The sequence below is a fragment of the Bacillus sp. FSL K6-0972 genome (genome assembly GCF_037976035.1).
In the GTDB taxonomy this organism is placed as follows: Bacteria; Bacillota; Bacilli; order Bacillales; family Bacillaceae; genus Bacillus; species Bacillus haynesii.
In genome coordinates, this window is record NZ_CP150260.1 from 1,052,717 (window position 1) to 1,283,402 (window position 230,686).

General features: G+C 46.6%; 224 protein-coding genes, 1 tRNA gene and 1 riboswitch (2 of these 226 cut by a window edge). Of the genes, 134 read left to right on the forward strand and 91 right to left on the reverse strand.

Annotated features, from left to right (window positions below; genetic code table 11):
• The 7 genes from glpD to MKX80_RS05335 all read left to right on the forward strand — a co-directional run.
• Positions 1-1,555, forward strand: partial view of a glycerol-3-phosphate dehydrogenase gene (glpD, locus tag MKX80_RS05305; RefSeq protein ID WP_268293966.1) — the 3' portion only. 113 nt of this gene lie to the left of the window's left edge; 1,555 of the gene's 1,668 nt are visible here — the last part of the coding sequence; the start codon falls outside the window, past its left edge; the stop codon is at positions 1,553-1,555.
• Between the two features lie 184 nt (positions 1,556-1,739).
• The gene (locus tag MKX80_RS05310) at positions 1,740-3,488 is read left to right on the forward strand and encodes a phospho-sugar mutase (protein WP_339228092.1); all 1,749 of its coding nucleotides are present in this window, start codon (positions 1,740-1,742) and stop codon (positions 3,486-3,488) included.
• A gap of 129 nt (positions 3,489-3,617) precedes the next feature.
• The gene (locus MKX80_RS05315) at positions 3,618-4,076 is read left to right on the forward strand and encodes a DUF6773 family protein (protein WP_234112785.1); all 459 of its coding nucleotides are present in this window, start codon (positions 3,618-3,620) and stop codon (positions 4,074-4,076) included.
• A 21-nt stretch (positions 4,077-4,097) separates the two neighbouring features.
• Positions 4,098-4,295: a helix-turn-helix transcriptional regulator gene (locus MKX80_RS05320; protein ID WP_154996521.1), complete on the forward strand. Its 198-nt coding sequence runs from the start codon at positions 4,098-4,100 to the stop codon at positions 4,293-4,295.
• Positions 4,296-4,414: 119 nt separating this feature from the next.
• Entirely contained in the window at positions 4,415-5,563 is a 1,149-nt protein-coding gene (locus tag MKX80_RS05325) for a GAF domain-containing sensor histidine kinase (RefSeq protein ID WP_154996523.1), read from the forward strand.
• Positions 5,551-6,201 (forward strand): response regulator transcription factor, encoded by a 651-nt coding sequence (locus MKX80_RS05330; RefSeq protein ID WP_154996525.1) that lies wholly within the window; start codon positions 5,551-5,553, stop codon positions 6,199-6,201. The genes MKX80_RS05325 and MKX80_RS05330 overlap by 13 nt, the downstream gene beginning before the upstream one ends.
• A gap of 4 nt (positions 6,202-6,205) precedes the next feature.
• Positions 6,206-6,724 carry an NADPH-dependent FMN reductase gene (locus MKX80_RS05335; RefSeq protein WP_216929360.1) on the forward strand — a complete coding sequence of 173 codons (519 nt, stop codon included), beginning with the start codon at positions 6,206-6,208 and terminating at the stop codon, positions 6,722-6,724.
• Positions 6,725-6,753: 29 nt separating this feature from the next.
• On the opposite strand, the gene MKX80_RS05340 is transcribed toward MKX80_RS05335, so the two are convergent.
• Positions 6,754-7,002 (reverse strand): YhdB family protein, encoded by a 249-nt coding sequence (locus MKX80_RS05340; protein ID WP_003180102.1) that lies wholly within the window; start codon positions 7,000-7,002, stop codon positions 6,754-6,756.
• A 202-nt stretch (positions 7,003-7,204) separates the two neighbouring features.
• Between MKX80_RS05340 and MKX80_RS05345 the strand changes: the two genes are divergently transcribed.
• Entirely contained in the window at positions 7,205-7,525 is a 321-nt protein-coding gene (locus MKX80_RS05345) for a YqzG/YhdC family protein (RefSeq protein ID WP_234112786.1), read from the forward strand.
• A 31-nt stretch (positions 7,526-7,556) separates the two neighbouring features.
• Here the strand turns inward: MKX80_RS05345 and nsrR are convergent, their stop codons facing one another.
• A complete protein-coding gene (gene nsrR / locus MKX80_RS05350) occupies positions 7,557-7,988 on the reverse strand; it encodes a nitric oxide-sensing transcriptional repressor NsrR (protein ID WP_154996531.1) in 432 nt (143 codons plus the stop codon).
• A gap of 258 nt (positions 7,989-8,246) precedes the next feature.
• On the opposite strand from nsrR, the gene hmpA reads away from it, so the two are divergent.
• The 3 genes from hmpA (at position 8,247) to MKX80_RS05365 (ending at position 12,222) form a co-directional block, all read left to right on the forward strand.
• Positions 8,247-9,461 carry an NO-inducible flavohemoprotein gene (gene hmpA, locus MKX80_RS05355; protein ID WP_234112787.1) on the forward strand — a complete coding sequence of 405 codons (1,215 nt, stop codon included), beginning with the start codon at positions 8,247-8,249 and terminating at the stop codon, positions 9,459-9,461.
• 96 nt (positions 9,462-9,557) lie between these two features.
• Complete coding sequence (locus MKX80_RS05360) at positions 9,558-10,967, forward strand: SpoVR family protein (protein WP_234112788.1); 1,410 nt, start codon at positions 9,558-9,560, stop codon at positions 10,965-10,967.
• A gap of 415 nt (positions 10,968-11,382) precedes the next feature.
• A complete protein-coding gene (locus MKX80_RS05365) occupies positions 11,383-12,222 on the forward strand; it encodes a C40 family peptidase (RefSeq protein WP_154996537.1) in 840 nt (279 codons plus the stop codon).
• Between the two features lie 47 nt (positions 12,223-12,269).
• Here the strand turns inward: MKX80_RS05365 and MKX80_RS05370 are convergent, their stop codons facing one another.
• Complete coding sequence (locus MKX80_RS05370) at positions 12,270-13,148, reverse strand: LysR family transcriptional regulator (protein WP_154996539.1); 879 nt, start codon at positions 13,146-13,148, stop codon at positions 12,270-12,272.
• 110 nt (positions 13,149-13,258) lie between these two features.
• On the opposite strand from MKX80_RS05370, the gene MKX80_RS05375 reads away from it, so the two are divergent.
• From MKX80_RS05375 to MKX80_RS05395, 5 genes are all read left to right on the forward strand, one after another.
• Positions 13,259-14,350: a citrate synthase/methylcitrate synthase gene (locus MKX80_RS05375; protein WP_268326992.1), complete on the forward strand. Its 1,092-nt coding sequence runs from the start codon at positions 13,259-13,261 to the stop codon at positions 14,348-14,350.
• A gap of 121 nt (positions 14,351-14,471) precedes the next feature.
• Positions 14,472-15,536, forward strand: coding sequence for a PQQ-dependent sugar dehydrogenase (locus MKX80_RS05380; protein ID WP_234112789.1), 1,065 nt, complete (start codon positions 14,472-14,474; stop codon positions 15,534-15,536).
• An 82-nt stretch (positions 15,537-15,618) separates the two neighbouring features.
• Entirely contained in the window at positions 15,619-16,488 is an 870-nt protein-coding gene (locus tag MKX80_RS05385; RefSeq protein ID WP_154996546.1) for an SDR family oxidoreductase, read from the forward strand.
• Positions 16,489-16,631: 143 nt separating this feature from the next.
• Positions 16,632-17,990, forward strand: a complete 1,359-nt coding sequence (locus tag MKX80_RS05390; RefSeq protein ID WP_154996548.1) for a sodium-dependent transporter — start codon at positions 16,632-16,634, stop codon at positions 17,988-17,990.
• Positions 17,991-18,011: 21 nt separating this feature from the next.
• Complete coding sequence (locus MKX80_RS05395; RefSeq protein ID WP_182070953.1) at positions 18,012-19,640, forward strand: pyridoxal-dependent decarboxylase; 1,629 nt, start codon at positions 18,012-18,014, stop codon at positions 19,638-19,640.
• Positions 19,641-19,677: 37 nt separating this feature from the next.
• On the opposite strand, the gene MKX80_RS05400 is transcribed toward MKX80_RS05395, so the two are convergent.
• The gene (locus MKX80_RS05400; RefSeq protein ID WP_234112790.1) at positions 19,678-20,565 is read right to left on the reverse strand and encodes an AraC family transcriptional regulator; all 888 of its coding nucleotides are present in this window, start codon (positions 20,563-20,565) and stop codon (positions 19,678-19,680) included.
• Positions 20,566-20,642: 77 nt separating this feature from the next.
• The gene (locus MKX80_RS05405) at positions 20,643-22,052 is read right to left on the reverse strand and encodes a PLP-dependent aminotransferase family protein (RefSeq protein ID WP_234112791.1); all 1,410 of its coding nucleotides are present in this window, start codon (positions 22,050-22,052) and stop codon (positions 20,643-20,645) included.
• A gap of 112 nt (positions 22,053-22,164) precedes the next feature.
• Between MKX80_RS05405 and MKX80_RS05410 the strand changes: the two genes are divergently transcribed.
• Positions 22,165-22,599 carry a GNAT family N-acetyltransferase gene (locus tag MKX80_RS05410; RefSeq protein WP_234112792.1) on the forward strand — a complete coding sequence of 145 codons (435 nt, stop codon included), beginning with the start codon at positions 22,165-22,167 and terminating at the stop codon, positions 22,597-22,599.
• 30 nt (positions 22,600-22,629) lie between these two features.
• On the opposite strand, the gene MKX80_RS05415 is transcribed toward MKX80_RS05410, so the two are convergent.
• From MKX80_RS05415 to MKX80_RS05430, 4 genes are all read right to left on the reverse strand, one after another.
• A complete protein-coding gene (locus MKX80_RS05415) occupies positions 22,630-22,920 on the reverse strand; it encodes a hypothetical protein (protein WP_003180123.1) in 291 nt (96 codons plus the stop codon).
• On the reverse strand, positions 22,908-23,978 hold the full coding sequence (locus MKX80_RS05420) for an anti-sigma factor (protein ID WP_154996558.1): 1,071 nt from the start codon (positions 23,976-23,978) through the stop codon (positions 22,908-22,910). The genes MKX80_RS05415 and MKX80_RS05420 overlap by 13 nt, the downstream gene beginning before the upstream one ends.
• Entirely contained in the window at positions 23,971-24,462 is a 492-nt protein-coding gene (sigM, locus tag MKX80_RS05425; protein WP_011197692.1) for an RNA polymerase sigma factor SigM, read from the reverse strand. Before sigM ends, MKX80_RS05420 begins: the two co-directional genes overlap by 8 nt.
• A 281-nt stretch (positions 24,463-24,743) precedes the next feature.
• Positions 24,744-25,286: a cupin domain-containing protein gene (locus tag MKX80_RS05430; protein ID WP_182070949.1), complete on the reverse strand. Its 543-nt coding sequence runs from the start codon at positions 25,284-25,286 to the stop codon at positions 24,744-24,746.
• Positions 25,287-25,436: 150 nt separating this feature from the next.
• Between MKX80_RS05430 and MKX80_RS05435 the strand changes: the two genes are divergently transcribed.
• From MKX80_RS05435 to MKX80_RS05445, 3 genes are all read left to right on the forward strand, one after another.
• On the forward strand, positions 25,437-26,432 hold the full coding sequence (locus MKX80_RS05435; protein ID WP_268342888.1) for an aldo/keto reductase: 996 nt from the start codon (positions 25,437-25,439) through the stop codon (positions 26,430-26,432).
• A gap of 125 nt (positions 26,433-26,557) precedes the next feature.
• Entirely contained in the window at positions 26,558-27,157 is a 600-nt protein-coding gene (locus MKX80_RS05440) for a lysophospholipid acyltransferase family protein (RefSeq protein ID WP_154996564.1), read from the forward strand.
• Positions 27,158-27,313: 156 nt separating this feature from the next.
• A complete protein-coding gene (locus MKX80_RS05445; RefSeq protein ID WP_182070946.1) occupies positions 27,314-27,661 on the forward strand; it encodes a DUF805 domain-containing protein in 348 nt (115 codons plus the stop codon).
• 30 nt (positions 27,662-27,691) lie between these two features.
• On the opposite strand, the gene MKX80_RS05450 is transcribed toward MKX80_RS05445, so the two are convergent.
• The 4 genes from MKX80_RS05450 to MKX80_RS05465 form a co-directional block, all read right to left on the reverse strand.
• A complete protein-coding gene (locus tag MKX80_RS05450) occupies positions 27,692-28,969 on the reverse strand; it encodes an acyl-CoA thioester hydrolase/BAAT C-terminal domain-containing protein (RefSeq protein WP_268342887.1) in 1,278 nt (425 codons plus the stop codon).
• The gene (locus MKX80_RS05455) at positions 28,966-29,562 is read right to left on the reverse strand and encodes a TetR/AcrR family transcriptional regulator (protein WP_268342886.1); all 597 of its coding nucleotides are present in this window, start codon (positions 29,560-29,562) and stop codon (positions 28,966-28,968) included. The genes MKX80_RS05450 and MKX80_RS05455 overlap by 4 nt, the downstream gene beginning before the upstream one ends.
• A gap of 130 nt (positions 29,563-29,692) precedes the next feature.
• Positions 29,693-31,012: a hemolysin family protein gene (locus MKX80_RS05460; RefSeq protein WP_216929333.1), complete on the reverse strand. Its 1,320-nt coding sequence runs from the start codon at positions 31,010-31,012 to the stop codon at positions 29,693-29,695.
• 60 nt (positions 31,013-31,072) lie between these two features.
• Complete coding sequence (locus tag MKX80_RS05465) at positions 31,073-31,498, reverse strand: MerR family transcriptional regulator (protein WP_154995036.1); 426 nt, start codon at positions 31,496-31,498, stop codon at positions 31,073-31,075.
• Positions 31,499-31,812: 314 nt separating this feature from the next.
• On the opposite strand from MKX80_RS05465, the gene MKX80_RS05470 reads away from it, so the two are divergent.
• The 4 genes from MKX80_RS05470 to MKX80_RS05485 all read left to right on the forward strand — a co-directional run bounded on the left by MKX80_RS05470 (position 31,813) and on the right by MKX80_RS05485 (position 34,826).
• Positions 31,813-33,186, forward strand: coding sequence for a hemolysin family protein (locus MKX80_RS05470; protein WP_234112797.1), 1,374 nt, complete (start codon positions 31,813-31,815; stop codon positions 33,184-33,186).
• A 97-nt stretch (positions 33,187-33,283) separates the two neighbouring features.
• Positions 33,284-33,685, forward strand: coding sequence for a hypothetical protein (locus MKX80_RS05475; protein ID WP_020450746.1), 402 nt, complete (start codon positions 33,284-33,286; stop codon positions 33,683-33,685).
• Between the two features lie 213 nt (positions 33,686-33,898).
• Positions 33,899-34,186 (forward strand): hypothetical protein, encoded by a 288-nt coding sequence (locus MKX80_RS05480; RefSeq protein WP_154999714.1) that lies wholly within the window; start codon positions 33,899-33,901, stop codon positions 34,184-34,186.
• Positions 34,149-34,826, forward strand: coding sequence for an N-acetylmuramoyl-L-alanine amidase (locus MKX80_RS05485; RefSeq protein ID WP_234112798.1), 678 nt, complete (start codon positions 34,149-34,151; stop codon positions 34,824-34,826). Before MKX80_RS05480 ends, MKX80_RS05485 begins: the two co-directional genes overlap by 38 nt.
• A 235-nt stretch (positions 34,827-35,061) precedes the next feature.
• Here MKX80_RS05485 and crcB read toward each other — a convergent pair whose 3' ends face one another.
• The 3 genes from crcB to MKX80_RS05500 are packed head-to-tail and all read right to left on the reverse strand — an operon-like array spanning position 35,062 to position 36,536.
• Positions 35,062-35,418, reverse strand: coding sequence for a fluoride efflux transporter CrcB (gene crcB, locus MKX80_RS05490; protein ID WP_268328691.1), 357 nt, complete (start codon positions 35,416-35,418; stop codon positions 35,062-35,064).
• Positions 35,415-35,816: a CrcB family protein gene (locus MKX80_RS05495; protein WP_154999710.1), complete on the reverse strand. Its 402-nt coding sequence runs from the start codon at positions 35,814-35,816 to the stop codon at positions 35,415-35,417. Before MKX80_RS05495 ends, crcB begins: the two co-directional genes overlap by 4 nt.
• A gap of 15 nt (positions 35,817-35,831) precedes the next feature.
• Positions 35,832-36,536 carry a glycerophosphodiester phosphodiesterase family protein gene (locus MKX80_RS05500; protein ID WP_234112800.1) on the reverse strand — a complete coding sequence of 235 codons (705 nt, stop codon included), beginning with the start codon at positions 36,534-36,536 and terminating at the stop codon, positions 35,832-35,834.
• 192 nt (positions 36,537-36,728) lie between these two features.
• On the opposite strand from MKX80_RS05500, the gene MKX80_RS05505 reads away from it, so the two are divergent.
• The 3 genes from MKX80_RS05505 to MKX80_RS05515 all read left to right on the forward strand — a co-directional run bounded on the left by MKX80_RS05505 (position 36,729) and on the right by MKX80_RS05515 (position 38,875).
• Positions 36,729-36,836, forward strand: a complete 108-nt coding sequence (locus MKX80_RS05505) for a YhdX family protein (RefSeq protein ID WP_003180159.1) — start codon at positions 36,729-36,731, stop codon at positions 36,834-36,836.
• Positions 36,837-37,019: 183 nt separating this feature from the next.
• Positions 37,020-38,096: a mechanosensitive ion channel domain-containing protein gene (locus MKX80_RS05510; RefSeq protein ID WP_268328690.1), complete on the forward strand. Its 1,077-nt coding sequence runs from the start codon at positions 37,020-37,022 to the stop codon at positions 38,094-38,096.
• A 29-nt stretch (positions 38,097-38,125) separates the two neighbouring features.
• Entirely contained in the window at positions 38,126-38,875 is a 750-nt protein-coding gene (locus tag MKX80_RS05515; protein WP_268342885.1) for an NAD-dependent protein deacylase, read from the forward strand.
• Positions 38,876-38,919: 44 nt separating this feature from the next.
• Here MKX80_RS05515 and MKX80_RS05520 read toward each other — a convergent pair whose 3' ends face one another.
• Both MKX80_RS05520 and MKX80_RS05525 read right to left on the reverse strand, forming a co-directional pair.
• Entirely contained in the window at positions 38,920-39,414 is a 495-nt protein-coding gene (locus tag MKX80_RS05520) for a GNAT family N-acetyltransferase (RefSeq protein WP_154999706.1), read from the reverse strand.
• A 133-nt stretch (positions 39,415-39,547) separates the two neighbouring features.
• Entirely contained in the window at positions 39,548-40,459 is a 912-nt protein-coding gene (locus tag MKX80_RS05525; RefSeq protein WP_216929321.1) for a polysaccharide deacetylase family protein, read from the reverse strand.
• 298 nt (positions 40,460-40,757) lie between these two features.
• On the opposite strand from MKX80_RS05525, the gene dat reads away from it, so the two are divergent.
• Complete coding sequence (gene dat / locus MKX80_RS05530) at positions 40,758-41,609, forward strand: D-amino-acid transaminase (RefSeq protein WP_216929319.1); 852 nt, start codon at positions 40,758-40,760, stop codon at positions 41,607-41,609.
• Between the two features lie 40 nt (positions 41,610-41,649).
• Here dat and nhaC read toward each other — a convergent pair whose 3' ends face one another.
• Complete coding sequence (gene nhaC / locus MKX80_RS05535) at positions 41,650-43,008, reverse strand: Na+/H+ antiporter NhaC (protein WP_216929317.1); 1,359 nt, start codon at positions 43,006-43,008, stop codon at positions 41,650-41,652.
• Between the two features lie 236 nt (positions 43,009-43,244).
• Between nhaC and MKX80_RS05540 the strand changes: the two genes are divergently transcribed.
• Positions 43,245-44,225 (forward strand): aldose 1-epimerase, encoded by a 981-nt coding sequence (locus MKX80_RS05540; RefSeq protein WP_154999700.1) that lies wholly within the window; start codon positions 43,245-43,247, stop codon positions 44,223-44,225.
• A 15-nt stretch (positions 44,226-44,240) separates the two neighbouring features.
• On the opposite strand, the gene MKX80_RS05545 is transcribed toward MKX80_RS05540, so the two are convergent.
• From MKX80_RS05545 to MKX80_RS05565, 5 genes are all read right to left on the reverse strand, one after another.
• A complete protein-coding gene (locus MKX80_RS05545; RefSeq protein WP_154999699.1) occupies positions 44,241-44,717 on the reverse strand; it encodes a DUF4944 domain-containing protein in 477 nt (158 codons plus the stop codon).
• A gap of 77 nt (positions 44,718-44,794) precedes the next feature.
• Positions 44,795-46,729: a TOMM precursor leader peptide-binding protein gene (locus MKX80_RS05550; protein ID WP_268328689.1), complete on the reverse strand. Its 1,935-nt coding sequence runs from the start codon at positions 46,727-46,729 to the stop codon at positions 44,795-44,797.
• Complete coding sequence (locus MKX80_RS05555) at positions 46,729-48,582, reverse strand: putative thiazole-containing bacteriocin maturation protein (protein WP_268342884.1); 1,854 nt, start codon at positions 48,580-48,582, stop codon at positions 46,729-46,731. Before MKX80_RS05555 ends, MKX80_RS05550 begins: the two co-directional genes overlap by 1 nt.
• A 113-nt stretch (positions 48,583-48,695) precedes the next feature.
• On the reverse strand, positions 48,696-48,878 hold the full coding sequence (locus MKX80_RS05560; protein ID WP_254115434.1) for a hypothetical protein: 183 nt from the start codon (positions 48,876-48,878) through the stop codon (positions 48,696-48,698).
• A gap of 862 nt (positions 48,879-49,740) precedes the next feature.
• Entirely contained in the window at positions 49,741-50,241 is a 501-nt protein-coding gene (locus MKX80_RS05565) for a universal stress protein (protein WP_154999694.1), read from the reverse strand.
• Between the two features lie 521 nt (positions 50,242-50,762).
• Between MKX80_RS05565 and MKX80_RS05570 the strand changes: the two genes are divergently transcribed.
• A complete protein-coding gene (locus tag MKX80_RS05570) occupies positions 50,763-52,517 on the forward strand; it encodes an ABC transporter transmembrane domain-containing protein (RefSeq protein WP_154999692.1) in 1,755 nt (584 codons plus the stop codon).
• Positions 52,514-54,532: an ABC transporter ATP-binding protein gene (locus MKX80_RS05575; RefSeq protein WP_268342883.1), complete on the forward strand. Its 2,019-nt coding sequence runs from the start codon at positions 52,514-52,516 to the stop codon at positions 54,530-54,532. Before MKX80_RS05570 ends, MKX80_RS05575 begins: the two co-directional genes overlap by 4 nt.
• Positions 54,533-54,551: 19 nt before the next feature.
• On the opposite strand, the gene MKX80_RS05580 is transcribed toward MKX80_RS05575, so the two are convergent.
• From MKX80_RS05580 to MKX80_RS05595, 4 genes are all read right to left on the reverse strand, one after another.
• Positions 54,552-55,178 (reverse strand): NAD(P)H-binding protein, encoded by a 627-nt coding sequence (locus MKX80_RS05580; RefSeq protein WP_234112807.1) that lies wholly within the window; start codon positions 55,176-55,178, stop codon positions 54,552-54,554.
• 20 nt (positions 55,179-55,198) lie between these two features.
• Positions 55,199-55,342, reverse strand: coding sequence for a hypothetical protein (locus MKX80_RS05585; protein WP_182070936.1), 144 nt, complete (start codon positions 55,340-55,342; stop codon positions 55,199-55,201).
• Between the two features lie 199 nt (positions 55,343-55,541).
• Entirely contained in the window at positions 55,542-55,745 is a 204-nt protein-coding gene (locus MKX80_RS05590) for an alpha/beta-type small acid-soluble spore protein (protein ID WP_003180196.1), read from the reverse strand.
• Between the two features lie 31 nt (positions 55,746-55,776).
• Positions 55,777-55,852, reverse strand: a tRNA-OTHER gene (locus MKX80_RS05595).
• 129 nt (positions 55,853-55,981) lie between these two features.
• On the opposite strand from MKX80_RS05595, the gene MKX80_RS05600 reads away from it, so the two are divergent.
• The gene (locus MKX80_RS05600) at positions 55,982-56,206 is read left to right on the forward strand and encodes a hypothetical protein (RefSeq protein WP_076793266.1); all 225 of its coding nucleotides are present in this window, start codon (positions 55,982-55,984) and stop codon (positions 56,204-56,206) included.
• Between the two features lie 40 nt (positions 56,207-56,246).
• Here MKX80_RS05600 and ugpC read toward each other — a convergent pair whose 3' ends face one another.
• The 5 genes from ugpC to MKX80_RS05625 all read right to left on the reverse strand — a co-directional run bounded on the left by ugpC (position 56,247) and on the right by MKX80_RS05625 (position 61,171).
• Complete coding sequence (gene ugpC / locus MKX80_RS05605; RefSeq protein WP_154999689.1) at positions 56,247-57,353, reverse strand: sn-glycerol-3-phosphate ABC transporter ATP-binding protein UgpC; 1,107 nt, start codon at positions 57,351-57,353, stop codon at positions 56,247-56,249.
• A 115-nt stretch (positions 57,354-57,468) separates the two neighbouring features.
• Entirely contained in the window at positions 57,469-58,350 is an 882-nt protein-coding gene (locus tag MKX80_RS05610; protein WP_268315940.1) for a helix-turn-helix domain-containing protein, read from the reverse strand.
• Between the two features lie 18 nt (positions 58,351-58,368).
• Entirely contained in the window at positions 58,369-58,587 is a 219-nt protein-coding gene (locus MKX80_RS05615; RefSeq protein WP_182070933.1) for a YheE family protein, read from the reverse strand.
• 143 nt (positions 58,588-58,730) lie between these two features.
• Positions 58,731-60,089, reverse strand: coding sequence for a YheC/YheD family protein (locus tag MKX80_RS05620; protein ID WP_339228115.1), 1,359 nt, complete (start codon positions 60,087-60,089; stop codon positions 58,731-58,733).
• On the reverse strand, positions 60,086-61,171 hold the full coding sequence (locus tag MKX80_RS05625; protein WP_154999630.1) for a YheC/YheD family protein: 1,086 nt from the start codon (positions 61,169-61,171) through the stop codon (positions 60,086-60,088). The genes MKX80_RS05620 and MKX80_RS05625 overlap by 4 nt, the downstream gene beginning before the upstream one ends.
• Positions 61,172-61,501: 330 nt before the next feature.
• On the opposite strand from MKX80_RS05625, the gene MKX80_RS05630 reads away from it, so the two are divergent.
• The 8 genes from MKX80_RS05630 (at position 61,502) to MKX80_RS05665 (ending at position 68,647) form a co-directional block, all read left to right on the forward strand.
• On the forward strand, positions 61,502-62,632 hold the full coding sequence (locus MKX80_RS05630; protein WP_182070931.1) for a DUF445 family protein: 1,131 nt from the start codon (positions 61,502-61,504) through the stop codon (positions 62,630-62,632).
• A 122-nt stretch (positions 62,633-62,754) separates the two neighbouring features.
• Positions 62,755-63,108, forward strand: coding sequence for a YlbF family regulator (locus tag MKX80_RS05635; RefSeq protein ID WP_154999628.1), 354 nt, complete (start codon positions 62,755-62,757; stop codon positions 63,106-63,108).
• Between the two features lie 447 nt (positions 63,109-63,555).
• Positions 63,556-64,419 (forward strand): Cof-type HAD-IIB family hydrolase, encoded by an 864-nt coding sequence (locus tag MKX80_RS05640; RefSeq protein ID WP_043927105.1) that lies wholly within the window; start codon positions 63,556-63,558, stop codon positions 64,417-64,419.
• Between the two features lie 143 nt (positions 64,420-64,562).
• Positions 64,563-66,080, forward strand: coding sequence for a coproporphyrinogen III oxidase (locus MKX80_RS05645; protein ID WP_154999627.1), 1,518 nt, complete (start codon positions 64,563-64,565; stop codon positions 66,078-66,080).
• Between the two features lie 135 nt (positions 66,081-66,215).
• Positions 66,216-66,992 carry an enoyl-CoA hydratase gene (locus MKX80_RS05650; RefSeq protein WP_234112811.1) on the forward strand — a complete coding sequence of 259 codons (777 nt, stop codon included), beginning with the start codon at positions 66,216-66,218 and terminating at the stop codon, positions 66,990-66,992.
• Positions 66,993-67,118: 126 nt separating this feature from the next.
• Positions 67,119-68,237 (forward strand): Rap family tetratricopeptide repeat protein, encoded by a 1,119-nt coding sequence (locus tag MKX80_RS05655; protein ID WP_154999625.1) that lies wholly within the window; start codon positions 67,119-67,121, stop codon positions 68,235-68,237.
• Positions 68,227-68,364 (forward strand): hypothetical protein, encoded by a 138-nt coding sequence (locus MKX80_RS05660; RefSeq protein ID WP_182070929.1) that lies wholly within the window; start codon positions 68,227-68,229, stop codon positions 68,362-68,364. The genes MKX80_RS05655 and MKX80_RS05660 overlap by 11 nt, the downstream gene beginning before the upstream one ends.
• A 4-nt stretch (positions 68,365-68,368) precedes the next feature.
• On the forward strand, positions 68,369-68,647 hold the full coding sequence (locus MKX80_RS05665) for a hypothetical protein (protein WP_154999624.1): 279 nt from the start codon (positions 68,369-68,371) through the stop codon (positions 68,645-68,647).
• Positions 68,648-68,723: 76 nt separating this feature from the next.
• Here MKX80_RS05665 and MKX80_RS05670 read toward each other — a convergent pair whose 3' ends face one another.
• Positions 68,724-68,909, reverse strand: a complete 186-nt coding sequence (locus MKX80_RS05670; RefSeq protein ID WP_003180228.1) for a YhzD family protein — start codon at positions 68,907-68,909, stop codon at positions 68,724-68,726.
• A gap of 117 nt (positions 68,910-69,026) precedes the next feature.
• On the opposite strand from MKX80_RS05670, the gene MKX80_RS05675 reads away from it, so the two are divergent.
• The 6 genes from MKX80_RS05675 to MKX80_RS05700 all read left to right on the forward strand — a co-directional run bounded on the left by MKX80_RS05675 (position 69,027) and on the right by MKX80_RS05700 (position 76,806).
• Positions 69,027-69,923, forward strand: a complete 897-nt coding sequence (locus tag MKX80_RS05675) for an ABC transporter ATP-binding protein (RefSeq protein WP_154999623.1) — start codon at positions 69,027-69,029, stop codon at positions 69,921-69,923.
• Positions 69,916-71,184: an ABC transporter permease gene (locus MKX80_RS05680; protein WP_154999622.1), complete on the forward strand. Its 1,269-nt coding sequence runs from the start codon at positions 69,916-69,918 to the stop codon at positions 71,182-71,184. The genes MKX80_RS05675 and MKX80_RS05680 overlap by 8 nt, the downstream gene beginning before the upstream one ends.
• Positions 71,185-71,303: 119 nt before the next feature.
• Positions 71,304-72,530, forward strand: a complete 1,227-nt coding sequence (locus MKX80_RS05685) for an exonuclease SbcCD subunit D (protein ID WP_268342983.1) — start codon at positions 71,304-71,306, stop codon at positions 72,528-72,530.
• Between the two features lie 13 nt (positions 72,531-72,543).
• Positions 72,544-75,510, forward strand: coding sequence for an AAA family ATPase (locus tag MKX80_RS05690; RefSeq protein WP_268342984.1), 2,967 nt, complete (start codon positions 72,544-72,546; stop codon positions 75,508-75,510).
• Between the two features lie 49 nt (positions 75,511-75,559).
• Positions 75,560-76,504 (forward strand): 3'-5' exoribonuclease YhaM, encoded by a 945-nt coding sequence (gene yhaM / locus MKX80_RS05695; RefSeq protein WP_043927095.1) that lies wholly within the window; start codon positions 75,560-75,562, stop codon positions 76,502-76,504.
• Positions 76,505-76,572: 68 nt separating this feature from the next.
• Positions 76,573-76,806: a sporulation YhaL family protein gene (locus MKX80_RS05700; RefSeq protein WP_154998591.1), complete on the forward strand. Its 234-nt coding sequence runs from the start codon at positions 76,573-76,575 to the stop codon at positions 76,804-76,806.
• Positions 76,807-76,850: 44 nt separating this feature from the next.
• On the opposite strand, the gene MKX80_RS05705 is transcribed toward MKX80_RS05700, so the two are convergent.
• Positions 76,851-77,711 carry a peptidylprolyl isomerase gene (locus MKX80_RS05705; RefSeq protein WP_154998589.1) on the reverse strand — a complete coding sequence of 287 codons (861 nt, stop codon included), beginning with the start codon at positions 77,709-77,711 and terminating at the stop codon, positions 76,851-76,853.
• Between the two features lie 163 nt (positions 77,712-77,874).
• Here MKX80_RS05705 and MKX80_RS05710 point away from each other — a divergent pair, with 163 nt between their 5' ends.
• A complete protein-coding gene (locus tag MKX80_RS05710; protein WP_003180245.1) occupies positions 77,875-77,961 on the forward strand; it encodes a YjcZ family sporulation protein in 87 nt (28 codons plus the stop codon).
• Positions 77,962-78,087: 126 nt separating this feature from the next.
• On the forward strand, positions 78,088-78,186 hold the full coding sequence (locus MKX80_RS05715) for a YjcZ family sporulation protein (protein WP_003180247.1): 99 nt from the start codon (positions 78,088-78,090) through the stop codon (positions 78,184-78,186).
• 53 nt (positions 78,187-78,239) lie between these two features.
• Here the strand turns inward: MKX80_RS05715 and MKX80_RS05720 are convergent, their stop codons facing one another.
• Together MKX80_RS05720 and MKX80_RS05725 are read right to left on the reverse strand one after the other, a co-directional pair.
• On the reverse strand, positions 78,240-78,455 hold the full coding sequence (locus MKX80_RS05720) for a hypothetical protein (RefSeq protein ID WP_003180249.1): 216 nt from the start codon (positions 78,453-78,455) through the stop codon (positions 78,240-78,242).
• Positions 78,456-78,533: 78 nt separating this feature from the next.
• On the reverse strand, positions 78,534-79,049 hold the full coding sequence (locus MKX80_RS05725; protein WP_154998587.1) for a DUF3267 domain-containing protein: 516 nt from the start codon (positions 79,047-79,049) through the stop codon (positions 78,534-78,536).
• A gap of 213 nt (positions 79,050-79,262) precedes the next feature.
• Here MKX80_RS05725 and MKX80_RS05730 point away from each other — a divergent pair, with 213 nt between their 5' ends.
• Positions 79,263-79,610 (forward strand): YhaI family protein, encoded by a 348-nt coding sequence (locus MKX80_RS05730; protein ID WP_154998585.1) that lies wholly within the window; start codon positions 79,263-79,265, stop codon positions 79,608-79,610.
• Here MKX80_RS05730 and MKX80_RS05735 read toward each other — a convergent pair.
• Together MKX80_RS05735 and MKX80_RS05740 are read right to left on the reverse strand one after the other, a co-directional pair.
• Positions 79,607-80,227 (reverse strand): HTH-type transcriptional regulator Hpr, encoded by a 621-nt coding sequence (locus MKX80_RS05735; RefSeq protein WP_043927088.1) that lies wholly within the window; start codon positions 80,225-80,227, stop codon positions 79,607-79,609. The genes MKX80_RS05730 and MKX80_RS05735 overlap by 4 nt on opposite strands.
• A gap of 193 nt (positions 80,228-80,420) precedes the next feature.
• Positions 80,421-80,777: a YtxH domain-containing protein gene (locus MKX80_RS05740; RefSeq protein WP_154998583.1), complete on the reverse strand. Its 357-nt coding sequence runs from the start codon at positions 80,775-80,777 to the stop codon at positions 80,421-80,423.
• Positions 80,778-80,938: 161 nt separating this feature from the next.
• Here MKX80_RS05740 and MKX80_RS05745 point away from each other — a divergent pair, with 161 nt between their 5' ends.
• Complete coding sequence (locus MKX80_RS05745) at positions 80,939-81,130, forward strand: hypothetical protein (protein WP_003180258.1); 192 nt, start codon at positions 80,939-80,941, stop codon at positions 81,128-81,130.
• A gap of 91 nt (positions 81,131-81,221) precedes the next feature.
• On the opposite strand, the gene MKX80_RS05750 is transcribed toward MKX80_RS05745, so the two are convergent.
• The 3 genes from MKX80_RS05750 to MKX80_RS05760 all read right to left on the reverse strand — a co-directional run bounded on the left by MKX80_RS05750 (position 81,222) and on the right by MKX80_RS05760 (position 83,584).
• Positions 81,222-81,749 carry a tryptophan transporter gene (locus MKX80_RS05750; protein WP_154998581.1) on the reverse strand — a complete coding sequence of 176 codons (528 nt, stop codon included), beginning with the start codon at positions 81,747-81,749 and terminating at the stop codon, positions 81,222-81,224.
• Positions 81,750-81,891: 142 nt separating this feature from the next.
• A complete protein-coding gene (gene serC / locus MKX80_RS05755) occupies positions 81,892-82,965 on the reverse strand; it encodes a 3-phosphoserine/phosphohydroxythreonine transaminase (protein WP_003180262.1) in 1,074 nt (357 codons plus the stop codon).
• 199 nt (positions 82,966-83,164) lie between these two features.
• Positions 83,165-83,584 carry an HIT family protein gene (locus tag MKX80_RS05760; RefSeq protein ID WP_268293948.1) on the reverse strand — a complete coding sequence of 140 codons (420 nt, stop codon included), beginning with the start codon at positions 83,582-83,584 and terminating at the stop codon, positions 83,165-83,167.
• Positions 83,585-84,111: 527 nt separating this feature from the next.
• On the opposite strand from MKX80_RS05760, the gene MKX80_RS05765 reads away from it, so the two are divergent.
• From MKX80_RS05765 to MKX80_RS05775, 3 genes are read left to right on the forward strand one after another with little or no spacing between them, the layout of a single operon-like run.
• On the forward strand, positions 84,112-84,852 hold the full coding sequence (locus tag MKX80_RS05765; protein WP_154998579.1) for an ABC transporter ATP-binding protein: 741 nt from the start codon (positions 84,112-84,114) through the stop codon (positions 84,850-84,852).
• A complete protein-coding gene (locus MKX80_RS05770) occupies positions 84,845-86,068 on the forward strand; it encodes an ABC transporter permease (protein WP_154998577.1) in 1,224 nt (407 codons plus the stop codon). Before MKX80_RS05765 ends, MKX80_RS05770 begins: the two co-directional genes overlap by 8 nt.
• Positions 86,069-86,120: 52 nt before the next feature.
• Positions 86,121-86,831 (forward strand): EcsC family protein, encoded by a 711-nt coding sequence (locus tag MKX80_RS05775; RefSeq protein ID WP_154998575.1) that lies wholly within the window; start codon positions 86,121-86,123, stop codon positions 86,829-86,831.
• 30 nt (positions 86,832-86,861) lie between these two features.
• Here the strand turns inward: MKX80_RS05775 and MKX80_RS05780 are convergent, their stop codons facing one another.
• The 3 genes from MKX80_RS05780 to MKX80_RS05790 form a co-directional block, all read right to left on the reverse strand.
• Positions 86,862-88,022 carry a M20 family metallopeptidase gene (locus MKX80_RS05780; RefSeq protein WP_234113166.1) on the reverse strand — a complete coding sequence of 387 codons (1,161 nt, stop codon included), beginning with the start codon at positions 88,020-88,022 and terminating at the stop codon, positions 86,862-86,864.
• A 140-nt stretch (positions 88,023-88,162) separates the two neighbouring features.
• Complete coding sequence (locus MKX80_RS05785) at positions 88,163-89,539, reverse strand: hypothetical protein (RefSeq protein ID WP_268325647.1); 1,377 nt, start codon at positions 89,537-89,539, stop codon at positions 88,163-88,165.
• Positions 89,540-89,647: 108 nt separating this feature from the next.
• Positions 89,648-90,151, reverse strand: a complete 504-nt coding sequence (locus tag MKX80_RS05790; RefSeq protein ID WP_154998570.1) for an antibiotic biosynthesis monooxygenase — start codon at positions 90,149-90,151, stop codon at positions 89,648-89,650.
• Between the two features lie 132 nt (positions 90,152-90,283).
• Here MKX80_RS05790 and MKX80_RS05795 point away from each other — a divergent pair, with 132 nt between their 5' ends.
• The 6 genes from MKX80_RS05795 to MKX80_RS05820 all read left to right on the forward strand — a co-directional run bounded on the left by MKX80_RS05795 (position 90,284) and on the right by MKX80_RS05820 (position 99,055).
• Positions 90,284-92,422 (forward strand): transglycosylase domain-containing protein, encoded by a 2,139-nt coding sequence (locus MKX80_RS05795; protein ID WP_268323948.1) that lies wholly within the window; start codon positions 90,284-90,286, stop codon positions 92,420-92,422.
• Positions 92,423-92,547: 125 nt separating this feature from the next.
• A complete protein-coding gene (hemE, locus tag MKX80_RS05800; protein ID WP_182071053.1) occupies positions 92,548-93,609 on the forward strand; it encodes a uroporphyrinogen decarboxylase in 1,062 nt (353 codons plus the stop codon).
• Between the two features lie 73 nt (positions 93,610-93,682).
• Positions 93,683-94,621 carry a ferrochelatase gene (gene hemH, locus MKX80_RS05805; protein ID WP_154998564.1) on the forward strand — a complete coding sequence of 313 codons (939 nt, stop codon included), beginning with the start codon at positions 93,683-93,685 and terminating at the stop codon, positions 94,619-94,621.
• Positions 94,622-94,636: 15 nt separating this feature from the next.
• Positions 94,637-96,049, forward strand: a complete 1,413-nt coding sequence (gene hemY, locus MKX80_RS05810) for a protoporphyrinogen oxidase (RefSeq protein ID WP_268342819.1) — start codon at positions 94,637-94,639, stop codon at positions 96,047-96,049.
• Between the two features lie 197 nt (positions 96,050-96,246).
• On the forward strand, positions 96,247-96,819 hold the full coding sequence (locus MKX80_RS05815) for a TetR/AcrR family transcriptional regulator (protein ID WP_154998561.1): 573 nt from the start codon (positions 96,247-96,249) through the stop codon (positions 96,817-96,819).
• Between the two features lie 73 nt (positions 96,820-96,892).
• On the forward strand, positions 96,893-99,055 hold the full coding sequence (locus tag MKX80_RS05820) for a YhgE/Pip domain-containing protein (RefSeq protein ID WP_154998558.1): 2,163 nt from the start codon (positions 96,893-96,895) through the stop codon (positions 99,053-99,055).
• 56 nt (positions 99,056-99,111) lie between these two features.
• Here MKX80_RS05820 and MKX80_RS05825 read toward each other — a convergent pair whose 3' ends face one another.
• The gene (locus tag MKX80_RS05825) at positions 99,112-100,107 is read right to left on the reverse strand and encodes a ketoacyl-ACP synthase III (RefSeq protein WP_154998556.1); all 996 of its coding nucleotides are present in this window, start codon (positions 100,105-100,107) and stop codon (positions 99,112-99,114) included.
• A gap of 106 nt (positions 100,108-100,213) precedes the next feature.
• Here MKX80_RS05825 and MKX80_RS05830 point away from each other — a divergent pair, with 106 nt between their 5' ends.
• Entirely contained in the window at positions 100,214-101,251 is a 1,038-nt protein-coding gene (locus MKX80_RS05830) for a M42 family metallopeptidase (RefSeq protein ID WP_339228127.1), read from the forward strand.
• Positions 101,252-101,329: 78 nt separating this feature from the next.
• Here MKX80_RS05830 and MKX80_RS05835 read toward each other — a convergent pair whose 3' ends face one another.
• The 3 genes from MKX80_RS05835 to yhfH form a co-directional block, all read right to left on the reverse strand.
• Positions 101,330-101,527 carry a hypothetical protein gene (locus tag MKX80_RS05835; protein ID WP_003180298.1) on the reverse strand — a complete coding sequence of 66 codons (198 nt, stop codon included), beginning with the start codon at positions 101,525-101,527 and terminating at the stop codon, positions 101,330-101,332.
• A gap of 156 nt (positions 101,528-101,683) precedes the next feature.
• Positions 101,684-102,970: a cation:dicarboxylase symporter family transporter gene (locus MKX80_RS05840; RefSeq protein WP_154998550.1), complete on the reverse strand. Its 1,287-nt coding sequence runs from the start codon at positions 102,968-102,970 to the stop codon at positions 101,684-101,686.
• Between the two features lie 306 nt (positions 102,971-103,276).
• Entirely contained in the window at positions 103,277-103,411 is a 135-nt protein-coding gene (gene yhfH, locus MKX80_RS05845; RefSeq protein ID WP_076793296.1) for a protein YhfH, read from the reverse strand.
• Positions 103,412-103,568: 157 nt separating this feature from the next.
• On the opposite strand from yhfH, the gene MKX80_RS05850 reads away from it, so the two are divergent.
• The 7 genes from MKX80_RS05850 to MKX80_RS05880 all read left to right on the forward strand — a co-directional run bounded on the left by MKX80_RS05850 (position 103,569) and on the right by MKX80_RS05880 (position 110,475).
• A complete protein-coding gene (locus MKX80_RS05850; RefSeq protein WP_216929287.1) occupies positions 103,569-104,303 on the forward strand; it encodes an MBL fold metallo-hydrolase in 735 nt (244 codons plus the stop codon).
• Between the two features lie 18 nt (positions 104,304-104,321).
• Entirely contained in the window at positions 104,322-105,311 is a 990-nt protein-coding gene (gene lplJ, locus MKX80_RS05855) for a lipoate--protein ligase LplJ (RefSeq protein ID WP_216929285.1), read from the forward strand.
• Positions 105,312-105,472: 161 nt separating this feature from the next.
• Positions 105,473-107,014, forward strand: a complete 1,542-nt coding sequence (locus MKX80_RS05860) for a fatty acid--CoA ligase family protein (RefSeq protein WP_216929283.1) — start codon at positions 105,473-105,475, stop codon at positions 107,012-107,014.
• A 548-nt stretch (positions 107,015-107,562) separates the two neighbouring features.
• Positions 107,563-108,114: an XRE family transcriptional regulator gene (locus MKX80_RS05865; protein WP_182070924.1), complete on the forward strand. Its 552-nt coding sequence runs from the start codon at positions 107,563-107,565 to the stop codon at positions 108,112-108,114.
• A 12-nt stretch (positions 108,115-108,126) separates the two neighbouring features.
• Positions 108,127-108,843: an AzlC family ABC transporter permease gene (locus tag MKX80_RS05870; protein ID WP_011197726.1), complete on the forward strand. Its 717-nt coding sequence runs from the start codon at positions 108,127-108,129 to the stop codon at positions 108,841-108,843.
• Positions 108,836-109,147 carry an AzlD domain-containing protein gene (locus MKX80_RS05875; protein WP_043927058.1) on the forward strand — a complete coding sequence of 104 codons (312 nt, stop codon included), beginning with the start codon at positions 108,836-108,838 and terminating at the stop codon, positions 109,145-109,147. The genes MKX80_RS05870 and MKX80_RS05875 overlap by 8 nt, the downstream gene beginning before the upstream one ends.
• A gap of 71 nt (positions 109,148-109,218) precedes the next feature.
• Positions 109,219-110,475 carry a M48 family metallopeptidase gene (locus tag MKX80_RS05880; protein ID WP_268342818.1) on the forward strand — a complete coding sequence of 419 codons (1,257 nt, stop codon included), beginning with the start codon at positions 109,219-109,221 and terminating at the stop codon, positions 110,473-110,475.
• A gap of 57 nt (positions 110,476-110,532) precedes the next feature.
• Here the strand turns inward: MKX80_RS05880 and MKX80_RS05885 are convergent, their stop codons facing one another.
• Positions 110,533-111,669, reverse strand: coding sequence for a S8 family peptidase (locus tag MKX80_RS05885; RefSeq protein ID WP_182071052.1), 1,137 nt, complete (start codon positions 111,667-111,669; stop codon positions 110,533-110,535).
• 384 nt (positions 111,670-112,053) lie between these two features.
• Between MKX80_RS05885 and MKX80_RS05890 the strand changes: the two genes are divergently transcribed.
• From MKX80_RS05890 to MKX80_RS05905, 4 genes are all read left to right on the forward strand, one after another.
• Positions 112,054-112,983: an EamA family transporter gene (locus MKX80_RS05890; protein WP_268323944.1), complete on the forward strand. Its 930-nt coding sequence runs from the start codon at positions 112,054-112,056 to the stop codon at positions 112,981-112,983.
• 109 nt (positions 112,984-113,092) lie between these two features.
• Positions 113,093-114,070, forward strand: a complete 978-nt coding sequence (locus tag MKX80_RS05895) for an ABC transporter substrate-binding protein (RefSeq protein WP_268323943.1) — start codon at positions 113,093-113,095, stop codon at positions 114,068-114,070.
• A 73-nt stretch (positions 114,071-114,143) separates the two neighbouring features.
• Positions 114,144-115,142: an iron ABC transporter permease gene (locus MKX80_RS05900; protein ID WP_339228133.1), complete on the forward strand. Its 999-nt coding sequence runs from the start codon at positions 114,144-114,146 to the stop codon at positions 115,140-115,142.
• Positions 115,142-116,164, forward strand: coding sequence for an iron ABC transporter permease (locus MKX80_RS05905; RefSeq protein WP_268342817.1), 1,023 nt, complete (start codon positions 115,142-115,144; stop codon positions 116,162-116,164). The genes MKX80_RS05900 and MKX80_RS05905 overlap by 1 nt, the downstream gene beginning before the upstream one ends.
• A gap of 33 nt (positions 116,165-116,197) precedes the next feature.
• Here the strand turns inward: MKX80_RS05905 and MKX80_RS05910 are convergent, their stop codons facing one another.
• The 3 genes from MKX80_RS05910 to MKX80_RS05920 all read right to left on the reverse strand — a co-directional run bounded on the left by MKX80_RS05910 (position 116,198) and on the right by MKX80_RS05920 (position 119,997).
• On the reverse strand, positions 116,198-116,770 hold the full coding sequence (locus MKX80_RS05910) for a histidine phosphatase family protein (protein ID WP_268342816.1): 573 nt from the start codon (positions 116,768-116,770) through the stop codon (positions 116,198-116,200).
• Between the two features lie 301 nt (positions 116,771-117,071).
• On the reverse strand, positions 117,072-118,361 hold the full coding sequence (locus MKX80_RS05915) for a globin-coupled sensor protein (RefSeq protein ID WP_268342815.1): 1,290 nt from the start codon (positions 118,359-118,361) through the stop codon (positions 117,072-117,074).
• A 106-nt stretch (positions 118,362-118,467) separates the two neighbouring features.
• Positions 118,468-119,997, reverse strand: coding sequence for an FAD-dependent oxidoreductase (locus tag MKX80_RS05920; protein WP_154999605.1), 1,530 nt, complete (start codon positions 119,995-119,997; stop codon positions 118,468-118,470).
• 140 nt (positions 119,998-120,137) lie between these two features.
• Here MKX80_RS05920 and MKX80_RS05925 point away from each other — a divergent pair, with 140 nt between their 5' ends.
• The gene (locus MKX80_RS05925) at positions 120,138-120,995 is read left to right on the forward strand and encodes an SDR family oxidoreductase (protein WP_043927304.1); all 858 of its coding nucleotides are present in this window, start codon (positions 120,138-120,140) and stop codon (positions 120,993-120,995) included.
• 67 nt (positions 120,996-121,062) lie between these two features.
• On the opposite strand, the gene MKX80_RS05930 is transcribed toward MKX80_RS05925, so the two are convergent.
• On the reverse strand, positions 121,063-121,296 hold the full coding sequence (locus MKX80_RS05930; protein ID WP_003180353.1) for an IDEAL domain-containing protein: 234 nt from the start codon (positions 121,294-121,296) through the stop codon (positions 121,063-121,065).
• A gap of 272 nt (positions 121,297-121,568) precedes the next feature.
• On the opposite strand from MKX80_RS05930, the gene MKX80_RS05935 reads away from it, so the two are divergent.
• Positions 121,569-122,147, forward strand: coding sequence for a competence protein ComK (locus tag MKX80_RS05935; RefSeq protein ID WP_154999609.1), 579 nt, complete (start codon positions 121,569-121,571; stop codon positions 122,145-122,147).
• Here the strand turns inward: MKX80_RS05935 and MKX80_RS05940 are convergent.
• Positions 122,141-122,506, reverse strand: coding sequence for a hypothetical protein (locus tag MKX80_RS05940; protein WP_152847534.1), 366 nt, complete (start codon positions 122,504-122,506; stop codon positions 122,141-122,143). The two genes, MKX80_RS05935 and MKX80_RS05940, sit on opposite strands and share 7 nt — an antisense overlap.
• A 206-nt stretch (positions 122,507-122,712) precedes the next feature.
• On the opposite strand from MKX80_RS05940, the gene MKX80_RS05945 reads away from it, so the two are divergent.
• Entirely contained in the window at positions 122,713-123,324 is a 612-nt protein-coding gene (locus tag MKX80_RS05945) for a TVP38/TMEM64 family protein (protein ID WP_043927307.1), read from the forward strand.
• Between the two features lie 12 nt (positions 123,325-123,336).
• Positions 123,337-123,855, forward strand: a complete 519-nt coding sequence (gene lepB, locus MKX80_RS05950) for a signal peptidase I (RefSeq protein WP_043927308.1) — start codon at positions 123,337-123,339, stop codon at positions 123,853-123,855.
• Positions 123,856-124,016: 161 nt separating this feature from the next.
• Here the strand turns inward: lepB and MKX80_RS05955 are convergent, their stop codons facing one another.
• Positions 124,017-125,792: a S8 family serine peptidase gene (locus MKX80_RS05955; protein WP_326849683.1), complete on the reverse strand. Its 1,776-nt coding sequence runs from the start codon at positions 125,790-125,792 to the stop codon at positions 124,017-124,019.
• A gap of 461 nt (positions 125,793-126,253) precedes the next feature.
• Here MKX80_RS05955 and MKX80_RS05960 point away from each other — a divergent pair, with 461 nt between their 5' ends.
• Positions 126,254-127,495 carry an MFS transporter gene (locus MKX80_RS05960; RefSeq protein ID WP_339228137.1) on the forward strand — a complete coding sequence of 414 codons (1,242 nt, stop codon included), beginning with the start codon at positions 126,254-126,256 and terminating at the stop codon, positions 127,493-127,495.
• 40 nt (positions 127,496-127,535) lie between these two features.
• Here the strand turns inward: MKX80_RS05960 and MKX80_RS05965 are convergent, their stop codons facing one another.
• Positions 127,536-129,149, reverse strand: coding sequence for a PucR family transcriptional regulator (locus MKX80_RS05965; RefSeq protein ID WP_268342789.1), 1,614 nt, complete (start codon positions 129,147-129,149; stop codon positions 127,536-127,538).
• A 447-nt stretch (positions 129,150-129,596) separates the two neighbouring features.
• Between MKX80_RS05965 and allB the strand changes: the two genes are divergently transcribed.
• From allB to MKX80_RS06055, 18 genes are all read left to right on the forward strand, one after another.
• Complete coding sequence (allB, locus tag MKX80_RS05970; RefSeq protein ID WP_154999601.1) at positions 129,597-130,961, forward strand: allantoinase AllB; 1,365 nt, start codon at positions 129,597-129,599, stop codon at positions 130,959-130,961.
• Positions 130,962-131,514: 553 nt separating this feature from the next.
• Positions 131,515-132,744: an allantoate deiminase gene (allC, locus tag MKX80_RS05975; RefSeq protein WP_154999600.1), complete on the forward strand. Its 1,230-nt coding sequence runs from the start codon at positions 131,515-131,517 to the stop codon at positions 132,742-132,744.
• Positions 132,745-132,761: 17 nt separating this feature from the next.
• Complete coding sequence (gene allE / locus MKX80_RS05980; protein ID WP_154999599.1) at positions 132,762-133,550, forward strand: (S)-ureidoglycine aminohydrolase; 789 nt, start codon at positions 132,762-132,764, stop codon at positions 133,548-133,550.
• Between the two features lie 15 nt (positions 133,551-133,565).
• Positions 133,566-134,594, forward strand: coding sequence for an ureidoglycolate dehydrogenase (gene allD / locus MKX80_RS05985; RefSeq protein WP_182070916.1), 1,029 nt, complete (start codon positions 133,566-133,568; stop codon positions 134,592-134,594).
• A gap of 26 nt (positions 134,595-134,620) precedes the next feature.
• Positions 134,621-135,670, forward strand: a complete 1,050-nt coding sequence (allD, locus tag MKX80_RS05990) for an ureidoglycolate dehydrogenase (RefSeq protein ID WP_268342788.1) — start codon at positions 134,621-134,623, stop codon at positions 135,668-135,670.
• 17 nt (positions 135,671-135,687) lie between these two features.
• The gene (locus MKX80_RS05995; RefSeq protein WP_268342787.1) at positions 135,688-137,445 is read left to right on the forward strand and encodes an acyl-CoA synthetase FdrA; all 1,758 of its coding nucleotides are present in this window, start codon (positions 135,688-135,690) and stop codon (positions 137,443-137,445) included.
• Positions 137,445-138,710 (forward strand): DUF1116 domain-containing protein, encoded by a 1,266-nt coding sequence (locus tag MKX80_RS06000; protein ID WP_268342786.1) that lies wholly within the window; start codon positions 137,445-137,447, stop codon positions 138,708-138,710. Before MKX80_RS05995 ends, MKX80_RS06000 begins: the two co-directional genes overlap by 1 nt.
• The gene (locus MKX80_RS06005) at positions 138,707-139,477 is read left to right on the forward strand and encodes a DUF2877 domain-containing protein (protein ID WP_268323935.1); all 771 of its coding nucleotides are present in this window, start codon (positions 138,707-138,709) and stop codon (positions 139,475-139,477) included. The genes MKX80_RS06000 and MKX80_RS06005 overlap by 4 nt, the downstream gene beginning before the upstream one ends.
• Positions 139,478-139,482: 5 nt before the next feature.
• Positions 139,483-140,415: a carbamate kinase gene (gene arcC, locus MKX80_RS06010; protein ID WP_268323934.1), complete on the forward strand. Its 933-nt coding sequence runs from the start codon at positions 139,483-139,485 to the stop codon at positions 140,413-140,415.
• Positions 140,416-140,629: 214 nt separating this feature from the next.
• Complete coding sequence (locus tag MKX80_RS06015; protein ID WP_182070911.1) at positions 140,630-141,883, forward strand: MFS transporter; 1,254 nt, start codon at positions 140,630-140,632, stop codon at positions 141,881-141,883.
• Between the two features lie 104 nt (positions 141,884-141,987).
• Positions 141,988-142,308, forward strand: a complete 321-nt coding sequence (locus tag MKX80_RS06020; RefSeq protein ID WP_268323967.1) for a DUF2690 domain-containing protein — start codon at positions 141,988-141,990, stop codon at positions 142,306-142,308.
• Between the two features lie 237 nt (positions 142,309-142,545).
• On the forward strand, positions 142,546-143,643 hold the full coding sequence (locus MKX80_RS06025) for a Rap family tetratricopeptide repeat protein (protein WP_339228142.1): 1,098 nt from the start codon (positions 142,546-142,548) through the stop codon (positions 143,641-143,643).
• Positions 143,643-143,759: a hypothetical protein gene (locus MKX80_RS06030; protein WP_003180390.1), complete on the forward strand. Its 117-nt coding sequence runs from the start codon at positions 143,643-143,645 to the stop codon at positions 143,757-143,759. Before MKX80_RS06025 ends, MKX80_RS06030 begins: the two co-directional genes overlap by 1 nt.
• A gap of 171 nt (positions 143,760-143,930) precedes the next feature.
• The gene (locus MKX80_RS06035; protein ID WP_268342785.1) at positions 143,931-144,968 is read left to right on the forward strand and encodes a LacI family DNA-binding transcriptional regulator; all 1,038 of its coding nucleotides are present in this window, start codon (positions 143,931-143,933) and stop codon (positions 144,966-144,968) included.
• Between the two features lie 113 nt (positions 144,969-145,081).
• Positions 145,082-146,338: an extracellular solute-binding protein gene (locus tag MKX80_RS06040; RefSeq protein WP_268342783.1), complete on the forward strand. Its 1,257-nt coding sequence runs from the start codon at positions 145,082-145,084 to the stop codon at positions 146,336-146,338.
• Positions 146,339-146,380: 42 nt separating this feature from the next.
• Positions 146,381-147,304, forward strand: a complete 924-nt coding sequence (locus MKX80_RS06045; protein WP_182071050.1) for a sugar ABC transporter permease — start codon at positions 146,381-146,383, stop codon at positions 147,302-147,304.
• Positions 147,305-148,135, forward strand: a complete 831-nt coding sequence (locus tag MKX80_RS06050) for a carbohydrate ABC transporter permease (RefSeq protein WP_182070907.1) — start codon at positions 147,305-147,307, stop codon at positions 148,133-148,135.
• 30 nt (positions 148,136-148,165) lie between these two features.
• Complete coding sequence (locus MKX80_RS06055) at positions 148,166-149,464, forward strand: alpha-glucosidase/alpha-galactosidase (RefSeq protein ID WP_268342781.1); 1,299 nt, start codon at positions 148,166-148,168, stop codon at positions 149,462-149,464.
• A 23-nt stretch (positions 149,465-149,487) separates the two neighbouring features.
• Here MKX80_RS06055 and MKX80_RS06060 read toward each other — a convergent pair whose 3' ends face one another.
• The gene (locus MKX80_RS06060; protein WP_234112832.1) at positions 149,488-150,642 is read right to left on the reverse strand and encodes an AbrB family transcriptional regulator; all 1,155 of its coding nucleotides are present in this window, start codon (positions 150,640-150,642) and stop codon (positions 149,488-149,490) included.
• A gap of 211 nt (positions 150,643-150,853) precedes the next feature.
• Between MKX80_RS06060 and MKX80_RS06065 the strand changes: the two genes are divergently transcribed.
• Genes MKX80_RS06065 through MKX80_RS06075 form a run of 3 tightly spaced genes read left to right on the forward strand, consistent with a single transcriptional unit; the run spans position 150,854 to position 151,947 of the window.
• Positions 150,854-151,087 carry a spore coat associated protein CotJA gene (locus MKX80_RS06065; RefSeq protein WP_152847512.1) on the forward strand — a complete coding sequence of 78 codons (234 nt, stop codon included), beginning with the start codon at positions 150,854-150,856 and terminating at the stop codon, positions 151,085-151,087.
• A gap of 5 nt (positions 151,088-151,092) precedes the next feature.
• Positions 151,093-151,356: a spore coat protein CotJB gene (locus MKX80_RS06070; protein WP_234112833.1), complete on the forward strand. Its 264-nt coding sequence runs from the start codon at positions 151,093-151,095 to the stop codon at positions 151,354-151,356.
• A gap of 21 nt (positions 151,357-151,377) precedes the next feature.
• Positions 151,378-151,947 (forward strand): manganese catalase family protein, encoded by a 570-nt coding sequence (locus MKX80_RS06075; protein ID WP_003180413.1) that lies wholly within the window; start codon positions 151,378-151,380, stop codon positions 151,945-151,947.
• Between the two features lie 43 nt (positions 151,948-151,990).
• Here the strand turns inward: MKX80_RS06075 and MKX80_RS06080 are convergent, their stop codons facing one another.
• Together MKX80_RS06080 and MKX80_RS06085 are read right to left on the reverse strand one after the other, a co-directional pair.
• Positions 151,991-153,637 (reverse strand): AMP-binding protein, encoded by a 1,647-nt coding sequence (locus tag MKX80_RS06080; protein WP_268342793.1) that lies wholly within the window; start codon positions 153,635-153,637, stop codon positions 151,991-151,993.
• A 47-nt stretch (positions 153,638-153,684) separates the two neighbouring features.
• A complete protein-coding gene (locus MKX80_RS06085; RefSeq protein WP_234112835.1) occupies positions 153,685-154,875 on the reverse strand; it encodes an MFS transporter in 1,191 nt (396 codons plus the stop codon).
• A 115-nt stretch (positions 154,876-154,990) separates the two neighbouring features.
• On the opposite strand from MKX80_RS06085, the gene MKX80_RS06090 reads away from it, so the two are divergent.
• Entirely contained in the window at positions 154,991-156,751 is a 1,761-nt protein-coding gene (locus MKX80_RS06090; RefSeq protein WP_339228147.1) for an ABC transporter substrate-binding protein, read from the forward strand.
• 20 nt (positions 156,752-156,771) lie between these two features.
• Here MKX80_RS06090 and MKX80_RS06095 read toward each other — a convergent pair whose 3' ends face one another.
• From MKX80_RS06095 to MKX80_RS06110, 4 genes are all read right to left on the reverse strand, one after another.
• A complete protein-coding gene (locus MKX80_RS06095) occupies positions 156,772-158,013 on the reverse strand; it encodes a cell wall-binding repeat-containing protein (RefSeq protein ID WP_234112837.1) in 1,242 nt (413 codons plus the stop codon).
• 83 nt (positions 158,014-158,096) lie between these two features.
• A complete protein-coding gene (locus MKX80_RS06100) occupies positions 158,097-159,464 on the reverse strand; it encodes a HAMP domain-containing sensor histidine kinase (protein ID WP_154994069.1) in 1,368 nt (455 codons plus the stop codon).
• Positions 159,461-160,135, reverse strand: coding sequence for a response regulator transcription factor (locus MKX80_RS06105; RefSeq protein WP_268317747.1), 675 nt, complete (start codon positions 160,133-160,135; stop codon positions 159,461-159,463). Before MKX80_RS06105 ends, MKX80_RS06100 begins: the two co-directional genes overlap by 4 nt.
• A 90-nt stretch (positions 160,136-160,225) precedes the next feature.
• Positions 160,226-160,666 (reverse strand): ferritin-like domain-containing protein, encoded by a 441-nt coding sequence (locus tag MKX80_RS06110; RefSeq protein ID WP_216929240.1) that lies wholly within the window; start codon positions 160,664-160,666, stop codon positions 160,226-160,228.
• A 240-nt stretch (positions 160,667-160,906) separates the two neighbouring features.
• On the opposite strand from MKX80_RS06110, the gene modA reads away from it, so the two are divergent.
• From modA to sbcC, 6 genes are all read left to right on the forward strand, one after another.
• On the forward strand, positions 160,907-161,662 hold the full coding sequence (modA, locus tag MKX80_RS06115; RefSeq protein WP_234113169.1) for a molybdate ABC transporter substrate-binding protein: 756 nt from the start codon (positions 160,907-160,909) through the stop codon (positions 161,660-161,662).
• 8 nt (positions 161,663-161,670) lie between these two features.
• Positions 161,671-162,327: a molybdate ABC transporter permease subunit gene (gene modB / locus MKX80_RS06120; protein ID WP_154994075.1), complete on the forward strand. Its 657-nt coding sequence runs from the start codon at positions 161,671-161,673 to the stop codon at positions 162,325-162,327.
• A 108-nt stretch (positions 162,328-162,435) separates the two neighbouring features.
• Entirely contained in the window at positions 162,436-165,936 is a 3,501-nt protein-coding gene (gene addB / locus MKX80_RS06125) for a helicase-exonuclease AddAB subunit AddB (RefSeq protein ID WP_268323927.1), read from the forward strand.
• On the forward strand, positions 165,923-169,615 hold the full coding sequence (gene addA, locus MKX80_RS06130; RefSeq protein ID WP_268323926.1) for a helicase-exonuclease AddAB subunit AddA: 3,693 nt from the start codon (positions 165,923-165,925) through the stop codon (positions 169,613-169,615). Before addB ends, addA begins: the two co-directional genes overlap by 14 nt.
• 65 nt (positions 169,616-169,680) lie before the next feature.
• Positions 169,681-170,862 carry an exonuclease subunit SbcD gene (gene sbcD / locus MKX80_RS06135; protein ID WP_154994080.1) on the forward strand — a complete coding sequence of 394 codons (1,182 nt, stop codon included), beginning with the start codon at positions 169,681-169,683 and terminating at the stop codon, positions 170,860-170,862.
• Positions 170,859-174,251 carry an exonuclease subunit SbcC gene (gene sbcC / locus MKX80_RS06140; RefSeq protein ID WP_268342777.1) on the forward strand — a complete coding sequence of 1,131 codons (3,393 nt, stop codon included), beginning with the start codon at positions 170,859-170,861 and terminating at the stop codon, positions 174,249-174,251. Before sbcD ends, sbcC begins: the two co-directional genes overlap by 4 nt.
• Positions 174,252-174,295: 44 nt before the next feature.
• On the opposite strand, the gene MKX80_RS06145 is transcribed toward sbcC, so the two are convergent.
• Genes MKX80_RS06145 through MKX80_RS06170 form a run of 6 tightly spaced genes read right to left on the reverse strand, consistent with a single transcriptional unit; the run spans position 174,296 to position 176,235 of the window.
• Positions 174,296-174,514, reverse strand: coding sequence for a spore germination protein (locus MKX80_RS06145; RefSeq protein ID WP_016885923.1), 219 nt, complete (start codon positions 174,512-174,514; stop codon positions 174,296-174,298).
• 55 nt (positions 174,515-174,569) lie between these two features.
• Positions 174,570-174,956, reverse strand: a complete 387-nt coding sequence (locus tag MKX80_RS06150) for a spore germination protein GerPE (RefSeq protein ID WP_154994084.1) — start codon at positions 174,954-174,956, stop codon at positions 174,570-174,572.
• Positions 174,953-175,132 carry a germination protein GerPD gene (locus tag MKX80_RS06155; RefSeq protein WP_009328893.1) on the reverse strand — a complete coding sequence of 60 codons (180 nt, stop codon included), beginning with the start codon at positions 175,130-175,132 and terminating at the stop codon, positions 174,953-174,955. Before MKX80_RS06155 ends, MKX80_RS06150 begins: the two co-directional genes overlap by 4 nt.
• Complete coding sequence (locus tag MKX80_RS06160; protein ID WP_268342776.1) at positions 175,129-175,734, reverse strand: spore germination protein GerPC; 606 nt, start codon at positions 175,732-175,734, stop codon at positions 175,129-175,131. Before MKX80_RS06160 ends, MKX80_RS06155 begins: the two co-directional genes overlap by 4 nt.
• Before the next feature lie 21 nt (positions 175,735-175,755).
• The gene (locus tag MKX80_RS06165; RefSeq protein WP_268342775.1) at positions 175,756-176,001 is read right to left on the reverse strand and encodes a spore germination protein GerPB; all 246 of its coding nucleotides are present in this window, start codon (positions 175,999-176,001) and stop codon (positions 175,756-175,758) included.
• 12 nt (positions 176,002-176,013) lie between these two features.
• Positions 176,014-176,235: a spore germination protein gene (locus tag MKX80_RS06170; RefSeq protein WP_075754903.1), complete on the reverse strand. Its 222-nt coding sequence runs from the start codon at positions 176,233-176,235 to the stop codon at positions 176,014-176,016.
• 181 nt (positions 176,236-176,416) lie between these two features.
• Here MKX80_RS06170 and MKX80_RS06175 point away from each other — a divergent pair, with 181 nt between their 5' ends.
• Positions 176,417-176,710 (forward strand): DUF3784 domain-containing protein, encoded by a 294-nt coding sequence (locus tag MKX80_RS06175; RefSeq protein WP_154994086.1) that lies wholly within the window; start codon positions 176,417-176,419, stop codon positions 176,708-176,710.
• A gap of 82 nt (positions 176,711-176,792) precedes the next feature.
• Here the strand turns inward: MKX80_RS06175 and MKX80_RS06180 are convergent, their stop codons facing one another.
• Together MKX80_RS06180 and MKX80_RS06185 are read right to left on the reverse strand one after the other, a co-directional pair.
• Positions 176,793-176,972 carry an aspartyl-phosphate phosphatase Spo0E family protein gene (locus tag MKX80_RS06180; RefSeq protein ID WP_154994131.1) on the reverse strand — a complete coding sequence of 60 codons (180 nt, stop codon included), beginning with the start codon at positions 176,970-176,972 and terminating at the stop codon, positions 176,793-176,795.
• Positions 176,973-177,134: 162 nt separating this feature from the next.
• Positions 177,135-178,220: a CotH kinase family protein gene (locus MKX80_RS06185; protein ID WP_154994087.1), complete on the reverse strand. Its 1,086-nt coding sequence runs from the start codon at positions 178,218-178,220 to the stop codon at positions 177,135-177,137.
• 165 nt (positions 178,221-178,385) lie between these two features.
• Between MKX80_RS06185 and MKX80_RS06190 the strand changes: the two genes are divergently transcribed.
• The 4 genes from MKX80_RS06190 to MKX80_RS06205 all read left to right on the forward strand — a co-directional run bounded on the left by MKX80_RS06190 (position 178,386) and on the right by MKX80_RS06205 (position 181,804).
• A complete protein-coding gene (locus tag MKX80_RS06190) occupies positions 178,386-178,928 on the forward strand; it encodes a hypothetical protein (protein ID WP_154994089.1) in 543 nt (180 codons plus the stop codon).
• A 152-nt stretch (positions 178,929-179,080) separates the two neighbouring features.
• Positions 179,081-179,986, forward strand: coding sequence for a fumarylacetoacetate hydrolase family protein (locus tag MKX80_RS06195; protein ID WP_268342773.1), 906 nt, complete (start codon positions 179,081-179,083; stop codon positions 179,984-179,986).
• A gap of 275 nt (positions 179,987-180,261) precedes the next feature.
• Entirely contained in the window at positions 180,262-181,314 is a 1,053-nt protein-coding gene (gene rsgA / locus MKX80_RS06200) for a ribosome small subunit-dependent GTPase A (protein WP_154994093.1), read from the forward strand.
• 133 nt (positions 181,315-181,447) lie between these two features.
• Positions 181,448-181,804: a YisL family protein gene (locus tag MKX80_RS06205; protein ID WP_043927356.1), complete on the forward strand. Its 357-nt coding sequence runs from the start codon at positions 181,448-181,450 to the stop codon at positions 181,802-181,804.
• Between the two features lie 38 nt (positions 181,805-181,842).
• Here MKX80_RS06205 and MKX80_RS06210 read toward each other — a convergent pair whose 3' ends face one another.
• On the reverse strand, positions 181,843-182,409 hold the full coding sequence (locus MKX80_RS06210; protein ID WP_043927357.1) for a DUF2777 domain-containing protein: 567 nt from the start codon (positions 182,407-182,409) through the stop codon (positions 181,843-181,845).
• 164 nt (positions 182,410-182,573) lie between these two features.
• Here MKX80_RS06210 and asnB point away from each other — a divergent pair, with 164 nt between their 5' ends.
• Positions 182,574-184,415, forward strand: coding sequence for an asparagine synthase (glutamine-hydrolyzing) (gene asnB, locus MKX80_RS06215; protein WP_154994095.1), 1,842 nt, complete (start codon positions 182,574-182,576; stop codon positions 184,413-184,415).
• A gap of 110 nt (positions 184,416-184,525) precedes the next feature.
• Here asnB and MKX80_RS06220 read toward each other — a convergent pair whose 3' ends face one another.
• From MKX80_RS06220 to MKX80_RS06230, 3 genes are all read right to left on the reverse strand, one after another.
• Entirely contained in the window at positions 184,526-185,905 is a 1,380-nt protein-coding gene (locus MKX80_RS06220; RefSeq protein ID WP_234112845.1) for an ammonium transporter, read from the reverse strand.
• A gap of 55 nt (positions 185,906-185,960) precedes the next feature.
• Positions 185,961-186,302: a P-II family nitrogen regulator gene (locus MKX80_RS06225; protein ID WP_154994099.1), complete on the reverse strand. Its 342-nt coding sequence runs from the start codon at positions 186,300-186,302 to the stop codon at positions 185,961-185,963.
• Positions 186,303-186,503: 201 nt separating this feature from the next.
• Entirely contained in the window at positions 186,504-187,844 is a 1,341-nt protein-coding gene (locus tag MKX80_RS06230) for an MATE family efflux transporter (protein ID WP_154994101.1), read from the reverse strand.
• Between the two features lie 120 nt (positions 187,845-187,964).
• Here MKX80_RS06230 and MKX80_RS06235 point away from each other — a divergent pair, with 120 nt between their 5' ends.
• The 4 genes from MKX80_RS06235 (at position 187,965) to MKX80_RS06250 (ending at position 191,709) form a co-directional block, all read left to right on the forward strand.
• On the forward strand, positions 187,965-188,828 hold the full coding sequence (locus MKX80_RS06235; protein ID WP_154994103.1) for an AraC family transcriptional regulator: 864 nt from the start codon (positions 187,965-187,967) through the stop codon (positions 188,826-188,828).
• 28 nt (positions 188,829-188,856) lie between these two features.
• Complete coding sequence (locus MKX80_RS06240; RefSeq protein ID WP_339228161.1) at positions 188,857-189,414, forward strand: GNAT family protein; 558 nt, start codon at positions 188,857-188,859, stop codon at positions 189,412-189,414.
• A 56-nt stretch (positions 189,415-189,470) separates the two neighbouring features.
• A complete protein-coding gene (locus MKX80_RS06245; protein ID WP_339228163.1) occupies positions 189,471-190,514 on the forward strand; it encodes a LacI family DNA-binding transcriptional regulator in 1,044 nt (347 codons plus the stop codon).
• A 166-nt stretch (positions 190,515-190,680) separates the two neighbouring features.
• Positions 190,681-191,709, forward strand: coding sequence for a Gfo/Idh/MocA family oxidoreductase (locus tag MKX80_RS06250; protein ID WP_268343127.1), 1,029 nt, complete (start codon positions 190,681-190,683; stop codon positions 191,707-191,709).
• Positions 191,710-191,812: 103 nt separating this feature from the next.
• On the opposite strand, the gene MKX80_RS06255 is transcribed toward MKX80_RS06250, so the two are convergent.
• From MKX80_RS06255 to MKX80_RS06270, 4 genes are all read right to left on the reverse strand, one after another.
• The gene (locus MKX80_RS06255) at positions 191,813-192,901 is read right to left on the reverse strand and encodes a Ger(x)C family spore germination C-terminal domain-containing protein (protein WP_234112848.1); all 1,089 of its coding nucleotides are present in this window, start codon (positions 192,899-192,901) and stop codon (positions 191,813-191,815) included.
• Positions 192,898-194,016 carry a GerAB/ArcD/ProY family transporter gene (locus tag MKX80_RS06260; RefSeq protein WP_339228167.1) on the reverse strand — a complete coding sequence of 373 codons (1,119 nt, stop codon included), beginning with the start codon at positions 194,014-194,016 and terminating at the stop codon, positions 192,898-192,900. Before MKX80_RS06260 ends, MKX80_RS06255 begins: the two co-directional genes overlap by 4 nt.
• Positions 194,017-194,022: 6 nt before the next feature.
• Positions 194,023-195,492: a spore germination protein gene (locus tag MKX80_RS06265; protein ID WP_268343124.1), complete on the reverse strand. Its 1,470-nt coding sequence runs from the start codon at positions 195,490-195,492 to the stop codon at positions 194,023-194,025.
• Between the two features lie 101 nt (positions 195,493-195,593).
• Positions 195,594-196,199: a LysE family transporter gene (locus MKX80_RS06270; RefSeq protein WP_268293910.1), complete on the reverse strand. Its 606-nt coding sequence runs from the start codon at positions 196,197-196,199 to the stop codon at positions 195,594-195,596.
• A 98-nt stretch (positions 196,200-196,297) separates the two neighbouring features.
• Between MKX80_RS06270 and MKX80_RS06275 the strand changes: the two genes are divergently transcribed.
• The 7 genes from MKX80_RS06275 to MKX80_RS06305 all read left to right on the forward strand — a co-directional run bounded on the left by MKX80_RS06275 (position 196,298) and on the right by MKX80_RS06305 (position 206,362).
• A complete protein-coding gene (locus tag MKX80_RS06275) occupies positions 196,298-197,770 on the forward strand; it encodes a PLP-dependent aminotransferase family protein (RefSeq protein WP_154994133.1) in 1,473 nt (490 codons plus the stop codon).
• A gap of 287 nt (positions 197,771-198,057) precedes the next feature.
• Positions 198,058-199,404: an aspartate aminotransferase family protein gene (locus MKX80_RS06280; RefSeq protein ID WP_154994119.1), complete on the forward strand. Its 1,347-nt coding sequence runs from the start codon at positions 198,058-198,060 to the stop codon at positions 199,402-199,404.
• A complete protein-coding gene (locus tag MKX80_RS06285; RefSeq protein ID WP_268323922.1) occupies positions 199,388-200,899 on the forward strand; it encodes an aspartate aminotransferase family protein in 1,512 nt (503 codons plus the stop codon). The genes MKX80_RS06280 and MKX80_RS06285 overlap by 17 nt, the downstream gene beginning before the upstream one ends.
• Positions 200,896-202,662 carry an IucA/IucC family protein gene (locus tag MKX80_RS06290; RefSeq protein WP_268327852.1) on the forward strand — a complete coding sequence of 589 codons (1,767 nt, stop codon included), beginning with the start codon at positions 200,896-200,898 and terminating at the stop codon, positions 202,660-202,662. Before MKX80_RS06285 ends, MKX80_RS06290 begins: the two co-directional genes overlap by 4 nt.
• Positions 202,659-203,213 (forward strand): GNAT family N-acetyltransferase, encoded by a 555-nt coding sequence (locus MKX80_RS06295; protein ID WP_268298478.1) that lies wholly within the window; start codon positions 202,659-202,661, stop codon positions 203,211-203,213. Before MKX80_RS06290 ends, MKX80_RS06295 begins: the two co-directional genes overlap by 4 nt.
• Entirely contained in the window at positions 203,188-204,531 is a 1,344-nt protein-coding gene (locus MKX80_RS06300; protein WP_268342563.1) for a lysine N(6)-hydroxylase/L-ornithine N(5)-oxygenase family protein, read from the forward strand. Before MKX80_RS06295 ends, MKX80_RS06300 begins: the two co-directional genes overlap by 26 nt.
• A 16-nt stretch (positions 204,532-204,547) precedes the next feature.
• The gene (locus tag MKX80_RS06305) at positions 204,548-206,362 is read left to right on the forward strand and encodes an IucA/IucC family siderophore biosynthesis protein (protein ID WP_234112854.1); all 1,815 of its coding nucleotides are present in this window, start codon (positions 204,548-204,550) and stop codon (positions 206,360-206,362) included.
• Between the two features lie 41 nt (positions 206,363-206,403).
• Here the strand turns inward: MKX80_RS06305 and MKX80_RS06310 are convergent, their stop codons facing one another.
• Positions 206,404-206,844, reverse strand: coding sequence for a GNAT family N-acetyltransferase (locus MKX80_RS06310; RefSeq protein ID WP_154996692.1), 441 nt, complete (start codon positions 206,842-206,844; stop codon positions 206,404-206,406).
• A 177-nt stretch (positions 206,845-207,021) separates the two neighbouring features.
• The gene (locus MKX80_RS06315; RefSeq protein WP_154996694.1) at positions 207,022-207,855 is read right to left on the reverse strand and encodes a dehydrogenase/reductase SDR family member 1; all 834 of its coding nucleotides are present in this window, start codon (positions 207,853-207,855) and stop codon (positions 207,022-207,024) included.
• Positions 207,856-207,966: 111 nt separating this feature from the next.
• Here MKX80_RS06315 and MKX80_RS06320 point away from each other — a divergent pair, with 111 nt between their 5' ends.
• Positions 207,967-208,929, forward strand: a complete 963-nt coding sequence (locus MKX80_RS06320; RefSeq protein WP_268313664.1) for a YafY family protein — start codon at positions 207,967-207,969, stop codon at positions 208,927-208,929.
• 71 nt (positions 208,930-209,000) lie between these two features.
• Here MKX80_RS06320 and metH read toward each other — a convergent pair whose 3' ends face one another.
• From metH to MKX80_RS06335, 3 genes are all read right to left on the reverse strand, one after another.
• Positions 209,001-212,417 (reverse strand): methionine synthase, encoded by a 3,417-nt coding sequence (gene metH / locus MKX80_RS06325; protein WP_268323919.1) that lies wholly within the window; start codon positions 212,415-212,417, stop codon positions 209,001-209,003.
• Positions 212,410-214,239, reverse strand: coding sequence for a bifunctional homocysteine S-methyltransferase/methylenetetrahydrofolate reductase (locus MKX80_RS06330; RefSeq protein ID WP_268342565.1), 1,830 nt, complete (start codon positions 214,237-214,239; stop codon positions 212,410-212,412). The genes metH and MKX80_RS06330 overlap by 8 nt, the downstream gene beginning before the upstream one ends.
• Positions 214,240-214,318: 79 nt before the next feature.
• Positions 214,319-214,430: riboswitch (SAM riboswitch) on the reverse strand.
• Positions 214,431-214,507: 77 nt separating this feature from the next.
• Positions 214,508-214,999: a YajQ family cyclic di-GMP-binding protein gene (locus tag MKX80_RS06335; protein ID WP_003180528.1), complete on the reverse strand. Its 492-nt coding sequence runs from the start codon at positions 214,997-214,999 to the stop codon at positions 214,508-214,510.
• A gap of 161 nt (positions 215,000-215,160) precedes the next feature.
• On the opposite strand from MKX80_RS06335, the gene MKX80_RS06340 reads away from it, so the two are divergent.
• Positions 215,161-216,009: a S1 RNA-binding domain-containing protein gene (locus MKX80_RS06340; protein ID WP_268332788.1), complete on the forward strand. Its 849-nt coding sequence runs from the start codon at positions 215,161-215,163 to the stop codon at positions 216,007-216,009.
• A 37-nt stretch (positions 216,010-216,046) separates the two neighbouring features.
• Here MKX80_RS06340 and MKX80_RS06345 read toward each other — a convergent pair whose 3' ends face one another.
• Positions 216,047-216,169: a DUF3941 domain-containing protein gene (locus MKX80_RS06345; protein WP_268298471.1), complete on the reverse strand. Its 123-nt coding sequence runs from the start codon at positions 216,167-216,169 to the stop codon at positions 216,047-216,049.
• Positions 216,170-216,324: 155 nt separating this feature from the next.
• On the opposite strand from MKX80_RS06345, the gene MKX80_RS06350 reads away from it, so the two are divergent.
• Positions 216,325-216,531: a spore germination protein gene (locus MKX80_RS06350; protein ID WP_154998006.1), complete on the forward strand. Its 207-nt coding sequence runs from the start codon at positions 216,325-216,327 to the stop codon at positions 216,529-216,531.
• 41 nt (positions 216,532-216,572) lie between these two features.
• Here MKX80_RS06350 and MKX80_RS06355 read toward each other — a convergent pair whose 3' ends face one another.
• Positions 216,573-217,433 carry a DegV family protein gene (locus MKX80_RS06355; protein ID WP_154998003.1) on the reverse strand — a complete coding sequence of 287 codons (861 nt, stop codon included), beginning with the start codon at positions 217,431-217,433 and terminating at the stop codon, positions 216,573-216,575.
• A gap of 164 nt (positions 217,434-217,597) precedes the next feature.
• Here MKX80_RS06355 and MKX80_RS06360 point away from each other — a divergent pair, with 164 nt between their 5' ends.
• Complete coding sequence (locus MKX80_RS06360; protein ID WP_043925589.1) at positions 217,598-218,440, forward strand: YitT family protein; 843 nt, start codon at positions 217,598-217,600, stop codon at positions 218,438-218,440.
• A gap of 15 nt (positions 218,441-218,455) precedes the next feature.
• The gene (locus MKX80_RS06365) at positions 218,456-218,908 is read left to right on the forward strand and encodes a BsuPI-related putative proteinase inhibitor (protein WP_154998001.1); all 453 of its coding nucleotides are present in this window, start codon (positions 218,456-218,458) and stop codon (positions 218,906-218,908) included.
• Between the two features lie 102 nt (positions 218,909-219,010).
• Here the strand turns inward: MKX80_RS06365 and guaC are convergent, their stop codons facing one another.
• From guaC to MKX80_RS06385, 4 genes are all read right to left on the reverse strand, one after another.
• Complete coding sequence (guaC, locus tag MKX80_RS06370) at positions 219,011-219,991, reverse strand: GMP reductase (protein WP_154998000.1); 981 nt, start codon at positions 219,989-219,991, stop codon at positions 219,011-219,013.
• Between the two features lie 178 nt (positions 219,992-220,169).
• The gene (locus MKX80_RS06375; RefSeq protein WP_043925592.1) at positions 220,170-220,358 is read right to left on the reverse strand and encodes a DUF3813 domain-containing protein; all 189 of its coding nucleotides are present in this window, start codon (positions 220,356-220,358) and stop codon (positions 220,170-220,172) included.
• A 1-nt stretch (position 220,359) separates the two neighbouring features.
• Positions 220,360-220,500 (reverse strand): hypothetical protein, encoded by a 141-nt coding sequence (locus MKX80_RS06380; protein ID WP_003180548.1) that lies wholly within the window; start codon positions 220,498-220,500, stop codon positions 220,360-220,362.
• A gap of 97 nt (positions 220,501-220,597) precedes the next feature.
• Complete coding sequence (locus tag MKX80_RS06385; RefSeq protein ID WP_154997999.1) at positions 220,598-221,410, reverse strand: Cof-type HAD-IIB family hydrolase; 813 nt, start codon at positions 221,408-221,410, stop codon at positions 220,598-220,600.
• 122 nt (positions 221,411-221,532) lie between these two features.
• On the opposite strand from MKX80_RS06385, the gene MKX80_RS06390 reads away from it, so the two are divergent.
• The 8 genes from MKX80_RS06390 to MKX80_RS06425 all read left to right on the forward strand — a co-directional run.
• On the forward strand, positions 221,533-222,300 hold the full coding sequence (locus MKX80_RS06390; protein WP_154997998.1) for a prolyl oligopeptidase family serine peptidase: 768 nt from the start codon (positions 221,533-221,535) through the stop codon (positions 222,298-222,300).
• Positions 222,301-222,362: 62 nt separating this feature from the next.
• Positions 222,363-222,671: a metal-sulfur cluster assembly factor gene (locus MKX80_RS06395; protein ID WP_075754968.1), complete on the forward strand. Its 309-nt coding sequence runs from the start codon at positions 222,363-222,365 to the stop codon at positions 222,669-222,671.
• A gap of 344 nt (positions 222,672-223,015) precedes the next feature.
• On the forward strand, positions 223,016-224,053 hold the full coding sequence (gene argC / locus MKX80_RS06400) for an N-acetyl-gamma-glutamyl-phosphate reductase (RefSeq protein WP_268342567.1): 1,038 nt from the start codon (positions 223,016-223,018) through the stop codon (positions 224,051-224,053).
• A gap of 19 nt (positions 224,054-224,072) precedes the next feature.
• Positions 224,073-225,293: a bifunctional ornithine acetyltransferase/N-acetylglutamate synthase gene (argJ, locus tag MKX80_RS06405; RefSeq protein WP_216929207.1), complete on the forward strand. Its 1,221-nt coding sequence runs from the start codon at positions 224,073-224,075 to the stop codon at positions 225,291-225,293.
• A 13-nt stretch (positions 225,294-225,306) separates the two neighbouring features.
• The gene (gene argB / locus MKX80_RS06410; protein ID WP_216929204.1) at positions 225,307-226,083 is read left to right on the forward strand and encodes an acetylglutamate kinase; all 777 of its coding nucleotides are present in this window, start codon (positions 225,307-225,309) and stop codon (positions 226,081-226,083) included.
• Positions 226,080-227,237, forward strand: coding sequence for an acetylornithine transaminase (locus tag MKX80_RS06415; RefSeq protein ID WP_234112868.1), 1,158 nt, complete (start codon positions 226,080-226,082; stop codon positions 227,235-227,237). The genes argB and MKX80_RS06415 overlap by 4 nt, the downstream gene beginning before the upstream one ends.
• A gap of 68 nt (positions 227,238-227,305) precedes the next feature.
• Positions 227,306-228,370 (forward strand): carbamoyl phosphate synthase small subunit, encoded by a 1,065-nt coding sequence (locus MKX80_RS06420; RefSeq protein WP_234112869.1) that lies wholly within the window; start codon positions 227,306-227,308, stop codon positions 228,368-228,370.
• A protein-coding gene (locus MKX80_RS06425) for a carbamoyl phosphate synthase large subunit (RefSeq protein ID WP_234112870.1) crosses the window boundary here: on the forward strand, positions 228,363-230,686 show its 5' portion. Its footprint extends 766 nt past the window's final position; 2,324 of the gene's 3,090 nt are visible here — the first part of the coding sequence; the start codon lies at positions 228,363-228,365; its stop codon lies off the right edge, out of view. Before MKX80_RS06420 ends, MKX80_RS06425 begins: the two co-directional genes overlap by 8 nt.

Genomic DNA, 230,686 nt, shown 5'->3' on the forward strand with positions numbered 1-230,686 from the left:
GGATGCCGCATCGCGCGGAATGAAAACGGCACTTTGCGAAATGCAGGACTTTGCAGCCGGAACGTCAAGCCGCTCCACGAAACTTGTACACGGCGGACTTCGCTATTTAAAGCAATTTGAAGTGAAAATGGTTGCCGAGGTCGGTAAAGAGCGGGCGATCGTCTATGAAAACGGGCCGCACGTTACAACGCCCGAATGGATGCTGCTACCGATGCATAAGGGAGGCACTTTCGGCAAATTCAGCACTTCAATCGGGCTGAGGGTGTACGACTTTTTGGCAGGCGTCAAAAAAGCTGAGCGGAGGAGCATGCTGAATGCCGAAGAAACGCTTCAAAAAGAGCCGCTCGTGAAAAAGAACGGCCTGAAAGGCGGCGGCTATTATGTCGAATACCGGACGGATGACGCCAGGTTGACGATCGAAGTGATGAAAGAAGCGGTTAAATTCGGAGCCGAGGCTGTCAATTATGCAAAAGTAAGCGATTTTATTTATGAAAACGGCAAGGTCACCGGAGTGGTCATTGAAGACGTCTTCACGAAAAAAACGTACCGCGTCTACGCGAAAAAAATCGTGAATGCCGCGGGGCCGTGGGTCGACCGTCTGCGGGAAAAAGACCATTCAAAAGAGGGCAAACATCTTCAGCATACAAAAGGCGTGCATCTTGTTTTTGATCAATCGGTCTTTCCTTTAAAACAAGCCGTTTATTTTGATACGCCTGACGGCCGCATGGTGTTCGCGATTCCGAGAGACGGAAAGGCATATGTCGGCACAACGGACACCGTCTATAACGAAGATCTGGAACACCCTCGAATGACGACTGCAGACAGGGATTATGTCATCAATGCAATCAACTATATGTTCCCTGAACTGGGGATCAAGGCCGAAGATGTCGAATCAAGCTGGGCGGGGCTCAGACCGCTGATTCATGAAGAGGGAAAAGACCCGTCTGAGATCTCCCGCAAAGATGAGATCTGGACTTCTGAATCCGGACTGATCACGATTGCCGGCGGAAAGCTGACCGGCTACAGAAAAATGGCTGAACATATCGTCGACCTTGTTAGAGACCGTTTAAAAGAAGAAGGCGACAGAGACTTCGGACCTTGCAGAACAAAAACGATGCCGATCTCAGGCGGCCATATCGGCGGCTCCAAAAATCTGGAGGCTTTTATTCAAGCGAAAGCAGCCGAAGGAATCGAGGCTGGACTGTCCGAAGAAACGGCCAAACAAATCGCCGCACGATACGGTTCGAACGCAGACCGCCTGTTTGATCGTATTCCATCGCTGAAAGATGAAGCAGCAGAACGCCGCATCCCTGTCCATGTACTAGCAGAAATGGATTACGGGATCGAGGAAGAGATGGCAGCCGTTCCGGCAGACTTCTTCGTACGCAGAACGGGTGCGCTGTTCTTTGACATCAATTGGGTCCGCACTTACAAAGACAGCCTTACGGACTACATGAGCGAGAAGCTGAACTGGGATGGCGAAACGAAGGCCCGGCATGTCCAGGCATTGGAAGGACTTCTTCACGACGCTGTTGTCCCGCTGGAAAGCAGATGATTTATTAGGTCAAATGACCTTGATGAATTTTCGTTAATAATCAATCGAATGGCCTAACGTGAGGCTGTCTTGATCAGGCAGCCTCATTTTTTTCGTTCGGCATGCTAAATTTGGACAAAGCGGCTGTTTGTCGATATGATAAAAGAAAAGCTGCAATTACTTAGCTGGAACATTGGAGGTAATCATGAGCTGGAGAACGAGCTATGAACGCTGGAAAAACAAAGAAAACTTAGATTCCGAATTAAAATCGCTTCTTTTGAAAGCGGAAGGAAATGAAAAAGAACTAGAGGATTGCTTTTATAAAAAACTTGAGTTTGGTACAGCCGGTATGCGCGGAGAAATCGGACCTGGCCCGAACCGCATGAACGTTTATACGGTTCGCAAAGCATCGACAGGCCTTGCCGCATACATAGGAGCGAACGGCGAAGAAGCTAAAAAGCGCGGCGTTGTGATCGCCTACGATTCCCGCCACAAATCGCCTGAATTTGCAATGGAAGCTGCTAAAACGCTCGCAGAAAACGGCGTTCAAACGTACGTGTTTGACGAACTGCGCCCGACACCTGAACTTTCCTTTGCGGTAAGAGAACTGAATGCGTTTGCAGGTATTGTTATCACGGCGAGCCATAACCCGCCTGAATACAACGGCTATAAAGTCTACGGAGAGGACGGCGCGCAGCTTCCGCCAGCTGATGCAGACAAACTGATCGGCTATGTTAACGCGATTGAAAACGAACTGGAAATCGAAGCCGGCGATGAAGCTGCTTTAACCGAAAAAGGGCTGATCAAAATGATCGGCGAAGACATCGACCAAGCGTATCTTGATAAACTGACATCGATTTCCGTCAACCCTGATCTGGCAAAGGAGACCGAAGTCAAAGTCATCTTCACCCCGCTGCACGGCACGGCAAACAAATCCGTCAGACGGGGCCTGAAAGCTCTCGGGTATGAACATGTCACAGCCGTCCCTGAACAAGAGCTGCCTGACCCTGACTTTTCGACCGTATCTTCTCCTAATCCGGAAGAGCACGCCGCTTTTGAATATGCGATCAGACTCGGGGAAGAAAAAGGAGCCGATATACTGATCGGAACCGATCCTGACGCGGACCGCCTCGGCGTCGCTGTAAAGAATCAAGAAGGCCGGTACGTGGTCCTGACAGGAAATCAAACCGGCGCGCTGCTCCTGCATTATCTGCTATCGCAAAAACAGCAGAAAGGCACGCTGCCTGATAACGGAGTTGTTCTGAAAACGATTGTAACAAGCGAAATGGGGCGCGACATCGCCGCTTCTTTCGGACTTGACACGATCGACACACTGACCGGCTTTAAATTCATCGGAGAAAAAATCAAACAATTTGAAGCATCGGGCGAATATGCTTTCCAATTTGGTTATGAGGAGAGCTACGGCTACTTGATCGGCGATTTCGCAAGGGACAAGGATGCCGTCCAGGCAGCACTGCTTGCCGTTGAGGTATGCGCCTTCTATAAAAAGCAGGGAAAATCGCTGTATGACGGGCTCCTCGAATTGTATAAATCGTTCGGTTTCTATAGAGAAGGCTTGAAGTCACTGACCTTAAAAGGAAAAGAGGGAGCGGAACAAATCGCAGCCATCCTCAGCACATTCAGAGAACAGCCGCCTCTTTCCATCGCCGGAAAAGACGTTGTATCCGCCGAAGACTATTTGACAGGGAAGCGGACGCTGCTGAAGGAAAACAAAACGGAAACGATCGATCTTCCGAAGTCCAATGTTTTGAAATATTTCCTGGAAGACGGCTCATGGTTCTGCCTCCGTCCATCAGGAACAGAGCCTAAAGTGAAATTTTATTTCGCGGTCAAAGGCCAAACAAATAAAGACAGTGAAGCGCTTCTCAATCAATTAACAGACGAAGTAATGAAAAAAATCGACGATATTGTAAAATCGACTTCAAATTCATAATCGCTGAAAACCCGCCTTGCCAAATGGCGGGTTTTTCAATTTTTGTTGATAAGCGGCAATGGATAATGTAATATATATTTAACAATAAGTCAGATATAAATTGCATTTTAAAAGGGGAGAATGGCTGACATGAAGTGGAGCAAAACCGGGGATGAATACATAGAAAAGAAAATGACACAATTTTTCAGCGAATCCGGTATGATTGTCGCTGCTATCTTATTTTTGGATATGATCATCAGGGGCCTCATTTTAGGGAGACCGGCATCCGAATACATTATCAGTGCCATCGGTTTTGCGGTCTATGCAGGTTGGATATTGTTCCGCTATCTTTTGTCGGGGTTTGAATACCCGGAGATTGCAGGTCAATCCGCGTATCGGAAAAAAAGAAAAGAAATCGCAGCCCTCAGCCTCGCCTCCGGCCTCATATTTGCCATTTTAACGCTTATCTTTATCGGCATACCGGAACAACTCGACAGTTGGGTTGACTTTATTGCCATGGTGATGTTGTTTGTATTCTTTCATTTTGTGATCAACTTTATCTCCTTGCGTAAATCCTTTCAGAAAAATCAAGATCTATTAGATGATTAAATGAAACCGGCGGGTGAGCATATGGTTAACCGGGTCAAACTCGCCCGGATCGAAAAGTCTTTGACACAAGCCCAGCTCGCCGAGCGGGTCAATGTGACAAGGCAGACGATCGGGCTGATCGAAAAAAATAAATACAATCCGACCTTGCAGCTTTGCATCGCGATCGCAAAGGCGTTGGACAAAACGCTTGACGATTTGTTCTGGGAGGAAGAAGCTTAAGGATGAGTTTTGCCCTTTCTCAGTCAAAAGTCTTAGAAAAGTTCATCTCATGAGGGCGGGCTTTTTTTTATCAAATATCGGTATAATAAAAGAAACTCCGGTTTAAGGGGATGAAGCTTTTGCGGGAAGACACGCAGTTTGAAAAATTGAAAACGCTCAAAGAAATAGCGGAAACGTTAAACGAAGGGAACCATCTAAAGGAAACGCTTCATGCTGTTTTACAGAAGCTGCTCCGCTTAACGGGACTGAAAACGGCGTGGCTTTTTCTGATCGATGAAAAGGGAAGCTTTGAACTGGCCGCTTCGGTCCGTCTGCCTCAGGCCCTTGCTTACCGGCACAACCGTTTATTATGCGAAGGAAGCTGCTACTGTCTTGAACAATACAGGGACGAAAAGCTGGACAGGGCGAAAAATATCATCCACTGCCGGCGGATTACGACGGCCATGAAACAGAAAACTGGTGATCCGGAAGGCATCACCCATCATGCAACAGTCCCGCTCAGCGACCAAAAGAAACGGTTCGGTTTGCTGAACGTTGCGGCTCCGGGCAAAATTCATTTCAGCCGCGGAGAACTGGCGCTCCTCGAAGCTGTTGCTCTGCAAATCGGGATGGCGATCAAACGGATGAGGCTTGCTGAACAACAGCAAAAACACATGCTGCTGACCGAAAGAAACAGATTGGCTCAGGACTTGCATGATTCCGTCAATCAAATGCTTTTTTCGCTCAGCTTGACCGCTAAAGCGGCGGGTGAAATGACAGACCAGCCTGAAATCAGGGAAATGCTCGAGTTTATGCAAAATCTTTCTCATGAAGCGCTTCTTGAGATGCGGGCGTTAATTTGGCAGCTCAGGCCCCAGGGCTTGGAAGAAGGATTGGCTGCGGCTCTTGAAAAATATGCGGAAGTGCTCGGCCTTCAAGTGATCTTCAAGCTCAGCGGTGTGCTCCGTCTGCCACCTTCTGTTGAGGAATTGATGTGGCGGCTGAGCCAGGAAGCCCTAAACAATTGCAAAAAGCATGCCGGTGCAAGCCGCATCCAAGTGAAAATCGATGTATTCCAGTCGTCTGCCGTCTTGGAAATCGAAGATGACGGCAAAGGGTTTCAGTACGATCCTGATGCGGGCATTCCGACGCTTGGGCTGAAAGGAATGAAGGAGCGGACGGAAAAAGCGGGCGGCACGCTCTTAATCACCTCCGCAATCGGTAAGGGGACGAAAATCCGGGCGGTTTTGCCTTTGAAGGAGAAGGGGGAGGCAGGATGGAAAAGGTGAAAATCATCATTGCCGATGATCATCATATTGTCAGAAAAGGCCTCTTGTTTTTTTTCAAAACAAAAAGTGATTTTGACGTTGTCGGAGAGGCTTCGACAGGAATCGAGGCGCTCGATGTCTTGCGAAAACGGGAGGCAGACATCGTATTAATGGATTTATCAATGCCTGAAATGGACGGAATTGAGGCGACAAAGCGAATAAAAAAGGAATATCCGTCTGTCAAAGTCATAGCGCTGACAAGCTATGCGGACGAAAGCTATGTGATCCCTGCCATCCAGGCGGGAGCCTGTGCCTATCAGCTGAAAGATGCCGAGCCTGATGAACTTGTCGAGACGATTCGTGCTGTTTATGGCGGCAGATACTCATTGGATCCGAACATCATGTCCCACATCTTTCACCATGTGTCACAGGCTGATGAGAAAGAAAAAATACATCAATTGACAAATAGAGAAAAAGATGTTTTATTGGAAATTACAAAAGGGAAAAGCAACAAGGAAATTGCCGCATCTTTATTTATCAGCGAAAAAACGGTAAAAACCCATGTATCCAATCTGCTGTCAAAGCTTGGCTTATCCGATCGCACGCAAGCCGCGCTCTTTGCAGTAAAACACGGACTACAACAAAATGACGGGAGATGATCAAATGAAAATAACCGTAATCAGCGGAACCGCGAGAAAACAAGGCAGAACGCGGATTGCCGCTTCCTATATCGCCCGCACCTATCAGGCGGAGCTTATCGATCTAAGCGAGTTTATCCTTCCGATTTTCAACGGAGATGAAGAGCAAAGCTCTCTGGAAAATGTCCGAAAACTGAAAGCTTCGGTTAAAGAGGCAGATGCTGTCGTTTTATTATCTCCCGAATACCACAGCGGTATGAGCGGTGCTTTGAAAAATGCGCTCGATTTTTTAAGCAATGAGCAGTTCTCGGGCAAACCGGTGGCGCTTTTTGCTTGTGCAGGAGGCGGCAAAGGCGGGATGAACGCGCTCGCCAATATGCGCATTGTCGCACGCGGAGTTTATGCGAACGTCATCACAAAGCAGCTTGTGCTCGATCCGATTCATATTGATGAAGAACACCAAACGGTTACTGAAGCAGCCAAAGCCAATATCAAAAATGTAATGGAAGAGCTTCTGCTCTTTGCCGAATTTCAAAAAGCCTGACGCCGAAAGAGCGCCAGGCTTATTTTATTTTACGTAAAGACAAGCACGCCGTTTTCGTGTTCATGTCCGGAAAATGAGGCGTGATCAATATACTGCAGCAGATCATAAAGCCTTTTTTCGACAATGGCGTCATCTCTTTCAAAATTGTAGGCGTGCAAAAAATGTTCGATCCGCTTTGATAATAAATCGTCTTCTGTCCGCACCATCAGAATCAGCAGGTTGTCCCACTGCGAGCGGTGCGTATAGTACAAAGCTTTGTCATAATCAGCGTAATTCAATTTCGCCACTCTCCCTTCTTTCTGAGGAGTCATGATTATTTTATGTGGCGGGGTGTTTTTTTCTCCGGGGAAAACTTGGTCTCCCTTGTTTGGCGGCCTAGAAATATGAGGATGGTATACGCAGACCGCGAAAAATGTCTGCATGACATTCGCCGTTTACGGTCAAGCTAACGTATGTACAATACATGCGGAGCGAATGGAAATGAAAAAACGATATTGCACGTACTTTTTTTGTATACTAACGCTTTTATCATTCCCGGCGAAAAGTCACTTTCAAGCAGGTGTTTCCGATGCACCTGAACGGTGGGAAAGAATCGCCTGGAGCGCGCTTGAAGAAAAATACGATGGCGCAAAGCTCGAGGATTATGAATATTTAGGGCGCACACAAGTCAATGATGAAGAGACAAAGGATGTCTTCAGGGTAACCGTCAATCAGGAAGGCAAATCATTTTCAGCGCACGCCGAAGTGTATTTTCACCCGGTGACCAATGCGATTATCAACGTCAATATTTTTCCCTTATAGCAAAAAAAAACGAAGGAAACCGTTTCCTTCGTTAACTCAATAATTTACGTATATGGTCCTGATTAACGATAATATCTTGCAGAGTGTATTGATCCAATACGTCCAAATAGGCGGATAGGGCTTTGTTTAAAACATGCTTTAATCCGCAGACCGGAGAAAGTATACAGTTGTTTTTTTCTCCGCTAAAACACTCGACAATGTTAAAATCATCTTCTGTATGTCTTATGACTTCACCGATATTAATCTGTTCAGGCGCTTTTCCGAGACGAATCCCGCCGTTGCGGCCCCGTATCGTTTCAACGTAGCCAAGCTTGCCAAGCTCGTAAATCACCTTCATAAGGTGGTTTTTTGATATGGAATAAGAATCGGCGATGTCTTTTATATTGACAAGCTCGTTTGAGTTTTTGGTTGCTAGAAAAATCAGTACTCTCAATGAGTAATCCGTATAATTTGTTAATTTCATCGCATGACCTCAATCAAACAAGTTTCCATTATCTTATCACATTTGCTTTCAATTATGAGGGTGGAACGGAAATTGTTACAAAAATATAAAACATTCCTTGAAAATATTGCTTTAATTCCATTAAAAGTCTAGTATAAAGATGTATCCTAAATACATCTTTAATCAAAAGTATCAGTCCCATTTTAAAAAAGATCTTATTGCACCTTTAAAGATGTATTTCAAATACATTTTTAAAGCGACTGGAGAGGAGCAAGCGTTATGCTATCTGAAAAAACCATGCAAATTGTCAAATCGACCGCCCCTGTTTTAAAAGAAAAGGGAACAGAGATCACCACTTGTTTTTACAAGCGGATGTTTAATGCGCATCCTGAATTGAAAAACATCTTCAACATGTCTCGCCAGCAAACCGGCGGACAGCCGAAAGCTTTGGCTTTTACTGTGTTGCAGGCGGCTGAGAACATCGACCGGCTCGGAGACCTGCTGCCGGTTGTCAAACAAATCGGACATAAACACAAAAGTTTGCATGTGAAACCAGAGCACTATCCTATTGTCGGTCAGCACCTTTTGGAAGCCATTGAAATCGTGCTCGGCGAAGCTGCGACAGAGGACATTCTCCAGGCATGGGCAGAAGCCTATGAAGAGATCGCCCGCGTATTTATTGAAGTAGAAAAACAAATGTATGAAGAAGACAAAAAGCAGGATGGAAACTGGGAAGGATTTAAACCGTTTGTCATCATGGATAAGCGGGTCGAATCCGATACGATTACTTCCTTTTATTTGAAGGCTGCCGATGGAACGGATTTGCCCGCTTTCAGCCCCGGACAGTACGTATCTGTCCGCATTAAAATTCCAGGCGAACCGTATTTCTTAACAAGACAGTACAGCTTGTCAGATGCCTGGAATAAAGACTACTACCGCATTTCAGTTAAATTAGAAGCGGAGGAAGGCCAACCGATCGGAAGGGTATCAAGCTATCTGCATGAAAATATGGAAATCGGCGGCAGCTTGGAAGTGAGCGCTCCTGCCGGAGATTTCACACTTTCCGAAGGAACGGATCATCCGGTTTATTTCATCAGCGCCGGATCAGGCATCACGCCTGTTATGAGCATGGTGCAAACGTTGGCTCACAAAGAAAGCAGCCGCGAGATCACATTCGTGCATGCTGCGAAAACTGAACGGCATCACGCTTTCAAGGCAGAAACGGAGAAGCTGCTCGGCGCCAATCCGGCGAACCGTCTCCTGTTTGTCTACAGCAGGGGTGCTGAAGCGACGGAAGATCATACTGTAAAAGGCCGGGTGAATGAAGAGCTGTTGAAATCGGTCGTGAAAGATCCAAACGGCGAATTTTATGTATGCGGTCCGCTTTCATTTATGAAAAGCGTGATTGAAGGATTGCAAAATCTTGGCGTTTCGACGGAAAACATCCGCTATGAGAGCTTTGCTTCATCCCTTGACATGCAAATAGCGAACTAACAAAAGAAGGCAGCTGTCAAACCGACAGCTGCCTTTCATCTTTTCAAAACCCGGCTCATACAATAAAGAGAAGTCCAACCGGGGGGGATTTGAGTATTGAGCATACGGGAGCAAAAAGAGCTGCAGCGGGCGATAGAAGAAATTACGGAGATCGCGGAAGGATTCGGCCTTGATTTTTACCCGATGAGATATGAGATTTGTCCTGCTGAAATTATTTATACATTCGGTGCATACGGGATGCCGACAAGATACAGCCATTGGAGTTTTGGCAAGCAATTTCACAAAATGAAGCTTCACTATGACTTTGGCTTGAGCAAAATATATGAGCTTGTCATTAATTCAGATCCGTGTTATGCGTTTTTGCTGGACAGCAATTCATTGATTCAAAATAAGCTGATTGTCGCACATGTCCTTGCTCATTGTGATTTCTTTAAAAATAACTGCCGTTTTCAAAATACGAAGCGCGATATGGTTGAAAGCATGTCGGCGACTGCAGAGCGGATTAAACATTATGAGACGGTCCACGGTTCAAAAGAAGTCGAGGCATTTCTCGATGCGGTGCTGGCGATTGAAGAACACATTGACCCTTCGCTCGTGAGGCCGAAGCTGTCGTGGAGCATAGATGATGAAGAGGGAGAAGAAACCGGCGCACTGGCTACTCCTTATGACGACCTCTGGGAAATGGATCACAAAGGATCGAAAGAGAAGAAGAAAAAGACGAAAAAAAAGTTTCCGCCGAAGCCGGAAAAAGACATTCTGCTATTCATTGAAGAGCATTCGCGGGAGCTGGAGCCTTGGCAGCGCGACATCTTAACGATGATGAGAGAGGAAATGCTGTATTTCTGGCCGCAGCTTGAAACGAAAATCATGAATGAAGGCTGGGCGTCCTACTGGCATCAGCGAATCATCCGCGAGCTTGATCTGACATCAAGTGAAGCAATCGAATTCGCCAAGCTGAACGCGGGAGTGGTTCAGCCGTCCAAAACGGGCATCAATCCTTATTATCTCGGATTGAAAATATTTGAGGACATAGAGGAGCGCTACAACAATCCGACAGAAGATATGAAGAAGATGGGTGTAGAGCCGAACTCGGGGAGAGAAAAAATATTTGAAGTCAGGGAGATCGAATCAGACATTTCATTTATCAGGAACTATTTAACGAAAGATCTCGTGATGCGGGAAGATCTCTACTTGTTTCAAAAACAGGGAAGGGATTATAAAATCGTCGACAAGGATTGGGAAGCTGTGCGCGATCAGCTTGTCAGCATGAGAGTCAACGGAGGGTTTCCTTATTTGACAGTTGAAAACGGAGATTACTTAAAGAACAATGAATTATACATCAAGCATTGGTATGAAGGGATCGAACTCGATTTAAAGTATCTTGAAAAAGTTCTGCCTTACCTCCACCAGCTATGGGGAAGAAGCGTGCATGTCGAAACCGTGCTCGAAGATAAGCCCGTCATGTTTTCCTATGATGGAAAGGCTGTCCACCGCAGATATTTATAAACAGTTTCAGGCTGCATACGGGCAGCCTTTTTTATTTTAAAGCGCAACGACGTTCATCCCTTCAAAAGGAAATGCCAAATGAAAGAACGTTTGTCCAGTTTTACGAGTTAATTATAAAAATGTAAAATAAAGTATTTAATGCACTTTGTAATATTGTAATTTTAGCTGCCGGAAAGTGCGAAAATGTAGTATTTAAGTTACCTTTGAAATGTAAATGAAATATTATCTACCCTTAAAAACTTTTTTTAAAAACGAATAATTAAGGAATTTGACTTAGTAAGTCAAGACTATACCTGATGGAATTCCCTCCTTATAATAGAAGCAGAGGAAGGCTGAAGCAGCCATTCTCAAAAATAATGAAACTGCTAATTTTTGCCTTTAAAAATATAAAGAATTCTGCTAGTGGGAGGACAACATGAAAAAACAAGTAATTACAGCAGCATCAGCGGTTGTTTTAGGATCGACTTTGTTTGCGGGAGCCGCTTCCGCGCAAACCATAACGGTGAAAAAAGGGGATACGTTATGGGGATTTTCGAAGAAGTACGGCACATCTGTCAGCAAGATTAAACAGGAAAATAAGCTGAACTCCGATATCATTTACATAGGACAAAGGCTATCGATCAATGGAAGCAGCAGTTCTTCGTCTGCAAAAGCATCGCAAGCTTCATCAGCTACGCACAAAGTGGTCAAAGGAGACAGCCTTTGGAAAATTTCACGGACATACGGCATGACTGTCAATGAACTGAAATCTCTGAACGGTTTAAAAACAGATTTAATCCGGATCGGGCAAGTATTAAAAGTTAAAGGGACGAAAAGCGTAAAAGCAGCATCAACAACCAAGCCTTCTGCATCAAGCGGGACAAGCAAAACAAGCAAGGCACCTGCGCAAACCTCTTCAGCGCTTAATACATCAAAACTTGTTTCGGATGCAAAAGCCCTTATCGGAACGCCTTATAAATGGGGCGGAACATCTACATCAGGATTTGACTGCAGCGGGTTTGTCTGGTACATCCTCAACAAACAGACAAATGTGGCGAGAACGAATACAGTCGGATACTGGAATTCGATGAAGAGCGTATCAAGTCCGGCAGTAGGCGATTTCGTATTCTTCACGACATATCAGCCGGGACCTTCACATATGGGGGTTTACATCGGAAACAATCAATTCGTTCATGCCGGTTCTGACGGTGTAACGATCAGCGATATGACAAACAGCTATTGGAAGCCGCGCTATCTTGGAGCAAAACGCTTCTAATGTTGCAGGGACAAGCCCGTTCATCATGATGAACGGGTTTTTTCCGTTTAGAAACGAAACTCGGCTAAAAACGCCAAAAAGTGCTCGACCTTCTCATTATCTTTCAGACTGATCGCATATCCCCCTGCAACGGGAAGCTTCATGAAATCGCACGGCACCTCTATTAATCTTCCTTCCATCAGCTCGCGGCGCACGGTCGACAGCGGCAAAAATGATATACCGAGTCCTTCTGCAATAAATCGTTTCGTAATATGCGTCTGGCTTACGAGCATCGTTCTGACAAACGGAAATTTGATCCTCAGCTGCCTGACGAGGTCGTCCCAGTACTCGGGGTGATTGTGGGTCAACAGCAAATATTCTTCAAGCAAATCTTCGACATCGAGCGGCGGCGCTTGTTCTGAATCGCGGCCGTCATGAGGGGCAACCAAAATGACGGGATCGCTGTACATCGAATAACAGTTCAGGTTTGACGATTGCACGTTTAAGCAGCTTAATCCGATATCTGCATGGCCAGCTGAAATCAGGGGAGCGATTTCAGCTGATTCGGCGATCTTTACTTTGATCTCCGAATTCGGATGAAGCGCTGTGTATTTTTTTAATACGAATGGGAGAATCGTATCGGCGATAAGCGGTGAAACCGCTAGATTCAATGTCTGCGAATAGCCTTGTCTGATTCTGTGAAGCTCTGCCATGCTCGATTCATAGTCTTCCAACAGGCGAAGGGCGAAAGGAAGGTAAGCCCGGCCTTCTTTCGTTAAATGAATGCTTCTTCCTTTGCGGGTGAACAGCTGGCACCCGAGTTCTTCTTCAAGCAGTTTAATTTGGACGGTGACGGTCGGCTGAGAAATAAATAAGGTTTCCGCCGTCTTTCTGAAATTTTCGTATTTTGCGGCAGTAACAAAGGTATGAAGCCATTTAAAATCCATTGCAGTCCTCCTGATTAATTTTGTTAATCAAAGACATCAATATAATTCAATATTTTTTAAATATTATATCAACTATAATGATATTTACAAAGGAAAAAGGAGGAATTGATTTGGTTTATCATGGGTTGAAAGGGATTACTTGTGTTGAAACAGCCATCAGCCGCATTGACGGCGAAGAAGGAAAGCTGATCTACAGAGGGTACAATGCTGATGAACTGGCGCTTACATCCACATTTGAAGAAGTCGCTTACCTGATTCTCAACGGGGCATTTCCGACAGAAGCGGAACTCAGCCGATTTTATGAGATGCTCGCTTCATTCCGTGTGCTTCCAGAAGCATGCGAGCAATTGATCCGCAGTCTTCCGGCCGAATTAGACGATATGGCGGTTCTGCGCACGGCCGTCTCTTCATTCGGGGACAAATCGTTTGCGTTCAAGCCGACAATGGAGCAGGCCCTCAGGCTGATTGCAGCGGCCCCGTCGATTATCGCGTTCAGAAAGAGGCTGACTGACGGAGAAGAGCCTGTTCAGCCGCTGGATGAGCTTGGCTTTGTGGAACATTATTTTTACATGCTGAAAGGGAAGCGTCCGACAGAAGCTCAGAAAAAAGCGCTCGAAACGTACATGATTCTTGCGATGGAACACGGCATGAACGCTTCAACCTTTTCTGCAAGGGTTACGGTGTCTACGGAATCCGATCTTGTTTCTGCCGTCACATCTGCACTTGGCACGATGAAAGGACCTTTGCACGGCGGAGCGCCGTCTGCGGTGACGGATATGCTGGAAGGCATCGGGGAAAAACAGCACGCTGAAAGCTATATAAGAGAAAAGCTTGAAAAAGGCGAGAGACTGATGGGATTTGGACACCGCGTCTATAAAACGCATGATCCGAGAGCGAAGGCTTTAAGGGTAAAAGCTGAGGAAATTGCCGGGGGCGACCGGGATATCGACCTTGCTCTTCATGTTGAAAATACGGCGATCCGCCTTTTGGAAGAATACAAGCCGGGACGCAAGCTTTATACGAATGTCGAATTTTACGCAGCCGCTGTCATGAAGGCGATCGATTTTGATGCCGCTTTGTTTACCCCTACTTTTTCGGCAGCGAGAATGGTCGGCTGGTGCGCCCATGTCCTGGAGCAGGCTGACAACAACATGATTTTCAGGCCTTCGGCTAAATACGTCGGAGAATTGGTTTCTCAGTAATGCGGACACACGCCTTCTCATCGAAGCGCGTGTTTTTTAATAGGATTTTTTGAATGTTTAGTAGGGAATCATGCCGGTGTTCTTGAAGTATTCATCAAGAAAGTCCTTTAAGGAGGAGACGATGAAAAAAGTTTTGCTGATGTTGATCATGCTGTTTTTTCTAGGTGCATGCACGGAAGGCCGGGACTTTGATGCTGAATATGAAGCGACGACCGCGAAAGAAGGCGGAAGCGGCGCCGAAGTCATCGCAGACCGCCTTGATGTGCCTTGGACGATCGCTCACACTGGTGAGATTTTTTACATTACCGAAAGAAACGGGGGAATCGTGTCCATTGCTGATGGCAAAAAGGAGCGCATGCAGCTTCAGTTGAAAAGGCCCGTTCATCAAGAAGGGGAAGGCGGGCTTCTCGGATTTGTACTCCATCCGGATTTCAAAAATAATCAGGAGGCATACGTTTACCATACATACAAAGACGGGGACCATCTGAAAAACCGGATCATCAAATTGACGCTTGACCGCCTCACTTGGACGGAAACGGAGGAGCTGCTTGCCGATTTGCCTGGAGGCGTGATTCATAACGGCGGCCGGATGGCGATCGGACCCGATCAAAAGCTGTACATCACGACAGGTGATGCGGGGGAAAGGGAATGGGCCCAGCAGCCTGAAAAGATGGCGGGTGTGATCTTAAGAATGGAGCTTGATGGTACGATACCGGCTGATCAGCCTTTTAGCTCGTCTTATGTATACAGTTTCGGGCACCGGAATCCGCAAGGCCTCGCATGGCTCGGCCGGCAGCTTTATAGCTCCGAACACGGGCAGTCTGGACATGATGAAGTGAACAAAATAGAACCCGGAGCCAATTATGGCTGGCCGGTGATTGAAGGAAGCGATGAGAAGCAGGGAATGAAAGCGCCGCTCATACATTCGGGAGAAAAAACGTGGGCGCCATCCGGTTTAGTGCAGAAAGGGGACGTCCTCTATATGGCCGGCCTGCGGGGAGAGGGCGTTTTCCGAGTCGATCCGGCGGAAGCCAAAGCGGAAAAATGGCTTGGCGGATACGGCAGAATCAGGGATGTGAAAGTAATCGGCGATGATCTGTATTTCATTACGAACAATGGCGACGGAAGAGGCGAAAAAAAACAGACAGACGACCGGCTCATCCGCGTACCTCTGTCTGACCAGTAAACCTGTCTCGCTGAGTTCTTGCGTTTAAGGATGCCGGAATCGTGGTAACTGAGCACTAAACAATGGTGAAGAGGTGAGACGAATGAATCCGGCAAACAGACAGACGGATGGACAGAAAGCGCAAAAACAAGAAAAACAACCCGGGGTTGAGCACAAGATGGTGCCCCTTCCGCTCTCGGAAGACCGCGACTACAAAGGAAGCGGCAAATTAAAAGGAAAAACCGCCATTATTACCGGAGGAGACAGCGGAATCGGCAGGGCGGCCGCCATTGCGTATGCCAAAGAAGGTGCCAACATTGCCGTCATGTACTTGGACGAACACAAGGATGCCGAGGAAACGAAAGAACGGATCGAGCAAGAAGGTGCAGAATGCCTCTTGATTTCCGGAGATGTCGGTGATGAAGCGCATTGCAAAACATCTGTCGAAAAAGCGGTGAATCACTTTGGCGGGCTTGACATACTCGTGAACAATGCTGCCGAACAGCATCCACAAAAAGGGCTCGAAGATATTTCGACCGAACAGCTTGAACAAACGTTCAGAACGAATATTTTCTCCATGTTTCACATGACAAAAGCCGCCCTCCCGCATTTAGAGGAAGGCAGCGCGATCATCAATACTGCATCGATCACGGCGTATGAGGGCAGCCCGGCGCTGATTGACTATTCGAGCACAAAGGGTGCGATTGTCGCGTTTACCCGTTCGATGGCTGCATCCCTTGTCAAAAAAGGAATACGCGTCAACGCGGTAGCGCCGGGGCCCATTTGGACGCCGCTCATTCCGGCTACTTTTTCGCCGGAAAAAACGGAAAAACACGGTACAGATACGCCGATGGGAAGGCCCGGACAGCCTTCAGAACACGCTGCAGTGTATGTTCTGCTCGCTTCAGACGATTCCTCTTATATGACAGGACAGACGATCCACATCAACGGCGGAAGATATGTGACGACATAATCATAATCTCAACCGGCTGCCTATTGTAAGGCAGCCGGTTTTTTCTGTTTATTTTTTCGGAAAAATAAGAATTTGAAAGATCACTTTCAAAAAAGCTGCCCTGTAAGAGATAATAGAAACAGAAAGAGAAAGGATGTGTATGAATGAGCGACCGCAGAATGACAGCAAAGTGGGCATCCAAACTTGGATTTGTTCTCGCCGCCGCGGGATCCGCCATCGGTCTGGGAGCGATTTGGAAGTTTCCCTATGTGGCGGGAACGAGCGGGGGAGGCGCATTTTTCCTTGTGTTTGTCCTATTTACGATACTGCTGGGGTATCCCTTGCTTTTGGGGGAATTTATATTAGGCCGAAAAAGCCAATCGGACGCTATCGGCACCTATCAAAAAATAGCGCCAGGGACGCCTTGGATGATCACAGGCTGGATCGGAATCGCCGCCTGCTTCCTTGTCCTGTCGTTTTACAGTGTGATCGGCGGCTGGATTTTGCTTTATATCATCAAAGCAGTAACCGGTTCATTGTCGGGGCTTACGCAGGCCGGATACGGGGAGCTATTCGGTTCGATCATCCAAGATCCGCTGCAGACACTTGCAGCACAGCTTGCATTTATCATCATGACGATCCTCGTCGTGGCGAAAGGTGTGCAAAAAGGAATCGAGCGCGTCAGTTCGATTATGATGCCGCTATTATTTATTTTATTTATTGCGCTCGTTTTAAGGGCTCTGACGCTTGAGCATGCGATCGACGGCGTGCGTTTTCTGCTTGTGCCCGATTTTGGCAGCCTGACGCCGCAGGCGATTCTTTTTGCGCTCGGTCAAGCTTTCTTTACGCTGACGCTGGGCGTATCTGTGATGGTGACGTACAGCTCTTATTTGTCAAAGTCACAAAACCTTCCGAAGTCGGCGCTGTCGATAGTGATCATGAATCTTACCGTCACGCTGCTTGCCGGCCTGGCGATTTTTCCGGCCGTTTTTTCATTCGGCATTCAGCCCGATCAGGGGCCGACTTTATTATTTGCGGTTCTGCCAGCAGTTTTTGACCGGCTTCCATTCGGGATGCTGTTTTTTATCGGATTTTTGACTGCCTTTTTATTTGCCGCGCTGACTTCGGCTTTTTCGATGATCGAGATCATTGTTGCGGCTATCACAAAAGGCGACCAAACGAAAAGGGGAAAATGGACGTGGGCGATCGGCCTTTTGATTTTTGCCGTCGGCATTCCTTCCTGCTTGTCTTACGGGGTGCTCGATGAGCCGTTCATTTTTAAGAAGACGTTTTTTGATGCGGCGGATTATGTCGTCAGCAATATTTTGATGCCGCTTGGCGCGCTCTTTATTTCCATTTTTATTCCGCTGAAATTGTCCAAACACGATCTATATGAAGAGATGAAAAGCGGATCAAAATCGGGGAAAGGCTTTTTTATCGTGTGGTTTTATCTTCTCCGTTTCCTTGTTCCGCTCGCGATTGTACTTGTCTTTTTAAATTTAATCGGAGTGTTTTCATTTTAAAAGATCAGGAGATGGGTGAATATGGTGTTAGACTTTCAACAGATGTTTCCGAGCGAGGATGGCAATCACGAGGCTCGGTATCAGCTGCTGGCATTGCTCGAAGCGGTATTGGCCGGAATGGACAGGCTGAAGGATCCCGGCCGGATGACGCTTGGCCGCGAATCTGAAGTTTCATCTGACTACTATCAAAGCGTCATTGAAGATGCCGTCTTGCCGGAAAAAGGCTTCGGCGCGGAAAAAAGCGTTGAAGAGCTATTGAAATTGCTTGACGGCCACCGCTTTTTAAACAGGCATTATGTGGCCAACGCGACGCCTCTGCCGAACAACGCCAGCATCGCCGGGAATCTTTTAATGGTTCTTTTAAACGGAAACAATTTATGGGATGTCGACGGCACGGCTGCAGCCAGAACAGAAGTGCAGATTACGGCGATGCTTTCAGACATTGTCGGCTATGACAGACAAAAGAGCGGCGGTTTTACCACATGGGGCGGGCAGGGAGCCGTTTTTCAGTCGCTCAGGCTGGCGATCGCAAGCGCGTACCCTGAAGCGAATCAGCAAGGAACGCCGCATCACCTATACGCGTTCTGTTCAGAGCTTTCGCATTTCAGCCTTTACAAATCGATGGAAGCTTCCGGAATCGGGACGGACCATTTGATCAAGGTCAAGACGAATCACGATCATTCGATGGATCTGGCCGATTTGCGGGAAAAAATGCAAGCCGTGATTGAAAAAGGCGGACATCCGATTTATGTTTTGGCAACGCTCGGCACAACCGACTCATTTGGCATCGATGATTTGGCGGGAATCAAGAAAGTGACTGAAGAAATAGAGGACGCATACGGTTTGCCTCCTGTCTATATTCATGCCGATACGGCGATGGGCGGGATGTACAGCTTTTTTAACGAATACGATTTCTCCGGAAATCCGCTTCATCTTGAAGATCATGTGCTTGAGACGCTTGCCCGCTACAAAAAACATTTTCAGCATTTGCACCTGGCGGACAGCTTGGTCTTTGATTTTCATAAACTCGGACAAACGCCGTATATCACAAGCCTTTTCTTGGTGAAAAACCGTGAGGCATTGAAAGCCGTTGATTTGGATCCGGATGAGACGCCTTATGTCGGTAACAGAGGGTTTGGCAGCTATCATACGAGCTATACGCTAGAGTGTTCGCGAATGGGAAGCAGCATACCGATTTATGCTTCTCTGCTCGCATTCGGAATCGAAGGCTACCAGGAGATCTTGGCCAATTACATCAGGGTTAACCTGGCGTTTCGAAAAAAACTGCTGCAGGCTTTTCCGAATGCAGCCGTCACCAATGATGTATCACCTGTGACGACATTCCGCTTCTATCCGGGAAATGTTCGCTATCACGAAGAAATAAGCGGCGCCATCACGGAGGAAGAAGTGCGGAATATTAACAAATTCAATGAAAAAATCGCCGAAACATTGGGAAGGTACCGCACTCACACCTATTTCGGCAGCACGAAAAAGCAAACATACGTTTATCCTGCTGACAGCCGTTTGCCCGTGCCGCTTTATGTCCAGAAATTCTACAGTGTCTCGCCTTACACGACGGTTGATACAATTGACCAATTTATCGCCTTTTTAAAAGCGCATGTTGAACCGTCGGATGTAGCAGCCGGATAAAAAATTGAACGGGAGGGTTAAACCTCCCGTTCTTTCTTTAGTCTTTATATGCGGTTCTTTTTTGGACAGGTATCCATATTTCGCTTTTAAACGTTGGGGAGCTGATATCTTGATCCTGATTCCAGAGGATTTCCGGCCCTTTCGTTTGCTCGTAATGTGAAGACGGGAACCATTCAGCATAAATGCGTCCCCAGACATTTTGAAGGGTGTCCGGAAACGGACCGGCCGCTTCAAATACAGCCCATGTCGAGGCGGGAACTTCAAGCTGTTCATATCGGTCCGGGCATTCCTTCGTTGTCGCTGCCCCGATATAATGGTCAAGCTCTCCCTGCTCTTCCATCCGGCCTTCGGAAAAGTTCGTTGATGCTTGGATCAGTCCAAGCGGCTCCACATTTGACAGTTCCTTTAATTCATCGATGTTTTCACTGCTTAAAGCTTTCCACATCGAGGCGATTTCCGGATTGATTCCGTGAAAGACGACAGGAACCCTTTTTTTGATTCCGGCAATCCGAAAGGCCTTCTTTTCTACAATTCGGTAATTCATTTCGTTTCCTCCTTTAATTGTAAGCTGGAAGGTCATCGGAGGATATGCTTTCAGTGTGCTGATATCGTGTCTGGCCTCTGTCGGCGTGATGCCGTGCAGCTTTTGAAATGCGCGCGTAAAAGCATCCGGCGAGTGATAGCCGTATTTCACCGCGATATCAATCACTTTTTGATTCGTGTTCTTCAGCTCAAACGCTGCAAGGGTAAGCCGCCTGCGGCGGATGTATTCGGACAGCGAAACCCCGGCAAGAAAAGAAAACATCCTTTTAAAATGATATTCAGAGCAGTAAGAAAGCTTCGCAACCGTTTGAAAGTCAATACTGTCTGTCAGGTGTTCTTCAATATACGTCATGGCTTGATTCATGTTCTTCAGCAAATCCATTTGATGACCTCCTATGTTTACAAGAATAGCAGGAGCAGAATCTCCGCATCCGACTTTCCGTGCCCGATTGTGCAGGGTCATTCCCGAGACTGTCGGCCGTTAAACCATGCAGTCTTCAGCTTTTTGATGCCGTCTGCGATGCTTTTTTCCGAAAGTCCGCCAAACCCGAGGAGGACCGCGTGTGTTTCAGGGGGAGTCACATACGAGACAGAGGCTGGGTATACTTTGACCCCTTTTTCCAGCGCTTTTTGGGTCAGCCACTCTTCGCTCGGGGCGCCTTTCACCTCAAGGATGATGTGAAGACCGGCGTTCTCTCCTCTGACTGCGGCATGATCGCCAAATTCGTGCTTGATGGCATCAAGGAGCGTTTTTCGCTTTTTGCGGTAGAGTGTTCTCATTCGGTTCAAGTGCCTTTGATAATCCCCGTTTTTCATAAAACGAGCAATGGCATGCTGTACATGACGGGAAACCGTTTGTTTAAATAAGGATGCCTTGTTGAGCCCCTTTTTGACGAGCGGAAAGGGGAGAACCATATAGCTGATCCTGAGGGAGGGAATCAGCGATTTTGAAAAAGTCCCTAAATAGATGACCCGGTGGTTCCGGTCAAGCCCTTGAAGGGAAGGAACCGGCTGTCCCGCATAGCGGAATTCCCCGTCATAATCGTCTTCAATGATATGAGCTCCGGTCGATGCTGCCCAGTCAAGCAACTGCAGCCTGCGGCCGATCGGCATGATCATTCCGAGCGGAAACTGATGGGACGGGGTAGTGTATGCGAGCTGCGGCTGATATTGTTCAAGGTCTTGCACGGAAATTCCGCTCTCGTCGACTGCTATTGGCACCACATTGAAGCCGCCGGTTTTCAGGACCGTTTTCGATCGATGAAATCCCGGATTTTCAAATCCGACAGTTGTGCCTTTAGGAAACAGATGGCACAGCAACTGCAGCAAAACCGGTGTGCCGGCTCCGATGATGATTTGCTCAGGTGAACAGACCACGCCGCGCGATTCTCTGAGGTAAACCGCAATCATTTTCCGCAGCGGAAGGTCTCCGGCCGGGGGGCCGCTTTGAAAAAGCCCGTGCCCTGATTCAAAGGTTTTGGCGAGCGTTTTTTTCCATAGGGAAACAGGAAATGACGCGAGGTCTACATGGCCGTGGTGAAAATCGATCATGTGCGCCGCCGTCTCATGTTCTTCCATTTCTTTTTCGGCAGGGGGAGGAGGTGCAGTCTGTGTAAAGTCTCCTTCCGCTTCAGCCGCATACCAGCCCTTTCTAGGCTTGCTGAGCAAATATCCTTCTGCAGCCAGCTGTTCATACGCGTGTTCAACGGTAGTCAGGCTGATATTTAAATGTTTGGAAAGCATTCGTTTGGAGGGAAGCTTTGTTCCAGGCTTTATGTGCCCCGAATGAATGCTGCGTTTGAAAAACGCGTACAGCTGCTGATAAAGCGGCTCGCTGCCGCTGCGGTTTAAAAAAGGGGTTATATCCATTCGATCATCCCTTTCAACTCATCTGGTATGTTTTATTTTATCAAAACTGGCTATTTTAAAAAGGTCAGTTGCTGGGTTAAAGTTGTTCCATAACCAACAGAAGGGAATGACGATGTTGCTTGATTGTAGGGAATTGCATTCTGAAACAGAGCTTAAGGAAGTCTATCCAATTATGAGACAGCTCCGCCCCCATTTGGATGAAACGTCTTTTTTGAAGCTTGTCGAAGAAGCGCGGGAGACTGAAAGCTATACGTTATTTGCGCTGTATGACGGTGATACTCCGGTGGCTTTGGCCGGCTTTTTGCCGAGGGTCTCTTTGAACCAAGCCCGTCATGTTTGGGTAGCAGACCTGGTGACGTGTGAAAAACACCGTTCAAAAGGCTATGGAAAGAAACTTTTAGGCGCTGTTGAAGAGTGGGCCAAACAGAACGGATTGGGTTCAGTCGCTTTATCATCAGGCTTGCAGCGCACCGACGCCCACCGTTTTTATGAAGATAAAATGGGGTATCAAAAAGCAAGCTACCTATTTCGCAAGGCTCTGAAATGAAAAAACCCCCGGTATAACCGGGGGGTTTTATTAAAAGCCGAGCTGCAGATTCGTATCGATGGAGACGATGGTCCATACGCAAACCAGAATGAAGATGTTCAGGACAACGCCGAGAAATCCGAGCCCGGTCCGTCCTTTTTTTATGAAGAGCTCGATAATTCCGAGCGGAACAGCGGCCATTGCAAAAGGAAGCATCTTATACGAATATGCGATCGTGTCACTTAAAATAGCCAAGTTTAAGACGAACAGGGATAGAATGGCCGTCCCGACAGACACCCATCCAAATACGTTGTGCTCCTTAAAGATTCTTACCAGTTCCATAATTCCACCTCACCTACTTTAGCTGCTTTGACAGGCCCTTTTTTGATCAGCCGTTCAACCTCTTTTGACGGTCCGGTAATGACTGCTCCATACACGTTCACACCGTTCTTTTCCACATAGTCAAGCCGTTTGGAAAGCTTCAGGTCTTTCCTGCCTGAAATGGTTTCAGCCCATTTATTGTGCTTGATCATATAGGAAAGCGCCGTTTTAAACTGCTCGTCATCGTTTTTGGCAGGGTGCTGAATTTCAAAAATCCGGTTTGAATCTTTTCCAGGAAAACCGATCGGCTCTGCGTATGGATGGTCTTTTAAATCGTCCTCTGTCTCAATCGCATTCCACAGAACGCGAATGTCATAGCCTTTTAATTGATCATACAGCTCCTTCGTCGGATATGCTCTTTCAAAGGAAAGGAAAGCTTCAGTTACGGTTCCGTCAGGCAGCTGTTTTAAAATCGACTCGGCTTTGGACACTGATTTTTCTTTGATGCCGTCAGGGTAGACAAAATGCCGTTCTTCTTTTGACAGCTCTTGATTGTATTGATGAATCTGCGGAGACTTCAGCTGATCGAAGAACATTTCCACCTCTTCATTTCCAACTACTTTTGTGACGTTTCCAATTTGCTTCTTTAACGGGAATTGGGTTTGGATGCCAAAGAGTTTTACTTTGTTGACAAGTGCTTCGGTATCGACTTGAATATTCGGGTTTGTGACGGCAACTGTCATTGAAGCGGTTTGCACCAGTTCATTTCCTTTGCTTTCATGCCCGCCCAAGCCGTAGTATAGATAGCTGCCGAGTGTGCAAAGCGGCAGAATAATAAGCGTAGAAATAACGGCAAGGGTGGAAATCCGCATATATGATTTATTTTTTCCGTATCTTAAAATCGCTTTTTGCTTTTCAGGGCTGATCGCCAAATCCCAGTCTTCGTCTTTCATTTCTTGTTCCAGCATGTCCTGGTATTCTTCAAGCTGTTCAAGCTCTTCTTCGACCCGGAGCATTTCCGATTCGGAAAGTTCACCGTTTTTATATTTTTCCCAACGTTTTTTAAAATCTTCATTCATCGTTAACACCTCTGTTGTAAAGTGCTTTCAGCCGCTGTCTGGCACGAAATAAAACACTTTTAAAATTAGCCTCTGAGATATTCATCAAGCTTGACGCTTCCTTGTAGTTCAATTCTTTTAAATAGTACAGCGTAAGCGCTTCCCGGTAGTTATCGGGGAGCTGGTTCATGTATAAGGTTAACACTTCCTTGATTTCGACCTGGTGAGCAGGGCTTTGCACCGCGTTTTGAAACAGGTTTCCGATCATGTCGTCAGAAATCGTCACTTCTTTTTTATGCTTTCTGACATAGTCGATAAACGCATTGCGCGCCACTTGAAAAAGCCATGGCTTCACCTTGCTGTGGTCGTAAGAATGGATGTGTATGTAAGCTCTCATAAAGGTTTCCTGAAGCAAATCCTCTGCTAGATGTTTATCTTTCGTCATGGAGAGCAGGAACCTGTAAACATCATTCATATACATTTGGTAAATTTCGTCGATAGTCACTGCCTTTTCTCCCCTCTATGTTATAAACGCATAAGAAAGGTTTGAAGTTGCACTAAATATGCCCACGGCTCATTTTTCCTCCAATTTCTTACCTTTAAAAATCATCTATCCTATATAATAACTGAACACGTTCAAAAAAACTAATCTTCATGATGTAAAGCGGTCGAAATATAAAACATAGCAACAAAATAAGCCTTTTAGCATATGAGATCTTTATTATATGCTAAAAGGCTTATTTTTCTGAGGGTGAAGAAGTGCGGATAAGCTGTTTTCATCTTCTGTCAAAAGTAATGGTCATGACCGCGGTGTCCTTCCGAAGCCAGCGCATCGGCTTTCGTTCGATGGACGGTGCCGAAAGGATGGTTGGGCGGAGCATAGATCGAATAGAGTTTCAGTGGAGCATGGCCTGTATTGGTGAGATTGTGCCATGTTCCGGCAGGGACGACAATAGCGGTATCATCATATACATTTCTTTTAAATTGCAAATGATGTTTGCTCGGCCCCATCTGAACAATTCCCCTGCCTTGTTCAACACGAAGGAATTGATCGACGTGAGGGTGCATTTCCAATCCGATGTCTTCGCCGGGTTTGAGGCTCATCAGGGTAACTTGCAAATGCCTTCCTGTCCATAAAGCGGTCCGAAACGTTTTGTTCTGCTTTGCCGCTTCATTGATGTTCGCGGCAAACGGCTTTTGTCCATAATCTCTTAACACGATGCGTTCTTCGCTGCCGGGTGTTCGAAAAGCGCCTGCATACCCTGATCCCTCAAACCAGCCGGTGCTGTAAGGCGAAGGAAGGTGATAAGGAAATTGATATGGATGCATATGTCTTTAGATCCCTTCATTAGCTTGATTAACATCATCGTATGCAATAGGCATATGGAGCGTCCCATGTCTTAAGGTGATAAAACACGTTTTTTTACAGGGGCTTCAGGGAAAACGTGATATCAGATATACAACAGGAGGGAGAGAGCCATGGAATACACTAAAATATCCGGTACATCGATCGAATCGTCGCGCATCGGTCTCGGAACATGGGCTATCGGAGGCTTCATGTGGGGAGGAAGCGATGAAACAGAAGCGATTCAAACGATTCATGCCGCGCTTGATCAAGGAATTAACCTGATTGATACCGCTCCGGCATACGGTTTCGGACAGTCGGAAGAAATCGTCGGCAAGGCCATACAGCAATACGGAGAACGCGACCGAGTCATTCTCGCGACAAAAACAGGGCTTGATTGGAAACATGAACAGCTTTACCGCGACGGATCAAGGGAGCGGATCATTAAGGAAGTTGATGATTCGCTGAAAAGGCTCGATACGGATTACATCGATCTGTATCAAGTGCATTGGCCCGATCCGCTCGTCCTGATCGAAGAAACGGCGGAAGCGATGAAAGATTTGTATGATGCAGGGAAAATCAGAGCGGTCGGCGTCAGCAATTATTCCCCGGAGCAGATGGACACATTCAGAGCCATGGCCCCGCTTCATACCGTACAGCCGCCGTACAACATGTTTGAAAGGGAAATCGAACAAGACATTCTTCCGTATGCGAAGGATCAAGGGCTGTCAACGCTCTTATACGGAAGCTTGTGCAGGGGGCTGCTGTCAGGAAAAATGGATGAGGACTACACTTTCAAAGGAGACGACCTTCGAAAGCGGGACCCTAAGTTTCAAAAGCCGCGATTTAAAGAATACCTTGAGGCCGTCAGGAAGCTTGATGAGTTTGCAAACGAGCGCTTCGGCAAATCTGTTCTCCATCTGGCAGCAAGATGGGTGCTTGATCAGCCTGGCGCAAGCATTGCTTTATGGGGGGCCAGACGCCCTGATCAGATCCGTCCCGTCGGCGAAATCACCGGCTGGAGCTTGACGGAAAGTGATCAAAAAGAAATTGACGACATATTGGACAAGACGATTTCAGAACAGATCGGGCCTGAATTCATGGCTCCGCCGACAAAAGAAAAAGTCTGAAAACCGGGGAGGGAATTCCCCGGTTTTTTTTGTGAAAAATCATTTTTTAGTACCAGGTAATAAAAAAAATTGTTATAATAATAAAGGGAAACCTCATTCGACTACATCAATAAAGGAAGTGCCATATGTATAAATTTACTGGTTATGCTGCAAAAGCGATTCTTTCTTTGCGCGGCGGAATTAAAGTATACAATAAAGAAAATCTTCCTAAAGACACAGGTTTCGTTATAGCGTGCACACATGCAGGTTGGGTGGATGTCGTCGCACTGGGTGTCGGCATTTTGCCTATGGAAATTCATTACATGGCGAAAAAAGAGCTTTTTGAAAATAAATTAAGCGGTTCTTTTCTTTCAAGCATCAACGCTTTTCCCGTCGACAGGGAAAATCCCGGGCCAAGCAGCATCAAAACCCCGATCAAGCTGTTGAAAGAAGGAAAAATCGTCGGCATTTTCCCAAGCGGAACGAGATCATCTGAAGACGTTCCATTGAAAAGAGGGGCTGTCACGATCGCCCAGATGGGAAAAGCGCCGCTTGTGCCGGCTGCATATAGCGGTCCTTCCAACGGAAAAGGGCTTTTCAAGAGAGGCAAAATGAAACTGATCATCGGCGAACCGCTCAATCAGGAAGATTTCGCTCAATATTCGTCAAAAGAAAAGCTGGTCAAAATGACGGAGGCTTTGAATGACAGTATTAAAGCTTTAGAGAAAAAGCTGGAGCAGCTATAATTCAAACATACGCAAAGAAAAACAGCTTCTTATGCATAGAGGCTGTTTTTTTATTTTTCTAAAATTCACCTTGCACTCCATTTTTATGATACAATAGAAATGTTTTTATTCTTTCGTATAGTATTTTAGAACTATGTTGTGTTGGAGGCAGTTTGTGTGGAATGGTATATCAAAGTGGTAAAAAATTATGTGGGATTTCAGGGAAGGGCAAGGCGTAAAGAATATTGGATGTTCTATCTGTTCAATTTCATCTTTTCTTTTGTCTTGGGGTTTATTAAAGGTTTTACGGGATTTTCCCTTTTGCTCAACCTTTATACAATTGCGCTGCTGTTGCCTTCGCTGGCGGTCACTGTCCGGAGGCTTCATGATATCGGAAAAAGCGGCTGGTGGATTTTAATCGGTTTTATTCCAGTTGTCGGACAGATTATTTTGATTATCCTCAATTGTCAAGACAGTGAAAAAGGGGAAAATCAATACGGGCCGAACCCGAAGACAGCTATCTAAGCGAAAACCGCCTGAGGACAGGCGGTTTTTTTAGTTGCCGGGAGAAGTTGCTTTTTCTAAAAACAAAAGCAGTTCCTGCCAAAATGTTTGAGCTGCAATGGCATCGGCTTCAGTTTTTCCGCCATAGGCGATATTTCTGCTTTTTCGCCCGGATGTCGGAAAGTATGGAGGCCTGATATTATGGCCGGCATTTTCAAAATATAGATGTTTAACAGAATAGGGGAATCTATTCTTTTTCAGCCGTTCAACGATTTTCTCGTTCATAGAGGCAGAAGGCCATACCAAATCATCAGTACTTGAAGTTAACAGAATAGGACCTTTAATATTTTCCGCTTTAATGATTGCAGGATGATCATCTTTCACTTTTCGTAAAGCCTTTTGGTAAAGATCAAGAAAAGCATGAGGCTTTTTTGTGAGCTTATGTTTCATGATATTCCACAGCTGAGAAAGCGAAAACAGCGGCAGCGGGGCAAAGGCGAGCGGTGCGCCATCAAGACTCCAGGAAGATGTCTGCCGGAGTTTTTTTAATCCAACCCCTTGAAAGACGACTCCGCCGCCTACATGAGAAACAACAAAACGGATTTCAGGAAAATGGGAACCTATTAGCAGCGCCAGTTCGCCGCCTTTTGACCGTCCGCATATTCCGATCTGACGATGATGAAGTCCTTCTTGGCGACCGAGCCAATCAATCGCTTTCCGAAAATATTCAAGCGGGATTTCAAGCAGTTTTTTAGGAAGCTGTTTGTATTGAAAATAAGGGATTGCAAATGTTGCATATCCGTAATTTGCTAACATGCCTGCCATTGTTTCATCAAGACCGCCGTCAGAGCCCCCTAATACGATGATTGCGGGAGGCCGGTTAACGGCAAGCGGACGAAAAAAAGTGCCGGACAATCCATTTTCGGTTACTTCCTGTCTCTCTACTGTTTCAGAAAGCAGCACTCGTTTTATTTCTTTACGCAAGATGATGCGTTCTTTTTGCTTTACTTCAATGCGGTAAACGGAGGGATTGACCGATTTTTTATGAAACGAGCAGGAAGATTCAACAGCCTGCATTGACCAAAAAAGCCCCATCTGATCCTTAGATTGATAGGTTCCTTTTATAGGAGCTGCTGTTTCAGCGTCGACTTCTCCTAATCTATTCGCTTGAAAAACAGCGTGTGATCTCCACTCTGCGTCAGCTTCATCTTTCACTGTAACGATGATTTCAATGATGTCAAACGGTTGAAGTCCGCTTATCTTCAGATTTATTTTTTCATCCCATTTGGAAACTGCAGTTATGTGTAAAACCGGTTGCAGGGTAATCAAGACGGCACTTCCTTTTCAAGTTTTGTGTAAAATAAATCGACGCACTCCTTAACATAGTCATCAATCCGATCATCGAACGACTCCTTGAATGCGGGCAAATGTTGAAACATAATGTATTGATTCAGTAAACCGAAAAACATTTGGCTTAACATTTGAAAGTTGCCGCCTGAAATTTTTTCTTCGGCATAGAGCTCTGCAAAATAAGCCTCTAAAAAGCGGTTGAGACGGCGGGGAATATCCATGATTAATTCGCAAACTTCTTTATCCTGTACTGCGTCATTGAAATAAAGTGAAAAAACAGTACCTTTTTCCAGGTTTTCTTTTAAATACGCTTTTGCAATGAATGAGAGGTCTTTTCGTAAATCGCCGGTCAGTATTGCTTTAAGTTCTCCAATAAAATCTCCTGATGCAACATGTTGAATAACACTTTCCCGAAATAAATTCTGTTTATTTCCGAAGTGTCTAAAAAGGGTTAAATGATTGACTCCTGCCTTTTGGGCAATTTCTCTGGTGGATGCGGCTGTATATCCTTTTTCTCTAAAAAGGGCAAGCGCCGCTTGGATTAATCGATCCCTTGTAGATTGTGTTGACATAAGTTCCTCCTAAAATGTAACCGATTGATTACATCATAATTGAACTTTGCCGTGTAATCAAGTGGTTACATATTTTGAACGCAAAAAAAGAGGATACAAATTCATTGTATCCTCCGGTTTATTCACAGTGTTATTCCGCTTCCTCAAGCAGCGTTTCCGCAGCTTTCTTCACCTCTACGTATGAAACGTGGTGGCCGTCGATTTCGTTGATCGTGAATTCAAATCCCTGCTCGGTGATCATGTCGCCTTTTTGGACGTCATATTTTTGCGTCAGGAACCATCCGCCGATCGTGTCAATTTCCTCATTGTCGAGCTGAGTGCCGAGCAAATCGTTGACTTGGTTGACGAGCACTTTACCGTCGAGAATGTAGTGGTTTTCGCCAATCTTGCGGATTTCATTAATTTCATCAATATCGAATTCGTCACGGATTTCGCCGACGATTTCTTCAATGATGTCTTCGACTGTCACGAGTCCGGCCGTTCCGCCGTATTCATCAGAAAGGATCGCCATATGAACGCGTTCTTTCTGCATTTTCAGAAGCAGATCGTGGATCGGAACGGTTTCGATCACATGAATGATCGGATTGATAAACTGTTCAATCGTGTCTTCTTTGGAGCATTCTCCGCTGATGCAGGCCGTCAGTATTTCCTTGACATTGATGACGCCGACGATGTTGTCCTTATCTCCGTCTTCAACGGGATAGCGGGTATAGCCTTCGACCTTCGTGATGTCGATCATCTCGGCGATTTTCATATCATTTGGAAAGCTGACGACTTCTGTTCTCGGGATCATGATTTCCTTGGCAAGACGGTCATCGAATTCAAAAATTTTGTTGACATATTTGAACTCAGATTGATTGATTTCGCCGCTTTTATAGCTTTCTGACAGAATAATTCGCAGCTCTTCCTCTGAGTGCGCCATTTCATTTTCAGAAACTGCTTCAAGGCCAAACGCTTTCGTCAACAGCCTTGCTGATCCGTTCAGCGCCCAGATGAATGGGAACATGATGCGGTAGAACCAGATCAAAGGTTTTGCAAAAAGGAAGGAAACGGCTTCCGCTTTTTGGATCGCAAGCGTCTTCGGAGCGAGCTCACCGACAACCACATGCAAAAACGTAATGAAGCTGAAGGCGATCACGACTGAAACGATGTGTGATACAGAGCTCGGAATGTTCCACTTCACAAATAGCGGTTCAAGCAGCCGGGCGACCGTCGGCTCCCCAAGCCATCCGAGACCGAGAGCCGTCAAAGTGATACCGAGCTGGCAGGCCGATAAATATTCGTCTAAGTGCGTAATGACTTTTTTCACCGATACCGCTGTCTTGTTTCCTTCAGCAATCAACTGATCAACCCGCGAGCTTCTGATTCTGATAATCGCAAACTCAGACGCTACGAAAAATGCTGTTAAAGCAATTAATACAGCAACAAAAATCAAATTAACTATTTCCAATTAGGACCTTCACTCTAGCGTGAGAATGAAGGTAACACCTCCTGTTTAGTAAAAGATTAACTAAAGCAGCAGCAAAAATGACTGGATGACCGTCATTTTTTCAGGAGAAAGCCGGCTTTTCAGAATCTTCCGTTCATCGGGATTCAGCCGTTTCAATCTGTTTAAGATCACGGAGATATTGTCATTGACATGATCAATTTCCGTTGTCAGGCTTCCAATTTCATCATCATTCACAGTTGAAGAGGGAAACTGGTTTTCCAGCCTTACTTTAATGTCGGACAGGGCCAATCTCTGCTGCTTGCAGTCCATAATAAACTTCAGCCGTTTGAGAGCGGCTTCATCGTAATAACGGTAGTTTGAACATGATCTGTCAGGCGTTAACAGCCCGAGATTCGTATAATAATCGACAGTCCGTTTTGTTACGCCAGCAGCAGCTGCTAATTCGCCAATGCGATATTTCTCTGCCCCATCTGCATCCCTCCTCAACCATCACGTTATAGTTATAAAACATTTTAATATATTAGAAGCTGTTTATACAAGTTAATTGATCAAAAAAAGGCGTAAAATTGATGCGAAAACCTTTATTTATCTAAATATTCGAGAAAATATTGTTAGATTTAAAGTTTAGACATTTGACTGACTCTTTTTTAATAAAGTAAGATAATAGTATATATTTGGCTTGGAGGTGGTTAGATGGGGCCCTCTGCATAGTCATTTTTACAGAACGCACATCAGCCTTATTAAGGGAATTTGAATTCATCAGGAGGTGACTCCTTATCCTTTGTGAAGGATAAGGTTAAATGGACGATATTGTTAGTCTGATAATCATCGGGATTCTGATTGCTTTAACTGCTTTTTTCGTGGCATCGGAATTTGCGATTGTCAGAGTCAGAAGCTCCCGTATTGATCAGCTGATTGCTGAAGGAAACAAAAAGGCGGTTCGCGCAAAACAAGTGGTATCGGATTTGGATGAATACCTTTCAGCTTGCCAGCTCGGCATTACGATTACAGCACTGGGACTCGGCTGGATGGGGGAGCCGACGGTTAAAAAGGTGCTGCATCCGGTCTTTGAAAGCTTGCATGTTTCTGGCGCTGTATCACACGCTCTTTCAGTTGCCATTGCATTTTCAGTGATTACATTCCTGAACGTCGTGGTTGGAGAACTTGCCCCAAAAACAATCGCGATTCAAAAAGCCGAACAGATGACTCTGTGGCTGGCGGGACCTTTGCACTTTTTCAATGTTGTCATGTTCCCGTTCATCTGGACGCTGAACGCCTCAGCCAGAGTGCTGACAGGGTTATTCGGTTTGAAGCCTGCTTCGGAAAAGGATGAATCCCATTCGGAGGAAGAGCTGCGAATCCTGTTATCAGAAAGCTACAAAAGCGGAGAAATCAATCCGTCTGAATATAGATACGTCAATAAAATCTTTGAATTCGACAATCGGATCGCCAAAGAAATTATGGTGCCGCGCACGGAAATCGCCTCTGTCCCGCTCGATATGCCGATCGATGAGGCCATTTCGGTCATGCTGCAGGAAAAGTATACGCGCTGGCCCGTCTATAAAGGTGATAAGGATCATGTCATTGGCATGATCAATACGAAACAGCTGTTTACGGATATGCTCATGATGTCAGAGGCTGAGAAAAAGCGGCTTTCCCTTGAAGTCTATGTCCGCCCGGTTATTGAAGTCATTGAAACCGTGCCTGTTCAAAAGCTGCTGATCAAAATGCAGCGGGAACGGATTCACATGGCGATCTTAACGGATGAGTACGGAGGGACATCGGGCCTTGTGACGGCCGAGGATATTCTTGAAGAAATCGTCGGGGAGATCAGGGACGAATTCGATGAAGACGAAAAACCGCTCATCGAAAAAGTCTCCGACAATGAATACATCATGGATGGAAAAGTGAGAATCGATCAGGTCAATGAGCTGTTTGAAGACGATATCGAGGAAGAGGAAGTCGAAACAGTCGGCGGACTTGTGCTGAAAGAAAACATAGATATCGCGGAAGGCCAGGCGGTGCATATCGGTTCTTATACGATAACGGTTCTCGAAATGGAAGGGCGTCTGATTAAGCACGTCGAAGTTAAGCGGGAACAAACAATAGAACATGTAGAGCTGGCACCGGCAAATCCGGTCGTCGTAAACGAAGTCACCTTGAGCGAAAAATAGCTCAAGGTGATTTTTTATTTTAAGAAAAAAGTCATTTGAACAGGAACATTCGTTCGTATATAATGAGAACAAATGTTCTGTTTGAGGGGTGATTGTTTTGCTGTGGTACGAAATCATTTCGGAGGAAGAGAGGAAAACGTATATTAAGCGGATCGAATTTCATTTGCGGAATTGGAAAAATTACAAAGCCGCCGTGCTCAATTTAGAAAGGAGAATGGAGAAGGAGCAAAAGAATGGGCTCGCCGTCAAAGAAAGAAACGCTGAATATCAGATCGACGCTGAAAAAAGGCTCTATCAATTTTTGCTTGATTCGATGGAAACGGCTGTCTCCGAGTTGGATGAACTCGAGCGGAAGCTGGTGGAATGCCGGTATATTCATAATTGGAGCATGGGAAAATGCGCGATGGAAATCGGCTACAGCGAAAAAACGCTGTTTTTAATGAAGAAATCGCTGCTGGACAAGCTGCTTGTCAGCTTGGCGGCGATCACAAATATTTAACGCACGGCGGGAGGGGCTTGTTTAACACAAGCCCTTCTTTTCTGCACTGCTTCAGTTTTTTTTCAGGTTCTTGACGCGATGATGACACGGGAGAGAGCAGCTTTTCTTTTATGATAAAGACAAGCTTTAAACAGCGGGGAGGTTTAACACATGTGATGAAAGAAATGCCGGTCATTGTTTGAGACAAACGCTTCAGGAAAGGAGAGGAAGAACATGGATTTTTCTGAAATCGCGCTCGTTCCGCTGATTACGGGATTGGTGCATACGGTAAAGCTTGTCGGCATTCAGAAACGATTTCTTCCCATCTGTGCAATTGTCTTCGGCATCTCGATTTCTCTCTTGTTTACTGCAGGGAACTGGAAGGAAGACATGATGATCGGAACTTGGCTTGGATTGTCATCAGTTGGATTTTACTCCGGTTCAAAAAACGTCTTGAAACCATTATCAAAGGAGGAGATTGAACATGAAGATTTATTTGGACCCGGGACACGGCGGAAGTGATCCGGGAGCAACGGGAAACGGTTTGCAAGAAAAGGATGTGACGCTTGCCATTGCTCTCAAAATCAATGAGATTCTATTAAAAGAGTATGATAACGCAGAGACAAGGCTGAGCAGAACAACAGACAAAACGGTCACACTTCAGGAGCGCACAGACGATGCCAATTCGTGGGGGGCCGATTTGTTTGTCTCCGTTCATACTAACGCTTTTGACGGTACGGCGTACGGGTATGAAGATTACATCTACAGCGGTTTGACCGATGAATCCGTTACCGCTCTTTATCAACGGATCATTCACGGCGAAGTAATCAAGCAGAACGGACTCAGAGACAGGGGAATGAAAAAGGCGAACTTTCATGTTCTTCGGGAAACAGTGATGCATGCCATTTTGACGGAGAACGGCTTTATTGATCATCCCGAAGATTCGGCAAAAATGAAAAGCGCCGCCTGGATCGAACAGACGGCGCGGGGACATGCAGCCGGCATCGCACTCTGCCTCGGTCTGACACAGCGCGAGTTTCCCCTGTATAAAGTGACGATGGACGGAGGGCAAATCGGAGCTTACCAAGAAAAAGACGATGTTTTGAACGTTATTTCTGCAAATTGGAACAGCTTTCAAACAGCGGCTATTGAAAAAGAGTAGAAAGGGAAGAATCCATTTTGAATCATTCAAAATGGATTCTTTAATGTGTTCGTATCTTTTTTCATTTGTCGGTGGTGTTCCTTTCTGAACAATGCCATACAAATCAATAAAATCAAACGTAGCGGGACACCGCTTTTGTGACGGCGGGCGCAAGAAAAATGACAGCCGGAAACACACACGCTAATGCCGGTTCATAGCCAAACGAGACTAATTGTTTCATTATAACATCATTTTTTCACGAAATCAGCATGCTGCCGGCCCAGAATCCCCCGAGTGAGCATGCCATTGTAAGCAGCATGTAAACCGCTGAAGCCTTTACCCGCTTTGCAGCCAAAAGCTGAACCGCTTCGACGCTGAACGTCGAAAATGTTGTGAAACCTCCGAAAAATCCAGTTCCGACCACGATAGAGACCGTTTGATTGTCAATGCCGAGGCTGACGAATATGCCGAGGGCGAATGAGCCGAGAATATTGATTACCATCACGCTGACCGGAATGCGGGGGCGCGGAAATATCGCCATCAGCACATTGCCCAGCCAAAATCTTAAAACGGAACCGATTCCTCCCGCGATCATAAAACCAGCTGCCATCATGATTGATACCGCTCCTTTTCTTTCCCTGCCGCTCCGCTGACCCTTTTGCCGATCGCGATTCCCAAAAATGCGAAGCATACCCCGCAGGCAAGTGACGCCATCAAGTACAGAGCTCCGATGTGCGGAGCAGCCGATTGCAGCAAAAGTACGGTTTCTTTAGAAAAAGCGGACATTGTCGTATACCCTCCGCAAAACCCCGTCCCCATACATAACTGGACGAGCGGCTTTTTTGCCCGAGCCGCAAAAAAACCTGTCAAAAGGCCGAGCAGAAGGCTTCCAGACGCATTTTCAATAAAAGTCGGCCAAGGAAAACCGGCGGTGCCGCCATGCAGATTGACGAAGTAACGCAGCAGCGAGCCGAGAGCTCCCCCGATAAAAACGGCAACATATGATTTCATACTCTTCCTTCTTTCTCAAAAATAATCCGGGTAGTCGGTAATGATCCCATCGATTTTCCAGCTTTTGAGGCGGCGTCCCGTTTTTTGCCCGTTAACCGTCCAGGCCAGCGCCTTCAAATCACAGCTGTGAATCGATTTGATCAGAAAAGGGCTGACCATCGTAGCTTTCAGGCTGACGTATCGGGCAAACGACGCGATTTGCCGCAGCCGGCCGCGCGGCAGCATTCCGAATCTCGGCCTGATCAAAACGGCAGCAGGAATCGAAGGATACATGTGATGAAGCGCCCTCATGGCGCCGGCGTCAAACGACTGGACAATCGTGTTCATCGAATGGTCAAACCGGCTGATCAGTTGTCCGGTCGCTTTTTCGATTCCGGGCTGGGTTTTGGACGACTTGATTTCGATGAGAAGGCCCGTCTTGTTTTGATACTTCTCCAGAACAGCTTCAAGTGAAGGGATCTTTTCGCCTTGAAATTCCGGGCCGAACCAGCTTCCTGCATCCAGCTTTTCGAGCTCATTCATCGTATACTCGCGAACGAAACCGGTACCGTTCGTCGTTCTGTCAATCTTGTCATCGTGGATGACGGCAAGTTTGCCGTCTTTTGTCAGCTGTACATCGAGTTCGATAAAATCAGCCCCGAGCTTCACCGCTTTTTCAAAAGCGGCAAACGTATTTTCGGGGGCGTAAGCCGAGGCTCCGCGATGTGCGATAATATGCAAACATGTCAGCTCCTCTTGATAAAATCTTTCCATCACAAGGATACCCGATTTTGGCGATGCAAGTAAATCATTAGACTGAAGCGGACAAAAAGGCAAGGAGAAGAGATGTGCGACAAATTTCGGCAAAATGGTACAAAAGCATCATTTACTAAAAATTCTGATATTTTATAATGGACAAAAGGAGGCGAGATGATGGGTAAAGGGAGAATTAAAGTGGAAGAACGGATCAAGATCGAAACCGATGCTGAAATGTTTAAAGCGACTCTCCTTGATCAAACACAGTCTCAGAAGAAGAAATAGCGGTGTTGGCCCGAATCACGTTGTCTCTGGAACAATAAAATATGATGATCATCAGGCTGCCGAAGGTGTTCGGCGGCCTTTTATGCGTGTCGACGGATATTTTTGGCTTACAATAAAGTGAGAAATTTTTTGCTGGTTTTAGTATAATAAAAGCTTGATGAGTGAAATAAGGGAGAGAAAGCAATGTTCGAAAAGTATATGACAATGGATTTCGCTGCCGATATCGGAATCAGCATCGGTATCCTTCTTTTATTTTTCGCGTTTAGAAAAATATTTACGAAGTACTTATTCAACCTGATACTGAAATTGACGAATAAGACGAAAACGGACTTTTTCAATCAGGTGGTGCTGGCGTTTGAAAAGCCGGCTCGGTGGTTTTTTGCGATACTCGGTATTTATCTGGCCATCATTTATTCCCCGTTTTTTGATGGGCATATGGCGATCGTTCATAAACTGTACAGAGTGTCCGTGATTTTGGTCATTGTAAGCGGCCTATACAACTTAACGGCGGCTTCGTCGGTTTTATTCGATAAAATCAATAAGCGGCTTGAGCTTGATATGGATGATATTCTTGCGCCGTTTCTGTCCAAGATTCTTCGCTTTATCATTGTAGCGCTTGGAATCAGCGTTATCGCCGGAGAGTTTAATTATGATGTCAACGGGTTTGTTGCCGGACTCGGTCTCGGCGGATTCGCTTTTGCTCTTGCGGCAAAAGACACTGTCGGCAACTTTTTCGGCGGAATTGTCATTATTATGGAGAAGCCCTTTACAATCGGCGATTGGATTGAAACGAATATTGTGACCGGATCTGTTGAAGATATATCGTTCAGAAGCACGAAAGTCCGAACGGCCGGAGAGGCTCTCGTTACCGTTCCCAACTCGGTACTGGCTAACGAAGCGATCATGAACTGGACGAAAATGCGAAAGCGTCAGGTCACCTTTACGCTCGAAATCGATCCGTCAACACCGCGGGAGAAAGTCGAACGGTGTGTGGAGCGTTTTAAAGAAATGCTCAAATCGCACGAAGGGGTCAACCCTGATGTCATTATGGTCAATTTCGATGTCCTGAAGGATACGCATTTAAGCATCTTCTTCAACTACTATACCAATACGACGGTCTGGGCCGAAAACTTGGACGTCAGACAGGATGTGAACTACCACATTCTTGACATTATGAAAGAGGAGCAGGTTGACTTTGTTTCCCCGGGTCACAGCCTCTTTGAGTTGAAGAAAATGAAAGATCAGCAAGGAAATGCTTAGGTAACGGTTTTTGAAAGGAGACAAGCCAAATGGAGGAAGAAGCCCTGAGATTTGCGGATATGATCGAAAATGCCGAGCGCATTACCGTTTTGACAGGCGCCGGTATGAGCACGGAATCAGGCATTCCTGATTTTCGTTCAGCCGGCGGCATATGGACGGAAGATCTGTCGAGAATGGAAGCGATGAGCCGTGATTATTACGAACGATATCCAAAATTGTTTTGGCCGAAGTTTAAAGAGCTTTTTCAAATGAAAATGACCGGAACTTATCAGCCGAATGACGGGCACCTTTATTTAGCTGAACTCGAGAAGAGCGGTAAGGATGTCAGAGTGTTCACTCAAAATATCGACGGGCTGCATCTTAAGGCGGGAAGCCGCCATGTATATGAACTGCACGGTTCGATCCAAACAGCCACATGTCCAAAATGCGGGGCGCGCTATGGTCTTGACCACATTCTTCAAGAAGAAGTGCCAAGGTGCAATCGCGTCAATGGCAAGGGGAGAGAATGCGGATTCATATTAAAAACGGATGTCGTGCTGTTCGGCGATGCCGTTCAGCATTTCGACACGCTTTTTGAAGTCCTCAACGAATCTGACCTGCTTTTGGTGATCGGCACTTCACTTGAAGTGGCGCCTGTCAGGTTTGTTCCTGAAGAAGTGCACCTGATCCCCGGGTTGAAGAAAGCCATGATCAATCTCGATGAGACACCTTACGATCATTTATTCGATATTGTCATCCATCAAAAAATCGCCGAGTTTGTTCGGAAACTGAACCGTTAAAAAAAGAAGGCGCTCCAGACTGGAGCGCCTTTTTCTGAGCTTCATCACAATTTTTTATAATAAAAAACGGATGCATCGAAGCGGCCGTCTGCAGATTCCGCGTATGCGGGAATGCGGCCGGCTTCAGCAAAGCCGAGCGAAGTGTAAAGAAGGTTGGACGGGTCTTTTTCCCTTGTATCCAGCACGAGAAGGGATCTGCCTTCCTGTTTCGCTCTGTCGATCGCTTTTTGCATTAACGATCGAGCGATGCCCTGCCGCCTGAAGGCGGGATCTGTCATTAACTTGCAGATTTCCGCTCTGTGGCGGCCGTTTTGTTTTGTGCATAAGTGCAATTGAACACTTCCCGCGATCCGGCCGTTTTGTTTGGCAATCCATAAAACCGAATCCGGTGTAACGGCTGTTTTCCAATAAGCCTCCGCCCGCCGCTTTTCAAGCGGAGGCAGAAAGCCGACCGATGCCCCGTCATCGACGACGCGGATGAGAAGCTCTGCCAATTGATTGGTATATTCCGCAGTTGAATGCAACTCTTCAATTTTCATTTACCCACCCCATGATATAAAGATAACTGCATCATAATCAGAAAACTTTTTTTTGGCAACAAGTGTGTCAGATGATCACACTCGAGGGAGGAAATAAAAAAATCCCCTTCATCAGGGGATCAGACATGGGATGCTATTCATGCACGGGTGTCATCGATTCATCAAGTGTTGCAAATGAATACCCCATGTTTTTTAAATTTGTCAGCAATAACGGCAATGATTGAACCGTTGAAGGAATATCGTGCATCAGGATCACGATCGGCTGTTTTGTGTGCCGCTTTTCAAGCGTATTCAGCTGGTTCATGACTTCCGGAACGAATTTTTGGCTTCTGTATTTCCAGTCCAGGCTGTCAATATTCCAGTCCCAATAAATAAATCCGTTCTTTTTCAGCACTTTTTTCTGCGCTTCGGTCAGCGAAGGTTTGCTTCCGTACGGTGTTCTGATCAAATGGGTTTCAACCCCGGTGATAGACTTCAGCGTTTTTTGAGCCTGCTTCATTTCCAGATTAGGAGAATTGGCGCCTTTATAAAATTGCTTTTGGTCATGGGTTACCCCGTGAAGTCCAAGTGCATGGCCCTGCTGCTTCATATTGAGAACGGCTTCTTTGTGAAGCTTCATGTTCGGTTCGAGCATGAAGAATGTCGCTTTAGCATCATGTTCGGATAAAATTTGCAGCAGCCTTTGGCTTACGGCTGAAGGCCCATCGTCAAACGTCAAATAAACCGTTTTTTTCTTCGATTTTTCTTTCTTTTTTTCCGCAGCAGCTTTTTGCTTCTCTTTTTCCTGCTTGCGCTTTTCGATCTGCTGTTTTGTGCTCAAGTGATCGAGAAGTTCGCCTTGCGTTGCTTTTTTGAGCGGAACGCTGTCTCCTTCATGCCTCATTTGGCTGTTTTCCGACACCGTAAGCTCTTTTTTCTCAGTAGCGGCAGAGGACTGTGAAAGGTCCCACACGTACAGGAGAATCAGACACAACACGAAAAAGCACGCTGCTTTCGTCAACAGATAAGCTACAGATGGGGCAGTTTTCTTTGATACTTGGCGCATGTCACTCTCTCCGTATCATTTTTCTCGTTCCAATTCCATTATGAGATAGAATGCTAGTCTCATAAAATAATGGATCACAATGTCTAAGTATACAGGATTGGAAAGAAGATGAATACAGGATGAAGGGAAAAATATATCAAATTTTAAGAGAAAATGTTGAACGATAGGGAATGCTGTTTTTTTGATCCTGAAGGCGGAAAAAAGTTTTTGGAAATATTGCACTATTTTGAAGGGCAGGGTCGTGTTAGAATGGAATGGAGAAAATTCAGAAGTCAACAAAAAACAAGGGGATGGAGAAATGAAAGTTCTTTTTAACGGCCGGCTGATGGAACGGGGCGAGTGTGCGGTTGATATTGAGGACAGAGGCTACCAATTTGGAGACGGCGTCTATGAAGTCATCCGCATTTACAATGGAATCTTGTTCACGCTTGATGAACACATTGCCCGCTTATATAAAAGCGCAGCCGAAATCGGAATCGACCTGTCTTTTTCAGAAGCTGAACTGAAAAGCCAGCTGAAAGAGCTCGTCGACATCAATCAGATGCGGGACGGGGGGCTGTATCTTCAAGTGACAAGGGGGAAAGCCCCGAGGAAGCATCAATACGGAGCAGGGCTTACGCCACAGGTGACGGCTTATACATTTCCTATTCAGAAGCCTGAAAAAGAACAGCAAAATGGTGTTTCGGCTATTACTGCGGACGACATGCGCTGGCTGAGATGCGACATTAAAAGCTTAAATCTGTTGTACAATGTAATGATCAAGCAAAAAGCGCATGAAGCTTCTTCATTTGAAGCGATCTTAATTCGCGACGGTTTGGTGACGGAAGGGACGTCCTCAAATGTTTACGTCGTCAAGCAAAACGTTATCTATACCCATCCTGTGACAACGCTCATTTTAAACGGTATCACGCGGATGAAAGTGCTTCAGCTGTGTGAGCAAAACGGCTTGAATTTTGAAGAAAAAGCGGTGACAAAGGATGAATTGCTGGATGCGGATGAAGTGTTCATCACGTCAACGACAGCCGAAGTCATTCCGGTCACATCGATTGACGGGCAAACAATCGGCTCCGGAGCGCCCGGACCGCTCACCAAAAATGTGCAGACCGCTTTGCAAAACAGCATTTTGTCAGAAACAGCCAAAACGGTTTAACAAAGAAAAACGCCATTTCCCCCAAGGAAACGGCGTTTTTTTATTTGCGGAAACCGAACAAGATTGAAAAGATCGGCGATAAATAAAGGAAAAACACAAACGGCAAATATTCAATGACGGGAACGCCGAGCGCGCTGGACATGAACGCGCCGCTGACTCCCCAAGGGATCATCGGATTGATTAATGTCCCTCCGTCTTCAAGCGATCTCGACAAATGCTTCCGATCGATTCCGAGCTTGTCGTACAGCTTTTTAAAGGACTGTCCGGGAATCAAGATCGATAAATACTGTTCACCTGTCGCCAGATTCATGCCGATGCTTGAGGAAACGGTTGAGAACACAAGCCGGCCTTTCGTATGAATGCCCTTGATCACACCTTCAAGCAGGCTTGTAATCAGACCGATCTTTTCCATGAGACCGCCGAGCGCGAATGCGATGATGATCAGGGAAACAGAACCCATCATCGATTGAAGGCCGCCGCGGTTTAAAATCTTCTCAACGGCTTCAGTGTCGGCTGAGAAAACCGGACCATTCTGCATCGCTGACAAAAACGATGAAATGCTGGCGCCAGGCTGAATCAACGCGGCAAGAATTCCGGCGGAAATGATCCCTGCTGCAAGCGACGGGATGACGGGCATCCGCCTGACAGCAAGTACAATCACAAGAAGAGGCGACAGAAGCGACCAGACGCTGATGTTGACTGTGCCTTCTATTCCGTTTATGATCGCTTGAATGTTTTCGGTTGAAGCCGGTGCTGCCGTTAAAGAACGGCCCATGAAAAAGAAAAGCAAAATCGTGATCAAAAGAGCAGGGATCGTCGTTCCCGCCATATGTCTGATATGCTTGAAAATCGGAAGCTCCCCGACTCCTGCGGCAAAATTGGTCGTGTCAGACATCGGAGACATTTTGTCGCCGAAGCAGGCGCCGCAAATCACAGCTCCCGCCGCCCATGTCAGGGGTACGCCGGCCGCCGCGGCCACACCGATGAGAGCGACGCCGATCGTGCTGACCGTCGTAAAGCTTGAGCCGACCAATGAACTGATCACAAGACAGCTGAAAAGTGCGGTGAGCAGCAGGTGCTGCGGTTCAATCAGGTTCAACGCGTAAACCGTTACCGTCGGAATCGCGCCGCTGTACTCCCAGACTCCGATTAAGATGCCGATTAAGCAAAGGACGATAATTGGCTGAACGCCATTCCGAATGCCTGAGACAATGCCGCTCTCAAGATCTTTCCAGGAATGGCCTTTCACCGCGCCGACCGCGGCCAAAAAACCGACGCAAATCAACAGCGGTATGTGCGCTTCTGCTTTAAATATGAATAAGCATGTAAAAATAATGAACAATATGGCCAAAAACAATAGAGCCGATATGGAAAACGATAGTCGTTTTTCGTTTGACAAATCATACACCTCATTAGAAGAAATATCTCTCTTTAATACTTTGATGCTTTTGTGCATAAACGTATTATAACAGAAAAATAGATCATATACTTAAATTAAAATATTTCAAACATTTTTCAAAGGTTCGCCCATTCTATTTTGAAAGCGCTGACTTTTTTAAGATATAATAGATTGGAGAAAGATATGTATTTGATACATGTTTCAATGATCCTTTAGCTAAAATAGGGGGAAATGCGATGACTTGCACTGTTCAGAAAAGCCGGTTTTTACATGAGGAAGCGATCTGGTTTGAAAATGATGATTTAGAGGCTGTACTTGTACCAGGATGGGGAAGCAATTTGATTTCATTGAAGTGGAAGCCGGGCGGGTTGAATTTGTTGAAAACACCTGAATCAAAGGAAGAATATGACGCGAATCCGTTTTTATTCGGAATCCCTGTTCTTTTTCCTCCCAACCGGATCGATCACGGGAGATTTACATATGCGGGAAGAACGTACGAGCTGCCGATCAATGAAAAGCCGTTCGAAAACCACCTGCACGGATTTCTTTACGATAAAAAGTGGACGGTAGAAAAAATGGAGGCAACAGAAGAGCGGATCATCGTGCAGACGAAGCTGGACTCTGATGATCATCCGAGCATCAAAGCAATCTTCCCTCACTCGTTTTCCATCACCATCACCTACACATTAGAAGGACAGCATCTGAAAATCGATGCATCGGCTGTCAACCGCGGTCAAGACCCGATGCCGATCGGATTGGGGTATCACACATCTTTCCGCTATCCTTTAAATGAAGCAGGGGATAAAGAAAAGTGCCTGTTTACTCTTCCTGCCTCAAAGCAATGGACGCTGACAGACCGCATGCTGCCGACAGGCGAGTATCGGATGACAGAGGCGTTCAAAGCGGGAAAAATGGCAGCGGGAGAAAGGCTTGATGATATATTGGCTGCTGAGCAAGACCGGGAAGGAAACAGCACCGCCGTCATTGCGGACAGCCTTGCCGGCATTCGCGTCCGCTACCAATGCGACGGTCATTTTAAGCACTGGGTCGTGTTTAACGGTACATCTGATCAAGATGATCTGCTTTGTATAGAGCCATACACTTGGATGACGAATGCACCGAACCTCAACCTTCCGAAGAATGTGACTGGATTTCGGGATTTGGGGCCGCAGGAAGAGCTGACGATGCGAAGCAAAATTGAGGTGGGCGGAATATAATCGATATTCCGCCTTTTACCATGAGCTTTTATCAAGCGTAAATGCTGTATGGGACGCTTGTTTGCCCTCTCTCCAATCCAATTGAATTGTCACCTTGCGGCCGGCGAATTCGGCTTCTTCAAGCCCTTCCAAAAAAGAAACGGATTGTTCTTTTGACCCTCCGGCGGGAAATTCGCCTCCCGCGTAATCTTTCATCGGCGTTTCGATTTGGGCGTTCAAAACAATTTCATCACCAAACTTTACGACCAATTTTTCCAAATATGTATCGTCCAGCCGCTCCCGGCTGCCTGTCCAATACAGGTTCCCGCTGAATTCGCGGCCTTCATCGCCTTTTTTAATCACGGCCTCCCAATTTCCGTCAGCGCTTTGCCCGTTCCATTTTGGGTATTCCGCCATATAGAAACCGATCAGCCTGCCGCCGAAATAAACGGCGCAAAAGGCCATGAAGAGGGAGGAGATGAATAGAACCGGCCGCTTGTATTCCTGTTTCATATTAACCACCGCCTAAAAAGTTCTGCTTTATAATCATAAAGCAGAACAATCGGAAAAAAAGCCATTATCTTAAATTTTTAAGGAAACGGGTGCGGGTGCAGGTTCAGCTGTTCTGGTCTTAACGGTTCTTCCGCAAAGCCGAGCTTCTTCGGCACGGTGAAAATTCTCTCAAGCCCTTCCAGGCGGATGAAGCGCTGTCCGAATGTCATCGGAATCAGGCCCGGGATGAGAACTTTCACACAATAAAGTCCATTCCGTTTGATAACAGGGGAAGTCTGATCAACGACGATCACTTCAAGGTTGAGACTCCGGAAAGCTTCAAGCAGGTCGCAGAGGTCTTCGGTTAAATCAAGGTATTTCTTTCTTTTTTTAAAGGCATCGTCGAATGTTTGCAGAGGCCGGCTTTGATTCAGCAAAAAACGGAGCCGCTCTTCCGCTTCGGGCAGTCCGTACATGAAGCTGTGATCCTCCATTTCCCGCACTAAAGCAGGACTGCGGAGCATCTGCTGATATTTGCTCCTTTCAGATTCAAATTTGCGGTCGTGCTTCAACATCATGCCTGCCAGCTCATGAAGGGCGCTTTTCACCGCTTTTACGGGATCGGGGTGGGCGCCTGCGGAACAAATCAGATTCAATCCTTCCCGTTTTCTGTTTTTGGCGATCGCCCAAATGCTTGGAATGCCGTATTCCATCGTTGAATTAAAGACATGCAGATCATATCCCGCCACACTTCGCACCCTCTCTGTCATGAGGCGCAATTCCAGATCTCCTGAAGAGTCGAGATCCAGCTGCCGAAGTGGAAGCCTGGCATACCAGGCAAGCAAAAATGAATCGCGCTCAGCCGCTTCTAATATGCCGTGGAAAATCGCTTCCTCCAAACTCCCTCCGAGTGCACAGCCGTTCGATGTTTCATAGACAAAGCTGTCTTCCCGCCCCAGGCTGTAATACGCGAGCGATTCAGGAACGAGAATCGGCCGTTTCTGCAGAAATGAATAGCCCCATACCCAGCGGAGCGGGCGGGCCGGATGAAACGGCTGAAAAGGAAAATCGGGATGCGTGTATTTTTCGGCTTGATGAAGCCCGACTTTTGCCGGGTCGAGCGCACGATCTTTTACATTTTCGTAGGTGTCATGTACGATCGTCCGTTTGCCGCGCGGTTCAATCCCGGAATAGCGTTCCAAACCTTCTAAGATGGCGGTTAATTCGCTGTCTTCATACGAATGGCTCCGCCCTCCTACCCCTTCATTTCCCATCCATAAAGGCATATTGACGATCATATCGGCAAACGGCAGAATCGCGTCATAAATTTTGGCGTTGAATATCCCCGTTCTCTGGTCCAGATAGTCTTTGGAGAGCGTTTGTTTTAAGTCGTCCGTGTTCCGCACGCGAAAGCTGTCCGGGTTCGTTTTCAGGCTGGGCCGGAGCGATATCCGCGCGGATTCCGGTCCGTCTTCGGGCAGACTGCCGCATATAGGGCATGTCGGTTCCGGTATAAAAGCGTGCAGCGAACTTTCTAGCGTTTTCAAATTGACGATGTACAGCTTTTTTTCCAATCGGCCGCGCCCGCCGTTCATGATGGTGTCGACTTCTGTGCAGATCAGGCTGACCATCTGGCGGCAGCCGGTCTTTGAAGCCCACGGATCGCGGTTTATGTCATTGCTTTTTTGTTCCAGTTCAAGCGTCTCTATGCTGTCGGGGCCGGAGACATACCGCCTCATATCGGCGCATTTTGAACATCCTGACTCTGACGGATAAACGAGCGGCCCGATTACCCCTTCCCCAAAAGATGCAAACCCGCGAAGCCACGGAATCCCTGCCGCCCTTAGCACTTTTTCGGCCTCGCGATATAACAAAGGCCGCCAAGCGTCGTGCAGCACAAGAACGAACGAAGTCTCCGCCGGTATTCTGCTCTCAAAATCAGACCTGCGGATAACGTTATATTCAGCGGATAATTGTTGTGATGCGCCTTCAGCCATCAATCCTTCGCCAACGACCAAAATACAGCGCTTCATCAAGGTTCCTCCTTTCGCAACTGCACGCAATAGATTCCTGCTAGTTTTTCTTTTAAAAATGGTTCAACAGGCAGCTCATAGACATACAGCTGCAAGCCCCGGTTGTTTTTCAAGGTGGAAAGCAGTGTTTTTTGCAAAGCAGCGGAAACGGGGATAGCAAGCTTCAGCTCACCAGGCTCCAGCAGAACATCCGCACCTTTCAAAGGATCTTTGTCTGTCAGCGCCCGTTCGAGCGCTTTTCTGAGAGCCAATGTGATGTTGAGTCCAGAACTTCCGTACCAGCGGCCGCGAATTCCCGCCCATGCAACAGGGAAGCCTTCTATGTTTTTCCCTAAACCGATTTCCGGTTTGGCGTACAAGACTGTCAGCGCTTTTAAATAAAATGCAGAATGCCGGTCTTCGATTCCGTCCAGCTGAACGAGGGAAATCATTTCTTTTCCGCTTTTTATCCGTTCGCGCAACCGGTGTTCCAGGCATTTCTCCAATCCCCTTAATACGCCTTCAGCCAGCGTTTCTCCGGCGGCGATCGCGAAATCCCCGCTATTCGGATAAGAACGGGTCAACCTTGATGCATACATTTCAATACCCGTCAGCCCGGCTTCCCGCCGCGCCTCTTGATGGGTCAAACCGACCGAAATCGTCTCAGGCAAAAGCTCCGCAGGTCCGGAAGAGAGCGGATCTGCTGTCTGAACAAAGCATTGTGCTAAAGGAAGCTGTCGCAAATGTTTTTCTTCCCACAGATGAAAAATGCCCGTTACGGGTGAGGTCAGTTCGGTGAAACATTGGAATAGCCGGCTTTCTGTTTCTCTTCCGGGGCGCTCCGAAAGTTTCGCTTCAAGGTCGCAGATGAGTTCAGCCGAATCCTTGCCGTAACTGAAGTCCGGATGGGGAAGAAACGCATGCCAGCCGCCTTCGAGCGTTGCCAAATCAAGCAGGTACACTTGATTCTTCTTAGATAATGGCTCAAGCTCCGCAGATGCTTTCATCAATTCGAACACAATAACATTTGCCAGCATGTCTTTTCCTGCCAAAGGAAAGGTTCCAAGCGTCCGTTCTTCATGGAGCGCAGACCGATGGAGGCGCCTCCAGGCAGCCTCGAAGCAGCCGTCTCCGTGTTGTTGGAAGACAGGGCCTGCCAGTCCGACTTGTTTCAGACAGATGCCGGGTATGAATCCTTTGTTCTCTTCAAGGCAAAACGTTTGAAGATCGCGGAGCTCATCTGTGAAGCCGCGGTCAGAGACATACAAAATCCAATCGGCAGATCGCACCGCTTCCCGCCAATGTTGCGTTTCGGCGAAGCCAATCTCCAGTCCGCTTTCTGTTCGCTCTGATATTTCTGCCAGTTCGTCTAAAGCGTGCCCGGATGCATCCGTCACGATCGCACGGATTCTTGAAAAACCGGAATCGATCAGCGACCGGACCAATTTCGTGAGAAAGGAGCCGGTCCCTGCAGCCAATACTTTGGTTTGGCGCGACAGCTGAAAGCGGTAAGCGCCGGAATCGGCAAAGCTTTCAATAAATTCGATTTGGGCTTCATACGTTTTAAGCACTGAGCTTTCCAGTTTGTGCGGGTGATCGCGGCTGACGTCGCGAACGAATCCGTTTTTATAAAGCGTTTCTCCGATTTCATATACTCTCTTTCGGTACGGAGCTTGCAGTCCTTTTGTCAAATCTTCAAGCGAATGTTCCCCGTTGAACATCGGCAGAAGTTTTTCGATCCATTGAGCAATCGAAGATCCTTTTATGCGAAACGACCCGGAATTATTTCTAAAATACGCGCCGCCGTTCGGATCAGGAAGAAACCATGTATCCCGGTTTACTTTCAGGCGAGCGGAAGCAGTCAGGTGTGTCATGCTCCTCCTCCTTTAATGTTTTAAAAACAAGACATACCATTATATGTAATTTTGTTTGTCCTTTATGCAATAGAAGACCCCTGCGGTAAAAGAGGCAGGGGAAGTCTTCTTTTTTATATAAAAACTACATGCCTCCGTGCCAGCAGCTCCAGCAGCAATGTCCCGCGCAGCTCCAGCAGCTGTGTCCCGCACAGCTCCAGCAGCTGTGTCCCGCGCAGCTCCAACAGCTGTGTCCCATGCAGCTCCAACAGCTGTGTCCCGCACAGCTCCAACAGCTGTGTCCCGCGCAGCTCCAACAGCTGGCACAGCTTCCGCAGCTCCAGCAGCTTGCGCAGTGTTTAACATTGGCGTGATGGCGGTCCGGATCCCAATGCGTCATATCGTCTGCCTGGAATTGATCCATCTCCAACGACTGCAGTTCATCATGGAATGGTTGCATTTTAATATCCCCCTTCATCGTTAAAATTTTTGACCAAAACACAGTAAAAGAAGAATGAAACATAAGCAAAGTCAGATTATGTCAAATACCCCGGGTACTCACAAGATCAAATTATGAGGTCTGTTAGGTGGTTGTTACTAATTTGAACGCCTATTTTTCCTGTTATTGGATTTTGTTGAAGAGGGGCTTTTATTTTGCGGCCGTACTTGCGGCAATTTATTGATATAAAGATCGGCGGGGCTGAAGAGAGGAGGACAATAAGTAAAACCCAAGAATACGAGGCAAGGTGGAGAAAGAAAATCAATTGTAAGTCATGTGGAGTGAAAGTCTAAATTGAATGCAAATATAATTTCTAGAAACATCTAAAGTGAAGAAAATATAGAGGGTAAAGGTAACCATTCGGCTTAGGAGGAAAAAATCAATTGGCGTTGTATAATTATATAGCAGCTGAGCATCATTCTAGCAGTTTTATACTGATGCGACTGCTTATGTATCAGTTACTACAAAAACAGGTTCTTTCAACAAGTATGTTTTCTAATGATTTGATAGAGAAGGAGAGATTGCTTTGGTCAATTTTTCAATCATAAATGCGGTCATTGTTTTAGGAGTCTTACTATTCATTGTTTGGGGGATTGTCTCCTTTATTAACAGGTTTAGAAAATCAAGAAGGTCATAACAGGATGAGAGGCCGGACAACAGACCGGCCTCTTTTAAAATCGTTATTTTACAATCAGCACCGGGATCTCCGATTTTGTCGATATCTTGTCGCTGACGCTGCCAAACAGGAGCTTTTTCAGGCGGTTCTGGTCGCGCGTACCCGTGATGACAAGATCAGCGCCGATATTTTCCGCATGTTGCAGAACTGCGTTGGCCGTGTCTCCTTCCAACACCTCAATTTCCGCGTCGTACTGGTTTTCGCTTAAAATGATTTTCGCTGCCGCAATCGCTTCTTCCGCGCTGTCCTCGTAGATCATGGGTTCACCGGCCAAGTCTGCATCGTGGGGGACCCGGGGCGCGGCCGGGAAGCCGCTGTAAAGGTATGGCGCGCCGGCAGCGGGTCTTTCGGCCGCAGCCTCTGTTCTCACTTGCCTCGGTTCATGGACATGGGCGACGGTCAATTGTGAGCCGAGCCTTTTCGACAGGTCGATCGCTTTTTTCAGCGCTTTTTTGCTTTCCTCTTTTCCGTCAAACGCGACTATGATCCGGTCAGCTTTAAACAAATTGATCATTCCTTTCAGAATGGATTTACTGTTATATTACCCGTTTTCCCAACAAATCTAACGAAATATGAGAATATGAATCAAAAGCCTGCCATTCGCCAAAAAAACAAATTGACAATTAAAGGGCCGTACTATAAGATGGAAAATATTAATAAGATTGGAGGGTATCGTCATGATTACAAATATCAAAGCATCAGTTCAACAACAAAAGCACCTTAACGTGACATTTCCATACCTTCCTTATGATCGGAAAACCGTTTCACTCTAACACCTTCAAAGGAGGGCGCATGTCGCGTGAACAAGCGTACATGCGCCTTTTTTATATCGGAAAAGGCATGCTGGTACACAGTGTGCCTTTTTTTTTCTGGGAAAAAACATTCTGTTTCCGATGCGGAGCAGCATGTTTTTCTAATAAATAAATCGCACATAAGGAGGAATTTTTTATGCCGAGTATCAGAAAAAACGAAATCAAAGATTGTAAGGAAAAACTTGAAGGCGGCTAAAAAAGGAGAGGATATCAGATGTTTTCTGTTTTATGGAAGCTGGGCTGGTTTTTTAAAGCCTCTTGGCGGCGCTACACGATAGCGGTCGTCCTGTTGATTATTGTAAACGTATTGGAAATGTTTCCGCCGAAGCTGCTTGGCAACGCGATTGACGACATGCAGGCGGGCACTTTTTCCAAGGCCGGCATGCTCGGCTATATCGGTTTATTTCTCGCGCTTGGCGCAGTTGTTTATATCTTGTCCTATTATTGGATGTATCAGCTGTTTGGGGGAGCGAACCTGGTCGAAAAAATTCTCAGATCCAAGCTGATGGGCCATTTGCTGAAAATGACGCCGTCTTTTTACGAGAAGAACCGCACAGGGGATTTGATGGCGAGGGCGACAAATGATTTAAAAGCGATTTCCATGACGGCGGGCTTCGGCATTTTGACCTTGGTCGATTCGACGATGTATATGCTGACGATCCTTTTGACGATGGGTTTTTTGATCAGCTGGAAGCTGACGCTTGCTTCGATCATTCCGCTTCCGCTAATGGCGGCTGCCATCAGCATCTACGGGAAAAAGATTCATGAGCGTTTCACAGAAGCGCAGGATGCGTTTGGCGCTTTAAATGATCAAGTGCTCGAGTCCGTATCAGGAGTAAGAGTGATCCGGGCCTATGTACAGGAGAAAAACGATGTCAGCCGGTTCAACAGCATGACGGCTGATGTGTACAAGAAAAATATGAAAGTCGCTTTGATCGATTCGCTGTTTGAACCGACGGTGAAGCTTTTGGTCGGGATCAGCTATTTAATCGGTCTTGGCTACGGCGCCTATCTTGTTTTCCGCAGCCAGCTGACATTGGGTGAACTCGTCTCTTTCAACGTGTACCTCGGCATGCTGATCTGGCCGATGTTTGCGATCGGAGAGCTGATCAATGTCATGCAGAGGGGAAATGCTTCGCTTGACAGGGTAAATGAAACATTGGCATATGAGCCTGATGTGAGAGAGCCCGCTGAACCCGAAGCAGCGGAGCCGGGCGATATTGTGTTTGACGGGGTCACTTTTACGTATCCGAGCTCTGCGTCGGAAAACCTGGCCGATATTTCATTTACCGTATTAGAAGGACAGACGGTCGGAATCGTCGGAAAGACGGGGAGCGGCAAAACGACATTAGTCAAGCAGTTGCTGAGGCAGTATCCGCAAGGAAAAGGAACGATCACCATTTCGGGCGTGCCGATTGAGCGCCTGCCGCTTGATCAGCTTCGCAGCTGGATCGGGTATGTGCCACAGGATCACGTGCTGTTTTCAAAATCAGTGAAAGACAATATTTTGTTCGGCGGACACCTCGCTGAAGAACGCGATTTGCACGCCGTCATCTCTGCAGCACATCTGAAAAAGGATATTGAGATGCTTTCAGACGGCTTGGAGACAATGGTCGGAGAGAAGGGCGTCGCTTTATCCGGGGGACAGAAACAGCGGATTTCAATTGCGAGAGCGATGATTGCGGAGCCCCATATTTTGATCTTGGATGATTCGCTGTCCGCTGTCGATGCGAAAACGGAAGCGGCGATTATTGAAAACATCCGCAGCAGACGGAAAGGCAAAACGACGTTTATTACATCACACCGGATGTCGGCTGTCGAACACGCCGATTTCATTCTCGTCATGGAGGATGGAAGGGTCGTTGAGAGAGGGACGCATCAGGAACTGATCGGCCGGAAAGGCTGGTATTTTGAACAATATGAAGCACAGCAGCTTCCTTCGGGAGAAGAAGGGGGGACTGTAGCATGACAACAGGAAAAAGGCTTTTCCAATATGCGCTTCTTTATAAAAAAATTCTCATCTGGGCGCTCGTCATGCTGACGATCGCCGTCACAGCTGAGCTGACGGGGCCGATGATCGCCAAAAAGATGATCGACGATCATATTCTCGGAATTGAAAAAACGTGGTATGAAACGACAGAGAACTCGAAATATACTGTTTCCTACAAAGGAAAGGAATATATCAGGGAAGACAGGACAGACCCTTCAGCTGAAAAGCTGCAGGAAGTTCACATCTTTCAAGTCGGTATGAACTACTACTTTGTGGGGGAACCGGTTTCCTTTGACGGGGAGCGGACGGTTTCCGGGGGAGAGCTGAGAATGACGAGCGGAGACCGGACGGAAACCTACAAGGCCGATCGCCTGTCTTTGTCTGAAGTGTATGCTTTTTACGAGCCTGAAATAGGAGGGCTGATCTCGCTCGTTTCTATTTATTTCGGCCTTCTCATTTTCTCGATCTTTTTCCATTACGGCCAATTCTACCTCTTGCAGATGAGCGCAAACCGCATCATTCAAAAGATGAGACAGGATGTATTCGCCAACATTCAAAGGCTTCCTATCCGCTATTTTGATAATTTGCCGGCAGGAAAAATCGTTGCAAGGGTGACGAATGATACCGAAGCGATCCGCGATCTGTATGTGACCGTTCTTTCGACGTTTGTTACAAATATCATTTATATGGCCGGAATATTCGCCGCACTGTTTTTCCTTGATGTCAGGCTGGCCGGCGTCTGTCTGTTGATTGTGCCCCTGATTGTCATTTGGGCGGCTGTTTATCGAAAATTTGCTTCAGGCTACAATCATAAACTCAGGTCAATCAACAGTGAGATCAACGCCAAATTGAATGAATCGATTCAAGGCATGACGATTATTCAGGCATTCCGGCGCGGACAGGACACAAAAGAAGAATTTGAACAGCTGAACGACAGCCACTTTCATTACCAAAATAAAATGCTGAAATTAAATTCGCTCATGTCCCACAACTTGGTCAACATTCTGAGAAACGTGATGTTCACCGCCTTAATCTGGTATTTCGGGGGATCTGCCCTGAACGCGGAAGGAATGATTTCAATCGGCGTCCTCTATGCATTCGTCGATTATTTGAATCGTTTATTTCAGCCGATTACGGGCATCGTCAACCAGTTTGCCAAGCTTGAATTGGCGCGCGTATCATCGGAGCGGGTTTTCCGCCTGCTGGATGAGCCGGGTGTCGACGTCAAAGAGCCGGGCAGCGAAAGAGCGCGGGGGCGAGTCGTGTTTGAGGATGTATCATTTCGCTATCATGACGGTGAAGATGTGCTGAAAAACATTTCATTTGAAGCGAAGCAAGGGGAGACCGTTGCACTGGTCGGACATACAGGCTCAGGCAAAAGCTCCATTATGAATGTACTTTTCCGCTTTTACGATATTGAAAAGGGCGATGTCAAAATCGACGGCAGAAGCATATATGATATGTCAAGGCAGGAAATCAGAAAGCATATGGGCATCGTTCTCCAGGATCCTTACTTATTTTCCGGCACGATTGCTTCAAATGTCAGCCTTGACAATGCTGATATTACTAGAGAGCAAATAGAAGCCGCCTTGAAACAGGTCGGGGCTCTTGAGGTGCTCGCCCGTCTGCCGAAAGGCCTTGACGAGCCGGTCATCGAAAAAGGAAGCACCCTTTCTTCAGGGGAAAGGCAGCTGATCTCGTTTGCGCGTGCGCTGGCATACGATCCGGCTATTCTTATTTTAGACGAGGCGACGGCCCATATCGATACCGAAACAGAAGCGGTCATTCAAAAAGCGCTTGACGTCGTCAAACAAGGGCGCACAACCTTTATCATCGCCCACAGACTGTCAACGATCAAAAACGCCGACCAGATTCTGGTACTTGAAAAAGGCCGGATTATCGAGAGGGGAAATCATGAAGAGCTGATGAAGCAAAAAGGCCAATACTATCAAATGTATGAACTGCAAAAGGGGAAAGGAACCCTGATAGGGTAAGCCGGATCTTCACCCGGCCTTAATAAGCGAGTCCCACCCTTGCCTTGACAAACTGGTCAGACTCAAGCTGTGTGAAAAGAAAATGAGCGGTGTCGCCGGTGGATATTTCTTTTCCGCCGGGCGGCAGAACATCCCGTTCAAAACGGTATGTCTTCAATGCCGGCCCAGCGGGGAGATACGTCGGACAGACGATCGTCCAATCCAGATCAGATTCACGGAGCCGTTCGTACACCCGGGCATGTTCTTGCGCTGCGCGCGCCGAGCGCCGTTTTGACTCGTTTGTTTCAAAGCGGTAAAGGGACGGGTTCTGCCTGGCGTTTAAAATGCCTGCGGTTCCGATGGTAATCAGCCGTTTGATTCGATGTACGTTCATAGCGTTTATAATATGTTCGATGGAGACGGTCAATGTATCGTCTCCATCTGTGTTTAAACAGCTGACAACGATATCGCAATTTTTTATTAAAGACTCGACGTCATGCCGGTTCCTGGCGTTCCCTGTAAGTGCTTGGCAGCATTTATCCGGAATGCGGGCACCTTCCGTCCTCCGGACAAGAGCGTAAACGGAATGATGCCCATCCTCTTCAATTAAATTGAGAAAGGCCTGTCCGACACGGCCTGTACCTCCAAAAAGTGCAATCTTCAACATGATCACTCCCATCGGATCTATCATACGTCAGATCGTCCGGAAGAAAAAGCCCCGCGAAAACAAAAGGGTCCATGATAAGGGCGTACATTTGAGACATACTCATTCAATAGAGAAATCCCGACAAATTGAATCAATTCCCAATTGATGCTCAACATCACCTGCATGCCGACTCCTCCTTTATACCAGCATATGAAAAAAGGAGAAGCGAGTGCGGGCTTTCATAAGATATGCCAACGGTGCGGGCCGCCGCTCATCATTTTATGCAGGGAGGACCGCCGTCGTGGCAATGAATGTGAAGGTTTGTCGACACGCTAAAGAAGGTGCAGGGTATGCACCTTCTGTTATCCATGAATATGAAGTTGTTTAAAATTGTTGACCGCCCATAGATGCTTGAGCTTGGGAAACTAAACGTTTTGTAATTTCTCCGCCGACAGAACCGTTTGCACGGGAAGTCGTGTCAGCGCCAAGGTTTACGCCGAACTCAGAAGCGATTTCAAATTTCATTTGTTCGATCGCTTGTGCTGCTCCTGGGACAAGCAGTTGATTTGAAGAATTTTGATTAGCCATTTGTCATCAAACTCCTTTATAAAAAATGGTATGGTTGGGCTGACTGGAATTGCACCAGCTGACGGCTTTCACCGATAGAAAACCGCTGCCTTCTCGGCTAAAGCCCAATGTTGTTTTGTACTACGTATTATGGTGGATTCGATAAAATAAATGCGCGTTTTAATCTGGTAAATGTTGAAAGGCAAAAAGGTTAGGATTGGGGCAAGCTAAGGGAAAAAGCCAGGAGGATGAAGAAGATGATGTGCCCAGTATGCAATGGCATTCTCGTCCAGACAAGGCATTGTCCGAAGTGCGGCGGGGAAATGGCGGACGCCGGGAGAGCAACCGATTTTTTCGGTCCCTACAGTCCGTATATGGAGTTCGATTCATTTAAACAAACGCAAACCGAATGCGTTCATTTATATACTTGCCAGGACTGTACTTATGAAGAAACCGTTGAAATTAAAACGACCGAAGCATAGTCGTAGCATGCTTCGGTCATGGAGAATGTTTGAATCCGGATTATCCTTCAGAGCGGATGCGAAGCTCCGTTTCTTTGTCAAAGAAGTGAGCTTTATTCATGTCAAGCGCCAGTGGAAGTGTATCGCCGGCCTGGACATCGGTTCTTGAATCGACTCTGGCGATGAACGGCTGAGTGCCGGCTTGCGAATAAAGCATCGTTTCCGCGCCCATCAGCTCGGCTACCTCAATTTTCGCATCGATTTTCGAGTCTTTTGACGCTTCAATGAAAACAGGTTCATCATGGATATCCTCAGGCCTGATTCCCATGATAATTTCCTTGCCGGCATAACCTTGGCTGCGCAAAACTTTCATTTTTCCTTCCGGCACGCGAATCGAAATGCCTTCGAATGTAAACATGTCTTCTTTCAGAGTGCCGGTAAAAAAGTTCATCGCAGGAGACCCGATAAAGCCGCCGACAAACACATTTTCCGGATTTTCATAGACTTCCTTCGGCGCGCCGACCTGCTGGATGATTCCGTCTTTCATGACGACGAGCCGCGTAGCCATCGTCATCGCTTCAGTCTGGTCGTGGGTGACATAGATGGTCGTCGTCTGCAGGCGCTGATGAAGCTTTGTGATTTCAGCGCGCATTTGTACGCGCAATTTGGCGTCAAGGTTTGATAACGGCTCATCCATCAAGAACACCTTTGCGTCCCGAACGATTGCCCGGCCTAAGGCGACGCGCTGGCGCTGTCCGCCGGAAAGCGCTTTTGGCTTTCTGTCCAAATATTGTTCAAGGCCCAGAATTTTGGCCGCTTCATGGACACGCCGTTTGATTTCATCCTTCGGAAACTTCCTCAGCTTTAAGCCGAAAGCCATATTGTCATAGACGTTCATGTGCGGATAAAGGGCATAGTTTTGGAATACCATCGCAATGTCGCGGTCCTTAGGAGCGACATCATTCATCCGTTTGCCGTCGATTGTGAATTCGCCATCCGTAATTTCCTCAAGGCCTGCGATCATTCTGAGCGTTGTCGACTTGCCGCAGCCTGACGGTCCGACAAAGACGATAAATTCCTTATCCTCGATATGAAGATTAAAATTATCCACAGCCGTGACTTTGTTGTCATATACTTTATATATCTGATCGAGCACGAGTTCCGCCATTTTTTCTCCCCCTCTTTTATGTAAGCGCTTTATATAATCTTAGTTTATAAAAAACGGCGGTGCGGTGTAAATGGACATGGTGCACAAATCCCTTTCGTGCATGTTGCTAAAGCCGCTAAAGGAGATGCATCATCAAATAAACAGCGGCTGCTTCTTCAAACTGTCTGATGTCAATCCCAGTCCGTTCGATGAATTTATCAATTCTGTACTGCAGGCTGTTTCGGTGGATAAACAAACGTTTTGCTGCCAGAGAGGCATTCAGGTTGCATCTCATATACGTTTTGATGGTCAGGGATGTCTCGGGATCAGACAGCGCTTCTCTTACGGCGTCCGAAAATGATGAAGCATGAACCCGCTCCGGTTTTGCCGTCAAAAAAGACGGGAGGAACTGGCAAAACGTGGCGACGTTTTCGATGTCACCCGCTTCCAGCATATAATGAAACATTTGTTTTTCAAAGCGGATTTTGCCTTGAAGCGATCCGTTGACTGGATGAAGCTGGCCGCTGAAAAACACAGGGTTTGCCATGAAATCGCTTGTCAGTGCATCCGCAAGCTCAGACAGCTCTTTTCTTGCGAGAAACGGTGAAGGATTTTCGTGGACGATAACGGCTTCATGCCGGTCGTACCATACAACAAGCGGGTCTTTAAAAAAGCCGCTGACCGCTTCTTTGATCGCCTGTCTTTCTTCAGGGACATGCTCCATTTTAAAAAAATGGCCTTGTATCAGCTGAATGTTCCCCGGGTTTTGAAGGGGGACATCGCGAAAGAAATATTCATGCCATTCTTTCTCCCGCTTTGTCAGCTGCTGTGCTGGTTGCGGTTCTGAAAAAGGCCGGAACAGGCAATGGAGCAGCTCTTTTTCCCGGTCGGTAACCGCGCTTTTCAAAACGCCGAAGGTTTCGCCTTCGTCGGTTTGAAACCATAATACATCGTGTTTTGAAACAGCCTCAGATACAACCATCCGTTCACCGTAAAGCGTCTTTAATTTCTCCAGCATACGACAACGTCCTTTTCTTTACTCGTAAATATGGAAGAGCATTAATTCGTGGATTTCGCTTTTCAGGGAAGGCTCGTCATCATGCGGGGGATATGTGCTGCCCCACTCGATTTCCCCGGATTTATGATAAATTCCTTCATAATGAATTCCTTTATGATAAAACGATATTCTCCAGCCGGGAAGCCTTTCTTTTTTAAACAGCGGCTTCCATTGAAAGTGAGAAATCATTAACGCCACGCTCCTTCATTGATTTCAGGTGGGTAAAATCCAGCGAGCTGACTAATCGTTGATTTGTTATCATTGTATCTCATTCACAGAAAAGATCATAGATTCTTTTCACATGGAGTTTTTCAAAAAAATACCGTGAAGAAGCAGATTCTTCACGGCTTGAGGTCATGCCACATGTCCTCCGGATTAAGGATTGACTGTTCAGTTAAATAAGAAGCATATTCGAAGCTTCTTTTCTTAGTTAAGCGGCTGACAGATGCCAGACGGGGATGGGAGAAGATTCCCCTGCCGGGTCGGGAGTTGGCTTCAAACAGCCACACCTTTCCCGAACGGTCCAATCCTAGGTCAAAGCCGATTTCCCCGATGAAACCGTCAAGCTTTTCGTCAAGGACCCGGCTGAGGAGGACCGCCGCTTTTGTCAGCTTTTGCAGAATGTGAAGCCTTTCCTGAGGATCATCATAAATCTCTGCAAGCGTTTTGACGGCGCCGCCGCTCGACATGTGGGTTGTAATTCCGTCCTTTCCAGCGATTTTGGCCGCGATGGCTGTGACGGTCCATTGGCCTTTTCCGTTTTTGTTTGTATGAACCCTGAAATCTGCCGGGTGATGATCCACTTCGATCCGTTCAATGCCCTGCTGGGCAAGAAAAGAAGTATGTTTGTGTTGCCTCTGCCATTCATCTAAACATTCAGCAGCGGATGAATAAGATGTGAAGCCTTCGGCATGTCTGGCGAGAATGCCGTTTTTTTCCCGTTTTGAAAGCTGAAATATGCCTTTGCCAAAACTGCCGCCGGCGGGCTTTACATAAACGAAGCCGTATTGGTCGATCATATCTTCGATTTTATCGGCATCAGGCTCCAATGCCGAAAATGGAAGCAATCCCGCTGTATTCTCGTCTTGCTGCAGACATTCATAGATCTCCCATTTATTAAAGAAGCCCGGATTAAACCAAGGAATGCGGTATTCATCCATAAGCCGGGTTTTTGTTTCCCGCAGAGCGGCGGTTTCTTCGGCTTTGCGGTTCGGCAGTCTGTCGTAAACGACATTGGGCAGCGGGACTGTGGTCTCTTCCCAGCCGTTTTCTCTGAAAATGAGAGCCTGAACCGTGCCTTCTTCCCAATTAATCTGGTGCGCTCCGAACAGATAGCTGTAGCCCCCTGCCGGGAGATCCATCGTCAGCAGCTTCGAAAAAAATAAAGACCTCCCTCTGACAGGATCCAGCTGCGATTTTGTGAAACCGGCCGTGAAAATCCCGATTAAAGGTCCGATATAGACGGTATTGTCGCGAAAAAGCAGGGAGGCTTTGCCGCGGTACGGAATCCGCAGGTTTTTGTACAGATTTTCAGATAATAAAACGGTGCGCTTCAAATGGCTGTCAAATGAGACATGGCATCGTTCAACACTCGTACCGAAAGCCGCGAATAACAAACCGTCCTGTTTGAAAGAAGCGGGCAGGAGCATCGTGTTTTCGCTCGTCTGGTGGATGCCGACCGTCAGCGGTTGACCGGTCATCTTTTCTCAGCCCCTTTCGCGCCGGCTGAAGCCGTTAAGAATGAGCAGTACTCCAAAGGACCTTTATACAAAAGCTCCCTTTTTTCAGGAGAGTGTTTGATAAAAGCGTGCTTTCCGGGCTTTGAATTGACATCCAGCAGCCAGACTCTTCCGTCTTTCGTCAGGCAGATATCGAGGCCGAGCTCGAATAATGGCCCGTGATTCGATTCAAGCGCAAGGGGAACGGCCTGCGCCATTGTCTCTAAATCATCGAGAAGAACGGGCTGGCGCTTTTTCGGCACGGATAAAAGCCAGCTGTCAAAGCTCACCGCCTCTGAGCCTCCGGCCAGGTTTGCAAGCAGTCCGTGCTGATAGCTTCGCCTTACCGTTTTACCGGCTGTTTCCCATTCGCCATAGCCGTTTTTCTGAAGCAGCAGTCTGATATCACACGGAAAACCGTCTTTGTCTTGAATATCGAGGAACGATTGCAGCAGATAGCGGTGCTGAAGAACTTTCTGACACCAAGTTTCAAATGAGGCCTGTTTCGAAAATGACTTCAACTGTTTGTGTTTTCCGGTTTGGTAGGCGGCCTTCACCGTTTTTCCCGTAAGCTCGAGGTGAATGATGCCGCGGCCTCCTGATCCGGATGCAGGCTTCAAGATGCACGATTTTTCTTTTGCAAGCTTGCGCAGGATATCCTGGGCATTTTCTGCAATCGTTGTTGCAGGAAGGTAGGACTTGATGACGGGATCGGCTTTCAATGCTTTGTAAACCGTCCATTTGTCAGGAAGTCCGAGTCCTAAAAATGTCGTTTTAGGATACTTTTTGAGCCATTCGACAATCGGTTTTGCTTTTTTCGATTGCTGATCCCTGCCGTAAAAGCAGCGGTCATAAATCAATTCCGGGATTTCTCGTTCAATTTCATTCCACTGTCCTGACTTCGGGTGAAAGGAGAGTCCTTTCACAAGCAGGGAACCGGGGGAAATATCCAGGGGCGTGAACCGGATAAACCGGATTCCGTAGTCCGAAGCCGCTTTGGCCAGTTCTTCGGCATAGGCTTTTTCATGTTCGTGCGACAGCGACATAAATCCAAGCGTCATCATGATTATACCTCCTTCATGAAAAACAAGGCTTAAAAGGCTGAGACTGTCAAACTTCGGGCAAACTTTAATATATAGACTTCTGTTTCATGATACGCTTGAGATTGCAGAAATAGGCTTTTGTAAATTGGAAATGATTAAAAATTTTAGAGCTCCCTTCATACAATTGCCATCTGACCCATTGTATTTTGAAGCGGCTTGCTCCATTCCGTTATTTGCCCGTCTTTTATTCAGCTACTATAATAACGTTAGGCAAGACGGTGAGGATCGATCGTCAAGGCCCACGCTGTGCAGCTATGATGTCAGGTAAAAAGGAAGGCAGTTGAAAAAAACATGTATGTATTAGGGATTTTTGCCGTTATGATTGCAGTCGGTGCACTTATCGGCGCTGTAACGAATCATTTTGCGATTAAAATGCTTTTTCGCCCATATAAAGCGATCTACATATTTGGAAAAAGGGTTCCTTTTACACCCGGGTTAATTCCGAAAAGGCGCGATGAATTGGCGAGGCAGATGGGACAGATGGTCACAGGCCATCTGCTGACAACAGAAGGGATCAAAAAAAGGCTTGCATCCGATGCGGTCAAAAGCCAGGCGGTGCAGGTTGGAGAGCGGCTCTTGGCGCATCTCTCGCAATCAACGGCCACCGTTGAAGAAGCATTGGAAAGCATCGGAATTTCAAATCCCGCTCAAAAAGCGGATCAAGCGGTATCCAGATGGGCGGATGAGAAGCTGTCCGCATTTTTAGAGGCGTATGAAAATGAACCGCTGAAAGAGCTTATCCCTCTTGAGGCCCAGGAAAAGCTGAAAGAGAAAATTCCAATGGTGTCCGGCTATATTTTAAGCCGGGCTGTCAGCTACTTTGAAAGCGATGAAGGAAAGGAACGCCTCGGACATATGATTGACGATTTTTTGAAAGAACGGGGCATGCTCGGCAGCATGGTGCAGATGTTTTTAGGCAACAGCAGTCTGGTTGACCGCGTTCAGCCGGAGATTGTGAAGTTTTTAAAGAACGGCGAGACCGCGCGGTTCTTAACAGATCTGCTTGAAAACGAATGGGACAAGCTGAAAGAATATACGTTCAAGGAAGCGGATGACAAATGGAACCTCAAGCCTCTCATTTTCGATTTGAAGGAAAAGTTTTTGAAACGATTCTCGCTTCAGCCGTTTTTCGAAAAGACGATTGGCTCTTCTATTTCTAGTTTTGAGCGGGACATCGCTTTGCGCCTGCCGCAGATGGCCGACCGCATTCTCGAAGAGGCGGGCCGCCGCCTGGATCAAGTGCTCAAGCAGCTAGAGCTCGAGCAAATCGTCAAGGAACAGGTGGACAATTTCCCCGTTGAACGTCTTGAAGAAATGGTGTTGTCCATTTCCAAGCGGGAGTTCAAAATGATCACGTATTTAGGCGGCCTGCTTGGCGGAATCATCGGAGCCGTGCAAGCCATCTTTGTGATTTTGATATGAGGCTGAAGACGGCCTGTTCAAACGGAATTATCGTATAACTGTGAAAAACACTCCATAGTTTGTTATAGTGGAGTGGTGCCGATTCCATAAGAAGAATACAGGCAGGAAAGGAGCGGATCAGGATGACGGTCAATTTACATGACTCGGCTTATGACTTGGAACAAGCCTTGCGTCAAAGCGATGAATATTCCCGATTGAAAAATCTTTATGATGAGGTGAATGGCGACCCATCTGCTAAAAAGATGTTTGATAACTTTCGCGATATTCAATTGAACCTTCAGCAAAAACAGATGAACGGCGAAGACATCACTCAGGAAGAGGTCGAACAAGCGCAAAAATCCGTGGCGCTCGTCCAGCAGCATGAAAAAATCTCGCAGCTGATGGAAGCGGAACAGCGGATGAGCATGCTGATTGCTGAATTAAACAAAATCATCATGAAGCCTTTGGAAGAGCTTTACGGAAATCCAGAGAGCTGATAAAAAATCCCCCCTTGTCAAGACAAGAGGGGATTTTTTCACTAAGTGAACAAATAACGTTCATAAAGATTTAAAAAAAGACTTGTCAATTCGTGAAATAGTTGCGATAATACTAAATGTAAGTGCTTTCATTTTTTGCCGGGATACGATCATGAAAAACGGACTGGCGGCAAAATGATAAGGGGTACAGAGGAAATTGACAGACTGAAAGCACGTCTGCTGGTCAAATAAAGGGGTTGTCAATATACGGTGAATTGAACGAAAGGGGCGTTGAATTCACTGTTTTGAATATGAGGGAGAATCATGATCGTATCCAAACGATGCGAAGTAAAAAGTCTGTGAAAACAGGCTTTTTTTAGTATGTACATCAAGAGGGCTGTTCTAAAAAAAGGGACCGGGACATATCCTCTATAACAGATTCAGTCATCAAAGAAGGGGGACCTCCTGGTGTCAAAACAAATGCTTGCGCTGAATATAGACGGAACGCTGCTTCGGACAAACGGACGGCTTCATCCCGCAACGAAGGAAGCGATCGAATATGCAAAGAAGAAAGGTGTATATGTTACGCTTGTGACGAACAGACATTTCCGCTCCGCTCAAAAAATCGCCAAATCTTTAAAGCTGGATACGAAGCTGATTACACACAGCGGAGCGATTATAGCGGACAAAATCGACGAACCTTTATTAGAAAAAAGGATTTCCGAAGAACAGACATTTAACCTTGTTCAAATACTGGAAAGCTATGATTGCAATATCAGAATTCTCCATGAAAAATATTCGATTGGAAACCGGAAAAAAACGAATTCCAACCTGCTGGGGAAAACGATGATTCACCCGTCTGACCCGATTTTTTATCCCGTCCAGTTTGTCGATTCGCTGAGCGACATGCTGATGGATGAACCGGTCAGTGCACCGGTGATCGAGGTTTATTGCTCAACAGGACAGTCCGAAGAAATCAGGCAGACGATCACAAATGCGTTTCCTCTCGTCGACATCATTGAAGCGGGAGAAAAAATGCTGATCGTCCATAAAGGGATTTCGAAAGAAGCGGGCTTGACGATGCTCGCCGCCGACCTCGGTTTAAAAATGGAAGATGTCGTTGCGATCGGCCATGATATCGACGATCTTCCGATGATCGAGCTTGCCGGGCTCGGAGTCGCAATGGGCAATGCTCCTCAGGAGGTCAAGCAAAAAGCGGATTGGGTAACGCGCTCCAATGATGAACAGGGCGTCGCTTATATGATTAAAGAATACTTCAGAATGCAGCAAAGCAAAGGGTTTCTTAAAAAATTCCATATTAAAAAAGTCTGATTCTTATAGGGTCCCCGCTTTCAACTTGAATGCGGGGATTGTTCATTCATCGCTGCCTTAAAGGAATGTTTGTTTCCCGGATTGATTTTGCCCATTTATTTTTGTACACTAAAGAAAGTTTTGAAACGAAAAAGGTGATGACATTGCGCATTTATATAGAAGGGCTCCAAGACGTAAGGTTCCAGAGACCGCTTGAGCATATAGCCAACTTATTCTTTGAAGAAAGCGAAGTCGCTTTTGGCGAAGAAGCGCCGGCAGACCTTGCAATCGTTCTCGGCTATGAACGGGAAGAGAACGGTGTTAAGGCTTCGGGTACGATAAAAGATACGGACATTACAGCAGAATATGCGAAAAACATTGACCCAAAACTGACGGAAAAGGAAGCGTTTAAACAGGTGAAGAACACCGTTTCCTACGTTTTTTTGAGCATGCTTCAGGAGCATACCGGGATCATTCAGAAATGGGGGATTCTCACCGGTGTCCGTCCGACAAAGCTGCTTCACAAAAAGCTTGAGAGCGGCATGCCAAAGGAAGAGGCCCATGCCGAGTTGAAGCGGGACTATTTAATTCACGACGAAAAGATCGAACTGATGCAAAACATCATTGACCGTCAGCTGAAAGCTGTACCCGATTTGTATGAGCTGGGTCAAGAGGTCAGCATTTACATCGGCATCCCGTTCTGCCCGACGAAGTGCGCTTACTGCACGTTTCCGGCGTATGCGATCAGAGGACAAGCCGGACGGGTCGGCTCATTTTTGTGGGGGCTTCACTATGAAATGCAAAAAATCGGTGAATGGCTCGAGGAGAACGATGTCAGCATCACGACCGTGTATTTCGGCGGCGGAACGCCGACAAGCATTACCGCTGAAGAAATGGATCTATTGTATGAAGAAATGTACCGTTCATTTCCCGATGTGAAAAATATCCGCGAGGTCACAGTTGAGGCTGGACGGCCCGATACGATCACAGAGGAAAAGCTCGCGGTCTTAAAAAAATGGAACATCGACCGAATCAGCATTAACCCGCAGTCTTACGAAAATGAAACGCTGAAAGCGATCGGACGCCACCATACCGTGGAAGAAACGATCGAAAAGTATCATCTATCGCGAAATGCCGGCATGTCGAATATCAATATGGATTTGATCATCGGCCTTCCGGGCGAAGGGGTAAAAGAATTCAGAAACTCTCTTTCCGAAACCGAAAAATTAATGCCCGAATCATTGACCGTTCATACGCTGTCATTTAAGCGCGCGTCTGAAATGACGAAGAACAAGCATAAGTATAAGGTGGCTGACCGCGAGGAGATTGTCGCGATGATGGATGACGCTGTCTCGTGGACGAAACAGCACGGCTACCATCCCTACTATTTGTACAGGCAGAAAAACATTCTCGGCAACCTGGAGAATATAGGCTATTCCCTTCCCGGCCAGGAAAGCATCTATAACATTATGATCATGGAGGAAAAACAGACGATTATCGGGATCGGCTGCGGAGCTGCGAGCAAATTTGTCGATCCGCGAACGGGAAAAATCACGCACTTCTCCAATCCGAAAGACCCGAAAACGTACAATGACAGATTTGAACACTATACAAACGAAAAAATCCGCTATTTGTCTGAGCTTTTTCAGAAGCATGCAAAAAGCGGCTCTCAACAAGAATAGAAGCTGCTGCCGGGATCACCGGCAGCTTTTTTATTGCGGAATCAAGCCGGAATCGGCAACAAAAAAAGGTTTTGGAGTGCAAAGGTGGAATAGTTTAAATAGTAACAATTGTAAACGTATTCACGGAGGTGCAAGATGGAGTATATCAAATGGAAAGACGAAAACGGGATATTTGAAATTGTGCTGAATCGCTCTGAGGCGTACAATGCCCTGAACGAAAAAATGCTTGAAGAGCTGAATGAAGCTTTGAGTGTTGCAGAGGAAAGCGAATCGCTGCTCCTCCTCGTGAGAGGCAGCGGCAAAGGATTTTCTGCAGGCGGAGACATTAAGATGATGCTCTCTTCCGGAGATCAAGACAGCTCCGCCCGCCTCATTGACACGATTTCTGAAATTGCGGTGAAGCTTTACAGCATGCCGAAAATAACTGTAGCGGCTGTACACGGTGCGGCCGCAGGTCTGGGATTGAGCCTCGCGCTCAGCTGCGACCATGTACTGGTCGAAAAAGAGGCGAAGCTGGCGATGAATTTTATCGGCATCGGGCTTGTTCCCGATGGGGGCGGACACTTCTTTTTAGAGCGGAGAGTCGGTGAAGCTGCGGCCAAAGAATTGATTTGGAGCGGGAAAAAATTGACGGGGGCCGAAGCGCACGAGCTTCGGATCGCAGACGCCGTATTCAGCGGGGACTCCGGCCATTTTGCACGCATCTATCTTGAAAAGCTTCTGCACGCTCCGCTGGCAGCGATGATTGAAACGAAAAAGATCTATCAGGCGCTGAATGGCGGGCGGCTGCAAAAAACGCTCGAACTCGAGAAAGTGGCCCAGATGAAAATGCGGCTGACGAGTGACCATCAGGAAGGGATCCGCGCATTTTTAGAAAAGCGTCAGCCGCAATTTAACCGTCAGCAAGTATAACAAGAGCGGCCCGGCAGGAAATTGATCTTGGGAAATGATGTACAGAAGCAATTGTAAAAAAATTTAAGTTTCTATAAAATGATTCATAAGACACAGGTCTGTACGAGCTCACGGGAGGCGGGGAAATTGAAACAAAAGATTCCATCTGAATACGTTGCTAGAAAGCTGAATGATTGGTACAACGCCATTCGGAAAAATCAGGTCGCCGCCAGTGAATCATTGAAAGCGGAAATTTTAAATGATTTTCAAGACATGGAAGAAAATCAGGACGTCCTGCTCTACTATTCGCTGCTTGAATTCAGGCATAAGCTGATGCTCAGCTATTTGAAACCGGAAAAGACTGAAAATATCGAAAAAAACCTCCGCGACTTAGAAGAAAGAGAAGATCAAATGACAGGTTTACTGAACTACTATTATTGGTTTTTTAAAGGGATGTATGAATTCAAACAAAAACGGTTCGTCAAGGCAATCGGCTGCTATAAAACGGCTGAACAAAAGGTCAGCGCATTGGAAGACGAGGTTGAAAAAGCCGAATTTTATTATAAGCTTGCGGAAATCTACTATTATATCAACCAGAGATACCTATCGATCAACTATGCGACGCTCGCTTCCGATATTTTTAACCGGTATGAAACGCTAAAAGAAAAAAAGATTTTCTGCGATTTTATCATTGCCGGCAATTGGGTTGAATCAATGACATACGGACCCGCGCTGAAAAGCCTGGCCAATGCGCTTGAAGACGCCAGGAAAATCAAAAACAGCCATTTGACGGCAGCCGCTCATTTTAATTTGGGAAATTGCTACTTCCATCAAGAATCGTACCGGGAAGCCTCAGATCATATGGAGAGCGCCCTTTCCATTTTTGAACAGGAAAGTTCATCATATATTCCAAAAGTGCTGTACAACTTGATGTACGTTCGTCTAAAGCAGGGAAACCATTCCGGAGCTGCCGCCTGTTATGAAAAAGGCATCCGAAGCGCGGCATCGCTCGGGGATGAAGAACACGCGGCAAAGCTTAGCATCCTGTGTGGGCTGTATTTGGACGGCGGGGATCAGAAAGCTGTGGAAAACGGATTTGATTATTTGGAGTCAAACCATTTATATGCTGCTGTTGAAGAGCTGGCTTTAGACGCAGCCCAGTATTATAATCAAATTGAGCGGCTTGAAGATTCCATTTTTTACTATGAAAAGTGTGCTCAGGCAAGACGAAAAATCAAAAGGGGAGATGCGTTGTATGAAAGCTAAACTGTTGTTCGTCATGGTGTCGCTGGCTGTTGTGTTAACGTCTTCAAGCTTTTTGGCAAATGCGGGGAAAGCCCCTTCCTTGTATGCGGACAAAATGATCACGACTGACAAGGAGGCCCGAGTTTAAGGACATGATTTCATCTGAGAATGAGCGGGCTGACGCAGCGAAAGAATGGACGATGTATATTACAGTCTCTTGCCTTTTCATCCTGATCGTCTCTGTGATTTGTTTTTTCGCTCCGGCCTACCGCTTGCAGGATCTTTTGTTTCGAATGTTTGATGCTGTCATCATCTGTGTGCTGGCGGTCAATGGCCTTTATTTTCTGCCAAAAAATAAAGGCGTCGCTTACGTATCGTTTTTACTCGGTTTCATCAACATGGGACTGCTCATTGTTTTGATGATCCGCTAGGGTTTGGCGGATCAAAGGGCAGGCGGCGGCAGCCAGAGACCTTCCCCTTGAAGCGCCGCCTTACCCCGTATTTTAGTCAGCTGCGGAAAACAATGATTTTACCGGACGAATGTACTACCCGGTGTGTATGCTCCAAAAATTGCTTTTCCTTCAGCATTCCTCTTCCTTTCTCTTTCGCTTCTTCATCATCTGCCGCTTCAAATCGCTCATTTAAAAGCGTTTCTCCACTAGTATCGAAAACGGTTACATAATAATTTTCCATTTCTCTTCCCCTTTCTCAAAATATGATCTATTTGTTTAAAATTATATAAAAATCAAAAAAATCCTTTTTAAAATGGTATGACTAACGTATGATTGTAAATTGGAAGGAGGAGTTATAATGCTCAAAATCGATCACGTCACGAAAAAGTTCGGTTCATTCACAGCTGTAAACGATCTGACGCTGGAGATTCCAGACAAGCAAATGTTCGGTCTGCTCGGCGCCAACGGAGCAGGAAAAACGACGACATTCCGAATGATACTCGGCCTTTTGAATGCGACAGAGGGTACTGTCACATGGAAAGGACAGCCGATTAACTACGGTGTCACAAACAGCATCGGCTATTTGCCTGAAGAGCGCGGACTGTACCCGAAGCTGAAGGTGAAAGATCAGCTCGTGTACCTCGGCCGCCTGAAAGGCATGACAAAACAAACTGCGCTCAAGGAAATGGAGAAGTGGCTCGAACGGTTTCATATTACGGAATACGCCGACAAAAAAGTTGAGGAGCTATCCAAAGGGAACCAGCAAAAAATCCAGTTCATCACGGCCGTGCTGCACAAGCCGGAGCTTTTGATTCTTGACGAGCCGTTCAGCGGGCTCGATCCGGTGAATGTCGAGCTTTTAAAAGATGCGGTCATTTCTTTGAAAGACGACGGCACCTCGATTGTTTTTTCAAGTCACAGGATGGAGCATGTCGAAGAGCTGTGCGAACACGTCTGCATTTTGCAGCGCGGGACGCCTGTCGTTCAAGGGAAATTAAAAGAAATCAAACGTTCTTTTGGCAGAAAGAATGTCACGATTCACGCAGACGGCGACTTGAGCTTCTTGAAAGAGGCGGACGGCATCGTCAAATGGCGGGATCATTCCGAAGGAGTCCGCCTGCAAGTCGAAAATGAGGAAGTCTCTCAAGAGCTGTTTACAATGCTTCAAGGACGCGGGTTTATCAGAAAGTTTGAACTTGAAGAGCCTTCTTTGCATGATATTTTCGTCGAAAAGGTAGGTGCCCGTTATGAATAAGTTTTGGATTGTTCTTTTTCATACATATCTCAGCAAGCTGAAAACGAAGTCGTTCATCATTTCAACGGCCATCACGCTTGCGCTTGTCGTGCTCGTCACAAATCTGGGATCGATTATTTCCATGTTTGATGACGGCGGAGAGGGTGATAAAATCGCTGTCATTGACCGCTCAAATCAGCTGTACGACACGTTTGCCCAGCAAGTGAAAGCACTCGACAATAATGAAGCTTTGGAAGTCGAAAAAGCGGATAAGCCGGAAAAAGAGCTTGAAAAAGACGTCAGAGACGAAAAGCTCGAAGGCATTTTAATCCTGGACAGAGATAAAAAAGGCGTGCTGAAGGGAACGTATAAAGCGCTCGAAATCGCTGATTCCACAGCTGTCTCCACGATTGAACAGGCGCTCTCACAAGCAAAGATCGCCGTTGGAACGGCTGAATTGAACGTACCGCAGGAAAAGCTGAGTGAACTGTTTACACCGGTAAAAGTCAACAGTGTCGCCTTGAAAGAAGGCGCGAAAACCGAGGAAGAGCTTCAAAAGGCGACAGGGCTTGTATATGTTGTGCTGTTTGTCATCTATTTTTCGGTTTTGACGTACGCGTCAATGATCGCGACAGAAGTTGCGACGGAAAAGTCTTCCCGCGTGATGGAAATTTTAATTTCCAGCGTGCCGCCTGTCCAGCAAATGTTCGCCAAACTGTTCGGCGTCGCTCTGTTGGGATTGACACAGATTGCCGCGCTGTTTCTTGTCGGCTATCTTTCTCTTCAGTCCAGCCAAGAAAAGGGAGGGGATGCAGCCGATATGATTAAAGGATTTCTTGACATTTCCGGAGTACCTACTGCAACGCTTGTGTACGCGGCCATTTTCTTGATGCTCGGCTACTTCCTCTACGCAACTCTTGCGGCATTTCTCGGAAGCGTCGTCAGCCGGATTGAAGATGTTCAGCAGATGATTTCGCCGATGATTCTGCTGGTCGTCGCCGGATTCGTAATTGCCATGGTCGGGCTAAGCACACCAGATTCAACGTTCATTACCGTTACTTCATTCATTCCGTTCTTTGCGCCGATGATCATGTTCCTCAGAGTCGGCGTGCTTGATATTCCGTTTTGGGAAGCGGCTCTCGGCATCGGCATCACCGCTCTTACCATTGTGATTCTCGCCGTCATCGGGGCGAGGGTGTATAAAGGCGGCGTGCTCATGTACACGAGCGGCGGCGGATTGAAAAATATCAAACAGGCACTTCGTCTGTCAAAAGATCAATAATAAAAGAGAAAAGCAGCTTGAAAGAAAAGCTGCTTTTTGCATGCAAAGAGTAGAACGTGCATTCGCTTTCAACCCGTGATAGAATGGGAGCAGAATGTTTTAAGAAAAGGAGCAGAAGATTGACAAACATCACTTTCATTCATGCGGCCGATCTGCACCTGGACAGTCCGTTTCACGGCATCAGCCGGCTACCTGAAGAGGTTTACCGGCGGATCAAAAACAGCACATTTAAAAGCGCTGAAAATGTGTTTAAGCTTGCGATTGATGAACAGGCCGACTTCATTTTGCTTGCCGGCGACCTTTTCGACGAAGCAAACCGCAGTTTAAAAGCACAGATGTTTTTGAGAAAGCAATTCTTAAAGCTTAAAGAGAACAACATTCAAGTCTATGTGATTTTTGGCAATCACGATCATCTGGGCGGCGATTGGACACCGATTGAATGGCCGGACAACGTTCACATCTTTTCATCGGAAGACATTGAAGAAAAATCATTTTACAAGGCCGGCCGGCTTGCCGCAACCATCTACGGCTACAGCTATCCCGAGCGCGCTGTTTTTGCCAATAAGGCAGCTGAAATCAAAAGAACGACCGACGCACCTCTGCATATCGGGATGATACATGGGACGCTTTCCGGGGAGAGCGGCCATGACCCGTACTGTCCTTTTTCCCTTCAAGATTTAAAAAAAGGCCAGATGGATTACTGGGCGCTTGGCCATATACATAAAAGACAGGTCATTTCAGCCGCCGATCCGGCTGTGATTTATCCGGGAAATACGCAATCCCGGCACATGAAGGAAACGGGTGAGAAAGGCTGCTATCTCGTCAATGTTTGCGGCGGAGAACTGTCCTTCGAATTTAAAGCCGTATCGGATGTCCTGTGGGAAACGGCCTGCATCGATATCTCCGGGACAAAGCAGATGACAGAGCTGATCAGCCTGATGCAGGATGCCTTTCAATCCTTCAGAAACAGAGGCAAGCCCGCATGCGTTAAGATGGTATTGACAGGAGAAACACCCTCTTATTTAGCGGAAGGACAGGCCGGCATTGCGGACGAGATCCTTGACATCTTCCATGAAGAAGAGCGGGAGGAAGACGCGTTCATCTGGCTTACCGCAATCGAAGATCAAACCGATGCCGCCTTGTCGGGAATCGAACGGGACGCTTTTTTCCAGGAGCTTTTGCAAGAAATGCATGAATTTCAGGATTTCAGCCTGATTCTTGACGATTTGGAGCGGCATCCGGTCTTTAGAAGGCACGGAGAGCGGTTTAATGATGAAGACTTCCGGGACATTCGCGCACAGGCGGAAAAACTGCTGCTTCATGAACTGAAGACATTGAAAAGATAAGGGAGGATGCAGGATGAATATACATGCGATACATATATATGGATACGGTAAATTTGCCAATCAGACGTTTCGCCTGTCTCCTTCAAATCTGCATTTGATCTATGGGCTCAATGAAGCCGGGAAAACGACGCTCATGTCGTTTATTGAAAGCGTGCTGTTCGGTTTTCCGAAGACGAAACGGTACGAGCCGAAAACGGGCGTCATTTACGGGGGGATGCTTGAAGTCGGACACCCTGATTTAGGTCAGATCCGAATCGAACGGACGGCCGGAAAGCCTGAGCGGGTCACCGTTTATCTGGAAGACGGCAGCACGAAGCCGGAAGCTTTTTTAAATGAGCTGCTGTCAGGCGTCGACAGGCAGCTGTATAAAGCGATCTACTCATTTGACGTGTTCGGCCTTCAGGAAATTCATAAATTCAACCGCGACAAAATCGGCCGTTTTCTGCTGTTTTCGAGTCTGTTCGGCTCTGATGCGATTTCCAAGATGGATGCCGGCCTCGTGAAAAAACAGGAAGAGCTGTTTAAACCGAACGGACGGAAGCCTGAGCTGAATCAAGAGCTCGATCGGTTAAAAAGGCTTTCCGAAGATTTGAAAAAGGCGAAGGCGCGGGAAGGCGACTATCACCGTCTCTTAAACGAAAAAAAAGGCGCTGAGGCGTCGATAAAGGAAAGCGGTCAACTGCTGAAAGATCTTGAGCACCTCGTCTCACAAATCGAGCAGGCGATTGAGATTCTGCCGGCGGCCGCGGAAAAGCGCCAGCTGGAAGAGCAGCTCGCATCTTTCGGCGGCTCAGGAGAAAGCCGTTTCCCCGAAGGCGGACTTTTTGAGCTCGAAAAGCTCGAATCCCACCTGCATCCAAAAGCGGCTCAGCTGGAGGCGCTGGAAGAAAAAAAGCGCGGTTTGGAACAGCGCGCCGCCGCTTTTGCACCGGTTGAAGCCTTCTTCGAGCACGAAGCCGAAGCGGAAGAGCTTTTAACAGCATATCCGTTTTACCAGTCGTATACCGAAAAAATCGCGTCTTTGACTGAACAGCTTCACCAGATAAACGGACAGGTTCAAGCGGGGCTTGAGCGCCTGCAAATTGAGGAATACGATATCCTCAATGCAAACACCACGTATGAATACGAATGGAAGTTGCAGGAAACCGTCCAGGCATACATCGAGTTTCGCGAACTGAAGCGGTCGCTCGACGAGCGGTTTGAGCAGGCGAGGGCTGATTTGGAGGAAGCTGAACAGGCCCATGCCGCTCTCAGCAATGAAGTGATGCCGGATGATGTCCGCAAGCAAAAGGAAGAAACCCTTAGCCGCCTTGCGTCCGCCGGCGGTCATGCCGGAAGGCGGGAAGAGCTGATCCTTCAGCTTTCCTATCTGAAGAAAGAACAAAAAGTTCGGATGAAAAGAAGAAAGACCGCTTTTGCGGCAGCGCTTTGTGCTGCTTTTGCGGCAGCTTGTGCGGCGCTCTTTTTCAAGGAGTGGTTTCCGGGCGCTTTGCTCGTGCCGATCTTGCTCATAGTAGCCGCTCTTGTTCTAAAAAAGCCTGAGCCTTCCGCGGCAGCGGCTTTTATTCAAAAACAGCTGGACGACATTGACCGCAGCGGTTCAAAAAGCGGAGTGAGTGACAACGCCTTAAGGGAAGAGCTGTGGAAGGACGACCAAACCCGGCAGCTTCTCATCGCAAAACAAGCTGAACTCAGACAGAAAGAAGCGGAATATGAAAGAGCGATTCAGAAGTTCGAAGAGTGGGAAAAGGATATCCGTCCGTATCAGGAGAAGACCGAACGCTATTTGGAAGAGCTGAACCTGTCAATCGACCCGTCATTTTTAGCTGATGCGTACGCTTTGATCAAGGAACTCCGAGAGGAAATGTTGAAAAAGCGGGATATCGAGAAGGAACTGAGCCGCCTTCAGGCCAAAAAAGCATCCTTTGAAGCGGGCTTGAGAAAGCTTGTCTCATCCCTCAGCCTCACGGGAGGAAGCGTCCAAGAGCAGGTGTTTCAGCTGAAAAGCACGCTTGAGTCCCAAAAAGAAAAACTTCGGCAAAAACAGGAAGCAGACGTGTCTTTAAAGCATACAGCCGAACAAATCAAAGAGCTGACAAAAGAGACGGAATACTTCCAATCCCAAATTGCCGAACTCTTTCAAAAAGCAGGGGCGGACGGACGTGAGATGTTTATCAGACTGGCGAAGCGCGACCAAACCAAAAAAGAATTAACGGCAAGGCTCGGGCAGCTCAAAAGAGAGCTCGGCAGGCAGGACGAGAAGGCCGTCATGCTCGCATCAGGCCACTCTCTTGCAGAACTGAAAGGAAAGCTGGCCGAGGCGCAGGAAAAAAGAGCCCGAACAGAAAAACAGCTGGCAGAAGAAAGGCAAAAGGCGGCTAATCTTCATGCAGAGCTGGTCAGACTTGAGGAATCGGGAGCGGTATCCGAGCTCGCCTATCAGACCGGGATGCAAAAAGAGCGTGTCGCCGAACTGGCCACAAAGTGGGCCGCAGTCAAGCTGATCCGGCAGGCGGTCAAAAACAAGATAGATGAACACAAAAAGGTTCGGCTTCCGAAGTTATTACAGATGGCTGAAACATTACTGAACCCATTGACTGCTGGACAATACGAAAAAATTTATTTTTCTGAAACAGATGATTCCATGATGGTCATGCGGAAAGACGGAGCCGTTTTTTACGCCCACGAACTGTCTCAGGCGACTTGTGAACAGCTCTATTTAGCGATCCGATTCGCTCTGGCCCTCTCCCATCAAAAGGAAGTCAAATTGCCGTTCCAGCTGGATGACAGTTTTGTCCACTTCGACCACGAGAGGTTTAAACAAGTGCTGAACATTTTAAAAAAGCTTTCAGGCGAAGATCAGCAAATCTTGTATTTTACGTGTCATGAACATGTAAGAGAAGCTTTTCGCGACGAAGATGTAATTCTGCTTCCTTCCGCTATGGAAAATGTGGAAGTGAAGGGTATAAATAACAAATAAAAGTGTGTGCTATAATGATTTTATGTAGGAAAACGGAGGGAGCTTTATCATGGCAAAAGGTATCATGCTGCACGAAGTTGGCGAGCAGGTGGATTTGTATTTGCTTATTAAATCGTCAACGAAAGGAATCGCAAGCAACGGGAAACCGTTTTTAACGCTGATGCTGCAGGATCAGTCCGGAGATATAGAAGCAAAGCTGTGGGACGCCAAGCAGCAGGACGAAGTGACCTACGGCCCGCAGACGATCGTGAAAGTGGTCGGCGACATTCATCATTACCGCGGGCGGAACCAGCTGAAGCTGAGAAATATCAGACCTGCGGGCGAGAATGAAAATGTCAAAATCGATGACTTTCTTGAGACTGCACCGATTCCCAAAAACGAAATGATGGATGCGGTCACTCAATATATTTTTGAAATGAAAAACCCGAGTATTCAGCGAATCACGAGGCACCTCGTCAAAAAATACGGCAAGGAATTCATTGATTATCCGGCTGCGACAAAAAATCACCACGAGTTCGTGTCAGGCCTCGCATATCATGTTGTCTCCATGCTGAACCTGGCCAAATCGGTCGCAGACCTGTATCCGTCGCTCGATCGCGACCTTTTGTATGCAGGCGTTATTCTGCATGACCTTGGAAAAGTAAAAGAACTATCCGGCCCGGTGTCCACGACATATACTGTCGAAGGGAACCTGCTGGGGCACATTTCGATTATGGTGACAGAAATTGCAAAAGCCGCTGAAGAGCTTCAAATTGATTCAGAAGAAGTGCTGATTCTTCAGCATTTGATTTTAAGCCATCACGGTAAACCCGAATGGGGCAGTCCGAAGCCGCCGATGGTCAAGGAAGCGGAAATTCTTCACTATATCGACAACCTTGACGCGAAGATCAATATGATGGACAGAGCGCTCGAACGGGTCAAGCCTGGAGAATATACCGAACGCGTCTTTGCATTGGATAACCGTTCCTTTTACAAGCCCGTTTTTCACAAATAAGCGTCATAACTTGTCTCCCTTTTGCATAATGTCTGATATACAGTTTATTCAAAAAAGGGGGAAAAGCCGTGCTGCTGTTTCCGTGGTGGGTGTACCTTTGCATCGTTGGCATTATTTTCAGCGCCTATAAGCTGATGACGACGGCAAAGGAAGAGGAAAAGATCGATCAGGCTTTTATCGAAAAAGAAGGCCGCATTTATATCGAACGGATGGAAAAAGAAAAAGCAAAGCGCACGAAGCGTTCATTGGATGAAGATCAAGAACAGCATGAAAAATCGGCTGACAGCCATTCCATCGCATAAAAAAAGCTGTCCGGCCCCGCGAGGGGAGGACAGCTTTTTTGGCGTCAGCTGCTGCTGCTTGTCTGAGCTTGGCGCTGGTCGACTTGTTTTTTCAACTCTTTGTCTTTTACTTTTAAATCAGCATCTTTGACAAGTTTGTCAATGACAGATTGCAGTTCAGTTTGATCGTTTTGCTTTTGTTCTTGAACCTCTTTTTTGAGCTCTTTTTTCATGTCTTCATATTTGCCGCGCTCTTCGTCTTTTTTAATGATGTGATAGCCGAATTGCGATTTCACAGGTCCGCTGACTTCACCGGTTTTCAAAGCAAATGCCGCTTTGACGAAATCCTTGTCCATGTTATCGTCTTTGCCGACCCAGCCGAGGTCACCGCCTTTTTCGGCTGTTCCGTCAGTTGAATACTCTTTTGCAAGGTCTTCGAATTTTTCACCTTTTTTCAGCTTTTTCTCAACTTCTTCAGCCGTTTTCTTTTCCTTCACAAGAATGTGGCTTAAGTGGATTTTGCCTTTCAGGCCGTCATAATATTCTTTTACGTCATCATCAGTTACTTTTATGTTATCCTTTGCGGCTTTTTGCATCAGAAGTTCGTATTTGATCTGTTCTTTGACGAATTTTTCGCCTTTTTGGTCAATGAGCTGGTTGAGCTGGTCACCCATCGATTTTTTGTACTCGTTCAGCTTTTTGTCGATTTCTTTGTCGGAGACATCGTATTTATCGTCGAGTACTTTTTGCTGAACAAGCATGTTCAGTGCGTCCGCTCCGGCATTGTCTTTTAATGTTTGATAAAGGTCTTCTTTTGTAATATTTCCAGCTTTTGTTTCTGCAACAACCTCAGAATCTCCCCCGCTGCATGCGCTGAGAGCCAGCACGCTTGTCGCTGTAATCGCCGCAATTGCAATCTTCTTCATAAATGCAAACACTCCTAATCATAACAGTTTAAACTTTCCTTTGAATTGTATCATATCATATTCTGACATGCTGTAAAAAGATTTTCAACAGAGGGGCATCCGTCTAGTCAAATTTTCTTTCCGCTCATACAAATATATTGATCAAGAAAAGGAGGTCAATAACATGAGCGGAGGATACTCAAGCGGTTTTGCTTTATTGGTCGTGTTGTTCATTTTATTAATCATCGTTGGTGCAGCTTATCTGTACTAAATCTTGGAAAATGAGAAAAGAACCGTCATTTTTTCAGGCGGTTCTTTTCTTTTGGACGATAGCCTAATCGTTTCATGACATTCGTGCATACACTAATGTAACGACTGGGGCAGAGGAGGTGTCAATATGGGCGACGGTTATGCAGGAGGTTTCGCTGGCGGCTTTGCGCTGCTTGTGGTACTGTTCATCTTATTAATTATTATTGGTGCTTCTTGGATATGCTAATCCACAAAAGGATAGCTGCCGGATCAATACGATCGGCAGCTATCCTTTTTTCTTTACACCGTAAAGGAAATCTCAATGAATGATGAGATCAATAAAATTAAGATCAGCACATTAATCATTCTAAATACCTTATCCTGCCGCTCTTCAGGAATCTCTCTGACAAGGCATAAAGAGTTTGTAAGCTTGTTTATGTTGAAGACAGTAAAAACCGCAAACAAGATGAAATAAAAAAGGATGATAGGAGATCCCCCTCTCTGTTTCTGCTCCATACTACATTACCAAATATTTATTAAAAAAGATAGAAAATAGACTGAAAAAAAGGATTTTCCAAGTGCCTAGCAGCTGGATTATTTTTGTATTAAAATATCAAAATCGTCGGCTTCCTGATCGACAAAACAGTTTTTAGGCGCTTTGATCAGTTTCCAGGCAAACAGAAAATCAGGCAGACAATAGCCGAAATGAATGCTTGAAATGATGCAGAAATAATGAGCAAAGCTCGGCATCACTGCCCCCGCGTAAAATAATACAGGCGTGATGACGAAAAAAGGGCAGAGAAGAGAGACAAGCATCGTGTTTTTCGGAATTTCTCTCCATGTTCTCATTTTCAACCAATAAATCTTTTTTTCTATTTTTTTCTTGCTGATCATCGGCAAGATATGAAGAATTTTATGGGCGATTATAGCCGCAACCAAAAGTCCTGCAAACAAAAGGGCATGATCGCCTCTCTGAACAGTTTGCGGATGAATAAGCTGCATCGCTAAATATTCGGGAATAAAAAATAAAATCATTAAACTGACGGCAGTGAGCACGATGCGCATGCCTCCATAATCTTTAACGAGATTGATGGTTTTCCAGCAACTCATAAATGACATCCTTCCGTTTCAACAAACTGTTATATGAAATCCTCAGAATAATTTACTCCTCTGGATGAGAAAAATCAATCCCTTTTCCGAAAAAAATTTCGTCATTTTCCAAAGAATTTAGAAGGGTGTAAAAGGAACAGAAATCTCCCGTGTTGAACTTTCATCAGAAGGGAATATCGGCTAAAATAAGAGAAAGGGAGAGAAGGGACAAATATGAACTCAATGGAGCAACGCCTTGAGCGGCTGGAATATTACATCAAACTGTTATTGAACAATGCGGATATGGAAGGTTATCCGTATTATAAAATATTGATCGAAAAGGGCTTATCAGAGGAAGAAGCAAAGGAAACGGAAAAGCTGTGCGAAGAGCTCTCAAAGGAGCTTGAAGCACAAAAAGCGCAAGGATTTGTGATGTTCGACCATCTCCTCACGCTTTTTGCGGGACAGTTAAATGAAAAACTTGAAGTGCACGAAACGATTTTCGCCCTTCACAGACAAGGTCTATACAAACCGCTGATGAGCGAATTCATCAGCATTATCAGGCAATATGATCTGGCTTAGTTTTTAAGAGGCTCAAGCGGTTTGTCCATCTCTATCGATTCCCCGGCTTCTTTTGCTTCTTGTTTTTTCTTCATTTTGCCCTCTTCGCTCGTAAATTCACTTTCGATGTTTGAAAACGATTTTTCGAAAATTTCCATGAAATCATCGCCGTAAATATGGCGGATGATCGACATCATCTCGACGATTTCTGGAAACTTCCCGTACAGCTGATGAAGGGGCTGAGCGCCTTTTAAGACGGCGTTCCGGGTCGGATCGTAAGACTCGAGGATTTTAAGGAAAACTTCTTCACCTTTCGGAGTCAGCTGAATGTAAGTGTTCCGTTTGTCATTCAATTTTTTGGAAAACTCCAGGTAACCTCTTTCCTCAAGCTTTTTTGAAAAGTTAAACGCTGTGGATACGTGCATGACGCCGAACTTGGCGATTTCTGAAATGGATGCTCCGTTCAGCTGGTAGGCGATCCACAAAATATGATGCTCGTTAATGTTCAGATCATAAGGTTTAATCCACTGCTGCCAATCCTTTTCTATCGACTTCCAAAGCGCCTTGCTAAGCTGTGCCATTCTTTGACTGAATAAAAGGGCTTCTTTCACCGTATAGGGCTCTTCCGCTCGATTCATTCACTTCACCTGCTTCTCTTTATCTTATAATTTCTATTATGCCAATAAAATAAAGATTAATAAAGATGTAAATTTACGAAATTTTTAAAAAATCCAGTTTTACGGTGTGAAATCAGGATTTTACCTAAAAAAAGAGCGTGAAAATTTTCCATTCACACCCCTTTTTTAAGGTTCATTTTTTTCGCTGAGTATATTAGTTTTGTAAGGTTTTCTCCAGCTGTTTTATCTTTTCTTCAATCTCAGCGATTTCCTTTTTTAAGTCCTGCTGGTGAGGTTTGATTTCCTCGCGCCATTCCTGGATGGACGTTTGCAGTTCGCTGCCGACGTCTTTGATGATTTCCGCGCCTTCTATGGCGGTTTTAACGAATTGCTCTTTTAATGCGATTCCGTCGTTTTTCAGCCTTTTGACGGTGTCTTCCCATTTACCGCAGTTGGCTTTAAGCTGTCCTCTCAAGTGTTTTCCTGAAGTCGGCGCGGTCAGCAATGCTGCAACACCGCCGATAACACCGCCTACAATCAGTCCAGCTGCTAAAGATCGGCCTTTTGACATGTACATCACCCCGGTTATATTTTTAAAGATCAGGCTTGGCAGGCGCCCGTCTTCTCATGATTAAATATTGGCGTCCGAGCCAGGCAATCCGTTCCTCTTCTTAGAAACTTCTGCATAGCTTGCTTTATTTTAGCATACTTTTTTAAAAAGGAGGGAGAGGGTTGTCTGTCATTATCATTGTTTTGACAATTATAAGCGCTGTGTTTACCGCCGGCTCCTTTTATTATTTAAGGCTTCTCGGATATTCTGCATCTTATCCGCCGAAACGCATTCTTAAACAAAAAGCGCTTTTTTGTACGGGAAGCGCAGGATTGGCGCTCCTGCTCCTTTTTTTTATTCAGCTTCTTATATAAGATATCGGGCGGATTCCCCTTTTTTTGACCATCAAAACGAAAAAAACCTCTTCAAAAAAAGGATATCCCTTTTCAAGAAGAGGTTCTGGTTTTATTTGACTTGTTCAATCAGCCTTGAGCGCTTCATGATCGACTGCACGATCGGAAAGATGACCGCCATGGCGATCGTGTTGATGACGGCAGCCGGTAAAACGACAACAGAGAACAGGGTGATGAACCCCTGGTTTCCAGGCAGGCCGACGATGAACAGCGCAGCCGTGAGGAAAATGGTTCCGGAAAGAACCGTTCCTGCAGCAGTTAATCCGGCGGCAGCAAGCGATTTGCTGTTCAGCTTTTTCACAAGCAGAAATACGCCGAAGAACATCAAGGCTGTTAGCGGTTTGTCGATGATGTTGGGCAGCTGTCCCCCGGGAAAAGCTGTCGTCAACGCGGAAATGACGCCTGTCACGGCTCCGATGACGAGAACATTTTGCAATCTAGGGAACAAAAGGATTCCCATAAACATCATGATCAGCATCATATCCGGCTTCATCCCGTAGAAAAAAGGGGGAATCACAGCGTGCAGCGCCGCTCCAATGGCGACAAACAGGGCCATAGCCACTAATTCTTTTGTTTTCATGTCTATTCTCTCCTCATCTAGGCTCTTTTTACGCTTTCCAATAATATGCTCGTCATTTATTGCGAAAGCTTTCTAGTAGTATATCAAACTTTCGAAGGAGTGGGGAAGCCTTTTTCGCCATCTTCCATCATCAGGATAAACATCAGTTTTCTTCGCGGAATTTCTTCATAAAGGCCGCCAGTTTTTCGCAGTCTTCAACTGATACGGCATTGTAAATTGAAGCGCGGCAGCCTCCGACCGAACGGTGTCCGCCAAGCCCTGACATTTTTTCTTCTTTTGCCTTTGCGATGAATGATGCTGTCAGCTCGTCGTTTTTGAGCGTAAAGGTGACGTTCATGTTTGAGCGGCTGTCTTCTCTCGCATGTCCGCGGTAGAATCCGCCGCTTTCGTCGATCGCATTGTATAAAATTCCGGCCTTTTCGCGATTGCGTTTCTCAATGGCATCAAGGCCTCCTTTTTCCTTGAGCCACTCCAGCACGAGAGACAGCATATAAATCGCAAAAGTCGGAGGGGTATTATAGAGCGAATCCGCCTTGGCATGTGTTGAGTACTTCAGGATTTTGGCAACTTGCTCGTTTTCTTTGCCGAGCCAGTCTTTTTTCATGATGACAACGGTCACCCCTGACGGTCCGAGGTTTTTCTGAGCGCCGGCATAGATAATGTCAAATTGGGAAACATCGATTTTTCTGCTTAAAATATCGCTGGACATATCTGCGACAACCGGAATCGGAGCGTCAGGGAACTTTTGCCACTGCGTTCCAAAGATCGTGTTGTTGGAAGTCAGGTGGAGGTAAGCTCCGTCTGCCGGAATCTCCGGCACTTCGGGAATATAGCTGTACGTATCTTCTTTACTGGACGCGATGATCGATGTGTTTCCGAAGAGCTTTGCTTCGGCCAGCGCTTTTTCAGACCAGGCGCCTGTCATAATAAAGTGGGCCGTTTTGTCTTTGGAGAGAAAGTTCATCGGAATCATTGAAAACTGAAGGCTTGCTCCGCCTTGCAGAAACATAACTTCATAATCATCAGGTATGTCCATCAGTTCTTTTAGCAGAGCTTTCGCTTTTTGATGAACGGCGTCATACTCTTTGCTGCGATGGGACAGCTCCATCACGGACATCCCCGCACCATTGAAATCGAGAAATTCGTCTTTTGCCTTCTGCAGTACTTCTAAAGGCAGTGCTGCTGGTCCTGCGTTAAAGTTCGTTGTACGTATCATCACAATCGCTCCCTGTTCGTGTATAAAAAATATAAAACAATCCTATCATAAAAGGTTCCGGTTATACATAAAAAATTTGAATTGTGTGAAATATAGAGCAAGTCTATTTAGCCGTGCCGGGCGATCTGATAAATGTGGAGTTTTTTTGAACGAAAAAAAGGGCGCCGGCAGCTGCCGACGCCCTTGGACAACGTCTCATTTACAGGTGTTTGTTAATGGAAGCTGCAATTTTCTGCAAGTCTTCCGGTGAATAGTCATCCGCATGTGTTTTCCAGACGGCTCCGAATCCGTCTCCTTTGCCGTAGCGGGGGATGATGTGCATGTGATAGTGGAAGACGGACTGCCCCGCTTTTTCGCCATTGTTATTCAGAAGGTTTAAGCCGATCGGCTCGTATTCGTCTTTGATGGCTTGCGCGATTTTCGGAACCGCTTCAAAAAACTCCCTTGAAACCTCAGGTGTCATTTCGTAAATATTGGTTTTATGAACTTTTGGAATGACAAGCGTGTGTCCTTTTGTGACTTGGCTGATGTCGAGAAAGGCCAGCACATGTTCATTTTCAAATACCTTAGCACAAGGGATCTCTCCGTTTATGATTTTGCAAAAAATACAGTCGCTCATACTTTTCCTCCTTTTTCCATTAGGGAAAGGTTATGTATAAGCAACATATTACCACAATTTGCGCGGAAACACGAAAAACAGGATGAACGGCTCCAACGTTCACCCTGCCTGAAGAAGGTACGCTTTAATGAAGAAACGTTAACTGCCTTTTGCAAGCACCCCATTTTTTCGTCAAAATGAAGACTTGTAACGCCTATACATTTCCTGCGACAAACACCTCATTTGATCGTCACACCTTTTTTATATGACGAAGACGTCAAATAAAGCAGGTGCTTTCTCAATTCAGTGGATGAAAGAAATTTCTAAGCTTGACATGTTTCATACTCAGGAACTCTTGCCGGATTTTGTCTTTGACAAACACCTCATTCGCCAGAGTTGATAAGCTTTCCCTTCTTCAAGAATTAGAATGTCCTGAGGCGCATTCGATTATTCGTTTTATTTTAAGCCCGAAAAGCGGGAGGGAAAACGTTTCAAATACATTCTTGTTTTTGGTACTATTAAGAAAAATGCAGGAAAGGAACGAACGTATGTCACTACTGACTGTTAAAGAGTTAACTGGAGGGTATACAAGAAACCCGGTGCTGCGCGATGTTTCATTTGCGATTGAACGGGAGCAGATCGTCGGGCTGATCGGTTTGAACGGAGCGGGGAAAAGCACGACGATCCGGCATATCATCGGCTTAATGGAACCGCACAAAGGATCCGTTGAATTGAACGGCAAAACGTTCATGGACGATCCGGAAAGCTACCGTTCCCAATTTACGTTTATTCCGGAAACACCGATTTTATATGAAGAGCTGACATTGAAGGAGCATTTGGAGCTGACGGCGATGGCGTACGGGCTTTCGAAGGAAACGTTCGAGAAAAGGCTGCCGCCGCTTTTGAAAGAATTCAGAATGGAGAAGCGTCTGAAATGGTTCCCGGCCCATTTTTCAAAAGGAATGAAGCAGAAGGTTATGATCATGTGCGCTTTCCTTGTCGAACCCGACCTGTACATTATAGACGAACCGTTTCTCGGCCTTGATCCACTGGCGATCAATGCCCTGCTCGAGCGGATGAACGAAGCGAAGAAAAACGGCTCGGCCGTCTTGATGTCGACGCATATTTTGGCAACGGCAGAGCGGTATTGCGACTCCTTCATCATTCTCCATAACGGCGAAGTGCGGGCGAAAGGAACGCTTGAAGAGCTGAGAGAACAGTTTTCGATGGAAGCAGCGAGCCTCGATGACCTGTATCTTGAACTGACGAAGGAAGAGAGCTATGAATAGCATCCTGGGGATTTGGAAGACAAGAATTGAGGAGTATGTCAAAGAGACAAGATCATATTTGAAATACATGCTGAATGACCACCTTGTCATCGTCATGATTTTCTTCCTTGCAGGAGCTGCGAGCTGGTACAGCAAATGGTTGAAAGAGATGCCCGAAGGTTTTCCCGCCTATTGGGTGATGGCCGTCATCTTTTCGTTCATTTTGACAGGCTCGTACGTCCGCACGCTGATTAAAGAAGCGGACCTCGTCTTTTTGCTGCCGCTCGAAGCAAAGATGGAGCCGTATTTTCAGCAGGCTTTCCGGTTCAGTTTTTTGACGCAACTGTTTCCGCTGGCCGCCGCGGCTCTCGCTTTGGCGCCGCTCTATCTTGAAGCGAGCGGCAAGGCGTTTTCCGCGTACTTCATCTTGCTGATTCAACTGCTCGTCTTAAAAGGATGGAACACAGCGATGCAATGGAGGATGACGTTTTTCGGCGAAAAAAACATGAGGGTCACCGACTGGATTGTCAGACTGCTTCTCAACACGATCGTGATCTATTTCGCTTTAGAGTCTTCGTACGCATTTGCAGCAGCTGTCTACCTGATCATGGCCGCCCTGTATGTGTATTTTAAAATGATCGATAAGAAAAAATCGTTTAAATGGGAGCTGCATATAGAAGACGAGATCAGAAGAAAGCAGCGGTTCTACAGAATTGCGAACCTATTCACGGACGTTCCCCACCTTAGAAAGCAGGCGAAAAGAAGAGCATATCTCGATTGGATGCTCCGGTTTATTCCGTATGAACAGCGCCGGACATTTACATATATGTACGGAAGGGCATTTATCAGATCAAACGACTATTTCGGTATCGTCGTCAGGTTGACCGTGATTTTTGGTATCATCATCGCTTATTTTTCGACATATGAGTGGGTATCTGCCGCACTCATCGTCTTTACCGTATTCATTACAGGAATTCAGCTGACGCCGCTGTTTGATCATTTTTCACACTTGTCACTGCAGGAGCTTTATCCCGTCAAAGCAGAAGAAAAGCGGAAGAGCTTTTTCGGCCTGCTTCACATTGTTCTGAGCGTCCAGGCGCTTGTTTTGTCTGCCGTTGCCGGAGCCATGATGCAGTGGACCGGGATGCTCGCCGGACTGGCCGGCTCCGCATTGCTTATATTTGTGATTTTGAAGCCTTATTTCAGCAGCAGATTAAAGAAAAATGCCAAGAGATAGGTGAATCCTTTTCTTTTTCCGCAAGTATGATGAAAGAAGAGGTGAGTGGCGCATGAATGAAAACCAGCTTTATTTGGAGGAAGCGATCCGCTGGAAAATGAAGTTTCTCAGAAAGCCGTCGATGGCTGAGCGGATGTCGAAAGGGGTACAGTCGAAAATCAATGCCCGCATTCCCGCCAAAGTTCACAAAGCGATAACTGAAAGCATTAAAAAGATGGTCGAGGCCACTTTGCTCGGCTCAAATTTGACGACTTTTGACAAGAAAACAGGCACGCTTTCACTAAGGGAAAAAGATGAGCTGGCCCAGAAAACGATCGCCCAGTATCAAAAGGCGGCTGCCGTTGAAGGGATCGGAACAGGCGCAGGCGGGATTTTTCTCGGACTGGCGGACTTTCCGCTCTTGCTCGGCATCAAAATGAAATGCCTGTTTGAATTGGCATCGATTTACGGATACGATATCAAGGAGAAAGAAGAGCGGTTGTTTCTTCTGTATATTTTTCAGCTCGCCTTTTCCGGGGAAACGCACCGCAAAGAAATTTTCCGCATGATTGAACATTGGGAAACCGAAAAACGCGAAATCGATTGGCAAGCATTTCAGCAGGAATACCGGGACTATCTCGATCTTGTAAAGCTGTTTCAGCTTGTGCCGGGCTTCGGCGCGGTCGTAGGCGGAACGGCTAACTATAAGCTGCTCGGGCATCTTGGGGAAACAGCGAGGCACGTTTTCCATATGAGGTTGATTCATGAGACAGCCGGATATTGATGATCCGGCTGTTTTTTGCTTTTTCGGTTGTTATATTGCAGGCGTTTCGCGGAGCGCCTGCTCTTTCTCCTGATAGGAGACCGCGGCATTTGCCAGCACCTTGGCTGCAATCAGCATCGCTTTTTCATCAAGATCGAATTTCGGATGGTGATGGGGAAATACCGCGTCCGGATCTTCAGGACGGGCGCCTGTAAAGAAAAATGTACCTTTGACGTGCTGCAGGTAGTAAGCGAAATCTTCCCCGCCCATTTGCATGCCGCTTTCCTCAACTTTTTCTACGCCTTCCGTCTGTTTGGCGATTTTGGCGAGAAAGGCCGTTTCTTCCGGGTGGTTGCAGACCGGCGGATAGCCCCTTTCAAAGGAATAGTCACAGTCAGCGCCATGCATGCTGCATATACCTTTGGCAACCTGTTCAATTTCGTTTTCAATCAAGGAGCGGATTTCTTCTTTGAAGGAACGCGCCGTTCCGATTAAAACGGCTTTATCAGCGATGACATTAAAGGAGTTTTCGGCAACAAATGAACCTATCGAAACGACAGCCGGCTCAGTCGGATCGAGCCTGCGGCTGACAATCTGCTGGAGGGAAGTGACGATTTGCGATCCGATCAACACGGCGTCTTTTGTTTTATGAGGCTGTGCGCCATGTCCGCCTTTGCCTTTAATCGTAATCGTGAAACGGTCCGCAGCGGCCATGATCGGTCCTGTTCGATATTGAACGGTTCCAGTCGGCTCCGTAGCCCACAAATGGGTTCCGAAAATGACGTCAACACCGTCAAGACAGCCGTCTTCAATCATCGGCCTGGCTCCGCCCGGCGAATACTCCTCGGCATGCTGATGGATAAAGACGATCTTTCCTTTTAAACGGTCCGCATGATCATTCAACGTTTTCGCGAGGACGAGCAGGGTGGCCGTGTGCCCGTCGTGTCCGCAGGCATGCATGACTCCCGGCACCGTCGATCGGTAAGGTACGTCTTTTTCATCATGAATGGGGAGCGCGTCAAAATCGGCTCGAAGCGCAATGACGGGGCCGGGCGATCCGCCTTCGATGTACGCGAGAACGCCGCCTCCGCCGACGTTAGTGCGGATAGGAATACCGAGCGCTTCATAGTAAGAGGCGATAAATGCGGCTGTTTTCTTTTCTTGAAAAGAAAGCTCAGGGTGCTGATGAAAATGGCGCCTCAATTTAACCATTTCATCGTAGTGTGCATCAAGCTGCTCATTGATTTGTCGGACAAATGCGGATGCGCTCAAAAAAATTCCTCCTTTTAGGAATAGTGAGTTTTTATAATCTTATGACAATTGGAGCCGCTGTTCAACTTTGTTGTCACGTTTTATAGAAGAAAAATGGCGGCAATTGTTGTGACGGTTAATCCGGCAACTACAGGAATAAAATTTTTTCTGGCAAGATCGAACGGGTCAACTTTGCAAATCGCTGCAACCGGAATGAGCGCCCATGGCACAAGCGTACCGCCGCCGACCCAAATGGCTGAGATTTGGCCGAGCGCGGTCAGAACAGCCGGGTTGCCGTCAACCGCCGCAGCAAACATCGAAGCGGCTGATCCGGCGAGAGAAATCCCTGAAAAACCGGAGCCGTCCAGACCGGTCACCGCTCCTGTGACAGTGAGCGCAACCGCGGCGATTTCCGGAGAGAGCGGAACGCTGTGGGCAAAAGCCGAGCCGAGGTCCTGTACGATTCTATTAGAAAAACCGGGCATCTCGGTTGTCAGTACTTTTTCGAAACCCGCATCGCCCAAGTAAAAAAAGGCGGCGATCGGAATGACGGGGGCAAACACTTTAAAGCCGAATTGAAATCCGCGAATGAAATAGCCGGTGATTTTCTCAAGACGTCGGTGTTTGTGGACGATAAAATGAATGAGAATCATGACGAAGACAGCCGTTCCTCCGACAAGCGCCGTCGCTTCGTCTCCTTGCAGTTCCAGTATCAGCATCGCGGCAATATCCGCTAAAAAAATGACCGGAATCATCAGTGCGATCCATTTTCTGGAACCTGGAGGTAGAAGCCACTCAGGCTCGCTTTGCTGCTGCTCACTTTTTGCCGCTGCTCTATTGCCTTTCTCTTTCCTGAGCATAAAAAAGGCTGCCGCTGTTGTCGAAAAGCCCATGATCAGGACGAGCGGAACGCTTGCAGACATCACTTCCGCAACGGGCAGCCCGGCTGCATCTCCGGTCAATTTAGGCGCTGCCTGGATGATGTAATCGCCTGATAGAGCGAAACCGTGGCCGAACAAATTCATGGCGCATGCTACCGCTATCGGGGAGAGGCCGGCTTTCAACGCAGCAGGCAGGAGGACGGCGCCGATCAATGCGACAGCCGGGGAGGGCCAAAAAAATGAAGAAATGATAAACATTAAAGCTCCGGTGATCCAGTAGGCCAAGACAGGGCCTTTCATCCATTTGGCAATCGGAGTGACCATTGCTTCATTGACGCCGGTCTTTGTCAGCAGCTCGCTCATCGAAACGGTAAAGCAGATGATGAAAATGGTCGGGAGAAGTTCTCCGGCGGCGTAGATTAAGCTGTTAAACAGGCCCATCACAGAGGCAATGACAGAATGGGTCGCCGCTAATGAAATGAAAAAAATCCCGGCAAGCGATATAAAGGTGGTATCAAGACGAAGAAGCATAAACGCGAGAATAGCTGCGATAAAGCCCAAATATAAAAAGTGAACGGATGTTAATTCAATTTCCATTTCCCGATCCCCCCGTTAACGTAACCTCATACAGCTTATTCCTGGGCTGTCAGAGTGTGAAGGAAGGGCTCATTTCCTCGGAAATAAAAAAACTGCCTTAAAAGGCAGTTATTCGACAGAATGATACGAAGAAATATAGGATGGGCGTGAAAAAATCGTTCCGCCTTGGTTGATTCCAGCGGAAGATTCCTTCTTTTGATGGGCTTCGCCGAACGATTTGGAGTTTTTCCAGTCCTGAAATGACTGTTCTGTGTCCCACAGCGTCAATACGATGTACGTATCGCTGTCTTTCGGTCTCAGTACCCTGAGGGCTTTAAAGCCGGGCTGATTTTCGATTTTTCCGGCTCTGTTTTTAAAACGGGTTTCGAAAAGCGGCCTTCCTTCCGGTGTGACAGGGATGTTGTTGAGGACGGTGAATCCGGAATGTTCCAATGTTCCCGACTGATCGATGATTTCATAGCGGTGAGGAGAATGAAAGACGCTTTCTCCGTCGGTTTCGTGAAAGAGAATGGCGGAATCGTGGCTTTTCATAAATAACATGTTTTCAAGACCGTGCTGTTTGGCGAGCTTTTTTAAAAAATCGACAGTTCCGTATGTAATGTAAAAATTCAATTTCATCACCCCTTTTTTGATAGTATAACAAAAGGACGATTTAAAATTCTATCTATTACCCGCCATAAATGCTGCAACATAATTTGAAGAAAAAATTCCCATACTAGCTATAGAAAGGAATGAGGTGACCATATGAGAAAGAGATTTTTCATTCCAATCATCATTACAGCGGCGATATTCCTTTTATCTTTAATCGGATATATTACGATTTTGTTTCTGGGGGATTATGTGATTGATGAAAAGAAACTGATTTTCCATGCTTCTTCTAAAATCGTCGACCAAAATGGAGAAGAAGTCGCAAGCCTCTATACCGAAAACAGAAAACCCGTTTCAATTGCCGAGGTGCCGGACGGCGTAAAAAATGCCTTTATCGCGGTTGAAGACAAGCGCTTTTATGAGCACCACGGCATCGATTTGAAATCGGTGAGCCGTGCGGTCTATAAAGATATATTAGCAGGAGGAAAAGTGGAAGGGGGAAGCACGATCACCCAGCAGCTCGCCAAAAACACTTTTTTGACACACGACAAAACGTTTTTAAGAAAAACGAAAGAAGTCATTATCGCCATCAATTTAGAGCGGGATTACAGCAAAGACAAGCTTTTGGAAATGTATTTGAACCAGCTTTATTTCGGGCACGGCGTCTATGGAATCCAGGCGGCGGCAAACTACTTTTTTAACAAAGATGTGAAAGACTTGACGGTCAGTGAGGGAGCGGTGCTGGCTTCCATCCCTAAAGCGCCGTCAACGTATTCGCCCATTCTCAATCCGGAAAAAAGCCGGGAGCGGCGCAATGTCATTCTCGGCATGATGAACGAGCAGGGATATATCAGCTCAAAGGAAACCGTCAGGGCCCAAGGCAGCACATTGGGGCTCCATGTGAAAGAAAAATCAAAAAATCCGTGGCTTGACAGCTATATTGATCTTGTCATGAAAGAAGCGGAAGACAAATATTCGATATCGAGCGAACAGCTTCTCCAAGGCGGATACACGATCAGTGTTCCGCTCGACGTTTCGATTCAAAAAGCGGCCTACACGCTGATGAAACAGGACGGCTATTTTCCCGGAACAGACAACAAAGCTGAAGGGAGCGCTGTTTTTATCGATAACCGGACAGGCGGCGTAGTGGCTGCTCTCGGAGGACGGGAATACGCTCCGAAAGGCTACAACAGGGCAACCGCCCCGCGCCAGCCGGGTTCGACCTTTAAACCGCTTGCCGTTTACGGCCCCGCTCTTGAAGAAAAGCTGTTCAAGCCGTACTCCATGCTCGAGGATAAACAGCTGTCATATGGCGGCTACTCGCCAAAAAACTATGACGGCCAATACGAGGGCAAGGTCTCAATGGTGGATGCGCTGACCTACAGCAAAAACGCGCCTGCTGTATGGACGTTAAATGAGATCGGAATCGAAACAGTGAAGCCTTATCTCAGCCGTTTGGGCATGAACGTGCCGGATGAGGGTCTGGCATTGGGACTAGGCGGCTTAGAGAAAGGGGTGTCGCCGCTCGAGCTTGCCGGGGCATACCGGACATTCGCAAATTCAGGACAATACACCGAGCCGTTCTTTATTAAAAAAATCACGGATGAAAACGGGGATGTCATGTTCCGCCATGAGGAAAAATCAGAAAAGGTTTTCAGTAAACAAACAGCCTGGAATATGACGCGGATGCTAGAAGAGGTCGTGAAAAGCGGAACGGGAAAAGCCGGTGATTTTTCCGGAGAGATAGCAGGAAAAACGGGTTCGACCACGTATACCGGAAAAGAGGGCGGAACAAAAGATGCCTGGTTTGCAGGGTACACGCCCGAAGTGACGGGAGCTGTCTGGATGGGCTACGACAAAACGGATGAATCCCATTATTTAAAAGGCGGCAGCGCCTATCCGACAAGGCTGTTTAAAGACATTTTAAAACGCTCCAACCATAAGTCTGAACGGTTTAAGACGCCTGAAGGAGTAAAAGATCTGGACAGGCCGATCCGACTCGAAGACCTGGAAAGTGTTAAAGCAGACTATTCCTTTACGCCGATGGGGCTGATTACGGTGTCATTAAAATGGCATGAACAAGAGGATAAAAGGGTTGAATACCGAATATATGAAAGGAAAAACGGAAAAGAAACGCTCATTGATACAGTTAAGGGAAAAGGAAGCTTTTCAATCCCTTATGCAAACATCTTTTCCAATGCTTCCTATAAAATTGTTCCATACAATCCGCAGACGAAAACAGAGGGGAAAGGAACTGATTATGTCGAACCGAAAGTGTTTCCTTCGGGTCATTAGGTACCCGAAATTCATCAATTTCTTGAACAATAAGTCTCATGAGTATACCGTTCAATAAAAAAACGGTATATTGGAAGGAGTAATTTTGCGAACGTATGGTTGCAGCTTGAAAGGTGGATATCATGATGAAAAACGACAAGGCTTTTAACGACACATTCTTAAAAGCATGCCGAGGAGAAAAGGCCGCCCATGTACCGGTATGGTACATGAGGCAGGCCGGAAGATCACAGCCTGAGTACAGAGCGCTCAAGGAAAAGTACGGACTGTTTGAAATTACCCATCAGCCCGAATTGTGCGCTTACGTGACAAGACTGCCCGTCGAACAGTACGGTGTCGATGCGGCAATACTTTATAAAGACATAATGACACCGCTTCCAGGTATTGGCGTTGACGTCGAAATTAAAAACGGCATCGGTCCTGTCATCGATCAGCCGATCACATCTCTCGCAGATGTTGAAAAACTCGGCGAACTCGAGCCGGAGGAGCATATTCCATATGTGCTGGAGACGATCAGGCTCTTGACAGAAGAACAGCTGAACGTTCCGCTGATCGGTTTTACAGGAGCGCCGTTTACACTGGCCAGCTATATGATTGAAGGCGGCCCGTCCAAAAATTACAATAAAACAAAAGCGTTTATGTACAGCCAGCCTGCTGCATGGGAACTCTTGATGAAAAAGCTCGGGAAGATGGCGGCTGTATACGTCAAAGCTCAAATCCGCGCCGGGGCCAAAGCCATCCAGGTGTTCGATTCCTGGGTCGGCGCGCTGAATGCCGGTGATTACTGCCGCTATATCAAACCGACGATGGACGTTCTTTTCAAAGAGTTGAAAAAAGAAGGCGTTCCGCTGATTATGTTCGGGGTCGGCGCAAGCCACCTCGCGTCTGAATGGCACGATCTTGACCTCGACGTCGTCGGGCTGGACTGGCGGATGAGCGTACAGGAAGCCAGGGATATAGGGCTGACAAAAACGCTTCAGGGAAATTTGGATCCTTCGATCCTGCTCGCTCCGTGGGAAGTCATCGAAGAAAGGACGAAAGCCATTCTCGATCAGGGCATGCAGACGGACCGGTTTATTTTTAACCTCGGACACGGGATCTTTCCCGAAGTGAGTCCCGACACACTGAAAAAATTGACGGCATTTGTTCATGAGTATTCCGCCTCAAAAAAATCGAGCCTGATCACATGAGCATTTCAGTTGGTCTTTTCAATATAAACTGTCAAAATACGTATAGATCATGATCTTTAAAGAGGTGTTCACGTTGGGTAAAAAGAAAATGGGGCTTCTTGTCATGGCGTATGGGACGCCGTACAAGGAGGAAGACATTGAACGTTATTATACACACATCAGAAGAGGCAGAAAGCCTGAGCCTGACATGCTTCAGGACTTAAAAGACCGCTATAAGGCGATCGGCGGAATTTCTCCGCTTGCAAAGATCACGCAGGAGCAGACGAAGCAGCTGGAAAAACGCTTAAACGAGCTTCAGGATGATGTGGTATTCAAGTCATATATCGGTCTAAAACATATCGAACCTTTCATTGAGGATGCCGTTCAGGAGATGCACAAAGACGGGATTACAGAAGCCGTCAGCATCGTGCTCGCGCCCCATTTCTCCACCTTCAGCGTACAGTCGTACAACAAGCGGGCGAAAGATGAGGCTGAAAAGCTCGGCGGATTGTCGATCACATCGATCAACAGCTGGTATGATGAGCCGAAATTCATCGCATATTGGGCGGATCAGGTGAGAAAAACATATGACGAAATGCCTTCGGAAGAAAGGGAAAACGCCGTCTTGATTGTATCGGCGCACAGCCTTCCCGAAAAGATCGTCGAAATGGGTGATCCATATCCTGAACAGCTTAAAGAATCAGCGAAGCTGATTGCCGAAGCGGCAGGTGTAAAAGATTACGCCGTCGGCTGGCAAAGCGAAGGAAACACCCCTGATCCGTGGCTTGGACCGGATGTTCAGGATTTGACGCGCGACTTGTCAGAGCAAAAAGGGTACAGCGCTTTTGTTTATGTTCCCGTCGGCTTCGTAGCCGACCATCTGGAAGTCCTTTATGACAATGACTATGAATGCAAAGTCGTCACTGACGATATCGGAGCAAGCTATTACAGACCTGAAATGCCTAACGCTAAACATGAGTTTATCGATGCTTTAGCGGATGTTGTATTAAAACAATTGGAGAAAGAACAGTAAAGAAGGCGATTGTAAATGAGTGGAGAACGCAGGCAGATTGTCATCATCGGCGGCGGTATTACCGGATTGGCCGCCGCCTTCTACTTGGAGAAGGAAATCAAAAAGAATGATCTCCCGGCCGAAGTCACGCTTGTTGAAGCAAGTCCGAGACTGGGCGGAAAGATACAGACGGTACACAAAGACGGCTATGTGATTGAACGGGGGCCGGATTCATTTTTGGAACGGAAACAAAGCGCACCTCAGCTCGTGAAGGATCTCGGGCTGGAGCATTTGCTCGTGAACAATGCGACAGGCCAGTCTTATGTGCTTGTCAGCGAAACGCTCTATCCGATTCCGGAAGGGGCCGTGATGGGGGTGCCGACAAAAATCGGGCCTTTTCTGACAACCGGCTTGTTTTCCTTGCCGGGGAAGTTGAGAGCCGGAATGGATTTGGTGCTTCCGGCGAGCAAGCCGCAGGAAGACCAATCGCTTGGAGAATTTTTCAGAAGACGCGTCGGCGGTGAAGTGGTGGAGAATTTGATCGAACCGCTTTTGTCAGGCATTTATGCCGGGGACATCGACCGTCTCAGTCTGATGTCGACTTTCCCGCAGTTCTATCAGACAGAGCAGAAGTACAGAAGCTTGATCATCGGGATGAAAAAATCGCGGGGCGCCCAGAGCGCCGGAAAGCCTGCAAACAAAAAGAAAGGCCAGTTCCAGACAGTGAAAACCGGCCTGCAGACAATTGTTGAAGAATTGGAAAAGCAGCTCAGCATCACAAAGGTTTATAAAGGCACAAAGGTCGTCAACATCGAGCGTGCGGGCTCGGCTTACAGCATGAAGCTTGACAACGGCAAAGTGCTTCACGCCGATTCAGCCGTGGTCACCGCTCCCCATAAAGCAGCTGCCGCGATGTTTCAAGAAGAGGATTGGCTGAAAGGTTTAGAGGATATGGTGTCAACATCTGTCGCCAATGTGGCCCTCGGATTTCCGGAAGAAGCCGTCCAAATGGAGCATCAAGGCACAGGCTTTGTCATTTCAAGAAACAGCGACTTTTCGATTACGGCGTGTACATGGACAAACAAAAAATGGCCGAGCACAACGCCTGAAGGAAAAGTCCTGTTAAGGGCTTATGTAGGGAAAGCAGGCGATGAGTCCGTTGTCGAACAGTCGGATAACGAGATGGTGAAAATCGTCCTCGACGATTTAAAACGGATTATGAAGATCGACGGCGAGCCGGAAATGTCCTGCATCACAAGGTGGCATGAAGCGATGCCGCAATACCATGTCGGCCACAAGAAAAGAATTAAAGAAATAAGGGAAGGTTTAGAAGCGTCATATCCGGGCATTTTCATGACGGGAGCCTCTTTTGAAGGGGTCGGCATCCCGGATTGCATCGACCAAGGCAAGCAGGCCGTCGCCGATGTACTCTCTCACCTTTTCGAATAAAGAAGAGCAAATAAAGCTGTCCGAATCCATTCGGCGGCTTTTTTTATTTTCACTCTTTTTATAGCTTTCATCATTTTAAAGTTTGTTTATGGAAAAGATAACATTTAAATAATTGCATTTTATTTTCAAGTGTGTTAAATTACTTTTTGTACTTACTGACCAAAATGTTCAAATAGTCAATTTCGGGGTGAGAAACCGTGAGCAAAGATCGAAAAGCACTGATTTTAGAAGCGGCGACAAAATCGTTTACACAATTCGGCTACAAAGCGACGACGATGGATCTGGTGGCGAAGCTTGCCAATGTCGGCAAGGGTACGATTTATACTTTTTTCAAGAATAAAGAGGAACTGTTCGATGACATTTTTTCTTCGCTTCTGATTGAAATGAAGCAAACGGCTGATCAAGCGATTGATCCTGATCTGCCTTTTCACGAAAATGCCCATCGCGCGATGATGGCAATATTGGAGTACAGAAAGAAGCACCAGCTGACCATAAAAATCTTTCAGGAAGGTGCGGAGCTCGGCACACCGGCGGCCCGCGAAGTCATTGAAAAGCTGGAACGCATGGTCGTCAGCTATATTAAGAGAAAAATTAAAGAAGCGATTAAAAATGACGATATTAGACCGTGTGACCCCGAGCTGAACGCGTTTGTCATCTTCAAGCTTTACATCGCGCTCATCTTTGACTGGGAAAAAAACCATGAACCGCTGAAAGATGAAGAGTTGGCAGAGATGCTGAAAATGTATATTTTAAAAGGATTATCTCATTAGATTATCCTTTCTTTGTTTAAAGGGGTGCTTAGCCGCATAGAGAGAGCGGCTACTAACTAGGAGGCGTATCAACATGAATGTTTTCAAAAACCAGTGGAGAGAACTGATAACCAATAAAAAACTACTGATATCCGTGATCGGGGTTCTCTTTATACCGCTGATTTACAGCAGCATATTTTTGGCGGCGTACTGGGACCCATACGGAAACGTCGATCAGCTCCCCGTAGCGGTTGTGAATTCCGACAAGGGGACGACATATGAAGGAAAAGACCTTCACATCGGTGACGACCTTGTCAAAGAACTGAAAAAAAACGATAAGTTTGACTGGCATTTTACAACGAAGGAAAAAGCGCTGAGAGGCTTGCAAAATGAGGAATACTACATGGTTGTAGAAATTCCTGAAAACTTTTCGAAAGATGCCAGCACGGTGATGGATAAACATCCGAAAAAGCTGAATCTGATTTATCATACAAACGCCGGACGAAACTATGTCGGCGCCCAGATTAGCGATAAAGCGATTGAACAGCTTCAGCATTCAGTCGGTTCTGAAATCACGGAGCAATATGCTGAAGTTATCTTTGACAATTTCGGCAAAATTGCAAAAGGTCTCGGTGAAGCCAGCGAAGGAGCCGGAAAACTGGATAAAGGACTGAAAGATGCGAAAGAAGGAAGCGAAAAGCTGAAAAAGAACCTTGAAAAGCTCGCGAAAAGCCAAATTCAGTTCAACAAAGACGGAATGGAGAAGTTCGGCACAGCATTCAATACGCTGAACGACAAAATTCATGAGCTTGATTCAGGGCTTGCGCAATTTTTGGAAAAAAGCGGCCAGCTGCACAGCGGTGCTCAACAGCTCCAACAAGGCATGCCTCAGATTGTGGCTGGATTGGAGCAGATGAATGAAAAAGCGCAGATGATAAGCAAACTCGAAGAAGCAATTTCAAATGAAAAGATTCAGCAGCTTGAAACGGCGCTTTCAAACGCTGAAAAGGCGAAAAAAGAAATCAGCCAGATTTCGAAAAATATTGATGAGCTTGAAGCAGCATTGAAAAACCAGCACAGCGAAGTTAAACAAATTATTGAATCCAGCAACATGCTGACACAAGAACAGAAAACCGCGCTTATGAAACAAGTCGACGAAAAAATGGGAACAGTGAAGCTGCCTGAGTTCGACAAGTTGAAAGCGCAAATTCCCGATGTCAGCGAACTTCCCGATTTATCCGGGCTGAAACAGAAGCTTGAGGAATTGAAGCAAGTTCCTTCGAATGTGAATAAGCTTTATAAAGGATCGCAAAAGATTCAGCAAGGGCTCGATGCGCTGACAAACGGTTTGGGTGCTTACAACGAAAAATTCGCAGAAGCGAAAAGCGGATCATCCAAAATCGCCGAAGGCAGCCAGACGTTAGTCGGGAAGTTCGGCGATCTGCAAAGCGCGGCTGATAAACTGAAAGACGGTTCTTCCAAGCTTGCAGAAGGGGCTAAATCCCTTGATGAAGGCCTTGGCAAGCTGTCTGACGGAAGCGGGGAGCTGTTTGATAAGCTGTCTGACGCTGCCGATCAAACCGGCGATATTCAAGCGGGAGACGAAAACTACAATATGTTCTCAAACCCCGTCGATGTGAAAGGCGATAAAATCGATCCGGTTTCCAACTACGGAACAGGATTAACCCCGTATATTTTGTCGCTCGGCTTATTCGTCGGTGCATTAATGATCACCGTTGTCTTCGATGTGAAAGAGCCGGCTGTCCGGCCCGAATCAGCTTTTGGCTGGTTTATGAGCAAATTCAGCGTGCTTTTTGCAGTGGGAATACTTCAAGCGGCGATTGCCTGCACGATCATTCTCTGGGGCATCGGGCTTGAAGTGCAAAGCGTCTGGAGATTCTATCTGTTCAGTATGATCATGAGCATTACATGCCTTGCGATCATTCAGTTTTTGGCTGCGACAATGGGAAATCCGGGACGATTTATTGCCGTCATTCTGCTTGTGCTTCAGCTTGGAGGAAGCGGAGGAACTTTTCCTCTTGCTCTTGTACCTAAGTTCTTCCAGGTCATCCATTCTGCACTGCCGATGACCTACAGCATTGCGGGATACAGAGCGGTGATTTCAAGCGGAGACTACGCGTATATGTGGGAACAGGCTGCCGTGCTCGGCGGTGTTGCGATCGTCATGATGGCTTTGACGCTGATTTATTTTAAAGTGCTGCTGAGAAAAGGAAAAATTGAAGAGCAGCATGCATAAAAGAAAAACATCTTTTCAAGCCCGGCAAGGGCAAGAAAAGATGTTTTTTTTTGAAATCAGGAAGCTGGCGCGCCCCATTTTACAATCAGCCCCGTATATGTAAGACCTCCACCAAAACCGAACAGAATCAAGGTGTCACCCTCTTTCAGCTTTCCGTTTTTGACGGCTTCATCAAGGGCGAGCACGATTGATGCGGATGAGGTGTTGCCAAACCATTCGACGCTCGTCAGCGCTTTTTCGGCTGGAATTCCGGTTTTTTCGCAAATCGATTCGATCATTCGCAGATTCGCGCTGTGCGGGACGAACCAATCGATATCTTTCAGCTCCATTTCAGCTTGGGTAAGCAGCTTTTTGACGCCTTCGGGAACGGACCTGACCGCCCACTTATACACTTCACGACCGTTTTGAACCATTTTTCCTTCACCTGAGAGCGGCTCCCCTTTAAGGTCGCTTCGCAAGCCGGTTCTGTATAAATGGCGGGCTCCGTCACCTTTCGTATCCTGGGCAAAAGTAATGAAGCTTGGGGCTTTGTCGTCCCGTTCGACAAGCAGGGCGCCGGCGCCGTCTCCGAACAAAATGCAAGATGTGCGGTCTGTGTAGTCGGTTGTTTTTGATAAGGTTTCACCGCTGATCACTAGAATTTTTCTATGCAGCCCGGAAGTGATCAGGCCGTTGGCTATATGCAATCCGTATGCTAATCCTGCGCAGGTCGCATTTACATCGACCGCGCCGACTTCGTTCCATCCGAAGTGTTCCTGAACCTGGCATGCCGTGCTTGGAAAAGCGTAATCCGCTGTTGTGGTAGAGACGATGATCATGTCAATATCGTCAAGCGTGCCTCTGTATCTGTTTTTTAGATCTTCAACCGCCTTTATGCAAAGATCTGATGTGAATTCGTGACTCCCCGCGATTCGCCTTTCTTTCATTCCTGTCCGCTGAATGATCCATTCATCAGAAGTATCGACGATCTTTTCAAAGTCTTTGTTTGTCATGCGCTTTTCGGGAACATAGGTGCCGATGGCGGAAATTCGCGCTTTTGATAAAGTTTTCATGAAATTCACTCTCCTTTCTTTCATTATATCACCTAGTATTAGCATCTGGTACTAAAATGTTGATGTGAGGTATACTATAAACATCACAAGTTGGGAGGAATGAACCATGTCAGGACAGAAAACGATGGAGCTCATTAAGGAGCTCGTCTCCATCCCGAGCCCTACTGGAAATACGTATGACATCATAGACTATATCAATCGCCTTTTACAGAAAGAAGGAGTCGAAACAAGGCTTAACCGTAAAGGCGGCCTGATCGCGACGATACCGGGCCGCGACAAAACCCGGCACCGGATGCTGACCGCTCATGTCGATACCCTCGGAGCGATGGTGAAAGAGATTAAACCGGACGGGAGGCTGAAAATTGATTTAATCGGGGGCTTCAATTACAACTCGATTGAAGGCGAGTATTGCAAAATTGAAACAGCATCAGGGAGAACTTACACCGGCACCATCTTAATGCATCAGACATCAGTGCATGTATACAAAGACGCCGGAAAAGCCGAGCGCAACCAGAAGAATATGGAGGTCCGCATTGACGAACCGGTCCGCAGTGAAGAAGAAACCCGGGCGCTCGGCATCAATGTCGGCGATTTTATCTCCTTCGATCCGCGCGTTGAAATCACGCCGAGCGGGTTTATCAAATCGCGTCATCTTGACGATAAAGCAAGCGTCGCCCTCCTCATCGAGCTGATCAGAACGATTAACACAGAAGGGATGACACTGCCTTACACGACTCACTTTTTAATTTCCAACAATGAAGAAATCGGTTATGGCGGCAACTCCAATATCCCGCCTGAAACGGTGGAATATTTGGCTGTTGATATGGGAGCGATCGGCGATGGACAGTCAACCGATGAATATACGGTCTCCATTTGTGTAAAGGATGCCAGCGGGCCTTATCACTACGGGCTTCGAAAGCGTCTGACCGCCCTTTGCGAAACACACGGAATCGGTTATAAGCTTGATATTTACCCGTACTACGGATCAGATGCTTCAGCAGCCGTCAAAGCGGGCCATGATATCGTCCACGGGCTGATCGGCCCGGGAATTGACGCATCCCATGCGTTTGAAAGGACGCATCAATCGTCCTTGGAGCAGACGGCAAAGCTGCTGTATCACTATGTTCAGTCTGACATAGCATAAAAAAGCTCCCAAGGGACCGCGGTCCCTTGGGAGTAAAAAAAGAGTGGAAGTCATCCATCCGTAAAGGATGGCGTTTACTTACCAGTAATCATAGTGTTTTTTCTTTTTGCAGTGATCAAAGTGGTCAAACTTCTTGTAGTCATAGTCATAATCATACTTCTTATAGCATGGATAATAGTAGTAATAATAGTAGTAGTAGTATTTCTTGCAGTCGTGGTCTTTCTTGTGGTAGTCAAAGTCATAATCTTTCTTGCAATGGTCATGGTAAAAATACATTAAACTTCCCTCCAGTTTTCTTTTCTAATTTAACTACAGTACATCGTATGTAAACGAAAGGAAGTTGTTTGGACAGGTTTCTTGAGTAATTTGCATATTTTTGAAAAAACGTATGTTTCTCCAAAAGCGGAAAACATACGTTTTTTTTTCGAGCTGTCAGCCGGATATTTTCATATCTGCCGGCTCCCTTTGATTTAAGACGGTCTGCCCTTTAATGGCGTCATATTCACCTTCCCATTTTGACATGACCACAGCGGCAAGAGCGTTTCCGGTCAGGTTGACGACCGTTCTCGCCATATCCATAATCCGGTCGACTCCGGCAATGAAGGCCAGGCCTTCAGCAGGAACGCCGATCGTGCCCAGGGTCGCAAGAAGAACGACGAATGATGTGCCGGGAACGGCAGCCATTCCTTTAGAAGTGACCATTAGAACAAGGATGAGCGTGAGCTGCTGCCCAATGGACAGATCGATGCCGTAGACCTGCGCCAGAAACAGCGCCGCGATCGCCTGATACAGGACAGAGCCGTCAAGGTTAAATGTGTAGCCGATCGGAATGACAAACGATACAATGCCCTTTGGACAGCCGATTTTCTCCATCTTTTCCATGACGCGCGGAAGCACGGTTTCAGAGCTTGATGTACTGTACGCAAGAAGCAGCTCATCTTTCAAATAGGCCAAAAATTTAAATATATTGATACCGGCTAGCTTGCCGACGATCCCAAAGATGACGATCAGGAAGAAAGCAAGAGCCAGATAGACAAGTAAAACGAGCTTTCCCAATGATAAAAGCGAAGAAAAACCAAATTTTGAAACCGTCACACCAATTAAAGCAAAAACGCCGAACGGCGCGAATTTCATGACGATGTTGACGACGTGGAACATAGCTTGAGACGTTGCCTCAAAAAAGGAGAGCACAGGCTTGCCTTTTTCGCCTATGGCAGACACTCCGAGTGCGAACAGAACAGTGAAGCAAATGATCGCAAGCAGATCGCCTTCAGCGAGCGATTGGAAAAAGTTTGTCGGCACAATGTGCAGGAAAGTGTCTGCGACAGATTTGGTGCTTGCTTCTTTTTCTGTTTCTACATATTGGCTGATATCCTGTTTTTCAGCACCAGAAAAGTTTACGCCGTGTCCAGGTTGAACGATGTTTCCAAGGAGAAGTCCGAGCACAATCGCAAAAGTCGTAATAATTTCAAAGTACAGGATCGTCCGAAAGCCGAGCCTGCCGACCTTTTTGCCGCTGCCGGCCCCCGCAACCCCGACAATCAAGCTTGAAACGACAATAGGAATAACAATCATTTTGATTAATCTTAAGAACAAATCGCCGACGGGCTGCAAATATGTTGCCACCGCAGGATTTCCAAACCAAATCGCTCCTGCTGCAACACCTAAAATCAGCCCGAGGAAAATTTGTGTGGCTAATCCGAATTTAAGTCTTTTCATAGATGCCCTCCCAACGCATACTTAATTTATACTAGAATATTAAACTTGAGATCGTAAATTAAGTATAGCGAAAGAAAAAGCAGCTCGTCCATTAAAAAAATAACGTCTGAATATATCGAAAATTCAAATATGAGATGATCATCCTGTCTTGAATTCAAATTGGGACAATCATCGGTGTATATTTCCCTAAGTGAAATAGTAAAATGTTATTAAAATAATGAATTTTGACACGAATCTCTCTCTTTATGACTAACTTTATGACAAAAAAACACCCCGGGGAATCCGCTGGGGCGTTTTTAATGAAGTCTATATATCTTTTACATTTAAGCATTTAGAGCAAGTGTTTCCGTAGCATTCGTGCTGCTCATCAATATCGTGGCCGCATTCTGAACATTTCTTTGAAGGCAAATTTCTGAAGAACTCGGTGATTTTAGCGAGCATGTTTGATTCCCCCAATTCGTTTGTTGTCAACATTGTATTATAACAGAGGTCAGAAAATCAATGTCTGTTTTATGACAAAATATAAAACATGCATTTTTTAAGAAAAATGGGTATATTGAATAGGGGGACGATAGACACGAAAAAGAGGTGTGTATACATGAAGGTGACAGTCATCGGCTGCTGCGGAGGATTTCCGGCTGCAAATGAAGCGACTTCAGGCTATCTCTTTCAATCCGGGGATTATTCTGTTTTAATCGACTGCGGCAGTGCCGTTTTATCCAAGCTTCAGCTGTTTCTGCCCGTTGAGGAGCTAGATGCCGTTATATTATCCCATTATCATCACGACCATATTGCGGATGTCGGACCTTTGCAATTTGCCAAACTGGTCGGCTCATTCCTCGGCAAGGGAGCGAATGCCCTTCCGATATATGGACATCCTTTTGATGAAGAGCAGTTTTCAAAGCTTACATATAAAACGCATACCGCTGGATTAGCGTATGATCCGAAACAACCTTTGACAATCGGACCGTTTACGTTCACGTTTTTAAAAACGGTTCATCCTGTTGACTGCTTTGCCATGAGGGTGACGGACGGTGTTCATTCTGTCGTTTATACGGCCGACTCGAGCTTTCAGGAAGCCTTTATTCCGTTCAGCGAAGGAGCCGATCTGTTGATCTCAGAGTGCAACTTTTATGCGGATCAGGATGGGAGGAGCGCCGGTCATATGAACAGTCTCGAAGCGGGGCGCATCGCTGCGGAAGCGGGTGCGGGGCATCTTCTCTTGACACACCTCCCGCATTTCGGGGAACATCAAAAACTAGCAGAAGAGGCCCAAACCGTTTATAAAGGCGCGGTTGATCTGGCGCACACCGGTTATGTGTGGGGAGAATAGAAGGAGGAACTGACAAACATGCTGTTTATCGATAATCAAAATATAACAGATCCGAGGATCAACTTGGCGATTGAGGAGTACTGCTTAAAGCACCTCGATCCTGAAGAGACGTATCTGCTGTTTTATATCAACCAGCCGTCGATCATTATCGGCAAAAATCAAAATACGATCGAGGAAATCAACACAAAGTATGTGGATGAAAACGGGATCATTGTCGTCCGCAGGCTGTCAGGCGGCGGAGCTGTCTACCATGACCTCGGGAACTTGAACTTCAGCTTTATTACGAAAGACGACGGCAACAGCTTCCACAACTTTAAGAAGTTTACGGAGCCCGTTGTGGCTGCTTTAAAGAAGCTTGGCGTCGATGCGGAGCTGAGCGGGCGAAACGATTTGATGGCAAACGGCCGGAAAATTTCGGGAAACGCCCAGTTTTCAACGAAAGGGAGAATGTTCAGTCACGGCACGCTGTTGTTCGATTCTGAGATTGAACATGTCGTATCAGCTTTAAAAGTGAAAAAAGATAAAATCGAATCAAAAGGCATCAAATCGATCAGGAGCCGTGTAGCCAATATCAGCGAGTTTCTCGATCAGAAGATGACGACAGTGGAATTCCGAAGCATGCTTCTCCGCTATATTTTTGATACCGAGGGGGAAATACCGGAGTATAAGCTGACTGAAAAAGACTGGGAAATCATCAATCAAATTTCAAAGGAACGCTATCAAAACTGGGATTGGAACTATGGGAAGTCTCCGAAATTCAATCTTCAGCATTCAAAACGTTTTCAAGCGGGATCGGTCGACATCCGCCTGGAAGTGCAAAAAGGCGTGATCCGCGAGTGCAAAATATTCGGTGACTTTTTCGGAGTCGGCGATGTCAGCGACATTGAAGAAAAGCTGAAAGGCGTACAGTATGAAAGAAAAGCGATTGAAGAAGCCCTTCAAGGCGTTGACATCAAGCATTACTTCGGCAATATTCAAAAAGAAGAATTTTTGGAGCTTGTCTACTAAAAAAAGAGGCTGCGGTTTCCGCGGCCCCTTTTTTAACATGTTAGGAATGGAAGATATTTCCCGTCAGCCCTTGAGTGTTTTCTGTTCATTTACTATAATGGGAATAGATTTTGATTATCACAAAATGAATGGTCATTCATTCATTTTTAAGGGGTGGGAGAATGAATTTAGTTTCAAAATTAGGGGAAACAGCTCAATCAAAGCCTGACAGAACCGCTTATATTTTTGGGGAACAGACGGAAACATACGGGGGATTGCAGCAGAAAATTGATTGCTTTGCCGAAGGGCTGCGCGAAATCGGGGTGGAAAAGGGCGATCATGTCGCTTTGCTTCTTGGCAATACACCGCATTTTGTGATTTCGTTTTACGGTGCGCTGAAAGCCGGAGCCGTTGTCATACCGATCAATCCGGCCTATACGCCGACTGAGATCGGCTATATGCTGACAAACGGCGATGCAAAAGTGATCGTGGCTCTGGGACAACTGCTCCCGCTTTACGAGAAGGTGCATGAATCCCTTCCGAAAGTCAGCTGTGTCGTGCTTTGCGAAACGGGGGAGCCGCTTCAAGAACCGGAAAGTACCGAGGTTAAGATGAAATTGAAATCGTTTACAAGCATCATGAGACCTCCTGTCCGGCCGTTTCCTGAAATCGATGACGAAGATACGGCCGCCATCCTCTATACGTCAGGAACCACGGGAAGACCAAAAGGGGCGATGCTCACACATCAAAATCTATTTTCGAATGCAAATGATACGGCCCGCTATCTGACAATGAATGAATCTGACCTTGTCGTCGCCGCCTTGCCGATGTTCCACGTTTTTTGTTTAACGGTCTGCATGAATGCACCGCTCATGAACGGCGCAGCGATTTTGATCGTGCCGAAATTTAGTCCTGCCGAGGTCTTCAAGCTGATTAAAAAGCATCAGGCGACGATCTTCTCAGGCGTTCCGACAATGTACAATTATCTTTACCAGTATGAAGGGGCGGATGAAGCAGGTTTTCGATCCATCAGGCTTTGCATCTCAGGCGGAGCGGCCATGCCTGTCGCTCTCCTGAAAAGCTTTGAGGAAAGGTTCGGCGTCCTCGTTTTAGAAGGCTACGGCTTGTCGGAGGCTTCTCCTGTTACATGCTTTAACCCGTTCAGCACCGGCCGCAAGCCAGGATCGATCGGGACGAACATTCTCAATGTGAAAAACAAAGTCGTCAATGAACTCGGGGAAGAGCTGCCTGCCGGTCAAGTCGGGGAGCTGATCGTTAAAGGGCCGAATGTCATGAAAGGGTACTACAAAATGCCGGAAGAAACAGCCCATACGATTAAAGACGGATGGCTGTATACAGGTGATTTGGCAAAACGGGATGAAGACGGTTATTTTTATATCGTCGACAGAAAAAAAGACATGATTATCGTGGGGGGCTATAATGTCTATCCGAGGGAAATCGAAGAAGTGCTCTACCTCCATCCGGAGATCGCAGAAGCGGTGGTCATCGGAGTGCCCGATCCGAATACGGGAGAAGCCGTCCACTGCTATGTCGTTCCGAAGAATAAAACGCTGACAGAGGATGATGTCTTGGCGCACTGCAAAAAGCATCTTGCGAAATACAAGCGCCCGTCGGCGATCGTTTTCATGGATGAAATTCCGAAAAACTCGACCGGCAAAATTTTAAGGCGCGCTTTAAAAGACATTCTGACAAACCAATCTTGATTTACACTAAAAGGGACGCCTGCCGCGTCCCTTTTCTGCAGTTCTCTGAGAAGAGCATCTTTTTCCCTTTGTCGGAGAACAAAATATGTGCCCTCCTCTTCTTTCAGGATGACGGCTTCATCTCTCTTCAGCCAGATGGTGAAGTGAACGCGATGTGTGTCGGTCATGCTGATGTATCCGTGATACGCCGGAGCAGGCAGGCTATGCGCTGTCTTTTCCTTCATCCTTTTCCCTTTGTTAAATGTATCAAGCAGAACGTCTATGTTGTGCCTGTCTTTGATGCTGACCGTTTTTTCGCTGTCTTCCGCCTTCTTCAAGATAATTTCTTCAGCATTTCTTGAGTCGAAAGGCTCCGCCATCAAGTGGAATACATAAAAGACAGCGATGGATAAAATACCGAAAAAAAGTATGACACCCATTATTTTTTTCAGAATGATCACCCCAGGCTATGTATTTTCTCCGTTTAAAGGCCTTTTCATCCTGAAAAATTATGCTATAATGTTCAATAAATTATACATATGTTCAATTTATTGCGAGGGGGGCAGAAGATGAATTCGATTGAAAAACAAGTAGCAGAAAACATAAAGAGACTGCGAAAAGTCCGCAATTACAGCCTTGATCAATTGTCATCGATGACCGGCGTCAGCAAAGGCATGCTCGCGCAAATCGAAAAAGGCGCTTCAAGTCCGACGATCACAACCTTGTGGAAGATCGCAAACGGGCTGCAAGTATCATTTACTTCCTTAGCAGAAAAGCCTGCCGGGGAGCCGACGGTCGTCAGAAAGCACGAGAAAACGCCCGTTATGGCCGGAGAAGAAAAATACGCGGCATTTCCGCATTTTCCGTTCGACCAAAAAAAGAAGTTTGAAATCTTTTATATTGAACTTGCGCCCGGCTGTGTGCACGAATCAGAGCCTCACCACGGCGGGATTGAAGAGTACGTGCTCGTCTCTAAAGGAGCGATCGCAGTGACGGCGGGTGATTACACCTGCGAATTGAGCGAAGGTGATGCAATGCATTTCACCGCAAACACCGTCCATACGTACGAAAACAACACGGAACAAACGGCATCATGCTATACACTTATTTATTATCCGTAAAGAGGTGTCAAGATGGAAAAGCAGGATTCACTCAACTTTCTAGACGGGCTTCGTTCAGGGGTTTCCCTGGCCGTCGGCTACATCCCGGTCGCTTTGACATTCGGACTTTTAGCAAAAACAACGGGGCTGTCGCTTTTTGAAACGTTTTTGATGAGCGCCCTTGTTTTCGGAGGAGCGTCCCAGTATATGTCTTTAAGCATGCTCGCCGTTCAGACAGGAATTATCGAAATCGTTATGACGACGTTCATTGTGAACATCAGACATTTTTTATTTTCAGCGACTTTGAATCAATTGGTAGAAAAAGATTCACCTTGGAAAAAAGCGTTTTACTCATTTTTCGCGGTGACAGATGAATCGTTTGCTGTCGCTGCTTTAAGGAAGGAAAAGCTGACGACCGGATATATGATCGGCCTCGGTTCGATCGGATATGTAAGCTGGGTTTTTTGGAGTGCGGCCGGGCATTTTGCAGGGGCTGCCATGCCGGCTGTTCTCCAGGAAAGCATGAGCATCGCCCTTTATGCTATGTTTATCGGATTGTTGGTGCCGCCTTTGAAAAAACAGCGTAAAGTCCTGCTGCTGGCGGGAGCTGCCGCTCTATTCAATACGGTTTTCCAAATGAACGGAATGTTGTCGGCAGGATGGTCGATCGTCTGTGCTACGCTTTTATCCGCCATCCTGATCGAATGGCTGTACCAATTTAGAACAGAGGGGAAGAGAAACTATGTTTAGTCCGATCATCTGGATGATTATCGGCATGGCTGCCGTTACATATATACCGCGGATGGTGCCGCTCATTGCTTTTGAAAGCCTGAAGCTTCCCGGATTTTTGGAGCGCGTGCTGAAAAATGTGCCGTACGCCGTTTTAGGCGCTCTCATTTTTCCGGGAATTTTTTCGGTGCAAAGCGGTATGCTCTACGGACTTGCCGGCGCTCTTATCGCATTTTTATTTTCCTATTTTGGAGCAAGCGTCATAGTCGTCGTGATGGGGACGATTTTGACGCTCGCAGGTGCCGGCCTCTTGCTCTCATTGTAAGGCTTGGTTCTAACTTTCGCAGGAAAAGCTTACAATAGAAGTAACTGCTATGTGAGAGGAAGTGATTCGCCATGCGGAAATGGATCGCGGGAGCCGGTCTCCTGTATGTGCTGTACGGCCTTTTTTTCTATTGGTATCTCTTTATGGCCGGTGAACCCTCCGTTCCCGAGGCGCTGAAAGGGACAAGTGCAGACCCGGCGACATTTATGAACGAAAGGGAACTCATGCTGACGGAAGAGTACTCGAAAATAAAGGACTTTCTGTTTTTTATCCGGATTCCGTTTGAGTGGTTCTTATTTTTTATATTGTTGATTGCCGGTTTATCGAGGAAAATGAAGAATTGGGCGGAGCAGACGTCAAAGCGGAGAACGATTCAAATAACGGCATATGTTTTTGCTTTGTTTCTGATCGTCACGATCGTTTCTGTACCGCTTGACTGGATCAGCTATCAATATTCGCTTGACTACGGCATATCAACGCAGACAACCGCAAGCTGGATCAAAGACCAGGTGATCGACTTCTGGATCAGCTTTCCGATAACGGCTGCGGCGGTGATCGTCTTTTACTATTTGATCAAAAAGCATGAAAAACGCTGGTGGTTTTATGCCTGGTGCCTGACGGTTCCGGTTACACTGTTTTTATTTTTCCTTCAGCCGGTTGTCATCGATCCTTTATACAATGACTTTTATCCGCTGAAAAATAAAGAGCTCGAACAAAGCATTCTGAAGCTGGCCGATCAGGCGGATATTCCTGCGAATCACGTCTATGAAGTGAACATGTCTGAAAAAACGAATGCGTTAAATGCTTATGTGACAGGGATCGGCGCCAATAAAAGGATTGTGCTCTGGGATACCACGCTGAACAAGCTGGATGAACCGGAAATTTTATTCATTATGGCGCACGAAATGGGGCACTATGTGATGAAGCATGTTTACATAGGGCTCGGCGGGTACCTGCTATTATCCCTTGCCGTCTTTTATGTGATCGACAAGCTGTACAAGCGGATCATCGGCCGCTATGGAAAAAGTCTTCACATTGCGGGAAAATCCGATCTTGCCGCACTCCCGCTTCTCCTGATGCTGATGGGTGTCATCTCTTTTGCGTCTTCTCCATTTACAAACGCAGTTTCGAGGCATCAGGAAAAAGCCGCTGACCAGTATGCGATTGAACTGACGAACAACAGCGATGCAGCGGTTGCGACTTTTCAAGAGCTCTCAAAAGCGGGGTTGAGCGAGGCGAACCCGCCGTTTCTCGTCAAGATTTTTAAATACGGCCATCCGACCATAATGGAACGGATTCAAAATATTGAACAGTCTTCAGCTGAATGAAGAAAAAGCTAGTGCTAAAAACACTAGCTTTTTCTATATGCCATTTGTTAGAATATGTTATTGAGCGGCAGCTTCGACATTGATCAGACCTTTTCCATAGTAGAAAGAGCTTCCCAAATAAGTCGCCGTACTGGAGAGACGGTTGCGGACTTGTGAAGCTGAAAGGTTCGGATGTTTTGACAAGATCAAAGCTGCTGCTCCCGCTACATGAGGAGAAGCCATTGACGTTCCGTTCAATGTTGCATAAGTGCTGGTTGGGTAAGTGCTGTACACGCCTGCGCCAGGAGCCATGACTTCAAGCTCTGCTCCGACGCTGGAAAATGAAGCTCTGTTGCTGTTAGAGTCTACCGCACCAACTGCGATGACAGAGTCGTATTTCGCAGGATAGCCGATTGTATTCGTGTTTCCTGAAGATCCGCTGTTCCCAGCAGCCGCTACAACGACAACCCCTCTTGCATATGCATTGTCGACCGCCTGTTTCATCGCTGTTGAGCCTAATGGTCCTCCAAGGCTCATGTTGATAACATCCATGCCGTTTGTCGTCGCCCACTCGATTCCGCTTACAATGCCGCTGTATGATCCGTTTCCGCTTGAATTCAGCACTTTAACCGCGTACAAGGATACGCTCGGCGCAACGCCTAATACACCCGTTGTATTGTCAAGCGCAGCTACTGTACCGGCAACATGCGTGCCGTGTCCGTTGCCGTCGGTGTTATAAGCTTCGCCAGCTACAAAGCTTGCTCCGCCGACTACGTTTAAGTCCGGATGAGAAGCTTGGATTCCTGTATCCAGGACGGCGACTTTTACGTTCGCTCCCTTGTAGCCTTGAGCCTGCACTTTGTCTGCTTTAATGAGAGGAATGCCGTAAGGAACGGTTTGCGCCAAAGCATGAGCTACGTGATCCTCTTCCACATAAGCGACATCCGGATCATTTTTGACTTCCTCAAGCGCTTCTTTGTCTAGCTTCGCTTTTGCCGCGTTGATGATTCTAAACTGCTTGTCCACTTTTCCGCCGCTCTCTTTGATGATGTCCTTTTTGACGGATGTGGTTTTTACCCCTGACTTAAATCCGACAATATAGTCCTTTTCTACATTTTTCGCCGGCTGAGCAGCAGAAGCCGAATCGCTGAAGGCCATCGTGAACACGAGCATTAGGGCCGTCAGCATCCCAAGCCAAAAACTCTTTTTCCTCATCATTACTCACTCTCCTCCATTTAATTCAGAATAATTGAAATAGATGGATAATATACTCTATTCGAATTATTCTGTTAATTTATTATAGAAGAAAAATGAATTATATGGTAGACCTATTTTTTTGAAGGACCAATTTAAAATTTATTGGTTATTAATAACTGTTTTAGAAAAATATTCAGTCCAAAAGTATGAATAGACCGCTTCATTCTGGCAGGGAAAGATGTCCCGGAGTTCGCGAATGACAGGAGATTGATTCACCTGATTCATTTTATGAAAATACTATTCGTTTATTTTATAACATAATATTTTGGTGAAGGAGGTTGCGGCCTTGTCGATCATCTATTAAAATATGCAATATATCGCATACAGAAATGGGTGAAAGATATGAAATCAGGTCATGTGAAAGGCGTATTGATGGTGCTGGCAGGGGCTTCGTTGTGGGGATTGTCGGGAAGCGCTGCACAGTATGTATTCGAAAGGGGAGCGGCTGACGCCGGCTCGCTTGTCTCCGTCAGGCTTCTGGCGTCGGGAGTCATTCTCTTGTTATATGTTTCAATGAAAAACGGTTTTCAACATGCGTGTCGGGTATGGAAGAAAAAAACAGATATTTGTTCAATTTTGGTATTTTCTATTTTTGGAATGCTGGCCGTCCAATATACGTTTTTTGCTTCAATTGAAAAGGGAAATGCCGCAGCTGCTGCAATTCTTCAATACTTAGCGCCTTTTTTCGTATTGCTTTACCTATATGTTAAAAAAGAACTTCCGCCTAAATGGAAAGATGCCGTGCTTACTTTATTGGCGCTCTCCGGCGTGTTTCTTCTTTTGACAGGCGGAAGGCCGGACAGTTTGTATATTCCGGCCCAGGCCGCCGTTTGGGGCGTTTTGTCCGGTGGTGCGCTTGCTTTCTATACGGTTTTTGCAGGAGGTTTAATTCAATCGTTCGGTGCTTTGACGGTTACGGGATGGGGCATGCTGATCGGAGGAGCCGGAATTTCTTTTTTGTTTCCGCCGTTTCGGTTTGACCTTTCGCACATTGGGGCAGGGGAGGCGGCAGCCATTCTATTTGTTGTATTGTGCGGCACAGCTTTGGCGTTTGCACTATACATCGGCAGCCTCTCTTATCTTTCTGCTAAAGAAACGAGCTGCCTGAGTTGCGCCGAACCGCTTGCGGCCGTTCTGTCGTCGGCGGTCTGGCTGGATGTGCCGTTCAATGCCTTTCAAGGTGCCGGTACGGTGATGGTGATTATCACGGTCATCATCCTTTCCCTCAGCAGGGAAAGCAAAGCGGAGGATTCTGTGAATGAACGGGTGTAGAAAGGAGGGAGAGGCTCCTTTCTTTTTTTATAATGATAATGATTATCGTTGTCATTGGTATGAAGTGTTGCTATAATAATTTCGTCTACTACCAGAAAAGGAGATACATATGAAGCCCAAATATTTTGCTATTTTATTCCTATTGATGATATCAGTGATGACAGCCTGCTCTGGGGGAAGCGAGAGTACGAAAACTTCCGGTCAGGATTCTGTGACAGTTAAGCATGATCTTGGAGAAACGAAAGTCCGGAATAATCCGAAAAAAGTTGTGGTCCTTGAATTGGGTTTTATTGATGCGCTCCTTGATGCGGGCATTAAGCCTGTCGGAATTGCGGACGACGGCAAACCTAAGTTTATTAACGAGAAGGTCAGAGAAGAAATCAAAGGGTATACTTCAGTCGGTTCGCGCGCCCAGCCAAGTTTTGAAAAAATTGCTTTGTTAAAGCCCGACTTAATTATTGCCGATTCGAGCAGGCATAGCGGCGTCTATGATAAGCTGTCGAAAATTGCGCCGACAATCGCGCTGAAAAACTTGAATGCCGATTATCAGGACACTCTTGATGCGTCTCTTACGATTGCGAAAGCCGTCGGCAAAGAAAGCGCAATGGAGAAAAAGTTGGCTGAACATAAACAAAAGCTGAATGAATTGAAACAGAAATTCGGCAACCGGAAACAGAGCATTCTTCTGCTCGGAAACACAAATGATGAAATCACCGTGCGCGACGAAAACTTTTTCACGTCTCAGCTTCTGACGAATATCGGCTATACGTACGGTGTCGGAGACAGCAGCAAAGGCGATGGCGAAAACGGTGAATCCGTCAATATTAAAATGACGCTCGAACAGCTGCTTGAGAAAGACCCCGACATGATAGTCCTGATGACGGGAGAAAAGGATAAAGTCGATGAAGACGGGAAAAGACCGATCGAAAAAGACCCTCTTTGGAAAAAGCTTAGCGCAGTCAAAAACGGCAAGGTTTATGAAGCCGACAGATTCGCCTGGTCGCTCCGACGCAGTATTGACGGAGCAGATGCGCTGATGGATGATATCGGTCAGCATCTTCTGTCTGAGGATCAAAAGAAATCTTAGGAGCTTGTTGGACGGGATGACGCATGCTTTTTATAAAAGCATGCGCTTGTTTTTTTCTAAAGGAGTGACCTGTTTGATATATGTGAAACGTTTTGCACCGCTCATTTTTGTTTTTCTTTTGCTCGCGAGTTTTGCGCTTTCTGTTTCAATCGGTTCGTCAACGATTGCACTGTCCGACATTTGGGCAGCTGTGTTTGCATACGACGGTTCAAAATTGCACGCGATTATTCAGGCCATCCGAATTCCGTGCGCCTTGGCCGCCGCATTAATCGGAGCGAATCTAGGAGCCGCGGGCGCACTGATGCAGGCGGTGACAAGAAATGCGCTCGCATCTCCAAGCATCTTCGGCATCAATGCAGGGGCCTCTCTTGCTGTCGTATGTTTGACGGTGATGTTTCCTGCGCTTGCTGTTCCCCAGATCGCGATGGGAGCCGCTTTTGCCGGTGGTGCCGCGGCCGCGCTGGTCGTGTACGCGGTTGCCTCAGTATTCAGCGAACACGACAGGGATATCAGCTTTGCCTTGATCGGTGTCGTCATTCAGGCGATCATGGCTTCGATGACGCAAATGTTGCTCATTTTTCATGAAGAGTCGACGGAAACGTTATTGTTTTGGCTTTCCGGTTCTTTAGCGGGGAGCTCGTGGGATAAGCTTCATTTATTGATTCCGGTAAGCATTGCGGGTTTGTTGACGGCTTTGGCCTTAGGAAGGGCGGCGTCCGTCATGAGTCTCGGAGATGATGTTTCTCATGGGTTGGGACAAAACGTATGGCTCAGCAGATTGTTAATCGCCTTCACTGTTGTCGCGCTGGCGGGAGCATCCGTTTCTGCTGCCGGACCGATTGGTTTCATCGGATTGATGGTTCCTCATATGATCCGTTATCTCATGGGGGCTGACTACCGGGTAGTGATTCCGTATTCGGCATTGCTTGGAGCCGTTCTTTTGCTGATTGCTGATCTTCTGTCCCGCTTCGTATATTTTCCGTACCAAACGCCGGTCGGAGTTGTCACGGCAATGATCGGGTCGCCGTTTTTTATCTATTTGGCGAGAAGACGGAAAAAGGGGGCGGCATGATGAACAATACGGCAAGAAAAACGAAAAGACGGCGCGGACAATCGGCGGTAGTTCTCTGTGCGCTATTTGCCTGTTTGTTCGTGCTCATTGTGCTCAATTTGGCGATCGGCGATGAAAACATCGGACTGTGGGACGTAATGAAATCGCTGGCAGGGCAAGGGGATGCGGGAGTCCGCTTTTTAGTGATGGAATTTCGCATGCCGCGAATCCTCCTCGCTGTGCTTGCCGGAGGGGCGCTTTCAATCGCAGGTGTGGTCGCCCAATCGCTGATGAAAAATCCGCTGGCTGCACCGGACACGCTTGGGATTACAGGAGGAGCGGGATTGGGCGCTGTGATCGTTACGGTCTTGTTTTCACAGCAAAGTCCGCTGCTGCTGACAGGGGCAGCCTTTTCAGGAAGCGTTTTGGCTGCGAGCCTCGTCTATTTATTGGCTTATCGAAATGGGATCTCTCCTGTGCGGCTGGCGCTCGTCGGGATAGCGGTCAATGCTTTCTGCCATTCGGGCATTCAGCTATTCATCTCAAGGGGGAGCCCGAATGTCAACAATGCATTAATTTGGCTGAACGGAAGTCTGTGGGGGAGAGGCTGGGATGATGTAATGTCTCTTTTCATATGGTGCTGTCTTGTAATTCCTCCGATATGGTTTGCGGCAAAACCGCTCGATATCATCAAATCAGGGGACGGGATTGCCGTCGGCCTCGGCATCCGGCTTGAAAGAACACGGTTTCTGCTGCTTGCCGGTGCGGTCCTGCTGACAGCTGCGGCTGTGACCGCCGTGGGAACAATCGGCTTTATCGGGCTGATGGCGCCCCATATCGCAAGAAAACTGGCAGGTGCTGAAACGAGGATTTTGATTCCCGTTTCAGCTCTCGTCGGCGGCATCGTCCTCTTGATAGCTGATGCCGCTGGAAGAGGCCTTGTTCCGCCGCTTGAAATACCGGCTGGATTGATCGCAGCCGTTATCGGCGGTCCGTATTTTATTTATTTGCTGCGCCGCGAAGCGAAGCGGGGGAGAGCATAAAAAAAAGACGGCATGCTTGATGCCGTCTTTTTTTTAATCTGACAAATGGTGTGAAAGATTGTAATCCTTCACATGCCATTTATTTTCGTGAAATTTGATGTTGCTCAGGCAGGCATTGACGAGCTTCGTGTTTTCCAGGTTGATGTCGCCGTTTGAGATTTTTGACAGAAGCGCGTGTATCGCGGCTCCATGTGCGACGATCAGCACTTTTTTGTCCGGATACCGCTCGCTGACCTTTTGAACGCCGGCCATCAGCCGTTCGGCAAGTGCTTCTTTTGATTCCTGATTCGGATATTCTTTATCGGGATAGAGCCTCGTTCTTTCTTCGAATGGCATTCCTTCTGCATCTCCGTAATTCCTTTCGATGAAATCTTCCATTTCGATGATTTCAAGTCCCAAGTATTGATTGATGATTTCAGCGGTTTCTTTCGCTCTTCTTAAAGGGCTTGTAATGATGACGTCCCAGTCAGACCCTGTCAAAAACGCCCCGGTTTCTTTTGCTTGTTTTTTACCCGTTTCATTTAAAGGGATATCAGTTCTTCCCTGCAGTTTTCCTAAAGCATTCCAGTCTGTCTCGCCGTGCCGGATCAAACAAATCGCAGTCATGCTAAAAAGTCTCCTTTCAAACTAGGGGTGCACATTTCGGTGATATGGCCATTATACTAAATTTAAAAAACAGAACCACGAAATATGACTGGCACACAACAACATTTACAAGATTTTTTCAAAACAGGAGCGCAGCGCCGATTTTGCGGATCTGCAAACATCGCTGAGCGTGGCCAAGATGCTGCGAATATCAATCATATCTTTGGCATATTAGACTTTCAAATAACGTAATAGAATCAGGTTGCAAAAGGATGCGAAAGAAAAATACACAGGTCATGATTGACCTGTGTACGGTAACGCCTCATTTTTTTGTCAGCTCTACGAGAGAATCGACTGAAACTGCGACTTGTGATACGGCGGCATTGACATCTTGAAGGCCGCTTAAAAACGACTGCAGGTCGCCTTCGATTCGGCCGCTTTGCTCTTTGCTCGTTTTCATATTGGAGACGATATCATCGAATAGATGATTGATCTCCGACATCTTGTCTTTGCTTTCGTTCACAAGCTGATTTACATCTGTAATATGCTTCGTGACGATCGAGATTTGCGCGTTTGTGTTATTGACGAGCTCTGATACGGTGGAGACGGTTTTTTTCGTATCATCGGACAGCTTTCTGACTTCGTTTGCGACAACTGCGAAACCTTTGCCGTGCTCTCCTGCCCTTGCCGATTCGATCGAGGCGTTGAGCGAAAGCAAATTCGTCTGTTCGGCAATGCCTGTTACGATCCCGAAAATCTTTTCGATCTGCAGCGCGATTTCTTCCAGCTTTTTAATTTCCTGCTCGATTTGCGTCATGCTGCTTCCCATTTGATTCAGCTGCTGTTCCTGCTCCTCAAGCTCCTTTTTTCCGCCGATCGATTTTTGTTCGACAGACACGGCTGTCTTCGTTCCAACTCTTGACGTTTCGGCGATCTCGGAAGATTTGTCGACCAATTCCTGTACGGCGCCCGTCGTTTCGGCAAATATAGCGGCCAAAGAACCGGAAGTATCTTTAATTTGCCTGTGAAGTTCATTTTTGCTTTCTTCATCAAGTCTGCGGAGCCTCGCGTGTTCGTCTTCAAAGGCCTCCAGGACGATCTGCTGTTCGATGTTGAGTATTTTGGTGACGGCTTTGACAGACCGCCTGTATTCCTCATCGGATAAGGCGTTTTCAAAGATTGTCAGCATTGAAAGAAGGAGATCTTGAAATGCCCCCAGATACCACTTTGGCAACAGTCCGATGCGAAGATGAACGTGGGCGATCCGGATTCTTTTTTCTAAAAAGGCTTCGTCGATGACGCCTGAAAACATTTCCTGGATGTGGATCGTCAATGTCTTTTTGAGACGGTCGACCGAGCTGTTGTCATGTATGATCTCCATGAGAGATCTTTCATGCTCAAGGTTTTTGTAAAACCGGGTGACGATGGTTTCGATATGTTCAGTGACTAAAGGCTTCAGCCTGCTCAGCACCCAAAGATCCTCATCCGTCAAATCGACCATTGCCAGCTGTTTTTTAAATTCTGCGTGCTGATTGAGCCTGATTCTTTTTGTTTCAGGGCTTTCTTCAGCCAAAAATGATCGTTCTGTCTTTCTATCCTTTTTGAATAACACGATCGTATCCCCCTGTAATCGTTAATGATAAAACTGCCGTTTTTTAAAAATTTCCAGCATTTATCTTTTTATCGGCAATTTTTCATTACTTTTTAACTTGTACACCTCAGCTTTCCGGATCTTTAAGAGGTTCTACGGCAGGGCCCTCAATGACATCGCCGTCGATCGAAAACCTTGATCCGTGGCACGGACAGTCCCATGTCTTTTCCCCGTCATTCCACTCGACTTCGCAGCCCATATGGGTGCATGTTGTGTCAACCAGATGAAGCTCGCCTTTTTCATCGCGATAAGCGCCCGCCCGTTTTCCGGCATGCGACACGACCGCGCCTTCTCCGTTGACAAGGTTTTCCGGCTTCCTGATCGGCTGCTCGAGTTTTCCTTCGGCAAAGTGTTTTGCAACATCCGCATTATAGGAAATCGCTTTTTTGATGCTTGGATCCGGGTGGAAACGGGCCGGTTGAAAGACGGCTTGATAAGGATTGTCCTCGCCTGTAATATGGTCTGTCATCAACTGCGCGGCGAGCGTGCTCGTTGTCATGCCCCATTTCCGGAATCCGGTGGCGACGAGAATGCGCTTTTCTTTCGGATAGATCGGCCCGATATACGGAATTTTGTCAAGCGTGATTAAATCTTGCGCTGACCAGCGGTAAGGGATCGATTCAACGCCGAGCACGCCTTCTGCAAATGATTCAAGCGCCTGATAATGCTTGATTGTATCTTCGCCCTGGCCGGTTTTGTGGCTTTCACCGCCGACAAGAACCATTTTTTCTCCGTCGATCGTCACCGAGCGGAGCGAGCGAGAAGGCTGGTCTATACTTAAGTACATCCCGCCGGGATACGGCGTTTTCGGCTTAACGGCGAGCACGTATGATCGGCTCGGCTCAAGCCTTGCAAAATAGAATCCTTTTTTATCATGAAACGGAAAGTGCGTGCAGCACGCAACATAATCGCTGAAGATTTGATGCCCGCTTCTTGTCAGCACTTTCGGCCGATCGCCTTCTTTGATTTCCTTAGCCGCCGTGTTTTCGTATATTTTTCCGCCGGCTTTCCGGACGGCCTCTGCAAGGTATTTCAAATAGTGCAGCGGATGAAACTGGGCCTGGTTTTTCATGACGAGTCCTGCTTTTACATCGATTGGGACGGGGAGATCTTTGATGAATTCCCTGTCAATCCCGAGCTTTTGGTATGCTTCATATTCCTTTCTGATTTTTTGGACCGATTGTTCTTCAGTTGTGTAAATGCACGCGTCCTGTTCTTCAAAATCGCACGGTATCTTTTGCTCAAGCACGAGGTTTTTGATAAAGGACAGCGCCTTGAGATTTGCTTCATAATACAGTCTTGCATTCGGCATCCCGATATGCTGGATCAGTTCGTCATAGATCAGATCGTGCTGCGCGGTGATTTTGGCTGTCGTATAGCCGGTTGTTCCGTCGAGTATCCGTCCGGATTCGATCAAGACGACGCTGTAGCCTTTTTTCGTCAGCAAATAAGCCGTTGTCAGTCCGGTCATGCCGCCGCCGATGATGGCGACATCTGTTTTGACATCTTCAGACAGTTCCTCGAACGAAGGAAGGTCTGTACTGTTTCTCCAATACGATTCAGGCGAATCCGGCAGTTTTTGTTCTTGATTGCTCACAAAGTTCCCTCCATCATGCATCCGTTTTGTTCTTAAATTTTCCCAATTGAGAAATATTCATGCATGTGAAGCGGCTTGTCATAAAAAAGGGGCGTTTTCATAAAATAGTAAGGTTGAATCGATGTGAAGGAGGAATGGTTTTGAGCAAGCAGCCGAAGAAAGTACTGCCTCCCCAGCACCAAACACAGCGTCCCGGATTGGAGTATTTGATGGATCCCCGGCCCGTTTTCGACCGGCCGAAACGAGAGCGAAAACTGGCTGGGAAAACCGCGATTATTACGGGAGGAGACAGCGGAATCGGCCGTGCCGTGTCCGTTTTGTTTGCGAAGGAAGGCGCGAACGTTGTCATCGTTTACTTAAATGAACACCGCGATGCAGAAGAAACAAAGGGGTATGTGGAAAAAGAAGGCGTCGGATGCAAGCTGATTGCAGGGGACATCGGGGACGAGGCTTTTTGCAACGATGTGGTGCGCCAGGCAAAGGAAGCATTCCCAACGATCGATATTCTCGTCAATAATGCGGCTGAACAGCATCCGCAAAAGGGAATCGAAAAAATCACGAGCCATCAGCTGATCCGAACGTTTCAGACGAATATTTTTTCCATGTTTTATTTGACAAAAGCTGTGCTGCCACATTTGAAAAAAGGCAGCTCAATCATCAATACGACCTCGATTACGGCTTATGCCGGCAATGAAAGGCTGATCGATTATTCTTCGACAAAAGGAGCGATTACATCATTTACGCGTTCGCTCGCTTTGTCGCTCGTCGATCAGGGCATCCGTGTGAACGGGGTGGCACCGGGTCCGATTTGGACGCCGCTTATCCCGTCGACGTTTACGGAGAGAGAGGTCGAAATATTCGGTTCAACAACGCCGATGGAACGGCCCGGGCAGCCTGCTGAAGTGGCGCCGAGCTATCTGTTTCTAGCCAGCGATGATTCTTCTTACATGACGGGCCAGGTGCTCCATGTCAACGGCGGAACGATTATAAACGGATGAAAAAGCCGGGACTATTTATCAGCCGGCTTTTTTCGCGTAAGAAAGCCAATCCGGGAGGGATTGGCCGTTATGCGTGCTTTTTCAGCGCTGTATATTCTCTTGAAAGCTCAAGGAAAGATTGCTTATCTCCTTTGTCTAATGCTTCATTAATCTTCTTGCTCAGCGTGTGTAAACGCCGTTTGAAAAGCGATTCATCAAGGACCATTTGAATGTAGATATCCGTGATGGTTACATCAAGTTCTTTCACCTTTTGGGTATTGCGGGACTTCATGAGCTCAGCGTACGACTTTTTCTCTTTCATAAAGATTCCCCCTGATGCCTTTTTTATAGTATATGGATTACGCAACAAAAAATCAATAAGTATTTATAATTTTTAGATAATTATTCGAAGCTGCGTGTTTATGAGAATAAAAGTTTGTATATTTGGACAAAGAAACACGGATTTAATCGAACAAAACATAAAAATGGCATTTTAAAAACATATTTTCAAATTAATTGGAAAAAATCCTGTCGTTTTGTAAAGGATAATGTTAGATTAATAGTATAAATTTACTAACGATTAGGAGGATCATGATGAGCACAGAGGATATGACAAAAGATACGTATGAAGTAAACGGTTCGACAATGGCTGTCCTGCCTCTGGGAGAGGGGGAGAAACCCGCCTCAAAAATACTTGAGACCGAGAGGACTTTCCTCGTCAATATGAAGCCGTTTCAGATCATCGAAAGAAGCTGCCGCTATTTCGGATCGAGCTATGCGGGAAGAAAAGCGGGCACATATGAAGTCATTAAAGTTTCCCATAAACCGCCGATCATGGTGGATCACTCAAACAACATTTTTCTTTTTCCTACATTTTCCTCAACTCGTCCTCAGTGCGGGTGGCTTTCCCATGCGCATGTTCACGAGTTTTGCGCGGCAAAGTATGACAACACGTTTGTCACCTTTGTCAACGGGGAAACGCTGGAGCTGCCTGTATCCATCACATCTTTCGAAAACCAGGTATACCGAACGGCATGGCTGAGAACAAAATTTATCGACCGGATTGAAGGAAACGCCATGCAGAAGAAACAGGAATTTATGCTCTATCCGAAAGAAGACCGGAATGAGCTGATATACGAATTCATCCTCAGGGAGCTGAAAAAGCGCTATTGATCTGGAGCGGCTTTGAATAAATAGTGCTCAAGAAGCGCGGATACCTGGTTGCGGATGCGGGGATTAAAGTAGTTATGCTCTTCTTCGTATCCCTCATATATAAAGGAATACATCGTAAAGGCTTCGTCCCGTGACACTTCATGCACCTTGATTTTCCGCCGGCGCAGTTCATTTTTTACGTCGTACAGATCGCGCTGGGCAAGCTTTAACGCCTGTTCGATCAGACGCAGATAGGGGTCTTTCAGCTTAAATGGCCCCTGCTGGATGATTTTCATGTCCCGGTTTAATATGCTGACGGTCATCGGGAGGTAAATCGCCTTTTCAATCATATCCCTGGCTTCGGCGGGAATTCTTGTCATGGCTTTTCTCCTCATTTCTTTTTTGATCAGGAACGTTTGTTCTGTTTTTATTTTACACGAAATACGGCCTTTTAATCAAGAACGGGAAAAAATGACTAAAATGATCAGGTTGTTTCAGACTAATACAGAAACAACCGAGACGGATGATTTAAAGTTTTTGATTTAAAGTGTAGAATAGAAGTAGACAACCGCCCTGAGGAGAATCAATGTTGGAGCAATTATTCAGCTATTTTACAGAAGAGAATTTAACAGAGTTTTTTCAGAGCTACAGGGCTTTTGGTCCTTTTGTAGCCGTACTGCTGCCGTTTATTGAAGCGCTGCTCCCGTTTTTACCCCTGCTCGTGTTTGTTGTTGCCAATGTAAATTCGTTCGGTTTATGGCAGGGGTTCTTGTTGACGTGGATTGGGGCATCTTTAGGTTCTATAGCGGTTTTTCTTTTTATCCGCCATTTCGGCCAGCAAAAAGCACTCGGTTTTATCCGCAGGCATCCATCCGTAAAAAAACTGATGATCTGGGTGGAAAAACGGGGCTTCGGTCCGCTGTTTCTCCTGCTTTGCTTTCCATTCACGCCTTCGGCGGCGGTAAATGTTGTGGCAGGACTTTCGCGAGTCAGCCTGCTGCCTTTTTCACTGGCGGTGCTTTGCGGCAAGTTCGTGATGATTTTTATGGTGAGCTTTGTCGGTCACGATCTGAAGGCGCTTTTTACCCAGCCTTTGCGGACAGCCGCCGTGATCATCGTCATGCTGATCTTATGGTATGCCGGAAAACGGGTTGAACATCGTCTGAACGTGAGATTCAGCCAGAGAGAGAAAGACTAGGGGGACACAGAATTGAAAAAGCGTTTTTTGGTCATAGCCGGGGTACTGCTTATCATCGTCGTCGGGATTCAGGTCAAAAATGCCGTTTTCATTGAATATAAAGTAGAAGGCGTCAGCATGAATCCGACCTTTCAGGAGGGCAACGAGCTTTTGATCAACAGGTTCGCCCACCACTTTAAAACGATCAGCCGATTTGATATCGTGCTGTTTAAAGGACCTGACAAAGATATATTCATTAAAAGGGTGATCGGGCTTCCGGGCGAAACCCTCAGGTATGAAGATGATCAGCTGTATATCAACGAAGAAAAGATCAAAGAGCCTTATCTGGACGACTTAAAGGCCGTCACTGCCGGAGGGGACTTGACAGGGGATTTTACGCTGAAGGAAGTGACCGGAGAGGAGAAAGTGCCCGAAAACGAGTACTTCGTCCTCGGGGACAACCGGATCCACAGCTTTGACAGCCGCCATTTCGGCTTTGTTTCAGAACGGGACATCGTTGGGATCGTGACAGAAAGAATTGATAAAAAGTGATTGGAGAATACGGCGAAAGGTAAGCGGCCGACCGAAAGGAATACGATTTCACAAATGTCGTGTCCGAAAATGTCAATTTGTACAACAGCATCAAAAAAGACGTATTCGCTAAATACGTTCATCAAGAAAAGCCCGGAATTCCGGGCTTTTTTTGTTTCGTGCTACTTCAGTTTGATCGCATTGATCCATTTTTGCAGCTTCTTTTTTTCGGCGGATGCTTTCAGCTTGCTGACCGCTGATTGCGCTGCCGATTTTGTTTTTTTCGTTCTTTTTTGTTCGGCCGTTTTGACTTTGGCTTTCGCCGCTGCCACTTTTTTGTTATAGGCTGCTGCGGCTTGCTTTTTTGCGGTGTTCAGCCTTTTTTGCAGATTTGATTTGTCTTTTCCGGCAGGAAGCTCATTGATCGCTTTTTGTGCTTTGCCGAGGTTTGAGTCTGTTGCCGCCTTTTCAGCTTTGGCAACGGCCTGCTTTGCGGTGTTCAAGAGGCTTGAGCGGACCGCGTTGATTCGTTTTTGCAAATTCGTTTTGAAAGTGCTGTTGTCGAGTTCATTGACCGCTTTCTGGGCTGCATCGGCATTGGTTTTCTTTTTTTGCTTCTCAGCGAGTTTCACTTTGCTTTCGGCTGTTTTTTTAAGCTGCTCTTTAACAGTATCGAGTCTTTTTTTCAAAGCGGTTTTATCGGCGTTTGCAGGCAGCGGTTCGATCGCTTTTTGCGCGGCTTGGATGTCCGCTTTTTTCTTTGTCTTTTCCGCTTGTCCAACTGCTTTTTGCGCTTTTTCCAATGGCTGTGTGATCTCTTTGAAGCGGATTAATCCGTAGCCGAACAAATGATCACGGCCGGGGGCGCCTAAATCGCTTGTATAAAACTGCATTTTCTTGCGCAACTCAGTGTTTGAAGCGGTTGGGTACAGCTGTTTCAAAAGAGCAAACATTCCGGTGACGTGCGGCGTTGCCTGTGAAGTGCCGCTTCCGATTGCATAGCCGCGATCGGAAGATGTACTGATAATCGATGTGCCGGGAGCGGAAAACTCGACGGCGCTGCCGGTGTTTGAAAATGAAGCGATCTGATTTTTTTCATTGGTGGCAGAGACGGCTATCACACTGCTGTAGGCGGCCGGGTAATAAACGGATTTTCCGTTTCCGGCATTTCCGCTCGCGCCGACTAAAATGATTCCCCTTTTGTATGCTCTATCTACTGCATCGTGGAGAACTTGACTGTCGCCTGAAACGACGAGGCTCATATTGATGATATCGACTCCGTGCTGAATCGACCAATCGATGCCTTGTAAGATGCCTTTCAGATCCCCTGAACCATTCCGATCCAGCGCTTTTACGGCATACAGCTGCGCGCCAGGCGAGATGCCGTCGATCCCCCGTCCGTTATGCTTCGCTCCGATGATTCCGGCAACATGTGTTCCGTGGCCGTTATCATCACGGTATGAAGCGGTATAGCCGACCATCGATGTACCGCCTGCGATTGACAGCTCTTCATGGGGGGAAATCCCGCTGTCAATAACCGCGATCTTCACCTGTTTCCCTGTCAAACCTTTATTCCAAGCCAGTGCGGCTTGTATCGGCTTGATGTTCCACTGTGAAAACGCGGAGGCGTTTTGCGCTGTACTGCTGGAGACAGCTTTTAGAGCGGTGCTGTCGGCAGCAGCTACCGGGAGGTTGTCTTCGACATACAGGACGTCGGGATCTTGTTCAAGTTCGCGCACTGTTTTGTCGTCCGCAGTGACAGCGGCTGCGGGAATGTGCCGGTAAACGTGATCTACCGTGTCTGCTTGTTCGATGACAGTTTCTTTTCCACTGGCATTTTTATATACGACAATGACTTCGTTTTCCTGCTTATTGCTTTCCGCTTGAATGCGTGGTGAATTTGCGAAAAAACCGACGAACATTGCAGCGGAAACTGCGATGTTCCATAATTTTTTCATCCGGCTCTCCTCCTTATTTAGCGGCATTCGCTATATATATCGGAGAATTTTTGAATTTTCAAAGAGAAAGAAAGCCGGTCTTAAAGGCGCTCGTCGTGTACCTCAGTTCTCAAAATGTTAAGAACACTGTTATATCAACGTTTGTGGAGCTTCCTATTTATTTGGGAAGTGCTTTTTTTAATAAATGGTTACTCCTAAGTTTGTTTTAAAAAAGAGCCATCTTTTTTACCGAACAGCTCTTAAGTGTTTTTGTTGTGAAATAATTACTTTTATGGAAATGAGAGAGCTGGGAAAAATAAGATCAGCTTCTATTGATGAATCATTCCATCGATATTTTTAAGCAGATGCCTTTTGTCTAAAATGTATAATGTTACTTTTGTTTTTGTTGAAAGTGAACAATGTTATTGACTGGCTTATAACCTACAATTTTATTAAATAATAAAAAGGGAGCGTGTCATACCGTGGAAAAAACAATTAAACATGACCCCAATTATTACAAAAAGATCATTATTGCGTTGTGTTTAGGGTGGGTAGCCATTTGGATTTATCGTACAATCCTTACGCCAATATATCCACAGATTCAAGAATCATTAGGAAATATTAGTGACACACAAATGGGGTTGGTTGCTTCTATTTATTTCTTTGCCTATACGGGTATGCAAATTCCGTCAGGAGCACTTGTCGATAAATTTGGACAAAAAAAGGTGTTAATTCCTGCATTTATCGTTTTTGCGCTAGCTGCATTTGTAATTGGCACAAGTTCAACTATCATGCAAGTATACATTGGTTCGTTATTGGCTGGTATTTCGACTGGTTCATATTACGGTGCAGCCTTTTCCTTATCAGCCAAACATACGCCAAAAGATAAAAAAAGCTTTTCCAATGCGATAATAAATAGCGGTTCAGCATTAGGAATGGTAATTGGACTAATCGGATCATCGGTTTTAGTAGGCGGTTTTGAAATTCAATGGAATTATATGCTTTTTATAACAGCTATCGTTATCGTAGCTGTAACATTTGTGTTTGTGTTGTTTATTAAACAAGATAAAACATCAGACAAGGAAGTGGCTGAAGAGAAGAAAGATGTCATACAAAGCACAGATATTCAAAATGAAAGCTTATTTTCTCCAAGACAATTAGTTGTATATTTTGTATATTTTGCAACATGCTATGGCTATTATATGATTGTCACTTGGCTGCCATCCTTCCTTGTAGCAGAAAAAGGATTTGCTCAAGGTTCAGTAGGGTATGTAGCTGCACTAGTTGCAGTCACTGCAGTGCCTGGTGCTTTGATATTTACTAAATACATAGACAAACATGCACATTTGCGTCTGCGTTTAATTTTATTTCTATTAATTGCTGCGGCAATAACAATTAGTTTGACAGTATTTGCACCAAATCCTGCAGTGCTGTATATTGCATTAATTTTATATGGCTTATTAGGTAAACTTGCGATTGATCCAGTTTTAATAACCTATGTATCTGATTCCGTATCAGGAGATAGAGTTGCCAGAGCATTAACTCTCTTTAACTTCTTTGGAATGAGCTCATCTGTTATTGCACCAACACTTACTGGTTATATTGGTGATGTAACTGGCTCGCAAGTATTAGCATTCTATATTGCAACCATCCTTCTCGCAGCAGCAGCGTTGCTATTTTTCCTTGTGGTTATGTTAAGACAGAATAAAACAGTAGCTAACTAAATAAATAGAAAAGAAAACTTCCGGTGGTTCTACTTTTGATTTACAACGATATTTTCTCTGAAGCAAATAATGCCAATCGAATGCTCAGGGATGTATCAGGAGATTCTACAGATTGACCTAATATTTCTTCGCATTTTTTAATACGATATTTCACAGTATTACGGTGAATGAAAATATCCTCTGAGGTCTTTGTAAGATCACATTGGTTTGCCATATAGACATTTAACGTAAACCTGAGTTCTTTTTCCTTCGTTGTTTGGGGATAAGCTAATGGACCGAGTGTATAAATGATAAATGGTTTTAATTTATTCGTTGGAATGAGTTGCAATAATTCTTCTACGCTTTTAGATTTATAGGGCTCTACAAATTCTATTTCGCCTTGTTCATATTTATTATCATAAGCCTCATTCGCTTCGAAAAAAGACAGCGGTAATTGTGAAAGCTCGGAGACCTCATTACCAATGCCAAATGAAAGGGAGCTATTAAAAAATAGCTGATACTCTTTTTGGATATATCTACAGTATTCCAAATAATAATGATGTCTTCTTTGTAAAAGTATCGTAAATCTGCGTTCACCGTGAGACATATATATACTAATAGAAGGATCAATCCCAGTAAACTTATGCGTTAACCACTCAAAAGTCATCTGATATCGCTCATTTAAGTAGGCGCTATTTTCTACATTCTTTTCTTTGTCTATCCCGCAAATCATCACTTGGTAGAATTTAGAGGGTTGAATGTGATATTTTTTTAAAAGGTCGGTGTGTTGTGTTAGTGAAACAAGGTTATCAGGATGTTCGGACATCAGCGATGTGAAAAAATGGTTCGTATCCTGCTGCTCTGCTTCTTTGATTTTGCTATTTTTATAAATTGCGAGACTAAGTGTGTTGACTGCTTGTTCTATTGTTAATAAACTAAACGGATAGTTGAGCAAATTAACATTTGAAATCATAAGATAATACGGAAAATATTTAAATGCAGGAACCTTAAATATAGCATATTCTTCCTGGAAAACACCATTATGATTTGGTTCGATTTGCTCTGAATTTAAATATCTCCTGAAATAATTAAGGTTTTTTTGAACATGTTCTGAGTGTTGATGAAAGTGATGACTCACTGACTCAACTTGATGAAAAGAATTTAGCAGCATGACAGGAACCTTTATAAGCCTACTTAAACGTTCAATCATCATGTTCAGGCTTAAACCTTGCATAAGCATAGCATTTAACTCTTGTTGGATATCTAATGCAAAGTGTAATTTTTCTGTTTCTTCATCCAAGATAAATGACGATATATGATGAGTAATGGATCCCAAATTCCAACTTTCTGGAATTTCAATAATTGGGAATTTTAATTTGTTTGCAAATGCAATAACCTCATCATCTAATTTTTTTAAAAATCGGGATAGCTTGATACCTAGACCAGCAACTTGTATATCATTTAACTCACTAATAAGATTGATAAGTCCGGATTGATCATACTGATAATTCATTCCTGTTGTTACGATAAGTGAGTGTGGTGTTGTAAAATTTTTAATATCAGGCGTTTCTGTAATATCAACCATTTCTACCACTCGTTCCAAATCGCCCTGCTCATTCAGCAATGTTAAATCTGAAAATTGCAGTACAGATAATATTTCTTTTAATGTTGTCATCAAGGCTACCTCCTTATCTTTGTTAGAAAAAGATAAAATAAAAATGAAATATGTCAGATGTTACAAGGATAACTTTTAACTCTGATAGTACACTGTTTTTGAAGGTTATTATACGTATAATCCTTTAGTTGAAAATATTAAAGGAGAATCATTATGCTTCAACATGATTCTTCGTTTTTTGAAAAGCGTGGTTATAACAAAGATATCATGCCGAAGATCACTTGAACAAAGAAATTCATCCTATTTAATTTTTTTAACCTGTGGATGGGAGCAGTGGATAATATTCCGAATTATATAGCTGTTGGTGATTTTTCACAACTGGGATTATCACCGTTGCAAGTAATAGTATCCCTTGTTATAAGTTCCTTCTTAGATAGCCTTATGACTGGTTGCAATTACGAAAGGCAGTATTTTATATCCAACCATTAAAAGAGGAGGATGATTTTGATGAATTTTGATTCCATTATCAAAAATGGATTAGTCATTCTAGAAAATGGTGAACAAGAAGTCGAAGTAGGGATTAAAGATGGCAAAATTGCAGCAATCGGCAATGATTTAGGAACAAGTGCAAAAATTATCGATGCAAAAGGAGCGATTGTATCTCCAGGTATGGTTGATGCACATGTGCATATCACAGAGCCGGGCGGCGGCTATCGTGATGAATGGGAAGGCTATGACACAGGAACACGTGCCTCTGCAAAAGGCGGTGTAACGACGATTATTGAAATGCCATTAAATCAAGTGCCAGCAACGGTAGATGAGGAATCTATTCAAGAAAAATTTAAAGCTGGAAAAGGAAAATTATCTGTAGACGTTGCGAGTTACGGCGGTTTAGTACCATTTAACTTGGATGGAGGTATTCAAGAGTTAGATAACAACGGTGTTGTTGCATATAAATGTTTTGTAGCAACATGTGGTGACCGTTCTATAGAAGGAGATTTCATGAATGTGGATGACTATTCCCTCTACGAAGGTATGAAACAAATTGCGAAAACAGGCAAAATATTATCTGTACACGCTGAAAATGCTGCAATTACGGATAAGTTAGGGGAAATAGCATTCAAAAATGGTGAAACCTCATTACGCGCTTATGTAGATTCTCGACCCGTATTTACTGAAGTAGAACCGATTAGAAAAATAATTCTATTTGCGAAAGAAACGGGATGTCGTGTACACATCGTTCATATAGCTTGTGAGGAAGGCGTAGATGAAATTGTCAAAGCACAACAGGAAGGGGTCGATATTACATGCGAAACATGTACACACTATTTATATTTCTATAAAGAAGAACTGGATAATATCGGACCAGTTGTAAAATGCTCTCCGCCAATCCGTGAGCAATCACGCTTAGAAGGCATGTGGAATCGGGTATTAAACGGAGATATTTCATTCGTAACATCAGACCATTCACCATGTACCCCAGACTTAAAAGCTACGGATAATGCATTTGAAGCTTGGGGGGGTATCGCAGGTGTACAAAATAATGTTGACGTATTATTTGATGAGGGAGTGCAAAAACGTAATATGTCATTATCCAAATTTGCAGCCATTATTGCTACAAACCCTGCGAAACGTTTTAATCTAACATCAAAAGGCAGTATTGCAGTAGGGAAAGATGCGGATTTCGTATTTATTAAGAAAGATGCACCTTATGTATTAAAAGCTGAGGACTTAGCATATCGACACAAAATTAGTCCATATATTGGCCGCGAAATTGGTGCGCAGGTAGTGAAAACAATCCTTCGCGGTGTCGAAATCTATGATAAAGAAAAAGGGATTTCAAATGAAAAAGTAGGAAGATTTATTCCTTGAGTGACGGGACAGTTGTCCCGTCATTGAGGCAAACGAAGATGTAAAGGCGGATTATTCCGCTGAAGATTCGATTTATTCATCTGCCATTTCGTGAGAGATAAAGAGGATGTTTTTATTTGGTGTTAATTGCACATGTTGGTTGGGGAGTAATATCTTGAATATACATTAAGGTACAGCCTGGAATGACTGCTGCTCGTATGTATCCTGACTCTTGGCATATTATTTATGATGTAATGAAACAGATAAACTACCCTATAAATCAATGTTTTTTATTGATTTATAGGGTAGTTTTTTTCTTGAATAAGGAAGTATAAAATTTGCACCTTATTTATTTGTTGGGTAAGAGAGATAGTCAATCGTCAAAAACCAGAAGATGTCGCTTCGCTCCAATCTTTAAACGAGCGCTCTGTGATTTTCTTTTATCTAGATACCATTAAAAGGTGTATTTGTTGAAAGTGCATAAAATGCTCTTCCATTATTGTTGGTTATGTCAATGAATGGTTGTAAGCAGGGTTCTATGATGGAAGTAAATAGAGAAAGGAGGAGAAAAAGAATGGATATTCGATCAACCTTTGAAACGTTAGATAAGAAATTCACAAGTTTTGGCGGTTTAGAACAAGGTGGTATTACGCGTCTGTTATACTCTCCTGAATGGATTGATGCAGTTCGTGAACTGGAAGCAACATTCAAGGAAGAAGGTTTAGAAGTAAGCTTTGATGATGTTGGGAACTTATCTGGTCGTCTTGTTGGAAGTAAATATTCTGAAGAAACTATTTTAACAGGATCACATATCGACACGGTTGTTGAAGGTGGTCATCTAGATGGACAATTCGGTATCTTATCTGCACTGGTTGCTGTGAAATATTTAAAAGAAAAATATGGTCAACCATTACGAACAATAGAAGTATTATCGCTCGCAGAAGAAGAAGGCAGTCGATTCCCATATACATTTTGGGGAAGTAAAAACTTCTTTAACTTAGCCAAAAAAGCGGATGTTGACACAATAGAAGATGCTGAAGGAATTAAATTCGAAGATGCTATGCACGAATCTGGTTTTGATTACCGTAAAACAGATGATGTTCGGGACGATATTAAAGCATTTGTTGAAGTACATATTGAACAAGGGAAAGTATTAGAGGCGGAAAATAAAGCGATAGGTGTTGTAACTGGGATTGTTGGTCAAAAACGTTACACAATTAACTTGAAAGGTGAAGCAAACCACGCTGGCACAACACCGATGTCATTACGAAGAGATACAGTTGTTGCATATAGTGAAATTGTAACAGACTTAACGAAACGAGCTAGAGAAATTGGGGAGCCTCTTGTATTAACGTTTGGACATGTCACTCCTGTTCCAAACACCGTAAATGTCGTTCCCGGGGAAATTACTTTTTCGATAGACTGTCGTCATATTGATCAACAACTATTAAATGATTTTGCGAGAGAAATTGAAGATAAAGTTAAAGCGGTAGCAGAAGCAAACAGCATGACTTATGACATTAATTTATGGATGGATGAAGCACCGTCATTGATGGATAAAGAAATCATTCAAATCGTTGAACAAGCAGCTAAGGATAATGTGGGGGACAGCTATAAATTGATGCCATCTGGTGCAGGTCATGATGCACAAATTTTTGCGGGTTTTGTTCCTACAGCCATGTTGTTTGTACCTTCTATTGGCGGAATTAGCCACAATACCAATGAAGAAACGAAGATAGAAGACCTTGTGAAGGGGATTGAAGTATTGAAAGATGTATTGTTTGAACTAGCTTATAAAGAATGAAAAGGAGCCAGATACTCATGAGTTACTTAAATCATAATCAAGGATACAGAGAAGGTTTATTAGAAACACGTTCAGTAATAAAAAAAGATAATTATGCGGTAATCACCCCTGATGGCTTGGTTAATAATGTTGTACCTGGCTTTGAAGACTGTGATGTAACCATTTTAGGATCTCCGCGTTTAGGTGCAAGGTTTGTAGATTATTTGGTAACGGTTAAAAACCAGGGCGGAAACAAAACCGGTTTTGCTGGTGATGGTATCCAATCATTTGTGTACGTTGAATATGGTAAAATCAACGCTTTCGCAGATGGAAAAAAATACGAATTAACAAAAGGCGGCTTCTTATATGTACCTCCACACTTACAATTGACGTTTGACAATAATAATAATGGTGAGGATAGCCGTTTGTTTTTATACAAAAAGCGTTATCAGCCGCTTAAAGGATACACACCAGAAATTGTTACAGGTAATGTGAATAACATCAAACAAGAAGCCTATGAAGGTATGAAAGAAGTATTAATTCAAGATTTGCTGCCAAAAGAAATTGCATATGACATGAACATTCATATTCTTTCATTTGAGCCGGGTGCTTCGCATGGTTACATTGAAACGCACGTTCAAGAACATGGTGCTTATATATTAAGTGGACGAGGTGTTTACAACTTAGATAACGAGTGGATGCCAGTTGACAAAGGTGACTATATTTTTATGGGAGCTTATACGCCGCAAGCAACCTATGCAATTGGTTTGGATGAACCATTCTCGTATATTTATTCAAAGGATGCGAATAGAGATATTAATCTATAAAGAGGGGCAATTTTAATGAGTGAACCATTAGTGTATGTAGAAAGTAATCGTCTCCGGCAGCTAATGAAAGATAAATTAGTGAAAGCAGGCTTACCTGAAGAACAAGCGGATAAAACAGCTGACTTACTCATTTTTGCAGATGAACGAGGTGTTCACTCACATGGTGCAGTGAGAATGCAATACTATTCCGAACGTACATTAAAGGGTGGATATAACCTGAAACCAAACTTAAGCTTCGAAAAAACGGGCCCAGCATCAGGGATTTACCATGGAGATAATGCGTTAGGGCATTATGTGAGTTATCAAGCAATGAAAAAGGCAATCGAATTAGCAAAAACATCAGGTATCGGTGTTGTCGGTGTAAAAGAAATGGGACACAGTGGTGCTATTGGTTATTATGCACGTCAAGCAGCATTAGAAGGTATGGTGGCATTAACAGTATGTCAATCTGATCCCATGGTCGTGCCATTTGGCGGTACCGAACCGTACTTTGGCACCAACCCAATTGCTTTTAGTGCGCCTAGAAAAGATGGTAGTCCAATAATTTTTGATATGGCAACAACGGTACAAGCCTGGGGGAAAATTTTAGATGCTAGAAGTAAAAACAAATCTATCCCAGACTCATGGGCAGTGGATAAAAATGGAGCACCAACAACAGACCCGTTTAAGGTAAATGCACTATTACCAATAGCTGGGCCTAAAGGATACGGGTTAATGATGATGGTTGATATTTTATCGGGGAGTTTACTCGGCTTGCCATTTGGCAAGCATGTCACTTCCATGTATCAAGATTTATCAGAGTACCGTCGCTTAGGGCAGCTTCATCTCGTAATCAATCCTGAATACTTTGGTGGGAAGGAGCAATTCTTGGAAAAAATATCTCAAATGGTTGAAGAATTACATGACAACCCACCTGCTGAAGGATTTGACAAAGTGTATTATCCCGGTGAAATTCAAATAGATGTGATGAAACAGTATAAAAAAACAGGTATCCCAGTTACAAAGGAAATTTTAGATTATTTAGAGTCAGACAAAATTTACTAATCATGTAATGGAAGGGGGAGAATCAGATGCGTGTATCTAAGCAGGAGCTGTTTCATTTAATCAAACAGAAGCTAATCAAAGCTGGATTAAATGAAGAAGCCGCACACGATGTTTCAGATGTATTGACATTCGCCGATCATAGAGGGATCCATTCCCATGGTGCAGTACGTGTGGAATATTATGCCGAACGAATCGCAAAAGGCGGTATTACAGCAAACCCAAACTACACATTTGAACAAACAGGACCTGCATCCGCTGTCTTTAACGGAGATAATGGTCCAGGTCACCAAGCGGCAAAACAAGCGATGGAAAAAGCAATCGAAATGGCAAAAAATTCAGGTGTTGCTGTTGTAGGCATGAAGAATATCTCGCATAGTGGTGCATTGGGTTACTTTGTTGAAATGGCAGCAGAACAGGACATGGTTGCTTTAAGCATGTGCCAATCAGATCCAATGGTCGTACCGTTTGGAGGAACAGAACCATACTTTGGCACCAATCCAATTGCTTTTAGTGCACCATCGGCTGATGAACGCATGATCACATTTGATATGGCGACAACTGTTCAGGCGTGGGGAAAAGTATTGGATGCAAGAAGTAAAAATGAATCGATCCCGGAAACATGGGCAGTAGATGCAGCCGGCAAACCAACAACGAATGCAAGAGATGTCCATGCACTTGTGCCAATTGCCGGTCCAAAAGGTTATGGATTGATGATGATGGTGGATATCTTATCAGGCAGCCTTCTTGGAGTACCTCATGGCGTACATGTATCTTCCATGTATCAAGACCTGACAAAAGGTCGCGATTTAGGGCAAATTCATATTGTGATTAACCCTGCATACTTCACAGATTTAACTGCTTTTAAACAACAGATTTCGACGATGCTCGATGAATTAAAAGCACACCCGGCAGCAGAAGGCTATGGAGAAATTTATTATCCGGGTGAGCGCGGTAAATTAAGAAGCGCAAAATATGATAAAGAAGGAATTGAAATTGTAGACGATATTTATAACTACCTCGTTTCAGGCGATGTTCATTTTAATCGCTATCATGGAAAGAATAGATTTGCAGAATAACAAAATGGAGGATCATTATGTTATACACAATTATAAAAGAAAACACCTATCAAGATTCTATCGTGTTAATGCTTTTATCAAACAAGTTATCTGCAATAGATGGTGTAAACAAAGTATCGATCATGATGGGAACACCAGCTAACAAAGACATTTTTAAATCTTCGGGTATGGGCACAGATGAATTGGAAAAAGCAAACCCAAATGACATCGTCATCGTTATAGATACAAATCAAGAAGAAAAAGTATCGGAAGTAAAAGAAGAAGTAGAAGCAGCTTTAAAAGGTGATTCCGCTTCACAAAATACATCTAAAGACCAGGAAGCACATAACTGGAAGCGTGCAATGGAGCTTGCGAACAACCCGAACTTGGCATTGATTTCCATTCCGGGTCAGTATGCAGCAATGGAAGCGGAAAATGCATTGAATGAAGGGTTACATGTATTTGTATTCAGTGACAATGTATCTAAAGAAGATGAGGTTAAGTTGAAACAAAAGGCGCATGAAAAAGGATTATTAGTCATGGGACCAGACTGCGGTACTGGAATTATTCATGGCGTGCCACTTGCATTTACAAATATCGTGAATGAAGGAGATATTGGCGTTGTGGGTGCATCTGGTACAGGGATTCAGGAAGTGACAAGCATCATTGACCGTTATGGTAAAGGTGTAACAAACGCAATTGGTACAGGTGGTCGGGATTTATCAACAGAGGTTGGTGCTACCACGGTTTTAGATAGTATCAAAGCATTGAATCAAGATCCAAAAGTAAAAGTGATTACAGTAATTTCTAAACCGCCTGCAGAGGAAGTGCAGCAAAAAGTATTAAACGTATTAAGAAATATTGAAAAACCAGTTGTTACGTTATTTTTAGGAGATAAACCAACTTATCAGGAAGAAAATATTTATCATGCGTACACACTTGAAGAAGCAGCGGTTGTATCTGTTCAATTATCCAATGGTGACAAACCGAATTTTAAACCGACAGTGGTTGAAGATGTAAACGTGTCGTTAAAAGATTCGCAAGTTGGTATTAAAGGTTATTACTCAGGTGGTACTTTGGCAGCTGAAGCAGCTATGTTAGTGAAAGAGGCATTCAAAGAGGAAGTACCTGAAGAGAAGAAAGATGCCTATATCCTAAAAACAAAACATCATGAAATTATTGACTTAGGCGATGACATGTATACCCAAGGGAAGCCACACCCGATGATTGATCCTGAAAAACGCATTGAAATGCTTGAAACATCTGGAAACGATCCTGAAACAGCAGTCATCATGATTGATAACGTCATTGGCTATGGCAGTCATGATGATATGGCAAATGAATTAGCACCAGCCATTAAACGTATTTTAGCCAACGCACATCAGAGTGGTCGTGAACTTGCAGTACTTGCAACAGTTGTAGGTACAGCACAAGATCCTCAAGGTTACGAAAAGCAAATTGACACCTTAAAAGAAAGTGGAGCAATGATTTGTGAGACAAACGACCAAATGGTTCGTACAGCGATTAAACTGGCAGGAGGAAAAGTGGAACAGCCAGTCCTAGATATACAAAAATTTGAACATACCCCAGAAGACTTGACAGTAGACGAAAAAATTATCTCCTTAATCAATACGAAACCAAGTGTCATCAATATTGGGCTGAAAAGTTTTACAGCAGCTGTTCAGAACAGCGGTTCAGAGTGTGTTCAATTTAACTGGCGTCCAATTGCTGGCGGTGATGAAAAGTTAATGAAAGTACTTCAATTTCTAAACTACTATGAAGGAGAGACAATTTAATGGGGTACAAAACAATAAATGAAGCGAACGAAGCTGTTATCCAGAAGATCATAGCAGCTGAACCATTCTTAACGGATGTTGTACCTGCCAAGTCTGTGATTCCTGAATTAGAAGATTATGTGTTATTACATGCTGGGCCTCCAATTAAATATGAAAATATGACAGATCCTATGCAAGGCTCTTGTGTTGGAGCGATTCTTTTTGAAGGATGGGCAGAAGATGAAGAGGACGCGCGTGGACTGCTTGAAAACAATAAGATTACATTTATTCCATGTCATCATGTGAATGCGGTTGGACCAATGGGAGGCATTACATCACCTAATATGCCAGTTCTTGTTGTTATGAACAAAGAGAGCGGCAACGAGGCGTACTGTCAAATGAACGAAGGCATTGGTGCAGTATTACGCTTCGGTGCTTATCATGAGCAGGTAATCAATCGCCTGCACTGGATGAAAGATGTGTTAGGTCCGGTGTTAAGTAAGGCATTAAGAAAAATTGATGGAGGCATAAACGTTAATATATTGATTGCTAAAGCTATTGCAATGGGGGATGAATTTCACCAGCGCAATATTGCAGCATCATTGGTGTTTTTAAAAGAAGTTGCTCCAGTAATTGCGGCATTAGATGATGTTGAAAACGAACAAAGGACAGAAGTGATCCAATTTTTAGCTGATACGGACCAATTTTTCTTAAACATTGCCATGGCGACTGGAAAAGCAATAATGGATGCAGCGCGTACAATCAAACATGGTACAGTCGTTACTGCAATGTGCCGAAACGGTGAAAACTTTGGCATCCGTATTGCAGGTATGGGAGATGAGTGGTTTACAGCACCTGTTCATACACCAAAAGGGTTATATTTTACTGGCTACTCAGCGGAAGATGCAAACACAGATATCGGTGATTCAGCGATTACAGAAACAATCGGTGTAGGCGGCGTAGCAATGATTGCTGCCCCTGCAGTAACACGTTTTGTTGGAACAGGCGGATTTAATGATGCGCTTGAAACAAGCAATCAAATGACAGAAATTTGTGTTGGAGAAAATCCGAACTTTGTTATTCCGACGTGGGATTTCAAAGGAGCGTGTTTAGGTATTGATGCACGTAAAGTTGTTGAAACAGGTATCACGCCGGTAATCAACACAGGTATTGCACATAAAATTGCTGGATATGGGCAAATTGGTGCTGGCACAGTTCATCCTCCAATCGAATGTTTTGAGAAAGCAATCACAGCATATGCTGAAAAACTAGGTTTTCAAGGATGATTTTACAGGCAAGTGCGATTGGTTCAATCGCACTTCAGCTATTAACTGAGGGAAAAACGTTTACTGTGCACAGCATTTTTGAAAAAGGTTTGAATATTGTTGATCGGAATGATGAATTGATATTTATCGGCACAAATGAAAATGGGACCTTTCCATTTGGAATCTTGCTTGACTCACAAACGAAGCAAACATTAAAAGCCGGTCTTGAGGTGGGAGATACATTTCACGTTCGCAATAACCATCTTTCCCACAACTGTTTTGAACTCAATTTTAATGCGAAAATACTTCCGTTATATACGGATTTTAAACATGCAAACATAAATAAATTAAAAGAAAGCGTCAAACAAATTTCATTTAAATCGTATGAATCTACTGATTTTGAATCAGCTCATGTGTCGGACTTGATAAATAAATTACACGATCCAACTGAAAATTTGGAAGAGGAGTTTCGTTACTTTATCGGCCGAGGCCAAGGTTTAACACCAACGGGTGACGATATATTGGTCGGTATATTATATGGACATTTCATCAACTCTTTTATCGCACAAAAACACCTTGAAACATTGGGAGATTTAATCAGAAAACCCTTAACAACCATTGTTAGCACGCGCTTTTTAACTTGTGCTATAGAAGGTTTATTTAGTTCGAAAATTACAAGATTACAACATGATTCATCTTTAAAAAGTATGAAAAGCCTGATAAAAGTAGGTTCTTCTTCTGGGATGGATACTTTATATGGAATTTATATGGCTTTAACAAAGGAGTGAGAGAGATGGGGAAAAGAGTAGTAATGGCACTAGGAGGTAATGCCATTTTAAAGCCAAAACAAGAAGCAACTTATGCTAATCAATTCAAAAATGTAATCTCTGCAACACGTCATATGATTGAAATTAAAGAAGCAGGACATAAAATTGTGATTACACATGGCAATGGTCCACAAGTGGGGAATATTATTGCTCAAAACGAAGCTGCCAAAAATGTCGTTGAACCACTGCCAATCTATGCTTGTAACGCAGAATCACAGGGATTCATTGGTTATATGCTGGAAAAGGCTTTAAAAAACCATATTAAAGAACGGGGCATTGCTGCGAATGTAGCTACATTTCTAACAATGGTTGAAGTGGACAAGTATGATAAAGCATTTGAAAAACCAACGAAACCAATAGGAGTATTTTATTCAGAGGAAGAAGCGAAGCAATTAGAAGAAAAAGGGTTTACTATGTCAGAAGATGCAGGGCGCGGCTATAGACGAGTTGTGCCTTCCCCAGAACCGAAAGTGATCCATGGGATAGAAGAGATTCGACGTTTAATTGATGAAACGATTGTTATCTCCTCTGGCGGCGGCGGTATACCTGTATATCGTGACGACAGCGGTCTATTACACGGTCTTGAAGCAGTAATAGACAAAGATCGTTCAGGATTAAAGCTTGCACAACAAGTAAATGCTGATGTTTTCATGATGTTGACAGACGTACCAAATGTATTTATCAATTTCGGCAAAGAAAATGAGCAAAAACTAAGCCGAATTACGGTAGAAGAAGCAGAACAATATGTGGAAGAAGGGCAATTTCCTGCTGGCAGTATGCTGCCAAAGATGCAAGCGGCTATAGAATTTGCAAAGTTAGGTAAAGAGGCAATTATTTGTTCATTGGATCAAGCGGTAGCTGCACTAGATGGAAAAGCGGGGACACGCATAACAAAATAAGACAATCCGTGTATGTTCATAAGGAGGATAAAAAGCCAAAATTCCTTCTTTTTCAGATATGACCTTCCATCAAAAATTTCTGAACATCTTTATAATGGAATTCTTTATGCTGAGCAGGTAGATTTCGAAAAGAAACAATCTATGAAGGCTAAATCGAAAGTCAAAGGATGAGCAGAAAATAATGGATCATTTAAAAGGTGAAGGAGGAAGTTTGATGACAAAAGAGGCGGGATCAGTTGAAGGTGAAGGAAAACAACCACTGGTTCCCTATTGGGTAAAAGTTGTTATCGTATTTTTCTTCGGTTGGGTGGCTCTTTATGCAACGCGAACAATATTAAACCCGATTATGGGGGATATTGAATCAGCGTTTTCATTAAGCAAGGCACAACTTGGCTTAATTATGAGTATATTTTTCATCGGTTATGCAGGTATGAACGTTCCTGCAGGAATATTAGGAGATAAAATTGGAAAAAAACGAGTGTTGGTTCCAGGTGTTATTCTATTTGGCTCGCTCGCAGCAGTTACAGGGATGATGCCTACATTCTTTCTGTTTATCTCTGCATGGCTTATGGTTGGTATGGCTCAGGGGGTATATTATGGGCCGCAATATGGAATATCATCCGAAATTATCCCGAAGAACCGTTTAACATTAGGCAGTGCTGTGATTAATGCAGGGATGGCTTTTGGTACTTCAATTGGCTATTATATCTCCAGTTATGTTGTAGGAGAATGGGGATTCGGATGGAGAATTCCATTTTTTATCATCGGAGTGCCGGTTGTACTTATCGGCATCGCAATGGCAATTGTAATTAAAGACAAGCCAAAAGCTGATAAAGAGGTTAAAAGCACCGCTGAACCGTTTAAGTTTTCATCTTTATTTAATAGAAACTTAATTTTGGCATATATTATTATTTTCTGCTCTATTTACGGATTCTTTATGATTATTACTTGGTTACCGTACTATTTAGAAACAGCACGCGGTTTAACCGGAGGAAATATTGCCTTTGTGGCATCACTTGTTCCATGGGCAGCGATTCCAGGTTCATTATTTTTTAGTTGGCTGTCAGATAAGTTAGGCCGGCGTAAACCAGTATTGCTCATGATGTTACCGTTTGGTATTTTATCAACAGCTGCAATTGTTTACTTTGATAGCTTACCAATTCTGTATATGACACTAATTGTGTATGGAATTGTAGGGAAAATTAGCGTTAACCCCGTTTTAATTGCTGTTGTAGCAAATAATGCGCCAAAGCAATCATTAGGTACAGCATTTGGATTCTACAACTTTGTTGGAATGTTAGGTTCCATTTTAGCTCCGTATATTACTGGCTGGCTTACAGACACTACAGGAAGTATGAATATAGGATTTTATTTTGCAGCAGCTCTGTTAGTCATCGCATTGATTGCAACATATTTAATAGATGAAAGTAATTTGCGATCTGTTGATAAAACAGCTAAACATCATTAGTTAGTAAAAGCTTATGACTTCTAGGAAGTCAGATTAAGTATGAAGAGACCCATTCACTGTAATTACGCTTCAAGCGGCACAACAAAGGCGACAGCCAGAGGCTGATAGATGCAAATAATAAACAATTCGGAATCGTGGTGTTAAAATTCAGCAGCGTCTGCAAAACAGCATGGGCTAAAATGACGCTGGACAAAGCAGTGTCCTCAGGCTTGGAGACAGATGCATATGTGAAAAGAAACAAAGACGGAAAAGAACTGAGCTGCAGCTCAGCTGGAGGAAACGGAAAAGTGCTCCCGGGGCAGACATCCTGTTATACACCGATGGTTTATGATCTCGATCCGCGTTCTTCATATGCGATGGGGAAATATTATCAACCATCAACCGGAGCCCTCACTTATGCCTGTACAAGTTCGTATTCATATTGAAGCAGCAGTGGATGAAAGCACCCTTTCAGCAAGGGTGCTTTTTGCTGTCTTATCAGTCCCGGTTTCACAGCTCTTGAAGAGCCATTTGGCCTAATAAAGGAGCGGAAACAGTGGGGAATTCAGAAAACAGTGTAAAATGAACTATTACTATTAATTTATACAAGGGGAAAAATATAGTATGATATGAATAATGAATAAAACACAAAAAAATTGAATATCGGCAGAAAGGAGCTCCATATGAACAAAATCGCCGCGGAAGAAGTCGCCAACATGCTGAATACATGGTACCGCGCCATTAGAAAAAGCGATGCTGAACAGTCGATCAGGCTGTTTGAACAAATCAAACCGCTGCTGGCAGACATGGAGGAAGATCAGGAGGTTTTGATCTACTATTCCCTGCTGGAACTGCGGCATAAAATTATGCTCTACGATGCGAGAGGCAAAAAGATAGAGCAGCACGAAGTAACGGCCGGCGACAGTGCTGCATCACATATGACATCCTATTACTACTACCTGTTTTCAGGAGCTTATGAAGTGTATAAAAAGAATTATGAGCAGGCGATCAGCTTCTATAAAATTGCAGAGAAGAAGCTTGCTCATGTACATGATGAAATTGAAGTTGCCCAATTTCACGATAAAGTCGGAAAGCTCTACTATTACTTGGGCCAGAATATCGTCTCTTTAAATCATACCCGGCAGGCGATGGAAATTTTTAAGGGCCATGGCGACCATGACATGAACCTTGTCTCAACTTATATTACAATGGCTGGAAATTATACCGAGATGGGGAAATATACAGAGGCGGAAGAATATTTAACAGAAGCCATCCATACGGTAAGAAAAGCCGGCGACCATTTTAAAGAAATGCAGCTCCTTCATAATTTTGCCTTGCTTTATTCGGCGATGGACAATTCGGAAAAAAGCATTCAGTTTTTAGAAATCGTTTTGGATGATCAAGCATATGCTGCATCAGATTATTATTTCAATGCTGTGTTTTTAATGATCAAAGAGCTGTTTAAAGTCGGAAACCATAAACGCGCTGCAGCCTTTTACAAAGAAGGGAAGGAAAGGTCGAAATCCGCGGCGAATAAAATATTTGACGCCAAAATCGATATTTTATATGCGGCTTATGCAGGAGATGGTGAACAGGCGGTTAAAGACTGCAAAGACAACATTGAAATCCTGTTTCAAACAAAGCAATACGACAGCGCCAGAGAACTTTCGCTCTTAACGGCCAATGTTTACAGATCAAAGTCACTTTATAAAGAAGCCGCACATTTCTTTTTGGAAGCGATTAAAGCGGAAGAAAAAATGAAAAAAGTGGAGGGAATGTGATGAAAAAACTGTTCATTGTTGCTGCGATTGCTGCCGTCGTATGTTCGGGATGGTTTGCGGCAGAAACTCACTGGGCATCCGGTGACATGCAGGTTGCTGAAAAGATGGTCGGTTAAATCGAATACTCGGAACAAATATTGAACATCCGCCCCGCCCTTGAGGAACGGGGCGGATTTTTCGTGAAGAAATCTTAATTTTTTTAGTATTGAAAACGCTTTCCTTAGTTTGTTATGATGTTTTTAGTAAAGTTTAGTGAATATGGATTCCAAAGACAGGACGGGATGAAAATGGCGACGATTAAAGAGATTGCGCTTCAGGCTAAAGTATCAAGCACAACGGTTTCAAGGGTTCTGAACCATGACCAGTCATTATCAGTAGCGCCTGAAACAAGGCAGCGGATTTTGAATATAGCAGCCCGGCTCGGCTATAAAAGTACGCGCAGGCGCCGTGAGGTATATGCCTCAGGAAGCGGTGAAAACCCGCGCATCGGCATTGTTGTCTGCCAATCACAGGAAGAAGAGCTGAGCGATCCATACTTTTATTCCATCAGGCAAGGAATTGAAAGTGAGTGTTTTGAAAGAGGAGCGTTTATTACGAAATTTATTCAGCTGAGCAGCATCCGCTCAAATCAGCCTGTAGACGATGTCGACGGCTTAATCGTCATCGGAAGGATCAATTATGCCGGTTTGCAGCAGTGCATGGGCGCGCTCAACAACGTCGTGTACATCAACCATATAGACAATGAAGAGCTGCGCGACTCGGTTGTCGTCGATTTTGAGAAGGCGACGGGGAGGGCGCTGAACCATTTGAAATCGCTCGGCTATTCAAGGCTCGGTTATATCGGCGGAAGAGAAAAAGAGCACTTTCGAATCAGCGATCAGGAGACAAGCGCCGTTGAAATCGAAGACAAACGGCTGACTGCGTTTCTGGAGATGGCCGGTGCAGAAAACGCGAAGCACATTTATATCGGCGAGTATTCGATGCAGCAAGGCTATGAACTGATGAAAAAAGCGCTTCTTGAGAAGAACGTTCCCGAAGCATTTTTTATCGCCAGCGATTCGATGGCCATCGGCGCGCTCCGGGCTCTTCGCGAATCGGGTCTCAACGTTCCCGACGATGTTGCCATCGTCAGCATCAACGGCATTGAAGCGTCCGAATTTGCTAATCCGCCATTGACAACCGTAAAGGTTCATACAGAGGAGATGGGCCGGACGGGTGTGAAGCTGCTGCTCGACAGAATGAAAGGCAGGGAACTGCCGCTGAAAGTGACCGTACCTTCAGAGCTGATTATTCGGGAAAGCTGCGGATTCAGCAAACGGAGCTAATGGTAAGATAAGGCGCTTTCAAAGGAGGTGACGCAAATGGGTTTACTAAATTCCAGTAAAAAATGAAAGCGCTTTTTATTCGCCATCAAAATATCATAATTGGAGTGAATTTGATGAAAAAAATCATTTTCTCTTTTGGTGTTCTCCTGATCATTTTGTCTGCAATAGTTGCGGGCTGCTCCGGAAAGAATGCCGGAAAGAACGGAGAGGTCACGCTCACGATGTTTTCGACAATGACAAACGACAGTGAAAAAAATGCGCTCAGAAGCATCGCAGATGATTTTGAAAAAGAAAATGAAGGCATCAAAATTGATATCAGCTTCCCCGGCCCGGACTATGAAAATATGCTGCGTGTCAAAATGGCGGCAAATGACATGCCTGACTTGTTCGATACGCACGGCTGGGCGAAGATCCGCTACAAAGAATACACTGCAGATTTAAAAGACATGGATTGGGTGAAGCATCTCGATCCAAACCTCGATCCGATTTTGAAGGATGAAAAAGGCAAAGTATATGCCTACCCTTTCAATCAGGCAAAAGACGGGATCGTCTACAATGCCGGTCTCTTGAAGAAATACGGTCTCAAGCCTCCGCAGACGTTGGACGAACTGATGCACGCGCTGGAAACGATCAAAGAAAAAAGCAAAGGGAACATCATTCCTTTTTGGTTTGCCGGTTCAGATAAAGGCGCTTTAGCTCAGTTTTATGATCAGTTTGCCACCCCGCTTCTCATCACAGATGATCGCTGCAATGAAAAAAAAGCTTTGGAAAACGGCACATTCGACTGGTCCGGCTACACACTTCTCGCAGAAACCTTTAAAGAAATGCAGGAAAAGCAATTGGTCAATAAAGATATCCTGACGGCAAAACCGTCGCAATTGGTCGAATTGATGGCGCAAGGAAAAATCGGCTTTACCCTCTCGGTCACATCGATCGGCCCTGATACGAGGGAAGTCAATCCCGATATCCAGTTAGGCGTGATGCCGACTCCAGCCGTTTATGAAGGCGACAAACCGAGCTGGATTGGAGGAGAGCGCCATACCGTTGCTGTTTGGAAAGACTCAGAATACCTCGAAGAAGCAAAGCGGTTTATTGAATTCGCCGCACAGCCCAAATATGTGAAAAAGATCGCCGAAGCCACCTCATTTCCTCAAGCATTAACCAACACAGAAGCCGAAAACTACTATTCTAAGTTTTATGATCAATATAAACAAATCGAAATCGAACCGTACTTTGACCGCATCTACCTCCCGAGCGGAATGTGGGACGTCATGGGGACGACGGGACAGGAACTTTTAGCCGGTACGTTAACGCCGAAGCAGGTATCGGAAAAAATGAAACAGGAATACAGCAGATTACAAGACCAATAGAAAGGATCGTTTTCATCATGATGAAAAAAGAAGGGTGAAATGATGAGCGAATTAGCTAAAGAAAAAAGTCTGACTATTGTGAAAAGAAAGGGCGGATTTATGAAGAAAACCGGATCGCTCTGGTGGATGTACCTTCCCGCCTTGGCGCTTGTTTCCATCTTTATGATTTATCCGTTTGCGAGCGGCATTAAAATCACGTTCACGAACTGGAACGGTTTCTCACAGTCGTATGACTGGATCGGCTTTGCCCAATATAAACGGATGCTGGCCGACCCGGCGACATGGCTTGTCGTCAGAAACACCCTGCTGTACGGATTGGGCAGTACGGTTTTGCAAAATGTCATCGGTCTTCTCTATGCCCTCCTGCTGTTTAAAAGCATCAGAATGAAAGCGTTGACGCGAACTGTTGTCTATTTGCCCGTCATCATCAGCCCGCTGATCATGGGGTATATCTGGTACTTCTTCTTCTCCTATGAAGGAGGCGCCTTGAACGATTTGCTGAAACTATTCGGGGCAGGTCCTGTCAATGCCTTGAGCAGCCCGGAAATCAATCCGTGGATCATCGTATTTGTTAATTCCTATCAGTTCGTCGGCATTGCGATGGTCATTTATTTAGCAGGTCTCGGAAGCATTCCGAAAGATTTTTATGAAGCGGCACAAATCGACGGGGCAAGCGGTTTTCAGCAGTTTTGGAGGATTACGCTGCCGCTGTTGATGCCTTCTGTCACGATCAACATGGTCATCAATATCATCGGCGGGCTGAAGCTGTTTGATGTCATTTTAGCGCTGACAGGCGGCGGTCCGGGAAATGCTTCGCAATCGATGTCGACTTTTATGTACGATTTGTATTTTAAGAGGCAGGATGCCGGCTATGCAGCCGCTCAGGGGGTTTTCATGGCGGTGTTGATACTGCTAATCAGCTTTACGGCTCTCATCTATTTTAAGCGCAAGGAGGTCGAAGCCTAGATGAATCGCCAAGAGAAAAAGAAACGGGCGCTGTGGACCGTGCTGGCTGCATGCATTACCGTTTTTCACCTGATTCCGTTTTATATTTTGCTGACGACGGCGCTGAAAGCAAAGGGAGATTTCAGTTCAAAATGGAAGTTCCCGGACGAAATCAGCCTCGGTAATTTCGCAGAAGCATGGGATAAAGCAGGTCTTGCCGGCTCTTTTTTCAATACTGCTGTGATCACTTTTGCTTCGGCGGCTCTGCTGATTGTGATCGGCTCTCTGGCGGCCTATCCGCTCGCCAGGCGCAGAACAAAGCTCAATCAAGCCGTTTACTTCCTGTTTATCGGTATTATGATCATTCCGCCGCTGACATCCATGGTTCCTTTATACAAAATGGTGGTGGAGCTTGGCATGCTGAATACGCTCGAAATCGCGATATTGAATAATACGGCGGCTTATATGCCCTTGACGATTTTTTTGTATGCCGGATTTATACGATCAACGATTCCGAAAGAGCTTGAAGAGGCGGCAAGAATCGACGGGGCGAGCACTGCGGGGATTTTCTTCAAAATCGTCTTTCCTTTATTAAAGCCGGTGACTGCGACGATTTGCATTATTGCCTGCGTATTCATCTGGAACGACTATCAGTTTTCGATCTTTTTCCTTCAAGACAAAAGTGTGCAGACTTTGACTGTGGCGATTGCCGGTTTCTTTGGGCAAAATGCGAACAACCTGCACTTGGTTGCTGCGGCTTCACTGATGGCGATGCTGCCGATGACGATTCTATTTTTATTCCTGCAAAAGTACTTTATAAAAGGATTATCAGCTGGAGCGCTAAAAGGCTAGCGGAAATTTCACGGGGAAAGGAAGATATGAATGACTAAAATTGCTTTTATCGGAGCCGGAAGCACGATTTTTGCGAAAAATGTGCTGGGGGACTGCCTGATGGTCCCGGCGATCAACGGATTTGAATTTGCTTTGTATGATATCGATCCGAAGCGCCTCAAAGAATCTAAAGATATGCTTGAGCATTTAAAAAACCGCTATAATGACACGGTATCGATCCGCGCCTATGACGACAGAAAGGAAGCTTTGGCGGGAGCGAAATACGTGATCAATGCCATTCAGGTCGGCGGTTATAAACCAGGCACAGTCATCGATTTTGAGATTCCGAAAAAATACGGACTCAAGCAGACGATTGCCGATACGGTCGGAATTGGCGGGATATTCAGGGCACTGCGGACGATTCCCATTTTATTGGATATGGCAAAAGATATCGAAAGCGCGGCGCCCGACGCCTGGCTCTTAAATTACACAAACCCGATGGCTTCTTTAACCGGTGCGCTTCTCCGTTACACGGACGTGAAAACGGTCGGCCTCTGCCACAGCGTTCAAGTATGCACAAAAGATCTTTTTAAATCCCTCGGCATGAAGCATGAACGAATCGAAGAAAAAATCGCCGGCATCAATCATATGGCCTGGCTTCTTGAAGTAAAGCAAGACGGGAAAGACTTGTATCCAGAAATCAAAAAAAAGGCAAAAGAAAAACAGAAAATGAAACATGGTGACATGGTCAGGTTTGAACTGATGGATAAATTCGGCTACTATGTGACCGAATCGTCCGAACATAATGCAGAGTACCACCCTTATTTCATTAAAAGCCATTATCCCGAACTGATTGAAGAGCTGAATATTCCGATTGACGAATATTTGAGAAGGTGCGAGAAGCAGATTCAAAACTGGGAAAAGATGCGCGGTGAAATCGTCGGCAACCGCAATTTAACCCACGAGCGGTCCAACGAATACGGCTCAAGAATCATAGAAGCGATGGAAACCGGTCAGCCGTTTACATTCGGCGGAAATGTCTTGAATAAAGGATTGATTACAAACCTTCCGGAAAAAGCAGTCGTTGAAGTGACGTGCGTCGCTGAGCGGAACCGGATCACTCCGTGCGTTGCGGGTAAGCTGCCTGAACAGCTGGCTGCTTTAAACCGCACCAATATCAATACACAGCTGTTAACGATTGAAGCGGCAATAACAAAAAGAAAAGAACACATTTATCATGCTGCATTGCTTGATCCGCATACAGCAGCGGAATTATCGATGGATGAAATCGTAAACATGTGCGATGAATTGATCGAAGCACACGGTGACTGGCTGCCGGAATTTGAATAAAAAATAAAGCCTGAGCGAAGGGATCAGCCTTCAGCTCTGGCTTTTTTGATGCGAGGGTGTGAATATTTTTCCGATTTTTGGTGAAGCAATCGGAAGAATGGAGGAAGCATAGCGATCACGAGCACCACCCTCAACACTTGGACGGCGACGACGAACGTAGAGTCGGCGTGAAGCGTGACAGATGTTGTCGCCATTTCTGCGATTCCCCCCGGAGCAAACGCCAATATGGCCGTTGTCAGCGAAATGCCTGCCGCTTTAGCGGTGACGGCGGCGCTTAAAATCATCGCAATGATCAGTCCGACGGAGCTGACAAGTGCGACGATCAGCGTTTTTCTGACGCCGATAAACATATCTTTGCTGATTTTTGAACCGATCGTTGCGCCGAGACAAATTTGCGACAGCACTGAAAAGCCATGGGGCCACCAGGCTGTTGTGCTGAGTCCGGTCATTGAGGCGCCTGCGATTTGCAGAACGGCCGCACCGGTCATGCTTCCGAGCAGCCATGGTGCAGGAAACCGCAGTGCTTTCATAGCTTTGCATACCCCGAATCCGCCCAGCAAAATCAGCGCAGTCCATACGATATGAGGCGCTTCAAATGCCGATGTTCCCGCGGCGATCGCTTGGCTGCCGGCAGCATAGGTGTCAGGTTGCTTCGCATTTATAAAAAAAACGAAAAAGGGAATGGTCATGACGACCAGGAGCACACGTATCATCTGCACGAGACTGACGATTGCCGTGTTCGCTCCGACTTCCTGAGCGATGCCCGGCATCGCGGAAAGCCCGCCGGGAGCAGTTCCCACAAAGCTCGTCAGCATATCGGTCTTGCTGAACCTCCACAAGACAAAGCCCGACAGCATGGCGAACACGACGGAAAGGAGAAGCATGACGCCGACAATCAGCCAATTTTCCTTAAAGATCGAAATCACAGACATGTTGATTTTCTGGCCGAGCTCAATTCCCAATAGCATTTGACCGAACTGAAGCCATCCATGATGGATGCCGTTTTGTCTGACCGCCGCTTTTAACGGTGACGGGCGAAACAGCGACAGACAAGCGGCAGCGCTCATTGTGCCGACCATCCAGCCGATCGTCATGCCGGTCAATGAGAGTAGAAATCCCCCAAAACTGCTGATCAATATCAATAATATATCCCGAAGGAAATCTCTTTTTTCCCTCAAATGAAAAACCTTCTTCCTGTTTACTGCACAATCATTTTGTTCACTAAGTGAAGTATTTCTATATATTACTATATAATAATTTTAGTGATTGGTAAAATACGAATTTATTTAAAAGATTAATAAGAAAAACTAATCGTTCATTTTTGAACATAACAGATGGAACATATGAATAGATTAAATTAGATTCGATCACAAATAGAGGTGAACCGATATGAAACATTCCAAGGAATCATTCACCAAAGTCAAATCGTATCGCCCGTTTCACAGCGCTTTTGATCCGTGTCCCCCGATCGGCAAAAAATACTACAGAACCCCCCCAAATCTATATTTAGGTTTTCAGCCCCGCGGCCTTCCGCAGTTTTCTCCGATGGAGGCGCTCCAAAAAGGGACGCTTTGGCCCGTATTTTACGATCATTATGAAAATCCGTATGAAGATGGGAGGTAAGGAGGGTGACGAACTCTTTACCGCAAGACTATTATCAAAGGCTTCATGAAATTCAGGCTGTTGATTTTGTCATCGTTGAGCTGATGCTTTACCTTGACACACATCCCGATGATACCGATGCCATCAAACAATACAACCAGTTTGCCGGATATTCAAGAAAACTGAAAGCGAAGTTTGAATCAAAATACGGCCCTTTGATTCAAGGAAGCCCGGATCAGACGGAATCCTATTGGAGCTGGAAAAGGAGTCCTTGGCCATGGCAAGTTTAATAGAGGAAGGGAGTCAGGTTCATGTGGCTTTATGAGAAAAAACTGCAGTATCCTGTTAGGGTGAGAGAATGCAATCCGAGACTTGCCAAATTTTTGATTGAGCAGTACGGCGGAGCGGACGGCGAATTGGCTGCGGCGCTTCGCTATTTGAACCAGCGCTACAGCATCCCTGATAAAGTCGTCGGACTGCTGACGGACATCGGTACGGAAGAGTTTGCTCACCTTGAAATGATTGCCACGATGGTATATAAATTAACAAAAGACGCGACACCCGAACAGATGAAGGAAGCCGGGCTCGGCGATCATTACGCAGATCATGACAAAGCCCTGTTTTACCATAACGCAGCCGGCGTTCCGTTCACCGCTACATACATCCAGGCAAAAGGCGATCCGATTGCCGATTTATATGAAGATATAGCGGCTGAAGAAAAAGCGAGGGCTACGTATCAATGGCTGATTGACATGTCGGATGATCCGGATTTAAATGACGGGCTGGCGTTTTTAAGGGAAAGGGAAATCGTTCATTCACAGCGCTTCCGCGAAGCTGTCGAAATTTTGAAGGAAGAGCGCGACCGTAAAAAAGTGTTTTAAACAGCAAAAAGCCGAAAATACGATCGTATTTTCGGCTTTTTATTTACTGCACCGGGCTTGCAAGCAGTTCTTCTGCACGGTCGCGCAGCACATACTTTTGGACTTTTCCGGATGCGGTCAGCGGGTATTCGTCGATCAGAAATACGTACTCCGGAATTTTGTAATACGAAAGCTGTCCTTTGCAAAAACTTCTGACCTCTTCGAGCGTCAGCTTTTTGCCCGGCTTGCATTTAATAAAGGCCGCCGTTTTTTCCCCGTACTTTTCATCCGGAACGCCGACAACTTGTACATCGACAATATCCTCATGTTCATAAAGGAATTCCTCTATTTCACGCGGGTAAATGTTTTCACCGCCGCGGACGATCATATCTTTTAAGCGCCCGGTAATCCTCACGTATCCGTCCCGGTCCATTTCGGCCAAATCGCCGGTATGGAGCCAGCCGTCTTCATCGATGGCCTTTTTTGTGGCTTCGTCCATTTTATAGTATCCCTTCATGACGAGGTATCCTCTTGTGCACAGCTCGCCTTGCTCATCCGGGCCGAGTGTTTCCCCCGTGTCAGGATCGACGATTTTAATTTCTACATGCGGATGCACTTTTCCGACGGTTTCGACGCGGCGTTCGATCGTGTCGGTGACGGTTGTCTGCGTAATCACGGGTGAAGATTCCGTCTGTCCGTATGCGATTGTGATATCCGTCATATTCATTTGCTTCATCACTTTTTTCATGACTTCTTTAGGGCACGGGGAGCCTGCCATGATCCCGGTTCGCAGAGAAGAGAGGTCATAGTTTGCAAAATCGGGGTGGGTGAGCTCGGCGATAAACATTGTCGGCACACCTTGCAGCCCTGTACAACTTTCTTTTTCGACCGTTTGCAGGACGATGTCCGGCTTGAATTCGATGATCGGCAGCATGGCCGCACCTGACGCGACACAGGCAAGCGTGCTTAGTACACAGCCGAAGCAATGAAACAGAGGAACCGGGATGCACAGCCTGTCTGCGCTCGTCAGCCCCATTCTATCGGCAACGATCGCCGCATTGTTGACGATATTGTAGTGAGTCAGCATAACACCCTTTGGAAAGCCGGTAGTTCCCGACGTATACTGCATATTGATCACATCGTCGTGTGTGAGTGACTGCTCTCTTTCGAAAAGGTCGGCATCAGAGACCGTTTCGCCCATTTTGGCGATGTCGGCAAAAGCCGTCATATGTCCAGGGGCCTCATTCTTGCCAAGGTAGACGAGATTTTTCAGCTTCGGCAGCTTTTCACGATTTTTCATGATCTCATCGATCATATCGATATAGGATGTCCCTTTGTAGCCGTCCATTAGAAACAGGGCGGTGGAATCGGAATGTTCCAATAAGTACTCGAGTTCTCTCGCCTGATAGCTTGTATTGACGGTGACAAGCACAGCGCCGATTCTCGCCGTAGCAAACTGGAGCAGAATCCATTCCGGAATATTGGATGCCCAGATGGCGACATGCTCTCCTTTTTGAATACCGAGCGCGAGCAGCCCTTTTGCAATTTTAGAAGTTTCTTCAACAAGCTCCTGATACGAATATCTTAAATCGAGCTCAGAATATATAACCGCTTCATGATTCGGAAACCGGCCGGCGGTTGATTTTAAAAGCTCGCCGATCGTTTGTTTTTTTAATGTAACCATAATGCCTCCTTGTCTCCCGGATAAAATTTGTTTCTATTATAGCACTTTGTTCTAGTACCAGGTACTAGAAAGGGTTAGTTTTTTCTTAACCGGGACACTGCGCGATATTGTGCAATCCCCCCGGCTGCCACGATTCCTGCAATGGCAAGAAAAAGCGTTGCCCCGCCGAACTTGATGAACATCACACCGCCTAAAAAAGGTCCAATTGTCCGGGAAATATCCCAATGCAGGCCGAAAAATGCAAAATATCTGCCCCGCATATGATCGGGAGCAAGGCGCGAGACAAAGGTTTGCATGTGATTCAACAGCATGCTTTCTGCCGCCGTAAATAAAACGGCAGTCGAGAGCAGCCAAAAGATCGATGATGAAAAAGCGAAACCAATCGCTGCCACAGCGTAGCATATGTATGATATGGAAACGATCGTTTTGATGTTCAGTCCTTCCGTCCATTTGACAAGCGGAATTTGCATTGTGATGCTAAGAAGGGCGCGGCAGACGGTATAAATAGTCAAGGTGAATAAGAAATCGTCAAAAAGAGTTTCGAGATAAAGGCGGTAGTTGGACTCCAGCTGAGCATAGAACAGGCTGACGGGGACCGACAAGAACATCAAGGTCAAAACCGGACGATGATGAAGAAATACCTTTTTTGCGGAAAGAAGATTTTCCCTCTCCAAAAGCTCCTTTTGCTTTTTTGACCGCCATGCCTCGGGCATTTTAAAATAAACAGCAAGCCAATACAGACAAAATGCACATGCCTGAAAGCCGAACATCAGGCTTGGCTCATAGGAGTAAACTGCAAGGCCGGCGGCAGGACCGACCGCCGCGCCCAACCCTTCAATGGCATGAAGGACAGCGAATACTTCAGAGCGACGCCCGCTTTCGGTGCTGTCCGTTATCTGGGCCCGCTGCGCAGGGATGTACAAAGCTCCTCCGATGCCGTTCAGCACATAAAAAAAGGCGAACAGCCAAATATGATCCGCCATCATAAAACCGGCGGCTGAAACGGTCTGAAAGGCAAGCGCTGCCAGAATGACCTTCCGTCTTCCGATCCGGTCCGTCAGTCCTCCGGCGGCCAGCGTTACCGCGACCTCGGTCAGCGGTCTTGCTCCGATGACAAGCATCACCGGCAATACTCCGGTTCCCAACACATCATACAGGTAAAAAAGGAGGAAAGGGGCGAGCATAGCTCCTGTTACTCCGGTCAGGAACTCTCCGAAAAAGCAAATCAGCACAGGGGAACCGTACCTTTGTTTTAAACGGTTCATTTCATATCCTCCTTCAACATAGCGGTGCAATTAGTGTAAAATGGGAAATCATCAGTAAAAAGGACAGAAAACCTGGGGAGAAATTTCCCCTTTTTAAAAGCGGGGGATAACGGAAATGAAACCGATCGAGCATTACATGGAACTCACCGCCGGATTAAAATGCGAAAGCGGAGAGAAGGCAGAAGAGATTTCAGTCAATGAAATTGCGGAAATTCTATACTGCACACCGAGGAACGCAAAACTGATTTTAGCGAAACTTGAAGATTTACAATGGATTACTTGGAGAAGGGGAAGGGGAAGAGGAAACAAATCAGAAATCCGCTTTTTAAAAGCACCTTGTGAATTGCTGCTTGAAACGGCGAAAAATGATACGAAAGAAGGTAAAATCGACCGGGCGAAATACTTTCTCGAAGCATATCAGCATTCATGTCCGGGTGCATTGTCGTCATATAAAGATTGGCTTGAGCGCGTTTTCGGCTTTCAGACCGAATCGGAGGGCAGCAAGCAAAAAGATGTGCTGAGGCTTATGACAGCGATGGAGCCTGAGCATTTTAAGCGTCTCGATCCGTGCCGTATTTATCTGCGTTCAGAGAGCCATATCGTTAAGCAGGTATGTGATACATTGATCCGTTTTAATGAAGAGGAAGGAGGTTTTATGCCGCATCTTGCCCACCACTGGGAATGTGACGACGACCAAAAAACGTGGACGTTCTATTTGAGGAAAGGGATCTATTTCCATGATGGCACAGCATTGACGGCCGAAGATGTTAAATATTCGTTTGAGCGTTTTATGCTGGATGATGTAAATAAATGCAAATGGCTCACAGAGGATATCGAAAATGTTGCCGTCAGGGATGAACATAGCTTGGATATTTGTTTAAAGGCGAAAAACTCACTGTTTCTGCATCATCTCTGCGATGAAAGGCTGTCTATTTTAAACCGGCACCAGAATGACGGGCTGTTGATCGGGACGGGGCCTTTCAGACTTGCCCGCCGGGATGACCGGATTCTTATGCTTGAAGCGCATGAGCGATATTTTAAAGGGCGGGCTTTTTTAGACCGGATCGAACTATGGTATATGGATGGGGATGTTTCTTCGGTCGACTACGGTTTTTATATGGAAAAAGAAGAACAAAACCGGGTTTGGGATAAATGGCATGAGGAAAGGAATGTTCAGTACCTCTCGTTGAATGCAAACAAATCGGGGCCTCTCGGGTATAAGGCGTTCAGGAAGGCTTTGCGGCAAATCATTTCCCCTTCTGATATGGTCGATGAATTAGCCGGACAACGGACGGCCCCGGTGGGAGGCTTTTTAAACCGGGATCTTCCGCCTGAATCAGGGGACGACATCGGCAAGCTGCTTGCGGAAGGCCATTACAAAGGCGATCCGCTTCTGCTTTATACGTATTCTGAACCGGATCACCGGGAGGACGCGTCATGGATACAAAAGAGGTGCAGGCGGTACGGTATTGCACTAGAGGTATGTTATATGAAAGCGGATGAGCTCATGAAGGAAGAAGTGATCGCCAAAGCCGATTTGATTCACGACAGTGCGACATTCAGCCGTTCAGAAGAAATGAGCTGGCTTCACCTCTTTTTAACGGAAAACAGCTTTTTACACGTTCAATTGCCGGAGGAATGGCAGAGGAAGTCCGCCTTGATGAGGGATGAGCTTCGTTTTATTGATGACCATTCCAAGCGGATCAGCCTTCTTTGTGAGGCGGACAGCGCCCTGGCAGAAGATGTTTACGCGATTCCGCTTTATCAAAACAATATACGCGTCAAAGCGGGGGAAGCTATTCAAGGCATTGCGCTGAACGAAGAAGGGTGGATTGATTTTTACGGCATCTGGTACAAAAAAGAGGCTCTTCTGTAAGAGCCCTTTCATTGTGTCTCTTAATGACCCGAATGTCCTCCATGAGCGGACTTAATTTCCAGAATGTCATCAAGAATGCCTTGTGTCCGAAATGAAATCTCATTTTCCGATCCGAGAATGAAGGCGTGGTTGTATGGGCCGTCCTGCGGTCTGTCCTGAAAAGAAGGCTCGATCTCGGATAGATAGCTGTATAGTGTGCTGTCTGCCTGTCCATTTTTGAGTAAAAGCAGGGGAGCGTGTTTTCCTAAATGGGAAAAAGGTGCTCCGGCAAGCGCCAGCTCAGGCGCAGCCGTTGATGCGAAGGACAGTCCGTGTCCCGGATCTGTGATTCCCCAGCCAAAGCCGGTGTTCTTATCGCTGAATTTCGCAAACGCAATTGAGTTTGCGACAGGAGTGTCTCCGGAAATTCTTTTGACTGTTCCGAATTCCTTTAATGCATCCTCCGTTTTTTCAGAAACCGCTTTTTTAGGGCCGAGAATATAGATGTTTGCTTTGCCGTCTCTTTTTTTTAAGGCTTCAGCCGTCTCTTCGGGAATGCCTTTTTTGTTCACATACAGGATCGGCTCAGGCATGTGGGCGATCCAGTTTACAGCTGGGAGCGAATAAAGTTCTGCATCATCTTCGGATGATCCGATGATGACGCTCTTCGGATATTCATCGCCTGCATCGGCGTATTCTTTGTCAATCTCTTTTGCCAGATCAGCCGCGTTCTTCCCTTTCAGCTCTTTTATTTTAAAAGAGTTCAACGCTTGAAGCGCTTTTGAATCGAATTCTCCGACAGCCATGATTTGCGTCCCGTCTGAAGTGCCCGTCGGGTTCAAGCGCTTGATTTCATTCTGAATCTGCCCGGAGATTTTCCCTTTTTCCGCGATTAAAACAGGTCCGTTATTTGGGTGATGGATCAAATCAGCTGATGCAAGAGCTGCCTGCCATGATCCGCCCGAAACTAAAATCACTGCGCCCGGCCTGTTTTGTTTATGAGTGGCCGGCCATATCGTTTGAGAGGTTTTGATGCTCATTTCTTCCGGTGTATTCGCGTCAAGCCTTGTCGTGTTCTTTGTGTTTTTCACCAGGATCCCTTCTTCCGCCCGCTTATTGAAATCACTCGGAAGAGAAGCAGCGTCTTTTTCTTTCTTCTCCGAATGATCCATCGTTTGATGCTCCTCATGTTCGCCCGTGTTTCCTGAGCCGGAATTTTGGCATGCTGCAAGCGGAAGCGCGAAAACAAGCATGACAAAAAGTAAACCGGATTTCAACTTCATGGTGTTTTCCCCCTTTTTGGTTCAGATTACTGAGTAGTATACCCGGGAAATGTGCAAAACTGGTGCAGACATCTCGATATTTGTTACACATCAGAAGGCAGCGTGATGATAAATTCGCTTCCTTTCGGGGTTCTGTTTTTTACTGCAATCTGACCGCCATGAAGCTCGACGATTTCTTTCGCGATGGCCAGGCCCAGCCCGGTACCGCCGGTTTGTCTGGATCTCGACTTATCGACTCGGTAAAAGCGCTCAAAGATATAATCCCGTTCTTCTTCCGGAATGCCGCAGCCTTCGTCCGCTACCGTAATCTTGACCTGGTCCTCTAATTTTGATGCGGTGACGGCCGCTGTTGAATCAGGATCGGAGTATTGGCGGGCGTTGTTCAGCAAATTTGAGATCACTTGTGAAAAGCGGACTTCATCGATTGTGACATATAGATCCGTCGGGATGTCGAACGAAAGTCTGATTCGTTTTTCCGAAAAAGCGACCGCCGCTTTCTGAACTTCTTTTTTCACGAATGTGTATAGGTGAACCTGTTTCTTCCTGATTTGAAATCCGGGCTGTTTCAGTTTTGTCAGCAAAAATAAATCGTCAACAAGGGTGTTTAAATTGTCCGCTTCCTCTTTGATGATCGACAAGTACTGATTTCTGGCTTGTGGTTCGAGCTTATCTCTCATCGCGACATCTGTGTAGCCTTTTATATATGTAATTGGAGTCCGCAGCTCATGAGCGACGCTTGACAGAAAATCGTTTCGTTCTTTTTGAAGCCTGCTGAGATTTGAGGAAAGGCTTTCGATCGATGCGGCGAGCTCGCCGAGTTCATCATTCCTTTTGATATCAAGCGGAATCGAAGCTTGACCGTTTTTGATGCTTTCGGTTGCCTCCTTCAGTTTAATTATCGGCTTCGCTAAAACGCGGCTGAACCAAAGAATAGCTGCGACCGTTAAGAGGCCGGTTAAGCCGAAGCTGAGGAAAAACCGCTTCGTAATGCTTGCCACCAAGGCTTTTATCGAGGAGGTCTCCAAATACATGAAGACGTAGCCGGCCGTTTCCCGTCCGTTCATGATCGGACTGATCGTACAAATGTACTTTGATGTATTCCAATGGGAAGATAAAGCGGTCCCTTTCCTCGGGATGTTTTTTTCTTCGAAATGAAGGTGTTCCGTCATGTCTCCCGAGGCAGATTGCGCCAATACGCGTCTATTTTGGTCCGTGATGATCACGTTTGTCCGGGCTTCGGTTTCCATCAGGGTGACGTGGTCTATCGTCCTTTTGTCAAAATGCTTTTCGAGGACGTCTCTGTGGCTGTTGCCCCTTAGTTGAAGCGCGCGGATTTCTTCGTTTATTCTCGTGTTGACAATCGTTGTATACAGCGTGGCAAAAAGGATGGCTTCGATGAAAAGGATTATAATGAAAAATGAACCTGCGAGCTTAAATGAAATCTTTTTCATGCTCTGGTTCCTTTGCTTGTCCATTTGTAGCCGACGCCGTAGACGGTTTGGAGATGGTCTTCAACCGGAAAACCCGCTTTTTTCAATCGGTTTCGCAAATTTCTCATGTGCGAATCGATGGTGCGGGGCTCGATATCAGAGTTGAATCCCCAGATGTTCTCAATCAATTGGTCTCTGGAAAGCACTTGATCCATGTGGTTTAAGAGCGTTCCGAGCAGATCGAATTCACTTGGCGTAATGCCGATTTCCCGGTGATTGACATGCAGGGTATGATGCTGTTTATTCCAGATTAAACCGCGGAACCGGATTTCATGAAACCGGCAGGTTCTGCGCAGGACGGCTTCTATTCTGGCAAGCAGCACTTTTTCGCTGAACGGTTTTGTTAAATAATCGTCTGCACCGCAGTTCAGTCCGCGCACAATGTCATCCTGCCCGTTTTTTGCCGTCAGCATGATAATCGGAACGCTTGTCAATCTTCGGATCTCTTGGCAAACCATCCATCCGTCCATTTCAGGCATCATAATATCGAGGATGACAAGATCGAAATTGCGCATTCTTATTAAATCCAGGGCTTCTTTTCCGGTGGCGGCTTTTGTGCACGAATAATGTTCTAAATAAAGCTCCAGCAGATCGAGCATCCTGATTTCATCATCGACAAGCAGCACGTTCAATGTTTTAGCACCTCTTTAATCAAAATATAAGTCCGCTATTTTAAAAATATACCCTATAAGGGTATATTGATCAAGGCGGGACGAACCGGATCACCTCTTTGACAAGAAGTATAAAAACCAGACTGCATGGTTTTGTTCGTCAGCTGCCGCCCGCTTGAACGCCTCCCGTATCGTCCGGTCTTTGACATAGTCTGCGATGTCCAAGTAAAAATCGACCGTTTCCTGCTCATCTTTAAATGCGGACTCCAGCGCGTCCCGATACTGTTCCGGACAAGGCTCCGTAATGGAAATGTCAGGCTTGCGACCGGTAAGAGACGTATAAAATGTTAGGAACGCATTAAAGTGGCGGATTTCATCTTGTCTGATTTCTAAAATTTGCTGTTTTGTTTCAGAATCCGGGGCCTTTTGTGCGATTTTTTGATAGCAGACAACCGCGCTGTGCTCTCCGTTTACCGCTTTTTCAAGATCTTTGATCAGCCTGTCGTTTTGCCTGGCGGGATAGGCGGGATGATACGGCTGAACATACCACATGTCTTTCACCTCAACATCTTATATTTTATCGTCCTGTCATTATATGTAAGTCGCTGCTGGCATGTGCCTATGGGAAGGACGCATCTCGAATATGTGTCAAAATGGTGTGGGGTGAGCGCAATCTATTTTAAAAAAATGAAGTTTGACGTAAAATGGTTGTTAGTGCCGAATTAGTGACATACATATCAAAATGGAGTGAGACGATTGAAAAAGACAATATTGACGGCTCTGGCTGTATTGATGTCGGTTGTTTTGTTCGGCTGCCAAGCGGAAAAAGGGGGATCAGCCAAGGGGCAGTCTGAAAAAGTTCAAATTACAGTTTCTGCGGCTGCGAGTCTCAAGGATGTATTAACAGAACTTTCCTCCGTATATGAGAAAGATCATCCGAATGTCACTATAAAGTTTAATTTTGGTTCATCGGGTGCATTGCAGCAGCAAATCGAACAGGGCGCTCCTGCTGATTTGTTTTTTTCTGCTGCTGAAGACAAATTTAATAGAGTAGTTGATCAAGGTTTAATTGACAAAAAAGACTCTGTCAAGCTGGTCGAAAACAGTCTGGTGCTGATCGTTCCGAAAGGGAAAGACCAGCATGTCAACAGCTTCAAAGATTTGGCGGATAACAAAGTCGAAAAGCTTGCGATCGGCAAACCTGAATCAGTGCCAGCCGGAAAATACGCAAAAGAAACGTTGACGAACCTTGACGTATGGTCTAATGTGCAATCTAAAATCGTCTACTGTAAAGATGTAAGGCAGGTCCTTTCTTATATCGAAACAGGCAACGCGGATGCCGGAATCGTTTACCGGACGGACGCCCTTTCATCAGATCAGGTCGAGACCGTAGAGACGGCGAAAAGCGATCTGCATACACCGATTGTCTATCCGCTCGGAATTGTAAAAAATACAAAGCACAGGGAACAGTCTGAGGAATTTTATCAATTCCTGCAAAGCGACGAAGCCGTTAAGGCAATGGAAAAGTACGGATTTAAGAAGGGCTGACCTCCGTTATGCTTGAGGAATTCTTTTCCCCAATTGAAACTTCCATCCAAGTATCAGCCGCAGCGGGCATCATCGCCGTTTTGTTTGGAACTGCTGCGGCGAGGCTACTGGCGAACAGAAACTTTAAAGGCAAGTCCGTTATCGAGACAGTGATGATGCTGCCGCTCGTTCTGCCGCCGACCGTTGTCGGATTCTTTTTGATTGTGATCTTCGGAAGGCAGAGCGTGATCGGACGTTTGATTGAAAATGTATTTCAAGCACCGGTTATTTTTACCTGGTGGGCAGCCGTGATCGCTGCGGCGGTTGTCGCGTTCCCGTTAATGTATCAGTCTGCAAAATCAGGATTTCTGGCTGTCGACCGCGACATCGAGGACGCCGCGAGGGTTGACGGAGCAAACGAATGGAGGGTGTTCCTCTTTGTCACCGTTCCCCTTGCATCAAATGGAATCATGACGGGGGTTGTGCTCAGCTTTGCGAGGGCGCTTGGCGAGTTTGGCGCAACGCTGATGTTTGCGGGCATTATCCCGGGGGTGACGCAGACGGTGCCGACGGCGATATACTTGGCGATCGATTCGGGGAATATGACGCTGGCATGGATGTGGGTCGCCTCTATCGCGATCATCTCGTTTTTGATGCTGTTTTTTGTGCAGTTCAAGCAAAAATAGCCGTATGGGGTGCAAGTGCTCATACGGTTTTTTCCCAGTTTTGGAGAATGGTTATTTTGCAGATGTTTCGATAGAATAAGAGTAAGAAACAGAAAGGAGACGGGCTTAGTGGGAGCAGTATTTTTATCAGGCAGATCCGGGAGTGGAAAAACGACCTTTATCCTGAATGAAATCAGAGAAAAACTTCGCAATGAACCGCTTGGAAAACCGATCATTTTTCTAGTCCCGGATCAAATGACGTTTTTAATGGAATACGAGCTTAGCAAAACACCCGATTTGGGCGGAACCATCCGCGCCCAGGTGTACAGTTTTTCAAGGCTTGCCTGGCGAGTGCTCCAACATACCGGAGGCATGAACCGGCCGTTTTTGACGGGGACGGGCATTCAGATGCTGCTGCGGAGACTGATTGAAGAGCATAAGGGCGAGTTTAAAGTCTATCAAAATGCAAGCGATAAAAGCGGATTTACGGAGCAGGTGGAACGGATGCTGACCGAATTTAAACGGCACTGTCTGCAACCTGAAAGCATCCGGGACATGATGGAAGGGACGGGCAAGTCGGAATACGAAGATGAACGGATTCTTTCCGATAAATTGCACGACTTATATATTTTGTACAGCAAGCTTGAGGAAAATCTGGAGAATCAATATGTTCAATCTGAAGATTATTTGACGCTTTTGGCCGAGCAGATTCCGTATGCGGATGAGATTAGAAACGCTGCCGTTTATGTGGACGGATTTCATCAATTTACGCCTCAGGAGATGAGCGTACTAGAACAGCTGATGGTACATGCGGAAGAGATCACGTTTTCGCTGACGGCTGATAAGCCGTTTACGGCCAACAGCCCGAATGATCTCCATCTGTTCAGGATGACCGGGAAGGCGTACTATGACCTTTACCAGAAGGCGAAGGAACTCGGCCTTGATCCGTCTGAAGTGCGGCTGGAAGAGACGAAACGGCACCAACATCATCCGGAGCTTCAGCATCTTGAACGCTATTTTGACGAAAGGCCTGCAAAACCGTATCCCGGACGGACGGAATCGCTCCGCATCATGCAGGCGTCGAACAGAAGAACCGAGATTGAAGGAATTGCGCGCGAGATTCATTCTTTAATCCGCCAGGGCCGTTTCCGGCTCAGGGATATCGCCGTTATCGCCCGCAATGTCGAAGATTATAAAGATACGATAAAAGAAGTTTTTAAAGACTGCGAACTTCCTTTTTTCATAGACGGCAAGGAATCGATGCAAAATCATCCGCTTATTGAGCTGATCCGTTCGACGCTTGATATCATTAAAGGAAACTGGCGGTATGAAGCGGTATTCCGCTGTGTTAAAACGGAACTTTTATTCCCGGAAGGACAACCGAAGGAACGGCTGCGCGAACAGATTGACCAGCTTGAAAACTACTGTATTGCGTATGGCATTAAAGGAGACAGATGGACAAGCAAAGATCCGTTTGTTTACAGAAGATACGCTTCACTGGATGAGGATTTTGCCAAGACAGACAAAGAGATTGAAACGGAAAATATGCTCAATGAACTAAAGGGCTGGATCGTTCCGCCGATTCACAGGCTGCAGAAGCGCTTGAAAAAAGCTGAAACAGTCAGGGAAATGGCCGAAGCCGTTTACCTTTATCTTGAAGAAGCCGATGTTCCGATGAAGCTTGAACAGGAAAGGCGGCTAGCCGAAGAAAGCGGAAGGATTGCCGAGTCGCGCCAGCATGAGCAAGTATGGGATGCCGTTATTCAACTGTTGGACGAGTTTGTTGAAATGATGGGCACAGAGCGGATATCGTTTGCTTTATTTAAGCAAATGATCGAAACCGGATTGGAGTCTTTGAAATTCGCGCTGATTCCGCCCGCACTTGATCAAGTGTTTATCGGCAATATGGACCTTTCAAGAATGTACGGCACGAAATGCACATTTCTCATCGGTGTAAACGACGGCATACTTCCGGCGAGGCCTGCGGATGACGGCGTGCTTTCAGACGATGACCGGGAGTGGCTGAAACGAAACGGCGCACAGCTTGCGGCAACAGGGCGAGAGCAGCTCTTGGACGAGAATTTTCTGATCTATATGACGCTTTCAAGCCCGTCTGAAAAGCTATATGTCTCCTATCCGATCGCGGATTCGGAAGGGAAGACGCTGCTTCCTTCAACAGTGGTGAAGCGTCTGAATGAACTGTTCCCGGATGGCGAAGAAAAGATGCTGATTCATGAACCCGAGCAGCTGGACGATGATGCCCAGCTTGAATTTCTCGTGAATAAAGGCGCCGCCTTGAGCCATTTGGCAGGGCAGCTCGGGATCTGGACGAGGCAGTATGCGATCAGCGATGTATGGTGGAGTACATACAATTTTTTAATGAATGAGCCTGACCGCATCTTTTCTCAAAACATCCTGTCCAGCCTGTTTTTCAGAAACAAGGTTGAAAACTTGAACCGGCATGTGAGCCGCGATTTGTACGGGGAGCACATTCAGGGAAGCGTGTCGCGGATGGAGACGTTCAAAGCCTGTCCGTTTTCTCATTTTGCTTCGCACGGTTTAAAGCTGAAGGAACGCCAATTTTTCAAGCTTGAAGCTCCGGATATCGGTCAGCTGTTCCACTCGGCGCTGAAGCTGATTTCAGACCGTCTTCACGAGCTTAAAATGGATTGGCGCGACTTAACGAAAGCCCAATGCGAGACTTTGTCAAGCGATGCGGTCGAACGGCTCGCGCCTAAACTGCAAAAGGAGATTCTGCTCAGCTCGAACCGTCATCATTATGTGAAGCAGAAGCTGCAAAAAATCATTGCCAGGGTATCGGGCATTTTAAGTGAGCATGCAAAGGCCAGCGGATTTGCTCCCGTCGGCATAGAGCTCGGATTCGGGGGGAAAGGTCCGCTTCCTCCAATGCGTTTTACACTGAAGAACGGCTGCACGATGGAGCTTGTCGGCCGGATCGACAGAGTGGATAAAGCGGAGAGCTCAAAAGGGCTGCTGCTTAGGATTGTCGACTATAAATCAAGCGATAAAGGCCTCGATTTGGCCGAGGTCTATTACGGCCTCGCCCTGCAAATGCTGACATATCTCGATTTGTCGATCACGCATTCAACCGATTGGCTCGGCATGAAAGCATCCCCGGCAGGCGTGCTCTATTTTCATGTGCACGATCCGATGATCCAGGCTTCGGTGCCGCTCGGCCTTGATGAGATAGAAAAAGAGATTTTCAAAAAGTTCAAGATGAAAGGGCTGCTCTTGGGAGACCAGGAAGCGGTCAAGCTGATGGACACCACACTGGAACAAGGCAGGTCGAACATCATCAGCGCCGGTTTGAAAAAAGACGGTTCGCTCCGTTCAGATTCTGACGTTGTTGCAGAAGAGGATTTTCATGTATTGAGGCGTCATATCCGCCGGACATTTCAGAAGGCCGGCGAGGAGATCACAGACGGCAAAGTGTCGATCGAGCCTTACAAGCTAAAAGACCGGACACCGTGCACATATTGTTCGTACCGGTCATTCTGCCAGTTTGACGAATCGCTTGAGGAAAATGAATATCGGATATTAAAACCTGAAAAAGACAACGTGATATTGGAGCGGCTGAAAAAGGAGGATGAGGCAGATGGAGATTTCTAAACCGAAGGGCAGCACTTGGACTGATGACCAATGGAAGGCGATCGTCTCATCCGGCCGGGACATTTTAGTCGCGGCAGCGGCCGGTTCCGGAAAAACGGCCGTGCTGGTTGAACGGATCATTCGGAAAATAACGGATCAGGAATACCCAGTAGATGTCGACAGGCTGCTCGTCGTCACCTTTACGAATGCATCTGCGGCTGAAATGAAGCACAGGATCGGCGAAGCGCTCGAAAAAGAGCTTGCCGAAAATCCGGGATCGCTTCATTTGCGCAGACAGCTTGCTTTATTAAATAAAGCGAGCATATCAACATTGCACTCATTCTGTCTTCAAGTCATCCGCAAATACTATTATATGATCGATGTTGATCCGGCTTTCCGGATCGCCGATCAGACGGAAGGCGAGCTGCTAGGCGATGAGGTGCTGGATGAACTGTTTGAAGAAGAATACAAAAAGCAAGATCCGGCCTTTTTCGAACTTGTGGACAGATATACGACAGACCGTCATGACCTCGATTTGCAGCATCTTGTCAAGCGGGTCTACGAGTTTTCCCGCTCGCATCCCGATCCTGAGGGCTGGCTTCACACATTTGTTGATCTGTATGACGCTGCTTCAGATACAAAAGTTGAGGCTCTGCCGTTTTATTCTTACATTAAAGAAGACATCGCACTCGTTCTGGAAGGTATGCGGCAAAAGCTGACGCGTGCGCTTGATTTGACAAAACAGCCCGGGGGGCCTGCTCCGCGCGCCGAAAATTTCCTCGATGATTTAGCGCAGATTGACAGGCTGATTCAGCAGCAGAATGATTTTTCAGCCCTGCATGAGCTTGTGCCTGCTGTTTCGTTTCAAAGATTGAAGCCATGCAAAGGAGATGAGTACGATCCTCGATTGGTTGATGAGGCGGCAGACCTTCGCAACAGTGCGAAAAAGCAGCTTGAAAAGCTGAAAAGCGATTATTTTACGCGAACTCCCGAGCAACACCTTGAGAGTCTGAGGGAAATGAAGCCGGTCATTCAGACACTCGTCCAGCTCGTACTGGAGTACGGCAAGCGGTTTGCGGAAGCGAAAAAGGAAAAAGCGATCGTCGATTTCTCAGACCTCGAACACGACTGCCTTGCGATTTTATCCGGGAAAAACCAAGCGGGCGAGGCCGTGCCGAGCGAAGCGGCGAAGTTTTACCGCCATCAGTTCCACGAAGTGCTTGTCGATGAATATCAAGATACGAACCTGGTCCAGGAAGCGATTTTAAAGCTCGTCGCCAAAGAGGAGCATGAGGGGAACTTGTTTATGGTGGGCGATGTTAAGCAGTCGATTTACCGGTTCCGCCTCGCTGAGCCGCTTTTGTTCCTCTCGAAATATAAACGCTTTACAGACGATGGCTCGGGTTCCGGCCAAAAAATCGATTTAAATAAAAACTTCAGAAGCCGTTCAGATATTTTGGACAGCACGAACTTTTTATTCAAGCAGCTCATGGGAGAAAAGGTCGGGGAAGTCGAATATGACGAACAAGCCGAATTGAAGCTCGGCGCGTCTTATCCGCCGAACGAAGCGACAAAAACGGAGCTTCTGCTCATCGAAAACCAGAGCGGCGTGCCGGATGAAGAGGCTGAAGAGCTTGAGGCGGTCCAGCTTGAAGCAAGAGCGATGGCCGGGCAAATCCGCAGGCTGATTACAGAAAAATTTCAAGTATATGATGCCAAAGCGAAAGCGTCGCGGAACATCCAGTACCGTGATATTGTCGTGCTTTTACGGTCGATGCCTTGGGCGCCTCAAATTATGGACGAGTTTAAACAGCAGGGGATTCCCGTATACGCGAACCTCTCAACGGGTTATTTTGAAGCGACAGAAGTATCAGTCACACTGTCTTTATTAAAAATCATCGATAATGCCTATCAGGACATCCCGCTTGCATCCGTTCTCAGATCGCCTGTTGTGGGTCTTGACGAAAATGAGCTTTCCTTGATCAGAATCAAGGATAAAAAAGCGCCGTTTTACGAAGCGGTGAAAGCATACCTTGTTGCAGCAGACGGCGACGAGAGGCTTAGCGAAAAGCTTCGCCGCTTTGACGGCCTGCTCAAAAAGTGGAGAGCGTTTGCGAAAAACCACTCTGTGGCAGAGCTGATCTGGGAAATCTACCGGGATACGAAGTATTTGGATTATGTCGGCGGAATGCCGGGCGGAAAACAGCGGCAGGCCAATTTACGCGCGCTTTACGACAGGGCGAGATCCTATGAATCGACATCATTCCGCGGCTTGTTCCGCTTTTTAAGATTTATTGAGCGGATGCAGGAGCGGGGCGATGACCTCGGTACGGCAAGAGCTCTGAGCGAACAGGAAGACGTTGTTCGGCTGATGACGATCCACTCAAGCAAAGGGCTTGAATTTCCTGTCGTATTTACCGCCGGTCTCGGACGGAATTTTAATATGATGGACTTGAACAAATCTTATCTGCTGGATAAAGAGCTCGGTTTCGGAACGAAGTTTATCCATCCGAAGTGGCGGATCAGCTATCCGACGCTGCCGCTGATCGCGATGAAGAAAAAGCTCCGCCGCGAGCTTTTATCAGAGGAGCTGCGCGTCTTGTATGTCGCCCTTACCCGGGCTAAGGAAAAGCTGTACCTGGTCGGGACGGCGAAGGATAAAGAAAAGCTGCTTGCCGACTGGCGGTCACAAGCGGCCGGGTCTGAGTGGCTGCTCCCGGATTATGAACGGTTTCAGGCGAAATCATACCTGGATTTCATCGGACCTGCTTTGATGAGACACAGAGATATGGATGAATCCGGAGCGCCGCCGGTGATTGATGAGATCCGTAAACATCCTGCGCGCTTTCAGGTCAGCTGGCTGTCCGCCGCGGATCTGAAAGCTGAGGATGTTGATCGGGCCGGTGAAGAAAGACACGGCCGGCTCGCCCAAATTCAAATGGGGCTTCCGATCGACGGTTCGTTTGAGTATGAGCAACAAGTCAGAGAACGGCTGACATGGTCATATCCATACAATGACGCCGCCAAAGTCCGAACAAAACAGTCTGTCTCAGAAATGAAAAGACAGAAGGAATATGAGGATGAATACGGCGACCGTTCGCTGATCCGCCCATCCCAGGAGGCTTTCCTGTTTAAACGGCCGTCCTTTATGATGGCAAAAGGCCTGACTGCGGCCGAACGGGGAACGGCGATGCACACCGTCATGCAGCATATTCCGCTGACCCGTACGCCTGAAATGAATGAGCTCAGCAGTCTCCTTGACAGACTTGTTGAGAAAGAGCTGTTAACAGAAGACCAGCGGGCAGCTATTGGCGAAGACGATATTCTCGCATTCTTTGATACGGAAATCGGACAAAAGCTTCTCGGCGCCCGCCGCGTCGAACGGGAAGTTCCGTTTAACATGACGCTGTCCGCCAAAGAGGTTTATCCGGATCTCGAGTCAGCCGATGAACCTGTATTGATACAGGGAATTATTGACTGTTTATTCGAGACGGAGGACGGTTTTTACCTTCTTGATTACAAAACCGACCGGATACACGGAAAATACCGGAACGGCTTTGAAGGAGCGGAACCGATTTTAAGAAAACGTTACGAAACACAGATTCAGCTTTATGCACGAGCGGTTGAAACGATGATTAAAATGCCGCTCAAAGGGCGTGCGCTGTACTTTTTTGACGGAGGACACGTGCTCTTATTTTAATATGAAGCCGGCTTCCCCCTGACGATTTCGGGGGGAGCTTTAATGAAAAGAGAGGTGAGGCACACATGCGAATTTTACATACAGCGGACTGGCATTTGGGAAAAACGCTTGAAGGGAGAAGCCGTCTGAAGGAACAGGAGGACTTTCTTGAAGAGCTCACAAGGATCGTAAAAGATGAAAAGATCGACGCTGTTATCATGGCGGGAGACGCTTTTGACACAGTGAATCCGCCTGCACTGGCTGAACAGCTTTTTTATGAAAGCCTCTCCGCTTTATCTGACAAAGGAAACCGTCCGGTGGTCGTGATTGCCGGCAACCATGATAATCCGGACCGCCTTTCCGCGGCCTCTCCGTTAACGACAGATCATGGCATCCACTTGATCGGGTACCCGAGGACTGAGCCAGTTGACATAGAAGTCGCTTCTGCGGGGGAGATCCTGTCAGTCGCGGCGCTCGCCTACCCTTCCGAGTCCAGACTGAATGAAGTGCTGTCTGAGACATTTGATGAAAAGCTGCTGCGCGACCAGTATGATGAGAAAATCAAGCAAACCTTTCAGCGTATGTGCGGCAAGGCGAGAAAGGATGCGGTGCAGATTGCGGCAAGCCATATCTATGTGGCGGGCGGCAGCCAGACGGATTCCGAGCGGCCGATCGAAGTCGGAGGCGCATATACGGTGGCTGCGGAAAGCCTGCCGGAAAACGCCGCATATGTGGCGCTGGGACATCTTCATCGCCCGCAGACGATCAAAAGAGCCCGCACGCTTGCCAGATATTCAGGCTCCCCGCTTGCCTACAGTTTTTCCGAAGCGGGATACGCAAAATCGGTCACCATTGTCGAAGCCGCACCCGGTCAAACAGCATCATGGGAAGAGGTCTTTTTGACGAGCGGAAAACCACTTGTCAAATGGAAGGCGGAAAAAGGGATTTCCCAAGTGTACAGCTGGCTGGAGGAAGAGCGGGATAAAAACGCGTGGATCGACCTGGAAATCCATCTGACAGACCAGCTGTCGATTGAAGAGATTCACCGTTTGAGAAAAGCGCATCAAGGCATCATCCATATTCGTCCGGTTTTTGAGGAAGCCGCGTCGGCTGAAGAGAAGACCCGGTCCAGAAACGTTTCGATTGAAGAACGGTTTAAAGCGTTTTATGAAAGACAAACCGGCGGAGCGGTTCCCGATGAAGAAACCGTCAAGCTGTTTCTGGAGCTCGCCTCAGGATCGGAACAGGAAGAGGGGGAGGAAACATGAAGCCGATTTCCCTGTCTATTAAGGGTCTGCACAGTTTCAGGCAGGAGCAGGTCATCGATTTTGATCGCCTGTGCGATGCGGGTGTATTCGGCATCTTCGGGCCGACCGGAAGCGGCAAGTCGTCGATTCTTGATGCGATGACTCTCGCTTTGTACGGGAAAGTGGAGCGGGCCGCCAATAATACGCACGGCATTTTGAACCATGCCGAAGATGAGCTTGCCGTATCGTTTACGTTTAAACTGCAGACAGGCCATGAGACGGCTTATAAAGTGGAACGGGTCTTTAAGCGGACAGATGCCGTCAAGGTCAAAACGTCGATCTGCCGCTTCATTGAAATGAAAGAGGAACAAATCGTTCTGGCCGATAAAGCGAATGAAGTGAACCGGAAAATCGAAGAGCTGCTGGGCTTGACGATCGACGATTTTACAAGAGCAGTCGTCCTGCCGCAAGGAAAATTCGCCGAATTTCTTTCCTTAAAAGGAGCGGAGCGAAGGCAAATGCTTCAGCGCCTGTTCAATCTCGAACAATACGGGGACAGGCTTGTCAAAAAACTGAAGAAACAGGCGCAAACAGCGCAGGCCAGAAAAAATGAGATGCTTGCCGAGCAGGCTGGATTGGGCGATGCGGGAGAAGAAGCGCTGAAGCAGGCCGAACAGCATCTCGAAGAAGCCGAAAACCTTTTGCAAAGCAAGAAGCGCGAACGAGACGCAGAAGTGCAGCGCTTTGCGGAGTACCAAGAGATTTGGAATCTGCAGCAGGAAAAAGAAAGCTATCTACAAAAAGAGGCGGAGCTTTTAAAGAAAAAGGAACAGATCCGGGAAAAAGAAAGCCGCCTGCACCTCGCCGAAACGGCAAATACGCTCAAGCCTTATGCAGACGCCTTTCTGGCAGCGCGGGAAGATACCGAACGCGCACTTCGGGAAGAAAAACAAGCGCAGGAACAATTAGAACAATACGAAGAGCTTCATAAAAAAACAGAGCGCGAATACGAGAATTTCAGGCTTCATAAAAATGAAAAAGAACCGGAGCTTCTCAAGCAAGAAGAACAGCTCACCGCTTTAAAGGAAATTGAAAACAAGCGGCTTGCCGCACAGGCAGAAGCTGAGCAAAAGCAGCAGGAACAGCGCTTGAAAGAAGAGGAAATCAAGCATGCGGCAGACGAATTGGCTAAGGTGAAAAGCCTGCTTGAACGCGGGACAGCCAAGCAAAATCAGCTGAAAGCTGAGCTGAAATCTGTCCAGGTATCTAGCGAAGAGCGCAAAAACTGCCGGAATGCCAATCAGCTTGCTTTTCACATTCAGCAGCTTAACAGCGATGCCGCTATAGAAAAAGAACGGCTTGACCAGCAGGAGACGCTGATCAAAGAGCTTCAGCAAGAACAACAAGCGGTGGATAAAAAGGTGAAGGATGAAACCGAACGCATCCAGGCATTGTTTGCCGCTGTCGAACGAGCGTATGCGCTCGTTTGCGAAACAGACAGATCGCTCTCTGAGACCGTCCGTCTCGCGTCTCAAAAGAAAGAAGAGATTGTGGCGAAACGGGAACAGGCAAACCGTGATCAGCTGGCAATCGAACTTGCGAAGCAGCTCAAAGATGGGGAGCCTTGCCCGGTCTGCGGATCTGTACATCATGAGTTGCCGGCGCGCGCCAGCTCGGAAAGCCTGTCCTTTAAAGAGGCGGAATCCGAACTGGAAAAAACGGAAGCCATCATCGCCGAAGCCGGCGCGCTGGCTCAGGAGTTTCTCTCGGCCAAAGTGGCGCTCGAACAGCAGTCCGACCACCTGGTGAGCGAATGCCCGTTTTTAGTCAAAAGCAAACACGAACTGCCTGAAACCGCTGCATCGTTAGAAGAAGGCACCATTCCCGAACGGTACAGCCGCATCAGCTTTGAATGGAAAGGAATCAGACAGGATCTCGCCGAGACAAAAAGCCGGATAGCCAAGCTCCTTCACACATATAAAGAGTTTTGCAAAAAACGCGACCAAATCAGCGAGCGCATCAGCCATGAAGAAAAAGAGCAGAACAGGCTTCAAAACCGTGTCCGCGAACTGAATGACCAGTTAAATGAACGCCGAAAAAGCTTCGGCGAACAATTCGACGGTCTCTCTTATGAACAGGCTGAAAAATGGCAAAAAACCATTGAAGAAAAAGATCTGGCCGCAGAGGAATTCGAAAAGCGTATCGAAACGAGCGTCGAATTTCTCACAAAACATGAACAGCAAAAAGAGAAGCTCACCGAGCGCTTGTTTGCACTTGATAAAGAAAAGCTTGACCTTCACTATGCGGTCGAAAGCCTCAAAAAAGACATAAACGATTATCAAAAAGAGCTGATGGGCTATCCTGATACAGCCGCGATCGACAAAAAGCTTCAAGACGTGAAAACGCAATTGGCCAAGCTGCACGAGCAGGAACAGACGCTTTACGGACGGCTCAAGGAGACCGAAGCTGAGGTCAGCCGTTTAAGAGGACAGACAAAAGGGTGTGAGCTCGCTTTGCGCGAAGCGAAAGCAAGGCTTGCGAAAGCGGCGGACATCTGGCAGGAAAAAGCCGGAGATACACCGTTTGAAAAGGCCACTGAAGTGAAAGCGAGCATTTTAGACCGCGATGAGCTGTCCCGGCTGAAAGAAGACATTCAAATGTATTGGGATCAGACAAAGCAGTGCGAATCTAATATGAAGCGGATTACGGAAAAGCTTGACGGGAGATCGGTTTCTGAGGAGAATTGGGAAAAAGCCGCCGTAACCAAAGAAAAGGCGGAAGAGGCATTCAGCAAAGCTCTGGAAGAAAGGGGAGCGGCCGGCAAAGCTCTCGCCGTCATCCGCGAGAACCATAAAAGGTTTAAGGAGCTTGAAGCATCGTTAGCTGAATGGCAGACATACATCGACCGCCTTGATAAACTCCAAGCCGTCTTTAAAGGAAACAGCTTTGTTGAATACTTGGCAGAAGAGCAGCTTGAAAGCGTCACAAGAGACGCATCTGCAAGGCTCGGAGAACTGACAAGGCAGCGCTATGCGATTGAAGTCGACTCAGAAGGCGGCTTTGTGATGAGGGACGATGCCAACGGCGGAGTCAAGCGCCCTGTTACGAGTCTGTCAGGCGGGGAGACCTTTCTGACTTCGCTGGCACTGGCGCTTGCACTCTCGGCACAGATCCAGCTTCGCGGAGAGTATCCGCTCCAATTCTTCTTTTTGGACGAAGGGTTTGGCACGCTTGATCAGGATTTGCTGGACACGGTCGTTACTGCATTGGAGAAGCTTCAGTCTGACAATCTGTCGGTCGGTGTGATCAGCCACGTTCAGGAACTTCGGGCAAGGCTGCCGAAAAAGCTGATCGTCCATCCGGCTGAACCAAGCGGCAAAGGTACAGCCGTATCGCTTGAAATGATTTAATCTTATAACCAAAAAGCAGCCTTCTTCTAATGGAAGAGGCTGCTTTATGCATTTCCGACAACATTCTGGTCGCTTACATCCGGGTCTATATAATTTGTCGCGTTTATACCATTGTTGACGATAAGAAAATCTCCAGTATTACCAGCACCAGAACCGAGTGCAGACTTTGAAGAGCTTTTTGGAGATAGATAAAAAGAATCGCCGAAATTCACTACTCCTCCTGAGATTTCATTGATTTTAATGGGTCCGACAATGGCTGGCATGATTGATCGACATCCTTTGTAGAAGTCTCTGAACCAGTATATGTCGGGCGGGCTGTTATTGTGAGTTCCTTGCAGGAGGAAGCTTTCTGATATGTTTGACTCTTGAATCGGCATTGATTCGGTGTGTTGATCCAATCTGAGCAACGGAGGAGGATGATACACCGTTAATTTTAATCGCCCTTACTCGGATGAAGGGGATCTCATGGAAAAAAGCCGAGCAGACGCCGGTTTCGGGAAGAGGGTATGGGATCGGCTGCCTGAAAAGCTGAAAATCATCCTGTTTAAATGACCCTTCATTACCGTAAAAAAGAGAAAGGTATCTTTGAACAGCGAGTACTTTTGTTTTGAGGAACTGCTCTTCCGTATCCCCGATTTGCAGCGTGCTGCTTATTCCGACAGAGTGTACTTTTAAAAATTTCACTTTGGACGTTCTGAGAATCATGATTCCGGCGCCAGCGGGACAAACGGCCCGACAATGAGAGATTCAGGCGGTGTATCAAAAATCGATGACAGAGAAATGCAATCCGTATCACCAACCAGGAAAACAGAAGAAGTGGACACACCAGTGATCACAATATTGCCTACATCAAAACAGCGGTTCACAACGGTAAAATTCATTCGTTTTCATTTCCTTTCATTTCGTCAGGTATCGATGTGAGAAAGTGCTCGATTGCCCGTGCAATATCACGTTTCACGTAATCGGCCAGCCGTTCTGCATGTTCGCGGGGCTGGATGTTTCCGTCAGGCTTCACATGTTTGACGTAATAGCGGATGCGGCTGTCGATTTGCTTTCTGATGTCTTCGATAATGTGGTGGCGGTTTGTATCGTCCAATTTACTGTCATACCGGTCTTCTAGCTGTTCCAGCAAATGAGGGGTTTCTTCATTTAAGTAGGCATCGACGAGCTGTCTCGTTTGCTGCATCAGCTGGCCGTCGACCTCCTGCTGAAGCATTCCGATGCCCGGCGGCTGCTGGCTGATTTCAAAGTTCTCCACTTGATCCGGATCTGTCGGATTGAGCCCGATGTTGAGCGTTCCGTCCAAGCGTTCAATTTTTAATTGATCAAATTTGTATTCGATCCGGTCAATCCGGGTACCGGGATTTTCTTTCAGTTGGTTCAATTCCGACTGCAATGCGGCAATCTGCCTTTCGAGGCGCTGGATTTGCGCAGCCTGCTGCTGCAAATACCCATACCAGTTCTGTGGATTGCTTTGTTTCATGAGATTACACCCCCGTGTATCCTATGGTACTGTAACAGAAGGAGCATGAAGAGGAACGAGAGTTGGTTGAGTCCCGTCTTCAAAAGCGTCGTCAAAAACTTTGCCGCCGGCGACAGGCGGGGCGGCTTCCGTGTAGCTGCCTGTATTATAAAGGTTGGCAAGTGTTTTAATGGAGCCCGCGCTCCCGATCTGCAAGACGGAAGAGTTGCTGATGCCTTCGACTCTTAAATAGTTGATTTGAATCGATTGGTTGATATAAAAATTCATGTCCCCACCCCCTTACAGGTTGCCCGCGACCGGCTGATCGATCATATCGTTGTCATATGTGTTGGTGATGCTGTTCTGGTTGTATACGCTGAGTCCGTCTCCGGTATTGAAGCTGCCGGCGCCTGCGAATGTTTTAACTTCTGCATAAGGAGAAATCGTGATGCAGTCTCCGACATGAACAACGCCGCTCGTACCGACGGCATTTACTTTAAAAGCTCCGACAATAGCTGGCATGATGGCACACCCTTTAAGTAATCAAACGTTTTTTATGGGCTATACACCATATCCTATGTTAATTAGGCGCTTTTGTGATAAAAAAGAGGTTTTTCCGTGAGTGCTGTTCACGTGCGGGTGAAACTCATCAGATGGGAAAACGTATGAATAAGGAAAACGGTGCGATAAGGAGAGGAGACGTATGTATTTTCAATTGAATGCGATGTCAATCGCTGCAGCCCTGCTGTTCTTTGCGGCCGCCTATGCAGTCGGAATAAAAAAGCAAACCTGGATATTGCGGGGATTTCGCCGGGAAAGGGTAAGGGATCAGGATAAGCTGGCCAAAATCGCAGGGTATTTCTTTTTGAACAGCGGATTTTTGTTATTCTTGAACGGGTTTGTTTATATCCCGTATCAAGAGTCCTTTACGCCTTCAGTCATTCTTGCCTATGGTGTTTGCACGATGATTTATGTTCAAAAAACAATGGCCGAATAGCCAAAGCTGCGTCCTGAAATCAACGGATGATGAAACGGAGGAGAGGGAAGGCAGGGCATCAGGCGCAGCTTGCAGTCGGAGGTCATGACGTGTGGCGGCCCTTTCTTTCTTCCACATGTACGCAGCTATCATCCTTTTGCATTCTTTGATTCAGCAAGTTGTCCAATTCCTGACTGCATTGAATGGCCTCTTTTGAGTTGATGCCGAACTTTTCGGCAGCTTCAAATAAGGCCAGTCTTTTTGCTTCAATTTTATTGTTCATCATGGCAGTCTCCAACTTTCGATTTGTATTTTGAGTCGGTGATTTCAGGTATTCAGCATTGATGTCCCTTGATATTGCTAGTATACCTTATTTTGTGTTAAAGGGATTTTTTTCGCCAATATGACAAAAAATGTGACATTTTTTTCGGAGGACAGCGCCCGTTTATAATCGGGAAAGCTCGAAAAGCAGGAACCGCTTCCTCTGTTCGATAAAATGAAAAATTTGTTTTTGCTCATCTTCGAGCCGGCTGTATGTGACGGTTGAATAAGGATCATGTTCAAGAAAAGGCGCGATTGTCTCATGCCAGTTTACCGCAAACCGTGAAAGCCGGCTGATTGTAAATTGGCGGTGCAAGACGTTTTTCATTAAATTAAAGTATTGGGACTGAAAAGCCGGGATGTCGAGCAGCCTCGCAGACAGTGTATTATAGCCTTTCGCCGGAATCCGGTTGTGTTCCATTTCTTCCCCGTGAATATTCCGTCCCCATGTCGCGTCATAATCCCATGGAATGATTTGAAACGTTTTTGTGCGATCGTTTAAATAAAGCGCGTAGTTATGGACGAAGCCGTCGAAATTTTGGGTACAGACGGCGCCGATGAGCCACAGCAAATATTGTTTGACATCGAGATAGCGTTTGATTTCCTTTTCAAATATGTCGTCTTTGGCGGTATTGATAAAGTAGATAAATTCTTGGAGGTAATCATCGTGGCGGTTTGACCCCGTTTTTCTTTCGTATCCCTGCATGAGATTTTGCTTAGCCTTTTTATTGAAGGAACTCAGCAGAGAAAAATTAGCATCGTCATCAACGGCATAATAAATGGCCCCCCTTTCTAAATTTCTCCTCTTTAAGAAATGATCGTCAACAGATTCGATTTTTAAATAGATGCCTTCTTTTTTTTCGTTGAGATAAAGGAAAACGTGCGATGCTGCTGGCGCAAGGACGCCGATTTGTTCAAAAAAATGAAAGGAAAGCCTGTTTCTGATGAAAGACGGGTCGTGATATTCCGCGTTCAAATGAAACGCAGCCTCGGCAGCCTTTTCTTTTTTGTCCGGATATTGAATGAAATAGGATTTTTTTGTAAGTTTGCGGGTGTGGGCCCCTCTGTATGACACTGCGACAGGCATCTTTGCTGAACCGGTCAAGAGCATGCCGGGAACGGCTTCATCACTCCAGACGTCTTTTTTCAACTCAAGCAGATGCTTCGGATGAATGTGCAGCCAGAAGGCCGGCAAGGCAGTGGCACTCATCATCATTTCCTCCTTTTTCAGCTGACATATCATATGTGAAAAAAGCCTGTCCCGGAAGCAGACCGCCTAAGTTTGACCAAAAACAGTCATTTGCCTCAGTACACCTGTCTTTACGGTGCGTATGATAAATCAGGACATAAAAAAGGAAGAACAGGAGGTTACAAGATGAGTGGTGTCCATGATCATGACATTAAAAAGGCAGTAGATCAGCTGAAGAGTGAAGGCAGAGACCATTATTTAGACCGGGAACCCGAAGAATCCGCCGGCTCGGGAAAAGAGCGGCATCCGCATAACATTTGGGATCTTTGGTGGGGGATAAAGCCGGACAGAAGCAAAAAACATCATAAAAGCAAAAAGCCTGACGACCGTGAAAAACCGGATAAAAGCAAAAAGCCCGACAAAAGTAAAAAACCAGACGACTGCAAAAAGCCTGACAAAAGCAAGAAACCAGACGACTGCAAAAAGCCTGACAAAAGCAAGAAACCAGACGACTGTAAAAAGCCTGACAAAAGCAAGAAACCAGACGACTGTAAGAAACCGGATAAAAGCAAAAAGCCTCACGACTGCAAAAAACGGGACAAATGCGGCCGCAAACACCCCGATCATCATCGCTGCAAGAAGACTCACCATCATAAAAGAGGCGGCTATGAAACCATTACAAAATGGTCTGACGGAAATCTGACCGAAGTCATCTACCGGAAAAAATAAGAAAAGCGGCTTGCTGCATAGTGAGCCGCCGTTTACTTTTCCGGGAAGGAACGCCCGGGACTTTAGAAGCGGTTTGCAGAAAGAGGAAAGGAATTTTCATTTTTTTAGAGAATATGTAGAATAGTTTTAAATCAGACTGCGGGGGAATATTTATGAAGTTTGCGACAGCAAGGCTACACAGCCGTGCATTTGTAGGGCTTGTCATGGATGAGAAGATAATGGATTTGCAAAAGGCGGAAAAAAAGCTGTTTGAGCTTGAAACGATACCTGAAACGCTTATCGAATGCGTAAGCGAGGGAGAGAAGTTTGTCCGCCATGTCGAACAGCTAGTGGAATGGTCAAAGAAGAAAAACAGCGAAGAGAGCGGTTCGTATATTTATCCGCTGTCAGACGTCGATTTGCTTGCACCGATTCCTGAACCGCGGAAAAATGTAATCTGCATCGGAAAAAATTATCGGGATCATGCGATTGAAATGGGAAGTGAAGCAGATATTCCCGAACATATCATGGTGTTTACAAAAGCGCCGACTTCGGTCATCGGCCACATGGAAGGGATTGATGCCCACCAAGGCGTGACAGAGGCGCTCGATTATGAAGGCGAGCTCGCGGTTGTCATCGGCAAAACGGGAAAGAACATCCCGAAAGCTGAAGCGCTCGACTATGTGTTCGGCTATACGATCATTAACGATGTGACGGCGCGCGATCTGCAAAAAAGGCACAAGCAGTTTTTTATCGGCAAAAGCCTTGATGCGACTTGCCCGATGGGACCGTTTCTTGTACATAAATCAATGGTTGAAGACGCAGGCGACTTGAGGGTGGAAACGAGAGTGAACGGCGAACTGCGGCAGTCGGGCAGCACAAAGGACATGATTTTTCCGATTGCGGAAATGATCGAAACGCTGTCCAAAGGAATGACGCTTGAAGCGGGGGATATTATCGCCACCGGTACGCCGTCAGGAGTCGGCAAAGGCTTTCATCCGCCGAAGTTCCTCCGAAAAGGCGATCAAGTCGACATTACGATCGAACCGATCGGAACGCTTTCCAATACAGTTAAATAAAGGATTGTCAAATGATTGGCTTTAGCATATAATGAAGCTGTCAAACTTTTAAGAAATGAGGGATGTGTGATGAGAATGGATATTGTCTTTTTTGCCCAACAAACGATCATTGCACAGCCCATGTAATATTTCGACTGGTATTCTTCAAATGGATCTGGTGATATTTCCATGGGCTGTCGAAGCGGCTCATGGAGTGTTTATGTGTTGAAAGAGCCGTGTATTTGCGGCTCTTTTTTTTGTTTAATCAATCATCAGATCTTTAGGAGGAAACCGCATTGAATTTATCAGCATTAGGCATCAAATATATCATGGAAGCTTTAAAGGACGAGGAAGGTCTGGTTTTAGGGAGGATCGCCCTTGAGCATAAAAGGGTGTACCGGGTATGGACGGAAGAAGGAGAGTGGCTGGCCGAAGTCTCCGGCAGGTTGCGGTTTGAAGCGGAAAGCCGTGGAGACTACCCTGCTGTCGGCGATTGGGTGTATATGCGCCCCCGTGGCGGCGAAAAGAAGGGGATGATCACGGAGGTCGTTCCCCGATTCAGCAAATTTTCGCGCAAAGCAGCGGGTGAGCCGGCGGAGGAACAGATCACCGCAGCTAATGTCAATACGATCTTTCTCGTCAATGCGCTCGGTCAGGATTTTAATGTGAGAAGAATCGAACGCTATTTGCTGCTGGCATGGGAAAGCGGAGCCAATCCCGTCATCGTCTTGAGCAAAGCCGACATCGCTGACCGGATGGAAGAAAAGGTGCGCCAGGCGGAATCCGTGGCATTCGGGGTGCCGATTCACGTCATCAGCGCCCATGAAGGTAGTGGGATGGATGAGCTGAAAGCGTATGTGAAACAAGGGGAAACTGTCGCTCTTTTAGGGTCGTCAGGCGTCGGCAAATCAACGATCATCAATTTTTTTCTAAAGGAAGACAGGCAAGCCGTGCAGTCCGTCCGTGAAGATGATGACAAAGGGCGGCATACGACGACACACAGGGAGATGTTTATGCTGCCTGAAGGCGGGCTTTTAATCGATACGCCGGGGATGCGGGCCTTGGAGCTTTGGGAATCGGAAGAAGGATTCAGGCAGAGTTTCAGCGATATTGACCAGCTTGCGGAAACATGCCGATTTTCAGACTGCCGGCATCAAACAGAGCCCGGCTGCTCCGTGCAGGAGGCGCTGGCTGACGGCAGACTGGATGCGGGCCGGTTCCAAAGCTACCTGAAATTAAAAAAAGAGCTCGAATACCTCGAAAGAAAAACGGACAAACGGGCGATGCAGCAGGAAAAAAAGCGGTGGAAACAGATATCGAAAAGCATGAAAAAGAACAAAAACAAATAAATGAAAAAGGCGCTGATAAATGGCTTCAGCGTCTTTTTACTGCGGAGATGACAGCGTTCACATTGTTTTGTTTAATGGACCGGTTCATGATAAGATAAGAACGATACCTGATTTGATAGGGGGAAAAACGAATATGACGCATATGCATATCACGTCTTGGGTGATCGCGCTCATTTTAGTGTTCGTTGCTTACGGACTTTACTCATCTGGAAACAGCAAAGGCGCAAAAATTACACATATGATTCTCCGCTTATTCTATATTATCGTGATCATTACCGGGGCGCAGCTCTTTTTAATGTTTACGGCATGGAACGGAGAATACATAGCAAAGGCCTTGCTCGGTCTCATCACCATCGGATTCATGGAAATGCTTTTAATTCGCAGGAAAAACGGAAAAGCGGCCACTGGGATCTGGATCGGCTTTATTGTCGTTCTGCTTTTGACGGTTGTGCTTGGACTCCGGCTTCCGCTGGGCTTTAAAGTGTTTTAATTAAAAGACATCGGTTCTTAATGAGGACTGGTGTCTTTTTATGTCGGCGGCTTGAAGGTTGAAATCATCACGATTCGTTCCCCGTCTGAAGCGGTCCATTCGAATCTGTCCTTCCATTCCTCTTTTCGTTCGTAATGATGCTGCAAGGCGCATTGTTTCATATCATGAGAAAACTGATAAAACGAAACGCCCTTCACATCCTTTTTCCCGGGCCAAAAACTCAGGCCGTTATAGGCGAAGACGCAGTCAAAGACGGAGAAGCCGAGGCTGTTCAGCTGATCCAAAAAAGAATAGAACTGTCCGTCTTCCAGATCGTTCAAAAATTCGAGAAATGCCTGTTTTACCGTTTTCAGATAACGGATCGATTCTCCGCCTGTCAGCTTCACGGTCTCCGGCTTTTCCGTTACGGCGAATTGATCAAACAGTTCGGCTTTTTGCCATTCTCCGTCTATGCTGATGAAAACTCCTGGGCTGTTCAGGCTTTCAACCAGAAATAAATCTCCTTCTTCATTTTCAATCAGGCAGATCCCGTCTTCCATTAAAATTTTGCCGTAAATCCATTTGCGCTTTTCGGCATAAAGTCGTTTTTGGCGTTCGGTGTCCATGGGCGGTCTCCTTTCTTATTTCGTTTTTTCCAAAACGAGCTTGTCTCATACAAGACTCTGTTGGACAATTCAACTATTATTTTAAGGTGCATAAAATAGGTAAAGTGACAAAGGAAGTGAAGCCTAAAGCAGAGGAAGAACATTAGAATTGGAGCTGATCGACAATGTGTGGAATAACGGGGTGGGTCGATTTTAAGAAGCCGCTTGTCCGAGAGCAGTCAATCATGGAAAAAATGACTGATACGCTTTCGAAAAGAGGACCGGATGATACGAATATTTGGGGAAAGCGTCATGTTTTATTCGGACATAAACGTTTGGCAGTTGTGGATCTGGAAGGCGGCAGACAGCCGATGACCCGCACACATCAAGGATACGATTATACGATTTGCTATAACGGCGAGCTCTATAATACGGAAGATTTGCGGAAGGAGCTTAGGCAGCGGGGGCATCAATTCAGGAGCCACTCAGATACAGAGGTTTTGCTTCATTCATACATGGAATGGAAAGAGGAATGCATCAACAGGCTGAACGGAATTTTTGCATTTACGGTATGGGATGAAAAGCGCGATCTTCTTTTTGCGGCACGCGACCGGCTCGGCGTTAAACCGTTCTTTTACACCGAACAGGACTCATCTTTTTTGTTCGGATCTGAAATCAAAGCCATTCTCGCTCACCCTGAAGTGAAAGCAAAGGTCGACCGTTCAGGGCTGGCCGAAATTTTCGGCCTCGGGCCGTCGAGATCGCCGGGGAGCGGTGTTTTTAAAGGAATAAAGGAGATCCGCCCGGGGCATGCGATGATTTTCTCAAAAGACGGTTTAACGGTTTGGCGCTACTGGAATGTGAAAAGCGAGAAGCATACGGACAGCTTTGACGAAACGGTGGAAAATGTGCGGTCGTTGTTTCAGGACGCCGTCACAAGGCAGCTTGTGTCTGATGTGCCGGTATGTACGTTTTTATCAGGAGGGGTCGATTCGAGCGCCATTACCGCAACGGCCGCCAAGCATTTTGAGAAAGAAGGAAAGGCGCCCCTTCATACGTTTTCGATCGATTATGAAGACAATGAGCGATATTTTACGTCGAGCTCATTTCAGCCAAACGCCGACGGCCCGTGGATTAAAAAAATGTCCGATGCATTCGGAACGGTTCACCACAACTGCGTGATTTCCCAGGAGGAGCTGGCCGCTTATTTGGAAGAAGCCGTACTGGTCCGGGATTTGCCAGGGATGGCTGATGTCGATTCTTCCCTGCTGTGGTTTTGCCGCGAGATAAAAAAAGATTTTGTCGTAAGCCTTTCCGGGGAATGCGCGGACGAAATTTTCGGCGGCTACCCTTGGTTCCATTCGGCAGAAGATGTGAAAGGTTTCCCATGGATGAGATCAATGGAAGAACGGATCGGACTTCTGCAGGACGGCTGGCAGAAAAAGCTGAATCTCAGCGAATATGTGAAGGCGAAATACGAGGAAACGGTTAAAGAAACACCGCTGCTGGAAGGAGAAACGGGTGCGGAGAAACGAAGGAGAGAGCTGTTTTACTTAAATATGCTCTGGTTTATGACAACGCTCTTGGACCGAAAAGACAGAATGAGCATGGGGGCGAGCCTCGAAGTCCGGGTTCCGTTTGCGGATCACAGGCTTGTCGAGTATGTCTGGAATATTCCGTGGGATGTCAAAATGCATGGCAGCCGTGAAAAAGGCATCTTCCGCAAGGCGCTGGAAGGCATTTTACCTGATGAAGTGCTGTACCGCAAAAAAAGCCCATATCCGAAAACGCACCACCCGGCTTATACGAAAGCTGTCATTCGCTGGCTGGAGTCGCTGCTGGAGCAAAAAGACTCGGCGCTTTATGTTTTCTTAGACAAGAAAAAATTGGAGCGGTTGATTGAGACGGAGGGCGCATCATTTCAAGTTCCCTGGTACGGACAATTGATGAAGGGGCCGCAGCTGATCGCGCACCTTGCCCAAATCCATACTTGGTTTGAGACCTATCGAATTGATATCGAGGAATAACATAAAACACCCGGCATATGCCGGGTGTTATGCGTTTTGGCAAACGAAACGGCGGCGTTTTTTGAACACCGCCGCTGATTTTAATGATCAGCTGACCGAATGGATGAGAGTCAAACCTGTTCTGTTTTGGAAGACGGTCCCGGCTTTAAATTGTTGAGCCGAGAGACAAGATCCGTTCCGAAAGCGGAGCTTTCGTCAACATTGCCCTGATCGATGTAGCTTTCTTTATACTCGTATGCGGAAGAACCGTGTTCGGCATAATCGAGTCCGGAAATTTCCTCTTCTTTTGATACCCTGATCGGAGCGAGAGCTTTCATTACAGCAGTGACAACCGATGTGGCAGCGAGGGTCCAGGCTGCGATCGCCAAAATGCCAACGGCTTGAATGCCGAGCTGTGCGGCTCCTCCTCCGTAAAAGAGACCGCTCGATGTATTGAAAAGCCCGACTGCAAGCGTCCCCCAAACACCGCAAACACCGTGAACGGCAATGGCGCCGACGGGATCGTCAAGCTTCAGCACCTGGTCGATAAACTGAACGCCGACAACTAAAATGACACCGGCGATACATCCGATCAATATCGAGCCTGTAAATGAAACGCCGTCCGCGCCCGCGGTAATTCCGACAAGTCCGCCAAGCGCGCCGTTCAGCGTCAGGGAAGGGTCGATCCTGCCGTAACGGAAATAAGTGAACAGCGCCGAGCTGACGACTCCGCCCGATGCCGATAAAAGGGTTGTGGTGATGACGTGGGGGACGGCGGCGGGATCAGCCGCAAGCGTGCTTCCGCCGTTGAACCCAAACCAGCCGAACCACAGGATGAAGACGCCGAGTGCGCCCAGCGGAATGCTGTGTCCTGGAATGGCGTTGACCTTTCTGTTTGCATATTTTCCGATCCGCGGCCCGAGAAACATGACAGCCGCAACCGCGCCCGCGGCGCCTGTTAAGTGAACGATCGCAGATCCGGCAAAATCAACAAATCCGAGGTCGTACAGCCAGCCTTCACCCCAAGTCCAATGGCCGACAACCGGGTAGATGAGACCGGTCATAAACAGCGTCAAGATCATGTAGCTGCCAAGCTTCATCCGTTCAGCGACAGCGCCGGAAATTATGGTTGCGCATGTAGCGGCAAACACGGCTTGAAAGACGAAAAATCCGACATCCTGATCACCCGCTAAAGCAAAACCGCTTGTGCCGATGAACCCGCCGGCACTGTCCCCGAACATCAACGCATATCCGGCGAAGAAATAAAGGATGGAGCCGATAGAGATCGTCAGAAAGTTTTTCATTAAAATGTTTAACGTATTTTTAGCTCTCGTAAAGCCTGATTCAACCATCGCGAAACCGGCGTGCATAAAAAAGACGAGCAGAGTGCCGATGGCCACCCAAGTCATGTTGACCGAATCATTGACCGTTTGCGCCGTCGGTTCGGCGGCCAGAGCTGATGCTGCGAGGAAAAAACTGAGGAACAGGACGAAAGATACCTTGGTTTTCATAAGAATCATCCTTTCTAAAGTATCGGCTAAAAGAGGCAAAAGGGAATTGGGCGTTTTACACAATCGCTTCCTTTCCGGATTCCCCTGTCCTGATTCGAATCGCGTTTTCAATCGGAAGCACAAAGACTTTTCCGTCGCCGACCGTATTTGTCGAACATGTGCTTTCGATGATTTTGATAATTTCATCAACGCTCTCCGATTCAATCACCATCTCGACTTTCACTTTAGGCAGCAGCTTGATTTCATAGGAGGTGCCGCGAAACAAAGCCTGTTTCCCGCGCTGCTGGCCGCAGCCGGCAACCTCTGAGACTGTTAATCCGTTTATGCCAACCTCTTCAAGCTTTTTACGGAGGCGGGGAAACTGTTCGGGGCGTATAATCGCTTCGATTTTTTTCACAATGTAAATCCTCCTTTTGGTGTAAGGTTTTATTACGTGTATTGTTATGTTTATTATCATACGTAAAAGTAAATTGAAAATCAATACGAATTTTCAAAAAAATTAATCTATTAGACCTATTCTTCGAGAGGTCTGTGTTCATAGAATGAAATTTTCGTTAACTTTTATAACATGAAAAACCTGCTTTCTGTTGAAAGCAGGTTATGCTGCAAATCCTTTTTGAAGCCACATTTTAGATCTCCATCTTCTGTACATCAAAATGCCTCTGACCCATTCGTCGGCGATGAAAGAAAACCAAATTCCCGCCAGGCCGAATCCAAGCTGAATGCCGAAAATATAAGCGATCGGAAGGCCGATTCCCCACATCGAGACAATCGCCATATAAACCGGATATTTCGCGTCTCCCGCAGCTCTGAGAGAATTAATGATGACCACGTTAAACGAGCGGCCCGGCTCCAGGATAATCGTCAAAAGGATCAGTATACTGGCCGTTGCGATAATATCAGGATTGCTGCTGAAAATGCCGATCAGCTGTTTTGAAAACACAGCGAAGAGAACGGAAGTAAATGTTGTAATGGCCAGAGCCCACCACAGGCTTTTCAGACAGCGGCTGTATGCTTCATCAAATTGTTTCGCGCCGATATGGCGTCCGATTAAGATTTGCGTTCCTTGGCTGATCGCTGTACCGAAAAGCATGATAAACATCATCAAATTTTGGGTATAGACCTTTGTCGTCAGCGCCTGTGCGCCCATCAGCGTGATAAAATAGGTGACAATCATCTGTGACGCGTTATACGAAAGCTGCTCCCCTGCTGAAGGAATCCCGATTTTCAGCAGTTTTTTCAGATGACTTTTCTTTAAGACAAACAGCCGTTTGGACAACAGCGGCATGCCGACGCGCTTTTTGACAAGCAGAGCGATCGCCAAAAGGCCGATGATGCGGGCGATTGAAGTGGACATTGCCACGCCGGCTACGCCTAAAACCGGAAAGCCGAACGGTCCGAATATGACAAGATAGTTGCCGGCGATGTTCAGGATATTCATGCCGATGGTGACAACCATTGTGTCCTTTGTATGCCCGTAGCTTTTCAAAATAGCGCTGAACGTCATGATGAGCGCTTGGATAAAGGACAGTCCGCCGACGATCTGGAGAAAGATGCCGGCCTCAGCAAGCAGGTTGGCGGACAGACCCATCATCAATAAAAGCGGTTTGGCAAATATATAAATTGCCGCACTGATGAATAGACTGATGATAAAATTGGCGCTAATGGAAACATAGCCGACTTCCATCGCTTCGGCTTTTTGCCGTGCTCCTAAAAATTGAGAAATAATGACGGTTGTTCCTGTTGCGATAAAACCGAACATCACAATGATCAAGTTCAGCATTTGGTTGCTGACGCCGACGGCTGCCACGCTGTCGTCGGAATATTGGCTGAGCATCAGGGTATCTGCGTTGCCCATTAACATATATAATGAAACCTCGATAAAGATAGGCCAAGTCAATGTGAATAAAGAGAGGTTTTGAGGTGCTGTTTTTTTCATGGCGTTTAACCCCTTTCTTTTAAAAATCCGTTTTATAGTGTAACGCCATTTTCTTATAATAAGAAGAGACGAAACCGATACTTCTTGGAGAAATCCGACTTGATGAAAAGGGGAGAGAACATGGAACATATCATCTTTACAATTCCGCCGCTCCCTGTGTTGATAACCGGCGGAGAAGGACTGTTCAAAAGAGGGGAAAAGCATGTGAGGCGTGAATATTCCGTGTTTGATCTCTTATATGTAATACAGGGGGAACTATTTTTAACTGAGGACGGCGAGCCCCATCAGATCCGGGAAGGGGAATACATCATCCTTGTTCCGGGGCTCGAGCATTATGGACACCACGGCTGTCAAAACGATACCCGCTATTTTTGGCTGCACTTTCAGGAGCCGTCCTATGGCTTCGCGCAGCAGGGAGGTGAGAACTGGACCGAACTCAAGCTGAAGAAGGGGACGTTTGAAACGCCGACATTATATCATTTAAAGATTCCGAGAAAGGGAAAGATCGACCAAAAAGCGTTTATTGAACAGCAGTTTAGGCGTTTGATTGACGATTCCGCCCAAAATTCCGACCTGCCTCTTCGGAAGCAGCTCTTATTCGAAGAGCTGCTGATTCACTTGCAAAAGGAGGCGTTCCACATTCCTTCGGCGAGTGAGCGTGTGGCATCCGAAGCGCAGCATTACATCGACCGTCACTATAAGGAGAAGCTCAGCATGGAGCAGCTCTCGGCTGCCCTTCATTATCACCAGGACTACATTACCCGCTGCATGCAAAAGGTGTTCGGCATCACACCGGGTCAATACGCCAATAAGGCTAAGGTTTTTGAAGCGAAGCGGCTCCTCTCTTCTACAAACGACAAAATGTCATCGATTGCCGAACAAGTCGGAATCGATGATCCGACATATTTTTCAAAGCTGTTTAAACAAATAGAAGGGATTTCGCCCGTTGAATACAGAAAGATGATGAAGAGAAATATTGAGTGATATTTTCAAAGCATAGGAGGAGAAAAGTTTGGCATCCATCAATGGTGAAAAAGTAAAACTGCGTACGATCACAATGGATGACCTGCCCGGATTATGGAGGATGATTTACGGAACTCAAAACCCTGAATGGAAAAAATGGGATGCCCCTTATTTTCCGCTTCAGCCCGAACCGTTTCAATATTTTCTCGACTCTTTTGTGCCGGCTTTAAAAGAAAAACCGCCGCGCTATTTGGCGATAGAGATCGAAGGAGAGCTGAAAGGTTCCGTTTCTTACTATTGGGAATGCCGGCCGACACGCTGGCTGGAATGCGGAATCGGCATCTATGATCCGCGATTTTGGAACGGAGGATACGGCACGGAAGCCGTAGAATTATGGGTCAGCTTCCTGTTTGAAAACGTCGATGTGCCGAGAATCGGAATGACGACGTGGTCCGGTAACAGGCGGATGATGAGGTGCGCCGAAAAAGCCGGATTTAAGATGGAAGGCCGAATTCGCAAAGTCAGATATTATGACGGAGTCTATTACGATTCAATCAGATACGGAATCCTGCGGGAGGAGTGGGAGCTGATTTGCGGCGGAAGTTGACACGCTCTATAATATAATATTAGAAATCTTTCATCAGCGGACTAGAGGGGACCAAAATGAAAAAAACCATTTATGATGTAGCAGAAGCTGCCGGCGTTTCGATTTCCACGGTTTCCCGGGTGATCAACAATACCGGGAGAATCAGCAGGTCGACAAGGGAAAGAGTGCATGCCGTCATGAAAGAACTCGATTACCAGCCGAATGTTCACGCTTCTGCGCTTACGGGAAAGCGCACGAACATTATCGGCCTGTTGACGCCCGATATTGCAAACCCGTTTTTCGGCGAGCTTGCCAAAAGCATTGAAAAGCGGGCGGGCGAGCTTGGCTTCAGTATTATGATGTGCAGTACTGACCGCGATCCGAAAAAGGAGACAACGTATTTCTCAGTGCTCAAGCAAAAAAGCGCCGACGGCATCATTTTTGCAACCGGCATCGAAAATCAGGAGAGCATGGCTGCGCTCGAGGATATTGCAAAAGAGGGCATACCGCTCGTGATGATTTCCCAGGACCGCGCTCTTGTTCCGATGGATGTCGTGGTCATCGACGATTTTATGGGCGGATACTTAGCGACGCGGCATTTAATTTCGCTCGGCCATAAGACAATCGCCTGCATCGCCGGCGACGGATCGACAACCGGAGAAAAAGACAGGCTGAAAGGTTTCGAAAAAGCGATGGATGAAGCCGGCATCAAAGTGGATGAATTGCTCATTGCCGGAACCGGTTTTTCCCTGGAATGCGGCAAAAAAGCAGCCGGTCAGATTTTCGAAAGCAACATTCCGACCGCCGTTTTCGCCATGAATGATGTGCTCGCGTGCGGAGTCATTCAGACTGCAAGGGAATGGGGGCTTCATGTTCCAACTGATTTATCGGTCATCGGCTTTGATAATACGTTTTTAGCCGAAATGACCGATCCGCCGCTGACGACAGTGTCGCAGCCGATTGAAGAAATGGGCCGCCGTGCGGCCGAGCTGCTTGCCGAAGAAATCAGCGGCAAGAAAAGCTCGAAAAGCAAAATCATTCTCACGCCTGAAGTTGTCGTCAGACAGTCGACGGCCCCTCCATTTAAAAAAGAAGCATATGCCGAAAAGAGCGGGTTTTAATAGAAAAACGCTCTTTTTTCGTTTATAAAGAGCAAGCGCTTGACCTAATTAAATTCTAAAAACCATTGCGGATAAAATAAATACAGGGTAAAATCAGAAATGAAATGAGCAAGCGCTTTCTCTAATTAATAAAGCGCTTTCATAAGATGCAAAGGGGGAGAAGAAAATGACAGAATTAGTGAGATGCGCCGTATTGGGGCTCGGAAGGCTCGGCTATTACCACGCGAAAAACCTCAAAACCGAGGTGCCCGGAGTCCTGCTCGCGGCTGTAGCCGACCCGGCAGAGGGAAGGGCGAGGGAGATTGCTGCTGAACTGGGTGTTGGAAAGTGGTTTGAAGATCCGTTTGAATGCCTGCGCGACCCAGAGATTGATGCCGTCGTCATCGTTACGCCGACATCTACTCATGCCGAAGTCATCAAACAGGCGGCCGAATGCGGCAAACAGATTTTCGTCGAGAAGCCGCTGACATTAAATCTTGAAGAATCAATAGAAGTCATTTCCAAAATCAAAGAAACGGGCGTGATTTGCCAGGTAGGGTTTATGAGGCGGTTTGATCCTGCTTATGCGGATGCCAAAAGGAGGATCGATACCGGAGAGATCGGCAAACCGATCTATTATAAAGGGTTCACGCGCGATTTTGGCTCTCCTCCGGCTGAATTCATCAAAAAAAGCGGCGGTATTTTCGTCGATTGTTCGATTCATGATTATGATATCGCGCGTTATTTAATGGGGGCTGAAATCACTGCTGTTTCCGGTCACGGAAGGGTTTTGAAGCACGCGTTTATGCCGGGATGCCATGACGTCGATCAAGCGCTCACCTATATGGAGTTTGAGTCGGGAGCGGCGGGTGATGCGGAAGCAAGCCGCAATTCGTCTTACGGCCACGATATACGCGCAGAAATTATCGGAACGGACGGCAGCATCTTCATCGGGACGCTGCGGAACCCGGCGGTTACCGTGCGGACCGGACAGGGGAGCAGCTATAATATCATTCCCGATTTCCAGGCGAGGTTCCATGAAGCGTACTGCTTGGAGCTGCAGCACTTTGCCGAGTGTGTTCGCAACAAAACGAAACCGCTTGTGACTGAAGTGGATGCGGCAGTCAATTTGGAAATCGCGCTTGCGGCCACGCATTCCTGGTCAACAGGCAAGCCCGTCAAGATCCAGTATCAGACGAAACAGCTTACGGTATGAAATGGGGACTGCGGTCACATAGGATCAACAGAAAGCAGGGCGGAAGAAAACGTTTCTCCGCCCGGTGCGGCCTTTCTCCCCGCGTTTTCAACCAACTGTCACCTTATTGCGTATTCTCAATCGGTCTCAGATTCAGCTGGTAGTCCACCTTAACATCCATGTTCTCCCAACGCTTCAGCCACGCTTTGTCGCTCATCGGCTTTGTAAACGGAAACAGCGCTTCGCCGCCGACTTCAAGCGGATCAACCCGAATGTTTTGCATGTCCTTTATCATATCCGCCGTTTTCTTTTCCAATTCAGATTCTACATCATGGACAAGTGCGTTGAATTCGCTTTGATCCTGCAAGTTTTTATCGCCTGTATATTCTTCAATTCCTGCGTTTAGGCTGACCTTCATTGATAAAGCCGTATTGTTTTGATTCAAGTCGAACGTGACGGTTGAGCGGACTTGGCCGATCACGATAGACAAGTTGGGGATCGTGAGGAACTTCAGGAACCTGTTATTGTTGATCAGCTGAAAAATTTGATCGTCTATGCCGGCCAGGACCTTCACGAATTTGTCGTTTCGGAAAAGTCCTGTTCCTTCATATGTGAACTGGTTTCCATCGGTTCTGAAAACAGGCACGTATGGATCTGAAAAGTGGGTGTACAGCTGGTTTTTGAATTGATGCAGGTTGACGATGCTCATTTCACCCTGGTTGGCTCTTTCAAAATGCCTTAACGTCTGATAAAGATAAAAGTCAAAATTCTCGTTTTGCTTCAATTCGCTCAGTATATATTTGTCAAAATCGCCTTTGACGAGGATGAGATAAAGGCGGGGGCCGATTTTCGGGTCTGACAGGAGCGTGTTGACAATCGGAAGTATGCCCTTGTCGGCGAGATTTTCTTCGATCATCACCATTCTCAGCTGCCCGTTTTTCAGCTCGTTGTAATAATTTAAATTAAAGCGCTTTCCTGCTTGTTTGATCATATCGACTTCAGTGCTGAACAGCCGCTTTTTTTCAAGGCCTACCGGAGGGACGACGGTGCTCATCGAGATCTTTCCTTTTTTTCCTTCTTTCATGTACCAAAAGGTAACCGGTGAGATTTCTTCGATCTCATTGTTTTCGACAAATGGAGAGCAGCCTGCAACCGCTATGAAAATCCCAAGTACGATACAGCAGTTTAATATGAGGCGTTTTCCGCTGGTCATGGTATGCGCCCCTTTCGTTTTCCGGCGATGACAAGAATAGCCGGAATCAATGCATAAGTGGCGGCTCCGATGGATACTTCGATCAAAAACCACATATTCTGCTCCTTTCCGGACTGCCAAAACCAGGTGCTCATGATGAGCGAACATCCCATGATCAGAAGGAAGCTGAACAGAAATCCTCTTCGTGTTACCGGTTTGGACACCCTTTTAAATAAAATACGGATGCCTCCGTAAAAGCAGAGCAAAAAAATTGCGATCACAAACGCAAAATGAAACATATGGGCAGACAGAAGAAACGTATCGATCCGCTCCAAAATCGGCGACTGCAAATAGCGGAGCATGTTCATCACCGGAAAAACGGTTTCCCGCAAATAAGAGGAGCCGTAGAAAAACAGTGCACCGATAAACAAAAACAAGTATTCGAAGAGTGAAATCGCATTACCGACCGATAAACATTTCAGCACATTTGCTTCCTTGCTGAACCACGGAGCCAGACAAATCAAATACTCGGGACTGGAAAAAGAAGACCACATGACGAGTAGTGCCTTCCAAGAATGTTCAGTCCATTCAAAAGGAATCAGCGGGTATAAATCAGTCAAGGAAGCGATCGGGGGTATATAAAATCTGATAAAAAGGAACACCATCCAAAATGATGACATAAAGGCGATAATGACAAAGCGCATCGTATTTTCCATGCCTCGGGAGGCAGCATACCCGCTGATAACCAGAATAAAGATCACGAGCCAGTTGATATTGATCGCGGGAAAGATGAAATGTCTCACTGTTTCGGCGTAGCTTGTGATCATGATCGCGATCTTTAGCGCGAGTTGAATTAAGCCGATCAGAATAAAAAATCGCAGCTTGCGTTCGCCGAAGAGGGCGGCGAAGCCTTCGTAGCCTTTTGCGGCAGCTGGAGAAGACAGCCATTTGGACAACAGGTACAAGTTGAGCTGGGACAGCATTCCGACAGCGAGCATGACGAACATCATGTAAGGGTGAACGAGATACATCGGCAGAACCAAAATGAAAAAAAGGACTTGCATACGGTTGGCGATAAGGGCGATGTAAATGCCGCCGAGAGGCCGTGTCTTATGAAAAAATTGAAAAGAACTCAAGCCGCTTCATCTCCTTTTTACGTACCGCCATTTTTGCAGGGGATGCAGGTATTCGGGGCGCTTTTTCAGCCAAATCAATGGACTTCGTATAAAAAGATCGAGCCAATCGCGCCAATATAATGGAGTAATCGGTGCAAAATAAGGCTGCTTGAGAGAAGTGAGCCCGTTCAAATGAACAAACAGCCCGATCATTCCGAAGATCAATCCGAAAAAACCGAGACAGGCGGAGAATACAAGCATCGTAAAATGAATCATAGTGTGCCCTTTGGCGATGATGTAGTTGGGAACCAAAAATGACGCGACCGTTGAGATGCCGACCAAAACGATCAGCACTTTGCTGACAAAGCCGGCCTGCACCGCCGCTTCCCCAATCACAATCCCCGAGATGACCCCCAATGTTGAACTTGATTTTGTCGGCATCCGCACGCTGGCTTCCTTAATAATTTCAATGACGAGCAGCATAAGGACCGCTTCCCAAAACGGGGTGAACGGCACTTTGCTCCTTGATTCGATCAGCACGTAAAGGATCTGGAGCGGAAACATATGATAATGATGAGTCGACAAGGCGACATACAAAGGTATTAACAAAATAGACAGAAAAAAACTGGTGTAGCGCAGCATTCTAAAAAAGCTGGCAACCGGCCAGCGCGTCGTATAATCTTCAGCGGAGTGAAATAGATGAAAAAACGTGATTGGTGCATGTAAAACAAACGGCGTCTGATCGACCAATATGGCGATTTTGCCAATGCTTAAATTGTATGCGGAAATGTCGGGACGCTCGGTCTGCTGGAACTGCGGGAAAATCGAATGATGATGATCTTCAATTAATTCAGTGAGCTGTGCGGAATCGAAGATCATGTCAAAATCGGTTTCCGCGATTTTTTTTCTGGCTTCCTCAATCAATTCTGGATTGGTTAATCCGGCAATATAAACGATGACAACGGATGTTTTGCTGAGCGAACCGACCGTCAGCCTTTCCGCTTTTAAATTGGTTAAAGGCAGCCTGCGCCGCAGCAAAGAAAGATTGACGTCGAGCTGTTCGGTAAAACTGTCTTTCGGACCGTACATCACCGTTTCGGTTTGAGACGGTTCGATTGGCCGGCCGACCCGATTTTCAGCAGGAATGGCAAACCACTGCTGCTGAGCCGGATCATGGATGATGATCGAACCGGACATCAGCCACTCTTTTGCATTTTCCAAAGATACGATCGGTTCCACGTGCAAAACAAAGGTTTTTAAACAGCGATATATTGACTCTTCTTCGCCGCTCGTGATCAGAGGCCTGATGATCGACTGCTGCAACAGCACCCGGTCAATGATCGTATGTAAATAGTAAATTACTGCTTTTTGTCCGCCTTTTGTTTCATGCTCTTCGATCACCGCATCAGCCATACCGGCGGTGGCATCACGAAGGGCATCTCTCGTAATGGGAGCGCTCCGCAATCCGGCTCCCTTTCTTTTATATTTTCGAAACATGGACATCCCTCATCAGCGATTGGTCAATACCGGGTTACCGGATGTCCTTATTGTGCTCGCTGCTTCTCAGGTTTATGCGGACAGAAGCCGCGTTCTCAAAATCAGGTAAACAGCGAGGCGCCGAGGTAGGCGGCTAGCCCCCACATAACAGCCGCAGATCCTTTATTGAACAAGGTCAGTACGAACCCTTGCGAATCGAGCTGTTTGAGAAGTCTTCCCGCTGCGGCAAGTCCTAGGAACCATAGCCACGAAACCATCATGCATGCACAGGTGAATAGCCAAAGATCCGCTCCTTCATACGCTAAAGAGTTCGTGCCGATTACGCCGACGATATCGAGCAAGGCGTGCGGATTTAAGAGCGACACGGCCGCAGCAAAGGCGATTTGCTTTTTGGCCGGCATAGCTTCGGACGCGCTTCCCACTGCTGGCTTGCTTCTCCATGTGGCCCATCCCATATAAATGAGAAACAGAAATCCTCCGGCCAAAAGGACAAATTTAACTTCGGGAAGACCAGCGACAGCCGCGGAAATACCTGTGACTGCAAGTATAATCAGGAGGGAATCGCACAACGATGCGGAGATGACAAGCGGCATAACGCGCCAAATGCTAGATGATGCAGCCCCTTGCTGAAAAATCAGGACATTTTGCGCGCCGAGCGGCAAGATCAGTCCAAAAGCGAGAATGATTCCGTGAATAGATGCGTTCATTACTGCAAAAACCCCTTTCATTCAAAACATCCGTTTTATTGTAGAGCAAGAAACGGGGAATGTCTCCGGCCATTTGGCTGGTCTAATTGCCCAGCCAAATGCTATCCTTTAAAAAAGGAGCTGAACATGAAGTGCACAGACAGCTGAACAGACATTCAGACATTCCGTTATACCAGCAAATCGAACAAATCATAAAAGAGAAGATTTTGCAGGGGGAATGGCCGGCCGGGACGAAAATCCCTTCCCAACGCAAGCTGGCCTCCATGTTTCAAGTGAATAGAAGCACGGTGACCGCGGCTCTTGACGAGCTGACAGCTCAAGGGTTTCTTGAAGGCAACCGGGGCGGAGGTACAAAGGTGGCCAATCAAACTTGGTCAGGATTGACGGCGGGGCCGCCGCTGGATTGGACGAGTTATGTACGATCGGGGATTCACCGCCCCAATTCAATGACGGTTCAGGAAATCAATAGGCAGGAGTTTGCAGAAGGCATCATCAGGCTCGGCACAGGTGAACTGGCACCTGAATTGCTGCCTTATCAACAGATGGAAAAGATTCTTCGCGGCGCCGCATCTGATAGGCTGATGCTCGGGTATGAAGAACCGAAAGGAAACCGCTATACAAGAGAGGTGCTGGCGGAGCATCTGAGCCGAAAGGGTGTACGTGTATCAGCCGATTCGATTCTGATCGTCTCCGGAGCACTTCAGGCGCTGCAGCTCATATCGATCGGCCTTTTGAAGCGGAGAGCCGTCGTGTTGACGGAAAAGCCGTCATACCTATACTCGCTGCACGTTTTTCAATCGATGGACATGCGGCTTTGCGGGCTTCCAATGGATGCCGGGGGATTAGACCCGTCCGTCATTCCGGCGGTAAAAAAACGGCATGGCGCCGATCTGTTGTACACGATTCCGTCATTTCACAATCCGACGGGCAAACTGATGTCCGAAGACCGGAAGCGCGAGCTGATTCAAATCAGCAAGCGGCTGTCGCTCCCTGTTATTGAAGATGATGCATACGGCGATTTGCAGCTTGACGGTCCGCCGTCATCGCCGCTGAAGGCCATGGACAGAGAAGGCAGCATTCTTTATGTCGGCACACTATCGAAAACCGTCAGCCCCGGCCTCCGCATCGGCTGGGTCGCAGGTCCGGAACCCGTCATCGAGAGGCTTGCCGATATTAAAATGCAGACAGACTACGGATCAAGTTCATTGTCGCAATGGGCGGCTGCAAAGTGGCTTTCTAGCGGGCTTTATGATGAAAATCTCAGCCGGGTCAAAGGCGAACTGAGACAAAGGCGGGATGAGGCGCTCCGGTGTCTTGAGACCTATTGCAGAGGAATCGCCCGCTGGGAAAAGCCCTCAGGCGGGTTTTACATTTGGGTCACATTTCTAAAACCGCTCTCGCTCAGCGCTTTGTTCGAACAAGCATTACAAAAAAACATCCTCATCAATCCGGGCACCCTCTACGATAAGGAAGCCAAATACAGCATCAGATTGTCCTATTCGTACGCCTCTTTAGAAGAACTTCGCTACAGCATTCAAACAATCGCAGAACTCGCCGGGAAACTCATGTGAGCCCCGGCTGTACCGGCTGCTGAAAAATCGATGTTCAGCAGCTGCCCCGCTTTACATTTCAGGCCTCAGGTTATTTAAAAACAGTCCATAAAATTCCATTAACATATCATTCAAGGAACTATTGATTCATATTAGCAGATGAATTTGCAGCAGAGGAAATCTTCATGTTGCCTCGTTATGAGAAACGTCCTATTTTTCTGAATCTTATTGACATGCCGGTGTCACAAAATATACACTTTTTTTGTCATTGAAAATGATAATCTTTATCAATTGGAGGAATGCTTTCTATGCCTGTACAAACGAGTTCTAAAAATCAAGTGTTTTTGGAGCAGCAAAATAGAAGAGAATCTAATGCGCGTTCATATCCGAGAAGATTTCCGCTTGCCATGCAAACAGCGGAAGGCGTCCTGGTGACTGATGCGGATGGAAAGCAATATTATGACTGCCTGGCAGGAGCGGGGACGCTTGCGCTTGGTCATAATCATCCAGTTGTGATTGAAGCGATTCAAAAAATGATTGATGAAAAACGCCCGCTGCACACCCTTGATATTACTTCGGAAATCAAAGAAGAGTTTGTCAACGAAGTATTTGCAAGCCTTCCTGAGGCGTTTGCCAAACGGGCGAAGATACAGTTTTGCGGCCCGACCGGCGGTGATGCGATCGAAGCCGCTCTCAAGCTTGTCAAAACGGCAACAGGGAAAAGAACCATCTTGTCGTTTCACGGCGCCTATCATGGAGCAACTCACGGAACGATGGCGCTGAGCGGGAATTTATCTCCTAAGGAAAACGTCCAGGGTCTCATGCCTGATGTGCATTTCCTGCCATATCCGTATGAATACCGCTGCCCGTTTGGAAGAGGAGGAGAGGCGAGCCACAAGCTGTCGAGCGCATATATCGAAAATATGCTGGATGATCCGGAAAGCGGAGTTTTACAGCCGGCAGGGATGATCTTTGAAGCCGTACAAGGAGAAGGAGGCTCAGTTCCGGCCCGGGCTGAATGGATAAGAGAGATGAGAAGGATCACAAAAGAACGCGGAATTCCTCTGATCATCGATGAAGTGCAGACCGGCATCGGCAGAACCGGAAAAATGTTTGCGTTCGAGCACGCCGGCATTATACCGGATGTCATCGTCCTTTCAAAAGCGATCGGCGGAAGCCTTCCTCTGTCTGTCGTCATCTATGATCAAGACCTTGATCAGTGGGGACCGGGGGCGCACATCGGCACATTCAGAGGGAACCAGATGGCGATGGCGGCCGGAAGTGCAACATTAAAATATATAAAAGAGCACGATGTACTATCACATGTAGAAAAAGTCGGTGCGAAGCTCATGCGGGAATTGCAAGACATTCAGGAACACGTTCCTGAAATCGGCGATGTCCGGGGACGAGGGCTGATGATCGGCGCCGAAATTGTCGCACCGCACAAAAAGCAAAACGCAAACGGCAGCTATCCGGCTGATGCGGAGCTTGCAAGCGTGATTCAAAGGAAATGCTTTGAAAAAGGACTGATCGTTGAAACTGGAGGCCGTCACGGAAGCGTGATCCGCTTCTTGCCGCCGCTCATCGTAACAGAGGCGCAAATCGACGATATCATCACGATCTTCAGAGAGGCCGTCTATGAAGCAGTCAAGTAAACAGAAAAACTTTGATTCCCTGTTCATGCACAACGGTGAACAGGGGATCAAAGCATACCGTGACGCGGTCGAGACCGCTGTAGAGACGCTGTGGGCCGATTGGAAGAACAAGACGAAGCCCTACAGCGGGAAGATGCCGAATGAATTGGATCTCGAAATCAAAAGATTGTTTTCGTTTCAGGAAGCGGGAGAACCGCTTGCGGATGTTCTCAAGGATCTGAAAGAAGCCTATTTGCCGCACCGGATTCATGTTGAAGATCCAAAATGCGCTGCACACCTTCACTGTCCGCCGCTGATCCCGGCGCTCGCTGCAGAGATGCTGATCAGCGTGCTGAATCAGTCGATGGATTCGTTTGACCAAAGCGGAGCGGCTTCATTAATCGAGGAAGAAATGGTGCGGTGGCTTTGCCGAAAGTTCGAGTACGGAAAGGGTGCTGACGGAACATTTACGAGCGGAGGCACACAGTCTAATTATATGGGGCTTCTGTTGGCCCGCGATGCTTTCTGCGAAAAGCAGTGGAACTGGAACGTACAGAAGGACGGCCTGCCGCCGGAAGCGAACAGGCTGCGGATCCTCTGTTCAAAGGATGCTCATTTTACAGTAAAAAAGTCGGCTTCCCAGCTCGGACTCGGCGAGCGCGCCGTCGTGCTCGTCGATACCGATGATGAAAAGCGGATGAGCCTTTACGATTTAAAGCGAAAAACCGCTATGCTGAAGGAATCGGGCTTACATCCATTTGCGATTGTTGCAACATGCGGTACGACGGACTTCGGAAGCATCGATCCGCTTTCTGAGCTTGCGGATGCCGCGCATGCTGGCGGGCTTTGGCTCCACGTTGATGCCGCGTATGGCGGTGCGTTGATTTTGAGCAGGACTCGCCGCTATAAATTAGCCGGGATCGACAGAGCCGACTCCATCAGCGTCGACTTCCACAAGCAGTTTTATCAGCCGGTCAGCTGCGGCGCTTTTCTTGTAAAAGACAGAAGGCATTTCCGCTTGATTGATTATCATGCCGATTATTTAAATCCTGAGGAGGATGAAGCGGAGGGAATCGTTCATCTCGTCAATAAATCGATTCAGACGACGAGGCGCTTTGACGCTTTAAAGCTGTTTGTCTCGCTCCGTGTGCTTGGAGAAGATACATTCGCCGAGATGATTGACTGGACATTCGCATTGGCTGAAGCGGCAGCGGAAAAAATCTCCGCAAGCGATCGGTTCGAACTGCTGAATCCGCACCCTGAACTGAACGCTGTCGTCTTCCGCTGCCTCGCCTCAGAAGATGGCGCGGAAAACGACCGTTTGAATAAATGTATCCACAGAGAATTGTTCAGAACGGGACAGGCGGTGATCGCCAAGACGGCAGCAGCTGGGAAAACGTATTTAAAATTCACGCTGCTGAATCCGCGGACGACACTTTCGGATCTTGACGACATTCTCGGCAGGATTCAAGAGCTGGCAAGTCTTTATACGAATAGCAGGAGGGTAACAAGATGAGTTCATTTAAAGAAATAGCAGAAAACGCCACGATTCAAAGCTTTTTAAATTGCTATTTGCGTGAAACCGGCATCAAAACCCGTGAGATCGCGGACGGCTCTCAAAAAACGCTGATTGTCCCGCTGAAGCGCCAGCAAATCGAGCTGATCGTTCCGATCAAGTACTGGTCGAAGACGGGAAGGCACCTTTTCTCATTTCCGCTTTACTATCAAACAACCCAAAACGGAAAGCAGCTTCCGCTCGACTATGTCACGCTCGTCTCCCTCGCTTCAAAAGAACTGCTTCTTCAGCAAAACCGCGGGAATGCCGAGGATGAATTCATGCTCAGAGTCATTTTGAGCTGCCGAAATATCAGCCGTTATGTTGAAGAACGGGCCGATGATCAAAATGAGCTTAGCCGCGCTGATTTTACGTTTATCGAAGCGGAGCAGTCGCTTTTGCTCGGCCATCTGATGCATCCGACGCCAAAAAGCAGGCAGGGGATGAAACCTGAAGAGGAGAACATTTTCTCACCTGAATTGAAAGGGGAGTTTCAGCTTCATTACTTTAAGGCGCATGCCTCGCTCGTTCTGCACGATTCAAGTACAGAAACAGAAGCGCCGCTAGTCATTCAAGAGGAATTGAAGAACGATTCGATGATTGACAACGCGTGGCTAGATGAGCAAACGGCCGATCCGGACTTTGCGCTTCTTCCCGCACACCCGCTCCAGGCGAGAGCCTTGCTGGCGGAGCCGTATGTTCAACAATTGATCGATCAAGGCCTCCTTACATATCTCGGTGCAAAAGGCCGGACGTTCACGGCGACATCTTCCGTCCGCACGGTTTACAGCAAGCACTCGCGCTATATGTACAAATTTTCGGTGCCGATCAAAATCACGAATTCGCTTCGTGTGAACAAGCAGAAAGAATTGGACAGAGGTGTTGAAATGGCCCGGCTGCTTCAGACAGAGCTCGGTCAAAGGTTGAAACAGGAGTTTCCGGGCTTTCGCGTCATTACAGATCCTGCCTACATCTCCATTCGGGGAGAGAACGGGGAGTCCGGCTTTGAAGTCGTGATCAGGGAGAATCCGTTTTATGAAGACGACCGTTCAGCATGTCTGATCGCCGGGCTGTGCCAGGATCACGCCTACGGGAAAGAGTCGCGGCTGTCTTCTGTCATCCGCGGACTGGCTTTAAAAGAAGGGCGGACGACGGAAGAAGTGAGCATCGATTGGTTTGACAAATACTTGTCCATTTCGCTTGAGCCTGTTTTATGGCTGTTTGAAACATACGGGCTGGCGATTGAAGCGCACCAGCAAAACGCCGTTATCCGCTTAAAAAACGGCTATCCGGAGACGTTTTACTACAGGGATAACCAAGGCTATTATTACAGCGAATCAAAAGCCGGGATTCTTTCCAATCTGATCGAAGGCTTAAGCAAAAGGAGCGAGACGATCTGCTCGGACAGCGTGGCTGTTGAGAGACTGCGCTATTATTTCTTCTTCAACCATCTGTTTGGGCTGGTGAACGGCTTTGGCTGCGAAGGGCTGATCCGGGAAGAAACGCTCCTGTCCATGATCAGAGAGCGGCTTGAAAAAGCGGAACAAATTTACGGCATCACTGAGTTGACGGACAGCCTGCTTCGTTTTTCGGAGCTTCCGTGCAAGGCCAATCTGCTGACGAGATTTTACGACATGGATGAGCTGACGGGCTCGCTTGAAACCCAGTCTCGCTATACGTCTGTCAACAATCCGCTTTTAAAGGAGGCGGCGGCTGTCCAATGAATGACAGGATCACATTTCAAAAAGCGGACTATGAAAGAGACGTATCGCTCGTCTACCGCTGGATGCAGGAGGAGCATGTCATCCCGTTTTGGCACTTAAACATGCCGTTTGCAAAATTTGAAGCCCATTTTCACAAGGCCATCACAGACCCTCACCAAACGCTGTACATCGGTTTTATTGACGGTGTGCCAATGAGCTACTGGGAGTCGTACTGGGTCAAGGGGGACGTCATTGAACACCACTATGACAATGAACCTTTTGACCAGGGCATCCATCTGTTGATCGGAGAAAAAGCGTATTTGGGAAAAGGTCTTGCCCTTCCGCTTTTAAAAGCGATGGTCAGCATGCAATTTGCCGAGTCTGAAACAAAAAAGGTCATCGCAGAGCCGGATATCCGCAATAAAAAAATGATTCATGTTTTTGAAAAATGCGGGTTTCGCCCTATTAAACCTGTGAACCTCCCTGATAAAACCGGATTATTGATGTTTTGCGAACGAGAACGTTTTTTTGAAAAGGAGAAAAAAGATGAACTCTACAAAGAGACCCACTGATGTTTATGATGTCATCGGTGTCGGCATCGGGCCGTTTAACCTCGGTCTTGCCGCATTGACTGATTCCGTGCCTGAGATCAATGCGCTGTTTTTTGAACGGAACGAAAGCTTTAACTGGCATCCCGGCATGCTGATCGAAGGGACGACACTGCAGGTGCCGTTTTTGGCCGACTTGGTGAGCATGGCCGATGTGACAAGCAAATACAGCTTTTTAAACTATCTCCAGCAGCATAACCGTCTGTATTCTTTTTATTTTCTGGAAGACTTTCATATTCCGAGAAAGGAATACAACCACTACTGCCGCTGGGTGGCAGAACAGCTCGACTCGTGCCGCTTCGGGATGAATGTCGAAAGCATTGCACTTATTGAATCGAACCCGGATCCGCTTTTTAAGGTGCGGGTCGCGAATCGGGAAAATGGCGGGGAAGCCGTATATTACGCGAAGCATATTGCGCTCGGCATTGGGACGGGCCCGCACGTTCCCGAAACGCTCTCAGACGCTTTGGGGGGCTCGGTGTTCCATTCAGCCGAGTACTTAAAGAGAAAGCCTGGTGGATTTAAAGGGAAAAGGGTGGCCGTCGTCGGCTCCGGGCAAAGCGCAGCCGAGGTGTTTTATGACCTGGTCGGTGAAGATGAAGCTGAGCATGTCAGCTGGCTCACCCGCTCAAAAGGCTTCTTCCCGATGGAATATTCGAACCTCGGTCTCGAATATTTTTCGCCTGACTATATCGATTTTTTCTATCAGCTTCCGCAGTGGAAAAAAGATGAATTGCTGAAACAGCAGGATCTTCTTTATAAAGGAATCAGCGCGAAGACGATCAGCGATATTTATCATCTGCTGTATGAGCGGACCTGCGGAGGGCGGGAAGCGGCTTTTGATCTTCAGTCCATGACAGAAGTCGAGCAGATCGAACAGCATGGGGAAACGCTGATTCTACACTGCACAAACCGGGTAAATGAAGACCGGTTTCAGCGGCAGGCAGATATGGTCGTCCTGGCGACGGGCTATAAAGAGAGGCTGCCGGAATGTCTGGCACCTGTTGACAGCCTGATTGAAAAGGACGCGAGCGGGCGCTATGTCATTACGCGCGACTACAGGCTGGTGACAGCTGCAACATCAAAAAACCATATTTTTGTTCAAAACGGAGAGCTGCACACACACGGTGTCGGTGCACCTGACCTGGGACTCGGCGCTTACCGGAACTCGGTGATCATCAATCAGCTAGCCGGGAGAGAAGTATACAACGTCAGCCATAAAACGGTCTTCCAGACATTCGGAACAGGAATCGCGGAAAAAACAGCTGTGCCAAACGGCTAATAAAGGAGGCATTTTCATGTTGTTTCAAGACGAATTAAAGAGGGTCCTCAATCCGGACAGGTGGAGAGAAGTCAATCGGCGATTACTGGCGAAGATGCTTTCTGAATATATGTATGAGGATATCATCAAGCCCGATTTCATTGAAACTGAAGACGGCATCAACCGGTATGAGCTGAGAACGGCGGAGGATAAGGTTTACCGGTTTGCCGCCAAACCCCGCATGTTTGACAGTTTTGACGCGGTGCCGGAGACGATTGAAGTCTTTAGGGGAGGACAATGGACAAAACACGTGAGCGCGATTGAATTTCTTCTGGATATCCAGCCGCATATCCCGATGAGCCCGGAAACAGCGGGGCATTTGATCAAGGAGTTCAACCATACGATGCTGGCGGATGCCCACCTTTTGGCAAAGGATGCACTTACGGCTGACGAGCTGGCCGAAGCCGATTATGCCGTGATTGAAGGCGAGATGACAGGCCATCCGTGGATCGTCTATAACAAAGGAAGAATCGGTTTTGGCTATGATGACTACCTCAGGTTTGCACCGGAAAATCAGAGAGCCGAACGGCTGCTGTGGATCGCTGTTCACAAAGAGACCGCGTCATTCCACTCGGTTGAAGGGCTCGATTATGAAACGCTGATTCACAAAGAGCTTGATGAGCTGACGTTAAGGCAATTCGCTAAAGTCATAGAAAAGCAGGGCGCAGCCAGTGAAGACTATTATTATCTGCCCGTTCATGAATGGCAGTGGACAAATACGATCATTCAGCAGTTTCCAGAAGAAATTGCTTCAAAAGCGATCATTCCTTTAGGGGAAGGCGGAGACGAGTACCTGCCGCAGCAATCGATCAGAACCTTTACAAACATCACAAACAAACACAAGCATCATATTAAACTGCCGATGAGCATTTTAAATACGCTTGTATACAGAGGACTGCCGTCGGAACGGACGGTGATCGCCCCGAGAATTACTGAGCATATTAAAGGGATCGCCGAAAACGACGCATTTCTAAAAGACGAATGCGGGGTGATCCTGCCAGGCGAAAATGCCAGTCTGAACGTTGATCATCAATACTATCAAGCTCTTGAAAAAGCCCCGTATCAATATTTGGAAATGCTCGGCGCTATTTTCAGAGAAAGCATTTATACGTATTTGGAAGATGGAGAGCAGCCTGTGACGCTCGCTTCTTTAACATACATTGATCAAGACGGCGTGCCGTTTATCAGGCGCCTGATCAAAAAGTCGGGGCTGTCAGCGGAGGAGTGGATCGGAAAGCTGTTTAACACCGTGATGCCGCCGCTTCTGCATTTCATGTACCGCTACGGAACCGTATTTTCGCCGCACGGACAAAATACGATTCTCGTCTTAAAAGATCATCAGCCGTACAGGCTGGCGATTAAAGATTTTGTTGATGATGTCAATATCAGCGACCAGCCGCTTCCTGAACTGAGCGGTTTGACAGAAGATTTAAAAGCCGTTCTCAGAAGCGAGCCGCCGGAAGGGCTTGTGCAATTTATCTTTACAGGGCTTTTCATTTGCCATTTGCGCTATGTGGCCAACATTTTGGAAAATGACGGTCTGCTTCCTGAAAAGCGTCTGTGGAAAGCTTTGGCTGATGCGATTTTGGATTATCAGCAGAGATTCCCGGAACTGCGTGAGCGCTTCGAATTGTTCGACTTATTCAAGCCGGAATTGACGAAGCTCTGCCTCAACAGAAACCGGATGGTCGACTACGGCTACAAGGACGGCGATGACCGCCCGCACGCCTCCGAATTCGGAAAAGTGACAAACGCGCTTGCGCAATTTAAAAAAGAGGCCGCAAAGCTGTAAAGCTCATGCGACCGAGAATGCCCCGCTTCCGGCGGGGTTTTTTATGCCAATTTCTTATACATCAAAATATGAGGTCCGATCGGCGGTATGTCGTAGATCCCGCCTTGTTCGCTGAAGCCGAGCTTTTCATAGTAGCCGCTCACAGATATCCTGGCGTTGCACCATAAAAGGTCCGCGCCTTTTTTTCGAAGAAGCTCTTCGGCATGGCGGATAAGCGTACTTCCCGCTTTTTGCTCGCGGTACCCTTCAAGCGTCGCCATCCCTCTCAGCTGATACTGTTTTTGGCCTTCAAGCTCTGAATGTTCGGCATTATGAAAGGAAGCGATGCTGATCAGCTTGCCCCGGTAATATCCACCGAGGTGAAACGTACCCCCGAGCAAATCGGTTTCATACATACATGCTTCAAGCGGCTGATTCGGCCGGAGAATGCGGTGCCTGATCTCATACGTATCTTCCGCGTTTATTGGTTTGACTTCAATCATATGATTCCTCCTTCAGTTGCAGATCAGATGAGGGCGATCGATTTTCAGCATGCTGCTATAAATCATGACTGTCATTCTATTATATATAACGCTGGCGGAAACGATCAAAGCAGAATGATCATCATCACCTGATCTGCCTTTAAAGAATCATTTCCCCCGGGAGGCGGTCCCTAATCCCTATATCGTAAATGGCGGAATATATCGTCCATCCACATCGGTAAACTGATACTCTTTGGCTAAATCACCAACTCTTAACGCACGTCCGCTTTTCTCCATCACATCCGGATCTTTAGCCAATGCTGTGATTCCGCGTCCGACATAATAAGGCGTTTCGGTTCTCCTTAAATCTTCTGACTCCTGCCAATGCGCCTCATCTGATTCATGGTGTTTCAGCACAAGTTCGGTTCTCATAAATCCCGGCGAAACGGCAAGAACGGCAATATTGTCCCGTTTTAATTCCAATGAAAGTCCGTACGCCATGCGGACGATTGCATTCTTGGCTAAATCGTAATAAAACTGTCCGGTATACTTGTTCTCATCCCAGAAGGTCGTGTGAATGATAAGAGCTTGGTTATTTTCGCGAAGGAGCGGCACGGCGAAGTGGTTCGTCGCAAGCTGGGCACGCACCCCTGCGGTAAACATCGTATCCCAATTTTTCAATGACAATTCCCAAAAAGGCTTTGCCTCGACACCCAAATCGTGCGCACCCCACACATTGTTGATCAAAATATCCAGTTTTCCTTGTTCTTCGCGAATTTTAGCGATGACAGCCTCTGTTTCTGAATCGTTCGTATGATCACATCTTACAGCTATACCCTTTCCGCCGGCAGCTTCAATTTGTGACACGGTGTCATCAATTGTACCGGGCCATTGATTCGTGGAAGCCCCCCTGATGCTGCGGCCTGTTATATAAACAGTTGCACCGGCTTTTCCAAGTTCTGCAGCAATGGCGCGGCCGGCGCCTCTGCTTCCGCCTGTTACGAGAGCGATTTTTCCTTTCAGCGGTTTCATTCATCCCATTCCTTTCAACATAAAAGATATGTTGATTATAAAAGATGAATCTTGACAACCATTGTCATATTTTATTAAATAAATTCATTCATTGATAAAAAAGGTGGTCATATGAGAGGGGATCGACTGATATCTATTCTTTTAATGCTTCAGGCACAAGGACAAATGACGGCGAAAGAATTAGCGGAAAGGCTGGAGGTCTCTGAGCGGACGATTTACAGGGATATGGAGGCTTTAAGCGGAGCGGGGATTCCCGTTGTGGCCGAACGCGGCATAAACGGAGGCTGGTCATTGCTTGATGATTACCAAACCACTTTAACCGGCTTAAAAGAATCTGAAATACGCGCATTATTTGTCCCGCTTTCTGAACAATTGCTTGACGATCTCGGATTAACCCGCATATCCGAAGAAGCCCGAAATAAACTGATAGCCTCGCTGCCTTCGGTATATCGTCAAAACGCAAAAGATGTATGGAACCGAATATATATTGATACCCGTTCATGGCGTCATAAGAAAGAAAAAGCAGTATCCTTTGAAGTGCTGAAAGATGCCATATGGAAAGATCGAAAATTAAACATCGTCTATCAGCGGGCAGACGGACAAACGGCTGCTCGTATTGTAGCGCCGCTTGGACTGGTGGCTAAAGGGTCAAACTGGTATCTGATTGCATCTAAAGAAAATGGGGAGATTCGAAATTACAGGGCTTCACGGATTCAATCTGCCATTCCTGTTCGTGAAACATTTGAAAGGCCCGAAAACTTTGATCTTGCTCACGTATGGCAGTCTTCAACAAAGGAATTTATCGAAAAGTTACCGACGTATGAAGTGCGGGTGAAGGCGGCGCAGGCCATCTTGCCGAGGCTGTCGTTTACCAATCATTTTGTGCGGATCATCGAAACAAATGAGATCGATCAGGAGGGCTGGGTACCCGTTACATTATCTTTTGATACGGAAGATGAAGCAAAAAGGTATATACTCGGATTCGCAGAGCACATGAGGATTATTGAGCCTAAAGAACTGCACGGAAAGATACTTAAAATGGCTGAATCTATTGTTGCTCATTATAAATCGTGAAATATTCGCGGCATATTTACGAACATACATGATAAACCCTGCCGGCCGCAAACGGCAGGCAGGGTCGTTTATTAATGAACATTGAAATATCTGGCTTCCGGATGGGAGACAACGATCGCTGATACGGAAGCTTCGGGCTCCATCATAAAGCCTTCTGTTAAGTGAACGCCGATTCCTTCGGGCTGAATGAGTCTGAAGAGCTTTTCCTGATCTTCGAGATTCGGACAGGCCGGGTATCCGAAGGAATAGCGCTGTCCCTGGTATTTCGCCTGAAAACGCTGTTCCATCGTGAAGTCGGGTGCATCAGGGAAGCCCCAGCGGTCGCGGATAACCTGGTGCGTCCGTTCGGCGAGCCCTTCGGCCAGCTCAAGAGCGAGCGCTTGTACCGCATGGCTTTTCAAGTAGTCGCCTTCCTCTTTAAAGCGGTTGGCGGCTGCTCTTACATGCCTGCCCGCCGTCACGGCAAAGAACGAGACATAATCAAGCTCTCCTTTCGGTCGGACGTAATCGGAAATACAGCGGTACGGAAGTTTTTCCTGCCTTGGAAAAACAAACGTTTCAAGGATGCTGTCTTTATTACCGGGGTCTAAAATATGGAGCGAATCCCCGTCGCTGTACGCAGGGAAAAATTGATAGACGACCGCGGGATCGAACCAGCCTTGTTCTTTTCCGTCTCTCAGCAACTCGTCAATCAGCTCTTTCAGTTCCAGTGCTTTCGGATGCTGTTCAGCCAGGAGTTTTTTGACTTTTCCTTTCAAGCCGAGGTGATGGCCGAGCAGCATTTGTTCATTGACATACGGCACGATATAGGAAAGGTCGATGTTTTTTAAATAGTGCCGCTTCAAGTCTTCCGGCTGAAAGACCGGGGCTTTCGGAACGTGCGCCCGTTTTTCAAGCATTTCAATCACAGCTTTCGTCTGCTTCTTTTCTGCGACGGCGGCGGGTGCAGCCGTTTCTTTTTTCTCGAGAAACTGCGACGGGTTCGTCCGCAGCTGATTGGCGAGCGATAAGCCGTCCATGGCGTCCTTCGCATATAAAACCGGTCCTTTATATTCAGGCGAAATTTTCATGTTCGTGAATTTTCTTGAAAGCGCGGCTCCGCCGACCATGATCGGGATGGAAATATCCGCTTTGTCGAGGTCCTGCGCCGTAACGACCATTTGCTGAGCCGATTTGACGAGCAGGCCGGACAGACCGATGATGTCGGGATTCTCTTTGCGGATCGCTTCAATTAACTCCTGCGGTGTCACTTTAATCCCAAGATCGACGACCTTGTAGCCGTTGTTGCTTAAAATGATGTCGACTAAGTTTTTACCGATATCATGGACATCGCCTTTAACGGTTGCCAAAATGATCTTTCCTTTGCCGCTGTCGTCTTTCTTTTCCATATATTGTTCGAGAAAGGAAACGGCAGCTTTCATGACCTCTGCCGACTGCAGCACTTCAGCGACGATCAGTTCATTGTTGTTAAACAGCCGTCCGACCTCTGCCATGCCGTCCATGAGCGGACCGTTGATCACGTCGAGCGGGGTGTTGAATTTTTTCAACGCTTGTTCGAGATCGGGAATCAAGCCTTCTTTCGTACCCTCGATGACGTACTCAGCCAAGCGCTCTTCCAGGGAAAGGGACGTTTTTGGCTGTTTGTCCGCTTTTTTCTTTCCTCGGTAGAAGTCAGTGAAGGATGCGAGCGTTTTGTCATCAGTGTGAAACAGAAGTTTTTCAGCCATTTCGACTTCTTCTTTGGGAATGGAAGCGAACCGCTCAAGCTTTTCCGTATTGACGATCGCGTAATCGAGCCCAGCCTGTGTTGCGTGGTACAAGAATACAGCATTTAAGATTTCCCGGCCGACGGGCGGAAGACCGAATGAGACGTTGCTGACGCCGAGAATCGTTAAACATTCAGGGAGCCGCTCTTTGATGAGGCGGATGCCTTCGATCGTTTCTTTAGCTGAGCCGATGTATTGTTCATCACCCGTTCCGACCGGGAAGACGAGCGGATCAAAGATGATATCGCTGGCTGGTATTCCGTATTTTTCGGTGAGCAGCTGATGCGACCGGACTGCGACGGCCAGCTTCTTTTCCGCGGTGACCGCCATTCCTTCTTCATCGATCGTTCCGACGACGAGCGCGCCTCCGAACTGTTTGACGAACGGCAGGATGTCAGTGAACCGTTCTTCGCCGTCTTCAAGGTTGATCGAATTGATGATCGCTTTTCCCTGTGAGTATTTCAGCGCCTTTTCGATTACCGTTTTGTCTGTCGAGTCAATGACAAAAGGGGCTTTTACTTTTTTCATCGCTTCTTTTAAGAACCCTTCCATATCTTCCGCTTCATCGCGGTCCGGATCTGCGAGGCAGATGTCGATGACATGGGCGCCGTTTTTCACTTGGGCTCTCGCGATTTCGGATGCTTCCTCAAATTTTTGTTCGGCGATCAGCCGCTTGAATTTTCTCGATCCGATGACATTTGTCCTTTCCCCGACAAAAAGGGGACGCATCGTTTCTTCATAAATTAATCCGTCGATTCCTGAGACGGTGTGCGGCTTTGCTCCCGAAGGGACAGTCCGCGGCGGCAGTGAGGCTACTTCATCGGCCAGCGCTTCAATATGGGCGGGCGTCGTTCCGCAGCAGCCGCCGACAATGTTCAACCAGCCTTCTTCAGCAAACGCCTTGATTTTTTTCGCCAGCGATTGCGGTGATTCATGGTATTGCCCCTCCTCATCGGGGAGGCCGGCATTCGGATAGCAGCTGACGGCCGTCCTCGCAAGGGATGATAGGGTTCTAATGTGATCTGTCATAAATTCCGGGCCCGTCGCGCAATTTAAACCGACGCTGACCGGCTTCATATGCTCGAGGGAGATATAGAACGATTCGATATCCTGGCCGGCCAGTGTCGTGCCCATCGGTTCGATCGTGCCTGACACCATGAGCGGAAGAGTTTTGCCGGTTTTTTCGAAGGCTTGTCTGATGCCGATAAAACCGGCTTTAACGTTCAGCATATCCTGGCTCGTTTCGAGCAGCAAGAGGTCGGCTCCCCCCGTGATCAGCGCGCTTGCCTGTTCTTCATAGTTATCGATCAGCTCGTCAAAGGTTGTGCCGCCGGTGACGGAAAGGGTTTTTGTCGTCGGACCCATCGCACCGGCGACAAACCTTGGCCATTCAGGTGTTGAAAATTTTTCGGCGGCCGCTTTGGCGAGTTTGACTGAAGCGAGGTTGACTTCATAGGCGCGATGTCCGAGGTCGTACTCGTCCAGAACGAGCCGGGTGGCTCCGAACGTATTGGTCTCGATGATATCGGCTTTAGCGGCGAGATAGGCTTCGTGGATACCCTGAATGACATGGGGCGCCGTGATGCTTAGAAATTCATTGCACCCTTCATATGCCTCGCCTCCGAAGTCTGCGGCGGACAAACCGGCGTCCTGGATCATCGTTCCCATCGCACCGTCAAGGACGAGGATTTTTTTCTTCAGCTGGTCATTGATGTTAGACATTTGTCTTCTCCTTTTCTTTCTGGTGGATATATGCCGTCAGCTCGGCTGTTAAATCAGACCGCAAAAACGGTGTGATCAGATAAATGCCGTTGAACAGGTCGCGCGCTGCATCAAGCAGGGAGCGGGCGATCGCGAGCCCTTCCTCGGCCTGTTTTTGTTTGTCGTTTCCTGCCAGCGCCATCTTTTCGCGGATTGAATCGGACAGCTTGATGCCGGGGATTTCGTTGTGGATGAATTCCGCATTACGGCTGCTGGTCAGCGGCATGACGCCGATATAGATCGGTGTTTCAAGATGCCGCGTTTCCTCGTGGATTTTGATGAGCTGCTCCTCTGAATAGACGGGCTGAGAAATGAAATAGTCTGCGCCGCAGGCGATTTTTTTCTCAAGCCGTTTCACCGCTTTGTCAATGTGTCTGACATTCGGATTGAAGGCGGCCGCCACTGAGAAATTCGTTTTCTTGCCGAGCGGTTTACCCGAATAGGACAAGCCTTCGTTAAACTGCTTGATCAGGCTGATCAAATCGAACGATGTCAGGTCATAGACGGAAGTCGCTCCCGGAAAGTCGCCGATCTTCGACGGATCGCCGGTAATCGCCAGCACGTCTGACAGCCCCAGAGTATCGAGCCCCATTAAATGGGACTGCAGGCCGATCAGGTTGCGGTCTCTGCATGTGATATGGATCAGCGACCTCATATCGAGGCGCTGTTTTAAGAGCGCGCCGCAGGCGACATTGCTGATCCTCGGTGTTGCAAGCGAGTTGTCCGCCAATGTCAGTGCATCGATTCCGGCTGATTTAAGCTCCTCTGCGGCGTGCAAAAATTTCTCGAAGTTTAATTGTTTTGGAGGATCGAGCTCGACGATAATGGACCGTTTCTGCTTGGCCAGATCGTCAAGAGCGGGCTCTGTCCTTTCGTTTTGAACGGCAAGCGCCGCTTTCTTTCTGATTTTCACGCGTTTTTCGGTGACTGGAGGAAGCCCCTTGACCGCCTCAGCCATCGCTCTGATGTGGTTCGGCGTCGTTCCGCAGCAGCCGCCGATGATCCGTGCGCCTTGATTGCGGAATTCCTCCGCGCTTTCCCTGAAATATTCATCATCCGTCTCATAAACAAGCCTGCCTTCGACAAGGGATGGGAGGCTGCTGTTCGGATAGACGGAAAGATAGGCGTCTTCTAAAAGCGGGACTTCTTCAAGCGCTCTGATCATATGATAAGGGCCGAGGCGGCAGTTGATGCCGACGACGTCTGCGCCGAGTGATGCCAGCTGCTTCAGACCGTCTGCAAGCGGGGTTCCGTCCTGAAGAACGCCCTCTTCGTGCATCGAGACATTCAAAATGATCGGCAGCTCCGTTTCCTTTCTGGCAATCTTTAAAACTTCGCGCGCTTCTTCTAAATCATAATAGGTTTCGAGCAGAAGTCCGTCCGGCTGCTCATTTAACAGAAGATAGAGCTGTTCGCGGAAGCTTCTTTTAATGTCCTCGAGAGAATACGAGTTTTTGTTGAACGTCCGGATACCGCCGAGCGTACCGAGAACATAAGCAGAGCCGGCGGCGGAGCGGGCGAGACGGACCGCTTTTTCATTGATTTGTTTTGTTTCGTCTTCGAGTCCGTATCTGGACAGCTTGATGAAGTTTGCGCCGTACGTGTTCGTTTGAATGATGTCGGCACCGGCCTGTACATACGCTTCGTGGACGCGTCTCACTTCTTCGGGCTTGGAGATGTTCAGTTCCTCAAAACACCTGTCGATCCCATAGGAATACAGAAGCGTGCCCATTGCGCCGTCAGCGATTAACGTTTTGCTTTTTATATCCTCCAAAAAACCCATCGTTTTCCCCCTTAATCATTCTTGATAAACAAAAAAGTCTTCTGTGAAGCAGAAGACTTTTCATCGACATTTGTCCGTCTTCTTATCTTCCAAGCAGACTGCTTGCTGGATTTAGCACCTTGGTCATGAATATTCATTCACCGGTTGCTGAGGCTTCATCGGGCCAGTCCCTCTGCCTCTCTTGATAAGAACAGCTATTTAGTTTCTATTGATTACTTTTACTCAATTTACCGAAAATCGGGGGAATAATCAACAGTAAATTAAGAATTTATCGAAAATTTATAAATTGGACATCAATCGGTAGGTCGGCTTCCCTCACCATCGCGATGATTTGCTGAAGGTCGTCTTTATTTTTTCCGGTTACGCGGACTTGATCATCCTGCACTTGCGATTTAACTTTCAGACCTGATTTTTTTATCAGGTTATTGATTTTCTTTGCGTTTTCTTTATCGATGCCCTGAACTAACTTTCCGCGCTGTCTGACCGTGCCGCCTGAAGCGTTCTCAAGCTTTGAGTATTCGATGTTTTTCGTCGGGACGTTCCGCTTGATCAGTTTGCCGACAAGCACGTCTTTCAGCTGGTTCATTTTAAATTCGTCGTCTGATACGAGAACGAGCTCGTCTCCTTCGAGTGTGATGCTGCTTTTTGACCCTTTGAAATCATAGCGTGTGCCGATTTCCTTGAGAGCGGTCTGGATTGCGTTTTGAACTTCAGGCAGTTCAACCTTTGAGACGATATCAAATGAGCTTTCTTTCGCCATGTTAAAACCTCCATCCATTTTACTTATGAGTCAATTATAGTAGAATAAGGTGAAACTTCCAATATCGAGCGGTTTTGCCTGGCCGCGATCTGGCAATAATTTGAACATTGGAGGAATAATAAGAAAAAGAAAAACAGGCGGATAAGAAAGGAAGAAGCAGTATGAAACCAGGACAGCAGCTAACATTGAAAATAGATCATAAAGCCGATTACGGTTACTTTTTGACGGACGGCGATATGGCGGTCCTTCTGCATCAGAGCGAGATCACCGAGGATATCGAAGACAGAGAAGAGGTCGATGTCTTTTTGTATGTCGATCATGAAGATCGTTTGGCGGCTACGATGAGAAAGCCGATCATCAGCGCTGAACAGTACGGCTGGGTGGAAGTCGTTGATGCCGTCAGCGGAATGGGGGTTTTCGTCGATGTCGGGCTCTCGAAAGACGCCCTCGTCGCGACAGAGCATCTCCCGCCGTATGAATCAGTATGGCCGCAAAAAGGGGACAGGCTGTACTGTATGCTGAAAATCACGGGGCACGGAAGGATGTTTGCCAAACCGGCGCCGGAGGACAAGATCAGCGAGCTGTTTACCGAAGCTTCACCCGACCTGATGAATAAAGAACTCACCGGGACGATCTACCGCTTGATCGCATCAGGCTCTTTTATGATTTCTGAAGCCGGAATCAGAGGCTTCATCCATTCTTCTGAGCGAAAGGAAGAGCCGAGGCTCGGCGAAAAGCTGACCGCAAGGGTGATCAAAGTAAAAGAAGACGGTTCTGTTAATCTGTCGCTTCTGCCGAGAAAGCAGGATGCCTTGTCGGTTGATGCGGAACAAATTCTGACTTATATGAGAACGAGAAACGGCGCGATGCCGTTCTGGGATAAAAGCGACCCGGAGGATATTAAAGAGCGCTTCAACATGAGCAAAGCAGCATTTAAAAGGGCGCTCGGCCATCTGATGAAACAGGATAAAGTTTATCAGGAAGAGGGCTGGACGTACGAGAAAAAATAATCATGAGGCGGCGTTCCGATGCGGACGCCGCCGGTTTTTACAGGTGATGAGGCTTCTTTGATCCCTGGTGTTTACCGGCTTGTCTGTTGTTTTCGGCGAGCCGGTTTTTCTGCTGGTTGACGGCGTTATTGTCAACCGGCTTTTTATCATTATCTTTCATGAGGAAGCACCTCCCGTCAAAATGTCGCTTTTAGCTTGCTCACTGCCGGCGAAACTATGTACTCTACCAATCGCAATGTTTTTTGCCGGGAAGTTTATGCCTTCTTGTTCAGTCAGCATACACATATCATAAGACCCAATAAAAGGAGACTTGGTATGAAACATTGCTGCTCAGTTTACATTCATCGTGTTTCATCAGGAGGGGTCGTCAATTTCGGCGGTGCGTTCAAAATTTGTCCGATCACAATGGAAAAAGTGGTCGAGGGGTCTGGAGGCCCTGATGTCGCGACGGCGGCTGCCGGCTTTCTTGATGGAGCGCTTACACCGGCCGCTGATGAAAGAACAGTCACCGAAGATAGCTGACGAAGAAGGCCTGCTTTTATCAAGCAGGCCTCTGTCTTACCTTATCTTTTGTCTTTCCCCGGAAAAAAGACCGCCAATGTTCCGGGTCCGGAATGGGCGCCGACTGCTGAACCGACCATGTTGACGACGATTTCCCCCGGCTGAAATTCGGCTTCGATCATCCGTTTGACTTCTTCTGCCGTCTCTTCGTCATCTCCGTGGCTGATGCCGACGGTCTGGCCGCTCAAATCGACGCTTCTTTCTTTCATCAATTCGATCATCCGTCTGAGCAGCTTCTTTTTGCCCCGGATTTTTTCCAGGGGGACAAGCTTGCCGTCTTCAACATGCAAAAGCGGTTTAATATTCAGCAAACCGCCGACAAATGCCGATGCTTTGCTGATTCTTCCGCCTCTTGCCAAATAAGTCAGGTCATCAACGGTAAAAATATGTTCAAGATGTTCGCAAAAGTCCTTTACAGACGATTCAATTTCTTGTATTGTATTGCCGTTAGTTGCGAGTTTAAGGGCGTGCTTGACCGCGAGCCCATAGCCTAATGAAGCGCATTTTGAGTCGATGATCCGCAGATCGAAATCAGGGAACTCTTCCTTGACTTCGTTTGCCGCCATCACAGCCGTCTGGTATGTTCCGGAAAGCTCTGAAGAAAAGGCGATATAGAGAGCGGGTTTGTTTTCGTTGGCCAGCTCGCTGAATGCATTCTTGAACCGCATCATGGACGGCTGGGACGTTTTCGGCGCTTTGCCTTCGCGCATCGCTTCATAAACGTCCAGAGGCTGAATCGTCAGAAGATCATCGTATTCTTTTTCATCAAGCAGCACCCTTAACGGAATAAATGAGATGCGATGTTCATCATAAAAAGATTTCGGCAAATCTGCCGCACTGTCTGCTAAAAGGTGAACGTTCATTTGAACCCCTTCTTTCTAAAAAATGGTTAAAAAAGGACAACAAGCTGTCCTTCGGCATACTTCGTTTTTTAGGTCAACTATATCATATATTTTTACATTGACGTTTTCAAAATATTGTTTTAAGGGTAAACCAAATATATACGAAAGTAGCGGAGGAACTAAATATGGTCATAGCGGAAGCAAAAAAATTGTTCATTGTCATCATCGGCGCCTTGTTAAATGCCATCGGATTGAATCTGTTTCTGATTCCTGCCGATGTTTACGCCAGCGGTTTTACGGGGGTGGCGCAGCTTTTATCGAGTGCGCTTGACCAGTACAGCCCGATTTATTTTTCAACGGGGACGCTATTGTTTATTTTAAACATTCCCGTCGGGATTCTAGGCTGGCTGAAGGTCGGGCGCTCATTTACGGTTTACAGCATTTTGAGCGTGGCTTTGACGACGGTCTTTTTAGGGATGCTCCCTGAGGCGAGCCTGTCAAACGATATTTTGCTCAATGCCGTGTTCGGCGGGGTGATCGCCGCGGTCGGAATCGGCCTGACCCTTAAATACGGGGCTTCAACGGGCGGTTTGGATATCATTGCGATGATCCTGGCGAAGTGGAAAGACAAACCGGTCGGCACCTATTTCTTTATTTTAAACGGTGCGATCATTTTAACAGCAGGATTATTGAACGGGTGGGAGAAAGCATTATATACGCTCGTTACACTATATGTGACAACCAGGGTGATTGATGCCATCCACACCCGCCACGCCAAGCTCACCGTTATGATTGTCACAAAGAAAGCGGAGGAGATCAAAGAAGCCATTTACGGAAAGATGGTCCGCGGAATTACAACCGTTCCGGCGAAAGGCGCCTTTACGAATGAACAGAAAGAAATGATGATGATTGTCATCACAAGGTATGAATTGTACGACTTGGAAAAAATTATTAATGAAGTTGATCCAAAAGCTTTCACAAACGTCGTACAGACAACACAGGTTTTAGGGTTTTTCCGCAAAGATTAATGAAAGGGTGAATGAATGCGGCTGATTTCCATGATTGTGATGCTGCTGTTTGTCAGTGGATGCGGGCAAAACGGGGATCAAGTCCCCGATAAGGAGGTATCAGGGGAAGTGGATAACGGGAGTGTGACATTGACGGTTGAACCCGTCCAGAAGCAGGGAGAAATCGAATTTCGAATGTCGGTTGTGAACCATACGGATGATACGGCAGAGTTTGAATTCAGCAGCGGACAGAAATTTGAGCTGATCGTCAGCGACAAAGAAGGGAATGAAAGGTACCGCTACTCGAAAGGAAAAATGTTTACACAGGCGTTCCAAACGATGACGCTTAATCCGAAAGAATCTTACGATTTTACTGATGTATGGAAAGAGGTGCCTGAACCCGGCACATATGAAGTCAACGTGACATTTTTGGGAAGGTCGGAACAGTTTGCAACTTTGAGGGCCGGCAAAACGTTTGAAGTGAAATAGCCATCAAAAAAGGCATCCCGGGAAGGATGCTTTTTTTTTGTATTCTGTCAGGCAGAAGGATTGGCGGCTGACTGAACACCGCTGCCATCCATCCTGTGACCGTTAATATTGATCCCCGTTGAAAATAGAATTTTTAACGATGACGTAGTCTACGTTGCGGATCGCATCGAGCTTGTTTCCTCCCGCATAAGAAATGGACGACTGCAGATCCTGTTCCATTTCCGTCAGCGTATCCATGAGCGCCCCTTTATGCTCCACGTACATTTTTTTGCCTTCGACATTTTTCTTTTCGCCTTTTTGGTACTCAGAAGCCGAACCAAAATATTCTTTGTAGAGCTTGCCGTCTTTTTCGATGGTTGCTCCAGGCGATTCTTCGTGTCCGGCAAACAGCGAACCGATCATGACCATCGTTGCCCCGAATCTGACCGATTTGGCAATGTCCCCGTGGGTGCGGATGCCGCCGTCTGCAATGATCGGCTTGCTCGCCGCTTTTGCACACCAGCGCAGCGCAGCCAGCTGCCATCCGCCCGTTCCAAAACCGGTTTTGATTTTTGTAATGCAGACTTTTCCGGGACCGATGCCGACTTTTGTAGCGTCGGCTCCGGCGTTTTCAAGTTCTCTGACAGCTTCAGGCGTTCCGACATTTCCTGCGATCACGAAGCTGTCCGGAAGATGTTTTTTTATGTGCTGAATCATGTTGACGACGGCGTTCGAGTGACCGTGGGCGATATCGATCGTGATGTACTCAGGTGTGAGATTCTCTCTCGTTAACTCTTCGATAAATGCGTATTCTTCATCTTTAACTCCGACGCTGATTGAAGAAAACAAACCGCGCGCCTTCATGTCTTTAATAAAATCGATCCGTGTTTCCGGCTCAAAGCGGTGCATCACATAAAAGTAACCGTTTTCCGCTAATGAAACAGCCAGCGCTTCATCTATAATGGTCTGCATATTGGCCGGCACCACAGGCAGTTTAAATGTCCTTCCGCCAAACTGCACGGATGTATCACATTCAGAACGGCTCTTGACGATGCACTTTGCAGGAATTAGCTGAATATCTTCGTAATCAAACACGTTTTCCAATATAAAAACCCCCAAAAACGAATATTTATTTATTGTTGATATAAAATGTTCGCCTTTTATAATGTACTTCCTTTTGCTTCCGATGTCAAATTTTTATGCTTTGAAAGCAGAAAAATAAAAAAGGAGCCGTGCCGATGGCACAGACTCCTTTCCGGCTGTCAAAAAAGCCGGTGGGTGTTTATGATAGTTGATCTAGCTGCTCCTGAAGATTGTGAAGCTGGCGCCGTTCGGCATCAGTTGAATTGGCAAATGCTGAGGAAAGGGCGTTTTTGGCTCTTGCAACAGCTTTCGCCTTTTCGCCTGAATCCGCCGAAGCTTCAGCTTCATGTACGGCTGCTTTGGCCATTTGAAACAGTTCGTTTCTCATGTTACAGCCCTCCGCATTCCGTCGGGCCGCTCTTCTGTTCAGCCTCTTCTAATGTGGAGCGGTAAGGGAACCTGGCGGCATGCTGTTTAAGCGAATCCTTGCCTTGCTGAATAAACCGTTTTGATTTGCTGCGTTTACCCATCTTGAATTCCCCCTTAACACGAGTGACGGTCCGATGCGGCCGTCTTCTCATAGTATTGCCGTTTTGAAAAGCCGTTTATGAATGGCAAATTATAAAATTATAAAGCGAAGTAATCCTTTAAAAAGACTGCGATACCGTCTTCTTCGTTCGATTTTGTGACCTTGTTTGCAACGCTTTTTACGCCTTCGATGCCGTTGCCCATCGCCACGCCGCAGCCTGCGAACTCGAGCATTTCAAGGTCGTTGTCTTCATCGCCGAAGGCAATCACCCGCTCAGGCGGTATCCCGTAGTAGTCCGTGATTTTCTCTAAGCCGAACGCTTTATTGATGCCGCTTTTAATCAGTTCGATCACATGCCACGGGGCCGCCCATCTTCTATGGTCGACCATTTCCGCGTGAACGTCTGACAGGTAGGAGCGGATCGCCGGAACATCCTCTTCTTTTGCGTGAATCAGTACGCTTGTCACATCCTGGCCGAGGTTTGTTCTTAAATCTCCGACTGTAATATTCGGGCTGCCCATCGTAAAGACATCAATCAGTTTTTCGTCATGATAATGAAAATAAACATCATCGACAATTTCAGCAAGGATATTATGTACGTTGTACGTCTCGCTGACTTCAATGATCTGTTTGACCACCTCGAGATCAAGAGATGTATGGAAGCGTCCCCAGCTTTGATCTTTAGGATGATGGACAAACGCCCCGTTGAAATTGACGATCGGCGTATCAAGCTGGAGCTGATCATAATACATGGAGCTTGCTCTGAACGGTCTTCCCGTAGAAATGCACACGTAATGTCCATCTTCCCGCAGCTTGCGGATGACTTCGCTGGAGCTTTCCGAGATGGTCTTGTCGTCTTTTAATAATGTACCGTCTAAGTCCAATGCAATTAAATATGGTTTTGTCTCCATAAATGCTCCTTTATTGTGAATTTGAAAGTTCTGACTTACCTATAGTGTATCTTTTTACCTTCTTTATTGTCTACATGTTAAACTGATGATGATGGATATCCTAAAAGGAGGAAGAAACAGTCGTGATCATAATCGAGAAGCAACATATTTCAAACATTCCTCTTTTGCATATTGTAAAAGAGGAGAAAAAAGAGAAAGCTCTTCCTCTTGTTTTCTTCATACATGGTTTTACAAGCGCAAAAGAGCATAACCTTCACTTCGCATACCTGCTTGCTGAAAAAGGAATGCGCGTGATTCTGCCCGAGGCTCTCTATCACGGGGAGAGGGATGAACAGCTCACCCAGGAAGAGCTCGCCCCGAGGTTTTGGGAGATTGTCACGAATGAAATCAAAGAGCTCGAAGTGCTGAAAAACCACTTTGAACAGGAAAACCTGATTGAAAAGGGCCGTATCGGCGTCGCCGGAACTTCGATGGGCGGCATTGTCACGCTCGGCGCTTTGACCCAATACGAATGGATTACAACTGCCGTCAGTTTAATGGGCAGTCCCTCCTATGTAGAATTTTTTGATCAGCAGCTCGCATTTATGCGTGAAAAGAAAATTGAACTTCCTTTCACAGAAGAACAAATCGAACGGCAGCGCGAAGAACTGAAGCGTTTTGACTTGAGTCTTCAGCCGGACAAATTGAACACGAGGCCGCTTTTATTTTGGCACGGCAAACAGGATGGCACCGTTCCGTTTGCTTTGACGCGCCGCTTCTATGAATCGATTATTCCGCTGTATGAAGCTCAGCCTGATTTGCTGCATTTTATCGAAGACGAGCGGGCCGGACATAAAGTATCGAGGGAAGGTCTTTTGAAAACAGTCGAATGGTTTGATGCGCACCTGTAAGTACTATCGTTTTAGAAAATGAACGAAGTGCGTTATACTGATGAAAAAAGGAGTGAGGAAGAGTGGATGAAGCATTAAAAGAAAACATCATGGGCGCCCTTGAACAGGTCGTTGACCCTGAGCTGGGCGTCGATATCGTTAATCTCGGCCTTGTATATGACGTGGATATGGATGAGAACGGCAAAACAGACGTGACCATGACTTTGACTTCAATGGGCTGTCCACTGGCGCCGATCATTGTAGATGAAGTCAAAAAAGCGCTGGCAGATATTCCGGAAGTCAAGGAAGTTGACGTTCAAATCGTCTGGAATCCGCCTTGGACACGGGACAAAATGTCGCGATATGCGAAAATCGCACTTGGCATACAATAAACGATTCTAGAGCCTGCTCAACCGTGACAGGCTCTTTCTTTTTCGAATAAGGGAGCCGCCGAAGAGTATCCAGGCAGATCGCCTCTCACGTTTTTATAAAAAAGAACGCTTGTACAAGCGTTCTTTTTTATTGAAAACGGCAACCGGCACATTTTCCGGTTTGAAAAGCGGAGAACCCGGGAAGGGAAGAACGGAGCACGACCAAGCCGAAGAAAAGGACGCCGACGGGAGGAAAGCACCAATATGAAAGATGAATAAAAAAATATTAAATATACAATTGAATTAATTTTTATTCATGTTATAATGTTAAATAATTTCACAAAGACCAAGAAGGTGAACTTGTTTTGAAAATAGGTATTATAGGTGCTACTGGCTATGGAGGGGCAGAAATCATGAGGATTATGAGGACTCACCCTTATGCAAGTGAATGCATATTGTATTCATCGAGTGATGAGGGAGCCCGCTATGATGCCGCATACCCGCACCTTGTAAAACTGACAGATCAACATCTGCAACCAATCGAGGTTAAGAAGATTGCGAACGAAATCGATTTTTTATTTATGGCAGCGCCTCCCGGGGTATCCAGCCGGCTGACGCCACAGTTTGATGCATATGACATACCGATTATTGACCTGTCCGGCGATCTTAGGATACAGGACCCAAGCGTCTATGAAAAGTGGTACAAAAGGGAAGCCGCGCCTGAACACGTGCTTCAAAAAGCGGTATACGGACTGTCTGAGCTGAATCGGGAAGACATTAAAACGGCGCAGTACATAGCCAATCCAGGATGTTTTCCGACAGCGGTTCTTCTCGGCTTGGCGCCGCTCGTCAAAAGCGGCAGCATCAACGAATCTTTTGTCATCATCGATGCAAAAACAGGGGTGTCGGGGGCAGGCAGAAAGGCGTCGATTGGCACTCATTTTTCAGAGGTCAATGACAACTTTAAAATATACAAGGTAAACGAACACCAGCACACGCCTGAAATCGAGCAGGCTGTCAAACAGTGGGACTCCGCATTTAAACCGCTCACATTCAGCACGCATTTAGTTCCGATGACAAGAGGCATTATGGCGACCATCTATACAGAGCTGAAAGACAGCATGGATGCCGAACAGCTGCAACTTGTTTTTTCTAAATTTTATAAAGATTCGTACTTTGTCAGGGTAAGAGAAAACGGTTCGTACCCTGCAACTAAAGAGGTGTACGGCAGCAATTTTTGCGATATCGGCGTTACCGTTGATGAACGGACGAACAGAGTGACGATCGTGTCAGTGATCGATAACTTGATGAAGGGAGCTGCGGGTCAGGCGGTTCAAAACTTCAACATTATGAACGGCTGGAGCGAAACCGCCGGGCTTGAATTTACGCCAATTTATCCATAAGACGGGAGAGAACAAACTTATGATTCAGGTGAGTCAAGACAGCATAAAAAAAACAGACGGAAGCGTCGCTTCGCCTAAGGGCTATCTGGCAAAAGGGGTCCACTGCGGCCTCCGCTATTCAAAAAAAGATCTTGGAATCATCATCAGCTCAAGACCGGCGGTGAGCGCCGCCGTTTATACCCAAAGCCACTTTCAGGCTGCGCCGATCAAGGTGACGCAGGAAAGCCTCAAAAAAAGCGCGCATCTGCAAGCCGTCATCGTCAACAGTGCCAATGCCAACGCATGCACGGGAGAGCAGGGCTTAAAAGATGCATATGAAATGCGCCGTCAAAGCGCTGATATGCTCGGGATCGAGCCGGAACTGGTGGCCGTGTCCTCAACCGGCGTCATCGGCGAATACCTCAATATGGAGAACATCACAAAAGGCATCAGCCTTCTCGCCGAGACAAAGCCTGCCGAAGGCGATTTCGAAGAAGCGATCTTAACGACGGACACCGTGATCAAACAAACGTGCTATGAACTGATGATCGGAGGACAAAAAGTAACGATCGGCGGAGCGGCCAAAGGGTCGGGGATGATCCACCCGAATATGGCGACAATGCTCGGCTTTGTCACGACAGATGCATGCATCGAAGAAAGCGCGCTGCAAAGGGCATTAAGGGAAATTACGGACGTTTCGTTCAACCAGATAACGGTCGACGGCGACACATCGACTAACGATATGGTGCTCGTCATGGCGAACGGATGCGCCGGAAATGAGCGCCTCCATGAAGAACACGAAGATTGGCCGGTTTTCAAAAAAGGCCTGCAGCTTGTCTGCACAGACCTCGCCAAACAAATCGCGAGAGACGGGGAAGGGGCGACAAAGTTGATCGAGGTTGAAGTGAACGGCGCCAAAAGCAATCTTGAAGCGCAAATCATCGCCAAAAAAATCGTCGGCTCAAACCTTGTAAAAACCGCGGTTTACGGAACGGATGCGAACTGGGGCAGAATCGTTGTCGCGATCGGGGACAGCATGGCTGCTGTGACACCGGAGAATGTGGAAATTCGCCTGGGCGGTCAATGCCTTTTTAAAAATAACGAACCGCAGCCATTTTCAGAAGAGCTGGCCAAAACATATTTAGAAAACAGCGAAGTGAAAATCGAGGTTTACATGCAGGAAGGTGAAGGAAAGGGTACGGCTTGGGGCTGCGATTTAACTTATGAATACGTCAAAATCAATGCGAGCTATCGTACGTAAAAAGGGGATCACAATGGGGAAAACAATCGTTTTTAAATGCGGCGGAAGCGTCATCCGCGAACTATCGGACGAATTTTTTCAAAATCTGAAAGAGCTGACTGAAAGCGGCTGGAAAATCGCGCTCGTCCACGGGGGCGGACCCGATATTACAAAGATGCTGAAAAAACTCAATATTCGAACCGAATTCGTCAACGGACAGCGCAAGACGACAAAAGCGGTTCTTGAAGTCGCTGAAATGGTCTTGTCCGGTTCGATCAACAAATTTTTCGTTGCTGAGCTGGCAAAGCACGGCCTTCCGGCTGTCGGCGTGTCAGGAAAAGACGGGGGACTGCTCCTCGCTGACTATTTAAATGAAAAAGAATACGGTCAGGTCGGGCGCATTAAAAAAGTAAACGGCCGAATGGCCGAAGCGCTCATGGAAAAAGGGTTTATTCCGGTTATCGCACCGCTCTCGATGACGGATGGCTGTGAGACCTTGAATGTGAACGCCGATTTGGCGGCGTCGGCTGTTGCCGCAGCCTTGCGCGCTGACAAATTGATGTTTGTGACAGATGTCAAAGGGATTATGAAAAACGAAGAAATGCTGAAAGAGCTGACGTCCGAAGACATTGAAAGCCTGATTGCTGAGGGTGTGATCTCGGGAGGCATGATACCAAAAGTACATTCTGCAAAAGAAGCTCTCACAGATGAAGTGGATGAAGTGATGATTGTGAGCGGGAAAGGATCTTTCCTGACGAAAGATGATTTCATCGGCACGAAAATCATCAAACAAAAGGAGGCCGTATCGTGAGTCACTTATTTCAGACGTACAGCCGCTGGAATATCAATATTAAAAAAGCGAAAGGCACGATCGTTCAGGATGAGAAGGGGAACGCCTATCTCGATTTCGTCCAGGGAATTGCGGTCTGCAATCTCGGGCATTGCCCTGATTCAGTAACAGCTGCTGTCAAAAAACAGCTTGATGATGTCTGGCATGTTTCCAATTTGTTTCAAAATGAGCTTCAAGAACAGGTTGCACAGCTCCTTGCGAAAAACAGTGCAGGCGATCTTGTCTTCTTTTGCAACAGCGGGGCGGAAGCGAATGAAGGGGCGGTAAAGCTTGCGCGAAAACATACACAAAAAACAAAAATCGTAACGTTTCAGCAATCGTTCCACGGACGCACGTATGCGGGAATGGCCGCAACCGGACAGGAAAAGATCAAGCTTGGATTCGGACCGATGCTTGAAGGATTCCATTACCTCCCTTACAACGAACCGAAAGCATTTGCCGAATTGCAGGACGAAAAAGATATCGCGGCAGTAATGCTGGAGCCGATACAAGGCGAAGGCGGCGTCATCCCGGCGAGCAGAGAATTTCTGCAGAGCGTTCAAGATTTTTGCCGCGATAAGCAGGCTCTCCTTATCATTGACGAAGTTCAAACCGGAATCGGCCGCACCGGTAAAGCTTTCGGATACGAACACGAAGGGCTCTCACCCGATATCATCACCGTCGCGAAAGGGCTAGGCAGCGGTTTTCCGGTCGGAGCGGTCATCGGGAAAAAAGAGCTTTCAGAAGCGTTCTCGCCGGGTTCCCACGGCACGACATTCGGAGGGAACATGCTGGCGATGGCTGCTGCAAACGCCACGTTGGAGACCATTTTTGAGAGCAGCTTTCTCGAAGAAGTGAGCGCCAAAGGAGCATTTTTGCATCAACAGCTGAAAGATAAGCTCCAATTTCCGCTTGTGAAAGAAATTCGCGGAAAAGGGTTGATCGCGGGAATCGAATGCAAAGAACCTGTGCAGCCGCTGATCGAAGCGCTTCAAAAGGAAGGGTTGCTCGTTCTTCCTGCGGGTCCGAACGTCATCAGACTCCTGCCGCCATTGACGGTTGCGAAAAGCGAAATCAAAGCGGCCGTGGAGAAGCTGAAAGCTGTCATGGCAAATCATTCGGTTGTAAAACGGTAATTTTTTTTCGATATGCCGGTATAAAAATTCATGAATATCATTATTTATTCATCAAAGGTGGGCATAAGATGGAAGGATATTTAGTTCTTGAAGATGGTACATCCTTCAGCGGTGAACTGGACGGTCTTGACGGATGCACCGGTGAAGTCGTCTTTTTTACGGGCATGACCGGTTATCAGGAGGTTTTGACAGACCCTTCATATAAAGGCCAGATTATTGTCTTTACGTATCCGCTGATCGGCAACTACGGAATCAATGAAAGCGATGATGAAAGCAAACGGCCACAGGTGAAAGGTGTTGTCGTCTATGAAGCGTGCGACAGGTTTTCCCACCATCAGGCGACAGAAAGCCTTCGGGAATACTTGGCGAAGTGGGATGTTCCGCTTTTGTCGCACGTGGACACAAGAGCGGTTGTTCAGCATATCAGGGCAAAGGGGACGCTGAATGCCAAATTGACAAAACAAAAGGACGGCATTCCGGCTCCGCGCCAGCTGGAAAACTATGCGGCACAGGTTGCCGGACAAAACGAAAATGGTCCTTATGGGGAAGGGAATACGCATATTGCGCTGATCGATTTCGGCTATAAAAAGTCGATCGCTTCATCGCTTGCAAACCGGGGCTGCAAAGTAACGGTCGTTCCCTATCAAGAGATGGACGGCATTTCAAAGCTAAATCCGGACGGGATCGTCCTTTCAAACGGGCCGGGCGATCCGAAAGCGATCCTTCCATATATGGATGCGCTCCGGGATATCATCTCTTCATATCCGACTCTCGGCATCTGTCTCGGGCATCAGCTGATCGCTCTCGCATTCGGAAGCGACACGTATAAGCTTCCGTTTGGCCACAGGGGAGCCAATCATCCGGTCATGGACAAAGAGACCGGACGCGTGTTCATGACAAGCCAAAATCACAGCTATGTCGTGGATCGGGACACGATCAGCCAAAATGAATTTTCCGTCAGGTTTCATCATGTCAACGACGGTTCAGTAGAAGGGCTGATGCATAAAACACTGCCTGTCATATCCGTTCAGTTTCATCCGGAAGCCCATCCGGGACCGACTGAAAGCGAATGGATATTCGGCGAATATTTGCAGAAATTGAACGAAGCAAGGAGAGAGATCGCCCATGCCTAAAGATCAAACCATCAAAAGCATTCTCGTTATCGGATCTGGGCCGATTATCATCGGGCAGGCCGCTGAATTCGACTACTCCGGAACACAGGGCTGCATGGCGCTGAAAAGCGAAGGCTACCGGGTGATTCTCGTCAACAGCAACCCGGCGACAATCATGACCGATGAATCTTTTGCAGATGAAATCTATTTTGAGCCTTTGACAATGGAAAGCCTCACACAAATTATCAAGCGCGAAAAACCGGACGGACTGCTCGCCAATCTTGGCGGACAGACAGCGCTGAATTTAGCTGTCGAGCTCGAAAAGGCAGGCATTCTTAAAGCATACGGAGTGAAGCTGCTTGGAACATCTGTCGATACGATCGAAAAGGGTGAAGACAGGGAAAAGTTCCGCGCCTTGATGAAAGAGCTGAACGAACCTGTGCCGGATTCAGAAATCGTTGACAATCAAGATGATGCGCTTCGTTTTGCGCTCTCAATCGGTTTTCCGATTATCGTGCGGCCGGCCTATACACTGGGCGGAAAAGGAGGCGGCATCGCGGCGACGAAAGAGGAGTTTCTGCCTTTAATCGAAAGCGCCCTCCTCGCAAGCCCGATCCATCAATGCCTTGTCGAAAAAAGCATTGCCGGTTTTAAAGAAATCGAATACGAAGTCATGCGTGACAGAAACAATACATGCATTACCGTCTGCAATATGGAAAACATCGATCCGGTCGGCGTCCATACGGGGGATTCGATCGTTGTCGCCCCGTCGCAGACATTAACGGATGCGGACTATCAAATGCTGCGTTCTGCCAGCTTAAAGATCATTTCCGCGCTCGATGTTGTCGGCGGCTGCAACATTCAATTCGCCCTTGACCCGGAGAGCAAAAACTATTATGTCATCGAGGTTAATCCGAGAGTAAGCCGTTCATCAGCGCTCGCCTCAAAAGCGACCGGCTATCCGATCGCAAAAATGGCGGCTAAACTGGCAGTCGGCTACACGCTTGCCGAGCTGAAAAATCCGCTCACAGATTCGACGTATGCAAGCTTCGAGCCTGCGCTTGACTATGTCGTCGTCAAATTTCCGCGCTGGCCGTTTGACAAATTCAAACATGCCGACCGTAAGCTTGGCACGAAAATGAAAGCGACAGGGGAAGTCATGGCGATTGACCGTAATCTTGAAGCGGCCCTGCAAAAAGCCGTCGCATCCCTTGAGCTGAAAACGTCAGGAACACATTTGCCCGAACTTGGCGGCGTATCTTCAGAAGTGTTGTGGAAGCTGCTTGAGACCCCTGATGACCGCCGTTTCTTTGCGGTTATGGAGCTGCTGAGCAGGGGGACTTCCATCAGCGAGATACACGAGAAAACGAAAATTGATGATTATTTCCTTCATGTCTTTTCTAACATCATTCAGCTGGAAAACACGTTAATGGAGCAGGGGGACGCGCTGTCCGTCAGCCTTTTGCAAAAGGTGAAAGAAAAGGGATTTACCGACTTTACGATCGCTTCCCTTACCGGAAAGACGGAAGAAGAAGTGCGTGCGCTCCGCAAGAAAATGGGCATTACTGCATCCTTTAAAATCGTCGATACATGCGCAGCTGAATTTGATGCGAAGACAAACTATTTTTATTCAACGTATTTCGGGAAAAGCGACGGAGACATCTCTCGAAAAACGAAAAAGCGGGCATTGATCATCGGTTCAGGCCCGATTCGGATCGGCCAGGGGGTCGAGTTTGACTACAGCGCCGTTCATGGCGTAATGACGCTGAAACACCTCGGGTTTGAAACGATCATGCTGAACAACAACCCGGAAACCGTCAGCACGGATTATGAAATGGCAGACCGTCTGTACTTTGAACCGATTACACCCGAGCATATTCTCAATGTCGCTGAAGCAGAAGACATTGACTTTGCGATTGTTCAATTCGGCGGCCAATCTGCCATCAATGTAGCGGAAGCGATTGAAAAAGCGGGTATCACCCTGCTTGGGACATCATCGGAAACCCTTGACATACTTGAAGACCGCGATCAATTTTATCAGCTTCTTGACGAGCTCGGCATCTCCCATGCCAAAGGAGAAACGGCTTCATCAAAAGCGGAAGCGGTGCAGAAAGCAAACGAAATCGGCTATCCTGTGCTGATCAGGCCGTCATATGTGATCGGCGGAATGGGCATGATGATCGTTCACTCTGAAGCGGAGCTCAGAGAGCTGCTGGGCGGAGCATCGCAAATGCCTTACCCGATTCTGATCGATCAATACGTATCCGGAAAAGAGTTTGAAATCGACCTTGTCAGCGATGGCGACGATCTTTATATCCCGACTTTTATCGAGCATAT

Bases quoted from the DNA above. Each gene is read 5' to 3' on its own strand.
- MKX80_RS05310 (WP_339228092.1), top strand. From the start codon at position 1,740: ATGAGCTGGAGAACGAGCTATGAACGCTGGAAAAACAAAGAAAACTTA.
- MKX80_RS05315 (WP_234112785.1), top strand. From the start codon at position 3,618: ATGAAGTGGAGCAAAACCGGGGATGAATACATAGAAAAGAAAATGACA.
- MKX80_RS05320 (WP_154996521.1), top strand. From the start codon at position 4,098: ATGGTTAACCGGGTCAAACTCGCCCGGATCGAAAAGTCTTTGACACAA.
- MKX80_RS05330 (WP_154996525.1), top strand. From the start codon at position 5,551: ATGGAAAAGGTGAAAATCATCATTGCCGATGATCATCATATTGTCAGA.
- MKX80_RS05335 (WP_216929360.1), top strand. From the start codon at position 6,206: ATGAAAATAACCGTAATCAGCGGAACCGCGAGAAAACAAGGCAGAACG.
- MKX80_RS05345 (WP_234112786.1), top strand. From the start codon at position 7,205: ATGAAAAAACGATATTGCACGTACTTTTTTTGTATACTAACGCTTTTA.
- nsrR (WP_154996531.1), bottom strand. From the start codon at position 7,988: ATGAAATTAACAAATTATACGGATTACTCATTGAGAGTACTGATTTTT.
- hmpA (WP_234112787.1), top strand. From the start codon at position 8,247: ATGCTATCTGAAAAAACCATGCAAATTGTCAAATCGACCGCCCCTGTT.
- MKX80_RS05365 (WP_154996537.1), top strand. From the start codon at position 11,383: ATGAAAAAACAAGTAATTACAGCAGCATCAGCGGTTGTTTTAGGATCG.
- MKX80_RS05370 (WP_154996539.1), bottom strand. From the start codon at position 13,148: ATGGATTTTAAATGGCTTCATACCTTTGTTACTGCCGCAAAATACGAA.
- MKX80_RS05380 (WP_234112789.1), top strand. From the start codon at position 14,472: ATGAAAAAAGTTTTGCTGATGTTGATCATGCTGTTTTTTCTAGGTGCA.
- MKX80_RS05385 (WP_154996546.1), top strand. From the start codon at position 15,619: ATGAATCCGGCAAACAGACAGACGGATGGACAGAAAGCGCAAAAACAA.
- MKX80_RS05390 (WP_154996548.1), top strand. From the start codon at position 16,632: ATGAGCGACCGCAGAATGACAGCAAAGTGGGCATCCAAACTTGGATTT.
- MKX80_RS05395 (WP_182070953.1), top strand. From the start codon at position 18,012: ATGGTGTTAGACTTTCAACAGATGTTTCCGAGCGAGGATGGCAATCAC.
- MKX80_RS05400 (WP_234112790.1), bottom strand. From the start codon at position 20,565: ATGGATTTGCTGAAGAACATGAATCAAGCCATGACGTATATTGAAGAA.
- MKX80_RS05405 (WP_234112791.1), bottom strand. From the start codon at position 22,052: ATGGATATAACCCCTTTTTTAAACCGCAGCGGCAGCGAGCCGCTTTAT.
- MKX80_RS05410 (WP_234112792.1), top strand. From the start codon at position 22,165: ATGTTGCTTGATTGTAGGGAATTGCATTCTGAAACAGAGCTTAAGGAA.
- MKX80_RS05415 (WP_003180123.1), bottom strand. From the start codon at position 22,920: ATGGAACTGGTAAGAATCTTTAAGGAGCACAACGTATTTGGATGGGTG.
- MKX80_RS05420 (WP_154996558.1), bottom strand. From the start codon at position 23,978: ATGAATGAAGATTTTAAAAAACGTTGGGAAAAATATAAAAACGGTGAA.
- MKX80_RS05430 (WP_182070949.1), bottom strand. From the start codon at position 25,286: ATGCATCCATATCAATTTCCTTATCACCTTCCTTCGCCTTACAGCACC.
- MKX80_RS05435 (WP_268342888.1), top strand. From the start codon at position 25,437: ATGGAATACACTAAAATATCCGGTACATCGATCGAATCGTCGCGCATC.
- MKX80_RS05440 (WP_154996564.1), top strand. From the start codon at position 26,558: ATGTATAAATTTACTGGTTATGCTGCAAAAGCGATTCTTTCTTTGCGC.
- MKX80_RS05455 (WP_268342886.1), bottom strand. From the start codon at position 29,562: ATGTCAACACAATCTACAAGGGATCGATTAATCCAAGCGGCGCTTGCC.
- MKX80_RS05470 (WP_234112797.1), top strand. From the start codon at position 31,813: ATGGACGATATTGTTAGTCTGATAATCATCGGGATTCTGATTGCTTTA.
- MKX80_RS05480 (WP_154999714.1), top strand. From the start codon at position 33,899: ATGGATTTTTCTGAAATCGCGCTCGTTCCGCTGATTACGGGATTGGTG.
- MKX80_RS05485 (WP_234112798.1), top strand. From the start codon at position 34,149: ATGAAGATTTATTTGGACCCGGGACACGGCGGAAGTGATCCGGGAGCA.
- crcB (WP_268328691.1), bottom strand. From the start codon at position 35,418: ATGATGGCAGCTGGTTTTATGATCGCGGGAGGAATCGGTTCCGTTTTA.
- MKX80_RS05495 (WP_154999710.1), bottom strand. From the start codon at position 35,816: ATGAAATCATATGTTGCCGTTTTTATCGGGGGAGCTCTCGGCTCGCTG.
- MKX80_RS05505 (WP_003180159.1), top strand. From the start codon at position 36,729: ATGGGTAAAGGGAGAATTAAAGTGGAAGAACGGATCAAGATCGAAACC.
- MKX80_RS05510 (WP_268328690.1), top strand. From the start codon at position 37,020: ATGTTCGAAAAGTATATGACAATGGATTTCGCTGCCGATATCGGAATC.
- MKX80_RS05515 (WP_268342885.1), top strand. From the start codon at position 38,126: ATGGAGGAAGAAGCCCTGAGATTTGCGGATATGATCGAAAATGCCGAG.
- MKX80_RS05520 (WP_154999706.1), bottom strand. From the start codon at position 39,414: ATGAAAATTGAAGAGTTGCATTCAACTGCGGAATATACCAATCAATTG.
- MKX80_RS05525 (WP_216929321.1), bottom strand. From the start codon at position 40,459: ATGCGCCAAGTATCAAAGAAAACTGCCCCATCTGTAGCTTATCTGTTG.
- dat (WP_216929319.1), top strand. From the start codon at position 40,758: ATGAAAGTTCTTTTTAACGGCCGGCTGATGGAACGGGGCGAGTGTGCG.
- MKX80_RS05540 (WP_154999700.1), top strand. From the start codon at position 43,245: ATGACTTGCACTGTTCAGAAAAGCCGGTTTTTACATGAGGAAGCGATC.
- MKX80_RS05545 (WP_154999699.1), bottom strand. From the start codon at position 44,717: ATGAAACAGGAATACAAGCGGCCGGTTCTATTCATCTCCTCCCTCTTC.
- MKX80_RS05550 (WP_268328689.1), bottom strand. From the start codon at position 46,729: ATGAAGCGCTGTATTTTGGTCGTTGGCGAAGGATTGATGGCTGAAGGC.
- MKX80_RS05555 (WP_268342884.1), bottom strand. From the start codon at position 48,582: ATGACACACCTGACTGCTTCCGCTCGCCTGAAAGTAAACCGGGATACA.
- MKX80_RS05570 (WP_154999692.1), top strand. From the start codon at position 50,763: ATGTTTTCTGTTTTATGGAAGCTGGGCTGGTTTTTTAAAGCCTCTTGG.
- MKX80_RS05575 (WP_268342883.1), top strand. From the start codon at position 52,514: ATGACAACAGGAAAAAGGCTTTTCCAATATGCGCTTCTTTATAAAAAA.
- MKX80_RS05580 (WP_234112807.1), bottom strand. From the start codon at position 55,178: ATGTTGAAGATTGCACTTTTTGGAGGTACAGGCCGTGTCGGACAGGCC.
- MKX80_RS05585 (WP_182070936.1), bottom strand. From the start codon at position 55,342: ATGCAGGTGATGTTGAGCATCAATTGGGAATTGATTCAATTTGTCGGG.
- MKX80_RS05590 (WP_003180196.1), bottom strand. From the start codon at position 55,745: ATGGCTAATCAAAATTCTTCAAATCAACTGCTTGTCCCAGGAGCAGCA.
- MKX80_RS05600 (WP_076793266.1), top strand. From the start codon at position 55,982: ATGATGTGCCCAGTATGCAATGGCATTCTCGTCCAGACAAGGCATTGT.
- ugpC (WP_154999689.1), bottom strand. From the start codon at position 57,353: ATGGCGGAACTCGTGCTCGATCAGATATATAAAGTATATGACAACAAA.
- MKX80_RS05610 (WP_268315940.1), bottom strand. From the start codon at position 58,350: ATGCTGGAGAAATTAAAGACGCTTTACGGTGAACGGATGGTTGTATCT.
- MKX80_RS05620 (WP_339228115.1), bottom strand. From the start codon at position 60,089: ATGACCGGTCAACCGCTGACGGTCGGCATCCACCAGACGAGCGAAAAC.
- MKX80_RS05625 (WP_154999630.1), bottom strand. From the start codon at position 61,171: ATGATGACGCTTGGATTTATGTCGCTGTCGCACGAACATGAAAAAGCC.
- MKX80_RS05630 (WP_182070931.1), top strand. From the start codon at position 61,502: ATGTATGTATTAGGGATTTTTGCCGTTATGATTGCAGTCGGTGCACTT.
- MKX80_RS05635 (WP_154999628.1), top strand. From the start codon at position 62,755: ATGACGGTCAATTTACATGACTCGGCTTATGACTTGGAACAAGCCTTG.
- MKX80_RS05650 (WP_234112811.1), top strand. From the start codon at position 66,216: ATGGAGTATATCAAATGGAAAGACGAAAACGGGATATTTGAAATTGTG.
- MKX80_RS05660 (WP_182070929.1), top strand. From the start codon at position 68,227: ATGAAAGCTAAACTGTTGTTCGTCATGGTGTCGCTGGCTGTTGTGTTA.
- MKX80_RS05665 (WP_154999624.1), top strand. From the start codon at position 68,369: ATGATTTCATCTGAGAATGAGCGGGCTGACGCAGCGAAAGAATGGACG.
- MKX80_RS05670 (WP_003180228.1), bottom strand. From the start codon at position 68,909: ATGGAAAATTATTATGTAACCGTTTTCGATACTAGTGGAGAAACGCTT.
- MKX80_RS05675 (WP_154999623.1), top strand. From the start codon at position 69,027: ATGCTCAAAATCGATCACGTCACGAAAAAGTTCGGTTCATTCACAGCT.
- MKX80_RS05680 (WP_154999622.1), top strand. From the start codon at position 69,916: ATGAATAAGTTTTGGATTGTTCTTTTTCATACATATCTCAGCAAGCTG.
- MKX80_RS05690 (WP_268342984.1), top strand. From the start codon at position 72,544: ATGAATATACATGCGATACATATATATGGATACGGTAAATTTGCCAAT.
- yhaM (WP_043927095.1), top strand. From the start codon at position 75,560: ATGGCAAAAGGTATCATGCTGCACGAAGTTGGCGAGCAGGTGGATTTG.
- MKX80_RS05705 (WP_154998589.1), bottom strand. From the start codon at position 77,711: ATGAAGAAGATTGCAATTGCGGCGATTACAGCGACAAGCGTGCTGGCT.
- MKX80_RS05710 (WP_003180245.1), top strand. From the start codon at position 77,875: ATGAGCGGAGGATACTCAAGCGGTTTTGCTTTATTGGTCGTGTTGTTC.
- MKX80_RS05715 (WP_003180247.1), top strand. From the start codon at position 78,088: ATGGGCGACGGTTATGCAGGAGGTTTCGCTGGCGGCTTTGCGCTGCTT.
- MKX80_RS05720 (WP_003180249.1), bottom strand. From the start codon at position 78,455: ATGGAGCAGAAACAGAGAGGGGGATCTCCTATCATCCTTTTTTATTTC.
- MKX80_RS05725 (WP_154998587.1), bottom strand. From the start codon at position 79,049: ATGAGTTGCTGGAAAACCATCAATCTCGTTAAAGATTATGGAGGCATG.
- MKX80_RS05730 (WP_154998585.1), top strand. From the start codon at position 79,263: ATGAACTCAATGGAGCAACGCCTTGAGCGGCTGGAATATTACATCAAA.
- MKX80_RS05735 (WP_043927088.1), bottom strand. From the start codon at position 80,227: ATGAATCGAGCGGAAGAGCCCTATACGGTGAAAGAAGCCCTTTTATTC.
- MKX80_RS05740 (WP_154998583.1), bottom strand. From the start codon at position 80,777: ATGTCAAAAGGCCGATCTTTAGCAGCTGGACTGATTGTAGGCGGTGTT.
- MKX80_RS05750 (WP_154998581.1), bottom strand. From the start codon at position 81,749: ATGAAAACAAAAGAATTAGTGGCTATGGCCCTGTTTGTCGCCATTGGA.
- serC (WP_003180262.1), bottom strand. From the start codon at position 82,965: ATGATACGTACAACGAACTTTAACGCAGGACCAGCAGCACTGCCTTTA.
- MKX80_RS05760 (WP_268293948.1), bottom strand. From the start codon at position 83,584: ATGAGCGACTGTATTTTTTGCAAAATCATAAACGGAGAGATCCCTTGT.
- MKX80_RS05765 (WP_154998579.1), top strand. From the start codon at position 84,112: ATGTCACTACTGACTGTTAAAGAGTTAACTGGAGGGTATACAAGAAAC.
- MKX80_RS05770 (WP_154998577.1), top strand. From the start codon at position 84,845: ATGAATAGCATCCTGGGGATTTGGAAGACAAGAATTGAGGAGTATGTC.
- MKX80_RS05775 (WP_154998575.1), top strand. From the start codon at position 86,121: ATGAATGAAAACCAGCTTTATTTGGAGGAAGCGATCCGCTGGAAAATG.
- MKX80_RS05780 (WP_234113166.1), bottom strand. From the start codon at position 88,022: ATGGTTAAATTGAGGCGCCATTTTCATCAGCACCCTGAGCTTTCTTTT.
- MKX80_RS05785 (WP_268325647.1), bottom strand. From the start codon at position 89,539: ATGGAAATTGAATTAACATCCGTTCACTTTTTATATTTGGGCTTTATC.
- MKX80_RS05795 (WP_268323948.1), top strand. From the start codon at position 90,284: ATGAGAAAGAGATTTTTCATTCCAATCATCATTACAGCGGCGATATTC.
- hemE (WP_182071053.1), top strand. From the start codon at position 92,548: ATGAAAAACGACAAGGCTTTTAACGACACATTCTTAAAAGCATGCCGA.
- hemY (WP_268342819.1), top strand. From the start codon at position 94,637: ATGAGTGGAGAACGCAGGCAGATTGTCATCATCGGCGGCGGTATTACC.
- MKX80_RS05820 (WP_154998558.1), top strand. From the start codon at position 96,893: ATGAATGTTTTCAAAAACCAGTGGAGAGAACTGATAACCAATAAAAAA.
- MKX80_RS05825 (WP_154998556.1), bottom strand. From the start codon at position 100,107: ATGAAAACTTTATCAAAAGCGCGAATTTCCGCCATCGGCACCTATGTT.
- MKX80_RS05830 (WP_339228127.1), top strand. From the start codon at position 100,214: ATGTCAGGACAGAAAACGATGGAGCTCATTAAGGAGCTCGTCTCCATC.
- MKX80_RS05835 (WP_003180298.1), bottom strand. From the start codon at position 101,527: ATGTATTTTTACCATGACCATTGCAAGAAAGATTATGACTTTGACTAC.
- MKX80_RS05840 (WP_154998550.1), bottom strand. From the start codon at position 102,970: ATGAAAAGACTTAAATTCGGATTAGCCACACAAATTTTCCTCGGGCTG.
- yhfH (WP_076793296.1), bottom strand. From the start codon at position 103,411: ATGCTCGCTAAAATCACCGAGTTCTTCAGAAATTTGCCTTCAAAGAAA.
- MKX80_RS05850 (WP_216929287.1), top strand. From the start codon at position 103,569: ATGAAGGTGACAGTCATCGGCTGCTGCGGAGGATTTCCGGCTGCAAAT.
- lplJ (WP_216929285.1), top strand. From the start codon at position 104,322: ATGCTGTTTATCGATAATCAAAATATAACAGATCCGAGGATCAACTTG.
- MKX80_RS05860 (WP_216929283.1), top strand. From the start codon at position 105,473: ATGAATTTAGTTTCAAAATTAGGGGAAACAGCTCAATCAAAGCCTGAC.
- MKX80_RS05865 (WP_182070924.1), top strand. From the start codon at position 107,563: ATGAATTCGATTGAAAAACAAGTAGCAGAAAACATAAAGAGACTGCGA.
- MKX80_RS05870 (WP_011197726.1), top strand. From the start codon at position 108,127: ATGGAAAAGCAGGATTCACTCAACTTTCTAGACGGGCTTCGTTCAGGG.
- MKX80_RS05875 (WP_043927058.1), top strand. From the start codon at position 108,836: ATGTTTAGTCCGATCATCTGGATGATTATCGGCATGGCTGCCGTTACA.
- MKX80_RS05880 (WP_268342818.1), top strand. From the start codon at position 109,219: ATGCGGAAATGGATCGCGGGAGCCGGTCTCCTGTATGTGCTGTACGGC.
- MKX80_RS05885 (WP_182071052.1), bottom strand. From the start codon at position 111,669: ATGAGGAAAAAGAGTTTTTGGCTTGGGATGCTGACGGCCCTAATGCTC.
- MKX80_RS05890 (WP_268323944.1), top strand. From the start codon at position 112,054: ATGAAATCAGGTCATGTGAAAGGCGTATTGATGGTGCTGGCAGGGGCT.
- MKX80_RS05895 (WP_268323943.1), top strand. From the start codon at position 113,093: ATGAAGCCCAAATATTTTGCTATTTTATTCCTATTGATGATATCAGTG.
- MKX80_RS05905 (WP_268342817.1), top strand. From the start codon at position 115,142: ATGAACAATACGGCAAGAAAAACGAAAAGACGGCGCGGACAATCGGCG.
- MKX80_RS05910 (WP_268342816.1), bottom strand. From the start codon at position 116,770: ATGACTGCGATTTGTTTGATCCGGCACGGCGAGACAGACTGGAATGCT.
- MKX80_RS05930 (WP_003180353.1), bottom strand. From the start codon at position 121,296: ATGAAAGAGAAAAAGTCGTACGCTGAGCTCATGAAGTCCCGCAATACC.
- MKX80_RS05935 (WP_154999609.1), top strand. From the start codon at position 121,569: ATGAGCACAGAGGATATGACAAAAGATACGTATGAAGTAAACGGTTCG.
- MKX80_RS05940 (WP_152847534.1), bottom strand. From the start codon at position 122,506: ATGACAAGAATTCCCGCCGAAGCCAGGGATATGATTGAAAAGGCGATT.
- MKX80_RS05945 (WP_043927307.1), top strand. From the start codon at position 122,713: ATGTTGGAGCAATTATTCAGCTATTTTACAGAAGAGAATTTAACAGAG.
- MKX80_RS05955 (WP_326849683.1), bottom strand. From the start codon at position 125,792: ATGAAAAAATTATGGAACATCGCAGTTTCCGCTGCAATGTTCGTCGGT.
- MKX80_RS05965 (WP_268342789.1), bottom strand. From the start codon at position 129,149: ATGACAACATTAAAAGAAATATTATCTGTACTGCAATTTTCAGATTTA.
- allB (WP_154999601.1), top strand. From the start codon at position 129,597: ATGAATTTTGATTCCATTATCAAAAATGGATTAGTCATTCTAGAAAAT.
- allC (WP_154999600.1), top strand. From the start codon at position 131,515: ATGGATATTCGATCAACCTTTGAAACGTTAGATAAGAAATTCACAAGT.
- allE (WP_154999599.1), top strand. From the start codon at position 132,762: ATGAGTTACTTAAATCATAATCAAGGATACAGAGAAGGTTTATTAGAA.
- allD (WP_182070916.1), top strand. From the start codon at position 133,566: ATGAGTGAACCATTAGTGTATGTAGAAAGTAATCGTCTCCGGCAGCTA.
- allD (WP_268342788.1), top strand. From the start codon at position 134,621: ATGCGTGTATCTAAGCAGGAGCTGTTTCATTTAATCAAACAGAAGCTA.
- MKX80_RS05995 (WP_268342787.1), top strand. From the start codon at position 135,688: ATGTTATACACAATTATAAAAGAAAACACCTATCAAGATTCTATCGTG.
- MKX80_RS06000 (WP_268342786.1), top strand. From the start codon at position 137,445: ATGGGGTACAAAACAATAAATGAAGCGAACGAAGCTGTTATCCAGAAG.
- MKX80_RS06005 (WP_268323935.1), top strand. From the start codon at position 138,707: ATGATTTTACAGGCAAGTGCGATTGGTTCAATCGCACTTCAGCTATTA.
- arcC (WP_268323934.1), top strand. From the start codon at position 139,483: ATGGGGAAAAGAGTAGTAATGGCACTAGGAGGTAATGCCATTTTAAAG.
- MKX80_RS06015 (WP_182070911.1), top strand. From the start codon at position 140,630: ATGACAAAAGAGGCGGGATCAGTTGAAGGTGAAGGAAAACAACCACTG.
- MKX80_RS06025 (WP_339228142.1), top strand. From the start codon at position 142,546: ATGAACAAAATCGCCGCGGAAGAAGTCGCCAACATGCTGAATACATGG.
- MKX80_RS06030 (WP_003180390.1), top strand. From the start codon at position 143,643: ATGAAAAAACTGTTCATTGTTGCTGCGATTGCTGCCGTCGTATGTTCG.
- MKX80_RS06035 (WP_268342785.1), top strand. From the start codon at position 143,931: ATGGCGACGATTAAAGAGATTGCGCTTCAGGCTAAAGTATCAAGCACA.
- MKX80_RS06040 (WP_268342783.1), top strand. From the start codon at position 145,082: ATGAAAAAAATCATTTTCTCTTTTGGTGTTCTCCTGATCATTTTGTCT.
- MKX80_RS06045 (WP_182071050.1), top strand. From the start codon at position 146,381: ATGAGCGAATTAGCTAAAGAAAAAAGTCTGACTATTGTGAAAAGAAAG.
- MKX80_RS06050 (WP_182070907.1), top strand. From the start codon at position 147,305: ATGAATCGCCAAGAGAAAAAGAAACGGGCGCTGTGGACCGTGCTGGCT.
- MKX80_RS06055 (WP_268342781.1), top strand. From the start codon at position 148,166: ATGACTAAAATTGCTTTTATCGGAGCCGGAAGCACGATTTTTGCGAAA.
- MKX80_RS06065 (WP_152847512.1), top strand. From the start codon at position 150,854: ATGAAACATTCCAAGGAATCATTCACCAAAGTCAAATCGTATCGCCCG.
- MKX80_RS06075 (WP_003180413.1), top strand. From the start codon at position 151,378: ATGTGGCTTTATGAGAAAAAACTGCAGTATCCTGTTAGGGTGAGAGAA.
- MKX80_RS06085 (WP_234112835.1), bottom strand. From the start codon at position 154,875: ATGAACCGTTTAAAACAAAGGTACGGTTCCCCTGTGCTGATTTGCTTT.
- MKX80_RS06090 (WP_339228147.1), top strand. From the start codon at position 154,991: ATGAAACCGATCGAGCATTACATGGAACTCACCGCCGGATTAAAATGC.
- MKX80_RS06095 (WP_234112837.1), bottom strand. From the start codon at position 158,013: ATGAAGTTGAAATCCGGTTTACTTTTTGTCATGCTTGTTTTCGCGCTT.
- MKX80_RS06100 (WP_154994069.1), bottom strand. From the start codon at position 159,464: ATGAAAAAGATTTCATTTAAGCTCGCAGGTTCATTTTTCATTATAATC.
- MKX80_RS06110 (WP_216929240.1), bottom strand. From the start codon at position 160,666: ATGTGGTATGTTCAGCCGTATCATCCCGCCTATCCCGCCAGGCAAAAC.
- modA (WP_234113169.1), top strand. From the start codon at position 160,907: ATGTCGGTTGTTTTGTTCGGCTGCCAAGCGGAAAAAGGGGGATCAGCC.
- modB (WP_154994075.1), top strand. From the start codon at position 161,671: ATGCTTGAGGAATTCTTTTCCCCAATTGAAACTTCCATCCAAGTATCA.
- addA (WP_268323926.1), top strand. From the start codon at position 165,923: ATGGAGATTTCTAAACCGAAGGGCAGCACTTGGACTGATGACCAATGG.
- sbcD (WP_154994080.1), top strand. From the start codon at position 169,681: ATGCGAATTTTACATACAGCGGACTGGCATTTGGGAAAAACGCTTGAA.
- sbcC (WP_268342777.1), top strand. From the start codon at position 170,859: ATGAAGCCGATTTCCCTGTCTATTAAGGGTCTGCACAGTTTCAGGCAG.
- MKX80_RS06145 (WP_016885923.1), bottom strand. From the start codon at position 174,514: ATGCCAGCCATTGTCGGACCCATTAAAATCAATGAAATCTCAGGAGGA.
- MKX80_RS06150 (WP_154994084.1), bottom strand. From the start codon at position 174,956: ATGATTCTCAGAACGTCCAAAGTGAAATTTTTAAAAGTACACTCTGTC.
- MKX80_RS06155 (WP_009328893.1), bottom strand. From the start codon at position 175,132: ATGAATTTTACCGTTGTGAACCGCTGTTTTGATGTAGGCAATATTGTG.
- MKX80_RS06160 (WP_268342776.1), bottom strand. From the start codon at position 175,734: ATGAAACAAAGCAATCCACAGAACTGGTATGGGTATTTGCAGCAGCAG.
- MKX80_RS06165 (WP_268342775.1), bottom strand. From the start codon at position 176,001: ATGAATTTTTATATCAACCAATCGATTCAAATCAACTATTTAAGAGTC.
- MKX80_RS06170 (WP_075754903.1), bottom strand. From the start codon at position 176,235: ATGCCAGCTATTGTCGGAGCTTTTAAAGTAAATGCCGTCGGTACGAGC.
- MKX80_RS06175 (WP_154994086.1), top strand. From the start codon at position 176,417: ATGTATTTTCAATTGAATGCGATGTCAATCGCTGCAGCCCTGCTGTTC.
- MKX80_RS06180 (WP_154994131.1), bottom strand. From the start codon at position 176,972: ATGAACAATAAAATTGAAGCAAAAAGACTGGCCTTATTTGAAGCTGCC.
- MKX80_RS06185 (WP_154994087.1), bottom strand. From the start codon at position 178,220: ATGAGTGCCACTGCCTTGCCGGCCTTCTGGCTGCACATTCATCCGAAG.
- MKX80_RS06190 (WP_154994089.1), top strand. From the start codon at position 178,386: ATGAGTGGTGTCCATGATCATGACATTAAAAAGGCAGTAGATCAGCTG.
- MKX80_RS06195 (WP_268342773.1), top strand. From the start codon at position 179,081: ATGAAGTTTGCGACAGCAAGGCTACACAGCCGTGCATTTGTAGGGCTT.
- MKX80_RS06205 (WP_043927356.1), top strand. From the start codon at position 181,448: ATGACGCATATGCATATCACGTCTTGGGTGATCGCGCTCATTTTAGTG.
- MKX80_RS06210 (WP_043927357.1), bottom strand. From the start codon at position 182,409: ATGGACACCGAACGCCAAAAACGACTTTATGCCGAAAAGCGCAAATGG.
- asnB (WP_154994095.1), top strand. From the start codon at position 182,574: ATGTGTGGAATAACGGGGTGGGTCGATTTTAAGAAGCCGCTTGTCCGA.
- MKX80_RS06220 (WP_234112845.1), bottom strand. From the start codon at position 185,905: ATGAAAACCAAGGTATCTTTCGTCCTGTTCCTCAGTTTTTTCCTCGCA.
- MKX80_RS06230 (WP_154994101.1), bottom strand. From the start codon at position 187,844: ATGAAAAAAACAGCACCTCAAAACCTCTCTTTATTCACATTGACTTGG.
- MKX80_RS06235 (WP_154994103.1), top strand. From the start codon at position 187,965: ATGGAACATATCATCTTTACAATTCCGCCGCTCCCTGTGTTGATAACC.
- MKX80_RS06245 (WP_339228163.1), top strand. From the start codon at position 189,471: ATGAAAAAAACCATTTATGATGTAGCAGAAGCTGCCGGCGTTTCGATT.
- MKX80_RS06250 (WP_268343127.1), top strand. From the start codon at position 190,681: ATGACAGAATTAGTGAGATGCGCCGTATTGGGGCTCGGAAGGCTCGGC.
- MKX80_RS06255 (WP_234112848.1), bottom strand. From the start codon at position 192,901: ATGACCAGCGGAAAACGCCTCATATTAAACTGCTGTATCGTACTTGGG.
- MKX80_RS06265 (WP_268343124.1), bottom strand. From the start codon at position 195,492: ATGTTTCGAAAATATAAAAGAAAGGGAGCCGGATTGCGGAGCGCTCCC.
- MKX80_RS06270 (WP_268293910.1), bottom strand. From the start codon at position 196,199: ATGAACGCATCTATTCACGGAATCATTCTCGCTTTTGGACTGATCTTG.
- MKX80_RS06275 (WP_154994133.1), top strand. From the start codon at position 196,298: ATGCTATCCTTTAAAAAAGGAGCTGAACATGAAGTGCACAGACAGCTG.
- MKX80_RS06280 (WP_154994119.1), top strand. From the start codon at position 198,058: ATGCCTGTACAAACGAGTTCTAAAAATCAAGTGTTTTTGGAGCAGCAA.
- MKX80_RS06285 (WP_268323922.1), top strand. From the start codon at position 199,388: ATGAAGCAGTCAAGTAAACAGAAAAACTTTGATTCCCTGTTCATGCAC.
- MKX80_RS06290 (WP_268327852.1), top strand. From the start codon at position 200,896: ATGAGTTCATTTAAAGAAATAGCAGAAAACGCCACGATTCAAAGCTTT.
- MKX80_RS06295 (WP_268298478.1), top strand. From the start codon at position 202,659: ATGAATGACAGGATCACATTTCAAAAAGCGGACTATGAAAGAGACGTA.
- MKX80_RS06300 (WP_268342563.1), top strand. From the start codon at position 203,188: ATGAACTCTACAAAGAGACCCACTGATGTTTATGATGTCATCGGTGTC.
- MKX80_RS06305 (WP_234112854.1), top strand. From the start codon at position 204,548: ATGTTGTTTCAAGACGAATTAAAGAGGGTCCTCAATCCGGACAGGTGG.
- MKX80_RS06310 (WP_154996692.1), bottom strand. From the start codon at position 206,844: ATGATTGAAGTCAAACCAATAAACGCGGAAGATACGTATGAGATCAGG.
- MKX80_RS06315 (WP_154996694.1), bottom strand. From the start codon at position 207,855: ATGAAACCGCTGAAAGGAAAAATCGCTCTCGTAACAGGCGGAAGCAGA.
- MKX80_RS06320 (WP_268313664.1), top strand. From the start codon at position 207,967: ATGAGAGGGGATCGACTGATATCTATTCTTTTAATGCTTCAGGCACAA.
- metH (WP_268323919.1), bottom strand. From the start codon at position 212,417: ATGTCTAACATCAATGACCAGCTGAAGAAAAAAATCCTCGTCCTTGAC.
- MKX80_RS06330 (WP_268342565.1), bottom strand. From the start codon at position 214,239: ATGGGTTTTTTGGAGGATATAAAAAGCAAAACGTTAATCGCTGACGGC.
- MKX80_RS06335 (WP_003180528.1), bottom strand. From the start codon at position 214,999: ATGGCGAAAGAAAGCTCATTTGATATCGTCTCAAAGGTTGAACTGCCT.
- MKX80_RS06340 (WP_268332788.1), top strand. From the start codon at position 215,161: ATGAAACCAGGACAGCAGCTAACATTGAAAATAGATCATAAAGCCGAT.
- MKX80_RS06345 (WP_268298471.1), bottom strand. From the start codon at position 216,169: ATGAAAGATAATGATAAAAAGCCGGTTGACAATAACGCCGTCAACCAG.
- MKX80_RS06350 (WP_154998006.1), top strand. From the start codon at position 216,325: ATGAAACATTGCTGCTCAGTTTACATTCATCGTGTTTCATCAGGAGGG.
- MKX80_RS06355 (WP_154998003.1), bottom strand. From the start codon at position 217,433: ATGAACGTTCACCTTTTAGCAGACAGTGCGGCAGATTTGCCGAAATCT.
- MKX80_RS06360 (WP_043925589.1), top strand. From the start codon at position 217,598: ATGGTCATAGCGGAAGCAAAAAAATTGTTCATTGTCATCATCGGCGCC.
- MKX80_RS06365 (WP_154998001.1), top strand. From the start codon at position 218,456: ATGCGGCTGATTTCCATGATTGTGATGCTGCTGTTTGTCAGTGGATGC.
- MKX80_RS06375 (WP_043925592.1), bottom strand. From the start codon at position 220,358: ATGAGAAACGAACTGTTTCAAATGGCCAAAGCAGCCGTACATGAAGCT.
- MKX80_RS06380 (WP_003180548.1), bottom strand. From the start codon at position 220,500: ATGGGTAAACGCAGCAAATCAAAACGGTTTATTCAGCAAGGCAAGGAT.
- MKX80_RS06385 (WP_154997999.1), bottom strand. From the start codon at position 221,410: ATGGAGACAAAACCATATTTAATTGCATTGGACTTAGACGGTACATTA.
- argJ (WP_216929207.1), top strand. From the start codon at position 224,073: ATGATTCAGGTGAGTCAAGACAGCATAAAAAAAACAGACGGAAGCGTC.
- argB (WP_216929204.1), top strand. From the start codon at position 225,307: ATGGGGAAAACAATCGTTTTTAAATGCGGCGGAAGCGTCATCCGCGAA.
- MKX80_RS06420 (WP_234112869.1), top strand. From the start codon at position 227,306: ATGGAAGGATATTTAGTTCTTGAAGATGGTACATCCTTCAGCGGTGAA.